The 175,613-nt window shown below is 56.2% G+C and carries 146 protein-coding genes, 1 tRNA gene and 4 pseudogenes; 69 read left to right on the top strand and 82 right to left on the bottom strand.

Features of this window, described 5'->3' with window-relative positions; translation table 11 throughout:
- Positions 1-255, top strand: a pseudogene (locus H6F59_RS17765) (photosystem II q(b) protein); the annotation flags it as partial.
- A 214-nt stretch (positions 256-469) separates the two neighbouring features.
- Positions 470-782, top strand: a pseudogene (locus H6F59_RS26495) (transposase); the annotation flags it as partial.
- Positions 783-977: 195 nt separating this feature from the next.
- Here the strand turns inward: H6F59_RS26495 and H6F59_RS17755 are convergent.
- Both H6F59_RS17755 and H6F59_RS17750 read right to left on the bottom strand, forming a co-directional pair.
- Complete coding sequence (locus tag H6F59_RS17755) at positions 978-2,522, bottom strand: cytochrome P450 (RefSeq protein ID WP_190703027.1); 1,545 nt, start codon at positions 2,520-2,522, stop codon at positions 978-980.
- Between the two features lie 531 nt (positions 2,523-3,053).
- Entirely contained in the window at positions 3,054-3,569 is a 516-nt protein-coding gene (locus tag H6F59_RS17750; protein WP_190703015.1) for a DUF1499 domain-containing protein, read from the bottom strand.
- A 344-nt stretch (positions 3,570-3,913) separates the two neighbouring features.
- Between H6F59_RS17750 and H6F59_RS17745 the strand changes: the two genes are divergently transcribed.
- The gene (locus tag H6F59_RS17745; protein ID WP_190703011.1) at positions 3,914-4,387 is read left to right on the top strand and encodes a hypothetical protein; all 474 of its coding nucleotides are present in this window, start codon (positions 3,914-3,916) and stop codon (positions 4,385-4,387) included.
- A gap of 418 nt (positions 4,388-4,805) precedes the next feature.
- Here the strand turns inward: H6F59_RS17745 and H6F59_RS17740 are convergent, their stop codons facing one another.
- Complete coding sequence (locus H6F59_RS17740; protein WP_190703008.1) at positions 4,806-4,961, bottom strand: hypothetical protein; 156 nt, start codon at positions 4,959-4,961, stop codon at positions 4,806-4,808.
- Positions 4,962-5,498: 537 nt separating this feature from the next.
- On the opposite strand from H6F59_RS17740, the gene H6F59_RS17735 reads away from it, so the two are divergent.
- Complete coding sequence (locus H6F59_RS17735) at positions 5,499-6,890, top strand: NCS2 family permease (RefSeq protein WP_190702998.1); 1,392 nt, start codon at positions 5,499-5,501, stop codon at positions 6,888-6,890.
- A gap of 48 nt (positions 6,891-6,938) precedes the next feature.
- Here the strand turns inward: H6F59_RS17735 and H6F59_RS17730 are convergent, their stop codons facing one another.
- Positions 6,939-7,337, bottom strand: coding sequence for a hypothetical protein (locus H6F59_RS17730; protein ID WP_190702995.1), 399 nt, complete (start codon positions 7,335-7,337; stop codon positions 6,939-6,941).
- A 32-nt stretch (positions 7,338-7,369) separates the two neighbouring features.
- Positions 7,370-8,839, bottom strand: a complete 1,470-nt coding sequence (locus tag H6F59_RS17725) for a site-2 protease family protein (protein WP_190702992.1) — start codon at positions 8,837-8,839, stop codon at positions 7,370-7,372.
- Positions 8,840-8,981: 142 nt separating this feature from the next.
- Between H6F59_RS17725 and H6F59_RS17720 the strand changes: the two genes are divergently transcribed.
- Positions 8,982-9,686: an MBL fold metallo-hydrolase gene (locus tag H6F59_RS17720; RefSeq protein ID WP_190702988.1), complete on the top strand. Its 705-nt coding sequence runs from the start codon at positions 8,982-8,984 to the stop codon at positions 9,684-9,686.
- A gap of 165 nt (positions 9,687-9,851) precedes the next feature.
- Positions 9,852-11,093, top strand: a complete 1,242-nt coding sequence (gene ispG / locus H6F59_RS17715; protein WP_190702985.1) for a (E)-4-hydroxy-3-methylbut-2-enyl-diphosphate synthase — start codon at positions 9,852-9,854, stop codon at positions 11,091-11,093.
- A gap of 68 nt (positions 11,094-11,161) precedes the next feature.
- Here the strand turns inward: ispG and H6F59_RS17710 are convergent, their stop codons facing one another.
- Both H6F59_RS17710 and ureE read right to left on the bottom strand, forming a co-directional pair.
- Complete coding sequence (locus H6F59_RS17710; RefSeq protein ID WP_190702980.1) at positions 11,162-11,875, bottom strand: urease accessory protein UreF; 714 nt, start codon at positions 11,873-11,875, stop codon at positions 11,162-11,164.
- Positions 11,862-12,332, bottom strand: a complete 471-nt coding sequence (ureE, locus tag H6F59_RS17705; RefSeq protein ID WP_190702976.1) for an urease accessory protein UreE — start codon at positions 12,330-12,332, stop codon at positions 11,862-11,864. The genes H6F59_RS17710 and ureE overlap by 14 nt, the downstream gene beginning before the upstream one ends.
- A 164-nt stretch (positions 12,333-12,496) precedes the next feature.
- Here ureE and H6F59_RS17700 point away from each other — a divergent pair, with 164 nt between their 5' ends.
- Positions 12,497-13,861, top strand: coding sequence for a hemolysin family protein (locus H6F59_RS17700; RefSeq protein WP_190702972.1), 1,365 nt, complete (start codon positions 12,497-12,499; stop codon positions 13,859-13,861).
- Positions 13,862-14,017: 156 nt separating this feature from the next.
- Here H6F59_RS17700 and H6F59_RS17695 read toward each other — a convergent pair whose 3' ends face one another.
- From H6F59_RS17695 to petB, 10 genes are all read right to left on the bottom strand, one after another.
- Positions 14,018-14,404, bottom strand: a complete 387-nt coding sequence (locus H6F59_RS17695) for a DUF1622 domain-containing protein (RefSeq protein WP_190702968.1) — start codon at positions 14,402-14,404, stop codon at positions 14,018-14,020.
- A 66-nt stretch (positions 14,405-14,470) separates the two neighbouring features.
- Positions 14,471-15,274: a peroxiredoxin-like family protein gene (locus tag H6F59_RS17690; protein ID WP_190702965.1), complete on the bottom strand. Its 804-nt coding sequence runs from the start codon at positions 15,272-15,274 to the stop codon at positions 14,471-14,473.
- A gap of 79 nt (positions 15,275-15,353) precedes the next feature.
- Positions 15,354-16,244 carry a M23 family metallopeptidase gene (locus H6F59_RS17685; RefSeq protein WP_190702962.1) on the bottom strand — a complete coding sequence of 297 codons (891 nt, stop codon included), beginning with the start codon at positions 16,242-16,244 and terminating at the stop codon, positions 15,354-15,356.
- 102 nt (positions 16,245-16,346) lie between these two features.
- The gene (locus H6F59_RS17680) at positions 16,347-16,544 is read right to left on the bottom strand and encodes a hypothetical protein (RefSeq protein WP_190517140.1); all 198 of its coding nucleotides are present in this window, start codon (positions 16,542-16,544) and stop codon (positions 16,347-16,349) included.
- 74 nt (positions 16,545-16,618) lie between these two features.
- A complete protein-coding gene (gene def / locus H6F59_RS17675; protein WP_190702959.1) occupies positions 16,619-17,188 on the bottom strand; it encodes a peptide deformylase in 570 nt (189 codons plus the stop codon).
- Between the two features lie 218 nt (positions 17,189-17,406).
- Positions 17,407-17,802, bottom strand: coding sequence for a hypothetical protein (locus H6F59_RS17670; RefSeq protein ID WP_190517146.1), 396 nt, complete (start codon positions 17,800-17,802; stop codon positions 17,407-17,409).
- 84 nt (positions 17,803-17,886) lie between these two features.
- Positions 17,887-19,125: a glycosyltransferase gene (locus tag H6F59_RS17665; protein ID WP_242021533.1), complete on the bottom strand. Its 1,239-nt coding sequence runs from the start codon at positions 19,123-19,125 to the stop codon at positions 17,887-17,889.
- A gap of 59 nt (positions 19,126-19,184) precedes the next feature.
- A complete protein-coding gene (locus H6F59_RS17660; protein ID WP_190517151.1) occupies positions 19,185-19,631 on the bottom strand; it encodes an anti-sigma regulatory factor in 447 nt (148 codons plus the stop codon).
- A 132-nt stretch (positions 19,632-19,763) separates the two neighbouring features.
- The gene (gene petD / locus H6F59_RS17655) at positions 19,764-20,246 is read right to left on the bottom strand and encodes a cytochrome b6-f complex subunit IV (RefSeq protein WP_190517154.1); all 483 of its coding nucleotides are present in this window, start codon (positions 20,244-20,246) and stop codon (positions 19,764-19,766) included.
- Positions 20,247-20,402: 156 nt separating this feature from the next.
- Entirely contained in the window at positions 20,403-21,071 is a 669-nt protein-coding gene (petB, locus tag H6F59_RS17650; protein WP_190517156.1) for a cytochrome b6, read from the bottom strand.
- Between the two features lie 469 nt (positions 21,072-21,540).
- On the opposite strand from petB, the gene ctpA reads away from it, so the two are divergent.
- Positions 21,541-22,782, top strand: a complete 1,242-nt coding sequence (ctpA, locus tag H6F59_RS17645; protein ID WP_190702955.1) for a carboxyl-terminal processing protease CtpA — start codon at positions 21,541-21,543, stop codon at positions 22,780-22,782.
- Positions 22,772-24,085, top strand: a complete 1,314-nt coding sequence (locus H6F59_RS17640; protein WP_190702951.1) for an HD domain-containing protein — start codon at positions 22,772-22,774, stop codon at positions 24,083-24,085. Before ctpA ends, H6F59_RS17640 begins: the two co-directional genes overlap by 11 nt.
- A gap of 107 nt (positions 24,086-24,192) precedes the next feature.
- Here H6F59_RS17640 and H6F59_RS17635 read toward each other — a convergent pair whose 3' ends face one another.
- On the bottom strand, positions 24,193-25,197 hold the full coding sequence (locus H6F59_RS17635; protein ID WP_242021532.1) for a hypothetical protein: 1,005 nt from the start codon (positions 25,195-25,197) through the stop codon (positions 24,193-24,195).
- A gap of 156 nt (positions 25,198-25,353) precedes the next feature.
- Positions 25,354-26,157, bottom strand: a complete 804-nt coding sequence (locus H6F59_RS17630; RefSeq protein ID WP_190702944.1) for a DUF1206 domain-containing protein — start codon at positions 26,155-26,157, stop codon at positions 25,354-25,356.
- A gap of 569 nt (positions 26,158-26,726) precedes the next feature.
- On the opposite strand from H6F59_RS17630, the gene H6F59_RS17625 reads away from it, so the two are divergent.
- Positions 26,727-30,245 (top strand): DNA polymerase III subunit alpha, encoded by a 3,519-nt coding sequence (locus tag H6F59_RS17625; RefSeq protein ID WP_190702941.1) that lies wholly within the window; start codon positions 26,727-26,729, stop codon positions 30,243-30,245.
- 85 nt (positions 30,246-30,330) lie between these two features.
- Here H6F59_RS17625 and H6F59_RS17620 read toward each other — a convergent pair whose 3' ends face one another.
- The 3 genes from H6F59_RS17620 to H6F59_RS17610 form a co-directional block, all read right to left on the bottom strand.
- Positions 30,331-31,479, bottom strand: a complete 1,149-nt coding sequence (locus H6F59_RS17620; protein ID WP_190702937.1) for a PotD/PotF family extracellular solute-binding protein — start codon at positions 31,477-31,479, stop codon at positions 30,331-30,333.
- A 174-nt stretch (positions 31,480-31,653) separates the two neighbouring features.
- Positions 31,654-31,986, bottom strand: coding sequence for a TMEM14 family protein (locus tag H6F59_RS17615; protein WP_190702934.1), 333 nt, complete (start codon positions 31,984-31,986; stop codon positions 31,654-31,656).
- A 39-nt stretch (positions 31,987-32,025) separates the two neighbouring features.
- Positions 32,026-33,378, bottom strand: coding sequence for an AmpG family muropeptide MFS transporter (locus H6F59_RS17610; RefSeq protein ID WP_190702931.1), 1,353 nt, complete (start codon positions 33,376-33,378; stop codon positions 32,026-32,028).
- Between the two features lie 491 nt (positions 33,379-33,869).
- Between H6F59_RS17610 and H6F59_RS17605 the strand changes: the two genes are divergently transcribed.
- Together H6F59_RS17605 and H6F59_RS17600 are read left to right on the top strand one after the other, a co-directional pair.
- Entirely contained in the window at positions 33,870-34,811 is a 942-nt protein-coding gene (locus H6F59_RS17605; protein ID WP_190702928.1) for a hypothetical protein, read from the top strand.
- Between the two features lie 71 nt (positions 34,812-34,882).
- On the top strand, positions 34,883-35,449 hold the full coding sequence (locus tag H6F59_RS17600) for an OsmC family protein (RefSeq protein ID WP_190702926.1): 567 nt from the start codon (positions 34,883-34,885) through the stop codon (positions 35,447-35,449).
- 198 nt (positions 35,450-35,647) lie between these two features.
- On the opposite strand, the gene H6F59_RS17595 is transcribed toward H6F59_RS17600, so the two are convergent.
- The gene (locus H6F59_RS17595) at positions 35,648-36,436 is read right to left on the bottom strand and encodes a pentapeptide repeat-containing protein (RefSeq protein WP_190702924.1); all 789 of its coding nucleotides are present in this window, start codon (positions 36,434-36,436) and stop codon (positions 35,648-35,650) included.
- A 172-nt stretch (positions 36,437-36,608) separates the two neighbouring features.
- Between H6F59_RS17595 and H6F59_RS17590 the strand changes: the two genes are divergently transcribed.
- The 3 genes from H6F59_RS17590 to H6F59_RS17580 all read left to right on the top strand — a co-directional run bounded on the left by H6F59_RS17590 (position 36,609) and on the right by H6F59_RS17580 (position 42,208).
- On the top strand, positions 36,609-38,432 hold the full coding sequence (locus H6F59_RS17590; protein ID WP_190702920.1) for a hypothetical protein: 1,824 nt from the start codon (positions 36,609-36,611) through the stop codon (positions 38,430-38,432).
- Positions 38,429-40,423, top strand: a complete 1,995-nt coding sequence (locus H6F59_RS17585) for a DUF3685 domain-containing protein (RefSeq protein ID WP_190702917.1) — start codon at positions 38,429-38,431, stop codon at positions 40,421-40,423. Before H6F59_RS17590 ends, H6F59_RS17585 begins: the two co-directional genes overlap by 4 nt.
- 264 nt (positions 40,424-40,687) lie before the next feature.
- Positions 40,688-42,208 carry a glycosyltransferase gene (locus H6F59_RS17580; protein WP_190702914.1) on the top strand — a complete coding sequence of 507 codons (1,521 nt, stop codon included), beginning with the start codon at positions 40,688-40,690 and terminating at the stop codon, positions 42,206-42,208.
- A gap of 207 nt (positions 42,209-42,415) precedes the next feature.
- Here H6F59_RS17580 and H6F59_RS17575 read toward each other — a convergent pair whose 3' ends face one another.
- The 5 genes from H6F59_RS17575 to tcmP form a co-directional block, all read right to left on the bottom strand.
- Entirely contained in the window at positions 42,416-42,580 is a 165-nt protein-coding gene (locus H6F59_RS17575; RefSeq protein ID WP_190517191.1) for a DUF1328 domain-containing protein, read from the bottom strand.
- A 155-nt stretch (positions 42,581-42,735) separates the two neighbouring features.
- Positions 42,736-43,731, bottom strand: coding sequence for an aldo/keto reductase (locus H6F59_RS17570; RefSeq protein ID WP_199325838.1), 996 nt, complete (start codon positions 43,729-43,731; stop codon positions 42,736-42,738).
- 261 nt (positions 43,732-43,992) lie between these two features.
- Positions 43,993-44,547: a methylated-DNA--[protein]-cysteine S-methyltransferase gene (locus tag H6F59_RS17565; RefSeq protein WP_190702911.1), complete on the bottom strand. Its 555-nt coding sequence runs from the start codon at positions 44,545-44,547 to the stop codon at positions 43,993-43,995.
- A gap of 414 nt (positions 44,548-44,961) precedes the next feature.
- Positions 44,962-45,267 carry a hypothetical protein gene (locus H6F59_RS17560; protein ID WP_190702907.1) on the bottom strand — a complete coding sequence of 102 codons (306 nt, stop codon included), beginning with the start codon at positions 45,265-45,267 and terminating at the stop codon, positions 44,962-44,964.
- A 289-nt stretch (positions 45,268-45,556) separates the two neighbouring features.
- A complete protein-coding gene (gene tcmP / locus H6F59_RS17555; RefSeq protein WP_190702904.1) occupies positions 45,557-46,492 on the bottom strand; it encodes a three-Cys-motif partner protein TcmP in 936 nt (311 codons plus the stop codon).
- Positions 46,493-46,631: 139 nt separating this feature from the next.
- On the opposite strand from tcmP, the gene H6F59_RS17550 reads away from it, so the two are divergent.
- The 3 genes from H6F59_RS17550 (at position 46,632) to H6F59_RS17540 (ending at position 49,106) form a co-directional block, all read left to right on the top strand.
- Positions 46,632-47,579 carry a radical SAM protein gene (locus tag H6F59_RS17550; RefSeq protein ID WP_190702900.1) on the top strand — a complete coding sequence of 316 codons (948 nt, stop codon included), beginning with the start codon at positions 46,632-46,634 and terminating at the stop codon, positions 47,577-47,579.
- A gap of 133 nt (positions 47,580-47,712) precedes the next feature.
- The gene (locus H6F59_RS17545; protein WP_190702897.1) at positions 47,713-48,138 is read left to right on the top strand and encodes a cytidine deaminase; all 426 of its coding nucleotides are present in this window, start codon (positions 47,713-47,715) and stop codon (positions 48,136-48,138) included.
- Between the two features lie 383 nt (positions 48,139-48,521).
- Complete coding sequence (locus tag H6F59_RS17540; protein ID WP_190702893.1) at positions 48,522-49,106, top strand: hypothetical protein; 585 nt, start codon at positions 48,522-48,524, stop codon at positions 49,104-49,106.
- Positions 49,107-49,231: 125 nt separating this feature from the next.
- Here H6F59_RS17540 and H6F59_RS17535 read toward each other — a convergent pair whose 3' ends face one another.
- Complete coding sequence (locus tag H6F59_RS17535; RefSeq protein ID WP_190517209.1) at positions 49,232-49,447, bottom strand: Nif11-like leader peptide family natural product precursor; 216 nt, start codon at positions 49,445-49,447, stop codon at positions 49,232-49,234.
- 557 nt (positions 49,448-50,004) lie between these two features.
- On the opposite strand from H6F59_RS17535, the gene H6F59_RS17530 reads away from it, so the two are divergent.
- On the top strand, positions 50,005-50,253 hold the full coding sequence (locus tag H6F59_RS17530) for a hypothetical protein (protein WP_190702890.1): 249 nt from the start codon (positions 50,005-50,007) through the stop codon (positions 50,251-50,253).
- A gap of 44 nt (positions 50,254-50,297) precedes the next feature.
- Here the strand turns inward: H6F59_RS17530 and H6F59_RS17525 are convergent, their stop codons facing one another.
- Positions 50,298-52,688 carry a lipopolysaccharide assembly protein LapB gene (locus H6F59_RS17525; protein WP_190702887.1) on the bottom strand — a complete coding sequence of 797 codons (2,391 nt, stop codon included), beginning with the start codon at positions 52,686-52,688 and terminating at the stop codon, positions 50,298-50,300.
- Between the two features lie 392 nt (positions 52,689-53,080).
- On the opposite strand from H6F59_RS17525, the gene arr reads away from it, so the two are divergent.
- The 4 genes and pseudogenes from arr to H6F59_RS27690 all read left to right on the top strand — a co-directional run bounded on the left by arr (position 53,081) and on the right by H6F59_RS27690 (position 55,879).
- Complete coding sequence (gene arr / locus H6F59_RS17520) at positions 53,081-53,497, top strand: NAD(+)--rifampin ADP-ribosyltransferase (protein ID WP_190702884.1); 417 nt, start codon at positions 53,081-53,083, stop codon at positions 53,495-53,497.
- 147 nt (positions 53,498-53,644) lie between these two features.
- Positions 53,645-54,187: pseudogene (locus H6F59_RS27695) on the top strand (REP-associated tyrosine transposase).
- A 77-nt stretch (positions 54,188-54,264) separates the two neighbouring features.
- Positions 54,265-55,317 (top strand): oxidoreductase, encoded by a 1,053-nt coding sequence (locus H6F59_RS17510; RefSeq protein ID WP_190702881.1) that lies wholly within the window; start codon positions 54,265-54,267, stop codon positions 55,315-55,317.
- 64 nt (positions 55,318-55,381) lie between these two features.
- On the top strand, positions 55,382-55,879 hold the full coding sequence (locus H6F59_RS27690) for an SUKH-3 domain-containing protein (RefSeq protein ID WP_190702879.1): 498 nt from the start codon (positions 55,382-55,384) through the stop codon (positions 55,877-55,879).
- A 188-nt stretch (positions 55,880-56,067) separates the two neighbouring features.
- Here the strand turns inward: H6F59_RS27690 and H6F59_RS27685 are convergent, their stop codons facing one another.
- The 4 genes from H6F59_RS27685 to H6F59_RS17485 all read right to left on the bottom strand — a co-directional run bounded on the left by H6F59_RS27685 (position 56,068) and on the right by H6F59_RS17485 (position 60,491).
- A complete protein-coding gene (locus H6F59_RS27685; protein ID WP_190702876.1) occupies positions 56,068-56,190 on the bottom strand; it encodes a transposase in 123 nt (40 codons plus the stop codon).
- Between the two features lie 117 nt (positions 56,191-56,307).
- Complete coding sequence (locus H6F59_RS17495) at positions 56,308-57,099, bottom strand: SDR family oxidoreductase (protein ID WP_190702873.1); 792 nt, start codon at positions 57,097-57,099, stop codon at positions 56,308-56,310.
- 410 nt (positions 57,100-57,509) lie between these two features.
- Positions 57,510-59,837 (bottom strand): catalase/peroxidase HPI, encoded by a 2,328-nt coding sequence (katG, locus tag H6F59_RS17490; protein WP_242021530.1) that lies wholly within the window; start codon positions 59,835-59,837, stop codon positions 57,510-57,512.
- 93 nt (positions 59,838-59,930) lie between these two features.
- Positions 59,931-60,491, bottom strand: coding sequence for a peroxiredoxin (locus tag H6F59_RS17485; RefSeq protein WP_190702870.1), 561 nt, complete (start codon positions 60,489-60,491; stop codon positions 59,931-59,933).
- Positions 60,492-60,927: 436 nt separating this feature from the next.
- Here H6F59_RS17485 and H6F59_RS17480 point away from each other — a divergent pair, with 436 nt between their 5' ends.
- From H6F59_RS17480 to H6F59_RS17470, 3 genes are all read left to right on the top strand, one after another.
- Complete coding sequence (locus H6F59_RS17480) at positions 60,928-63,027, top strand: FAD-dependent oxidoreductase (RefSeq protein ID WP_190702867.1); 2,100 nt, start codon at positions 60,928-60,930, stop codon at positions 63,025-63,027.
- Positions 63,028-63,223: 196 nt separating this feature from the next.
- Positions 63,224-65,839: an ATP-dependent chaperone ClpB gene (gene clpB / locus H6F59_RS17475; protein ID WP_190517234.1), complete on the top strand. Its 2,616-nt coding sequence runs from the start codon at positions 63,224-63,226 to the stop codon at positions 65,837-65,839.
- Positions 65,840-66,188: 349 nt separating this feature from the next.
- On the top strand, positions 66,189-66,830 hold the full coding sequence (locus H6F59_RS17470; RefSeq protein WP_190702865.1) for a late competence development ComFB family protein: 642 nt from the start codon (positions 66,189-66,191) through the stop codon (positions 66,828-66,830).
- Positions 66,831-66,976: 146 nt separating this feature from the next.
- Here the strand turns inward: H6F59_RS17470 and H6F59_RS17465 are convergent, their stop codons facing one another.
- From H6F59_RS17465 to H6F59_RS26065, 3 genes are read right to left on the bottom strand one after another with little or no spacing between them, the layout of a single operon-like run.
- A complete protein-coding gene (locus H6F59_RS17465) occupies positions 66,977-68,212 on the bottom strand; it encodes a tetratricopeptide repeat protein (RefSeq protein WP_190702862.1) in 1,236 nt (411 codons plus the stop codon).
- On the bottom strand, positions 68,212-69,606 hold the full coding sequence (argH, locus tag H6F59_RS17460) for an argininosuccinate lyase (RefSeq protein WP_190702859.1): 1,395 nt from the start codon (positions 69,604-69,606) through the stop codon (positions 68,212-68,214). The genes H6F59_RS17465 and argH overlap by 1 nt, the downstream gene beginning before the upstream one ends.
- Before the next feature lie 15 nt (positions 69,607-69,621).
- A complete protein-coding gene (locus tag H6F59_RS26065; protein WP_199325835.1) occupies positions 69,622-69,939 on the bottom strand; it encodes a hypothetical protein in 318 nt (105 codons plus the stop codon).
- Positions 69,940-69,968: 29 nt separating this feature from the next.
- On the opposite strand from H6F59_RS26065, the gene H6F59_RS17450 reads away from it, so the two are divergent.
- Positions 69,969-71,702: an ABC transporter permease subunit gene (locus tag H6F59_RS17450; RefSeq protein WP_190702856.1), complete on the top strand. Its 1,734-nt coding sequence runs from the start codon at positions 69,969-69,971 to the stop codon at positions 71,700-71,702.
- A gap of 110 nt (positions 71,703-71,812) precedes the next feature.
- On the opposite strand, the gene H6F59_RS17445 is transcribed toward H6F59_RS17450, so the two are convergent.
- Complete coding sequence (locus H6F59_RS17445; protein WP_190702854.1) at positions 71,813-72,100, bottom strand: hypothetical protein; 288 nt, start codon at positions 72,098-72,100, stop codon at positions 71,813-71,815.
- Between the two features lie 482 nt (positions 72,101-72,582).
- On the opposite strand from H6F59_RS17445, the gene H6F59_RS17440 reads away from it, so the two are divergent.
- Positions 72,583-72,804: a DUF4327 family protein gene (locus H6F59_RS17440; RefSeq protein WP_190702851.1), complete on the top strand. Its 222-nt coding sequence runs from the start codon at positions 72,583-72,585 to the stop codon at positions 72,802-72,804.
- 157 nt (positions 72,805-72,961) lie between these two features.
- Here the strand turns inward: H6F59_RS17440 and H6F59_RS17435 are convergent, their stop codons facing one another.
- On the bottom strand, positions 72,962-73,858 hold the full coding sequence (locus tag H6F59_RS17435; RefSeq protein ID WP_190702847.1) for a DUF72 domain-containing protein: 897 nt from the start codon (positions 73,856-73,858) through the stop codon (positions 72,962-72,964).
- A gap of 192 nt (positions 73,859-74,050) precedes the next feature.
- On the opposite strand from H6F59_RS17435, the gene H6F59_RS17430 reads away from it, so the two are divergent.
- On the top strand, positions 74,051-74,941 hold the full coding sequence (locus tag H6F59_RS17430; RefSeq protein WP_190702844.1) for a polyphosphate kinase 2 family protein: 891 nt from the start codon (positions 74,051-74,053) through the stop codon (positions 74,939-74,941).
- A gap of 78 nt (positions 74,942-75,019) precedes the next feature.
- Here the strand turns inward: H6F59_RS17430 and H6F59_RS17425 are convergent, their stop codons facing one another.
- The 6 genes from H6F59_RS17425 to H6F59_RS17395 form a co-directional block, all read right to left on the bottom strand.
- Positions 75,020-76,387, bottom strand: a complete 1,368-nt coding sequence (locus H6F59_RS17425; protein ID WP_190702841.1) for an AtzE family amidohydrolase — start codon at positions 76,385-76,387, stop codon at positions 75,020-75,022.
- A complete protein-coding gene (locus H6F59_RS17420) occupies positions 76,384-76,578 on the bottom strand; it encodes a DUF4089 domain-containing protein (protein ID WP_190517259.1) in 195 nt (64 codons plus the stop codon). The genes H6F59_RS17425 and H6F59_RS17420 overlap by 4 nt, the downstream gene beginning before the upstream one ends.
- A complete protein-coding gene (locus tag H6F59_RS17415) occupies positions 76,575-78,326 on the bottom strand; it encodes a dynamin family protein (RefSeq protein ID WP_190702838.1) in 1,752 nt (583 codons plus the stop codon). The genes H6F59_RS17420 and H6F59_RS17415 overlap by 4 nt, the downstream gene beginning before the upstream one ends.
- Before the next feature lie 249 nt (positions 78,327-78,575).
- Positions 78,576-78,719 carry a UPF0175 family protein gene (locus H6F59_RS27680; RefSeq protein WP_397193991.1) on the bottom strand — a complete coding sequence of 48 codons (144 nt, stop codon included), beginning with the start codon at positions 78,717-78,719 and terminating at the stop codon, positions 78,576-78,578.
- 306 nt (positions 78,720-79,025) lie between these two features.
- Complete coding sequence (locus tag H6F59_RS26060) at positions 79,026-81,392, bottom strand: GUN4 domain-containing protein (RefSeq protein WP_199325834.1); 2,367 nt, start codon at positions 81,390-81,392, stop codon at positions 79,026-79,028.
- 130 nt (positions 81,393-81,522) lie between these two features.
- Positions 81,523-81,813 (bottom strand): hypothetical protein, encoded by a 291-nt coding sequence (locus H6F59_RS17395; RefSeq protein ID WP_190702835.1) that lies wholly within the window; start codon positions 81,811-81,813, stop codon positions 81,523-81,525.
- A 411-nt stretch (positions 81,814-82,224) separates the two neighbouring features.
- On the opposite strand from H6F59_RS17395, the gene H6F59_RS17390 reads away from it, so the two are divergent.
- On the top strand, positions 82,225-82,488 hold the full coding sequence (locus H6F59_RS17390; RefSeq protein WP_242021529.1) for a DUF6883 domain-containing protein: 264 nt from the start codon (positions 82,225-82,227) through the stop codon (positions 82,486-82,488).
- 16 nt (positions 82,489-82,504) lie between these two features.
- Complete coding sequence (locus H6F59_RS17385; protein WP_190702830.1) at positions 82,505-82,756, top strand: DUF4926 domain-containing protein; 252 nt, start codon at positions 82,505-82,507, stop codon at positions 82,754-82,756.
- A 27-nt stretch (positions 82,757-82,783) separates the two neighbouring features.
- On the opposite strand, the gene H6F59_RS17380 is transcribed toward H6F59_RS17385, so the two are convergent.
- The 5 genes from H6F59_RS17380 to H6F59_RS17360 form a co-directional block, all read right to left on the bottom strand.
- Entirely contained in the window at positions 82,784-84,055 is a 1,272-nt protein-coding gene (locus H6F59_RS17380; protein ID WP_190702827.1) for a SufS family cysteine desulfurase, read from the bottom strand.
- A 28-nt stretch (positions 84,056-84,083) separates the two neighbouring features.
- Positions 84,084-85,409 (bottom strand): Fe-S cluster assembly protein SufD, encoded by a 1,326-nt coding sequence (gene sufD / locus H6F59_RS17375; RefSeq protein WP_190702821.1) that lies wholly within the window; start codon positions 85,407-85,409, stop codon positions 84,084-84,086.
- A complete protein-coding gene (gene sufC, locus H6F59_RS17370) occupies positions 85,409-86,197 on the bottom strand; it encodes a Fe-S cluster assembly ATPase SufC (RefSeq protein ID WP_190702818.1) in 789 nt (262 codons plus the stop codon). The genes sufD and sufC overlap by 1 nt, the downstream gene beginning before the upstream one ends.
- A gap of 183 nt (positions 86,198-86,380) precedes the next feature.
- Positions 86,381-87,820, bottom strand: a complete 1,440-nt coding sequence (gene sufB, locus H6F59_RS17365; RefSeq protein ID WP_190517274.1) for a Fe-S cluster assembly protein SufB — start codon at positions 87,818-87,820, stop codon at positions 86,381-86,383.
- Between the two features lie 62 nt (positions 87,821-87,882).
- Positions 87,883-88,242: a ferredoxin-thioredoxin reductase catalytic domain-containing protein gene (locus H6F59_RS17360; protein WP_190517277.1), complete on the bottom strand. Its 360-nt coding sequence runs from the start codon at positions 88,240-88,242 to the stop codon at positions 87,883-87,885.
- 202 nt (positions 88,243-88,444) lie between these two features.
- On the opposite strand from H6F59_RS17360, the gene sufR reads away from it, so the two are divergent.
- The 3 genes from sufR to H6F59_RS17345 all read left to right on the top strand — a co-directional run bounded on the left by sufR (position 88,445) and on the right by H6F59_RS17345 (position 90,702).
- Positions 88,445-89,107 carry an iron-sulfur cluster biosynthesis transcriptional regulator SufR gene (gene sufR, locus H6F59_RS17355; protein WP_190702815.1) on the top strand — a complete coding sequence of 221 codons (663 nt, stop codon included), beginning with the start codon at positions 88,445-88,447 and terminating at the stop codon, positions 89,105-89,107.
- 388 nt (positions 89,108-89,495) lie between these two features.
- Positions 89,496-89,762 (top strand): hypothetical protein, encoded by a 267-nt coding sequence (locus H6F59_RS17350; protein WP_190702813.1) that lies wholly within the window; start codon positions 89,496-89,498, stop codon positions 89,760-89,762.
- Positions 89,763-89,928: 166 nt separating this feature from the next.
- Positions 89,929-90,702 (top strand): PspA/IM30 family protein, encoded by a 774-nt coding sequence (locus tag H6F59_RS17345; RefSeq protein WP_190702810.1) that lies wholly within the window; start codon positions 89,929-89,931, stop codon positions 90,700-90,702.
- An 88-nt stretch (positions 90,703-90,790) separates the two neighbouring features.
- On the opposite strand, the gene H6F59_RS17340 is transcribed toward H6F59_RS17345, so the two are convergent.
- The gene (locus H6F59_RS17340) at positions 90,791-92,341 is read right to left on the bottom strand and encodes a GGDEF domain-containing protein (protein WP_190702807.1); all 1,551 of its coding nucleotides are present in this window, start codon (positions 92,339-92,341) and stop codon (positions 90,791-90,793) included.
- Positions 92,342-92,604: 263 nt separating this feature from the next.
- Here H6F59_RS17340 and H6F59_RS17335 point away from each other — a divergent pair, with 263 nt between their 5' ends.
- Together H6F59_RS17335 and H6F59_RS17330 are read left to right on the top strand one after the other, a co-directional pair.
- Complete coding sequence (locus H6F59_RS17335; protein ID WP_190702804.1) at positions 92,605-93,780, top strand: LL-diaminopimelate aminotransferase; 1,176 nt, start codon at positions 92,605-92,607, stop codon at positions 93,778-93,780.
- A 375-nt stretch (positions 93,781-94,155) separates the two neighbouring features.
- Positions 94,156-94,566: a response regulator gene (locus H6F59_RS17330; protein ID WP_190702801.1), complete on the top strand. Its 411-nt coding sequence runs from the start codon at positions 94,156-94,158 to the stop codon at positions 94,564-94,566.
- A 135-nt stretch (positions 94,567-94,701) separates the two neighbouring features.
- Here the strand turns inward: H6F59_RS17330 and H6F59_RS17325 are convergent, their stop codons facing one another.
- A complete protein-coding gene (locus tag H6F59_RS17325) occupies positions 94,702-94,902 on the bottom strand; it encodes a hypothetical protein (RefSeq protein WP_190517303.1) in 201 nt (66 codons plus the stop codon).
- 309 nt (positions 94,903-95,211) lie between these two features.
- On the opposite strand from H6F59_RS17325, the gene uvrC reads away from it, so the two are divergent.
- The 8 genes from uvrC to H6F59_RS17285 all read left to right on the top strand — a co-directional run bounded on the left by uvrC (position 95,212) and on the right by H6F59_RS17285 (position 107,440).
- A complete protein-coding gene (gene uvrC / locus H6F59_RS17320; protein ID WP_190702798.1) occupies positions 95,212-97,110 on the top strand; it encodes an excinuclease ABC subunit UvrC in 1,899 nt (632 codons plus the stop codon).
- A gap of 405 nt (positions 97,111-97,515) precedes the next feature.
- On the top strand, positions 97,516-97,995 hold the full coding sequence (locus tag H6F59_RS17315; protein ID WP_190702794.1) for an ABA4-like family protein: 480 nt from the start codon (positions 97,516-97,518) through the stop codon (positions 97,993-97,995).
- 133 nt (positions 97,996-98,128) lie between these two features.
- Positions 98,129-99,796, top strand: a complete 1,668-nt coding sequence (locus tag H6F59_RS17310) for an ABC transporter substrate-binding protein (RefSeq protein ID WP_190702791.1) — start codon at positions 98,129-98,131, stop codon at positions 99,794-99,796.
- 123 nt (positions 99,797-99,919) lie between these two features.
- On the top strand, positions 99,920-100,948 hold the full coding sequence (locus H6F59_RS17305; protein ID WP_190517313.1) for an ABC transporter permease: 1,029 nt from the start codon (positions 99,920-99,922) through the stop codon (positions 100,946-100,948).
- Between the two features lie 535 nt (positions 100,949-101,483).
- Positions 101,484-102,308 carry an alpha/beta fold hydrolase gene (locus tag H6F59_RS17300; protein WP_190702788.1) on the top strand — a complete coding sequence of 275 codons (825 nt, stop codon included), beginning with the start codon at positions 101,484-101,486 and terminating at the stop codon, positions 102,306-102,308.
- On the top strand, positions 102,301-103,929 hold the full coding sequence (locus H6F59_RS17295; protein WP_190702785.1) for a diguanylate cyclase domain-containing protein: 1,629 nt from the start codon (positions 102,301-102,303) through the stop codon (positions 103,927-103,929). Before H6F59_RS17300 ends, H6F59_RS17295 begins: the two co-directional genes overlap by 8 nt.
- Positions 103,930-104,131: 202 nt before the next feature.
- Entirely contained in the window at positions 104,132-106,819 is a 2,688-nt protein-coding gene (clpB, locus tag H6F59_RS17290; RefSeq protein WP_190702768.1) for an ATP-dependent chaperone ClpB, read from the top strand.
- 435 nt (positions 106,820-107,254) lie between these two features.
- Entirely contained in the window at positions 107,255-107,440 is a 186-nt protein-coding gene (locus H6F59_RS17285) for a DUF4278 domain-containing protein (protein WP_190517324.1), read from the top strand.
- 102 nt (positions 107,441-107,542) lie between these two features.
- On the opposite strand, the gene H6F59_RS17280 is transcribed toward H6F59_RS17285, so the two are convergent.
- Positions 107,543-111,541, bottom strand: coding sequence for a magnesium chelatase subunit H (locus H6F59_RS17280; RefSeq protein WP_190702765.1), 3,999 nt, complete (start codon positions 111,539-111,541; stop codon positions 107,543-107,545).
- A 389-nt stretch (positions 111,542-111,930) separates the two neighbouring features.
- Here H6F59_RS17280 and H6F59_RS17275 point away from each other — a divergent pair, with 389 nt between their 5' ends.
- A complete protein-coding gene (locus H6F59_RS17275) occupies positions 111,931-112,584 on the top strand; it encodes a DUF305 domain-containing protein (protein WP_190702761.1) in 654 nt (217 codons plus the stop codon).
- Positions 112,585-112,664: 80 nt separating this feature from the next.
- Here the strand turns inward: H6F59_RS17275 and H6F59_RS17270 are convergent, their stop codons facing one another.
- Together H6F59_RS17270 and H6F59_RS17265 are read right to left on the bottom strand one after the other, a co-directional pair.
- Entirely contained in the window at positions 112,665-113,081 is a 417-nt protein-coding gene (locus H6F59_RS17270; protein ID WP_190702758.1) for a M48 family metallopeptidase, read from the bottom strand.
- Between the two features lie 61 nt (positions 113,082-113,142).
- On the bottom strand, positions 113,143-113,499 hold the full coding sequence (locus tag H6F59_RS17265; RefSeq protein WP_190517334.1) for an iron-sulfur cluster assembly accessory protein: 357 nt from the start codon (positions 113,497-113,499) through the stop codon (positions 113,143-113,145).
- A 340-nt stretch (positions 113,500-113,839) separates the two neighbouring features.
- Between H6F59_RS17265 and H6F59_RS17260 the strand changes: the two genes are divergently transcribed.
- The 4 genes from H6F59_RS17260 (at position 113,840) to H6F59_RS17245 (ending at position 119,163) form a co-directional block, all read left to right on the top strand.
- Positions 113,840-115,519, top strand: coding sequence for a DUF6930 domain-containing protein (locus H6F59_RS17260; protein ID WP_190702755.1), 1,680 nt, complete (start codon positions 113,840-113,842; stop codon positions 115,517-115,519).
- 91 nt (positions 115,520-115,610) lie between these two features.
- Positions 115,611-116,003, top strand: a complete 393-nt coding sequence (locus tag H6F59_RS17255; RefSeq protein ID WP_199325833.1) for a VOC family protein — start codon at positions 115,611-115,613, stop codon at positions 116,001-116,003.
- 124 nt (positions 116,004-116,127) lie between these two features.
- Entirely contained in the window at positions 116,128-117,297 is a 1,170-nt protein-coding gene (locus H6F59_RS17250; RefSeq protein WP_190702752.1) for a hypothetical protein, read from the top strand.
- 120 nt (positions 117,298-117,417) lie between these two features.
- Positions 117,418-119,163: an alpha/beta hydrolase gene (locus H6F59_RS17245; RefSeq protein ID WP_190702751.1), complete on the top strand. Its 1,746-nt coding sequence runs from the start codon at positions 117,418-117,420 to the stop codon at positions 119,161-119,163.
- 427 nt (positions 119,164-119,590) lie between these two features.
- Here the strand turns inward: H6F59_RS17245 and H6F59_RS17240 are convergent, their stop codons facing one another.
- From H6F59_RS17240 to H6F59_RS17225, 4 genes are all read right to left on the bottom strand, one after another.
- Positions 119,591-120,475, bottom strand: a complete 885-nt coding sequence (locus tag H6F59_RS17240) for a hypothetical protein (RefSeq protein WP_190702748.1) — start codon at positions 120,473-120,475, stop codon at positions 119,591-119,593.
- A 65-nt stretch (positions 120,476-120,540) separates the two neighbouring features.
- Positions 120,541-121,188, bottom strand: coding sequence for a hypothetical protein (locus tag H6F59_RS17235; protein WP_190702745.1), 648 nt, complete (start codon positions 121,186-121,188; stop codon positions 120,541-120,543).
- Between the two features lie 299 nt (positions 121,189-121,487).
- The gene (locus H6F59_RS17230; protein ID WP_190702742.1) at positions 121,488-121,967 is read right to left on the bottom strand and encodes a hypothetical protein; all 480 of its coding nucleotides are present in this window, start codon (positions 121,965-121,967) and stop codon (positions 121,488-121,490) included.
- A gap of 294 nt (positions 121,968-122,261) precedes the next feature.
- Positions 122,262-123,344 carry an acyltransferase gene (locus tag H6F59_RS17225; RefSeq protein ID WP_190702739.1) on the bottom strand — a complete coding sequence of 361 codons (1,083 nt, stop codon included), beginning with the start codon at positions 123,342-123,344 and terminating at the stop codon, positions 122,262-122,264.
- A 460-nt stretch (positions 123,345-123,804) separates the two neighbouring features.
- Here H6F59_RS17225 and H6F59_RS17220 point away from each other — a divergent pair, with 460 nt between their 5' ends.
- Complete coding sequence (locus H6F59_RS17220; RefSeq protein WP_190702737.1) at positions 123,805-124,488, top strand: Mo-dependent nitrogenase C-terminal domain-containing protein; 684 nt, start codon at positions 123,805-123,807, stop codon at positions 124,486-124,488.
- Positions 124,489-124,557: 69 nt separating this feature from the next.
- On the opposite strand, the gene prfC is transcribed toward H6F59_RS17220, so the two are convergent.
- The 4 genes and pseudogenes from prfC to H6F59_RS27675 all read right to left on the bottom strand — a co-directional run.
- Complete coding sequence (gene prfC, locus H6F59_RS17215) at positions 124,558-126,204, bottom strand: peptide chain release factor 3 (RefSeq protein ID WP_190702734.1); 1,647 nt, start codon at positions 126,202-126,204, stop codon at positions 124,558-124,560.
- A gap of 90 nt (positions 126,205-126,294) precedes the next feature.
- Positions 126,295-127,569, bottom strand: coding sequence for a pentapeptide repeat-containing protein (locus H6F59_RS26480; RefSeq protein WP_242021528.1), 1,275 nt, complete (start codon positions 127,567-127,569; stop codon positions 126,295-126,297).
- A 56-nt stretch (positions 127,570-127,625) separates the two neighbouring features.
- Positions 127,626-127,940, bottom strand: coding sequence for a hypothetical protein (locus tag H6F59_RS26475; protein ID WP_242021527.1), 315 nt, complete (start codon positions 127,938-127,940; stop codon positions 127,626-127,628).
- A 298-nt stretch (positions 127,941-128,238) separates the two neighbouring features.
- Positions 128,239-128,346: pseudogene (locus H6F59_RS27675) on the bottom strand (pentapeptide repeat-containing protein); the annotation flags it as partial.
- Positions 128,347-128,996: 650 nt separating this feature from the next.
- Between H6F59_RS27675 and H6F59_RS17205 the strand changes: the two are divergent.
- The 3 genes from H6F59_RS17205 (at position 128,997) to H6F59_RS17195 (ending at position 131,698) form a co-directional block, all read left to right on the top strand.
- Positions 128,997-129,548 (top strand): hypothetical protein, encoded by a 552-nt coding sequence (locus H6F59_RS17205; RefSeq protein WP_190702728.1) that lies wholly within the window; start codon positions 128,997-128,999, stop codon positions 129,546-129,548.
- A gap of 91 nt (positions 129,549-129,639) precedes the next feature.
- Positions 129,640-130,143 (top strand): hypothetical protein, encoded by a 504-nt coding sequence (locus H6F59_RS17200; protein ID WP_190702725.1) that lies wholly within the window; start codon positions 129,640-129,642, stop codon positions 130,141-130,143.
- A 4-nt stretch (positions 130,144-130,147) separates the two neighbouring features.
- Positions 130,148-131,698: an NAD(P)/FAD-dependent oxidoreductase gene (locus H6F59_RS17195; protein WP_190702722.1), complete on the top strand. Its 1,551-nt coding sequence runs from the start codon at positions 130,148-130,150 to the stop codon at positions 131,696-131,698.
- A 41-nt stretch (positions 131,699-131,739) separates the two neighbouring features.
- Here the strand turns inward: H6F59_RS17195 and H6F59_RS17190 are convergent, their stop codons facing one another.
- The 3 genes from H6F59_RS17190 to H6F59_RS17180 form a co-directional block, all read right to left on the bottom strand.
- On the bottom strand, positions 131,740-133,410 hold the full coding sequence (locus H6F59_RS17190; protein ID WP_190702717.1) for a SpoIID/LytB domain-containing protein: 1,671 nt from the start codon (positions 133,408-133,410) through the stop codon (positions 131,740-131,742).
- 311 nt (positions 133,411-133,721) lie between these two features.
- Entirely contained in the window at positions 133,722-134,192 is a 471-nt protein-coding gene (locus tag H6F59_RS17185) for a hypothetical protein (RefSeq protein ID WP_190702714.1), read from the bottom strand.
- Between the two features lie 222 nt (positions 134,193-134,414).
- Positions 134,415-135,743: a hypothetical protein gene (locus H6F59_RS17180; protein WP_190702711.1), complete on the bottom strand. Its 1,329-nt coding sequence runs from the start codon at positions 135,741-135,743 to the stop codon at positions 134,415-134,417.
- A 596-nt stretch (positions 135,744-136,339) separates the two neighbouring features.
- Between H6F59_RS17180 and H6F59_RS17175 the strand changes: the two genes are divergently transcribed.
- Positions 136,340-136,621 carry a hypothetical protein gene (locus H6F59_RS17175; RefSeq protein ID WP_190703058.1) on the top strand — a complete coding sequence of 94 codons (282 nt, stop codon included), beginning with the start codon at positions 136,340-136,342 and terminating at the stop codon, positions 136,619-136,621.
- 363 nt (positions 136,622-136,984) lie between these two features.
- Here H6F59_RS17175 and H6F59_RS17170 read toward each other — a convergent pair whose 3' ends face one another.
- Together H6F59_RS17170 and H6F59_RS17165 are read right to left on the bottom strand one after the other, a co-directional pair.
- Positions 136,985-137,653: a HEAT repeat domain-containing protein gene (locus H6F59_RS17170; RefSeq protein ID WP_190517424.1), complete on the bottom strand. Its 669-nt coding sequence runs from the start codon at positions 137,651-137,653 to the stop codon at positions 136,985-136,987.
- Positions 137,654-137,807: 154 nt separating this feature from the next.
- The gene (locus tag H6F59_RS17165; RefSeq protein ID WP_190702708.1) at positions 137,808-138,434 is read right to left on the bottom strand and encodes a methyltransferase domain-containing protein; all 627 of its coding nucleotides are present in this window, start codon (positions 138,432-138,434) and stop codon (positions 137,808-137,810) included.
- Positions 138,435-138,490: 56 nt separating this feature from the next.
- On the opposite strand from H6F59_RS17165, the gene H6F59_RS17160 reads away from it, so the two are divergent.
- Positions 138,491-139,531 carry an LD-carboxypeptidase gene (locus H6F59_RS17160; protein WP_190702706.1) on the top strand — a complete coding sequence of 347 codons (1,041 nt, stop codon included), beginning with the start codon at positions 138,491-138,493 and terminating at the stop codon, positions 139,529-139,531.
- Positions 139,532-139,535: 4 nt separating this feature from the next.
- On the opposite strand, the gene H6F59_RS17155 is transcribed toward H6F59_RS17160, so the two are convergent.
- From H6F59_RS17155 to H6F59_RS17135, 5 genes are all read right to left on the bottom strand, one after another.
- The gene (locus tag H6F59_RS17155; protein WP_190702703.1) at positions 139,536-141,116 is read right to left on the bottom strand and encodes a glycosyltransferase family 39 protein; all 1,581 of its coding nucleotides are present in this window, start codon (positions 141,114-141,116) and stop codon (positions 139,536-139,538) included.
- A gap of 179 nt (positions 141,117-141,295) precedes the next feature.
- Complete coding sequence (locus H6F59_RS17150; protein ID WP_242021526.1) at positions 141,296-142,558, bottom strand: hypothetical protein; 1,263 nt, start codon at positions 142,556-142,558, stop codon at positions 141,296-141,298.
- A 271-nt stretch (positions 142,559-142,829) separates the two neighbouring features.
- Positions 142,830-144,335 (bottom strand): C-3',4' desaturase CrtD, encoded by a 1,506-nt coding sequence (gene crtD / locus H6F59_RS17145; RefSeq protein WP_190702700.1) that lies wholly within the window; start codon positions 144,333-144,335, stop codon positions 142,830-142,832.
- A 187-nt stretch (positions 144,336-144,522) separates the two neighbouring features.
- Positions 144,523-145,452 carry a heterocyst differentiation control protein gene (gene hetR / locus H6F59_RS17140; protein WP_190517414.1) on the bottom strand — a complete coding sequence of 310 codons (930 nt, stop codon included), beginning with the start codon at positions 145,450-145,452 and terminating at the stop codon, positions 144,523-144,525.
- A 609-nt stretch (positions 145,453-146,061) separates the two neighbouring features.
- Positions 146,062-146,643, bottom strand: coding sequence for a hypothetical protein (locus tag H6F59_RS17135; RefSeq protein WP_242021525.1), 582 nt, complete (start codon positions 146,641-146,643; stop codon positions 146,062-146,064).
- A 456-nt stretch (positions 146,644-147,099) separates the two neighbouring features.
- Between H6F59_RS17135 and H6F59_RS17130 the strand changes: the two genes are divergently transcribed.
- The 5 genes from H6F59_RS17130 to sppA all read left to right on the top strand — a co-directional run bounded on the left by H6F59_RS17130 (position 147,100) and on the right by sppA (position 152,200).
- Entirely contained in the window at positions 147,100-147,612 is a 513-nt protein-coding gene (locus tag H6F59_RS17130; protein ID WP_190702697.1) for a Ycf51 family protein, read from the top strand.
- Between the two features lie 46 nt (positions 147,613-147,658).
- Positions 147,659-148,846, top strand: a complete 1,188-nt coding sequence (locus H6F59_RS17125; protein ID WP_190702694.1) for an iron-containing alcohol dehydrogenase family protein — start codon at positions 147,659-147,661, stop codon at positions 148,844-148,846.
- Positions 148,843-150,045 (top strand): aspartate aminotransferase, encoded by a 1,203-nt coding sequence (locus tag H6F59_RS17120; protein ID WP_190702691.1) that lies wholly within the window; start codon positions 148,843-148,845, stop codon positions 150,043-150,045. Before H6F59_RS17125 ends, H6F59_RS17120 begins: the two co-directional genes overlap by 4 nt.
- Before the next feature lie 89 nt (positions 150,046-150,134).
- On the top strand, positions 150,135-150,332 hold the full coding sequence (locus tag H6F59_RS17115) for a twin-arginine translocase TatA/TatE family subunit (protein ID WP_190517404.1): 198 nt from the start codon (positions 150,135-150,137) through the stop codon (positions 150,330-150,332).
- A gap of 32 nt (positions 150,333-150,364) precedes the next feature.
- On the top strand, positions 150,365-152,200 hold the full coding sequence (gene sppA / locus H6F59_RS17110; RefSeq protein WP_190702690.1) for a signal peptide peptidase SppA: 1,836 nt from the start codon (positions 150,365-150,367) through the stop codon (positions 152,198-152,200).
- Positions 152,201-152,316: 116 nt separating this feature from the next.
- On the opposite strand, the gene H6F59_RS17105 is transcribed toward sppA, so the two are convergent.
- Positions 152,317-153,342 carry an NAD(P)-dependent oxidoreductase gene (locus H6F59_RS17105; RefSeq protein ID WP_190702687.1) on the bottom strand — a complete coding sequence of 342 codons (1,026 nt, stop codon included), beginning with the start codon at positions 153,340-153,342 and terminating at the stop codon, positions 152,317-152,319.
- 212 nt (positions 153,343-153,554) lie between these two features.
- Between H6F59_RS17105 and H6F59_RS26820 the strand changes: the two genes are divergently transcribed.
- The 4 genes from H6F59_RS26820 to H6F59_RS17085 all read left to right on the top strand — a co-directional run bounded on the left by H6F59_RS26820 (position 153,555) and on the right by H6F59_RS17085 (position 162,889).
- A complete protein-coding gene (locus H6F59_RS26820) occupies positions 153,555-154,079 on the top strand; it encodes a type IV pilin protein (RefSeq protein ID WP_190702683.1) in 525 nt (174 codons plus the stop codon).
- 206 nt (positions 154,080-154,285) lie between these two features.
- Positions 154,286-155,023, top strand: coding sequence for a bifunctional demethylmenaquinone methyltransferase/2-methoxy-6-polyprenyl-1,4-benzoquinol methylase UbiE (gene ubiE / locus H6F59_RS17095; protein ID WP_190702679.1), 738 nt, complete (start codon positions 154,286-154,288; stop codon positions 155,021-155,023).
- Positions 155,010-156,254, top strand: coding sequence for a DUF445 domain-containing protein (locus H6F59_RS17090; protein ID WP_190702675.1), 1,245 nt, complete (start codon positions 155,010-155,012; stop codon positions 156,252-156,254). The genes ubiE and H6F59_RS17090 overlap by 14 nt, the downstream gene beginning before the upstream one ends.
- Positions 156,255-156,715: 461 nt before the next feature.
- Positions 156,716-162,889, top strand: a complete 6,174-nt coding sequence (locus tag H6F59_RS17085; RefSeq protein ID WP_190702672.1) for a PAS domain S-box protein — start codon at positions 156,716-156,718, stop codon at positions 162,887-162,889.
- 17 nt (positions 162,890-162,906) lie between these two features.
- Here H6F59_RS17085 and H6F59_RS17080 read toward each other — a convergent pair whose 3' ends face one another.
- From H6F59_RS17080 to H6F59_RS17070, 3 genes are all read right to left on the bottom strand, one after another.
- Positions 162,907-163,629: a phosphatase PAP2 family protein gene (locus tag H6F59_RS17080; protein WP_199325832.1), complete on the bottom strand. Its 723-nt coding sequence runs from the start codon at positions 163,627-163,629 to the stop codon at positions 162,907-162,909.
- Positions 163,630-163,715: 86 nt separating this feature from the next.
- Positions 163,716-164,537 carry a DUF1206 domain-containing protein gene (locus H6F59_RS17075; RefSeq protein WP_190702669.1) on the bottom strand — a complete coding sequence of 274 codons (822 nt, stop codon included), beginning with the start codon at positions 164,535-164,537 and terminating at the stop codon, positions 163,716-163,718.
- A gap of 504 nt (positions 164,538-165,041) precedes the next feature.
- Positions 165,042-165,200, bottom strand: a complete 159-nt coding sequence (locus H6F59_RS17070; RefSeq protein ID WP_190517382.1) for a YqaE/Pmp3 family membrane protein — start codon at positions 165,198-165,200, stop codon at positions 165,042-165,044.
- A gap of 460 nt (positions 165,201-165,660) precedes the next feature.
- Between H6F59_RS17070 and H6F59_RS17065 the strand changes: the two genes are divergently transcribed.
- Complete coding sequence (locus H6F59_RS17065; RefSeq protein ID WP_190702665.1) at positions 165,661-166,680, top strand: AI-2E family transporter; 1,020 nt, start codon at positions 165,661-165,663, stop codon at positions 166,678-166,680.
- Positions 166,681-166,747: 67 nt separating this feature from the next.
- On the opposite strand, the gene H6F59_RS17060 is transcribed toward H6F59_RS17065, so the two are convergent.
- Positions 166,748-166,819, bottom strand: a tRNA-Val gene (locus H6F59_RS17060).
- Positions 166,820-166,872: 53 nt separating this feature from the next.
- Complete coding sequence (locus H6F59_RS17055) at positions 166,873-167,346, bottom strand: hypothetical protein (protein WP_190702662.1); 474 nt, start codon at positions 167,344-167,346, stop codon at positions 166,873-166,875.
- 404 nt (positions 167,347-167,750) lie between these two features.
- On the opposite strand from H6F59_RS17055, the gene hetZ reads away from it, so the two are divergent.
- From hetZ to H6F59_RS17035, 4 genes are all read left to right on the top strand, one after another.
- Positions 167,751-168,857, top strand: coding sequence for a heterocyst differentiation protein HetZ (gene hetZ, locus H6F59_RS17050; RefSeq protein WP_313887242.1), 1,107 nt, complete (start codon positions 167,751-167,753; stop codon positions 168,855-168,857).
- A gap of 39 nt (positions 168,858-168,896) precedes the next feature.
- Complete coding sequence (locus H6F59_RS17045) at positions 168,897-169,898, top strand: hypothetical protein (protein WP_190702646.1); 1,002 nt, start codon at positions 168,897-168,899, stop codon at positions 169,896-169,898.
- A gap of 63 nt (positions 169,899-169,961) precedes the next feature.
- The gene (locus H6F59_RS17040) at positions 169,962-172,253 is read left to right on the top strand and encodes a DUF3488 and DUF4129 domain-containing transglutaminase family protein (RefSeq protein WP_190702641.1); all 2,292 of its coding nucleotides are present in this window, start codon (positions 169,962-169,964) and stop codon (positions 172,251-172,253) included.
- A gap of 186 nt (positions 172,254-172,439) precedes the next feature.
- A complete protein-coding gene (locus tag H6F59_RS17035) occupies positions 172,440-173,735 on the top strand; it encodes an aspartate aminotransferase family protein (RefSeq protein ID WP_190702637.1) in 1,296 nt (431 codons plus the stop codon).
- A 228-nt stretch (positions 173,736-173,963) separates the two neighbouring features.
- Here H6F59_RS17035 and H6F59_RS17030 read toward each other — a convergent pair whose 3' ends face one another.
- Genes H6F59_RS17030 through H6F59_RS17020 form a run of 3 tightly spaced genes read right to left on the bottom strand, consistent with a single transcriptional unit; the run spans position 173,964 to position 175,230 of the window.
- Positions 173,964-174,350 carry a hypothetical protein gene (locus H6F59_RS17030; RefSeq protein WP_190517451.1) on the bottom strand — a complete coding sequence of 129 codons (387 nt, stop codon included), beginning with the start codon at positions 174,348-174,350 and terminating at the stop codon, positions 173,964-173,966.
- Positions 174,351-174,374: 24 nt separating this feature from the next.
- A complete protein-coding gene (locus H6F59_RS17025; protein ID WP_190702634.1) occupies positions 174,375-174,623 on the bottom strand; it encodes a hypothetical protein in 249 nt (82 codons plus the stop codon).
- Between the two features lie 13 nt (positions 174,624-174,636).
- A complete protein-coding gene (locus H6F59_RS17020; RefSeq protein WP_199325831.1) occupies positions 174,637-175,230 on the bottom strand; it encodes a PHB depolymerase family esterase in 594 nt (197 codons plus the stop codon).
- Positions 175,231-175,613 lie beyond the last annotated feature (383 nt).

Here is a 175,613-nt window from a genome sequence, read left to right as displayed (position 1 = left end):
TCACTGCACTTCTTCTTGGGTGCGTGGCCTGTGATTGGCATCTGGTTCACCTCCTTGGGCATCAGCACCATGGCGTTCAACCTCAACGGGTTCAACTTCAACCAGTCCATCCTGGATTCTCAGGGTCGTGTGATTGGCACCTGGGCGGATGTCATCAACCGGGCGAACCTGGGTATGGAAGTGATGCACGAGCGCAATGCTCACAACTTCCCCCTCGACCTCGCTACCGCTGAGGCGCCTGAAATCATCGGCTAGTCTGCAACGACTACCCCACTGATTGACTAGCACAAGAGCGCTCCCCACATGGGGGGCGCTTTTTGCATGCTTTCAGTGGAGCCATCTCTATATGCAGTAGACGGAATATAGCAATCCTTGGATAGATGGCCAACCCTTTTGGCAAGTCATTGACCAAGCCTTCGTTGACCTGCCGGATCTGTCCAGAGATTGCTATATAACCTCAAATTTGGGCAGGCAAGGGCGAGTAAACGTGATTACTGCGTACCCTGAGCATCAACTGATTCGCCGTTTATAGTAGACGGGATGTGCAGCCGAAGTGTCTTTGAACGTAGCTGGAGACCTGCTTAATACCCGAGTTACGACCAGGAGACTGGGTGATCCTTGATAATGCCACGTTTCACCACGGCGGACGGATTGCTCAGTTGATTGAGGCCGCAGGAGGCAGACTCCTTTGTCTGCCAACCTATTTCCCTGCCCTCAACCGAATTGAGAAGTGCTGGGGTTGGTTGAAAAACAGAATTCGCAAGCTTCTACCCCATGCTTAGGGTTTACGGGCTGCTATAGAAGAGGTGCTTAACCTTGCAACGTCTCAACCTTTATGGCTATAGCTTATCTAACGAAAGAATCCTAGAAGCATAAACTAATTCATTCTCCTAACGTCGATAGGGCTTTAAAGTATCTCAATCGTGTGAGAACTGACTATGCTGGCCCTGTTGGCTAATTAGTGATTTTGCCTGTGGCTAGGTGGATGAGCGCACTTGGAACCTTACTGGCATGCGATCGCGCGGAAAGATAGTCAAGTTCTGATCAAACTGTTCTAGCGATGTAGAACCATTAACCAACTCCCAGTCAAAGTAGTGCAGCAAAGCCGCAAGCATGATCGTAGCTTCCAAAAGCGCTAAGGGAGCCCCGAGACAGTAATGTGGCCCTAAAGAAAAGCCAAGGTGGAGGGGCTGTTTCCCAAGCATGCCCTCTGCTTCATCTGCTTGAAGCCAGCGCTCTGGGCGAAACTCATCCGGGTGGGGATACATTTCGGGGTCTCTACCCGCGCCTAGGAAAAAGGGTTCTATACCTGTTTTTTGGGGAATCTGTATGCCGCCAATTTCAGTATCTTGAGTGGCTACTAAAGGAATGCCAGGGGCTACGGGATAAAGCCGCATTGTCTCCTTAACAATTGCCTCAACATAGGTCAATTTCTTAATGGCCGAGGTGTTAAGGCAGCCTTCCTGCTGCCAAATTCCGTCAACAATAGCTTGGGCTTTCTGGCGTACCATAGGGGTCACCCCCAGGGCTCCGACAGCAAATGATAAAGTATGAGCCGTGGTATCGTGACCAGCAAAAAGGAAGGCTTTCGCTTCAGCAACTAGAGTTTCTAGATTGTGTTGGGGATTCTTTGCGAATTGAATCAGCATCGAGGTTCGAAACTGCTGACTGACCCCAGCTATAGACTGAGCGTTGGGCTCTCTAGCCAACCGTAGCGCCATAGCCACGCGAGGTGCAAGGAAATTTTCTATGTATTGTTGAGCATTTTTGTATGTGCGCCCTTCCTTAGTCGGCAAATACTTTAGCCATTTGCTTTTGCCCGCAGACTGAAGCAACACCTGCTTTTCCAGCACGGCTAAGGCTTTGTATAATTTCTGCGGCTCAAAGGGGGGCTCTCCCTCGAAGTTTGGTTTACCATCCAGCGACACCCCCAAAAGGAAATGGGCAATTACTCCCATAGTTAAGTTGACAAAGAGTGAGTCGACACAAACAATCTCCTGCTTTGAAACGAGATGCTGAATGTCATCCACCACACCCATACAGCTATCAACAATCACGTCTAGCTTTTGCGAAAATTGATTGGGTTTGAATGACGGGGCAGCTGCCTGCCGTCGCCACTTCCATTCTTGACCCTTTTGATTGCCGATGTGAACTCCAAAGACATCTTGGTAGGCTCCGTAAAAATTAGGACTCCTGGCAAAGATGCCGTCACTCTGACCCTGGACAAGAATTTGCTCGATCAGTTTGGGTTTTGATACTATCAAAATTGGATTATTAAAGAGCCAAACTACGAACAACGGGCCATATTGCTGGGTCCATTCCAGAAATTTCTGTGAAAACCTACCGTTTTTAGCCAAAGCAATTAATTCTAAGGCATTGCCACTGGGCCAATGACCTGGTGGTGTGGGCAGCGCTCTCAATGACTGAAGCCGCTGCGCTTGCTGTCGCCAGCGCCATCCTAACCCACCGGCCACTATAGAAGCTAAAACCAAGACTGATGCTAGACCTTGCGTTTTAATCATGCCGACTACTCCTTGAAATCACTGTATACAGTCATTCAGTGCTGAGTCGTCACTGCCTTGCTAATATCGTACAACCTGCCTTTTAGCTGTTGCCAGGCTTAGGGCTATCAATGACATACTTGCGTAACATGGCTATTCCACTGGCTTGATGGTAGATAAAATCACGATGCTGAGTTTATTTCCAGCACCGCAGAAAGCAGCTTGTTCACCGCATTGAAGGAATTAGGTTCTCCTGAGGCACAGATCACGTCATTCTACTGAGGCTACTGTTAATTCAAACCTTATCGGGCATTAGGCCACGCTTGTGTAAAGCCAAACGGCATCGTGGCTAAATCTAGCGGTATCTCACTAGCCACTACAGTTCCTAGTGGATTCACAAAAATTGAAGTTTATTATAGTGGCTATAACGTTTTAGCCAACTTCAAAAACAAAACATTCAAACGCTTTATTGAGAAAACTATAAGGAATTCTCGAGAGAGACTAAAATGCGATGCTCTTTCAGGCGGCTTTGCCAACGCTGGCTACGACCAACTAAATACCTAAGTCCTGCAAGGCAAAGCGAATCTGCTCTAACCGCCGTCTATTCACGCCTAGATCAGATTCTCCTAAGCGGGCTGCTGCTCGAACGTGGATAACTGGCTCATCCTCGGGCAAGTAGAATTCAGTATCGTCTACAAACCCCATAATTCGGCTGGTGGACTTAGCTCGGATGTAGTTTTCCTGCTGGGTCACAATCTCAGTACGCGGCACAACACCCAGCACTTTAGTTAGTAGCTCACGAGCTTTTTCCCGGCTGGTTGTGTAGGCAATTGGCGCAATCGCGTGGTCTTTGTCAGCACCTTGGCTAACGACACAGTTTGGCGTTGACGGACAAGGAAACAGCTTGCCACCTTGAATCCCTAGTTCGGGCGTCTCTCCCACAAATGCTTCTGATAAGCCAGGAATGGCACCGAGGGAATGAGGGGTAGGCGCTGCGATCGCAAAAGCTGACCAAGTTGGGCAAGCCCACAACGCGATCGCCAAAAGACCCGCAAGGATTGAAGCCATAAGAGTTTGTCGAGGTACAACCTCACCATATCCCAAGACGAAGCACCACTAGAACGGTCTAACGCAGTTTGGGGACCCCTTGCGCCGGGTCAGAGGCGTAAAATAGCGTCCCCTGTGTTGGTCGCCCATAGAGGTTCTATCTACACCGAGCCAGCGACAAACCTAAGGCTGCATTGCTTGAGCAGGCTTACCTAGTATCCCAAGTGCGATCGCACCCCAACCCGCTACGGCTGAACCTTTTGGCGCTAGCACTCACTAAACGACCTGAACATCGGCCTAGCGGCAATAGACATACGCAGCGCAGATGCTTACGATCTGCAGTAGCGACTCTAAAATCATGCCCAATGCCCCCAACTCTGAATGAACCCCTTTCCCTCGAAATTTTTGAACAAATTAAAAGCAAAGCAGGCGCTCCCTTTGAAAACACCCATCGAGCTGTGCTGACACTGACTGGAGCAACCTACGTCCAAGGGTTTGTGGTTTTGAATAACGGGCAGTATGAGCCTATCGAACACGCCTGGATTGAATTGGGTGAAGATATTATCGACCCAACGCTACCGCATATAAATAGGGCTCGGCAAGAAATCTACTACTTTCCCGCCCAAAGCTTTAGCGTCAAGGCATTGAAAGCCTCTGTTGAAGAGGCCCGAGAAGATTACCCAGACGATCCTCCGCTGCCGATTTACGGTGCTCCGCCCTACGAGTATTACGGTGACGTGATGCTAGGAGGAAAAGACTACGTGCATGCTTATCAAGCAGCCGAATTGAAGAGCAGAGAACTCAAGGCAGCTAGAGCAGAACGCAAACAAAAAACCTGACGTTTCAAGCAGCCGAATTAAAGAGCAGAGAACTCAAAGCAGCTAGAGCAGAACGCAAACGAAAAACCTGACGTTGCACCGAGCCTAGAATTAGCTCATTGTTGTAGTAGCTGGTTGCCATTCCTCTCCATACCGGGCAAACGAGTCATCTGGAGCAGCGATCGCTCCAGTGGTTAGCCTGGAGTTAGAACAGTGATTATTTTTCCCAACACCAGCAAGTAAGGAGGCGCTGGGGAAAATAATTGAATGGAGATGCCTTAGCTACCGTTCCGACTCGCTCGCAGTCTCACATGCCCTCACTCGCTGGGCTTCTGAGAAAGCCAACCGTAGTTGCAGCTGGGTTAAGAATTTAGAAAGGGCTCTGTCGTAGCCTTAATCACCTGCGAATCCCTAAGACAGTACTGAAGGCTGTTGTGATTTACTGCCGCCAGTCGTCGTTGAGCCAGGTGCGGGGGACGCCTGGGAAGCCAGCGAGTACCCAACCTAGCCCCAGGGAAAGCACCATAGCTACTGCAATACTGTCCCACTCACCGTAGTAATTAGGGGCCATAGCCCAAAGGTCGAAGGCGTCCATGCTTCTAATCCAAAGGTAACCGGCCTAGGGTGCCCAAAATAAGCCCCCCACGGGCTAGCAGTGCTGATGAAGGGTTGAGGCTTCTACTTCTACAAGTGGGACGATCGCCTCTGTGTGCCTAAGGTGTTTAGAGCGGTGTGGCATTCTCTGCGATCGGTGAGCACTGAACTGGCAGTGAGTGCGATCGCCATAGTCTAGGGTTTAAAGGGCAGCTTCGTTTACCCTAGAGACCCTAGCTATGCCCGATAATCTTGGCCCTTTTCTTTTAGGCGTTGCCCTACTGGTGCTGTATCTAGGTTGGTCAGCGGCTACAGAAATGGGCACTCGCTGGCCCTGGCGAAAGTGATCATGGCTCGATCAAAGCTTCCAGCGTCTAACTTTAGGAATTGAGCTAGGGAAGATAACTGCATGAAAAAAGCAGAGATTGTAGCTCTGATAGCAGATCCACAGGGGTTAGATGTCGTGGACTAAGGCTGAGTCTATGGGCCTTGTGGGTCTATATGGCCAACTGCCTATCCACCTATCAGGAGGTCTACCGTGAGCCAGCCTACTGAACAACTGCCCCAGGCGCCACCAAATTCGGGGCCGGGAAACAGAATTGCTGAGTTTTTTGATTTTGCGGGCCATCGCACCAACTTTCGCACTGAATCGCTGGCGGGGCTGACCACCTTCGTCACGATGGCCTACATCTTGATTGTGAACCCAGCTATTTTGTCGAACGCGATCTTTCTCAACGAGTCGGGAGATTTGTTTGGGGAACTGGTGATGGCCACGGGCCTGTCGTCGGCGCTGGCCACCTTGGTCATGGCGCTTTACGCCAAGCTGCCGTTTGCCCTAGCTCCTGGGATGGGCATCAACGCCTACTTTGCCTTTACGGTGGTGCTGGGTCTGGGAATCGACTGGCGGGTGGCCCTGGCAGCGGTACTAATTGAGGGAGTCATTTTCATCCTCATGACCGTTTCTAACTTGCGTAGCCACATTGTGGAGGCCATTCCCGATGCGGTGAAGCACGCCACCACGGCGGGAATCGGTCTGTTTATTGCCTACATTGCTCTGAAAGGCGCGGGCATTATTGTGCCATCGGAAGCCACGCTGACAGCTTTGGGCAACCTGCGATCGCCCCAAACGGCCATGGCCCTGCTCGGTCTAGCCATCACCGCAGCGCTATTCGCTCGGCGGGTGACGGGGGCGCTGCTGTGGGGGATTTTGGGAACTTCGGTGTTGGCTTGGGTTTTGGGGGTGTCGCCTTGGCCGACGGGGTTGATGGCAGTGCCTCCGGCCCCGATCGATCTGTTTGGTCAGGCCTTTGTCGGGCTGGGGGAACTGTTCCGCATCAACTTCTGGCAGATGGTCAGCATTGTCTTTGTGTTTCTGTTTGTGGATTTGTTTGACACCATTGGCACCCTGACTGGGTTGGGCTCTAAGGCTGGCTACATCAACAGCGAGGGCCATTTCCCTGGGGTGGAAAAGGCGTTTATGGCCGACGCCGTTGGCACTACTGCTGGGGCCGTGCTGGGCACCTCAACGGTGACAACATACATTGAGTCAGCCTCGGGCATTGCCGAGGGGGGCCGTAGCGGCTTTACGGCCCTGGTGGTCGCGGTGCTGTTTTTGGCGTCGTTGCTGTTTATTCCTCTGTTACAGGGCATTCCGGCCTTTGCCACCGCTCCGGCGCTGATTATTGTGGGGGTGCTGATGATATCTGCAGCTAAGAACATCGATTGGGATGAACCCGCCGATGCGATCGCGGCCTTTTTGACCATCATTATGATGCCCTTGGCTTTCTCTATTGCTGAAGGTCTAGCTATGGGGCTGATTGCCTATCCTATTATCAAAGCCTTCCAGGGCAAAACCTCGCAGACCACCATCGGTATGTGGATTTTGGCTGCTATTTTCTTGCTGCGGTACATCTTTGTGGCAGGCGGCTAGGGGCAAACCCTCACGACTTCTGGGAGTAGGGGCGCAGTAGGAACGTCCCTACTTCAGCGCATCGAAGGTGTCGCCCAGGGCAGCGGTCAGGGTTTGGCGAGTTTGGGCGTGGGCTGCTTGCTCAGCCTGCAGTTTTTGGGTGAGGTCTTGGCACTGTTGCACCAGTCCATCAAGCCGCTGCTGCAGCTCCTGAAGCGAGTTAACGGTAGACAGATCTGAATCTTTCTCCAGCACGGTGCTGGGGTCGGCGTCGAGGCGCTGCTGAAGGGCGTCGATCTGGTTCTGAAACTCTGCGGCCTCTTCGCGCCGCTGACGAGCTTCGGTTTCGTAGAGACGACGCCAGTTGGCGGCGCTGTTATAGGCTTGGTCGCGCTCTTTTTGGGTGTCGGCTAGCTGCCGCTGGAGGGTGCGAACCTCCGTAATCCACTGGGTCAGGTCTTGGGACATGGCGGTTACCAGAACAACAGGCAGCCCTGGGGCTAATACAGCAGCCGGGTAAGAATGCCCGGTGCTGGCAGCACAATCATAACCAGCAGTGTCAAGGCTACCAGTCCCAGCATGTCGCGGCGGTCGTCTAGCTCGCTGACATCGTTGAGGGCGGGCTGATCTGCCGCCGGAATAAAGAACAGCAGAATTGCCCAAATCATCAGTTCAGGGTGCACCAGGGCGAGGCCAAACACCAGCAGTCGAGCCACCTGGCCCACAATGCTGCCAATCCGTTGGCCGTACATAGCGTGGACGATGTGGCCACCGTCGAGCTGGCCCACGGGCATGAGGTTGAGGGCGGTGACCACCAGACCTAAGCAACCAGCGATCGCGATCGGGTGCAGGTGAATCGCCTCATCGGCTGCCACCGCTGACCCCAGCACCAGCTTAGAAAGCAGGGTCAGCATCAGGGACGCCTTGGGGTCTAAGGCCTCAAAGTTCAGCAGGCTAGCGCCACTTTCGGGAATGGGCACGATGGTGGATTGGCTGAGCCCCCACAGCAGCAGCGGCACCGCGACCACCAGCCCCGACAAAGGCCCGGCAATACCCACGTCAAACAGGGCACGGCGGTTAGGAACCGGCGACTTCATTTGAATGAACGCCCCCAGGGTGCCCAAGAAAAACGGCACCGGAATGAAGTAGGGCAGCGTGACCCGCATTTTGTAGCGGCGAGCGGCCAGGTAGTGACCCATCTCGTGGCAGCCAAGAATGACCAACAGCCCCAAAGCATAGGGCAAGCCCTGCAGAATGAGCGCGGGCGTGGCTTGGAGCTGTTCTTCAGTAACACCCGCCAGGTAGGTGCCTACGGCGGTAGTAGTAAACAAGGTGACCAGCAGGAGGCCCAGGGCCAGCCCTGGGCGGGTTAGGGTTTGGTTGCTGCGATCGCCCTTCTCCACCTGAGGGTTGGGCACCAGGGCAAACACCGGCTTGCCTTGAAGACCTTCCTGAAAGAGGACTAAGAAGCGATCGCCGAAGTGGCGGCGAATATTCTCGCGCACGGTGTCGTAGGCCACAGTGGGCGTAGAGCGCAGCTGGCCCCGGCAGATCATGGCTTGAGGGCGATACTCAATGTTTTGCAGATAGTACACCGACCAGGGGAAGCAGCCCTGCAGCATCGCCTCTTCGTCTTTGTCGATGGGGCGCGGGACGGGCTTAGGCGGTGGTGTCAGTAACTTGGCGTCTGCGATCGCGCCCTCGGCGTTAGCCGCTTTGGGTGGGTCAATGCGCCCTTTCTGAATCAGCGCCCAGTAGAGAATCGGGCAGGCAATAAACAGACCCAGCAGCAGCCCGGTGGGGGCGGGTTTTTCGCTGCCGTTGACCATTACCCAGGCGGTGAGAATAAACGCTGGCAGCATCATCACCACCCACAGCAGCCACACGGGGGTACGGGTGATGCGGCTAACGCTGCGCTGAAGCAGCACATAGGTCAGCAGACCAAGAACTATAAGCCAGAAAAACACCATCGAGTAGCCAGTGGAGTGCAACGATCGAAGCCAGAATCACCGTTTTAAGGCGGCTGATCCAACGAAATTAGCGCGGGCGACGGGGGCGCGATTCAGCTAGTATAGGCGTTTCAACGGTTTTTCTCACCCCTTACCCGTCTCCATGACAGCAGCTTCAGCGCCGGTTTCATCCCCCAGCCCCAAGGCTCCGCGCCCGGTGTTTGACACCGTCTATGCCTTTGCTCCCAACCGCGATACCCAGGGAGCTACGGCTTACTTCATTGTAAACAACACTGCCGAGGGCCTGCCTGCCAATCTACTCATTGATGCTCCGGCCTGGGATGAGGACAACCGCGCCTGGCTGGCGGCCCAGGGTGGGGTGCAACGGCTGTTCATTACCCATCGGGGCGGCATGGGTCGGGCCGCAGCTATTCAAAAAGCCCTGGGCTGTGAGGTGGTGATGCAAGAGCAGGAGGCCTACCTATTGCCAGACACCCCTACCACCACGTTTTACCACAGCTTTACATTTAGTTCCGAGATGGAAGCCTTTTGGACGCCGGGTCACTCGCCGGGGTCGGCCTGCCTCTACTACCGCGCCTATGGCGGCCTACTATTTACCGGACGGCACCTGCTGCCCAGCCGAACGGGTGAGCCAGAGCCGCTGCGCCTCTCCAAAACCTTCCACTGGCCCCGCCAGCTCCAGCAGGTGGAGGCGCTAAAAACCCGCTTTTCAAGCGATACTCTAGCCCACATCTGTCCGGGGGCGAGCACAGGCTTTTTGCGGGGGCAACGTACCATCGATCGCGCCTACGAACGGCTTCAGCAGATTAATATCGACACCTATCAAGGGGTGCAGCCATTGCTTTAAGGGCAATGCATCTAGCAGCACATTTAGCTCAATTTGGGGCCAGTATTTGCGGCTCTAGCATCCTCTAGCGGCCATTCTGTGGCACTCTGGGAGGTGGATGTGTGAGGGTCAGCACCGGCCCAAGCTCCCCAAAATCTAAGCACCGGCAACCATTGAGCCCAGGCTATGCAAACGCTTCCCAATCCCGTTTCCCAAGCTTCTGTATCTAACGCCTTCGATCCCTTCGACACCACCATTCACCGCCGCAAAACTCGCCCGGTGCCCGTGGGCAGTATCACCATCGGCGGCGGCAACCCGGTGGTGGTGCAGTCGATGATCAACGAAGACACCCTAGATATTAAGGGCTCTGCTGCCGCCATTCGCCGCTTGCATGAGATCGGCTGCGAAATTGTGCGCGTCACCGTGCCCAGCATGGCCCACGCCAAGGCCCTCGCCGACATTCGCAAGATTCTCGAAGACACGTACCAGCCTGTGCCCCTAGTGGCCGATGTGCACCACAACGGCATGAAGATTGCCCTAGAGGTAGCCAAACATGTAGATAAGGTACGCATTAACCCCGGCCTCTACGTGTTTGAAAAGCCCCAGGCAGGCCGCACCGGCTATTCCCAGAGCGAGTTTGAAGACATCGGCACCAAAATTCGCGAAACCCTTGAGCCCCTGGTGGTCTCTCTGCGCGACCAGGGTAAGTCGATGCGCATTGGCGTCAACCACGGGTCGCTGGCCGAGCGCATGCTGTTTACCTACGGCGACACCCCCGAGGGCATGGTGGAGAGCGCCCTAGAGTTTATTCGCATCTGCGAATCCCTCGACTTCCGCAACCTGGTAATTTCGCTCAAGGCCTCGCGCGTGCCGGTGATGGTAGCCGCCTACCGGCTGATGTGCCACCGCATGGATGAGCTGGGCATGGACTACCCCCTGCACCTGGGTGTGACCGAAGCGGGTGATGGCGAGTATGGCCGGATCAAATCCACCGCTGGCATCGGCACCCTGCTAGCCCAGGGCATTGGCGACACCATTCGCGTCTCGCTGACCGAAGCGCCAGAAAAAGAAATTCCCGTGTGCTACAGCATTTTGCAGGCGCTGGGACTGCGCAAAACCATGGTGGAGTATGTGGCCTGCCCCTCCTGCGGTCGCACCCTATTCAACCTCGAAGACGTGCTCCATGAGGTGCGCGAGGCCACCAAACACCTCACCGGGCTGGATATCGCGGTGATGGGTTGCATCGTCAATGGGCCGGGTGAAATGGCCGATGCCGATTACGGCTACGTGGGCAAAACCCCTGGCTACATTTCGCTGTACCGGGGCCGCGACGAGATTAAGAAGGTGCCGGAGGATCAGGGGGTGGCGGAGCTGATCAACCTGATTAAGGCCGATGGGCGCTGGGTAGAGCCAGATGCCAAGGTTTAGGGGATAAGGGTTTAGGTTCAGGGGTGCAGGTGAAACCTTGAGCTTGGCCTCGGCCCCTGGAACTACTTCTAACTTCGGAACAGACGTGTGTAAAGAACTTCGTGCTGCATAGTGGCCAGCGATGTGCCCCAGCTGCTGAGAGAGAGTTCGTCTAGGGCCTGGGTGGCGATCGCGCGATCGCACGTCTCCTCCAGCAATGGGTACAGCTCCAGCAGCATCTCCTGCCCGACGGTCTGCCCTAGGGGAATCAGCTTGACCGCACTGGTCACCAGATTGGCAGCCCAGCTGTGCAGATAGCCCAGCACCGCCGACAGAGCATCAATCTCCCACCGGGCCGCCACTAGGGCAAAGGCCACGGCAAAGTTACAGGGGCTGCCCGCTGCACTAAACCAGGGTTTGAGATCGGGGTGTAGATGGGTGCCCATACGCACCAGGGCGCGGCCCATATCCCAGCTCTGCTGGCGGGTTTCTTCGCTGTCGCGCAGGGCCGAGAGCTGGTGGTTGAGCTGGGCGATCGCCTCGGTAGTGGCCTCTCCCGGTTGAGCCCTCAAACCAGCTTGAGCGGCAGCACTATGAACTAACCCCACAGCGGCACTGTCAAGAACGACCAAGCCGTAGGTCAGCTCTTGGGTAAGCCAGTGCAGCATGTCGTTCGAAGTCGCAATCACCCCTTGCTCAACCAGGGTCTCTAGCCCTTCAGAATAGCTGTAGGCCCCCACCGGCAAGGCTGGGCTGGTGAGCTGTAACAGCCGCAGCAGGGCTTGGGCCTTAGTTGTGGTCATGGCTGTGGCCGTAGGGGCTAGGGGCAGCAGTGCGATAGGCCCCAGCCTCAGGCTCAAAGGGCAGGGTGGCGGTGGTGAGTTCTAAGTTACCCAGCTGTTGCAGCATGGCTTCGAGCACGGGGTCAGGCTCTAGCTTGAGGCTGTCTGGGGCTAGCTCTAACGAAATGTGGCGGTTGCCCAGATGGTAGGCCGCCCGCATTAGGTCAAAGCTGGAGTGGGCCTTGACGACTACCACCGGCTCTGGCTTAGCCACAATGCGAATGACTGTCTCAGCATTGCCTCCGAGCAAATCGCCCCCGCGCAGTACGGTGCCGCGCGGCAGGTTGAGATAGACGGCGGTGCCATCGTCTGCGGCGAAGCGGTGGCGCGATTTGGCGCGATCGCTCGCCGTCAGTGACAGGGTGGCTACTACAGGGGCGGCCCTATCGGGGGACAGTATACGATTGACAGTCAGCAAAACAGCTCAGGGAATAGGATAGGGAGCCAGCAACTAAATCGTTTTACCACAGCAGGCGGATATGCCGTTCAATACAGAGTAGTAAACCTGTTATAGATGTCATACGGTTTTGTGGTTTAGGCTAGCTCACTGTTATCTTCCTTTTTCGTCGTTAACCTCCCCCTATGTCCGATATTGCCTTCAAAAGTGTGTTCATTTTTCTGCTGATCGTGGCCAATGGGGTGTTTTCAGGGTCAGAAATCGCCCTAGTGTCGGCTCGCAAGGCTCGCCTAGAACACCAGGCTCGGCGAGGTAACGCCAAGGCACGACTGGCCCTCAGGTTGGCCAACAACCCCAACGATTTTCTATCGACCGCACAGATTGGCATTACGCTGATTGGCATTCTCAGCGGTGCCCTGGGGGGAGCCACAGTGGCCGCCAATCTAAGCCAGATCCTTAATCAGGTGCCCGTTCTCGCTCCCTACAGCGATGTGCTCGGTTTGGCGATCGTGGTAGGGCTAATTACTTATCTATCGCTGGTGGTGGGCGAACTGGTGCCGAAGCGCATTGCCCTCAGCTATCCCGAGGCCATTGCCTGCCAGGTGGCTGGCCCCATGAAGAGTCTGTCTCGACTAGCGACTCCTTTTGTGGTGCTGCTGGGTATGTCAACTAGTTTTCTCGTCAACCTCATGGGGCTCAAGGAACGCCCTGACGCGGCTATCACTGAAGAAGAACTGCGCTTGCTGATCGACCAGGGCACCGAAGCTGGCACCTTTGAGGTAGCCGAACAAGAAATGATGGGGCGGGTGCTGCAACTGGGCGATCGCCCGATTCGCTCGATCATGACCCCCCGCACCGACATTGAGTGGCTGGATGTAGACGCCTCCTTCACCGAACACAGCGAGCTGGTAATGCAGAGTGCCCACTCCCACTTTCCGGTGTGCAAGAACAGCATCGACGACTGCGTGGGGGTGGTGTCTCTTAAGGCCCTGCTGCCCAACTACCGCAGTCAAAACGCCGAGCCAACGACGTTGCTTAGCCTGGTACAACCGCCTCTGTTTGTGGCTGAGAGCACCTATGTGCTCAAGGTGCTAGAGCTGTTTAAAGCCTCGGGTACCCACTTTGCCATGGTGCTCGACGAGTACGGCGGCGTCGAGGGGCTAGTCACCCTTAACGACGTGGTAGAGGCGATCGTGGGCGATCTACCTTCTCTAGAAGATGCCGAAGACCCGATGATGACCCAGCGGGATGACGGCTCCTGGCTGCTCGACGGACTACTGCCAGTAGATGACCTAAAAGACCTGCTCAACCGCGAAGAACTGAGCGAAGACGAAGACAATTACCACACCCTGGCGGGCTTTGTCATTCGGCACATGGGTCGCATTCCCAATGCCGGTGACTTTTTTGAATGGGAAGGGCTGCGGTTTGAGGTTGTCGATATGGACGGTCGCCGAGTGGACAAGGTGCTGCTGCAAAACTTGCCACCGCGATCGGAGTCGAACTGGGGGGAGGAGGACGAAGAGATGGGGGGTAGGGGAGTGAGGGAGTAAGAGAGTAGGGGAGTGATGGGGGAGGGAATTTTGTTCGTGTAGCATCTCCGGAGGAGAAACGTTTAGTTTTGAATTTTGAATTTTTGGCTTAGGGTGTAGCCTCAAAACTCAAAATCCCCTCACTCCACTCTCCCTATTTCCCTCACCCCCTACTCCCTACTCCGTCACGTCCTTGTCCAACTGCCGCTGCTCCTTCACCAAGGCCATTTCGGTAGCCATTTCTCGGCCTAAAAAGTAGTTCAAGAAGGTGCGGATGACGGCAATCAGGGCCAGTTTGATCAGGTCTTGGGTGGTGGGAGCCACGGTGGTAGAGAGGATGTCGGCCCCTAGCTGAAACTCTAGGGCGAGGGCTAGCCATAGCCCAAACCTCAGCCGCACCTGATTGAAAGGAAACTCGTCGCCCCGGTGCCGCTGGATCAGACGGGCGGCTAGAAGGGCCGTTTTAAACAGCCCGACCACGACGCACAGCACCGAAATTGCCTCTAAACAAAACGTGGTGAGGAGGACAATCTCTTCTAGCAGCTGCTCTAAAGGCTCAACCACGGCAACCAACCCATGTCAAACCTCAAGGTTATCAGGATGGCGGCTGGTGTCGGTATTGGGCGATCGCTAGGAAATATTCACCACGGGAGCTAGGTCGTCCAAAAAGGCGAGGGGGTTGGCCATGGTAGCGGCAAAGCCGAGAACGCCGCGATCGCGGTGTTCGTACAGCAAATTTCCCTGTCCATCAAACAAAAAGGTGCCACCTCGCTGGGTGAGGTAGGCAGCGTTGGGCACGTAGGTGCTCCAGTTACTCAGTACCTCAGTCATGTTGCGCAGGCGCAGAGTGGCCAGTTCTATGGGTCGCTGAAAGCCGCTGCCTCCAACAATAGCGAAAGCTTTGCCGGTCAGCGGCGGCAGTGGTCCGGCTTTGACCACTTCGTCGTCACCGATGAGCTGAGGGGCGCGGCGATCGCCCGTATAGCCCCGCAGCACTTCCCTCAGCGTCCCTGGGCTGGCAATACCCGCACACATCAGCATCAAATTCAGCCAGGCGGCTGGTCCAGGCTGCAAGCCCGGCAGGTTGAGGGTAAGCCCCTGATATAGGCCCAGCTCGCGGTGCAGGGCAGCAATTTGATCGACAAACAGAGATGCAGCAGGAAAGCCGGTATAGTCACAGAATTTTTGGCCGGAGGCGCGATCGCCGATGCTCACAGCCCGCACGGCGATACCCCGCTGGCGCAGGGTATCGGTCTCTCGCTGCAGCCACCAGGCATACTCTAAGCTATCGAAGTCGCCTAGCTGAGGCCACACCAGCACCAAAGTTTGAGCCGATCCCTCACAGCCCCTCATCAAAGGCACCGTTTCTCCATCGCTCACCCGCTGCCGCTGGGTTTGAGCCAAGATTTCGTAGCTGCTACTGGAATTGTTCATGGGGCGATCGTTTGAAAATGCTGTTTCAGATGTTGAGCAGTGCACACACTATCACCCCTTACCCATCCACCCATCTGATCTACTCAAACCCACGATCGCGCCACGGAGTTGGGTCTACACACACCCCGTGGACATACAGCCCCCAGTGCAGGTGTGGTCCGGTAGCTGCGCCAGTGTTGCCCACAGCTCCAACAACCTGCCCTGGCTGCACCATGGCCCCTTCGCTAACATCGATACGGCTAAGGTGAATCATGATGCTCAGCACCCCCTGACCGTGGTCGATGCCCACGGTGTTGCCGTGCAGCTCAAATCCGTCCGCTAACCGTCCCACTAGGGCAATCCGTCCGGCAGCGGGAGCCACCACAGGCGAGCCAGTGGGAGAGGCGTAGTCAAGGCCCCGGTGGTAGTAGTCTTGGGCAAAGACGCCATTGTAGTAGCGGCGCACGCCGTACTGGGTGCTAGTGCGGCCCTCGTTGGGTCGCACTAACGGCCCATTCCAGTAGCGCTCGGGGCTGACGATATTCTTAAATGCCGCAACTCGGTCGAACTCGTGCTGAGTGCCCAGGTCGCTCTGGCTAGGCGACAGGGTAATGCGCTGGGTGGGGAAGTTGCGATTTTTGAGCCCCACTGCCAGGTTGCGGGTCTCTTCTGTGCCGATCACCCGAATCACCATGCGACCAGGAGGATTCAGCGGGCTGGTGGGCACTAGCGCCCGAAACCGATTGCCGCTGATGGGAAAGGTAGGGTACTCAAGGCTATCGTTGACCGTCACCTTAGGGGGTGTCGTAGCAGCCGGATCTCTGGGAGTGACAATGACGGAGATGGTGTCGCCCAGCTCTGGAGCCGTGGGGTTGAGCACCACCTCGTAGGCCTGGGCCGGGCGACTCAGCAGCACGGCCAGTGAGCCAGCAGCAGTGGCGGCCAACAGCGATCGCCGGCTCAGCAAAGGAGTATCTTGGTTCGGCTCCATGGCTCCGTCCTCTATGAATGGTTTCTATAGTAGACGCTGCTTAGAGAGGAAGGATGCCAAAAATTGCCAGGACTTCTAAGGCAGGCGGCTAGAACCATGGACTTACTCTTGGTTGGCCTTGGCGTCTTTGACGGCCGCGTAAAACAAGACGCCCACCAACGGCACGCAGAGACCAAGGATGACGGTGGTCGGCACCGTGCCCCAGTCGGGGCTACCGGAGGATAGTTCAAAGATCGAGCCCACTGCGGCGATTGCCGCAACGCAGGAACCAGCCAACAACAGGCCACTCTTGGGGGTCACAGGGTTTCTCCTAAACGGCTAAGGGGGCCAATTGCCTGGCCCTAACGAGGCAGCATACCACGGCCCTAAAGCGATTAGCGGGCTGTGATCGGCTGCACATCTTTGGCGTAAAAGCCGTTCTTTTTCAGCTCTTGGTTGAGGGCCAAGGCGTTTTCTACCCGATCAACAAACAGCACCCCGGCAAGGTGATCCATCTCGTGGAGAATGCAGCGGGCCAGCAGCTCGTTGGCCTGGAGCTTTTTGGGGCGACCATTCTCGTCTTTGTAGGCAACTTCTAGCGCCGCAGGGCGAACTACGTCAAGGTAAACGCCGGGAATGCTAAGGCAGCCCTCCTGCCCAGTGGCAATGTCCTTAGAAACTTTGACGATTTGGGGATTGATCAGCACCAAGGGCTGGTTCGCAGCGTTCTCAGGATCGATATCAACGACCAGCAGCTGCTTGTTGACCGCCACCTGGGGAGCTGCCAGACCAATGCCGTCGGCGCTGTACATGGTTTGCAGCATTTCCTTCACCAGGGCGCGAATTTCATCATCGACCTTGGCCACCCGCTTGGCGGGCTGGCGCAGCACGCGATCGCCCATGGTATGAATTTCCAAAGGCGGCTGCTTGAGCTTGGTTTTTTCGACTTGAATGGCGGCGGGCATAGGGATGGGGTCCAGGGTTATAGCGTTATGGTATCTATCCTAACAACACAGACTCACTTCGACATAGCGGTTAACCGTAGCCGGGCTAGGAGTCTGCCAAAACGAGGTGATGAGTTGGTGGGGAGTAAGGTTCAGGGTGCAAGGTCTTAGGTGCATGGCTTGCCTTAAACCCAAACCCCAAGTGGTTAAAGCCTGTCACCACTCGCCCTAGTCAAGTACTAATCTCCCTCGGGCAAAATGGGTTTGGCCTCAACGGTGACATCCACCGCCGTAATATCAATGGTGCCCTCTTCTGCCACTCGCGAGAACCCGTCAATCTCGGCGTGCAGCGGGGTACCACAGTTGAGGCAGCGAGTTTCGGCCCCCTTGATTCCCGTTAGGTTGGTGGAGCACACCGGACAGGCAGCCTGCACCAGGTTGCGCCGCAGCCAAAATCGCAGCCCAATAAACCCCAGCACCGGGGCCACCAGTAACAGCACCACCAGCACCGCTAGCGACTTCACCAGCCAGCCCAGACCGACGGCCCCCAGCAGCCAGACCACCCCAATCAGGGTGAGCCAGCAGCCCAGGCCCGAAAAGTTAACTTGAACTTGTTTAGAGCTATTTGGGTTCACAGGGGCATTCTCCGCACGGCACAGGCAGGGGCTTAAACCGGATTGACCAGACCCTAGCCTTAACTCTGTATTCTAGCGCTGGGGCTACTCCGCTACTAAAGAGCGGGCGATCGCGCGCTCCAAATGACCGGCTAGAGCCGAGGTGCCAAAGGCCGCCAGTGCCTCCTGCCGCAGCCACGCTCCCTGACAGCGCGGGTCGTAACCAGCCAGCATCTCGATACAGGCGGCGGCTACTGCGTCGGGGTTGCGGTGGGGCACTCGCCAGCCGAGCCGCCCGTCTTGCAAGGGGTCAGCTGAGCCATCCTGGTCGCCAGAGAGCACCGGCAAACCGCAGGCCATCGCCTCTAGGTAGACAATGCCAAAGCCCTCCTGGGAGGGCATGACGTAGGCGTCGGCTAGGCGGTAGTGGGCGACCAGGGCCTCGGTGGGCACAAACCCGGCAAACACGACGCGATCGCTCACTCCCAACTCCTCAGCCAAAGCCGCCAGCCGCGGCTGGTCATCACCTCGGCCAATCACCAGATATTTCACCGTAGGCTCAGCGGCGGCGATGGCGGGCAGCGCCCGAATCGTGACATCCACGCCCTTGTAGATATCCCCGGACCACAGGCGGGCGACGGTCATCAGCACCCGACAGTTGGTCAGGCCATAGGCCTCCACCAAAGCCGGGTCAGCGAGGCCAGGGCTAAAGCGATCGCCATCTACCGCGCAGGGAACCATGAACACCTTGTCCGGGTCTAGACCATTGGCAGTGCAGGCGCGATCGCGGCTGTAGCGGCTGATCGCCCAAATCCAGTTGGCTTGGCGTAGTGCCTTCTGCTCGCGCTCGGGCAGCGGCTCCCACACCTCCTTGCCGTAGATCATCACCGTGCAGGGAAGCCTAAGCCAGCGGCAGAGGGTCGAGACCAGCGGCAGCAGCAGCACGTGGCCACAGACTACCTGGCTCGGTCGCTGGAGCATCAAATGCTTTAGCAGTGCCGCAAGCAGCCTGGCTCGCCCTACCGCTGGCGACGCCGACGCCAAATAGTGAAATCGCAGAGGGGAGCGATCGTAGGGATTTAGACAGTCTGGCCCATCCCGCAGCAAAAAAACATCGGCGGGAGCAGGATGAGACTGCTCTAGGTAAGCCGCCAACACATCCTTGACGTAGGACTGAATGCCCCCCTCCCAGGAAAAAATTTCGAGGAAGACAAAGACCAGCGATCCCTGTTTCTCTGAGTGAGAAACCGTTGAGATTCCGGTAAACCTGTCTTCAGTGCCCCTCTGAACAATGGGCTGATTAGTGGCGGAAGAACCCATAGCTGACAGCACAACAACAGCCAAGTCTCCCTAGGCTACCCAAAACGCTGCCCTTGGCAGCGGCAAACAACTTCCAATGCGGCCTAATAGGTAGGAAAAGTGCCGTACTTGACGATGGAAAGGCAGTTGCGCCCATCCTTAGAGCGATGGTAGGTGACCTTGTCGGCCAGGCGGCGCAGCAAAAACCAGCCGTAGCCGCTCTCCAGTAGTTCGCCGGGCTGGGGTTCGGGCAGTAGCTCTGGGTTAAAGGGGTCGCCGTGATCCCAAATGCGAATTTCAACGCAGTCGGCGGCTAGGGAGAGGTCGATGTCAATGTCAGTGTCGGCGGGCAGGTGGGCGTGGGCGTGGCGCACCGCGTTAGTAAAGCCTTCAGTGAGGGCCAGGGCCAGGCGATCGCAGTGGTTGCTCACCCAAGCTGACTCTCCCTCTAGCGATCGACAGGTATCGTGAAACCAGCGCTGCACCTGGGCGACTACATCCAGCTTGCTAGCCACCTGCAAATGCTCTTTTCTGGTGCTCACCCGTGCCATAGCCACTCCTGTATCAACGCCTACCAGAGTTCCCTAAACGTAGCTTAGCGAAAGAGTACACCTCCAGCAAAAAGACCTGCGTAAAACGATACAGTTCTACGCAGGTCTTGCATGTTGGCTAGAGTTAGCCGCCTAGAACAGGCCCAGGGTCAGCGATTCCTGAATGGGGAAAGTCGCCCCAATGCCCAACCATAGGGTTGCCGCAGTTCCCAGCAGAAACAGCGTGGTGGCCAGAGGACGGCGGAAGGGGTTTTGGAACTTATTGACGTTCTCGATAAAGGGAACCAGCATCAGCCCCAAAGGAATAGCCGTCATCGCGCCAATACCCAGCAGCTTGCTCGGCACAATCCGCAGAATCTGGAAGGTGGGGTACAGGTACCACTCCGGCAAAATTTCTAGGGGGGTGGCAAAGGGGTCAGCGGGCTCACCCACCAGTGCAGGGTCTAGCACAGCCAGCCCAACACAGCAGGCAATGGTGCCCAAAATCACCACGGGGAAAATGTAGAGCAGGTCGTTGGGCCAGGCGGGTTCGCCGTAGTAGTTGTGGCCCATGCCCTGCTTGAGCAAGTCTCTTAACTTAGGATCGCTCAGATCCGGCTTTTTAATGGTCGCCATTGAAAAAACTTCTCCTGTTACAGCCAGTTGGGCCAGGCCCAAAGTCTAAACCATTCATCCAGGGCAATCGGTACAGCCGAAACTAAACGTCATGCCCTCAAACACTTGCGCACTCAGGAGCCTGCCTTAGCAACGGCTCCCATCGGCTCTGGAACCCTAGAGAGGGCCAGAGATACCCTGCTTGCGAATCATCAGGAAGTGCAGCAGCATGAACACCGCGATCGCCCAAGGCAGAACAAAGGTGTGCAGGCTGTAAAAGCGGGTCAGCGTCGATTGCCCAACGGCCTCACCGCCGCGCATCAGCTCAACCACAGTAGAGCCCACCACAGGAATGGCACCGGGCACCCCAGACACAATCTTCACCGCCCAGTAACCTACCTGATCCCAGGGAAGGGAGTAGCCAGTAACGCCAAAGGTCACCGTGATGACGGCCAGCACCACGCCGGTTACCCAGGTCAGCTCGCGGGGCTTCTTGAAGCCGCCAGTGAGATACACCCGAAACACGTGGAGAAGCATCATCAGCACCATCATGCTGGCGGACCAGCGGTGGATAGACCGGATCAGCCAGCCGAAGTTGACGTCGGTCATCAGATACTGCACAGAACTGAATGCTTCAGTGACCGTGGGTTTGTAGTAGAAGGTCATCGCAAACCCAGTGGCAAACTGGATCAGGAAGCAGGTCAGGGTTATGCCACCCAGGCAATAGAAAATATTGACGTGGGGCGGCACATACTTGCTAGAGACGTCATCGGCCAGGGCCTGAATCTCTAGCCGCTCGTTAAACCATTGGAAGGCCTTAGAGTCGGTAACTTGCTTAGTAAACATGAAGCGGGTAACTCTATATATTCAATAATTGCCGTCAATGAAAAATGTAACATAGCCGTAATGGCAACGTTAAACTCTCTACCCTAAATTCTAAGGCCTGGGGCGCTTCCTGCCATCCCCAGAACGGGCAACTAGGGCAAAAGGCTCACCCCAGGCCCACGCTAGCTCAGGGAGATAAATTAGACCCCTGCCGTAATTTTGAAATATTCTGTTACATTACTGCGCAAGGGTCGCGGAGATAGCTAGATACTGTCTCACCATCAGGCCTAGTGAACCTGGCAAAGAAGCGCTATTTCTGCCGGTTGGGCGCAATCAGTAAAAAAATGATCAGAATAAACTAATGTGAAGCGCTGACCGAATGGCTAGGGATATCGTTGATCCTTAACCCAGGCTTTCTATGAGCTAGAAACGCTGGTCAACGCCATATTTCGTTTACCTTCAATCTACTGCCTGCCTCTGCCCTGCGTTTATGATTAAACCCCTGTTGCGTCTTTCTATTCTTAGCCTTTGCCTAATGGGGCTAGTGGTCGGTGGGGTATCAGCAGGCCCTGCCTTTGCCCTCACTGAGGAGCAAAATCTGGTAGCAGAGGTGTGGCGCATTGTGAATCGGGCTTACGTAGACGACACCTTCAACCATCAAAACTGGTGGTTTACTCGCCAGCGAGCCCTCGATCGCGCCCTGGCCAGTCGAGACGATACCTACCAAGCCATTCAGGACATGCTGGCAGGGTTAGAAGACCCCTACACCCGGCTGCTGCCTCCCGAGCAGTACCGCAGTTTGCAAACCAGCACCGCTGGCGCGCTGACCGGAGTAGGGCTGCAAATTTCTAAGGATGAGCAACCTGGCTGGCTGCGGGTGATTGCCCCCATCGAAGGATCCCCGGCAGAGCAGGCAGGCATTCAACCCCAGGATGTGGTGCTAGAAATCGATGGTGTGGCTACGACAGAATTAACCCTAGATGAGGCCGCTGCCCGGATGCGGGGCCAGCGCGGCACCACCGTTACCCTACAACTGCGTGGCCCCGATGAAACCACGGCTCGCCAGGTTTCTCTGACCCGCGACGTGATCACCCTCAACCCCGTGGTAGCAGCGCTCAAGACAACGCCTGCGGGGCAGCGAGTAGGCTACCTGCGGCTGAGTCAGTTCAACGGCAATGCGTCTGAGAAGGTGACCGCCGCAATTCGCACGCTGGCTGACCAGGGGGCAGAGGGCTACCTACTCGATTTGCGCAATAACCCCGGTGGGCTATTGCAGTCTGGCATTGAGATTGCGCGGCTGTGGCTGCCCCAGGGCACGATTGTCTACACGGTTAACCGTCAGGGCATTCTAGATAGCTTTGAGGCGTTTGGTCAGGCAATTACCGATGCGCCCCTGGTAGTGCTAGTCAACGAGGGCACCGCCAGCGCCAGCGAAATTTTGGCCGGGGCGTTGCAGGACAACGGCCGGGCTACCCTGGTGGGCAGCACCACCTTTGGCAAGGGGCTAATTCAGTCGCTGTTTGACCTGTCGGACGGGGCAGGGCTGGCGGTCACCGTGGCCAAATACGAAACCCCGGCCCACCACGACATCAATAAACTGGGAATTCGTCCCGATCGCATCGTCGCCAGCGTGCCCCTCAGCCGTGACACCGTGGCCACCGATGACGACCCCCAATACCAGGCGGCGCTAGAGATGCTGAGTCAAGCCACGGTCCTAGCCAATGCATCCTGAATCTTTGTCCCAGGCAGGGCCGCCCAAGGCCAGTCGCTCGTATCACGACCCGCTCCACGGCGCGATTACTCTCCACGCCAGCGACCCCGACGAGGCGCTGCTGACTCAGCTCATCGATACCCCAGCGTTTCAGCGACTGCGGCGGATTCGTCAGCTCGGCCCGGCCAGCCTCACCTTTCACGGGGCCGAAAGCTCGCGCTTTACCCATTCGTTGGGGGTGATGGCGATCGCCCGGCGCGCCTTTGACCAGATCCAGCGCCGCTACCCTGAGCTAGCCCCCTACCGGGCTACGGTGCTGGTGGCGGCCCTGCTCCACGACATTGGTCACGGCCCCTTTAGCCACACCGCCGAAGAGGTGTTTGGCCTTCAGCACGAGCACTGGACCCGCCGCATGATTCGCGAACTGCCGGAGATTCACGATGCCCTAGAGGCGCGGGCCGAGGGGCTGGCGGCAGCCGTGGACCAGGTCTACACCCACGAGCACCCCGTCGCGCTGGTGTGGCAGCTGGTGTCGAGTCAGCTGGACTGCGATCGCCTCGACTACCTGCTGCGCGATAGCTACTTCACTGGGGCTAGCTATGGCCAGCTCGATCTCGATCGCATTTTGATGGCCCTGCGGTTTGAGCCCCAGAGCGGTCGGCTGGTGGTGGCTCATAAGGGATTGTCTGCGATCGAGCACTACCTGGTGGTGCGCCACTTTATGTATGTGCAGGTGTACAACCACCCCAAAAATATTTCCGTTACCTGGCTGCTAGAGCGGGCCTTTGAGCGGGCCAGAGCCGATTTACTCGTTGGCAAGCTAGAGGCTGATCCTACGGTGACCGCTTGGCTGCTCACCCCCGATCGCCCACTCTCCCTAGATACCTATCTGGCCGGTGACGATATTGTGTTCACCTACCACCTCCAGCGATGGCGGCACAGCCCTGACCCGTTGCTAGCTGACCTGTGCCGCCGCTACCTCGATCGCGATCTACTCAAGACCTTGGAAATCACCCGGCTCTCAGCGGACCAGCAGAATGACTTTCTCCACGCAGTTCGCACCCATTTAGAGCAGCAGGGTTACAGCGGCGAAAACTACAGCGGTCTGCGCCGCACTTGGAGCCGAGGTTATACCACCTATAACGAAGGCATTTGCCTGCACAGCGACAACGCCTTTACCGACATCAAAGATATCTCGCCTCTGGTGCAGGCCCTTAGCCAGTCCTATGAGCGCACCTGGCTGCTCTACCCGCGCGAGATTCATCCCTGGCTGCGCCAAACTTGGGCCACCTACAACTCTGGAGTAGTTTCAGAAGCAGAATAAGCTATAGCAACAGAGCGAAAATAGAAGAGCGAAAAAATGTTTGGCATGGTCAAATCCTGACGTTTTGGGATACGCCAATCAGACTTTTTTCTTTAAAGTTTGTTTTCCTAAAGGTCGTTGCAATCAACTCTCGCCAAATTTTGCGATGGCAAAGGCGGTACTAGTTCAACCAGCGCTAACAGCGTTAAACTCAAAGGCCACAAAAAATACTGTAGAAATAGCACTGAGTTGAAGTAAAGAAACACCATCATTACCACAGCGGAGGAAGCCAAGATAGTGATTCTTTCTTTCCAGAAGCTCAGATAAACCAGCCCCATCAGCAATAGCATCAGCAGCTTAGCCTTTAGACCTACCAACCAAGGCATGTTTTGAGAGAAAATCACGTCAAGGGAAGGCGCACCTTCAACATGCAAGCTGCCGGCACGAGTAGCCGAAAAGAGAATGGACTTAAAAAAACCTTCCGTATTCCAGAATAAAAACGGTAGCGAGGTTAAAACTGGAACACTTAGGATGATCAGAAAGCTCCAACCTACTGTTTGAATTCGTCTATCTTTAGTGCCGTTGACCCAGAGGTGGACCAAATAAAGTGGCAGCAGGAAGATCGCAATCTGTTTGATCCCTAGGGAAATGCTAAAGGCCAGCAATGACAGCCTGGGTTTCTCTGTCAAGAGCACTAAAGAAAGCATCAAAAAAAAGACGGCTGCGAATTCAAGATGGTGAACCCTTGTAACATAGACGCTCCATCGACCCAACAGGAGAATAGCGGAGGCGGTAAAACCGAGCAGCCACAGGCCTCGCGCACAGAAATATCTCAATGCCAAGGCGACTATGCCCATGTGAAACGAAAACGAAAGCGGTCGCCATAAATAGAGCCAGTCTAAAAATTCTGAAAACCCAATTTTTTGAACCAGGGCAGAGAGGAGATAGGCCAAAGGAAAGTAGGTGGCGTACTTATCGTTGTCCCTCATGTCGCTAGCCAAAACTCTGGTGTAGGGGTTTTCTCCAGCAATAATTCTTTTGCCTTCTAGCCAGATGTAGTAAATGTCTTCACCCATCAAATCGTTGGCGGGTGTAAACCAAAAGCTAATATGCATTAGCAGGCCCGTGACCATTAGTGGCAGGAGCGCTAGCCAATAGCGTTTATCCCATCTGTGTCGCTGTAGCATAGCTAATTGCTCATCTCAAACCTACTGGTATAGCGACCCTACAAGCTGACGACTTTAGTTTTTCCAAAATGGCTCATTGCTGGTATTTGCAATTCGCAGAGATTAATCGTTTTTGGCTGCGGCTGGCGGGTTGAGCGTTGGAAACTGGCGATAGCAGGCTGCAACAATCATATAGACGGCGTAGGCCAAAAAGCCAAATGCGATCGCGCCCAGCCAGTATTCGCCCAAAAATTCTTCATCTAGCTCGTCAAACACATTGCCCAGCCCACCGGCAGATTTATCGTCAACCAGATAGGCGGCTTTGATCAGGTATGCCCCAATTAAAACGAAGCCAACTCCGCGAGCCGTAATGCCAACTTTGCCGATGACTATTACCCATCGCCTAATAGGGCGAGAGAGGTCGCGATGAAAATCGTTGATGTAGCCACCGGAGGCGGCCCCGTAAATATAGAGGCAACCCACTGCCATAACGCCAAAACCAGCGCCCAAAAGCATCCAGGGGCCTACCTCTCGCTCAAATAGAACGGAGGCCAGACCTTCTATCGTGTCGTCAAAATCGACAACCAAGTTAAGGGACAGTTTAGCCGCGCTCCGAGCAAGGCCTAGGTAGGTTAGACCACTGACAACATAGCCGCAGCGCTGGAGCACCTGGCGAATGTTCAACGCTTCTGTCTGACCCGGGTCAATACTGGCCTGTATTGAGCGCCACAGAACATAACCAAGCAGGCCAAACGCTAGCAGTCCAAGTATCCCACTACCCAAGGGCCAACGCTCCAGGTCGGCGAGCACCGCCTCACTACCCGCCACGATAGGCTGGTCGTGAATAATATCGTTGAGGGCGAATAGACCGATCAGGCCATAGAACGCGCCTTTGGTGCCATGGCCCAAACGCATATACCATCGCACCCAGGGCCGTTTGAAAAGTTTTAAGAGCTGCCGCTGTGCTAAACGAACTAAGCCCTGTAAAAGCGCCAGTATCAGCTTGACATTACCCATTGAAGCGCTGTGCCAGCCAAGCCAGATCAATCTGTAAGCCGATCAAGTTAGTCCCTCGACTCAAATAGTTTTCAGGCTTAAGTCTATCTGCCTGGCCATGGAGTTGAGCGTTTATCGCCAGCTTTATTCGTTCAAGTGGCAAAAGCAGCGATCGCGAGCCGGTTTCTGAAGTGAGCTTGAACTGGGTACGGTTGCTTACGGTTTAGACCTGATTTAGCCGGCTTTCCTCAGGCATCCCTAGCGACGCCAGACGCCACTAGAGCGATCAAGCTGCTGCCGCCTGACCTGGGACCTTGGCCGCGAGGGCAAGATCTAGGGCACGCCATATATGGCGGTTTAAATTTCTATATTTCTTGAGATTCGCTAGATGTAGTTCTATAATCCGCTAACCTTAGGAGCAGCTTGGGGGCCTTCGGGTTGAGGAAAACCTGACTCCTAACCCGCTGATGCAGTAAGATGTACTATTATACCGCGGCGCTATGTCCTTTGTTGGTCTCCACATCCACAGTGCCTACAGCCTACTTGACGGGGCCAGCCAGCTGCCCCAGCTAGTAGCGCGGGCTAAGGAATTGGATATGCCGGCGATCGCTCTCACCGACCACGGGGTGATGTATGGCGCGATCGAGCTGATTAAGGTCTGTAAAGGGGTGGGCATCAAGCCGATCATCGGCAACGAGATGTACCTAATCAACGGCGACATTTCGCAGCAGCAGCGCCGCCCCCGCTACCACCAGGTGGTGTTAGCCAAAAATACCCAAGGCTACAAAAACCTGGTCAAGCTCACCACTATCTCTCACCTACAGGGAGTACAGGGCAAGGGCATTTTTTCGCGCCCCTGCATTAACAAAGACCTGCTAGAGCAGTATCACGAAGGGTTGATCGTCACTAGCGCCTGCCTTGGTGGCGAAGTACCCCAGGCGATTTTGCAGAAGCGGCCCGATGTGGCCCGCAAGGTGGCCCAGTGGTACAAAGACCTGTTCGGCGAAGACTACTACCTCGAAATTCAAGACCACGGCTCTCCTGAGGACCGGGTGGTGAATGTGGAGCTGCTGAAGATCGCCCGCGAGATGGACATAAAAGTCATCTGCACCAACGACTCCCACTACATCTCCTGCAACGATGTGGAGGCCCACGACGCGCTGCTTTGCATTCAGACCGGCAAGCTGCTGACCGAGGATAAGCGCCTGCGCTACAGCGGCACAGAATACCTAAAGTCTGCCGATGAGATGCGGCAGCTGTTCCGCGATCACATTGAGCCGGAGGTGATTGAGGAATCGATCGCCAACACCCTTGAAGTTGCTGACAAGATCGAAGAGTACACCGGCATCCTCGGTCAGTCGCGCATTCCTGACTTCCCCATTCCCGCTGAGTTTAATGAGGATGCTGGGGCCTACATGGGTCATGTGGCGCGGGAGGGGCTGGTCAAACGGATGAAAGTGGCCAGCTACGAGGAGATTGAGCAGGAATACCGCGATCGCCTCGAATACGAAATCGAGATGATGATCCAGATGGGCTTCCCCACCTACTTTCTAGTGGTGTGGGACTACATCCGCTTTGCCCGCGACAACAACATCCCCGTCGGGCCAGGACGCGGCTCGGCAGCGGGGTCGCTAGTGGCCTACGCCATGGAAATCACCAACATCGACCCGATCCACCACGGGCTGCTGTTCGAGCGTTTTTTGAACCCCGAGCGCAAGTCGATGCCGGATATTGACACCGACTTCTGCATCGATCGCCGCGACGAGGTGATCAAGTACGTCACCCGCCGCTACGGCGAGGAGCGGGTAGCGCAGATTATCACCTTCAACCGTATGACCTCCAAGGCGGTGCTCAAGGATGTAGCGCGGGTGATCGACATCCCCTACGCCGAGTCAGATCGGATGGCGAAGCTAATCCCTGTAGCACGGGGCAAGCCCACCAAACTCAAGGTGATGATCTCCGACGATACTCCCGCGCCGGAGTTCAAAGAAAAGTACGACAACGACCCCCAAACCCGCCGATGGATCGACATGGCCCTGCGCATTGAGGGCACCAACAAAACCTTTGGCATGCACGCCGCTGGGGTGGTGATCTCCAAAGACCCCCTCGACGAAATTGTGCCCCTACAGCGCAACAACGACGGTCAGGTGATCACCCAGTACTACATGGAGGATGTAGAAGCCCTGGGCCTGCTAAAAATGGACTTTTTGGGTCTGCGCAACCTGACCATGATCCAAAAAACCCTGGAGCTGATCGAGGCGACCCACGGCACCAAGATCGACCCCGACGACCTGCCCATAGACGACCCGGCCACCTACAAGCTGCTGGAGCGTGGCGATCTGGGCGGCGTCTTTCAACTTGAGTCGTCGGGCATGCGCCAGATCGTGAAAGATCTCAAGCCATCCGGTTTAGAAGATATTTCCTCAGTGCTGGCTCTCTATCGACCGGGGCCGCTGGATGCGGGGCTGATTCCCAAATTCATCAATCGCAAGCACGGGCGCGAAAAAATTGACTTTGCCGACGAAATTCTGAAGCCGATTCTCAGTGAGACCTACGGCATCATGGTCTACCAGGAGCAGATCATGAAAATTGCCCAGGATATGGGCGGCTACTCCCTTGGTCAGGCCGACCTGCTGCGGCGGGCCATGGGTAAAAAGAAAATGTCGGAGATGCTCAAGCACCAGGAGAACTTTGTCAACGGCGCGATGCAGAAAGGCGTCGGCAAAAAAGTGGCGACAGAACTCTGGGACCAGATGGTGAAGTTCGCCGAATACTGCTTCAACAAGTCGCACTCCACCGCCTACGGGTTTGTTACCTTTCAGACCGCTTACCTGAAGGCTAACTATCCTGTGGAGTATATGGCGGCGCTGCTGACCTCCAATAGCGGCGACCAGGACAAGGTGCAAATGCACATCGGCAACTGCATTGCCATGGGCATTGAGGTGCTGCCGCCGGATATCAACCGATCGCTAGTCGACTTCACCCCCGAGGGCAAAAGCATTTTGTTTGGCCTCTCAGCGGTGCGCAACGTGGGTCTAGGCGCGATCGAGTGCGTTCTAAAGAATCGCGAGGCGGAGGGGCCGTTTAATTCGCTGGCGGAACTGTGCGATCGCGTCGATCTCCATTCCGTCAACCGCCGAGCGCTAGAATCGCTGATTCTGGCGGGGGCGCTGGATAAGCTTGACCCCAACCGCAATCAGCTCATGCAGGATCTGGAGCTGGTGCTCGACTGGGCCCAGAGCCGGGCGAAGGATCGCGAAATTGGCCAGGGCAACTTGTTTGACATGATGCTGGGCGGTGGCGATACCCAGAGCGCCACCCCTTCGGCGGGCTACGAAACTGCGCCTAAAGCAGCGCTAGTAGCCGACTTTGAAGCCCAGGAAAAACTGCGGCAGGAAAAAGAGCTGCTGGGCTTCTACATCTCTGACCATCCGCTCAAGTCGGTGCAGCGATCGGCGCGGGTGCTGGCCCCAATTAACCTGGCAGAGCTACATGAGCAGCCGGATAACGTAACTTTGAGTGCGATCGTGATTCTCGCCAGCGTCAAGCCGGTGGTGACGAAGAAGGGGGATCGGATGGCGATCGTCCAGCTCGAAGATTTAACGGGGCAGTCAGAAGCCGTCGTCTTTCCCAAATCCTTTGAGCGCATTGGCCAGCACATTGTCGCCGACAAGCGGCTGATGATTTGGGGCAAGGTCGATCGCCGCGACGATCGCGTGCAGTTCATCATTGACGATGCCGAATCAATTGAAGATGTTCGCATGGTGATGGTGGAGCTAGACCCGCGCCTGGCGGGCGACATCGAGCAGCAGCACCGCCTGCGCAACGTGATTCGCAACAACCAGGGCGACGACCCCAAGTATGCGCGGGTGCCGGTGATTGCGGTGATTGGGGCTAACCAGCAGCGCCAGTTTGTGCGGCTGGGGGCGCAGTTTCGCGTGAAGGATCCGGAGGCAGCAGTGAATGCGCTAGTGAATGCTAACTTTCAGGCGAGGGCAACGCCGCTGATTAGCGCGTGAATTCCTTGTCGAGAGATCCGGTTCCTTTTGCATGTAGCCGATGAGTTGGCATTGCACAAAAGGGACCAGGTTTCGGGCGAGGTCGCTAAGCGCTGGTTAATTCAGTCCAGTAGCGATCGAATAGGTCAGACGTAGCTGTATCAAGCGGAGCAATGCCCTCGCAGTTAGCCAGGACCGACTCTGGCGGAAACAGGGTTTCGCTGTCTTGCAGTTCGGCGGGCAGCAGCTCAAACGCCGACTTGCTGGGGGTGGCAAAGCCCAGCTTCTGTACAGCAAAGGCAGCGTTCTCAGGCTCGAGCATGAAGTTGAGCCAAGCGTAGGCGGCCTCTGGGTTCGGCGCGGTTTTGGGAATCGCGATCGCATCGGTCCACAGGGAGCTGCCAGAGGTGGGGATGACGTAGCGCAGGTTGGGGTGCTCGGCGGGGAGGGCGTTGCCCAAGTGCGAGTAGGTCATGCAGAGGTCGAGGTCACCTGCGATCAGGGAGTCTTCCCAGCCAAAACTTGAGAATTGGGCGATCGCCGGTTTCAGCTCCTGCAACCGCTTGAACGCAGCCTCGATCTGTCCAGGGTCAGTCGTGTTGTAGGAATAACCCAGCGAGGCCAGGGTCGCCCCTAGGGTCTCACGGACGTCGTCGAGTAGGGTGAGCCGGCCTGTCAAGGCGTCTTGCCGCTCCCATAGATAAGCCCAGTCCGCAGGGGGCGGACTGAGTTTGGTAGTGTCGTAGATCAGCCCAGTGGTACCCCAGCTGAGCGGGATGCTGTGGGCATTGTTGGGGTCGTAGGTGGGGTTTTGCCAAGGGCCGCGCAGGTCTTCTAAGCCAGTCAGTTTGCTGTGGTCGAGGGTCGCCAACAGCCCTAGCTCAATCATCTGCTGCACCATGTAGTCGGAGGGATACAGAATGCTGAACTGCTGCCCGCCGCCCGCCTGGATTTTCGCCAGCATAGTCTCGTTAGAGTCGTAGGTCTGCACCTCGATGGGGATGCCGGTGGCCTGGGTGAAGCGATCGTAGACCTCACCATCGACGTAGTCAGACCAGGTGTAAATATAGAGCGGTTTGTTAGTGCCGTCGGTGGGAGCGCCGTCCGGATCGGAGGTATTGGTGCCCGACTGTCGGCAGTTCGCCAGGGCTAAGCTGGACACTGTAGCCGTTGAAAATTGCAGAAATCGCCGCCGGGAGAAATGATACGGGCGCGATCGCCCCACTGAGCGGGTCTTTGACCAACGAACGGTCATACTTCCTCAAGGATTCTCAAATATGGGCATTAGTCTACACCCACGAGAATCTAGCGGCACAGTCCACCAGTCATTAACGGCTGGTAGGTTGACTCCGCAGAAGGCCAGCGACCTTTCTTGCCAGCCGCAGCTCACTTTCGCCTCATCAGGGTTGGAACTGGCTCGACTTCAAATTTATACGGCCAACGCAACGCCAAACAGAACCGCACAAAACAGACTCACGATCGCCATCAGTCCGGCGGGCATGAATTTGTTGGTTTTGCGGAAGCGCAGGCCAAAGACGACAAGGAGCGCGATCGCAAGGCAGATGGCCAGAGTTATACCGGCGTTGTAGCTGTTGCTCAGGGTGATCCACCAGGCGATGAGCAAGGCTGCGCCGCTAATTAGCCCAGAAATAAGAGAGGGTTTACTGCGAGCTTTCACATAGCCCATTACGCCCCCGGCTATGACCAGCACGGCGTAGAGCAAGAGCACCCAGGGCGCGATCGCAACGATCAGAAAGAGCATATCCGCACTCCAGCAACGTCTTGCTTCAAGCGTACTGTGTTAATCGACCTCCTCGCGATCGTGCCAGGGGGCAAACACAGGCAACAGCATCAATCCTGGCAGGGCGGCGAGCAGCGTAATTCCAAAGAATAGGGGCCAGCCCTGTTGAGTAGCCCCTCCTAAAGTGGGTGTCGCAGCCAGGTTGGGGTTGCTCTGCACAAACTGCTGTAAGCGCTGGGCAAGTTCACCGCTGGCGGGGCCAGCGATCAAATCGCGCCCCACCGCCATCAGGCTAGAGAGCAGGGCAAACTGGGTGGCAGAAAAGCGGGCATTACACAGACTCATTAGAAAACCGACAAAGCCCGCCGTTCCCAGCCCAGCGCAAAAGTTTTCGACGTTGATAGCTAGCACCATGACCAGGTAATTTTTGCCGACGATCGCCAGAATCAGATAGCCCAAATTGCTCAGGGCCTGAAGCCCGCCAAAAATCCACAGGGAGCGGTTGATGCCCAGCTGGCTGAGGGCCGCTCCGCCCGCCAGAGTGCCGACGATGGTGGCCACTAGCCCCAGCCCCTGACGAATCGTGCCAATGTCGGTATCTGAAAAGCCCAACCCCTGGTCGCCCAAAAAGGGAATGGCCATTTTCGCCGTCAGATTATCGCCCAGCTTGTAGAGCAGAATGAACAGCAGCACGGCGATCGTGCGCTGTACCCCCAAGCGGCTAAAAAACTCGCCAAAGGGTTGCACCACCGCTTGCCTTAATGAGTCGGGCGGGTGCACGGCGCGCACCGGCTCCGGTGCCCACAGCGAGACCAGCACCCCCAGCCCCATCAGCCCGGCCATCACCCCGTAGACCCAGGGCCAGGTAATGCGATCGGCCAGAATGAAGGCCATCGCCCCGGTCAGCAAAATGGCGATCCGGTAGCCCAAGACGTAGGTGGCGGCCCCGGCCCCCATTTCGCGCTCCTCTAGCACATCGGTGCGGTAGGCATCAATGGCGATGTCTTGGGTGGCGCTGAGAAAGGTAATCCCTAGGGCGATCAGGGCGACGAGCTGCAGCACCGAGGCTGGCGTGGGCGAAGGACCAACGGCGATCGCGGCCATTTGCACGGCGAGAATTGCGATCGTCATTACCAGCCCTAGCTGCCCGATCACCATCCAGCCCCGCCGTCGGCCCAAGCGAGGGGGTACGAAGCGATCGAGAAAGGGCGACCACAAAAATTTGAGCGAGTAGGGCAGGCTAATCAAGCTGAACCAGCCGATGGTTCGCAGATCGAGCTGAGCCTTGGTCATCCAGCCCCGGAAGGCGTCATCCATCAGGGCGTAAGGCAGCCCCGAGGCAATGCCTAGCAGCAGAATGGCCGCCATCTTGCGACTTTGAAAAACCTGAACTAAGGAGTGAGTAGCTTTCACGAGGTTGCAGACCGGATGTTGGCTGGGGATGACATCAGAGCAAGATACTAGCAGATTAGGTCGCTTAGCTCGGGATCGCCTTTGCCGACTAATCCGCTCAGGCCCTGTAGCGCTCGATAAGTTGTGGCACTGGACCAGCTGAGTGGAGTCTTGCGGCACTAGCGCTATCACAAAGCCGCCTTCAAATAAGAGCTACTAGGGCGTTGGTTAGGGAGTTCGCGCTGATGGGCCACGCGGGGGATGCTGGGCGATCGCCCCCTCAAACTTAGCCCTCGGCCACCGCCATATCAAAAACGACGTTGACGATCAGGGCTAGAGAAATCAGCCGTTTTTTCCAAAGAGCTAGGCCTGTCTGGGTTTGACGCTGGCGGGACGATTTAGCGACGGTCTGACGACGGCCTCCTATCTAAGCTGAAAACAAGTTAAACCAACGGCCCTAGGGAACTGACCCGATCGCCGTGGCGAACCCCCATTCACGTTCAGGAGATCCTATGACCGCAGCAACCGTTCCGAAACACAGCTACCCGGCGATTCTTAAAGATGCCGCGCGGGTGGCCTGGCAGGTGGAAGACCTGATTGGCCCCCATCGGCCCCTCGACTTTACCCGACCCTTTTTGCCTGAGGCGCTGGTGCAAGCCAAGGCGATTCCGGGTTTGGATGCCGAGGCCGCCCGATTGCTCAACCAGATTCGCAGTAACAGCTATCTGCACCTGTTTGGGCTGGTGGAAGAGTTCATTCTGCCCCTGGTGGTTGACCACGCCAAAACCTTGGGCTGTGATGATATTGCGGCCACCCAGGCCTACCTGGGCTTTGCCACCGAAGAAAGCAAGCACATTCGCCTGTTTCGCGAGTTTGCGGCCGCCTTTGAGGCCGGGTTTGGCCACCGCTGCGAGGTGATTGGACCGCCCCAAGCAATCGCAGATTTCGTGCTCAGCCACAGCCCTCTGGGCGTGGCCCTGGTGACTCTGCACATCGAGTGGATGACCCAGCGGCACTTTCTCGAAAGCGTTCGTCACCAGCAGGATGCCCTCGACCCGCAGTTTTGCAGTCTGCTAAAGCACCACTGGCAAGAGGAGGCCCAGCACGCTCGCCTGGATGCCCTGATGGTTGGGTCGATGGCTCAAACCATGGATGCCCGCGGCATCGCCACTGCTATTGACGACTACATAGCCATCATTCGCTATCTCTATCAGGGCTTTAAGGCCCAGGTGCAGCTGGATATTGCCAGCCTGGAACGGGTCACAGAGCGCACCTTTTCTGCCCCCAAACGGAATGAGATGCAGCGCATTCAAGAGCGATCGTACCAAAACGCGTTTTTGATCGCGGGCATGACCCATCCCAGCTTTGAGCAGAGCGTGCGAGCCTTGAGCGCCACAGGCTACGCCCAAATTGCGGCCCTGACCCACGAGTTTTTGTCGGACGACGACCAATAGCCAAACGAAATGGCTGCGGTCATTACACAGCTTTCAATAGTTCTCTATCCCCAAAATTAAGGAGTTTGACTATGACTACGACCGAGCAAGTTTATACCATCAACGGCTTTGCCCCCAGCGGCGTCACCGAGCTAGTTACCGCCATTCAGCAGGATGCTGCCCAAGCGCAGATGGCCTTCCACGCCACTACGGCTTGGGTAGACGGCACGCGATCGCTCACCCGCATGACCTCCTTCGACTGGGCTGGGCAAGCCTACACCCGCGACTTCTCGCTCACCATCGACGAACCTGAGGAACTGGGCGGCACCAACATGGGACCTAACCCCCAGGAGGTGCTGCTGGCAGGCATCAATTCCTGCATTCTGACTACCTTTGTCGAACATTGCTCTGTAGAGGGTATTCGGCTAGAGAAAGTGGAGATCCACAGCACCGGCACCCTCGATGTGCGCGGCCTGCTCAAGCTGGACGAATCCATCCAGGCCGGGTATCAGGACATGCGCTGGACGCTGACGGTGAAGGGCGACGCCACTCCCGAGAAATTCCAGCAGATGTATGAGGCGACGATCGCATCCTCGCCGAACTTCTGGAACCTGGCCAACCCGGTCAAGATCGTGCCATCCCTGCGTGTCGAAGCCTAAACCTAGCTAAGGTCGGTCTTCCCTCAGCAGTCGTGCGGGCTCTCGCTCGCGCGACTGCTTTTTATTCATTGTGGATTGCGCTGAGGAAGCCCCGCTTGAAAGCGTCTGCACAAGCTTGGCGTCGACTACGGCAGCACGGACCTGCCCTACAACCCGTTCCAGGCAATCTGGCAATTGCCTATTCTCTAGGCATGCCGTTTAGGGAACAGCGCGATCGGGGCTCAGCCCTAGCTCGGCGCAGTGATCGTTGTTGATCGCGCCATCGGCCATGCGAGTGTTGCAGAACCGAGCAGCGCTGAGGTCGGTGCGGTTGAGATTGGCATCTTGTAGGTCGGCATCGGTAAAGATAGCCCCGGCTAACTCGGTATCACGAATTAGTGCTTGGCGCAGGTCGGCCCCGGTAAAGTCGGCCCCCGCTAGCTGGGCACCAATCAAGTTGGCCCGAAAAAGCTGGCTGTGGGTTAAGGTCGCGTTGGTCAAATCGGTTGCTGCCAGACTGGCGTGGTTGAACACGGCTCCATCTAGACGGCTGCCGCTGAGGTCGCTGCCGTACCAATCGCTGTTGCGGGCTTCGGCGCGTTCTAGATTGACGTCAGCGGCGTTGACCTCCCGCAGGGTGCTGCCGGTGAGGGTGGCTTGGCTGAGATTGGCCCCCGACAGGTTGGCTCCGGTCAGGTCAGCGGCGCTGAGCACTACCTGTTGCAGGTTGGTCTGGCTCAGGTCAGCTTGGGTCAACTGAGCGCGGGGCAGGCGGGCCTGGCGTAGGTTGGCTCCCGCCAGATTGGCATTGGTCAGGTCGGCATCTTCGAGATTGGCGCTGGTGAGCACGACGCCGCTAAGGTCACAGGCTATGCAGATGCGGCTGATCAGCAGCTGCCGCAGGGGGTCGTTGGCAGCACCGGGGGTAGCCAAAGTGAGGGCAAGGCCAACCGCGGCGGCTACCCCCGTGGGACGGAGATTTTGGCGTGGTGTGGTGCGGTGTGCCATGGCGTGCAATTCCGATAGGTTTGGCTCAAAGATCTACGATCAAGTTTATAGATTGCCTCTACAATGTGTCAGCATCTTCTGGCTTCCCTGGTTCCCAAAGCCAGTGAGCATGCTAGTTATCAACGCCCAGGCAGTCGAGATGCTGCTGCTCGCTCTCGGTTAGTTTGACGTCATGGCATCGACACCGGCTTCATCGCCCCTGAGATCTCGACACCGGCAGCGCCATGGGCCCAGCCAGGTTAAACCTTGGGAATGGTTTTGGCTAACTACCTGGGTGCTCTTGCTCACCGGGTCGGGGATATTTTGCGGCTGGGCGCTGCTGTGGCTGACGCGGATTCCGCCGCTGCCCGACTGTGAGCAGATTACGCCCTTTCATTCGGCCAGCGATTTGCTCTACTGCGCTAAGGCTCAGGCCCGCACGGGTGAGCCCAACAATCTGGTGCAGTCGGTATTGCTGACCGCCAACTGGCCCAAAACCCACGCTAACTACGCTGATTCCGAGGAAATCTTGAAGGATGCCTCGGAGCAGATTTTGGTGCTGGCCAACCGCTGGGCTCAGGCGGGCAAGCTCGACGACGCGGTAGCCCTGGCCGATCAAATTCCTTTGAATACGCCGCTGCGTCAGCCAGCCCAGTCGGTGATCTTTGAGTGGCGACAAGACTGGGAGCAAGGCCGAGCCATTGAGGCTAAGCTGAGGCCCGCCCTTGCCGCTAGCGATTGGGAGCTGGCCAAGACCCACCTGCAAGAGTTTAAAAACCTCAAGACCGACTACTGGTTGACGACGCGGTATGTGTTTTGGCAGCGGCAGTTTCAGGTGGAACAGCAGGGGTGGAATCAGCTCTTGCAGGCCCGCGAGCTAGCAAAAACTAACCAGATTGAGAATTTGCGCCAGGCGGTGGTGCTGGCCCGCGCCATCGATCTGCGCACCCAGGTGTGGCAGGCGGCAGAAAGCGATGTCGATCGCTGGAGCAAGACCGTGCTAGATGTGGCGCTCGAGCGCTGGGACGTGGGCGATCGCGCCGGTGCCCTAGAGTTAGCTAGCGTAGTACCCCCCACCCCCGATCTGGCCCCCGAAGCCCAAGAGCTGCTAGCCCTGAGCCGTGCCCAAACGCTCATCCGCCAGGCTGAGCCGGTGAGTCAGGGCTTAACCCCACGCTACAGCCACTTATTTGGGCTGATGGAGGCCATCAGCGCCGTCAATCAGCTCCCAGCGAACAGTGCCTACGCGGAGGCTGACCTATCCTCAGAGGAGCAGTGGGTCGAACAACTCACCGACCTAAGACAGCTGAAGTTTAGCGATATGGTAGCCAAGCTAGGGCAGCGCACCACTTACGAATGGGCCATTCGCCAAGCTCAGCGGGTAGAGCCGGAGCGACCCCGGCGCATTCAAGGGCAGACACTGATCGCCCAATGGCAGTTTAATTTGCAGCGCATTGAAGACCGCCCAATCTTGGTCGAAGCCCGCAGCCTGGCCCGACCCGGCACCGTTGCGGCGCTGCAAGCCGCCATTGCTAAGGCTGGTGAGATTGAGCTAGGGCGCGCCCTGCGGGTGGAGGGCCAATCTCTAGTCGCCGAGTGGCAGAAAGAAATTCAGGTGATCGAAGACCGGCCCGTTCTCGATGCGGCGGTGGCCCTGGCCAATCAGGACAAGCTGCCCGAAGCGATCGCCGAGGCGAATAAAATTAAGCCCGATCGCGCCCTCTACAGCCGCGCCCAGGGGCTGATCCAAGAGTGGACCTCCACCATTCAAATTGCCGAGGACAAGCCGATTTTGGATGAGGCCAAGGACTTGGCCTACGGCGGCAGCCTGTCGGCGGCGATCAATCTAGCTGGCCAGATTGGGCCGGGGCGAGCGCTCTACGATGAGGCCAGGGCGGCGATCGCCCTCTGGACGGCCGAGCGAGCCTACATCTGGTCAATCTGGGAAGCTGAGGGTCGCCCTGTGCCCGGCGGCGGTGATGACTCAGACGACAGTTCTTCCACCGAGCCCCAATGACGACGGCCCCCCTGCGACTCATGCTGGTAGACGAAGACCCGGTGTTTCGCCTGGGCCTCCGCATCTGGCTGGAGCAAACCGCTGGCTACGCTGTAGTGGCTGAAGCCACCCAGGCCGACGATGCCCTGGCGATCTTGGCCAGTCGAGCTAACCTGGAGACGCGATCGGACGCCCCTCCCGACTGGACTCCAGAGCCCGCCCCTGACTGGGCCGAGGCCTGGGCCTCCCAGGACCCTAGCCGTCGCCCCGACATCGACTTGGTAATTCTCGATCTGGGCCTGGGGGCGGGTCGCCCTGACGAGCTGCCGGGGCTGCGCCTCTGTGCCGATATCAAAGCACGCTATCCAACTCTGCCGGTGCTGGTGCTCAGCGCCCAGACCGAACCGGTGCTGGCTGCCGCAGCCCGGCAGCTGGGTGCCGATGGGTTTGGGGCTCGCAGCATGGCCGTGGCCGATCTCGGTCGGCTGATTGAGCAATTGGTCGCGTCTGGGCCGCCACTCGCCAGGGGCCTAAGCCCAATTTCGAGCAGTCAGCGTCCCTTGATCACCATGCGGGATGGCACCACTGGCAGAAGTTTACCGGTACCCAATGCCCTAGCCGCCCTACGCATCAGCATGCGGCGATCGTCGGTGCAGCAAATTGAGGCCGTGATGGCCCAGATCGAGGCAGAGCAGCGACGCGGGCGCGGCTCGCTGCTGTCGGAGGCGGTGCTGGCGGGGCGTTACCGTGAACTGCGGGCGGCCCGCTGGCTGGTGCGGCGACTGCTGGCTACCCCTGACTTCTCTGACCAGGGGCAGCCCGTGGAGCCTCCCGTTGTACGGCCCCGAACGGAGCCAGGGGAGCTGTCTTTTCCCTGGGAGAACGAGGTGCCGCCAGGGTCACCGGGAACCAGGGTTAGGCCCACGCAACGACCCGAGAATGCCCTAGCGAATCGCGAAGCGTTCGGGAACCGACTCGAAACGAGTAGCCGTACCGGAATCGCCACCGAAGATCGCCTAGCCCTCAACCAGGGCGACCTGGCTACTCTGGTGTTTGAGCGGGTGTTTCGCAAATTGCAGGGGCTGCTCGATAACACCAGCGATGTGCCGCTGGAGTCTGACATTCTGCGCGACGACAAAAAGCGGGAGCTGCTCTACCTAGTGCTACGCAAGGTTGAAGACGCCCTTGCCTACCTCCGTGAGGCCCAGGTGCTGCCGGGGCAGCTGCCTGAGAAAAGCTCCCTGGTGCTGCAAGACTTGTGGCAGGCTGCCGTAACCGATTTTTTTGGCCGCTACTACACTCTTCAGGTCAATACCTTAGAGCAGCCCGTGGTGCCAACCCTGCTGACCGAGGCCCCCGTAGTGCAGGGGGCAATTTTAGACCGGCTGCCCCTGGTGCCGATGCTGCTGGGGCATCTGCTATTTAACGAGTCGATGGTGGTGGACGGCGGCCTTTACCAGGCCGCGACTCCCGAGGCGATGGCCCGCAGCCAGGAGCTGCTAGAGCACCTGGTGATTCAGCTAGCCAACGCCGTGGTGCAGCCCATGCTCAACCACTTTGCCGACGTGGAGCTGATGAAGAAAAACCTCTACCACCGCCGCATGATGACTAGCCGCGACATTGAGCGCTTTCGCAACGACCTGTCCTGGCGCTACCGTTGGGATGGACTGATCAATGAACCCCGAGCGATTTTTGAGAGTCAGCACCGGCTGTTTGGCTTCACCGAGCGGGGCATTCAGTACCAGACGATCTACGTGCCCCGGCGGGAGGAGCTGGAGCAGCTTTCGGGCCTACAGCGGGCAGTAACCTTGGCGGTGGAAGCTCGCGATGCGATCGCCCCTCGATTTCGCTCGGCGGTTTCGCTGGTGGGCAGCGGTATTGTGTACGTGCTGACCGACGTGATTGGCCGGGGCATTGGGCTGATTGGGCGGGGCATTTTGCGCGGGGTCGGCGGTGCCTGGCGCGACCCTCGCTACCGCCGCGATGCCCAAGAAAGTGACCTGCGAGACTAGCTGTGACTTCGACTACTCTAACTTTGTTTCGATCGCCGAGGGTGCCAGTGCTAGCAATCGCTCCAACGGGTCATCCAAAATTTACTTTTTTTTGGGACAATCAGCAGGTGCAAGCTGCTTACGAGGGATTTACAGGTATCTATGGCACCTATATCAGCTCACCCTGGCTGGGCTGGTACAGTGTTTCATGGTTGTTAGCGGCAAAGATATGTCGTCAGTTTGCTGGCTTTTCCACCTAATCAAGTAAGGAGTTAATCCCCGCCTATGAAGTCGAGCTTGGCGCTGTTTGCTGAGCCTGTTCTGGCCAACGCCAGACGGCTACTGTGGTTGAGCCTCTGGCTGCTGTGCATACCGATGGCGGTATACATTGCTGCTCTTGACTACGGTCATAGCCTGGGGATACTGCAATGGGCCCTACTGGCCGTTTCACTGATTGGTCTGGTGATCATCAACGCCGAAACCGCCGTTGTGATCTACAGCAGCCGTCGGTCTAACCCCTGGTTTGATCGGGGACTGCTGCAGCGCTGGTGCCGGGTGCGGCAGCAACGGCTGTCGTCTGTGGTGCCGGAGTCGCTGCCGCCCCAGGGCGCCCTGCCCGTGGTTTCGGTGCCCCTGGTTTCAACGCCGTTTGTTTCGGTGCCCTTTGTCTCGGTGATTGTGGCGGCCTACCTGCCCAACGAGCAAGACATCATTGAAGACACGTTGCTGCACTGGTTGACCCAAGTGACGCCGCCATCCCAGGGGTGGGAGATTATTTTGGCCTACAACACCCCGACGCGGCTGCCGGTAGAAGACCGCTTGCAGGTGCTGGCGCGGCGCTACCCAGCCCTGGTGCTGCTGCCCGTTCCCCACAGTCACTCTAAGGCCGAAAACCTCAACGCCGCCCTGCAGGTGGCGGCGGGCGAGATGACGGGCATCTTTGACGCCGATCACCATCCGGCGGCAGACTGTCTTAGTCGAGCCTGGGCCTGGCTATATCAGGGCCGCTACGACGTGGTGCAGGGGCGCAACATTATTCGCAACGCCCAGGATAGCTGGTTGACCCAGCTGATTGCGGTGGAGTTTGAGTGCATCTACGGCATTAGCCACTACGGGCGATCGCTGCTGGCTGACACGGCTCTATTTGGTGGCTCCAACGGCTACTGGCGCACCTCGGCCCTGCGCCACCTGGGCTTTCACCACACCCGCCTCACCGAAGACATTGACGTGACGGTGCGGGGCTTGCTGGGGGGCTGCCGTCTGGTGCATGACCCGGCGATTGTCACTACCGAACTGGCCCCCGATAACCTGCGCGGGCTGTGGTTTCAGCGCCAGCGGTGGAGTCAGGGTTGGCTAGAGGTAGCGGGTTTGCACCTGGGTCGCGTGGCGCGATCGCCCCGGTTAGACGCTGTGCAAAAGCCCTACTGGGTGCTGATGCTGCTGTTTAGCCAGTTTTTTTATCCGCTGGTGTGGCAGGTGGTGCCGATGCTGCTCAGCATTCACCTGAGCGGCCGCGATCGCGACCTCAATTTTGAAAACCTCAACCTGGTGCTAATGGGGTTGTTGACCCTGAGCGTGGTGCTGCAAGTGGCGGTCGCAATGCTGCTGCGTCCGAAGGAGTCGACCTACACCCGCCGCCACGGTGTGCTTTACTGCGTGCTGTCGCCGGTTTACTTTTGGCTCAAGGCCCTAATTGGCATGGTGGCGATAGTTAACCATCTCAGCGGCAGCCGGGTTTGGCGGGTCACAGCCCGCACCAAGAGCAAGCCCAATCGGTGGATGGTGGCCCTGCGAGGGGCGAAGTAGTGGGAGGCTAACAGGTTGGCAAAGTAGCCAGGGAAAGGACGGCAGGGTTGGACGTTCAACCTGCCAACTTGGACAGTCCATGGGTTGGCTGACTTTTCTGACCTGTATGTGGGTTTATCGCCAAAAAAATCCCCTTTCGCCGTCAAGCAAAGGGGGAGTAATTCGCGCAAACATATCTGTTGCTGATCGCTCGCTGGCTTCAAAAGCCTAGGCGCGCTTGACGAGATTCATAACCAGCGACACGACAAAGATGGCCAAGAAAATGTAGAACAAAAGTTGGGCGATGCCTGCGGCGGTGCCGGCTACACCACTAAACCCAAAGAACGCGGCAATCAAAGCGACAACTAAAAAAAGCAACGCGTAACGCAGCATGGGGGTGCTCCAAAACTGGGATAGGAACTCAACTGCCTTGCCTGATGCGACCATTATCGAGACCGGTAAGTCACCGCGCATCTCCCCTGCGGCTACTCTTAATCTCTAGTTAACGATGTAGGCAAAAATCAGCAATATCTATCTAAAGGAATAGGCTAGCGGGACTGAAAGTTGTTCTGCACCATGCGACCGTTGCTGCGGTTGGCTGCTCGATCTAGCTCTTCAACTTCTCCAGCGTCTAGCCGCCAGCCCAGGGCATCGGTATTCTGCTGCGCTTGAGCTAGGGTTTTGGCTCCTGGAATTGGCATGGTGCCTTTGCAAATGCACCAGTTGAGAGCGACTTGAGCCGAGGTTTTTTGGCGATGGGCAGCGATCGCCCCCAGCACCTCCAGCAGCGGCTGAATTTTGGGCAGCAGTCGGCGAAATAGCAGACCCCGCAGGCCGGAGGGAAACGGCCCCTGAGCGGAGTATTTGCCGGTCAGCAATCCTAGAGCCAGGGGGCTATAGGCGATCAGGCGAATGCCCAGTTCGTCGCAGAGATCTTTGAGGCCTAGCTCGGTCACGGGGTAGGTTGACAGCAGCGAATACTGCACTTGCAGCGTGGCGATCGCCAGTCCCCGATCTTGCAGCCGCTGGTGGGCCAGCTTGAGCCGCTTGGGGCCAAAGTTTGACAGGCCGATCGCCCGCGCCTTTCCCTGAACGCACAGCTCTATTAGCCCATCGAGAAATGGGCCTTCCTGCCAGGGGGCGTAGTTGGCGGTAGACCAGTGCATCTGGGCCAGGTCGATGGGGCGGCCCAGCCGCTCGACGGAGGCGGCTCCGGCTTTCACCACCGACCCGGCGGTGAGTCGCCAGGGGTAGGCGGCCAGCTTCGTCGCCAGGCAGAGGGCATCTTGGTTTGGCCCCGTGTAGCTCTGGGCAAACTGCCCCAGCAAGACTTCGCTACGGCCATTAAGCCGTCCGGTGCCGTAGGAGTCGCCGCTGTCGAACAGGGTGACGCCGTGGCTGACGCAGTGGTTAAAGACCTGGTGCAACTCGTCATCCATGGTGGGGTCGTAGCCCCACAGCAGCCGGTTGCCCCAGGCCCAGGTGCCACAGCCCATCTCGGGCAGGGTGAGGGGCGATCGCAGATCCGGTGCAGACATGGTCATGGGGCGTGCCAAAGGAAACGGGTATCTACCATTATTCCAGGCTGGGTCGCCCCGATATGAGCTAAAGCCCGAGCGACAATTCTTGTTGAATCGCACCTTGGTTGGCCAGATTGAAGCCTTCGTGGCCCACCCTGCGGGAAGCAAGCTACACCCTAAATCCCTCTCCCAAATTGGGAGAGGGACTTTGAGAGGTCCGGCTCCCCTCTCCTCTCTGGGGGAGAGGAAAGGGGACTTTGCGATCTTAATGAACCGACGCAATAGCTAAAGCCCGAGCGCTAGTTCTTGCTGAATCGAGCTTAGGTTGGCTAAATTGACGCCTTCGTGGTGCAGCAGCCATTGTTTGCGCGCTAGGCCGCCCGCGTAGCCGGTGAGCTGGCCGTTGGTGCCGACGACGCGATGGCAGGGTAGGGCGATCGCGATGGGGTTGAGCGAGTTGGCCATGCCCACTGCTCGATAGGCTGTGGGTTTGTCCAGTTTTTTCGCCAGTTCGCCGTAGGTGGCCACGGTGCCAGCGGGTATTTGGCGCAGCGCTAGCCACACCTGCTGCTGAAAGGCGGTGCCCCCTGGGTTGACGGGCACGGCGTCGAAACTGTGCAGATCGCCCGCAAGGTAGGCTTTGAGGCGATCGCTAAAGCCCTGGGGGTTGGTGCTGGGTGTTAGGGTTACCGCGGCAAACCGCTTTTTGAGCAAGGTCAGCAGGCGAGTTTGGTAGTCGGCAAAGTCGAGGGCGCAGAGCGACGCACCGTCTGACACCAGTAGAATGTCGCCGATCGCAGAGGGCAGGGTGTCGATCCAGAGTTCGGTGGGCAGGGGCATTTTCGCCAGCTCGATAGGCCGATGCAGGTATTTTAGGATGCAGAGGTCTATTGCAGAGGGATAGGGCTACTTAGTAAGGCTTATTGCAAGGTTAGTAAGGCTTACTGTGGAGTTAGTAAAGCTTACTGCGAGGTTAGTAAGGCTTATTGCGGAGTTAGTAAAGCTTACTGCGAGGTTAGTAAGGCTTACTGTGGAGTTAGTAAAGCTTACTGCGAGGTTAGTAAGCCTTACTGCGAAGTTGTTAAGCCTTACTGTGAGGTTAGTAAGCCTTACTGCGAGGTTAGTAAGGCTATGTGCGGCCTTGGGTTGTTAAGCGGGCTGCTTGGTATGCCAAGTTTGGGAGCCGGTGAGCTTGTTTTTTTGCGATCGCAGCCCCCGACAACAAAGGGTATGCCGTCGGGGGCAAGGGGTGCATTACTCAATCAGCACGGTTTTGGTGGCGATCGCCATCCAGATGGTGCCTCCTGAGGAGGTGGCCCCAAGTATGTCGCTGTTGGGCGGCATGGGGATGGGGTCGCTCCAGTCGTTGGGGTCGGTGTAGCCTAGGGCATGGAGGATTTTGATGGTGCGGTCTATGCCGGCGAGGCTGCCGTAGAGCATGTGTCGCACTTTCTCGGGGTTTAGGGACCGGGTGCCTTTGCTAGTTGCCCCAGATGGCGGCAGTGGCAGGGACTCGGTCTCTTGGTCATCGCTGGCATCGGGTTCGAGATATTCAAACATGGGTTCTGTTTCCTTTGTGGATGGAAAGAAACAGAACGCGAAAACCCTAGCCACCCGCAGCTGAAGTGCAAACTGAGGGGGCTAGGGTACGATGAGCCTAGCCTCGCAATCTGCGTGCTAGATTTGCGGGGTTAGCTGTCTGTTGGTGCCGTTAACACCTTCAGGCAGCGCTAAGATTTTCGAGTTCTGCGTGGTCACCGCTCTGGCTGAACGGCTTGACGATAAAGAATACTCGCACAAGAACTTTAGGTCAACCGTAGCAGCGTAATTAGTATTACAAATTCCAAGTTTAAATATTCAGGCCAGGAATAGTAGGATAAGTTGTTTTGTTACTCGGTTGCTTTTTTTCGGGTTGCTCAAGAACATGCTGCGCAATTTTGACTGCACTTTTCACATTTCGATTGCTGCAAGCGAAGCAAAGTAAATATAAAGGAGTATTTCTTGAATTAACTAACCAAAGAGGATTTTCGGCTACTCCTCCATGAAACACTTCCTTTAACCGTCCAATAAAATATTTCTTAATGTCTTCCAAGTCCGCTATTTTATTATATTCAATAGTGTTCTCGCCGAATAAGTCGAGATTTTGATTAGCTTGATAGAAAAGATCAAACCAATCAGTTGAACCAAATGTTTGATTTAGTCTATCTTTGATTTTTATACTGATTTTTCCATCTCTTCGCAAAAGTCTATTAATAGCTATTCCTGCTGGAAATAAATACCATAAATCAATTCCACCAGTATTCGCAATATCCTGAATCGTCGTCCAAGGAATTTGCATCCCATAAGGATCTAAGAAGATCACAGCTCTTTGCTTTCGCCAATCTGACTCTTTGCAAAACCTTTTCAAGAAAACATTTGAATCCTCAGATATTACGGATATATGAGATTCTGGAAAATCTAATTTCATTCTTTCGAGATCTCTTGCTTTTTTCGGATCTTTATCAATAAAGTAGTATTGACGAAAACTAGGCTTTACACCAAGAGCTATTCTCGCAGATCCCTCAATAAACTCTTTTCCCTCACCTTCGGTCAGCTCAGGGAAAATTTCTATTTGCTCATCTTCAACAGAAAGTTTAGAATTAACATAACCTGTGCCCGCAAAAGCATCTATATATGAATAGTGATAATCTCTATCCTTGAGAATCTGAACATAAGCTGAAAGATATTTTGAGACTCTATTCAGTTTTTCCTTTGTCCAATCTCCCCCAAAAACGTGCTCCACCATAGCTTCTCTTTTATAAATTAATAGCTTCCACAAGATGATGATGATTCAATTCACATAAAAAAACCGTAAACTTTAGACAACTTTTAGTATATTTCTAGGCTCAGACCAATAGAATGAATGTACTAGTTTGGATTCTGAGATGAGAGGCATTGTCAGAGGTAGTGAAAAAATTGTTAATCCTTTACAAGAAAGTGCTCTTCACAAGAAAGGCTTATGTGATTACGTAGTTAATATTGCGTCTGGTTGTCTGCATGGCTGTACATTTTGTTACGTTCCGGCGACTCCTGCAATACGTACACGCAAAGCGATTCTTGCGGAGGCTGGTGTGGAAGACCCGCAAATGGAATGGGGAAACTATCTTTTTACTCGTGACAATATCCCCTCTCAATTAGAAGACTTGATTGAGCGTAAAAGAAACTGGAAAGTGACAGAGAGTGGCAAAGGAGTTGTTCTACTCTGTTCTGGAACGGACCCTTACCAGACCAAGGAAACTGCTTTGATTACAAGAGAAACAGTCAAGATTTTACTTCGTTACAAAAAGAGAGTTCGAATCCTTACTAGAAGTCCTTTGTGGATTAAAGATTTAGATATTCTTTGTAATGAGAATGTTACGGTTGGCATGAGCTTGCCTCATTTTGAGGATGAATTAAGTAAAGTTGTAGAACCTTATTCCCCATCTCCTTCGGCACGCTACAACGCAATGATTAAAGGAGCTAAGGCAGGATGCCGTCTTTTCGTCGCAGCGGCCCCAACCCCTCCTAACATAACTTTGCGTGAGTTCGAATCATATTTTCAAAAAATATCTCGCTTAAATCCTGAAGTTGTATTTTGGGAGCCAATTAATGCTCGTGGAACAAACGGCAAAAGGATGCAAAAGGCTGGACTAAAATTTGTAGATTTGGTGATGCATGAAAAGAGCTGGGCTAACAACTTTTTAGAGCAATGGGAAATTATTGAGAGGGCAGCTGAGAACACAGGCTTTTTAAGTAAGTTGCATATTTGGCCTGACAAAGCCTTGAGAAAGTTTACTGATTCTTCAAAAGTGGATTACTGGATTGACAGGCCAACGGTTGAAAGATGGATCTAGTAAGGCAACACCAAGTAGATTATGAATAAGTGCGACTCAAATCTCTTTCAGGTTAGATTGAGCTAGCTAACCCAAAAGAGATAACTCAAGAATATTGACGAAGAGTTTTCTAGAGTGGGTATTGTGATTAAGCATGAAGCCGTACCAAGTCGATGATCAATTAGTCAATGCAGCAAAGCAACAAGCCCTGAAACGATTTCCAGAAGGATGGTCTGGAGCTGCGGCAATGTACACAGAAACAGGGCGTATTCTTACGAGTGTTTACGTTGATGCCCTTAATGCAGCAGCTTGTTTATGCCACGAAACTGGGGCAATTTGTGAAGCACATCGATTGAATGAGCGGATCTGCGCGTCAGTTTGCGTGTCTAAGGAAGAGACAGTTGAACCATTTGTCATCCTGACGCCCTGTGGTATCTGTCAAGAGCGATTAGCGTATTGGGGATTAGACGTTGAAGTGGGTGTTCCTGACAAAGCAGACCCAACTCAATACCATTCTCTAAAGTTGCGAGAGGTGCAACCCTATTATTGGCGTCAAATCTATAGTGAGAATAAGGAGTAATGCTGTATCACTCTCTGAGGTATTACAGCACAACAAATTGATTCAAGTGGATCAATGCGATCGCAGATTTCTTGTAGGTTGGGTTAACGAAGAAAACTCAACACCCCTGATAGTTTTCTTACCCAACAACCTATTCTAAGCGCAAAATTCCTTCACCGATCCATGCGCGATCGCCCGCGCCCAAACCTCAGTGCGATCGCAGATCTCTTATAGGTTGGGTTGACGAAGGAAACTCAACAATCCCAGAAAGTTCTATTTTCACCCTACTGTTGTGCGGTGAGTCATGGTCCAAGCCCTTAAGTAGAGCTTTTGGGAACTGGTGTAGTGAGAGTCAGTCATTAAGCATAGTTTGTGAATTGGCCGCACCAGGTAGGTTTCGCAAAATGTCGAGAGTACTTAAAGGAACCAGCTGGGCAATCATGCTGCTAGCTCCGCTTAGCGTGATTGCAGTAATTTGGTGTCTTTGGTTGATAGATGATTGGGGACTCACGCCAGAACGAGCCGCTAGGCGAGATGGGTTGTGTAAAGATGCCCCCACTATAAAAGCGCAACAACTGACGCCGACAACCGCAATTGTGGTTTGCCAGGGCTGGCCAACCCCTCCAGAGGGAGCGTACGTTCGCGCTTCGCGTTTGCCTTGGGGTGTTTGGTGGGCCCCTCCGAATGGAGGAACCTTTAGCTATGAATCTTCTGAGGCCGTTTCAACGGAGTTGATTGACTATATTCACTTTGGCCCTACCCAAAGTAAGCATACTTCACTTATTCTGCTTGGCCGAAGCCGCTCGGCAGAAGTGGCTGTGATGGAAGCAAGATTAAGTGATGGGAGAACTCTGAGCAATGAGGTGACTAACGGCTTATTCGTCTTTGACGCGCCAATCCAAGCTGTTGGTGTCAAGGTGGATGAATTAAAGATAATCGGGCAAGATAACCAAGTTCTTCAGCTTATCCAGGCGAAGCCAGGTTATTGAGTGCCAAGGAGCAGTGCGATCGCAGATCTTTTGTAGGTTGAGTTCACAAAGAAACCCAGCAATCTCAGCAGAGTTTTATTCCCAACCTACTAGCTAACTTGTATGACCAGATATTCAAAAAGCGTTTAATTATACTCCCCAGGAAGAACAGTTTTCACAACAGTAACTCCGCCAAAGTTCTTTCCTGACATTCTTAGTAATTCATCACCTGAAAATTCAAAACCAAGTTTTAGTGCTATTCGTGCAACATCATCTGCGGTTGATGCTCCGAGCACCTCATTTTTAAGTGCAGGGTCAGACTTCATTTTCTTTAAAAATGCTTCGAGTTGATCTAAAGCCATATCAGAAATTCCTATTCTTATTAGCTGCTTATATCTTAAAAAGAGAAACCATTACAGGCTTCAAGCAAATTCTACTATCCTTTCAAGATATCGACAATGAGCGGAAGTCTCAATTGTAAAGTTCTCTGTTGAGCTTGCAGGTTGGGTGAAGCGCCAGCATAATTCAACCTTCTGATAGTTTTCTTGCCAAACAACATACCCTGAGCACATCAATTCCTTTATCGATACATGCGCGATCGCCGCGCCCAACTCCTAGAAGCCACCTAACAAAAAAGCTTAGCTGCCAGATCTAATACTTATCTATAGTTAGAGCGCACCGCATTACCACTTTGGAGACAGTGATGCCCATCGACCAATATCTCGGTACATGGGAGCTCGTGCCCGAACTGTCGTTATACGAGGCCGCCACCCCCCCAGCGAGTGGTCGCTATACGATCGCCGAGTCAGCACCTGGCGTGCTCACCCTGCACGTGCGCTGGCAGACCGAACCCAACGGTCCAGCGAACGAAGTCACCTTTGGCGGCCAAGCAGACGGAACCCCGCACCCGCTTCCCGCCTTGCCAGACGCTCCCACCGACGGTCCCGACGCCCACACGCTAACGCGGGTCGATGCACACACTCTCGACAGCACCGCACTAGCAGACGGTGTAGCGATCGCATCGGCACGCCGAGTCGCCTCCAAAGACGGATCGTTGCTGGCGGTTGTACAAGAGCAGACAGACACCACCGGCCGCCGAACCCGCAACTTCCAGGTCTATCGCCGCGTAGCGACTGAGCTTGCCGACACCGACGCGCGCATGCCCTAACGGGGCGTTGCGCCTCACCAAGCGGCCCGACCATGCTCGGACACTCACTGTGCTGGCGTAGCCCCATAACAACCTAGTCGCAGAATCAAGGCATTACGACCAACAGGATCTTGCAAAGCTTGAGCGACTTGTAGCGCTTGCTGCTCCTGACCAATCTGAGCATATTTCAGCGCGATCGCCGCCAACAAGCTGCCCCGATCTTGCTCGTCTTCAACGGATAACGGATTTTCACCACCTCGAACGTTAATGGTCTGCGACTCCTCACCGGGAACGGTTTGCGCCATCTGGAAGGCCTGAGCCAAAGAACTTGCCGCTTGCGATCGCTGACCCACCTGGGTGTAGCGATCGGCAACTTTCAGCAGCAGGGTTGTCTTGGTGGCTGGGTCATCCAAACGATTCAGCGTCGCGAGTGCAGTTGATAGGTCCCCGCCCTCAATTGCTGCCGCGATCGCCTCGGCGATTGCGGCAGAACGACGCACGGGTGCATTAAGCATAGCGTCCGTCACCTGAATCGCGGCCTGATGTTGATTGGCAGCGGAAAATTGTGCAGAAATTGCCTGTAGCGTAGAAAGACGACTTTCCTCATCTTCGATCGTTTTCACCAGCTCAACCGCTTGATTCAAGAGTTGCGTCGCGGCTTCGGGCTGATTGGCTCTAAAGTGTTCATCTGCGATCGTCCTGAGCACTTCGGCTTTTGCAGCGGCAGAATCGATTGTATTGGCCAACTGAACAGACTGATTAAACAGTTCAGTCGCTGGGTCAATTTGCTGAACAACCAGCTGAACCTGGGCCGCAACAACCGCAAAAACTTGAGCCTGAAAGCCAGGATCAACATTTTCCTGGGCAATGGCTTGAGCACGATCAAAATCTCCAGCCTCGGCAAAACCACGAGCAATTTGCAAAAACAGGCGATCGCGCCACTCAATATAGGTCGGTGAAATGGCCTGCGTGATTTTTAGGGCGTCCTCATAGCGGTTAGCGGCGATCGCTTGATTAGCAAGCTGGGTTAGATCCTGAGCGCGACTATAGGATACGGATGTCTCTTCTGGTTCTTCTGCCAGATCGACCGTCTGCACCACCTGCAACGCCAGATCGTACTGTCCGCCTTGCACCGCTTGATCAATCAACTGCTGTCTGACCAGGTTACGGCTACTAATGTCTACGATCGCAGCAGTGTTTTGAACTGCCTGAGCTAAGGTGGCTTGAGCACGGTCGGTTTGTCCGATTTCGGCATAGAGCAAGGCGATCGCGCCGTACCCAGTTGCTTTTGCCGTTGGGTCGTCAAAATCTCCAACGAGACGCAGGGCATCATCACGTTGCCCCGCTGCGGCATACCGCACAATGATCGCAACGGCTGCTTGCTCTCGTTCAGAAACGGTGGTGCGAGTGCGAGCGCTAATTTCTAGCGCCTGACCCAATAATTCGGCGGCACGATCAGGTTGTCTGGCTCCAGCATATCTACCAGCGATCGCACCGAGAATAATCGCTCTTTGGTCATCGGCCGGTATATCTAAGGCGATCGAAGCAGCGCGATCAACTAGTCTAGTTTGATTGGGTTGTCCACCTTGATTGAGCTGTCCAGCCTTTAAGTATTCATCGATCACAGCGACCATAGCGATGGACTGGTAGTAAGGAGCATCCTCAATTTGCTGCGCGACTTGCAGGGCGCGATCTGGTTCGCCAAGCTGAGCATAGAGTCGAGCGATTGGCTCTAGCGCCCATGCCCTGCGGTTGGCATCGGGATAGGTGGCAGCTTGAGCAAACTGAAGCGACTGCGCCAAGATAGGAACAGCCGCTTGCAGTTGACGAATCGCCACATAAACTTGAGCGATGTCAGTCAACGCTTTGGTTTGAAACTCTGCGCCGCGAATCGACTGGCTTGCTTGCAAGGCCTGAGTCAAAACGGGTTGAGCTTGCTGCGGCTGCTCCAAAATGCCGTAGTAACGGGCGATCGAGGTGAGAGTTCGAGTTTTTATGGCACTATAGCCGCTGCTTAAGCTCTGCGTGACCTGCACCGCCTGCGGCAAAACGGCGGCAACCTGCTGCCGCTGCACTGGATTAGCCTGGTTGACCAGTTGCTCTAACAGGCTGCGATCAGCACTACCTTCATAGCTATTGATAATCTGATCAAGCAACGTAACTTTCGTTGAAACATCCTCCACCTGCCCGATCGCTTCAAACGCTTGAGTTAGGGCGATCGCGGCTGCCTCGGTCTGCCTATCATTGATATGCTGCCGTGCCTGATCAACCAGTCCATTTGCGACAGACTGCTCTAGCTGAGCTTGCTCTGTTGCACAATCGATCGCACTGCTTGCTGGAGAAATCACCGCTGGGGCAGTAGCTTGACTAATTTGAACGGCCAAAGCAGCCGGACAAAGCGCCACTAAACACACGACGGCACTCAGCGTTTTCAACCCTTGAGCAAACAGAAACATTACAAAACCCTGCGATCGGATGTATAAAGGAAATCTCGAAAAACTCAAAACTTGTTAAGAATAAGCACGAGGATTTAAGGGCTTTAGACTACCTACTTTGCAAACAAGACTAATGAGCCAAGGTGCCCTAACTATAATTGAAGTATTTGCGATCGCAGCTATAGCTACGTTTGTGCCAGTTGTTTATTTGGAACGATAGACTTAGTAACCCAAGCCGCTAGTTTAAGCTCTGCCGCAAAAGCTATTGAAAATTGCTTAAATATTCAGCTTCTAAAATGACCGAAACCAAAATTCTCGACAACTTTCCTGACCTAACGCAAGAAAATCTAAGGAACTGATGGCCTACGGTGCGATCGCGAGCATCGGTACTAAATAGTATGAGGAGCGAGCCAATGGCAGCCATCAACGACCTAAATTCGCAGCATTTTTACCACGGCACAAAAGCCGACCTCAAGCCAGGCGACTTAATCGTGTCCGGTTATAACTCTAACTACGGTAAGCGGAAGAAAGCAGCCTACGTTTATCTGACCGCTACCTTAGATGCCGCCATCTGGGGGGCCGAGCTAGCTCTTGGCGAAGCACACGGCAGAATCTACATCGTGGAACCGACTGGCCCCATTGAAGACGACCCCAATCTGACCGACAAGAAATTTCCCGGCAATCCAACCAAGTCATACCGCACCCGCGATCCACTTCGGGTCACGGGCGAGATCACAGATTGGCAGGGGCACCCCCCCGAACAGCTCAAAGCCATGCTCGACAACCTTGAGCGACTTAAGCAACAGGGTATTGAGGCGATCGAAGACTGAGTCTCTACTATGTATGGCGTGACTCAGTTACACCTGTTTCTGGTGGCTCGCTACTGTAGGTTGGGTGAAGCGCAGCGTAACTCAACTCCTCTGATAGTTTTCCTATCAAATAACTCACCCTAAGCGCACAAATTCCTTCACCCATCCATGCGCTACCGCCGAGCCCAAACCCCAGGGGTCACCTACTTTTTTACTGTCGTTACTTACAATCGACAAACCCTATTTCACAGCAACGAAACCGTAGCCCTACTTCGCTAAGCCTTTCATATCGCCAAAACAGAGTCTCCCTTCACCACCGACGCCATCGTCATTCTGCCTGACCATATCCACAGCATTTGGACTCTGCCCGAAAGTGATGCCGACTTTTCCTCTCGGTGGAAGCGCATCAAAGCTTGGTTTAGCCTGTGGTGCCTTGAAAACTACAAGCAACAACAATCTACTGCCCGCCTTCGCAAAGGAGAGCAAGCCATCTGGCAGCAACGGTTTTGGGAACATCAAATTCGCAATGAGACCAACTTTAGCCAGCATGTAGATTACATTCACTACAATCCGGTAAAACATAATTTGGTGAGTGGGCCGAAGGATTGGCCCTATTCAAGCTTTCACCGCTATGTTGCAGATGGGGCTTATTCGGTAGATTGGGGCACAACACAAGCAGTTGAGTTTGATGAAGAAATTGGTCGTGAGTAAGAGATGAAAGCTTAGGTTGAAGGTGTTGGGTTCCACTACGTTTCACCCAACCTATTCTGATAATTTCTGGTGGTTAGATGGTAGATGAAATCTGCGTCGGGCTGATTGGCTATGGCATGGCGGCTCGTACCTTCCACGTGCCAATCATTCAAGCAGTTCCTCAACTGAGGCTAACGAAAGTTGTAACGCGCCACCAAGACCCCTCGCTCGATCGCGATCCATCGGTTGAGGTGGTGCAAGACGCCGCCACCCTTCTGCAAGACGAAGCGATTGACCTGGTCGTGATCGCGACTCCCAACCGCTCCCATTTCGACTTGGCCAGCCAGTCTCTACTCGCCAACAAGCACGTTGTGGTCGAAAAGCCATTCACCACGTCGTCGGCCCAGGCCCAGCAGTTGATCGATTTGGCGCGCGGGCAAAACAGGCTGATCAGCGTCCATCACAACCGGCGGTGGGATGGCGATTTTCAGACCGTAAAGCAGCTGTTGGGCACCAATCTTCTGGGCCGCCTGGTCGAATACGAGGCCCATTACGATCGCTTCAGAAATTTCCTTCGGCCCAACGCCTGGCGAGAAGAAGCGGGCGAGGGCAGCGGTATTCTCTTCGATCTTGGCTCTCACCTGATCGATCAGGCGCAGGTTTTATTTGGCTTGCCGCAGATGGTGACTGCCGACCTCAGAGTGCAGCGCGATTTTGCCCAGGCGATCGACAATTTTGATCTGACGCTGCACTACGACGGGCTGAAGGTGATTCTCAAAGGGGGGATGCTAGTGCGCGGGCCGGAACCCCATTTCACCCTGCACGGCACGGCAGGCTCTTTCGTCAAATATGGCATGGACCCGCAAGAGGAAGCGCTGAAGCGCGGGCTCACCCCGACTGAACCCGGCTGGGGTGAAGAGCCAAAGGGGCGCTGGGGAACGCTCAACACGCAAATCGACGGGCTGCACGTAGAAGGGCAGGTGGAAACGCTAGCGGGTAGCTACCAGGCCTATTATCAAAACGTAGCCGATGCGATCGCCGGACGCGCCGAGCTAGCGGTTAAGCCCGAAGAGTCGCGAGACACCATTCGCATCATCGAGCTAGCAATGCAAAGTAACGAACAAAAATGTACGCTCCCCCTCTCTGTGTAAATTGAACCCAGTAGCGAGGGAGGGCTAGAAAGCGCTAACCCTTCAGCAAAAGTAAACATGAGTAATGGAAATTCCGACTGACATACTTCCTTTCTTCCAGAGCGCTGGTTGGTACCCAGAGCACAGAGTCGCTTTACCAGACAAAGCACAAAGTTTAATTCCGGAGGGGCACCCAGCAGCCATGATCTTGTCCACATTCGGTGGCTTAAAGGTCGGTCGGGTCGGGTCGGGCGAAGAATGTGCAGCGAGCGACATCATCTTCGGCTTAATCGAGGACAGTGAAGATGCCGTGAGAAGGTGGAATGATTTGCTTAAAACGAAACTCATTGGGGTCGCAGAGTATCACCACTCGCACGGGAAACTTTTTGTGGACACCGTTGGAAAATGCTACAGCCTAGGGCTACAGGGTACGTTCTGTTTTGAAGGTGATAATTTCAACGAGGCGTTCCGAAACTTGCTATTGGGGAGGCGCTCACGTCCAATGCTATTGCCGGGGGAAGAGTCGGTAATGGTGTACGGGGAGATTTATACGGTCGAGAGTCCTGAGGTATACAGGTATTAGCTCTGCCCTGCGGGGAAGCCCAAACCGACCCAAATAGGCAGGCTTATCTTCGGATGCGGATGCGTTGAGCGGCTTAGCTATTGCAGTGCACAGGATAGTTAGGACAGGTTTCTAAAGGCATCATCGACGGCGTTCCAGAGGGTATCGAAATCGCTGAGCATCTCGCGAAAATGGTGTTTTAGCGGAGCCTAGAATTTTTCAATCTTGTTGAAGTCTAGCGAATAGGGTGGTACAAGCAGAACTGTGCAATCAGCCTGCTCAATCAAATCTTGAGTGTGCTGAGACTTGTGGAAGCTAGCGTTGTCTATCACGATGACCTGCCTAGGGCACAATCAAGGCACTAGGTATTGCAGATGAAGGTGTAATTTCATTTGCTTTATCAGAGTTGGTTTGTTCCATTAGGCCACAGATGAAAAGTAGGAATATTATTACTTTTCGAAGTTATATCCCAACACCAACTTCCAGAAGCTAGAAATCCACTCTCGTGGCACAAACCTAGGTAGCGTAGCAAGAATGGGATTGATTGGATTGCCAGGAATCACGATGGGCTCTCGCTTTTCAAAAGCTTTTAAGGCATCTCGTACAACAGTTTCAATCGGCGTGTCGAATTTTATAGCCACATCGACCAGGGTCGACGGAAACCCTGCTTCTTGAAAAAACTTGACGCCAACTGGTCCTGGGCAGACAGCTAACACATGCACTCCATAGCTGCGGTTCTCTGCCCACAACGCTTCGCTAAAGCTGAGAACAAAAGCTTTTGTTGCCGCATAGATAGAGAAGTAGGGCATAGACTGAAACGCACCCACCGAAGATAGATTGATGATTCCTCCAGTTCGACGCTGCCGCATTCCAGTCAAAAAGCGATGGCTCAAATCCACAATTGTCGCAATGTTGAGTTGCACCGTTTTGAGCTGAAAATTTCGATCGCTTTCAGCGAAATCACCGTAATCTCCAATACCAGCATCGTTGACCAATAGGTCGATCGATCGTCCAAGTTGCTGTACAGTTTGAAAGATAATTTCTGTCGCGTCTGGTGCTGTCAAGTCTTGGACGATAACATCTACTTGAATTTGATGTTGATGCTTGAGGGAATTAGCAAGTTCCTGTAATTTGTCCTGGGAACGAGCAACCAGCACAAGATCGGTTTGATGTGCTGCTAGTTGTTGGGCAAATGCTGCACCAATGCCAGCAGAGGCTCCAGTAATCAAGGCTGTCGTCATGCAGGTTTATTATTTTACTCTACCAGAGTATATTCGACTAAGTTCATAGTCTCTGCATCATTCCGAAGAGCTATTACTACGGTAATTAAGGGAGTAGTAACGCGGTATCTGTATCTAACTACTCGGTTGCAGTGCATAGCGCTCCGGTGAAGTCTCGAGGGCTGCTTCGTGCCGCTGAACTGACCTGTTAGACCTCAATGCAAGTAATGAAATTTATCGAGATGCTAGCTCTACTCTGAATGTGGCTTAACGGGTTGAAGTCTGGCTCCCGTCATTTTTTTAGCCGCAAGTTAGGGCTGTAGGCAGCTTTGGTGTCAAGCCTTAAAGTAGAGAGCTGCGCTTCAAGACGAGTTGAAACGCAGCTCTCATTTCTGCCTTTGACCTCTAGTTAGCGCAGCCTCACGCTAGGGTTAAAAACCGCGCGTAGAGGTTTCCGCTAAGACTGAGCGCAGATCATAGCGATCGAGGTTCATTACCTGATCCCACGCCGCCACAAAGTCATTCACAAACTTCTGCTGCGAGTCCAAAGCGCCGTAGACTTCCGCCAGGGCGCGGAGCTGCGAGTTTGAGCCAAAGATGAGGTCAACGCGAGTGGCAATCCACTTTTGTTGGCCGGTTTTGCGATCGCTCCCTTCAAACTCATACTCATTCTCAGAGGTCGCCTTCCATTTCACGCCCAGGTCGAGCAGGTTGACGAAGAAGTCGTTGGTCAGGGTCTCGGGGCGATCGGTGAAGACGCCGTGCTTATACCCGCCAAAGTTTGCCCCCAAAACGCGCAGGCCACCAACAAGAGCCGTCATCTGAGGAGCTGACAGGCCCATCAACTGCGCCCGGTCAATCAGCAGTTCTTCCAGGGATTCGCTGTGCCTACCGCTCGTGTAGTTGCGGAACCCGTCGGCGGTTGGCTCCAGGGGAGCAAAGGATTCCACATCGGTTTTCTCTTGGGTGGCATCGGTGCGTCCCGGCTTGAAAGGCACCGTCACGTCGTGACCGGCGTTTTTCGCCGCCTGCTCAATGCCGGCGCAGCCGCCCAGCACGATCAGGTCAGCGATCGAAACCCGCTTGCCACCCGACTGCGAGCTGTTGAACTCCTGCTGAATGCCCTCCAGAGTTTGCAGCACCGTGGCCAGTTGCTCTGGCTGGTTGACTTCCCAATCCTTCTGCGGTGCTAGGCGAATGCGCGCCCCGTTTGCGCCGCCGCGCATGTCGGAGCAGCGGAACGTGGATGCCGATGCCCAGGCGGTCGAAACCAATTGAGAGACCGACAGGCCCGATTCAAGAATCTTGGCCTTGAGAGCAGCAATATCCTGCTCATCGATCAAGTCGTGGTCAACGGCGGGGACAGGATCTTGCCACAGGAACTCTTCCTGGGGAACTTCAGGGCCGAGATAGCGCGATCGCGGTCCCATGTCGCGGTGGGTCAGCTTAAACCAGGCCTTGGCAAACTGCTCGGCAAACTCATCTGGGTTGTCACGGTAGCGCTGGGCGATCTGGTTATAAGTGGGGTCCATCTTCATGGACATGTCCGCAGTGGTCATCATGGGAGCGTGCCGTCTCGACGGATCGTGGGCATCGGGCACCGTACCTGCACCAGCGTCGCCCTTAGGCTTCCATTGCCACGCGCCAGCGGGGCTCTTGGTCAGCTCCCAGTCATACTTAAACAGAGTTTCAAGGTAGCTGTTGTCCCACTGGGTCGGTGTAGGAGTCCATGCCCCTTCGATACCGCTGGTGGTCGCATCGACGCCGACCCCCGTGTTGAAGGCGTTCTTCCAGCCGAGGCCCTGATCGACGATGGTGGAACCCCCAGGTTCAGGACCGACGTGGGTGGTTTCACCCGCGCCGTGGCATTTGCCAAAGGTATGCCCGCCCGCAGTGAGCGCGACGGTCTCTTCATCGTTCATCGCCATTCGCTTAAAGGTCTCGCGAATGTCGCGCCCTGAGCCCAGTGGATCAGGCTCGCCATCTGGCCCTTCTGGGTTCACGTAGATTAGGCCCATCTGCACGGCAGCGAGGGGGTTTAGCAGCACGCGATCGTCTTCGTAACGCTCATTGCCAAGCCAGGCTTTTTCGGAGCCCCAATAGATGTCTAGCTCTGGTTCCCAGACGTCCACGCGCCCGCCCGCAAAGCCCAACGTTTTGAAGCCCATCGATTCCAGGGCGCAGTTGCCGGCGAAGATCATCAGATCGGCCCAAGAAATTTTGTTGCCGTATTTCTGTTTAATGGGCCAAAGCAGCATGCGTGCCTTGTCAAGGTTGGCATTGTCGGGCCAGCTGTTGAGCGGCTCAAACCGCTGGCTACCCGAACCCGCGCCGCCGCGACCGTCGCCAATTCGATAGGTGCCGGCACTGTGCCACGCCATCCGAATAAAGAGCGGCCCATAGTGGCCGTAGTCAGCGGGCCACCAGTCTTGGGATGTGGTCATCAGCTCATAGATGTCTGCCCTTACAGCAGCTAAATCGAGGCTCTTGAACTGCTCAGCGTAGTTGAAGTCCTCTCCCATAGGATTGGCCTTGGCTGAGTGCTGATGGAGAATGTTCAAATTCAAAGCATTCGGCCACCAGTCGCGATTCGAAGTCCCCAGCCGAGATTGAGGTCCGCTTAGAACAGGGCATTTGCTGGCGCTACTAACTGCATTGGATGTTGTGGGCTGTGGCGTCCCGGCTTCCACTTTTTCCGCGCTACTTGATGCCATAACAGATGATATGGCCCGCCAAATTTCCATTAGCTTGCCACTCATTGGGAACGGACATCTCATTTGGCTACTCGTCATAATTACTTTCCTGATTGTGGTTTAGGTGGGTTTGTTTCTTCTCTGCGTAACTCTTTTTCCCTAGGCAGAAAGCATCGTCCGCCACATCTGCATCAGCACAGCCGTCTGCTCCGGCTGTTTAGCCTCTGGATTGATGTAGTTCAACATGGTGTCGGCATTAGAAACGACAGGCATTGTCTCAAAACCATCTGGTTCTACAAACATTTTTTCAACTACCCCATCTTTCACCAGCATGGAATAGCGCCAAGAGCGGTATCCCATGCCTTTGTCAGAAAGGTTAACCAGCATCCCCATTTGACGAGTAAAGTCACCATTCACATCGGGTATAAAGCGCACCTGATCGGCTCCTTCTGCTTGAGCCCAAGACGCCAGCGAGAACGGATCGTTAACCGAAACGCAAAGCAGTTCATCAACTCCGTTCGCGCGAAATACCTGGGCATATTCGTTGTAGGCCAACAGTTGAATCGGAGAATGTGGGCAGGTAAAAGCTCCCGGCACTGCAAATGCCACCACGGTTTTGTGATCAAAAAGATCCGCTGTTGAAAGCTCGTACCCACTCACCTCTGTAAACATTCGAAAGGTGACTTGAGGAACATGCTGGCCCTCATAGTTGAAAAACATGTGCCCAGCTCCTTACTCGCATTCAATATCAGTTAGGCCCTTCTTAACTAAGAGACTGATGAGTAGAGTGACTGACCATTAGCCACCAGCTTGCGCACGGCGTTAGCAGAAACGGTCAAATCGATCGAGTTGGCCCAGCATGGCTGGAGCTTTATTAAGTACCAATCGGGTTCACAAACTCAAGCGGCATTAAGTCATACTCACTACGAGTTTGCATACTGCAAGCTTAATCAAGCAAAACTGCTCTGGGGGCACAAAGGTAAAAGTGTTTTGCAACACGTAATATCTCTACAAAATGGAATCTGTCCACAGCTAGGTGCGGACCACGTTTCCATATTTAGATTTAGCAACGCCCAACCTTTCGCCACCTATAGCCGAACCTTACAAACAGCCGATAAGCTAGAGGGTGCAATCGATACGCCCCCTTTGGTTTGCTATGAAACGCTTTTTTCGCGCTCTGACAGCTCCCCTCTTAGCTTCTACGCTGGTTGCCGGTTCTATTCCTTTGCCGATTGGCAACGCCCAGGCCCAAGAGTCGGTGTCGCCCCGCGTGGCCCAACTGCCCCAGGCTCCCGACCAGGTCGTAGAGTGCGAGCTGCTGATTGTCGGTGGTGGCCTAGCCGGTACCGCAACCGCTTACGAAAGCTTGATGATGGGCCACACCGTCTGTATGACCGAGTTAACCGACTGGGTAGGGGGGCAGATCTCATCCCAAGGCACCACGGCGCTGGATGAGTCGCGGGAGCAGCGGCGGCAGCTATTTTATTCGCGGGGGTATAAGGAGTTGCGCGATCGCGTCGAGCGCAAATACGGCAAGCTCAACCCCGGCGGCTGCTGGGTGAGCGCCTCCTGCTTCTTGCCCGCCGATGCCAACGCCATCCTCATGGAAATGCTGGCCGAGGCCGAGCGCAAGGGCGGCGGCGAACTCAAGTGGTTCCCCAATACGGTGGTCAAAGACCTGAGCCTGAGCACCGATGGCACCCAAATTGAAGAGGTGGTCGCAATTCGCCACAGCCCCGCACCGGGCACCGCACCCCTCAACAGCGACTTTCTCTCCGAAATTATTGAAGACGCCTACACCTATGACGACTCGGCCCGCCTGTCGAAGGAAATTATTCAGTTTGTGCCCGCAGGCATCGAGCTAGAGCGGGTGGAGAATGCCCCCGACAGCAAGGTGGACTGGTTTGTAGTTGAGGCCACCGAGACTGGCGAGCTGATTGCCCTAGCCAATGTGCCCTACGAGCTGGGGTTAGACCCAAGATCGCCCCTCAACCCCTCGTCGCCCGTGCAAGAGCGCGACCCCTACTGCACCCAGGGCTTTACCTACACCTTTGCCATGGAGCGCACCGCCGAGCCCCAGACCTATGATGTGCCGGACTTTTATGCCAACTACGAGCCCTACTACAGCTGGGAGCGCGAGCGTGACTCGTTGAAAAACGCCCAAGACCACTTCGACTTTGTCTTTACCTACCGCCGCCTGTGGAACGCCTCGCCTCAAACAGAAGCGAAAATCTCTGGCGTACCTCGGCCGGGCGTGGGCGACATCTCGATGCAGAACTGGACCTGGGGTAACGACTACCGCCCCGGCACCGAGCAGGACAACCTGATTCTCACCGAAGACCAGCTAGCGGCCAGTGGCCAGCTAGAGCCAGGCGGCTGGTTGGGGGGCCTGCGAGCCGAAACCCTGCGCAAGGGTGAAGAGAATGCGATCGGCTTTTTCTACTGGCTGACCACCGGCACCACCGACTCGCAGATCGACGACTCTTGGAAAGAGCCTGAACCCTATAACCGCTACCTGACGGGGCTAGATTCGCCAATGAATACGGCCCACGGCCTGTCGAAGTATCCCTACATTCGCGAGGCGCGGCGGATCATTGGTCGGCCCTCTTACGGCTACGAAAATGGGTTCATGATCAGCGAGGTCGACTTTTCGTGGAACGATTTTACCGCCGAGTTCTACAGAGAGAACCTGGATGAGGACACCTATACGTCCCTACGGCGCTACCTGGCTGGTCTAGGGACGATAGATACCTTTGCGCCTGATGCTGACCCGAATACGTTCCCGATTCGAGCGCGATCGCGCCTCTACCCCGACACCGTGGGTATTGCTCAGTACGCGATCGACTTTCACCCCTGCATGGCTGAGTACCCCGCCGAAAAACCCGGCAACATCGAGCGGCCCGGTGTGCGTCAGGCCCACGGCCAGGCCTATCCCGCCCAAATTCCCCTGCGGGCGATGATTCCTCAGCGGGTAGACAACATGCTGGTGGCCAGCAAGAGCATCGCCGCCAGCTACAGCGCCGCTGCCGCCTATCGAGTGCATTCCTTTGAGTGGTCGGTGGGGGCCGCTGCCGCCCACTCCATTGACTTCTCGCTGCGTAACGGGGTGCTGCCCTACGAGCTAGTCGATGATCTGCCTAGCTACGAGCCCCTGCTCGACCAGCTGCGGACCGAGCTGCAAACTAGCGGCAACCCGGTGCAGTTTCCGAACACCTCGATCTTCAATGAGGACTGGGGCAACTGGCGGCCTTGGTAAACTGAAACGGCTTTAGCCTCCCACCACATCTAGAGACAACCCAAAAGGAGTGCATGGCCTGGTCATGCACTCCTTTTGGCAGCTGGCGGCAACCCGCCTGAGAACAATCGTGAACACCGATCCTGCTGGATAGGACACTCTCCCTACAATGCAACCATACAGAGATTTTATGGAGTAACTCGAGAGAGCGAAGCCTATGCAACCCACCCAAAGCCAATTTACTGAAAAAGCCTGGGATGCCATTGTGCGATCGCAGGATATTGCCAAGCAGTCCCAGCAACAGCAGATCGAGAGCTACCACCTGATGCTGGCGCTGCTCGATCAAGATGGTCTGGCCAGCAGCATTTTTGCCAAGCTGGGGATGAACGGGCAGGTGCTGCGCGATCGCACCGAAGCCTTTATCAACAGCCAGCCCAAGGTCTCGGGCAGTGGCTCATCGGTATATCTGGGCAAATCCCTCGATGCCCTGCTCGATCGCGCCGACCGGTACAAAAAAGACTACGGTGACGAATATATTTCCATCGAGCACCTGATATTGGCTTACCCTGGCGACACACGCTTTGGAAAAGCTCTGTTTCAAGATTTAGGCTTGAGCGAAGCTAAGCTCAAGCAGGCTATTCAAGATATTCGAGGCACCCAAAAAGTGACCGATCAAAACCCCGAAGGCAAGTATCAATCCCTCGAAAAATATGGGCGCGACCTCACCGATGCCGCTCGGCGGGGCAAGCTCGACCCCGTGATTGGCCGCGACGATGAGATTCGCCGCACTATCCAAATTCTTTCGCGCCGCACGAAAAACAACCCGGTGCTGATTGGTGAGCCGGGGGTAGGTAAGACTGCGATCGCCGAAGGTCTGGCCCAGCGCATTGTCAGCGGTGACGTGCCCCAATCCCTCAAAGACCGCCAGCTGATCGCCCTCGACATGGGCGCGCTAATTGCCGGGGCTAAATATCGTGGCGAATTTGAAGAGCGCCTCAAGTCGGTGCTCAAAGAAGTCACCGACTCCGAAGGGCAAATCGTTCTCTTTATCGACGAGATTCACACCGTAGTGGGGGCCGGGGCCACCCAGGGGGCCATGGATGCCGGCAACCTGCTAAAGCCCATGCTGGCTCGGGGCGAGCTGCGCTGTATCGGCGCAACAACGCTGGATGAGTACCGCAAATACATCGAAAAAGACGCCGCCCTAGAGCGCCGCTTCCAGCAGGTCTATGTTGACCAGCCCACCGTGCCCGACACCATCTCAATTCTGCGCGGTTTGAAAGAACGCTACGAGGTACACCACGGGGTCAAAATCTCCGACAGCGCCCTGGTAGCTGCTGCCACCCTCTCGACCCGCTACATCTCGGATCGCTTCCTGCCCGACAAGGCCATCGACCTAGTGGACGAAGCCGCCGCCAAACTGAAAATGGAGATCACCTCCAAGCCCGAAGAGCTAGATGAAGTCGATCGCAAAATTCTTCAGCTCGAAATGGAGCGGCTGTCGCTGAAAAAAGAAGTCGACGCCGCCTCCCTAGAGCGCCTAGAGCGCATCGAGCGCGAGCTAGCCGATCTCAAAGAGCAGCAGAGCGCCCTGAATGCCCAGTGGCAGTCTGAAAAAGACACCATCGACAACATTCAGTCGGTCAAAGAAGAGATCGACCAGGTCAACATCGAAATTCAGCAGGCCGAGCGCGACTACGACCTGAATCGGGCGGCCGAACTCAAGTACGGCAAGCTCACCGAGCTCCAGCGCCAGCTCGAAACCGCTGAAACTCAGCTAGCCGACACCCAGACCACCGGCAAAACCCTGCTGCGCGAAGAGGTGACTGAAGCAGACATCGCTGAAATCATCTCCAAGTGGACGGGCATTCCGGTCAGCAAGCTAGTGCAGTCTGAAATGCAGAAGCTCTTGCTGCTCGAAGACGAACTGCACCAGCGGGTGATCGGCCAGGAGGAGGCAGTGACGGCGGTGGCCGATGCGATTCAGCGATCGCGGGCAGGCCTTGCCGATCCCAACCGTCCGATCGCCAGCTTCATCTTCCTCGGCCCCACCGGCGTGGGCAAAACCGAGCTGGCCAAGGCTCTAGCCGCCTACCTGTTCGACACCGAAGAGGCTCTGGTGCGCATCGACATGTCGGAATACATGGAAAAGCATGCCGTCTCACGCCTAATTGGTGCGCCTCCAGGCTACGTCGGCTATGACGAAGGCGGTCAGCTCACTGAGGCGATTCGCCGCCGCCCCTTCGCGGTGATTCTGTTCGACGAGATCGAGAAGGCTCACCCCGACGTGTTTAACGTCATGCTGCAAATTCTTGACGATGGCCGCGTCACTGATGCCCAGGGCCGCACGGTGGACTTCAAAAACTCCATCATCATCATGACCAGCAACATCGGCTCCCAGTTCATTCTCGACGTAGCTGGGGACGACGCTAAGTACGACGAGATGAAATCGCGGGTGATGGATGCCCTGCGAGGCAACTTCCGGCCCGAGTTCCTCAACCGAGTCGATGAAATGATCATCTTCCACGGGTTGCTCAAGTCGCAGCTACGGGAAATTGTCAAACTGCAAGTCGCCCGACTCGAAGCCCGGCTTGAAGACCGCAAGATGGCCGTCAAACTTAGCGAATCGGCCCTCGACTTTTTGGCTGAAGTTGGCTACGACCCCGTTTACGGGGCTCGTCCCCTGAAGCGCGCCATCCAGCGCGAGCTCGAAACTCAAATTGCCAAATCGATTCTGCGCGGTGAGTTTGGCGAAGGCGACACCATCCATGTGGATGTCGAAAATGAGCGGCTTGCCTTTAGACGGCTCAACGCCGACCTGCTTAAGGTCTAGCTTGCTTAAATCCTAGGGAAAGGGGCCCTCCCCTTTCCTTAGATGTGAATCTTTGAAACAAGCCGCAGCGTTTTGAAGGGTTACGGTTGCGTGGTTTCATCTGGGTTTGGCAATATGGGTCATGGGCATTTTTACTGGCAGCGTTAGTATAGAGGCTCAGATATTCTTCAGTAGGTTCTCGGAATCTATTTGGGCATACTGTTGCTATAGCGGTTTGTCAGTCAATGCAGCTACCATCCGTCACCTCTAATATGGTTTCGGCAGTGAGTGACCAAGCAGGAGCATCTTCGTGGCGGACCAGATTTCCCTGGCATTGCGCCGATTAGTTCAATAGCAAGTGGGGTTCCCTATGAAAATTGATCACGACGTTCCAAGACATGCCTACGTGAATGTGATGGAACTGCTCGTCGCTGAAGAGGTAGACAAACAGGTCAAAACCATGCAGCCCCGCATGCTGAAGTATCTCAAGCGGGTAGAAGTTGAGACCTACGCCCTCAACCGCCTGCCTTCGCTTTACGCTTCTAGCGAGAAGGGTCGGCAGCTTCAGTATGAAAAGGCCAAGCGAGAACTCCATAACCAAATTAAAAGCGCGGTTCGCCAAGCCTTTGCTGCTGTGCAGGTCGATCCGATTCGGGCGTCTCAGCCGCTGCACAACCAGCAAGATGACGCAGCCAGCATTGCCCTCAACGCCCTACGCGATCTGCTTAAGCAACCCGACCTCAATTGGGATGGCGCGATCAATCGCCTGCGGTCCCTGCTTGGTCGTCGTGGCGACCAACCGCCCACGGCCCCAGCCCAAGAGCCGTCGCACCGCACCCGCTACCGCAACGATGCTCCTGACATGGCCGCCCCCGGCACTGACCCTGACCATGGTCACTACTGGCGACCCGGCACCTACGGCTCTGAGGTCTCGTGGAAGAAAACCCACAATCCTGGCTCAGCGCCGTCAAGCTCTAACTTTGACTGGAACGACAGCCGCTACTCTCAGTAGAGATGACCTGGAACAGGCGATCGCCACTTAGGCGTTCAAGGTGATTTCGAAAGCAGAACTTACCCTCCAGCACAAAGGTTACCTCTGTGCTGGAGAGTCCCGTATCTCCCAGTACTCACTTCAGCGAACTTTTGGTGGCGCTACACCTACATAAAGCCGGCCTGAGCTAGCAGTAGGGGTGAGATGCCCAAAGCGCTGACTCCTTTGCGCAGACCGGCAGCCGTAGCGGGATCGGTAACCTCGTAAAGGGCGATCGCCCGCTTAAAGGCCTGAAGCGCTTCAGGCAACTGCCCGAGCTTAAACAAAGCTACCCCCAGATTTTGGTGGGCTTCGGCATAGCTGGGGTTGAGGGCGATCGCCTGGCGGTAGGCGGCGATCGCCTCATCCAGATAGCCTCTAGCGCGGTGGGCGGTGCCCAGGTTGTAGTGGGCGATCGCCAGGGTTGGGTCGGCCTCAATCGCCTGCTGAAACAGAGCGATCGCCCCCTCCAGATCGCCCTGGGACTTTTTGAGGCTGCCGTAGTTAATCCACGCGCCTAGCTTGAGCCTGGGTGGTACGGCTTTGGCTAAGGCAGATTCATAGTTTCTGGCGGATTGAGTGGGTTGGTCGGCCTGGGCCAGGGCACGGTGGTAGTGCAGCTCGTAGCGGGTCAATTCGTCCAAGGTGTCGGCCTGATCTAGGGCGCGATCGAGCAGCGGTAGGGCCAGTTCAGCCTGGTCAGATTCGACGTAGAGAGCCGCCAGCTTATTCAGCAGGTAGCTGTCGTTGGGGTGCTCTGCCAGATAGCCTTCCATGGCAGTGCGAGCGCGATCGAACTTGCCTCGCTGCACGACAATGGCTGGGTCGTAGCCGGTGTGGTGTAGGGCCACTTCGCCCAGGGTAATCACCTGCCAGCGAGCATCCTGCGCCTGTAGTGCCGCTACGCTGTCGTCTACGGTCTCGTGGTAAGGCCGGTTGAAGGTGATCTCGGGCAAGCAGCGAAAGCAGCGGGTGATCAGCGTGTAGGGAGACTGGGGAGCACCCAACTCTAGGCGCAACAAGTTCACGGCCAGCACATCTTCGGCAGCGACATCTCCCAAGGGTTGTCCCTGGTCAAGCTGTTGCAGCACCTGAGCCGTCTCGCTCAGCAGCGCCTCATCGGCGTCGAGCACCAGTACCCAGTCCCCCGTGGCGTGGCGCAGCGATTCGTTGCGGGCGGCGGCGAAATCATTATTCCAGGCGAAGCTATGGACTTTGGCCCCGTAGGATTGGGCGATCGCCACGGTGTCATCCACTGACCCCGTATCGACGACCACGATCTCGTCTGCAACGCCTTGCACAGACTCAAGCGTGCGGGCCAGGGTGGCGGCCTCGTCCTTCACAATCATGCAGAGGCTAATCATCAGCCTTCTCCTAGGACCTGGTTTGCCCGCGCGATCGCCTGGTGCACCTGGTCAAAGCCGGTACCGCCGTAGCTGTTGCGGGCCGAGACCACCTGCTGGGGGGCGATCGCTGCGTAGATGTCGTCTTCAAAGGCGGGGTGAATCGCCTGCCATTCTTCTAGGGTTAGCTCCCGCAGGAGTTTGCCCGCTGCCAGAGACGTCTTTACCACCTTGCCCACCAGGTTGTAGGCCTCGCGGAAGGGCACCCCTTTGGTGGCTAGATAGTCAGCCACATCGGTGGCGTTAGAGTAGTCTTCATTCACGGCCTGGCGCAGGCGCGGCACCCGGAAGTTTACCCCCTCGGTCAGCAAAATGGTCATCGCCTCCACGCAGCCCCGCACGGTGTTAACCGTGTCAAAGATCGCCTCTTTGTCCTCTTGCAGATCTTTGTTGTAGGCCAGGGGCAGGCCCTTCATCATCACCAGCAGGCCTTGCAGGTGGCCAAAGACGCGGCCGGTTTTGCCCCGCACCAGCTCGGGCACATCGGGGTTTTTCTTTTGGGGCATGATGCTGGAGCCGGTGGAGCAGCTGTCGTTGAGGGTGACAAAGCTGAACTCCTCTGACGCCCAGAGAATTATCTCTTCAGACAGGCGCGACAGGTGCACCATGATCAGACTGGCGGCGCAGGCAAACTCGATCGCAAAATCGCGATCGCTTACCCCATCCAAACTGTTGCCGTAGACCTTTTCAAACCCCAGCAGCTCGGCCGAATATTGGCGATCGATGGGGAAGGTCGTCCCCGCCAGGGCACCGCAGCCCAGGGGCGAAATATTCACCCGCTTTTGCAGGTCGTGGAGGCGGTCCCAGTCGCGTTGAGCCATGTCGAAGTAGGCCAGCAGATGATGGGCCAAACTCAGCGGCTGGGCCCGCTGAAGGTGTGTGTATCCCGGAATTAAGGTTTCCACATGTTCTTCGGCAATGCTCAGAAGAGTCTGCTGGTACTGGCGAAGCTGGCCCTGGATGGCCTCGATCTGGGCGCGCAGGTAGAGACGCAAGTCAGTACCCACCTGGTCGTTGCGGCTGCGGGCGGTGTGCAGTTTTTTTCCTACATCGCCAATTAGCTCCGTCAGCCGCCGCTCGACGGCGAAGTGGACGTCCTCCGCCTCGACACCGGGGTTAAATTCGCCCAGGCGGTACTCTTGGCGAATGGTTTCGAGCCCGGTGACAATCTGCTCGCCCTCCTCGGGGCTAATGATCTCTGTTTTGACCAGCATTTTGGCGTGGGCCTCTGAACCGGTGAGGTCATACTCAATCAGCTGAATGTCGAAGCCAATGCTGGCATTGAAAAGCGCGATCGCAGGATGCAGCGCTGTTTCAAAGCGCTGGCTCCAGGTTTGAGAAGAGGGCGTTTGCATTATTGTGCAGTCTGGTTAGAAGGCAGTCAGGTTGCGGATGAAATATCCCAGCACAATACCGAAGAGCAGCGCCCACAACTGTCCTGACTCGACAAAATTGTTCCAAATTTCGACCATGTCGCCCAGAATGTCTTGGTCGAACTGCTGGGCCAGCACGGGGGATAACGCCTCTGTATCTACCGGAAAGCCAGCCACTCCAGCCACGGGAGATAGCTCAACTCCGGTAAAATAGCCGCTGAAACTGTCGCTATCGCCTAGGGTAATAGGGCGCAGCAGCGTGTCTACAGAGGGCAAAGAAGCATTTTGCGAAAGAAAACCTTGGGGCTGGGGCATGACATCCATAGCGGGGTGACGACCTGAGCGTGGTTAACACCCAACAGACTATCACCATACCGCTGCGACCGAGCCTCTGGAACCCAAAAACAGCGAGCGCTCTAGCGGTTTTGGCGACCCTGGGCCTGGCTGCTTACCAGGCGGGGTTGGGTCGACCTGGAGCCGAGTTGATTAACCTGGGCGGGTGGCCGCAGCTGCGGGAGTTTTTGGCGGCCAGCCTGCGGCCCGACCTCAGCCCCGAGTTTGTTGTGCTCATGGGCCGCGCCGCCATGGTCACCCTGGCCTATGCGGTACTGGGCACGGCCCTCAGCGTGGGGCTAGGGCTGGTAGGCGGGCTGCTCTCCTCAGCCGTGTGGTGGCAGACGGTTCTACCGGGAGAAGCCTCAGGTCTGCGCCGCTGTCTGTGGCTAGGGGTAAGGGGACTGCTAGCTTTTCCGCGCGCCATCCATGAGCTGATTTGGGGGCTGGTGCTGCTGCAAGTGTTGGGGTTGAACCCGCTAGTGGGGGTATTGGCGATCGCGATTCCCTTTGGAGCGATCGTCGCCAAAGTCTTCTCAGAAATTTTGGACGAGACGCCCCCCGAACCGCTCCACGCCCTGCTCAATGCCGGCACGCCGCCCCTCGCCGCCTTCGTCTACGGACTGCTGCCCCAGGCGCTACCCAACCTCCTCTCCTATACCTTTTATCGCTTTGAATGTTCCCTCAGGGCCTCTGCCGTTTTAGGAATTATCGGGGCCGGGGGTCTGGGCTATGAGATTTTCTTGAGCCTGCAATCGCTGCGTTATGAGCAGCTGTGGACAGGGTTCTACGCGCTGATTGTGCTCAACGGTGCGGTGGATGCTTGGAGTGCCCTAGTGCGCCGCCGCATGGGCTTCACCAGCCGCCTCGACATCAACCGTAAACCAGGAGACGTCTCCTCTCGGCCTGCCCACAAGGCCCCTAGGCAAGACGGATTTCTAAAGCTGTCGTGGGTGGGGGCGATCGCAGCGATCCCCCTGAGCTGGTGGTGGCTACGTCTAGATATGGGGGTGCTGTGGTCGGCCCGCACCCAGCGCCTCTTAGGTGAATTACTGGGTACAAGCTGGCCGCCGATGCCAACTTGGGCCGAGTTGGTGAATTTAGCCCGACTCTCCTGGCTGACGGTGGCGATGTCGATGGTGGCGATCGCCCTAGCGGGTCTTTTCGGCATACTCGTCTCGCTGCCCGCCGCCCAAAATTTTCTGCTGCCGGGGGGGCTGCTGCATCCCATCGGCCAGCGAGGGGAATCCGCTTGGATAGCCTATACGCTGCTGGGCCTAAGTCGGCTCGTGCTGCTGATCAGCCGTGCCATCCCCGCCCCCATCTGGGCTCTGGTGCTGCTCTACATGCTGTTCCCCGGAGTGCTCCCGGGAGCACTGGCCCTCGCCCTGCATAACTTCGGCATTCTCGGTCGCCTCATGGCCGAGGTCAACGAAAATCTCGACGATCGCCCCGTCCGCGCCCTCAGCACCCTGGGGGTCAGCCCCAGCGCGATCGTGGCCTACGGCATCTTGCCCCAAAACCTGGGCCGCTTTCTGGCCTACATTCTCTACCGCTGGGAAGTCTGCCTGCGCGAGACCGTGATCGTGGGCCTAGTCGGTGCCGGCGGCCTAGGTCGTTTGCTCACCGAGCAGATTAGCAGCTTCGACTACAGCGGCGTGATGATCACCCTAGGAGTTTTCGTCGTGCTGACCTTTGGGGTGGATGCGGTGAGTCAGCGGCTGCGCGGGGTTTTGAGGGAGTGATGGGGTAATGGGGTAGAGGGTGATGGGATTAATAGCGTGCCGTTGTGCCCCAAGCCCAATAGCCTGCCCCCCTACTCTCTCACCCTCCTACTCCCCTACTCCCCCACTTCCTACTCCTCCCCCTCACTCCGCCAATCGGGACACCCACCGCCCCCCTGCCACCCCTGGGGATGAATTGCGCAAACCAAAGCACAGCGCTTGGCCTGGCTAGTGCCGTAGGCGACGCCGTGGTAGTTGGTGCAGCCCTGGCAGGGTTGGGGACGAGTCGGCGGCAGGGATTGGAAACCGACCTGCGATCGCAAAATTTGCTGCTTGCTCTGCCGCCGATGCCACTGCTCATAGGCGCGGCGGCGGCAGAGATCGTTGGCTCGGTGAAAGAGTTCGTCGGTTACGCTCACGACCTATTCTCCCTATAGAGGGTGGATGGCGCAGGTTAGCACCGGCGACGACTTAAGTGGAAGCCAAGGGAGCGGGCCAGCCGCTAACCTAGACACCGCCAGTTGCGGCCCTAGTTCTAGACTACCTAACCGAGCCAGACGATTCCGAAAATTTAAAGGGTCGCAATGTCATGCTGCTGGCGCTGCAATTCAAGCTAACGCTAGGGGAAGGCTTAAGGGAGCAGCCTAACGCCTCGCCATGCAATATTCGCATGGATCTGAGCAAAAATCGCATGTTACAACCTTGCAACACCCTCTGAGTGTGCTAATAGCAAAATTCATCATTTGTTAATGGCACCGTAGAAGGATTAAGGCGAGAATAAGTGAAAGCTGCTAGCCAAATCCTTAAAACTATCAGTAAACTAGGATACGGAATCTAAAGATTCTTGTATAACTTACTTGACTTTTACTTTGCAGCTCCTTCGTCGTTACTGGGTTTAGCTATGCTTCGGTCCCTCCACTACTCCATTGACATCATCCGTGACGAAGCTCGACAGCTGGTTCAAAAGGGTGTGGTTAGCCGTCAACAACCGATTTATACCCTTTGCCGCCACATCCCCGCCCGTGAATGGGCGCTGGTGGAAACCGAGCTTGAGTCTTCAGGGTTTTTGCTGCGCGATCGCGTCGGCGACCTCATGGGCCGCGAAGATTGGGAAAACGACTAGACTTAGCTTTGTCGCCCAATCAAGGCCATCTAGCCATCGCCAGATCAGTTAGGATATTTTGCATAACTCTTTGAGCGATGGCTAGATGCCAGTGCGCCGCCTCAGTTTTTGCCAATGGCCGTAATGCGAGTCCTAAGCGCAGTGGCCATCGCTATATTTATCCAAACAAACTGAGCTGAGCCGAGGAGTTGTCTTCCTCGGCTTTTTGTTGTTCGGCTATATCCCACAGCAGAGGGGGCAGGGTGGCCCCGGCCTGCTGAAGCTGGTGATAGACCTCGCGGGCCACCGCTGGCGACCTGGCCTCTTGAGGGCAGTGGGCAAAGAAATACACGTCGGTACCGGCCTCTAGCCACTGGTGCAGTCGGGGCACCCATTCATCAAAATAGGTCTGGTTGTAGGCTAGGTCGGGGTGGCTGATGTAGCGCACAATCGTGAACGGAGCCGTCACCTCGGGCTGAAGCGGTACCCTGGGTTTCTTGCGCTCTGAGCCAATTTGCGGGTCGTCGTTGGGGGTGTCGATACAGTCGTAGACGGGGCGCGTGTCTAGCAGCACTCGACCTACACCTAGGCTGGTGAGCATCTGGTTCAGGCGGGTGGCGTGGGGCTCGGCAAACCAGTCGAAGTGGCGCACCTCCACGGCAATGGGATTCTGCTGCCGGGGCCAGCGGGCGAGAAATTCTCTCAAATCACCAATCTGTTCGGGGCTGTAGGTGGGCGGCAGCTGAATGAACAGCGGCCCCAGCCGGTCTCCCAAAGGCATTAGGGTTTGTATAAAGCGGTGAGACTCTTCTACAAAGGGCATCAGCTTACCCTGGTGAGAGAAGGCGCGGGGCAGCTTGGGGCAAAACCGAAATCCGGGGGGCATAGTGGCGGCCCAGCGATTGATGGTTTTGGCATCGGGCATGGAGTAAAAGGTGGTATTGCCCTCGACAGCAGTCATGCGATCGCCGTACAGCCGCAAAAAATCCCCCGCTTTACTGCCTTTGGGATAGAAGCTGCCAACCCAGTCTTTGAACGCCCACACCGCGCACCCAGTAAAATAAGACCCCGCCATTGCTGCCGTCCCCGATCGTCTGTGTCTTCCAATTCTGACTTAATACCAGCCATCTCTGGGAAGAGTCATGTGGAGCCAGCGGCGCGATGCAAAGCAATAGGTTAAGGGTTGAGACAGACAGAGGGCAGGCCTGGCCCAGGTTAGTTATGCTTTAGACCACATCTCTGGGGAAGATTACCACTAGGCATGTCCATGGACTCTAAATCGTTTCTCGCTGCCCTCAACCCCGACTCGATGGTGGTCAAGCCCAGCCACCGGGTCAAGCTCAAAGACTTTGACCCCAGCTTTACCGGTGACTTTAATAAAAAGACGGCTAAAGAGCTTTTGCAGCAGAGCGTCGAAGAACTGGCAAGCTACCAAAACGTGCTCTACGCCCAAAACACCTACGCCCTACTGCTGGTCTTTCAAGCAATGGATGCGGCGGGCAAAGACAGCACCATTAAGCATGTGATGTCGGGAGTTAACCCCCAGGGCTGCCAGGTGTTTAGCTTCAAGCAGCCCTCTAGCGAAGAGCTGGACCACGACTACCTGTGGCGATCGTTCAAAGCCCTGCCTGAGCGCGGCAACATCGGCATTTTTAATCGTTCGTATTACGAAGAGGTGCTGGTGGTGCGAGTGCGCCCTGGGTTGCTAGACCAGCAGCAGCTACCCCAGAGCACCCTGGGCAAACACATTTGGCAGCAGCGCTTTGAGGAGATCAACAACTTCGAAAAATACCTGGTCAATAACGGCATCGTGGTGATGAAGTTCTTTCTCAACGTCTCAAAAGAAGAGCAAAAGAGACGATTTCTAGAACGCATCGATCGCCCCGAAAAAAACTGGAAGTTTGCCATCTCCGATGTGCAAGAACGGGGCCGCTGGAAAGACTATATGGCCGCCTACGAAGACGTGTTTACCCACACCAGCACCGACTGGGCTCCCTGGCATATTATTCCGGCCGACAATAAGTGGTTTACCCGTTTGGCGGTGGCCAGCTTGGTGTGCCAAAAGCTGAAGTCCCTCAACCTGGCCTTTCCCGTGCTAGAGGACAATCACATGGAGCGGCTGCATGAGGCGAGGGTGATGTTGGAGAGTGAGGAGTGAACAGTTTTGAGTGTTGAATTGTTGAGCGAGAATTCAACATTACTCCTCTGGAGTCGCTTCGCGAACAAAATCAAACATTCAAAACTTTTTCTGACCCGCTAACCACGCCGCGACCTGAAACAACTTCGCCTCCTGATATGGTGCGGCGATCAGCTGAATGCCGACGGGAAGTTGGCCCGGACGGTGAATGGGTACTGACAACACCGGCAGCCCAATAAAGGAAAGAGGCTGGGTGTAAAAGCCCAGGTGAGGACGCAGGGGGTAGGTTTCGCCGTCAATGTCTAGGGTAGTTTGGTCGAGGGGTGGGGCCACGCAGGGGGTGGTGGGGGTGATTAGGATATCGTAATTCTGAAAGACCTCGCGGACGCGATCGCGGTACCACCGCCGCAGTCTTTGAGCCTGCAAATACCAGGCGGCGGGGAGCATAGCCCCAGCGAGAAAGCGATCGCGCGTAGCCGGGTCAAACTCCATCGGGCTTTGGCGCAGGCGATCGAGGTGGAGTTGGCTACCCTCGCAGGCGGTGATGATATAGGCGGCAGCCCTAGCCCGATGGGTTTCAGGAAACTCCACTAACTCAGAAATATCCAAAGCCTGAAGTACATCACTCAGAACGTCTCTGACCAAAGGCTCCATGCCGCGTTCAAAATGACCACCTAATTGAGCAATTCGCAGGCCATCAATGCCTTGGGTAAGGGCTGGAACAACGAGTTCTGGGGGCCGTTGGGTACAGACGGGATCAGCTGGGTCTGGCCCCTGCATGATGTCGTAAATGGTGGCGAGGTCGGGGAGCGATCGCGCCAGCGGCCCCACATGATCCAAACTGCTCGAAAACAAAAACGCTCCCGCCCGCGAAAGCCTTCCATAGGTAGGCTTTAACCCATACACGCCGCACAGCGAAGCGGGCACCCGAATCGAGCCATTGGTGTCGGAGCCCAGGGTGAAGGGGACTAGGCCCGCTGCAATCGCCGCCGCCGATCCACCAGAGGAGCCGCCCGACATGCGATTGGGGTCGTGGGGGTTGGGGGTGGTGCCAAAGTGGGCGTTGATGGTGACAAACCCGTAGGCATACTCATCCATATTCAGTGCGCCGACTAGGACGGCCCCGGCCTGTTGCAGGCGAGTGAGCACGGTAGCATCCTGCGTCGCGGGGGGATTGCCCTGGTTGAGTTTGGCTCCCGCTATCGTAGTCAGGCCCTCGATGGCGAACAGGTTTTTGACCGCAAAGGGAACCCCGGCCAGGGGGCCGGGGTCTTCGCCTGCGGCGAGCGCATCGTCAATGGCCTGAGCCTGCGATCGCGCCCTAGCCGCCGTCACCGCCGTGAAACAGTTAAGCGCTGGATTGCGATCGGCAATATCCGCCAGCGTTGCCTCCAATACGGTCACAGCAGATAGGCTCCCGGCTTTGATGGCAGCAGCCAGGGCCAGAGCATCGGGCGGTTGGGTCATGGCTCAAAGGTGGCGGCGCTTTCTATGGTGTCGGGCAGCGGGAAGGTGAGGACGGGCTGGGCGATCGCAAAAATATGCTCCACATTCGCCACCACCCCCGCCTTAATTTCGTCGGGAATAGTTAGCCCCAGCGTTGCCGCCATCAGATCTACATAGGTAGCCGTGTCGAAGTCGGAGGGTTCAGAGGTCATGACCGCTTCTCTGCCCCTGCTTCACCCAACACCTTAGAGCTAAACAACGCTGCCGCCTCCTGCTTAATCGCGGTGTATTGGTCAATCACCGGCTGCACCGCTTCTTCCTCGCGTGCCACATAGTCATAGAACTGGGTAAAGATGCGCTCCACTTCTTCGTAGATCAGCCCCAGCTTCTCGTTTAAGCGGCTGGCCACCTCCTGCTGAAAACGATCTTTCTCACTGTCTAGCGCCTGCTCAAACTTGGCGACAATGCGGTTGCGCTGCCAGAGAATACCGACTGCCAGCACCACCACCCCCACCCCAGCAAAGGCAATGCCAATGGCGCTGAGAATGGCCTCGGCGACCGCAAACTCAAGGATGTGCAAAATAGTGCCCGCCACTGCCATGATTGCCCCGCCGACGATCTCGGTGGCCATGTCCCCCGCCTGGGTAGACAGCAAGTCCCCCAGACCCTGGTCAGCCATCAAATTTTTGACCTTGGCCATGACGCTTTCGATCACCTCCTGGCGACGCTCTAGCACCTTGAGGGAAATGTGGCTGCTCTCAATGCGCTGGGTTTTGACGCTCTCGAGGTCTTGGTTGAGCCCGTCAAACAGCTGGCGAATGCCGTCAACGAAGTGCTGCGCGCCCTCATGTGAGGCTTCTTCTAGCGACTCGCGCAGGTCGCGGGCGCAGCGCTCCTGAAACTCATCGACCCAGGCCTGCATCGACTCGTTCTGATTAAAGATGCCAACAAAGGATCGCCGCATCACCATCGTCACCGACAGGCTCTCGCGAAAGTCGCGCTTAATGCGAGCCGAGATGATTTCGTAACGGGCCGCTAGGCGATCGGCTAGGGTGTTGATCTCGTAGCGCGATCGCCCCCTGCCCGCATCGATTTTGGAGCGAATGCTCTGAGATGTGGCGCGATCGGCAACCAACTGCCGACTCAGCGCCTCCACATCGCCATTCAGCAGGTCAATAATCTGCTGGGTGGTTTGGCTCACCGATCGCAGCTTAATCTTGTAGCTCTCCCCCGACGACACCATTGCTTGAATGTATTGGCGCACCGGCTCAAAGCCGCTGTTGGCCGTGTCGCCCTCCTGCTCTAGCGCTGCCGAGGTGGGAAAGATGATCGGGGCTTTGATCTGCTTTTGGTAGGCGTATTCTTTCACCCGTTCGATGTTGGTTTGCAGGTCGGGGGGGCGCAGCAGATCCGCCTGCTGGAGAATGAACACCACCTTCTTGCGCCACTCAGCGCTGACAAAATCTAAAAAGTCCCAGGCGCTCTTTTGGTAAGGGTTTTTGCCAAACAGCACAAAGAAGGTTAGGTCGCTATTGGGAATGTAGCGCTCGGTGATGATCTGGTGCTCAGCGACTACCGTGTTGGTGCCCGGCGTATCCACAATCGAAATGTCTTGCAAAATAGGGATGGGTCGCCCAATTTTGCGTAGGTTAGGCTCTACCTGTTCGACAAATTCTTGCTCAGCGTAGATAATCTGCTGAATCGAGTCGGTGCAGGGCTCAATATCGGTGGCGCACACCTCAGCGTCGAGCAGGGCGTTGACAAAGCTGCTCTTGCCCGCCTTGACCTCGCCTACCACCACAAACAAAAATGGCTCGTTGATGTTGCGGCGCAGGTTGTGGGTGGTGCGCTGCAAGTTAGGGTTGTTGATGGTGGTGGCTAGGGCCTGCACGCGCTCTAGCAAGCGATCGAGGTCGTCTCGATAGGCGTGGAGCTTTTTGTCAATAATTTGGCTGGCCACAGCATATCTCCTTAAACCTCGCTAGGCCATGCTGGCCTACCTTAAGTATCGCACGGCCAGAATTTTGGGCGGTCTGCCGTTTGGGTGGCATCTCCCCTCTGAGGCATCGGATGAAGACTTGGCCTGGGACATGAGAAACTTCAGCCCGCAAAAAATATGACTGGATAGTCAATTATCGCCAGGTTGAGTAATGGTGAGGTGTCACTGACGACAGGCATACTCCCCTCCATATCTTCTGCGAGTTCGGTTTCATGAATAGTGTCGGGGGAGCTGGCGCTCTCCTAAAAACTGGATAAATTCCCAGTGGTATAAGCCGGCTAGTTCGCGGGGTTCGCCAAAGGATAGTAGCTCTTGGGAGTAGAGGGCTAGCTCTTTTGGCAGCTCTGCTTCCACACGGCCCTCCGGTATCCGAATAGATTAAATAATGGATTCAGGAATGGAGAGTTGTATGGTTATAGCCTGATGAGGCATGACATAGGATCTACAGAGGTTTAACTGGCAAGCCCCCCTGATGAAATTCACGAAGCTGCCAGAAAAATTGTGATGGCGAATGCCCTTAACCTAAGATCGCAAGTATCCAATTTTACAACGTCACGTAGGGAAAGGGACTCGCTCCAGTACCAGGTGATAAATTTCTAAAAAGCCTATGTTTACGTAGCCAGCGAACTTGAAACAAAACTCTTGAAACGGCTGAAGCGCTCATCTGCTACAGTCTGCAAGTCTTGACCCGAGAGAAGACACACGCGAACCGACACCCACAGCCCACAACGACTCCCGACTAGAAGTACGTCCACCTCTCATCATCAGCCCACCTTGCTCCGCCAAAAAAACCCCAGGAAGGTGACCCTTAGGTGCTGACAGCCCGAAAGTAAGTTGTGAATATAACAACCAATCCCCACCTATACTTAAAAATCCTTTAGTCCGCCAGCCTACAGCTACACCGAACTTATCCCACTCCTTGTTAATAAATGAAGTGGTTGGGCTACCACAGCTCTGCCAGACTTCCTGCTGTACACTAAAGCCAAATTTACCATTGCTGTATTTCACCCACAGGTGATCAATATTGCGCAAATCTAGGCAGGGAAAGTTTGTGATGTCCTCCCTTTGTAGCCAACCTTTTTGCTGACGATCCATTACCTGCAACAGGCAGTCAAGGGTTTCCTTATCGGCAGCTTGCCAGTCTTTTGCTGCTAGAAGGTCTCGCAATTTGGCGTAGTAGTTAGCGCCAAATCGTTCAGAACTGAGGCTTTCATCTACCTCATCAAGCATAGGTGGTTCTGCACCTGTCAATACTTGAAAAACATGTTGCTGAAAAGCTTCGAGACTATTCCACGTTTCTTGGAACTTGCTGAGATTTGCAAACGAGTAAGCTGTTCCACCGCCCATCGTAGGTGGCTCGAAGCCAATAATGTCTCTTTGATGAGGAAGCTGGGACCAATCTTTCTCTGCCTCGGGCATCCAGACTACTCGTACCCAGCGAAAATAGCCCGCCTCATTTTCCCTAACATCATCATCGAGAATTTCAACAACATGGGTAATTTTTGCATGTTGGTTTAACAGCATCAGTTCACCTTTGGATGCTGTTTTTGCTCCTTTGCTAGTTTGCAACCAAAACAGCTCAAACACACGATTCTCAACTAAACCGCTGATATCTCGAATGCGGTTAATGTCGTAAGCCCAGCCCCCATTGGGATCACGTACATTTTTGAGAAAAAGTATTTTTGTGGGGTCGCAGTCATGCAGATCTTTACGGCTGACTTCTGGTGGCAACGGTTTGGGGTTGTTGATTCCTTCTTCTGACTTGATGAAGTCATCTTCGATATTACTACGCCCTTGTTCAGCTTCTTCTTGAGTCCTCAATTGCTGCTGATGCCTAGCCTCTGCCGCTTCTCGAATGGGCTCCTCTATGGGAGCAATATCTGCGTCACTAAGCCCAAGCTGCTGTTGCAATATCTGCAATAACTCAAGCACTCGTTGACTGAGGGGATACCGAGTCTCAACTGCCTTGATGAACTCTTGCTCATAGCGATGGAGATTGTTGGCATAATCTGCCTGTTCTTGTTCTAGCTTTCGGCTTGCAGCGGCTTGCAGTAGAGGAGCCTCGATCGCTTGCACGTCGTCATCGCTTAGCCCCAGTGTGCTCTGAAATCGCTGCATCTGCTGACGCATCGCTTCACTGGGTGGATTTTCATGAGCCAGTGCATCAGCAAAGACTTTAGAGTATTGCTCCACCGCCTCTACCCTGGCTCGATAAGGTGCTAATTCTTCCTGTTCAACGGCCTTAGCTTCTTCGGAGGTCAGCTCAAAGTTGACGCGAAAACCATTTAAGATGCTGCGGCTGAACGGGGAAATTTCACCCCCATCCTCTTGCAGGCAGAGGCGTACCTCATGGCGATACCGCTCTAGCTTTTGCCGCGCTTCGCCATATTGGGCCGCTAACCGAGTCACAATCGGGGCAATATCAGCTTCGGAGAGGCCCAGCGCTACTTGCAAACGGTTGAGCTTACTTTGCGCTCCTTCACCTAAGGGATATCCTTGTTGAATGGCTTGCTGATAGGTAGTTTCGTACTGGTCAACCTTGGCTTGCCTTGCGGCAATTAACTGTTGCCGGATATCGTTAGCTGCTTTCCTAATGCCTTCAGCAATATTGGTAAAAGCGTCGTCTTTGGTAGGCCAGATCGCAGAGTCAGTAACCGGGACAGCATTTTTGGGTAAGGCTTGCAGCTTACCAAAAGGGGCAAACGACCACATGCACTTGCGCAAAATTACTGGAATAACGCAAGCTTCCCCGGATTCATGGCGTTCCATAGCCCGAGTAATTTCAATATCGCGGCAGTAGCGAGAGGCAATAAAGTCTGAGCTAATCAGCAGCAAAATAACTTGAGCTGAATTCAGGCTGCCTTTTATTTCGCGGTCCCATTCATCTCCTGGCAAAATCTGGCGATCGTGCCAAGCGCTAATATCACCGTTCCACTTTAGGATTTCCAGATGATTTGCTAGCTCATCCCGCAGGGCTTCATCTTTGTGGGAGTAAGAGAAAAAGACGGTCACTGCGTCGATTGACATGCCTGGACTCGCATTTCGAGGGTTGCTTTCTGTCAATCATAGTTCTCCAGCCTGGGGTAAAGCCACCCAGGTAGGGACAGGGCACCTCAAAGCACCCTATCCCTGGGCGTCAGATTAACTGCTGACTATCCTAAAGCTCCGGTCTCCGACCATCGCGCCTCAGCAGACTAAACACCTCCCCCTGCTCTGGGGTAATCAAAATCCCCGATCGCGGTATCGTCACCAACCGGCTCCACTCCCGCTGCTCGGCGTACTGGAGCAGATGCAGGTAGTTGATAGCCCCTCGCACCCCTTCCGGCGAGCCAATCACCAAATGACGCAACCGCTCTCGCCCCGGCTGGGCTTCTGGATTCGCAAGCAATAGCGGACTGGTCGCCTCCCGGTTCTGGGCAGACGACACCAAATATGGCAAACACAACATAATCGGGTTCCTTCCGAATGTAACGACGGGTAAGAAACCCAAAAACTTGGCCGCCCCAGACATGTTGCAGTTCAGGACGGCCAGGTAAAATCACCTTAGCCTCCGAGACAGCTAGTACCTGTCGACGGGGTTAGCCGCTGGTTGGTGTTGACAGCACCTTCCAGTGGCGTTAGACCAAATTTTTGGGACGTTCAGACTGCACGCACACAGCCTTAGCTCAGTAATCTAGTCCAATCGCGCACCAGACGCAAGTAAGAATTGTTACCGTTGCCAATGATGCAGCGTTCAAATCAACGATGCGCCTGCAACAATCGTTTCCCCACCAGAGCATGATGTATGAAACTGCCCTATGGAAATGCGGTTGATCGGCATCAGATACAGCGAAAGCTAGAGACCTATGCGCTCAACTCAATGCACTCAAGCGGTCAGCACAAAGCCCGATTGTTTCGCTCAAAATTGGGGATTACCCTAGAAAATAAGCAAGTGCTGATCGCTGCTCTAGCCAGTGCAGCTCAACAAAAGGAGGCGTTTTTTACAACCTCAGATCAGCACGGCGATCGCTACGTGGTTGACTTCCATATGCAAACTCAAGCAGGTGCATCCACGGTGCGAAGTGCATGGATTATTCGGCAGGGTGAGAGCTATCCACGATTGACCAGCGTTTACCCCATTTGAAATTGAGGAAACACCTATGGTAGATATTCAACTTCACGACCTTGTAGCTCTCATGGAAGATACTACGGCTCAACGCTTTCCTAAAGGAGGCGAGATTCTCCTGCGTCGTGGTCAGGTTGGCACAGTGGTTGAGGAACTAAGCAATGGCGAAGCCTTCGAGATTGAATTTTCTCAATCTGATGGTCAGGCTTACGCCATGCTTGCGGTTAAAGCCAATCAACTGATTCGCCTCTATTACGAACCTGTCGAACTAGCTGCTGCGGGTTAGCGTCAACAGCGGTGACCAAGGCAGGTCTTAATCGTCGTCTTCAAAAACGCCTTTGAAAAACTCGATGGTGTCTTTGAGGGCAGCGATAAAGCTATCGATTTCGGCTTTGGTGTTATAGAAATAGAGACTAGCCCGTGCGGTGGAATCTACCTCTAAAACGCGGTGCAGCGGTTGGGTGCAGTGGTGACCCGAGCGAATGGCAATGCCTGACTGATCCAACAGGGTAGACAAATCCTGCGCGTGAACGCCCTCGACGGTGAAGGTAGCCAGGGCTGCTCGTCCACTGCCGTCGGCTTGGGGAAGCGGGCCGTAGAGAGTGACTTCGGGAATCGTCTGCATCTGCTGGTAGAGATAGGCCGTCAACTCGTGCTCGTAGGCAGCGATGTTGTCCATGCCCAGGGTCGAGAGATAGTCTACGGCTGCTCCCAGAGCGATCGCCTCGGCAATAGCCGGAGTTCCCGCCTCAAACTTGTGGGGCAAACTCGCATAGGTGGAGTGATCTAAAAACACATCGGCAATCATTTCGCCACCACCCATAAAGGGGGGCATAGCCTCCAGTACCTCCAGTTTGCCGTAGAGGAACCCGATGCCGGTCGGGGCACACATCTTGTGGCCCGAGGCCACGAACCAGTCGCAGCCTAGGGCGGGCAAGTTGAGCGGCAGGTGAGGCGCGCTCTGGCAACCATCAATCAGCACCTTGGCTCCGTGGCGGTGAGCAAGGTCAATAATCTCTTCTACCGGGTTGATGCAGCCCAAGGTGTTAGAAACGTGGTTGACGGACACCAGGCGAGTCTTATCATTGACCAGCTCACGATACTGGTCAAGGTCAAAAGATTGGTCGGCGGTTAGCCCTACAAACCTAAGCACCGCCCCAGTGCGCTGAGCCACAAACTGCCAGGGCACCAGATTGCTGTGGTGCTCCATCACCGAGAGAATGATTTCATCCCCTGCTTTGAGCGTACTCATGCCCCAGGCGTAGGCCACTAGGTTTATGGCTTCGCTGGCGTTGCGGGTAAACACAATCTCGTTGCGGCTAGTGGCTTTGACAAAGGCCGCCACTTTATCCCTCGCGCCCTCATAGGACTCAGTGGCCCGAGCACTGAGGTTGTGCACCCCTCGATGCACATTTGCATTGTCGTTCTGGTAGTAGTGCTGCAATGCGTCTAGCACTGCCTTGGGCTTCTGCGAGGTGGCGGCGTTGTCGAGGTAAACCAGCGGCTGAGCATTCACCTCCTGATGCAGAATCGGGAAGTGGGCACGAACCTTAGCGGCGAGGGTGAGTTCCTGAGCGACAGTCATAGGGGTAAGGGGGTGGATGGGTAGAGGGTCAGGACCACTGGGCGATGGTGGCAGCCAGACGCGATCGCAGCGTTTCAACCGGTATCCTGTCTAAGATCTCCATAGCAAAAGCATAGATCAGCAATCGCTGGGCTTGGGGAGCGCTAATGCCGCGACTTTGCAGGTAAAAAATCTCGTCTGACTGAAGCTGGCTCACCGTCGCCCCGTGGGCGCACTTGACGTTGTCAGCCACGATTTCGAGCTGAGGTTTGGTATCGACCCGAGCTTGGTCAGACAGCAGCAGGTTGCGGTTGAGCTGGCTAGCGCTGGTGAGCTGGGCTTTTTGAGCCACAGCTACGCGCCCGTTAAAAACGCTGTGGGCTCTGCCATCGACAATTGCCTTGTGCTCCTGCTCCATGATCCCGTGGGGATGGCTGAGGGCGACGAGACTGTGGGTATCGGCCTGTTGAGTGTCGGCGATCGCCGCCAATCCGTAGAGCCTAGTGGTGGTTTGCTCCCCGGTTTGGTAAACCTCCCAGTTGTGGCGAGCCAGTTTGGCGCCAAACCCGGCGGCGGTGCCGATGTATTGGCTATCGCGGGCCTGGGTTACCACAGTCTTGCCGATGTGAAAGGTGCCCGCGCCCTCTCGCTCGATGCGGCTGTGGGTAATTTGGGCGTTGGCGTCGAGCCACAGTTCGGTGACGGCATTGGTGAAGTGGGTTGCCGTTGAATCGCCCCAATAATCTTCTACCAAGGTAAGGGCACTACCCGACTCAGCGACCACCAAACAGCGAGGCTGAACGAACAGAGAATCGCCCTGCGCCTGGGATACATAAATAATTTGAATCGGAGTTTCAACCACCTGGTTGCGAGGCAGCCAAACCACCACAGCATCCGCAAAGCCTACGGTGTTTAAGGCTGTGAACACTTCGTGGTTGCCGCTGGCCTGAGCGAGGCGTTCGGCCAATTGGCTCTGGAGTTCGGGGCGATCGCCCAGTGAACCAACAATTGCCCCTTCTGACAATCCATGGAGTTGAGACAGCTCGCGGCTGACTCGTCCGTTAACAACCACCACCTGAGCGCCAGCAGTTTCTGACAGGCGCAGCTCAGCAATATCGGCCTCAGTGACAAAAGACTCTCCAGCCGTGGCAAAGTCGATGCCCAACATTGCTGACAGGTCGGTGAAGCGCCAGTCTTCTTGTCGGGTCGAGGGAAAGGTTTGCTCGTTTAGGAAGGAGGCGGCGCGCGATCGCACCTCAGCCAGTACCAAGCTCTCGGGCACAGCCGCCTGGGCGATCTGGACCAACCCTTTCAGGTAAGCATCGCGCTGGTCAGCCGTTCTTAGCACGCTCACGTCAGACACCGAACTTGCCATTACGCCGTCACCCCCGTGCGAAATTCCTCCAGCACCCACTCGTAGCCACGCGACTCTAGCTGCTTAGCCAGGTCTTTGCCGCCGGTCGTAATGATGCGACCGTCAGCCATCACGTGGACAAAGTCGGGCACGATGTAATCGAGCAGCCGCTGATAGTGGGTAATCAGCACCACGGCATTGTGAGCGTTGGCCAGCTGGTTTACCCCACCGGCCACAGTTTTGAGCGCGTCAATATCGAGCCCTGAATCGGTTTCATCCAGAATCGACAAGGCCGGTTCTAGCAGCGCCATTTGCAGAATTTCGTTGCGCTTTTTCTCGCCGCCCGAGAAGCCCTCGTTGACGCTGCGATCGAGAAACGACGCATCCATCTTCACCAGGTCCAGCTTCTCTTCGATCAGGTCGTCGAAATCAAATACGTCGATTTCGTCTTCGCCCCGGGCTTTGCGGTGGGCATTAAAGGCCACCCGCAAAAAGTCACGGTTGCTGACGCCAGGGATTTCGAGCGGGTACTGGAAGGCGAGAAAGATACCGGCAGTGGCGCGATCGTGGGGATCTAGCTCAAGAACGTCCTGTCCTTTAAAGTGAATCTCCCCAGCGGTAACTTCATAGTCTGGATGGCCGGCCAGCACCTTAGAGAACGTGCTCTTACCCGAGCCGTTGAGACCCATAATGGCGTGAATTTCCCCCGCCCTTACCTCCAGGTTCAGACCCTTGAGAATTTCGGTGCCATCTACGGTGGCGCGGAGGTCGCGTACCGAGAGAACGATTTCGCTGTTGTCGTTAATCATGGTTCCTTTCCCGTAGGGTGGGCACCGCCCACCATGCTCCTGCGCGTTGAAATTTGAGATTTGCGATTTTAGATTGGGAGTTCTGTCTCTCACCGAGAATTCGTAGGGTGCATTCGCGAAGCAATGCACCATCCCCACCGAGATCCCCGCAGGTGCATTGCGTTGCGAATGCACCCTACCCATCTACCCAACGGTGTTTTCTAGCTTCAGTGCCAGCAGCTTGTCCGCCTCAGCGGCAAACTCCATGGGCAGCTTGTTAAACACATCGCGGCAAAAGCCGCTGATGATCATCGACACCGCATCTTCCGGCGAAATGCCCCGCTGGGCAAAGTAGAACAGCTGGTCTTCCCCGATTTTAGAGGTTGAAGCTTCGTGCTCCACCTGGGCAGTGCTGTTCTGCACCTGAATGTAGGGGAACGTGTTAGCTCCAGAGGTATCACCAATCAGCATCGAGTCGCACTGGGAGTAGTTGCGCGCCCCGGTGGCTTTAGGGCCAATTTTCACCAAGCCTCGGTAGCTGTTCTTTGAGTTCGCTGCCGAAATGCCCTTAGAGATAATGGTGCTGCGGGTGTTTTTGCCCACGTGCACCATTTTGGTGCCGGTGTCGGCCTGCTGCATGTTGTTCGTCAACGCCACTGAGTAAAACTCACCCACGGAGTTGTCGCCCACTAGCACGCAGCTGGGATACTTCCAGGTGATAGCCGAGCCAGTTTCAACCTGAGTCCAAGAAATTTTAGAGTTCTTCCCAGCGCAGAGGCCGCGTTTGGTGACGAAGTTGTAGATGCCGCCCTTGCCGTTTTCGTCCCCGGCGTACCAGTTCTGAACGGTGGAGTAGTTGATGCTGGCATCATCCATGGCAACCAGTTCAACGACCGCAGCGTGGAGCTGGTTGCTGTCGTACATGGGGGCTGTGCAGCCCTCAAGATAGGTCACCGAGCTACCGGCTTCGGCCACAATCAGCGTGCGCTCAAACTGGCCGGAGTCGCCGTTGTTAATGCGGAAGTAGGTAGACAGATCCATCGGACACTGGGTGTCTTTGGGAATATAGACAAAGGAGCCATCGCTAAACACCGCCGAGTTGAGCGCCGCGAAGTAGTTGTCGCCTACGGGAACCACCGTACCGAGGTATTTCTGCACCAAGTCGGGGTGCTCTTGTAGCGCCTCAGAGATCGAGCAGAAGATGACGCCCGACTCCGCCAGCTTTTCTTTGAAGGTGGTGGCCACCGACACGCTGTCAAAGATGGCATCGACTGCCACGTTGGCCAGCCGCTTTTGCTCCGAGAGGGGGATGCCTAGCTTCTCGAAGGTGTCAAGCAGGGTAGGGTCTACTTCATCCAGACTGCCGAGTTTTTTGGGCTGGGTCTTGGGGGCCGAGTAGTAGACGATATTTTGGTAGTCGATGGGCGGATACTTGACGTTAGGCCAGGCAGGCTCTTTCATCGTCAGCCACTTGCGGTAGGCCTTCAGCCGAAACTCCAGCATGAAAGCTGGCTCATTCTTTTTGGCTGAGATCATGCGCACCACGTCTTCGCTGAGGCCGCGAGGAATGGCGTCGGCCTCAATGTCGGTAGTGAAGCCGTACTTATAGGGCTGGCTAACAAGGGTTTGAACGGAAGCACTCATGACGCGACTCTTTAGAACGGGCTGCACAATCGGGATTAGACGGAAATCTGACGAGCAGACGACTAGAACTTATTGGTTTCGGCGCGGATGGTCTCGAAGGTAATGTCTTGCTGCTCGCCCGCAAAGGGGTTATCGGGCGTGAGAAAGAGCATGCAGTGGCACTCTTTGCGCTCCTGCATGGGGATGCAGGGACAGTTCCAGTAGATGGCCTTGACCTCAGCCCCCTTGTCTTCGTAATGGCGACAAGGGCACAGGGGTGCGCCGAGGTCATCTTTGTGTTTGGCTAGACCTTCAAGTACCACAGCAGTCACACCAGCGTCAGAGCAGAAGTAGGTGCCGGTGCGCTTGGCGTAGCTCTGGGCAAAGTTGCGCATGAGCTCTAGGTTCTTGTCGGTGGCCTGGTTGGGTTTGAGGTCAGTCATTACGGGATTGGTACGCTACACAGCCCAATAATTTTATACAATTAAAGCAACTTTTAAGTTGTCTAACTGAATCTTAGACTAGTTTAACAACATAAAGGTTGTCAAAGTAGATTATCGTCCGATGGACTGGGATAACCCTAGTCTGGGTAGGTATAGTCTCCTGTGACTATGTCCTCTATAAGTCTTACTGTGGGCCAACGCCATGACCTCTGTGCAGCAACCCTCTACCTCTACAAAAGACGACATTTTGATGTATCTGCTCAGGCAGGGCGAGGCGACAGCCCATGACCTGGCAGAGCACTTTGAGGTGAGTGCCCAGGCCATTCGTCGCCATCTAAAGGATTTAGAAGCGGAAGCGCTGATTGAGCACCGAACGGTGCAGGAGGGCATGGGGCGACCTAACCACCTGTATCAGATCAGTGCCAAGGGGCGCGATCGCTACCCCGCTAAGTACGATGAATTTGCGCTCTCTCTGCTCGATACTATGGCCGCCACCATGGGCCAAGACCAGGTGGGCACCATGCTACGCAAACAGTGGGAGCGCAAGGCCCTAGAGTACCGCGATCGCATCGGCACCGGCAGCCTAGGCGAACGAGTGGCTCGGCTAGTGCAGATCCGCCAGGCCGAGGGCTACATGTCTGAGTGGCACGAGGTCAGCGATGGCGACGTGCGCCAGACCGGCCCTGGATACATCATCACCGAATACAACTGCGCCATTTCCCACATTGCGGAGTCGTTCCCCAGCGTTTGTGGCCACGAGCTAGAAATGTTTCAGGTGGCGCTGACCGATTGCACGGTGCAGCGCACCCATTGGCTGGTGAGGGGTGAGCATCGCTGCGGCTACCTGGTGCAGGGGCTCGACTAGAAGGCCCGAGCCGTTCAGTTTCAGGGCGGAGCCTTACCCATAAACCTGAGCAGGTGGGAATACGCTGTGGAGCGGGAGTTAAATATTTAGGGCCTGCTGCTGTGTACGGCGGCCGATAGCTGGGGCCTTAGCCCAGCAGTTTGAGAGTTAAAGCATCCAAAGTTCTGCGCAAAACGTAGATCTAGAACAACCCTCTCCAAATAAAGGCGGCGCTGGGCATTCCTAGCAGCCGCTTTTCTCCTTTTTGCAGGGCTTTTGCCAACCTCAGTAGGGTCTGACACTATGTAATGTATAGCGACCACCGCGCTTAGGAGAGTCCTTACCCTTGGCAAAAACTGAGGCAGCGCGATCGCTATAGCTGTCCTTTGACGTTTCCCCGCCTTGAACCATGCTTGACCAATCGCTCCAATTTCTCACTCCAGAAGAATCGTCGGAAGTCGACAAGGCGCTGCTGTCATCCCCCGAGAAATTTTTGGCCCGGCTGACCATCTCCACCAGCAAGCTGCTGCGAGTCATTGCCGCTGATACCAATACCCCCATCGACGCTTTGACCGCCGTGCAGATTATCCAGTGGTTTGAAAAAGACGCCAAGCTCAAGCGCGAGCAGGGGGTCAATGCGTCGGTGCTGAAGTGGGATGCGGAGAATTTGGGGTGAATGGGGAGGATGAGGGGATGAGGGAGATGGGGAAGATAAGGAGATGTCTTACCTCCTCCTCTTCTCTACCCTCCTCACCTTCCTTCCCTACCCCCCCGATCCCCTCTGACTTTCTGTAAACTAGGAAAGACCATCGCAACACCATAGATTAAGGAAGCAGCACGTCATGGGGTTATTTGATCGCGTTAGCCGAGTGGTTCGCTCTAACCTGAATGCGGCGGTGAGTTCGGCGGAGAATCCAGAGAAGATTCTAGACCAGGCCATCATTGACATGCAGGAAGACCTGGTGCAAATGCGCCAGGCGGTGGCGGGCGCGATCGCCAGCCAGAAGCGGGTGCAGCAGCAGTATGAGCGGGCTAGCAGTGAGGCCAACACCTGGCAACAGCGGGCTCAACTAGCCCTGCAAAAGGGTGATGACGAATTAGCAAAGCAGGCACTGCTGCGCAAGAAAACCCAGGCTGAAACCGCTGTTGCCCTCAAGACTCAGTTGGATGGCCAAAGCGCCACTGTGGACCAGCTCAAACGCAACCTGATTGGCTTGGAGAGCAAGCTATCTGAGGCCAAGACCAAAAAAGATATGCTCAAGGCGCGGGCCAGTGCCGCCAAGGCTAACGAGCAACTGCAAAACACCACCAGCAGCCTCAACACCGGCAGTGCCATGGCGGCCTTTGAGCGCATGGAAGAAAAGGTGCTGCAAATGGAGGCTAGATCTCAAGCGGCAGTAGAGCTAGCTGGAGCTGACTTGGAAAGCCAGTTTGCTTCCCTCGAAGCCGGTGGCGATGTGGACTCGGAGCTAGCAGCGATGAAGGCTCAGCTAGCGGGTGGCACCGTAGACCAGGGGCAGCTACCTGCCGCTCAGACAGCTATTCCCGTCACCGAGTCAACAGAAGTAGATGCCGAGCTAGAGCAACTGCGATCGCAGATTGACAAGCTTGACTAGACCTTGAAAGGGGTGCAGGGTTTAGGGTTAAAAGGCAGTCCCTAAACCTTGCACCAGCGATTACCCGCCGTGGCTTATGGCTAAGGGTTTAAGAGACCTCAGCCCTAGAGAGCATGTGGTCGACGCTGATGGCGCGATCGCGTCCGTGGTTTTTGGCCCAGTACAGTGCCTTGTCAGCCAGGGTAACCAAAGCTTGTGGGGTTTCACCGTGGTGAGGAAAGCTTGCCACACCTAGAGAAATACTGATCGGTGGCAGCGTTTGGCCATTGAAGGAATTAGTGACATACTTCACAGCCCGACGAATTTTTTCGGCTCGTTTTAGGGCGACTTCAGGGGTAGTGTCGAGCAGCACCATACAAAATTCTTCACCGCCGTAGCGACAGACGATATCCTGAGCTCGCACATGGCCCCGCAGCAGCATGCCAATATTTTTGAGCACGGCATCGCCTGCCTGGTGGCCATAGGTATCGTTGACAGCTTTGAAATGGTCAATATCGATCAAAATAATGCTGATATTTTGCTGTTTGGTGGCGTGGCACAGGCTGTTAAGCACGGTGTCGGCATGGCGGCGGTTGAGCAACCCCGTTAGCGGATCCTTTAGCGCCTGATCTTGCAGGTCTTCGAGCAGCAGCAGCCGCTGCATCACAAACAGAATTTGCTCCGACAGCTTTTTTAGCAGCGCCGTCTGCACCGAAGTAAAGGGGTCTGCCTCGGTCTGCACCAGCTGCACAATACAGGTGGTGTTATTCACCATGCCGAGCACGATGCACCTAGTAGCCTGTTGGGGGTAATGGCTTACCTGGCACTGGTGGCATTCTTGACCAATGCAGGACGGCTGAAACGGCAGTTGCTCCTGGGAATAGCAACACTGCTGTTCTACCACGGCTAAGGGCTTAGCATCGCCCCACTCGGTGAGAACTGTAAAGCTTTCAGAAGAGGTCGAAAACAGCACCAGACGCCCCGACTGATGCGGAAAAAAATAGGGCAAATAGGTCCCTAACAGCTGGCCCAACTGCTTGTAAGACAGGCACGACTGGAGCTGGGCCACCAAATCAGCCAACCGAGGATGGCCATGCTGAACGCGATCGTAGATAGCACCACCGGGGTTTAGCGTCACCACCCGCGACAGAAAATCGACACCGTCAAGGGGTGCACCCGCCGTCAGTCTGGGCGCCCCTGCATGCGGCAGCGATGGGGTAGCGGGTTGGGCTAGAGCCAGACACAAGAGCAGCTGCTGGGTGAGGTACTGAAGGGTTTTAATCTGCACCTCGCTTAGCCCATCTACGGCCAAGCCAGGCACATAAATTGTAAAGTTATACCGATGGTCGGTGCTGTGCAAACGCCCTACCAGCACTGGCATCGGGCTGGCTTCGGCAGGTAGACCCGATTGGCTGTGAGTGCTAAGGGAAAGCTGATCGCATTCTAGAAATGTTGCCTCCATCGGCTGGCTGGACAGCACCTCTCGCAGAGTGACAGCGGGCAGTTGACCGTAGTTCATTACCCCGCCGTGGCGCCAGTCGTCGCCCACCTGGACCGTTAGCGCTAGCTGAGGGGCAGACAGAGTCAGTGAGGTAAGCCGCAAAAAGTTGCATAGGGCTGGGTAGGCATCTCCTAAAGACGTAGGCCGGACTTGGTTCATGGCAGGGAGACCACCAGGCTAAAAGAGCATTAAAAAATTTGTAGAGAGCCCGATCGCTGATGAATGTATTATGCGTATCAATTTAAACCGCTGCCCTAAGCGAGAGGAAAACAACGCTTGACTGCGACTGATTCAGTAATCCCTCCAGAAGTCCCTAAAAATCGGGGTTGATACAAAGGTTTTATAATTAAGTATTCCCTGATCAATTCGTTCCGCCTAACTCTGTCCCACCAGCGGCAGACTGACCTAACTTCCCCAGCGCCATGCAAATCGCCCAGCGGATGATGCCTCTACAGGCCAACGTGTTTGCCGATATGGATCGGGCTAAGGCAGCGGCTCGAGCAACGGGCCAGTCGATTGTCGATCTGTCGTTGGGGTCGTCAGATTTGTCTACGCCAACCCATGTGTTAGAGGCGATCGCCACCGCCCTGAGCGACCCCACCACCCACGGCTACTGCCTATTTTCAGGGACTCAAGCGTTTCGTGAAGCCGCTGCTCGCTGGTATACCGATAAGTTTGATGTAGCCGTCGATCCTGAGACCGAGGTGCTTCTGCTAATCGGCTCCCAGGAAGGCACCGCCCACCTCCCCCTGGCAGTGCTCAACCCCGGCGACTTTGCCCTGCTGATGGACCCGGGCTACCCTTCCCACGCCGGGGGGGTGTACCTGGCCAACGGGCAGATTTATCCCATGCCTCTGATTGCAGAAGATGGGTTCTTACCCCGCTTTGCCGACATTCCTCTGGCGGTGTTGGAACAATCGCGACTGATGGTGCTGAGCTACCCCCACAATCCCACCACCGCCACGGCCTCGCTCGATTTTTGGCAAGAGGCGGTGGCTTTTTGTCAGCAGCACAACCTGGTGCTGGCCCATGACTTCCCCTACGCTGACCTAACCTTTACGGGGAAGCCAGCCATATCGGCCCTTCAGGCCGACCCCGACAAGACCTGCACCATCGAGTTCTTCACCATGTCGAAGTCTTACAACATGGGAGGCTTCCGGGTGGGGTATGCGATCGGCAACGCAGCGATCATTACCGCTCTGCGTCAGATCAAGGCCAACGTAGATTTCAACCAGTATCCCGGCATTCAGCGGGGGGCGATCGCTGCCCTCACCGGCCCCCAAGACACCGTACACAACATGGTTGCCACCTTTCGCCAGCGACGCGACACAGCGGTGGCGGCGTTAAATCGCATTGGCTGGGCGGTGCCTAAGCCCGACGCCACCATGTATCTCTGGGCCAAACTGCCCAACCCTTGGAGTGAGCGCTCTAAGGAGTTTTGTCTGCGCTTGGTCGAGCAGACTGGCGTAGCCTTGGCCCCTGGTATAGGCTTCGGCAAGGCGGGCGAGGGTTATGTGCGGATTGCCCTAGTGCATCCGCCGGATGTGCTAGAAGCGGCGATCGATCGCATTGCTGAATTTCTGCCAGGCGCTCCATAATCTGGCAGTCGGCGATAATCATTTGTATTCCGTAAACCGTTCAGGGCGTAGGCCTTACGGCCTAGTTGTGTCTACGCCAAAACCTCTACCAAGCTGCCTTACTACCCTGGTCGCAGCGGTGATATCGAACTTAGGTTTGATATAAAACTGTGATTAACGCTGTAAACAAACCTACAAAAGTCGTTACAGCGACTGAGTCACCAGTGAAGCACCCATTAAGATGTGAGTAACTGAGTTAAGGATTGCATTAACTTGCCTGGCTTTGACCTCATGCTGGGCTACGCCATTCATTAGTATCCAGGGTGCAACTCATTGGGTTATCAGAACGACTCGCGGTTCTGGTGGTGCCAGTTCTCAGAGTAGGATCTAAGGGTAATGGTGACATCTCCATCCAGCACTGCTGATGGTCAGCTTCGCATCGTTGTGGTAGAGGACGACAGGGGCAACCGTCTATTTTTTGCCGACTATCTCACCTACTCTGGGTTTAGGGTACTGGCGCTGCCCCATGGGCTAGACCTACAGCAGCATCTAAAAGAGTTTCAGCCCCATCTGCTACTGCTCGATCTAGGGTTGCCCGAAATTGATGGCTACACTCTGCTCCAACAGCTGCGATCGTCTGCTCCATGGCAAAATTTGCCCGTCATCGTTGTGTCGGGCTATGCCTTTGCCGAAGACCAGCAGCGCGCCTTGGCCTTGGGGGCGCAGCAGTACCTGGTCAAACCTATTGCCCTTCAGCAGCTCACCCAGGCGATTCACACCGTTGTGCGATCGCCCCAGTCAGAGTGAGCCACCGAGTTTAAGTCGAGCTTAGATTTGACCCGCTGGTTGAAAGGTTCGCGGGTTGGAACAGTAGTTTTGCAATGTTTCGACCCGCCAACGCTCTCCTAGCACCTTCAACTCTTCTGTAAACGCGGACCGACGCTACGACAGGCTGCCGCCCCCCGACCCCGACTGTTGCTCGGCCAGATAGCGCTCTACATCTCGGCTTAACAGCTGAACAGCTGCACCAATATCGGTAATGGTGTTCTCAAGCTGGGACGAAGTCGCCATGGCCGACTGGAGCTGGTTGAGAATATCTCTAATTTGCTCGCGATAGCGAGTTTCAAATTCTTGGGGAGTCATGTGGGCAAGATAGTGACAGGAACGATCAGGAACAGGATGTAATACTAACTACATCGAGGGCGAGAGGTTTCCAGAAAGAAACGCTTACAAAATCAATCTTTACAGTTCTAGCCGGGATCGCAAGCGACCATGAAGCAGGTATATAAACAACCTGCTCGAATGCGCACATATACTGAAGCCGGTAACGGGCCAACATGTGATCCAAACATATCACTCCTTTTTACGGCGGAAAACCGTCTGCCTAGGAGAATTTTGCGGCATGAAATTGCCGCTATCCTGGTTAGTACAGAGGTTTAGCTGCTAGCGCCTGTGACTTCGGTTCAACCCATCACCTTAGTTAACGACCCCGAGCGCCTTGAGGCGCGGCTTAAAGAGATTCCCAAAGAGCCGGGGGTCTACTTTATGAAAGACGGCCGTGACCAGACGCTCTACATCGGCAAGTCGAAGTGTTTGCGTACGCGGGTGCGATCGTACTTTCGCGACTTTCATGGCCACATGCCGCGCATTACCGTGATGGTGATGCAGATTGTCGATATCGAATTTATCGTTACCGACACCGAGGCCGAGGCCCTGGCCCTAGAAGCCAACCTGATTAAGCAGAATCAGCCTCACTTCAATGTGCTGCTGAAGGATGATAAGAAGTATCCCTACCTCTGCGTCACCTGGTCGGAAGACTACCCCCGCATTTTTATCACCCGCAAGCGGCGCAAGAGCCTGAAGGATCGCTACTACGGTCCCTACGTCGATGTGGGCCTGCTGCGCAGCACCCTGCATCTGGTGAAGCGGATATTCCCATTGAGGCAGCGACCTCAGCCCGTGCATCGCGATCGCCCCTGTCTCAACTACGACATTGGCCGCTGTCCCGGTGTCTGCCAACAGCTAATCTCGCCGGAAGATTATCACAAGACCCTGCAGCGCGTCGTCATGGTCTTCCAGGGCCGCACCACCGAATTAGTGGATATTCTCACCGCCCAGATGGAGAAGGCGGCGGAAGACCTCAAGTTTGAGCTAGCAGCCCGCCTGCGGGATCAAATCCGAGGCTTAGAGCGGCTCTGTGCCGATCAGAAGGTGGCGCTGCCCGATGACACAGTGTCAAGGGATGCGATCGCCCTTGCTGCCGACGACAAACACGCCTGCGTGCAGATCTTTCAGGTGCGGGCCGGTCGCCTAGTGGGCCGCCTAGGCTTCACCGCCGATGCCGAGTCGGGCACACCGGGCGAAATTCTCCAGCGAGTGCTGGAAGACCACTACCAAACCGTAGAAGCGGTCGAAATCCCGGCCCTGATTCTTGCCCAGCACGAGTTGCCCGAGGGCGACATGCTGACCCAATACCTCACCCAGCGCCGAGGCCGCAAGGTTTCCGTCGAGGTACCCCAGCGCCAAACCAAGGCCGAGCTGATTGAAATGGTCGAGCGCAACGCCCAGTACGAACTGGCCCGCACCCAAGCCGCCGCCGATCGCAACATTCAGGCTCTGCAAGATCTGGCGATCGCGATCGATCTGCCCGACCTGCCCAAGCGCATCGAAGGCTACGACATCTCCCACATCCAAGGTTCCGACGCCGTCGCCTCCCAGGTGGTGTTTGTCGATGGCATGCCCGCCAAACAGCACTACCGCCACTACAAAATCAAAAATCCCGAGGTGAAGCCGGGCCACTCCGACGACTTCGCTAGCATGGCCGAGGTGATTCGCCGCCGCTTTCGCCGCTACGCCACCGACCCCACGAAGCAACGCCTGGGCAACCCCGATTGGCCCGACCTAGTGATGATCGACGGTGGCAAAGGCCAGCTTTCGGCCGTGGTCGAAGTTCTAAAAGAACTCAACCTACTACAAGACATTAACGTCGTCAGCCTAGCCAAAAAGCGCGAAGAGATCTTCCTGCCCGGCGAATCGATCCCGCTGCCCACCGAAGCCGACCAGCCCGGCGTGCAGCTGCTACGCCGCCTGCGTGACGAGGCCCACCGCTTTGCCATCAGCTTCCACAGGAAAAAGCGGACGGATCGGATGCGGCGATCGCGCCTCTCTGAAATTCCCGGTCTGGGCCAGCACCGCCAGAAAGAACTACTGGCCGCCTTCCGCTCCATCGACTACATCCGCGAAGCTAGCCCTCAACAGCTCGCCACCGTCCCCGGCATTGGCCCCCAGCTGGCCCAGCAGATCTATGAGTACTTTCATCCCCAGGCGGAAGAGATTGAGGAGATGGTGTAAGGGAGTGATGGGGTGGAGAGTGGATGGGTGGGAGAGTGGATGAGTAGATGGGTAAGTGAGGAAGGTGAGGGTGGGAGCTGTAACCGCAGAGTTGAGTGTTACCTACAGACCCATTTGCAAGACAGAAGTTTAAACCGATGATTGGCCAATCCTTTCCGTTGGGTCCAGGGCGGCGGCACGGCCCTGGACGAGGGGGTCTGGGGACAATCGAAATGTCCCCAGCGGTTAATCTGGCTTTATCGCAAGGTCCGCTGCCCTCCGCCCGATTCTGCCCTAACCCATAGCTAAATTCCCTATTCTTCTGGCATGGAACCTGTAGCTCAAGTGGATGGTGCATTGCTGCGCGAATGCACCCTACGGGAACTGCTTACACTAAGGACAGTCCTCTAGAGCAACACTCCCCCTATGACCGTCGATGCCAATCTGCTAGAGCTGCTGTTTAGCAGCGCCAACCTCTTTGTGCTCCCCTTTTGGACCCTGATGATACTGGTGCCCAACACCAAACTCACCCGCACCGTTATGGGTTCTCTCCTCCCCTTTGCTGCCCTAGCCGGGCTATACCTGTTTCTCTTCGTCACCAGCTTTACCAACGTCGAAGGCATCGAGGCCCTCTCCGACCCCAACCTCAGCCTGAGCGACCTGGCAGCAGTCTTTGCCCAGCCCCACGTTACCGCCACCGGCTGGGTCCACTTTCTCGCCTTCGACCTATTCGTCGGTCGCTGGATCTACTGGCAAGGCCAGGAAAGCGGTGTCTTCACGCGCCATTCCCTCGCCCTATGTTTCTTTGCTGGCCCTCTAGGGCTGCTGTCACACCTATTCACCGATGCAGTATGGAAACGATTCGCAGGGGACAAGGTCGGTGAGCCCGTAGGGAATGAGGGGTAAGGAGTAAGGAGACCAACCTACCCATCCACCCCCTACCCATCCACTCCCCCACTCCCCCACTCCCCCACTCCCCCTAGTCCCCAAAGGGTGATACAACTATCCCAGTGTTGGCCAGTTAGCTAGATAAAACCTGATGAACTCTTTGGTGTCGTGGATGGGTAAAGGCAACAGAATTTGGGCACGGCAGCCTTGGCGGCGGGTGGTGCAGTTTATGGGACTGTTTGGGCTGGTATTTGCGATCGCCCTAGGCTGCGCCGGCAACGATCAACCCGCTGCCGATGCCCCTGCTGGTGATAGCGATGGCCGCGTTACCATTGGCACCACCCTCACCGCCCGCACCCTCGACCCCGCCGACGCCTACGAAACCTTTCCCGGCATTTTGCTCTATAACTTGGGCGATCGCCTCTACACCTACGAGCCTGGCACCACCAACCTGGTGCCCCAGCTCGCTACCGAGCTACCCACTGTCAGCGATGACGGCCTGACCTACACCATTCCCCTGCGGGACAATGTCACCCTCCACGATGGCACCCCGTTCAATGCCGAGGTGATGGCCTTTTCCATCCAGCGGTTTATGGAAAATGGCGGTCGCCCCGCTTACCTGCTGTCTGACAAAATTGCCACCGCCGAAGCCACGGGGGACTACGAGCTTACCCTGACCCTCAAAACCCCCTTTGCGGCATTCCCTGCCCTGCTGAGCTTCTCGGGCGTCACCCCGATCTCGCCCGAGAGCTACGAGATTGGCACCGGCAGCTTTAAGCCCGATAGCTTTGTCGGCACCGGCCCCTACAAGCTGTCGGGCTTCACCAGCGACTCAATCAAGCTCGACGTCAACCCCGACTACTGGGGCGACGCCCCTGCCAACCAGGGCATCGACATTCAGATCTTTACCAGCCCCGCCAACCTCTACAACACCTTTAGAACCGGCGGTCTTGATATTGCCTACCAAACCCTTGACCCCGAGCAGGTGGCGGCCCTTGAGCGCGAAGAAGGCTCCGGCGGCTGGCAGGTGATCGAGGCGGGCACCAACGTGATCAACTACATGGCCCTCAACCAAAAGATCACGCCGCTGAATGATGTCAAGGTGCGCCAGGCGATCGCCGCCATGATCGATCGTCCCCTGCTCAACGAGCGCGTCTTCCAGGGCCAGGCCGAACCCCTCTATAGCTTGATTCCCGCCAGCTTTGACATTGCTAAGCCGGTGTTCAAGGACGCCTACGGCGACGGCGACTTTGATAAAGCCAAAACCCTGCTCACTGAAGCCGGATTCTCAGAGGCTAAGCCACTGACTTTAGAAATCTGGTATCCCTCGGCCTCTACCACCCGCAGCATCGTTGCCAACACCCTCAAAGAATCGATCGAGGCGGGTCTGCCGGGCTTGGTGACGGTGAGCGTTCAAAACACTGAAGGGGCCACCCTCTGGGAAAACGTGGGCAAAGGAATTTACCCCATCGTTTTGGCCAACTGGTACCCCGACTACTACGACCCCGACACCTTCATTCAACCCTTTATGAGCTGCGAGAAAGGCAGCAACAACCTCTGCGAAGAAGGCCCATCCCAGGCCAACGGCTCGTTTTACTACAGCCCCGAAGCCAATCAGCTCGTGGCCAAACAGCAGGCCGAGCAAGACCCTGATGCCCGTCAGCAGGCGATCGCTGACCTCCAGCAAATGATGGTCGATGACGTGCCCTACGTCCCCCTATGGCAAAACAAAGACTACGTCTTTGCCCAGGACGGCATCGAAGGCGTGGCCGTGGAGCCCACGCAGCAGTTTCTGCTGTGGCAAATTTCGAGAGGATGAATGCACGAAGACGCGAGAATGTGAGTTCTAAATTTTGAGTTTTGAGTTCACGACTCAATTAACAACTCAAAATTCAAAACTAAACCCTCAAAACTTTCTCTGTCCCACTTTCCTCACTTCCCCATGTCCTCCCGTTCCGCTGCCCTGCGCTACTACATCTTCACTCGGCTGCTGCTGGCCCCGCTGATGATTTTGACCATCACTACGGTGGTGTTTTTGCTACTGCGGTCGACACCGGGCGACCCGGTAGATGCACTGCTGGGGGCGCGGGCTCCGGCGGCGGCGAAGGATGCGCTTAGGTCGCAGCTTGGCCTAGATCAGCCCTTGTTTATTCAATACTTGAGCTACCTGGGAGATTTGCTGCGGCTGGATCTGGGGTCTTCTCTCGCAACCCAGGGCCAAACCGTGTGGCAAATCATTCGAGCGCATTTTCCGGCCACGGTTGAGCTAACGGTATGCGGCATGCTTGTGGCCACGGTAGTGGGCGTCAGCGTTGGTGCCCTGGCGGCCTCGCGCCCCAACTCGCCGCTGGATGCGGGGGGACGGCTGTTTGGCATCATTACCTACGCCATTCCGATGTACTGGTTTGGCATGATTTTGCAGCTTATTTTTGCGGTGCAGCTGCGCTGGTTTCCCATTGGCACCCGCTACCCGCTGCGGGCCGCGCCCCCGACCGGGCCAACCGGGCTCTACCTGCTCGATAGCTTGCTGACCCTCGATTTTGGCGCATTCTTTACCACACTGTACTACTTGGCTTTGCCTAGCCTCACTCTAGGGATTCTAATCAGCGGGGTATTTGAGCGTATGGTGCGGGTCAACTTGAAGCAGACCCTGTCAGCAGACTACGTGGAGGCGGCTAGAGCGCGAGGCATTCCAGAGCGGCGCATTGTGCTGGTGCACGCGCTGAAGAATGCGATGATTCCGGTGATTACAATTTTGGGGCTAACTTTTGCCTCAATGCTGGGTGGTGCGGTGCTCACGGAGGTAACATTTTCGTGGCCGGGGCTAGCCAACCGCCTCTACGAAGCAATCTCCCAACGGGACTACCCGGTGGTGCAGGGGCTGATGGTGTTTTTCGCCATGATCGTGGCGGTGATCAGCATTGCGATCGATATTTTGAATGCCTATATTGACCCTCGCATTCGCTACTAGACGGGCTGGTTTGAGCTGTTGCCCCAATGATTGGATGGCTGCGATCACAACCCGTCAAAAGCGCAAAGCGTTGAAAACAATAAAGCCCAAGGCTCTGCCCCTAGGACGTCTAGAATCCTGTGCTTGAATACAGCCTTCCCAGTTGCTTTAGTCAAAGGATTGGCTAGGCAAACTAGTTTGATCTAGCACTTAGCCATAGCGGGAAAATCTGAATTGGGACCCAAATGCTGGAACCCGAGCCCCTCAACATTCTTTTCTTTTTCGCTCTTCTATCTTTGCTCTTTTGCACTCCTGCCCTTTTGAGCTTGCTGCCTCATTGGGCAATCCGAGGTGTAGCCTAGGAGTAGCGGGGTGCGCCAGCGAAGTGAGGAAGTATTTTTTAACACCCTTGGTTACATATCAATAACTAATTGTTGAGAAAAACAACGCTAGTTAACGTCTTCTAAAGACAGGTTTAGAGATTGATGTGGCTTCTTTTGCGCTTTGGCAATTGGGCACGCTAAATCAAGATGGGGGCTCAGCGCAAAGGTAGACCATGCCAGTGGATGTTTTAAGCCGAAACAACGTCAAGGTAGTGGGCCAGGGTCAGCGACCCTTGGTGATGGCCCACGGCTTTGGCTGCGACCAAAAGATGTGGCGGTTTGTGGCTCCCGCCTTTGCAGACGACTATCGGCTGGTTTTGTTTGACTACGTGGGATTTGGCCAGTCAGACTTAGCCACCTACGATCCGCAGCGGTACAGCCACCTTCAGGGCTACGCCCAGGATATTTTGGAGATCTGCGCGGCGTTAGAGCTGGAACAGGCAATCTTTGTGGGTCACTCAGTGAGCAGCATGATCGGCCTGCTGGCGGCGATCGCCGCCCCCGAGCGCTTTGAGCGGCTAGTAATGATTGGCCCATCGCCCTGCTATATCAATGAAGATACCTACGTCGGCGGCTTTGAGCGCCAGGATATTGACCAACTGCTCGACATCATGGAGAAGAACTACATTGGCTGGGCGCATTTTTTGGCCCCAGTGGTGATGCAGAACTCCGATCGCCCCCAGCTCACCCAAGAGCTAGAGGACAGCTTTTGCTCGACCGACCCCGCCATTGCCACGCGGTTTGCCAAGGCCACCTTCTATGGCGACAACCGCGACGATCTGGCCAAGGCACCGGTGCCCTCTCTGATTTTGCAGTGCAAAGACGATGCGATCGCCCCCACCGAGGTAGGGCAATACCTGCATCAGCATTTGCCCCACAGCACCCTGGCCCTGATGGAGGCCACGGGCCACTGCCCCCACATGAGCCATCCCGACGAAACCATTCAGCGAATCAAAACCTATTTGGAGGCGGCCAGTTTGGGCCCAACCTATGGTTAACCGGAGTTCTATCCCCAGGTCTGCGCCCCAGGGCGTAGACCCCTTGCTCGACCACGCCCCCTGCGGGTTTCTGTCGGTGCGCGACGACGGCGTCATCGAGTACGCCAACGCCACGCTGCTGACGCTGCTGGGCTGGGAGCGAACGGCGCTAGAGGGCCAAAACATTGTGGCGATTTTGCCCGTGGCCAGCCGCATCTTTTATCAAACTCACGTGTTTCCCATGCTGCGGGTGCAGGGGGCGGTGACGGAAATTTACTTTTCGCTGCGATCGCGATCGGGGCAAGATATTCCCATTTTGGCCAACGGGGTGCGGCGGCAGCGCCAGGGCGACGCCATTAACGACTGCGTGGTGATTCCCATTCGCCAGCGCATTCAGTACGAAGACGAAATTTTGCGGGCTAAAAAGCAGGCCGAAGCGGCGATTGGCGCCCAAAAGCAGGCCGAGGCCACCCTCAAACATCAGTACGAGCGGGCCGTCGCCCTGGGGCAAATTACCCAACACATTCGAGAATCCCTTGAACTGACGCAAATTTTTGCCGTTGCGGCCCAAGAAGTTCGCCAGTGCTTAGCGGCGGATCGGGTAGGCATCTATCGCTTCACCGCCGATGAGGCAGCAGGCAGTAATTTTGTGTCGGAGGCGGTGGCCCCGGGGGTGGACTCGGTCATGGTGGCCCAGGTGCCGCACCAGGGGTTTGGCGATCACTACCGGGGCATTCGCCACAACGCTGGCACCCTGGCCATTCGAGACATTCACGAAATGAGGTTGCTGGACGAGCACAGCCAGCTGTTCAACCAGTTTCAGGTGCAGGCCAGCTTGGTGGTGCCGCTGCAAAAGGGGGCCGACCTGTGGGGGCTGATTGTGATTCACCAATGCTCAGGGCCGCGCTACTGGCAGGGGGTAGAGGTCGAATTGGTAGAAGACATTGCGGCGCAGCTGGCGCTCGCCATTCACCAGGCCGACCTGATTCAACGGCTGCAGAGTGAGCTGCAAGAGCGCCAGCGGACCGAGGTGCGCCTGACCCAGCTCAATGCCGAACTGCAGCGGGCTACGGGGCTGCTGGATCAGATGGCCCACATCGACCCGCTGACCCAAATTGCCAACCGTCGCCGCTTTAGCGAGCGCCTCGGGCAAGAGTGGGCTCGCCTCCGCCGCGATCGCCTGCCCCTCTCCCTACTGCTGTTTGATGTCGACTACTTCAAGTGCTATAACGACACCTACGGCCATCAGTCGGGCGATGACTGTCTTTACGCTATCGCTCAGGCTGCCCAGAGGGTGTTAGGTCGCCCCACCGATCTGCTGGCTCGCTACGGCGGCGAAGAGTTTGCCGTCATTTTGCCTAACACGATTCGGCAAGGGGCGATCGCGGTGGCTCGCCACATCCATCAGGCGATCGCGGCTCTAGCCATCTCCCACTCTGACTCAGCAGTGGGTTCCCAGATTACAATTAGTTTAGGCATCAGTACCCTCATTCCCTCGCAGAAACTATCATCCACGGTGCTCATTCAGCAGGCAGACCAGGCCCTCTACCGAGCCAAGCGGCAGGGACGCAATCGATCGGTGGTGTTCGACCCGACGATGCTTGACCCGAGGCCAAAGTCTGCCCTACCGCCCCTGATCTAGCCGTCAGGACGCGATGGGCTGTCTTAGGATTCGATCTGGGACGTTTGTCAGGGGATCAGCAGCAGTGGTCTGAACAGTTTGCGGCAGACAATCCCGCTATGCTGGCCCAGAGGGCGGCACGGCCGGCCCAAGCGACCAACTGATATACTGAACGTCCAACCGCTACAAAAAGCAAAGCGCAGCCTGCCCGCCCACGGAGATTATGCAGCCAACCGATCCGGATAAGTTTACCGCCAAAGCTTGGGACGCCATCGTTGAGGCCCAGGACGTGGCTCGCCGCTGCAAACATCAATATATGGAGGTCGAGCACGTGCTAATCGCGCTGCTCGATCAAGAAGAAGACGGGCTGGCCCACAAAATTCTCGCCAAGGCCAACCTCGACAGCGACCAGATTCTCGACGATCTAGAGACCTTTGCCCAGCGCCAGGCCCGCGTACGCCCCGGTGTCGACAACAACCTCTACCTGGGCCAGAGCCTCGATCGCATGCTCGACGGAGCTGAGGCGGCGCGCCAAACCCTCAAAGACAAGTTCATCTCAGTTGAACACCTGCTGCTGGGCTTTCAGGAAGACGAGCGCATCGGACGGCGGCTACTGCGGGGCTTTAACGTCGAAGGCCCTGAGCTGATGGCAGCAGTGCAGGCGGTGCGCGGCAGCCAAAAAGTCACCGACCAAAACCCCGAGCAGCAGTACGATGCCTTAGAGAAATATGGCATTGACCTCACCCAGCTCGCCCGCGACGGCAAGCTCGACCCCGTGATTGGCCGCGACGACGAGATCCGCCGCGTGATTCAGGTGCTGTCGCGACGCACCAAGAATAACCCTGTGGTGATTGGCGAACCGGGAGTGGGCAAGACGGCGATCGCCGAGGCCCTAGCCCAGCGCATCATCAACGGCGAGGTGCCCGAATCGCTCAAAGGCCGCACGCTAATTTCCCTCGACATCGGTGGTCTGATCGCCGGAGCCAAGTTTCGCGGCGAGTTTGAAGAACGGCTGCGGATGGTGCTCAAGGAAGTCACCGACTCTGCCGGACAGGTGGTGCTATTTATCGACGAGCTGCACACGGTGGTCGGAGCCGGAGCGGGCCAGGGCACCATGGATGCCAGCAACCTGCTCAAGCCCATGCTGGCGCGGGGCGAGCTGCGCTGCATTGGGGCCACCACCCTCGACGAATACCGCAAGCACATCGAAAAAGACGCCGCCCTAGAGCGTCGCTTTCAGCAGGTGTATGTGGGCCAGCCCAGCGCCGAAGATACCATCTCCATTCTGCGGGGCCTCAAAAAACGCTACGAGTCGTACCACGGCGTCGATATTGCCGACAGCGCTCTGGTGGCGGCGGCGGTGCTCTCTGACCGCTATATCGCCGATCGCTTTTTGCCCGATAAAGCCATCGACCTGGTGGACGAAGCCGCTGCCAAGCTCAAAATGGAAATCACCTCCAAACCCGAGGAACTGGAGGGCATCGAGCGCCGCCTGATGCAGATCGAAATGGAAAAGCTATCCCTAGAGGCCGAAAACGGCTCCATGACTAAGGCCTCGCGCCAGCGCCTCAGCCGCATTGAGCAAGAGATTGCCGAACTCCAGGCCAAGCAGCAGTCCTTCAGCGGTCAGTGGCAGAGCGAAAAGCAGGCCCTCGACGCCATTCACGCCCTCAAGGACGAAGAAGACCAGATTCGTCTGCAAATTGAGCAGGCCGAGCGCGCTTATGACCTCAACAAGGCCGCCAAACTCAAATACGACAGTCTGGAGAAGATCCAGCGCGATCGCGAAACCCTGGAGGCCCAGCTAGTCGAAGTGCAGGCCAAAGGCAATACCCTACTGCGTGAGCAGGTCACTGAGGCCGACATCGCCGAAATCGTCGCCAAGTGGACGGGCATACCCGTCAACCGGCTGATGGAGTCAGAGCGGCAAAAGCTGCTTCAACTTGAAGGCCACCTGCACGAACGGGTGATCGGTCAAGACGAAGCGGTGGAGGCCGTTGCCGCCGCCATTCGCCGCGCCCGCGCTGGCATGAACGACCAGGGCCGTCCCCTGGGTTCCTTCCTGTTTATGGGACCAACTGGGGTAGGTAAGACCGAACTGGCCCGCGCCTTGGCCGAATTTCTCTTCGACACCGAGGACGCCCTGATTCGCATCGACATGTCGGAGTACATGGAGAAAAACGCCGTGTCGCGGTTGGTGGGGGCACCTCCCGGTTATGTCGGTTACGAAGACGGCGGCCAGCTCTCCGAGGCGGTGCGTCGCCACCCCTACTCGGTAGTACTGCTCGACGAGGTCGAGAAAGCGCACCCCGACGTGTTCAACATTCTCTTGCAGGTGCTCGACGACGGTCGCATCACCGACTCCCAGGGCCACCGGGTCGATTTCCGCAACACCGTAGTAATCATGACCAGCAACCTGGGCAGCGACCACATTCTAGAGCTAGCGGGCGACGACGATCGCTACGACGAAATGCGCGTCCAGGTGCTCAAGGCACTGCAAAAGCAGTTTCGTCCCGAGTTCCTCAACCGAGTGGATGACCTCATCCTCTTCCACTCGCTGCGCAAGAGCGAGCTGCGCAAGATCGTGGCCCTGCAAATTCGTCGGGTGCAGCGTCGCCTAGCCGACCAAACCATCGGTTTGGAGATTGCCGATCCGGCGATCGACTTCATTGCCGAGAGCGGCTATGACCCAGTGTACGGTGCTCGCCCCCTCAAGCGAGCCATCCAGCGCCTGCTGGAGAACCCGATCGCCACCAAGATTCTAGAGACCACCTTTGCCCAAGGCGCAACCATCACGGTGGACTTGCAGGATGGCAAGCTGGAGTTTGACCACCGCGAACCTGCTCCTGCTGAGGTGCTAGCAGCGGCAGAGGACGAAGCTGTCAAGGTGGAGTCAGTGGTGGGAGGGTAACGTCCAAGACCTTTCCTTAATCAGGTTGTACACTTTTTTCTCAAAATCAGCCCTGGCCTTGGCGGGGCTGACGGTGCTGGTCGGAAAACCGTTAGCTACACAAAGGACTGTACCGAGAAGTGGCGGTGGGGCGATCGCTCCACCGCTTTAGCTTGCTATTGCGATAGATTCTTTGCTTCATCGACTATGGCGACTTCGCTTAAGACAAGAGTCACAGCTAGCGGCAGGAATTGGGGCAGCATACTGTCCCAAACAGTTGTGCAGCACTTATTTCAAAATTCTCTTGGGAATAGATGAAAAAAATTCTGTAACAAATTTGTCAATTTAATTTTCACATCAGGGCCTCTTAACGTAGCAAGGCCATAATTCTTCTCAACCCTGTAGTGCATGGTTCCGTCTTCGCTTAAATGCATTCTTTAGCAACAGGATCTTCCTATGCAGCTACGTTTTCTTGGTGCCGAATACGATTGTCAGTGGCCTAACATTGAAACCCGCGACGGTGAAGTGACGGGCAAATATCGGGGAGTCGTCTGGAGCGCTAAACACCACAGCGCCACAGTGGCGCCGACTACGCCTGTTACGCTCCGCTTTATGGGCCGCTCGTACCAAGGTCAGGTATAGCTGGTTAGACGACGGTTGGCTAATACGGTTTAGCTGTGGTTCTAAAAAAAGCCAGGACTCTTAGAGAATCCTGGCTTCAAAGTATTAACTAAACAGTAGCGACTATTCCACCCCTTCAATGCGGTCTTCCACTTCCTGATAGAGCTCTTGCAGCTTCTCCAGGTTTTCGTCGCTGGTTTCCCAGTAACCGCGTCCGTTCACTTCCAGCAGGGTCGAGACCATGCGGCGGAAGGAGTTAGGGTTGAGATCCATTAGGCGCTTGCACATCTCTGGGTCTTGGATGAAAGTGGTGTTGACATCTTCATAGACCCAGTTATCGACTGCCCCGGCAGTGGCCGACCAGCCCATAGTATTCACCAGGCGCTTCGACAGCTCGCGCACCCCTTCGTAGCCGTGGGAAAGCATCCCTTCGTACCACTTGGGATTGAGCATCTTGGTGCGGGCATCCAGTCTTACCGTTTCCGACAGGGTGCGCACCTGGGCGTTGGCGGTAGTGGTGTCGGCGATGTAGGCAGCCGGAGCCTTGCCGTCTTCGCGCAGGCTGGCCACCAACTTGGTGGGGTCAGAGTCGAAGTAGTGGGATACGTCGGTGAGGGAAATCTCCGACGAATCCAGGTTTTGGAAGGTGGCATCCGCCGTCTTCAGGGCCGACTCAAACAGGCCCCGATTGCTGTCCATGACGCCAGGGTTGTCGGAGTTGAAGGCAAAGGACTTGCGCTTCAGGTACATCTCCTGGAGTTCAGCTTCGTTCTCCCAAGTGCTGTTTTCCACCGCCAGGTTGATGTTGGAGGAATAAGAACCCGAGGCGTTAGAGAAGATGCGAGTAGCGGCTTCGCGGACCGAGAGACCCATTTCTGCCGCCTGCTCTAGGGCGTGCTTGCGGACAAAGTTCATCTCCAAAGGCTCGTCGGCTTCGGCGGCCATTTTCACAGCGCGATCGAGCAGGGCCATCTGGTTGATGAATAAATCCCGGAACACCCCAGAGCAGTTGACAACGATGTCGATGCGGGGGCGGCCCAGCTCTTCGAGGGAGAGCAGCTCCAGTTTATTCACCCGGCCCAAGGAGTCGGGCACAGGCTTGACGCCGACGAACCACATCATCTGGGCAAGGGATTCGCCGTAGGTTTTGATGTTGTCAGTGCCCCAGAGCACGGTGGCGATAGTCTCGGGATAGGCCCCGCCATTTTCCTGTCGCTGCCGCTCCAGCAATCTATCCACCACAATTTTGGCCGACTGTACAGCAGCAGTGGTTGGGATCGACTGGGGGTCGAGAGCGTGGATGTTTTTGCCAGTAGGCAGCACATCGGGGTTGCGAATTGGGTCGCCGCCGGGGCCAGGGAGCAGGTATTCGCCTTCGAGGGCTTGCAGCAGTGCGCCCAGTTCGTTGTCGGCGCAGACCTGCTCTAGGCAGAACTCCAGGTATTCCATCAGGGGTTTGATGGCATCGGTGTCGACGTTCTTGTAGCCTGCCTCGTGGAGGGCTTTGATCCAGGGTTCTTTGCGGCCAATATTGAGGAAATTGAGCCGCGACACCATAGAGACACGCCCTTCAGCATCGATTTGCTCGTGGACGAGGGCGGCGATCGCAGCCCGAACGCCCTGATTGATGTCGTAGAGCAGCTGCACGTCGGCGAGGTGGCCGCGATCGCTGTTCCCGTAGATATCATCAATATCCCGGCCAATGCTCTCAGCAATGATCCGCTGCAGGCTCTTGATGCCGTCTTCTTCGCGATCGAGGCTGCCAATGTTGACTAGGGTGGCGATCGCCTCCTCAGCTGTAGGCGGCTTGCCTACCACGTGCAGACCGCAGGGCAGCAGGCGCGACTCGATCTCCATCAGCTTGATGTAGATCTTGCCCACCAGGCCATCGCGCTCTTCGTTAGAGAGTTCGCCCGTGTCGCCCTCGGGTAGCACCACATCCTTGTCCAGGTTGCAGATGCGCGCGGTTTCAATGATGGCGTTGACGATCTGCACCGCCCGACCGCTCTCCTTGTTGCTCTGGTAGGAGCCGATCAGCTCGCTCAGTTCCTTGAGTCCTTTGTAGAGACCCGCATTCTCAGCGGGAGGGGTGAGGTAACTGATAGTTTCGGCGTAGCCCCGGCGCTTGGCGATCGTGGCCTCGGAGGGGTTGTTGGCCGCGTAGTAGTAGAGGTTGGGGATGCTGCCGATCAAGTTGTCGGGGTAGCAGGTGCCCGACATGCCCATCTGCTTGCCGGGCATAAACTCCAGCGAGCCGTGGGTGCCAAAGTGCAGCACCGCATCCGCGCCCCAGATTTTATTCAGGTAGGTGTAGTAGGCGGCAAAGCCGTGGTGGGGGCTAGCGGAGCGGGAGAACAGCAGCCGCATGGGGTCGCCCTCGTAGCCAAAGGTAGGCTGCACGCCGATGAACACATTGCCGAAGGCTTTGCCGTAAACCAGCATGTTCTCGCCATCGGTGTTGAGGTTGCCCGGCGGTGGCCCCCAGTTTTCTTCTAGGCGCTCGGCGTAGGGAGTCAGGGCCTGGTACTCGCGCACGGGCATGCGGTAGGCGATGTTCAGCTCGGGGCTGGCGTACTGGGCCTGGGCATCGTGGATGACTTCCTGGAGCAGGGCTTGGGGCGACTCGGGCAGATCCTGCACGTCGTAGCCGTTCTGCTTCATCGCCTCCAGCACTTTGTAGATAGAACCGAATACGTCCAGGTAGGCGGCGGTACCCACGTTACCTTTGTCGGGGGGGAAGCTGAAGACGGTGATGGCCAGCTTTTTGTCGAGCTTGGGCTTGCGGCGCAGGTTGGCCCACTTCATTGCCCGCTGGGTAATGGATTCAATCCGATCCTGGAGCGAAATTGCCCGTCCGGTCAGACCGTCGCGGCCCGAGAGCACAATCGGCTCGATCGCCCCATCCAGCTCAGGAATCGCCATTTGCAGCGCCACCTGAATGGGGTGCAAGCCCAGGTCGCTGTCTTCCCACTCCTCGGTGGTTTGAAAGACCAGGGGCAATGCCACCATGTAGGGGCGGTTGAGGCGCTTGAGGGTTTCGATCGCCTTGGGATGATCCTGCCGGGCCGGGCCGCCCACCAGGGCAAAGCCGGTGAGGGAAACCACGGCGTCGACAATGGTTTTGGTATTGTCTACCGGGTCAAAGAAGTAGGCATTCACGGGCTTAGAAAAATCTAGACCGCCCGCAAACACAGGGATCACCTTCGCGCCCAAGTACTCAAACTCCTGCACCATGGCCACATAGTGGGCCTCGTCCCCAGTCACTAGGTGGGTGCGCTGGAGCACCAGACCAATGGTGGGAGCAAGGGGATCCTTGAGATCCTCAGAAATGTCGCGGCGGGAGGCGTGCCAGTTGAGGTACTCCTTGATATCCTCAAACATGTGCGGCGCCATGGGGTGCCAGATGCCCATGTCGGGATAGGTGACGGGCTCCTGGTAGTCAAGGCTTTCGGGCTGGGGAGCACCCTCAATTTGGCTGTCGGTGATCACGTAGCGATCGGCCAGCATGAGAAAGAAGTTTTCCAGGTTCTCGGGGGAACCGCCCAGCCAATACTGGAAGCTGAGCATAAAGTTGCGGGCATCCTGGGCCTTCTCGACCGGCAGATACTTGAGCACCGTGGGCAGGGTGCGCAGCAGCTTCAGCATGGCGTCTTGGAACCCGGCCCCAGACTTCTCCTTCCGCTTCTTCATAAAGGAGGCGATCATGCTCTTCGACTGGCCGAGCTGGGCCATAGAGAAGCTGCCCATCTTGTTGAGGCGCATCACCTGGGGCATAGAAGGGAAGCACACAGCCACATCGAGGCCATCGCGGAGGGGGGCAACCGCTTCAACAACCTTGTCGGCTAGGTCTTCGATAAAGATCAGCGAGGCAATAAATACGTTAGCCTCGGCCACATCCTGCTTGAACGCCGCGTAGTTGTTGGCGTCGCGCAGTTCTTCAATCAGGTAGCCGTTGACTTCGAAGGCTACTTGAGAGTTGCTGGCGTTGATCGACCGGATGGCCGAAGACAAAGAGCTCTGGTATTGAGGCTCTAGAACCACATAGACCACCTTAACCAGATGCCGCCCGTTGAGGTCATCGGGGGCAATGTGGCGAACAGTGGGCTTGACGTGGGTGAACATGCAGTAAAACTCCTTTCGCGGCTAAGTCTAGAGATGAGAAGGCTGCGGGCGCAGAATCAGCAGCAGTGAGCAGGGCAGACTGCCGGCAGACTCTGGGGCTTGTGTAGGAAATATTTCGTAACGAAAGCAAAATCAATGATGTCTTTCATGTTTGTATCAGAAAACCTTGCCAGATAAGGATTCGAGCGTTTAGGTGACACAATTTGAAATAAACCAGTCTGGGCTTTGTTAACAAAATTTACAGTACGGCGGGATCACTCCTCTCAATTTCGTAACAAAATATTAATTAAATGCTGGACAAGGAAATACATCTTGCTCACTCAGCCCTTGACTCTACAGCGGGCTGGAATGTGTAGGCTTGAAACATCAAGGCATTTGGGAGACGAACTATGCGATTGAGACAGCCTTTAGCTACGATGCTAGCCCTGGCTACCCTAGTACCGCTAGCCTCCTGCGGCACTAGCAACATGGAAGCCATGCACGAAGGTCATGCTGCTGGAGACAGGGCTGAAGAGCAGATGGTGCACAGCGATCACGGGATGGATCTGGGCCCGGCCGATGCCACCTACGACCTTCGCTTTATCGACGGCATGACGCCTCACCACGAGGGCGCCGTGGTGATGGCCGAAGCGGCCTTAGAGAATTCTCAGCGGCCTGAAATTCGCCAGCTAGCAGAAAACATCATTGCGGCCCAGCAGGTGGAGATTGCTCAGATGAAGGAGTGGCGGGCCGAATGGTACCCTGATGCCCCTGCCGAGCCGGTAATGTATCACGCCGAAATGAAGCACGACATGGCGATGAGCGAGGAAATGATTAGCTCTATGCGCATGGATATGGATTTAGGCGGAGCCGATGACGAGTTCGACCTACGCTTTATCAACGCGATGATTCCTCACCATGAGGGAGCTGTAGCGATGGCGGAGGATTTGAAGGAGAAGAGTAGTCGGCCTGAGTTGCTTACCCTAGCCGACGAGATCATTACCTCTCAGCAGGCTGAAATCGACCAGATGACGCAGTGGCGACAGGCATGGTACGGGCAATAACTCGCAAGCGCGCCCCCGACTTGATTGGGGACGCGCTTGCGCAACGGTTTGGGGAACAAGGGCTTAACCCATCGACCTAACTACTCAAGCCACTGCTTAACGCGCGACAAACTCTTCCAGTCTGGCTTGCGCATAAGACCGTCGTTAATGCTGTCCATAACTTCCTGTTTCAGGTCGTCGGCGACGGTCATCACTTGGCCAGCGATTTCGACATGCTCGCGCACGCCGGGCTTGCCCGCGTCGAGCATGGCCACCGCCAGATTCACCCGACCTTGGGGATCCTGAGGGTTGAGCTTGACGGCCTTTTGGGCGGCTTTGAGGCCAGCGTTGGGCTTGTCGGTGAGCAGGTAGAGCCAGGCCAAGCAGGCCCAGGCGGCAGCACTCTTGGGGGCGCGATCGCACACCTCTTTAAATACGGGAATCAGCTCAGCGGGATCTTCGCCCTTTTTGTAGCGCTCGATGCCCTCATCGAACAGGGTTTCTACGGTTTGAGTCATGTCAATGAACTATCTAAAGCGATATCCAGCAAAGCACAGAATATAGCCCCGTAGGGTGCCCTTACGCCCCGAAGGACTTACCGCAGCCGCAGGTCTGGACGGCGTTGGGGTTGGTGAACTGAAAACCGCCGCCGATCAGCGCGTCGCTGTAGTCGAGCATGAGACCGTAGAGGTACAGCAGGCTCTTTTTGTCGCAGATCACGCGAAAGCCTTCATAGTCGTAGACTTCGTCGTGCTCGTTGATGTTGGCGGGATCTTCAAAATCCATGGTGTAGGACATGCCAGAGCAGCCGCCCTGGCGCACCCCCACTCGCAGGCAGAGTTCTTTATTGCCCTGGGACTGTTGGAGGGCCTTGACGTGCCGCAGGGCCGTTTCCGACATCAAAATGCCTCGGGTTTGTTCTGTGGCTTGAGCCATTGCAACCTTTCGATGTAAGTACAGCTTCTACCATCATAAACAGAGTCACCCCAACCGCAGCCAGAGCAGCCTAAATTGTTTTGAAATCTAACACTTTCGTCGTCTAGGCTTAGCTGATACCGCCAGGAATTTCTATAGTTTATAGCAGCCGCTCCGGGCGTCCCCTCCCCGGGAAGGATGCTAGATGAGGTGCAGTGGCTCAACTTAGGGGACTGCACTGAAGGGCACGCGGCTGAGTTGCTGTGGGCAGTTGATGATTAAACTTGGCTATGCTGACCAAAGCCGTGCTCAAGCCAGCGGTAGCTTAACCATCCGTTCCATCTGTCGTTATCGTTAGCCCATGACTCGATTGAACCGCATTACCATCGATCGCCTGAAGCGGTTGCCCCGTGTAGCCAGCGTATGGGAGGGCGATCGCCGTTCGGTGGGCGGTTTGATGGATGACGATGGCGGTCTGCGCCAGCGCCATACCGAAACTAGCGACTGCATTCTCTGGGTTGACAGCAGCCGCGGCGCGGTGCGGGGGCTGACCATTGTGCCTACCACCTGTGGCTATGAGCCGGTGGTGCGCACGCTGTTGCAGGCAATTGAGTCGCCCCAGGGCAACCTCGCCCCGGCAAGGCCCCACAAGATTGTGGTTAGCGATCGCGAAATTCAGTTTTACCTGCGGGGGGCGCTCCAGGGGCTCGATATTGCCATTGACTATGCCCCCGAACTGCCCCTGATCGACGAGCTGTTCAACGCCCTCCAGCAGTCGGCCGAGATGACCGAGGCCGAGCTGCCCCCTCGCTATGCCGAGGCCATGATCGACAAGGCCATGGAGATCTGGGAACTCGCCCCCTGGAATACCCTCAACGAGCAGCAGGTGCTCGCCGTTGAGCTAAACAACTGGGATCTCGACACCCTCTACGTGTCAATGCTGGGCATGGGCGGCGTAGAGTATGGCCTGCTGATGTACCGTTCCCTCGACTCGCTCAAGCAATTTCGCCAGCGGGTGCTGATGGGGCAGCAGTCGCCCAAGCAGATGCAGGAAGCCTTTTTAGAGCAAGACTGTCTGTTTCTCAACTTTGAGCTGTTTGACGACGAACCCTTTCCCGACATACCCCAGCCTGTGAGCTGGCTAGCCTCGGCCCCAGAGGCAGTGCAGCCCGACTTTGGCAGCATTCACCCCCTAGAAGGCATGCGCAGCCAGCTTGCCGACGAAGAAGGAGCCACGTTTCTAGTAGTGCTGGAGGCTCTTCAGCGCTTTATCACTCGCTACCGGGCTCAGCTTGAAAAGCCTCCCCTCAAGGCGCTCCAGAGTAGCTATAAAATTCCTAATCCCGAGAAAAATGGCGGTACGTCGCCATTGAAGGTGACGGTTAAAACCCTGCCCGAAGTGACCGCAGAGCTGGCTGCCGACGCCGATGATGCCCTTGGCGACGACGGCCCCGAGGGCCTGGTTAATTTTCCGGTGCTGCGGGACGACTATGTGCCCGAGGGGGCCATTATCATCCTCACCCAGTTTCAGCAGCAGGTGCTCAACGATCTGCGCCATGACGCGGCGATCGCCTTTCAGAACCTAGAGGGCAAATGGACCCACAATGGCACTGCTGACTCCCCCGATCTGCCGGTGGTGCTAATTCAGACCTCGCGGCCCAAGGCCAAGACCCTAATCCAGCAGCTGCAGCAGGCCCAGGGCGTACAGGCCGTGTGCTTCAACCCCGGCAGCGACCCCTTTAGCGGCGAGGCCTTTGAGCTGGGCATGCTGCAAACCGGCGATGGCGAGCTGCACCTGTTCGCCGAATACGAAACCAACGGCAGCACCGATCGCCACCTGCTGGAGCGCTGGGATACCTGGCAGAGGGAGTGTAACGGGACTTGTGCGGTTATTATTGCCAGCGGCATTACCGGCAGCAGCAAAGGCAAACCCAGCGTGAAAGATATTTTGGGTGTGTTTGAAGCCCGCTGCAAAACGCCAAAGGATTTGCACCTGCCGCCGCTGATGTTGCAGTACGCGTCGGAGTGGGAGTTGGACTAGGGAAGGTAAGGGGGTGGATGAGTAGAGGGTGGATGGGTAGGTGGAGATGTCAGACCCAGTAGTTGTCTAGGAAATTCTGGCGGAGAGGGCTTTGGCTGAGGCATCTATAGGTTGCACTAGTGCTTTTGTGGCCTTGGCCAGCGAGAATTTTGAGCAGTTGGTGGGTTTTTATAGCGAATTGCTTGATCAATCGGCTCGGCCTTACCAGCGCGATCGCTATGCCGAGTTTCAGCTGCCGGGGCTGAGGCTGGCGATCTTTAAGCCTAAAACTGATCAGGTAGCCCAGTTTGCCGCTCCTAGCAGTGGCGCAATGAGCCTGTGTTTAGAGGTGACGGATTTGAATGGGGCGATCGCCCGTCTCACCCACCTGGGCTATGCGTCCCCTGGCCTGGTGCTGACGGCCTCCCACGGTCGCGAGGTCTATGCCTATGACCCCGACGGCAATCGGCTGATTTTGCACCAAGGTCTTGCCGAGCAGGGCTGAATGCTTAGCCCAGAGAGATTTCTGCCCTAAGATTTCTGGGAAACGTGGCAGTATTGAAAGGGATATGCCCTTTGGGGCTACCTCCGCAACGCATGCCGGTAATCGTGGCCAGGTGGGCTAACCCATGAGACCCCAAGACCCCAACTTTCCTTCAGAAATTCCGCCCATTCCGCCCCCGCGCAACACCGATCAGACGGTGCAAGGGGATGGCGCTGGGCCAGCGTTTCCCAGTGACCCCAGTGCTGAGGATAGGGAGGTGCTACCCCTCGAAACTGTCGATGGTGACGTTGCTGGGTCAGATGGACAAGATTGGGTTGGGGAAGATGCTTCGGCAGAACCAGTGGTGGGCGATCGTGAAACGCGTCCGAAGGACAATCGTGCCTCCAGACTAGCTGCCGAAGCTGCCCCCTACGGCCCCGTCTCAAACAACGGTCGCGCAGCACCTGACTCAGCCCCTTGGACCGACAGCGACTTAGAAGATTTGGAAGATCCGCTGCCGGTGCCGGCCCCAGAGCCCCAGCTCACTGACATTGACCGGCGACAGATGCCTAACAGAGCCACTGGTTACAAAAATACCCGGCTGGTGGCTCCGGCAGAAGATGTCTGGGCCGATACCGGCATTCCCTACCAACCGAAGGAGCTGGGCGTGGTTGATCAACTGCTGCTGCTGCTGGCCGAGGGGGCAACCCTGTGGAAGAAAGGCCTGCGGTGGGTGCGATCGCAGCTACCCCTCGATCTTCAGCGAAAGCTCTCAGACAGCATGCTGACCGCCATCGCCCTAGGCCTGCTGATGCTGCTGTTGGCCCTCTGGAACCCCCTAGGTGCGAAACGAGGCGAACCGGTTATCGCCTCAGAACCCCTGCCTCAGATTACGGCGGCAGAACCTGGTGTTGACGACCTATTTGCAGCCCCCGTTCCCACCGCAGAGCAGCCTGTCCCTGCTCCCGCGCCCGTGGTTGAGCCCACGCCTGAGCAGAGTTTAATTACCGACATTCAAAACCGGGTTAGCAGCATTAGCCGCTCCTACGGGGCGGGGCTGATTCAATCGGTGGAGGTCAATCTACCGGAAAATACCCTGGGCGTGAATGTGGCCGAAGCCTGGTACGGTTTGCTGACGAGCCAGCAAAATGATGTGGCCCAAGACATCTATGCCCAGGCCCAGGGGCTCAAGTTTGGCACCCTGCAATTGCGCGACCCCGAGGGTGTGGTGGTGGCCCGCAACCCAGTGGTGGGGCCAAACATGGTGATTTTGCGCCGGCTGCGATCGGTAGATGCGGACTGGCGCACGCAGTAGTGGGGCACATAAATGCATGGTCAGCCCCCTCGACTCCGCTCAGAGGCAGAGTTGAAGCGGCAGAGTCTTGAGCGAAAATTGAGCAGGGGCGGCTCTTAGTAACATTTTTGGAGTGACGGCATGACCTGGCAACCTGTCGGGGGGTGGCTGCGACCTCGGACCTTAGCTCTAAGCGGGCTAAGTCTGGGCTTGACTGTGCTGAGCGGGCTGCCGGTGCAGGCGGCTGAAGCAATTTTCTTTAGCTACGGACCGGTAGAGCGAGCTGTGAGCACCAGTTCTCTCGAAACCCTGATTGAGTCAGGAGAACTCACTGATGACCTGGCCTTCTACATCAATTTGGTCGGGTTGAGTGAGGCCGAAGTGGCTCAACTACGTCAAAACCTCGATCGCCCGCTAGAGGTGGATGGGGTGCTGCTATCCCGTTTTCTCTACACCAGCGTGGGCGAGGAACTGCTTGACCAGGTGGGGGTAATCCTCAAAACCCGGGCTGGCGGCAACGGTAAGCTATCGCTGCGGGCGGCGCTGATTCAAGCGGCGACTTCACCGGAGGGGCTGTCGGCCATCAATGTGGTGCGATCGTTGCCCACCGACATGCAGATCAGTATTAACGACGCCCAGGCAGTAGCTAGCGCCGTCGAGCGCATCGTCAACGCCACCACCGACTCCATTGTTCAGCTAGAGCAGATCACGGTGAGCCAGGCCGCCCAGCAGCCCCCCATCGACTATGCCAACCTAGCCGATTTGACCGTTCCCGGCCCGGCGAGGGTGCAGATTCAGCGGTTTGAGTTGACCGATACCCAGCGCGATGGTCAAGGACCGGCCCCTGGGGGCCATCGCCAGCTCTATATGGATGTTGTGCGCCCCCGCCAGTGGCGTGGCCAGGCTCCGGTGGTGGTGTTTTCCCACGGGCTGACCTCTAGACCCGAGGCGCGGCACCAGTGGGCATCCCACCTGGCTTCCCATGGCATTGTGGTGGTGCTACCCCAGCACCCCGGCAGCGATGCCCAGCAGGTGGCTGACTTTCAGGCGGGCCTCAGCAGCGACGTATTTGAGGTGCAGGAGTTTATCGATCGCCCCCTCGACATTACTTTTGTGCTCAACGAGCTAGAGCGGCTCAACCCCACAGAGTTTGAAGGGCGGCTCAAGCTCGATCAGGTGGGGGTAGGGGGGCACTCGCTGGGGGGTTACACGGCTCTGGCGGTGGCCGGGGCAGAGATTAACTTTGACCATCTCCAAGAAGTTTGCGATCGCAACTTCATTTACCTAAATACGTCGCTGCTGTTGCAGTGTCAGGCACTAGAGCTGCCTCAGGAGACCTACCGCTTTCGCGACCCCAGGGTTAATTCAGTGCTGTTGGTCAACCCGGTCAACAGCAGTATCTTTGGTCCCGAGGGGCTAGCGGCAGTAAAAGTGCCGGTGATGGTGATTGCGGGCAGCCACGACCCCGCCACTCCCGCCGTGTTTGAGCAGTTTCGCACCTTCCTGTGGTACACCACCGAAAATCGTTCCCTGGCGCTGATCGAAGGGCAGGCTCACATTGACTTCTCAGCGTTAGATGCGGGTCTGTCGCACCTGCTGTCTACCCTACCGGGGCTCACCTTGGCCGAGCCGGAGGTGATCGATCGCTACATGAATGCCCTGGGCCTGGCCTTTGTCGGTCGCTATGTGGCTCGCCGACCTGAGTATGGGTTGTATCTGCGATCGGGCTATGACAGCTACCTCAGCCAGGGCGAACCCTTTCGCCTATTCATGGTGAATGCGGGTGCAGAAGTGGAGCAGCAGTTAATAAACCCCCTCGATGAGCTCCTCCAACCGCTAGAACTGCCTAGCGGTGAACTGGGGGAACCGGAAGAATCAGAAGAATAAAAGGCCAACAATTTGAGAGCCTTAACTGGCCTCCACAGTGACCCAAAGGCCATTGTCGTAGCGGTGTTGGCCTACCATCATTCCCTGACCTCCAACCCGACGACTTGCCAGAATGCGGGCTGGATGACCAGGGTTAGCAAGCTAAAAGACAAACTGCGGATCGCCCTCGTGCTGGTAAACCCAGTTAAAGGTGGTACCTTCACCCTCGATCAATATGGTTGTAGGCGAAAAAAAGCCCGGCTGAGATTTCAGCCGGGCATCAGGAGCAAACTTTTACAACTACTTGTGGCCAGCGAGGCGGAGGTTTTGAGGGCCTCAACGCCTCTATCAAAGCGGTGTTAAGCGAAGTGATTGTGGCCGCCCAGCAGTTGGGCAAGTCGCCTAGTTCTAAAAGGCTAGGGTTTACCAATCATGCTATGCCAGGAAATTAGATTTCCGCCACGGCGCGCTCGATCAACCGACGGGCCAGGGTTTGAGTACCGGTGTGCTCATAGTACTTCACCGACATATCGAGGAATGCGCCCAGGTAGTCGAGCTTGCCCTTAGAGCCTTCGATAAAGCCGCCCAGATTGTCGACCAGTTTGCTCTGGGTGATGTTGTGATCGGTCACAAAGCGATCCATCCAGCCCTTGGTCGACTCAAAACTCTCGGTCATAAACGACAGCTTGGCCTTATCGTTGCCGCCGGGAATTTCGTTTTTGATGCCCTTGAAAGTCTGGTTGCTTTCCAGGTCGCTGGCCCCCATGCCCTTGATAGCGTTGAGCGCCTTGGACGAAAAGTCAGCCCCGAGAGGAATGATGCCGTCAAAGCTGACCAGGGCAGCCATGCGCACCAGTGACTCGCTGCTGTAGTCGCCCAGAGCGGCGAGAAAGTCGCCCAGGCTGTCGCCGGGGATGCCGCTGATTTTACAGAAGGCTACTACCTCGGCCACCAGCTTCACCACCAGGTCGATGGTTTGGGCTTTTTCGGGCTTAGGAGAGAGGTTTTTGAGAAAGCCCAAGAAGGTGTCTTGGCCAATGCGGTTGGCTAGCGCCGCCGCCCCCAGCAGCCCGGAGGCCGAGTCTACGGTTTCGTAGAGCCAGAGGGCGGTCTGGTAGCCCTGCTTTTTGTCGTTGAAGAGAGCGATCGCCCGTTCGCCAATCGCCTGCACCATGGCCTCATCGGTTTCACCCGTGACGGTTTTGATGGTGTTGTCAAAGCCCACCAGGTTGTTCCACTGGCCGGGCACAAAGGTGTCGAGGGTCTTCAGTGCCCGCACGGTCAAGCCCCCGGTGGGAAGCTTATCGACAATTTCGTAGATTTTTTTGCTCACAACTTACTCCTTAGGTCTGCCCTAGTTTCTGGATCGCCGTCATCGCCGTTTGCATAGCTAACTCCCTAGGAGGCGGGCTGAAGACTGGGGGACACGCTCGGCAGCTTCACCCTGGGCAACTTAAATCCGTCCTTGGGCCGAGCCGGAGCGGCGGTGGAAGATTGGGGCAGCGCTGCGGAGGGCTTGGCGCCGGGGTTAATCGCCCCCTTGAGCTGGGCTAGACCTTGGAGGTCAAACTTCTCTAGCCAAGCTGCTCGGTCTTCTTTAGTAAAGGAGGGGTCGCGGGAGAGCACCTTAACCTGGTAGCGATCGTTCACCAGCACTCCAGTAGCGGTGCTGCCTTGCTCTACGGTCGGAAAGCCGCCGATAGATTGGGTGGCAGCGCTATATTTCTCCGCTGAGCCAGGCACGCTGGTGGTATCGCTAATCGTGAGCATGGCCACGGTCTTGCCATCCTGCTCAAGCTTGTACTCAGCAAAACCTTTCTTTTCCTGGTAGGGAGTGACGTTGTAGCCGCTCTGGTTATCTGGGAAAAAGGCGTTGAAGGTGCCGCCCTTTTCGGCTTTTTTATCGACGGCCGCAGGAGAACCAAAACCAGTAGTGTCGTCTTGCACCTGGTCGTATTTAGATGAAGCTGACGTGCAGGCGCTAACCAGCAGCACTAGGCACATCATCAGGGGCGCTAGCCGCCGCAACCAGCGGGTAAAACTCATAACTTTCTCCTTAAACAGGCAAGTGGCTAATGCCCTAGAACGCTCTAAGGCTACTTGGCGATTATCGTTGACCCTGGCACAGAAACATAAAGCTTGCGTAAGCAAAAGTCATTTCTTACCGAAAGGAACAGAGGTATTCGGTCTAGTCTGCAAAATTAAGCCGCTATTTGACCGTAACTACTTTGGACTGATAAGCATTATTTCTTCAGTGTGCTTCTGGTTGAATGCTCGCTTCAAGGCGGTCCCCAGTCTCGGCTGCCGCAGACTATACGCCTCACGTACCGCACCCCTCTTTCATCTTAGAGGCCCAGGGCCACCTTAAACTTGACTAGAGCAGCGGCTTCAGCGGTGCTGACCTTATTGCTGCCAGTGCCAAACAACCCTTCACCAGCCGCAGCGGCGACAGCGGCACCGCAGTCGTAGACAAACTGCTTGTACTCGGCGACTTCCTCAGCGGAGGCCTTGCCTTCGACTAAGGTCAGGGCGGCGCTAATGTCGGCGATCGCGCTGTCGATCATGGCTCCCGATTTGACATCCTCGGGCTTGATATCAGGCTTGTCGAGCTTGACCTGATTACTCTTCATGGTTTCTTCTGAGAAAGCCGCTTGAATGATGGAGTTGGCGGGATATTTTTGGGCAGCCCCAGCAATTTGTTTTGACATCGCCGCCGCTTCAATGGCCGTAGAGACAATGCCCATATCAACCATGGCCACCGAAAGCCCGGTCATCATTGGGGCCTTGACCAGGGTTTGTAGCTCTGCGGTTGTGTAACTGCTCATGGTTTACCTCGTGGAGGACGGTCTTGGCATAGATACTAAACTACTCAGTCTCCTTTGAGGGTTAAGCAAAAATGATGAGAAACCCATAGGAGCCAAGTTTGCTTCCAGGGCTAGATATTTGAGCGGTTTGGGTAACAATCGCAGATTAAAGCTACCCCAACCTTAGCTCGTTGCATCAGCTTAAGTGCAAAGTCTAGGTGGGGCGATCGCCCTATGTATCCAAAAAAAGTAGGATGGTACGCTCAAGGTCAAAACAAGTGGAAAGAGCTAGAAATCTTGAGTCGATAATGTGCCTTAAGGCTGCTCTTTGTGTACTCGGATCGCAGCTATTTTAGGCGAGTTAGGGGATAGCTTTTCTGCCACTGCCCTGGCGAGCGAGTGAGAAGGCTTTTCCACAAGCAAGTAAAAAACACAGCATAAAAGCAGAGTAAATATAATCTGTACTAGCCAATGCATTACGGGTGAAAATATGGGCAACGACCAATATACGTAAAGAGCAGGACCAAGTAAATGAACAAGGTAAATTGAGTAACTACCTTTACCCGCCTTTTCAAGCAAAGGAATGGGAGCATTAACTCGGTAGTATAAAATCTCTTTTTCTAGCCAAAAGAAAGCAAAAACAGCAAACAGAGTTAAAGTCCAAGGATATTTAATCGGTGAGTGAAACCTTAAGGCGCTGCAAACAAAACTTAAAAACCAAGCGGCAAACCGCCAATTCGAGATATTGATTTTGAGACTTGCAGTAGAAGTGAAAAATCTATCCGTTTTTTCCGCCAGACAGCAGCCCAACAACCAGCATGGCAGTCCCAAAGCCCAGTTAAAATAGGGTCCGTATGAGGGGTAATTACCTGCCGACGGATCGCGCAAGACAACTAAAATAGCTACAATATAGGATGCGAAAAGAATCTTTTTCCACCCAAACCTTCTCCTTAAAAACAAGAGACCGGGATAAATTAGGTAGTAAATTTCTTCCGCTAACAAACTCCACAATATAGAGTCTTGCAACAAAGTTAACTTCACCCCAAGCGGTATTGCGATCAGAATTGCTGCAACAATAGGCACCCAGATTCTTAAATGTCGTCGAGCAAAGTAAGGAATTAGAAGCGGCTTCTTATTACCCCGAAAGGGGTAGTGAATACAAAATCCAGAAATAACAAAAAATACGATGACTGCGGCAGGGGCAGAAAATAAGTTGTTATAGATTCCAGCAAATATCTTGCCTAAAACATTGCTCTCATTTACTTCTATCGGGAAAACTCCAATATGGCCAAAAACAACCCACATTGCCAGGAAAAATCGAATTGTGTCTAGCCCAAGCACTCTTTTTCTAGCTGAGTCGCTGTATGTAGCATTTAGATCTGGCATATCTATTGCCATAGGGTTTTTCCGCCATTTTTGATGAGATTATATCCAAGTCGCTAATTTTATAGCACCATGTGCAGAGAAAGAGGCGGTTGTTAGGGTTCTTGCGCTCGGTTCCCTCTCAGTCTTTTAAGGCCAAGGTTCACTTGCCGCAATCCCAGCAATGGACAAAGATGTTGCGACACTTCAAACTAGACATTAGCGGCACATCTCCATCTTCCGTCTGTCTACAGGACTGGATCCGTAACGCAGTCATCACAAAACGACTAGTTTGGCTCACGCATCGTACTCATTGCAGAAAATTGCCCTGACTCAGGGCAGGCTTAAAATAGCAGCGTTAAGATTAAAGCGCTACAGCCTGCTTTCAAATTTTTGTGGCTGTTGATATCGCGATGGTTCTGCGGAGAGGGTCTTACAACTCCTCCTGCTGATGAAGCTGCGCCACGACTATCGCACTGACCCTTGAGGAGGATCTATGCCCGCAGTCACTCAGTCTCCCTACACCCAGGAGCAGATCAAGGTCTGGCTCCGGGGGCTGCTTACCCTGGCCTGGGCCGACGGCAACTTTGACGACGACGAAAAGGCGCTAATCGCCACCATTACCGAAGACGAACTAGCCCCCGAGCTCGATTTTGAGCATTTTGAACCCGTTACCCCTGCCGAAGTGGCCCGTGTGCTCGGCTCTGACCCCAAAGTGGCGGAAAACTTTTTGCGCATGGCGGTCATGGTAGCCCTATCCGACGGGGTGTACTCCGTAGAAGAGGACTTGCAGCTCCAAGCGCTGTGTCAAGCTCTGAACCTGCAAGATACCGTGCTCACCTCGGTGCGATCGACCATATACAGCCTCAAACCGGAGAATGCCGAGATTGCTGCTGAACTGCGCCCTCCAGTAGTAGGTAAGATTGACCCACTTAAACCCGCTCGCGAATGGCTCGATCAGCTTGAGGTGCACGACCCGCGCCTGGCCCGGTTTGTCTGCAAACTGATTCCCTCCCAGTGCCCCTTTGAGCGCGATGTGGTGCTGTTTAACAAAAAGCTGGTGCACATTCCACCCATGTGCAAAATTAACCCGCTGTACGAGCAGCTGGTGGGGCTACGCTTTCGCGCCTTGTCTTACCTGGCTGATGACTGCGGCGAAGACGTGACGCCGCTGCTGTAGACGGTTGCCCTATTGGTCTGCTGCCCCCTGAGCCAAGCCGAAGGGGCGTCAGACGGTTGACACTACAACCTAGAGACTCTCGGGTTCTTTGCCGGAGACTACGGGGGCGATCGCACTGAGCTTGAGTTCAGGGTGGTCAGACTGAATCTGCTGACAGTTCCACTCGTTGCGGAACAGGAGAACCGGGCGATCCCAGCTGTCTTTAACGGTGACAGTGTTAAACAGTCGGCCTACTTTTTCCAAAGCCTCCCAGCCGCCGTCCACCCAGCGAGCCACGGCATAGGGCAGCGGCTCAATGCGGGTTTCGACGTTGTACTCGTTTTGCAGACGGTACTGCACCACCTCTAGCTGAAGCTGACCCACCGCCGCCAAAATGGGGTCGCGCTTTGACTCGTCAGCGGAGAACATGATTTGCACCGCCCCTTCTTCGCGCAGCTCTGATACGCCCTTTTGGAACTGCTTGTACTTAGAGGGGTTGGGGTTCTTGAGGTAGGCAAAGATCTCTGGCGAAAAGCAGGGGATGCCGTCGTACTCCAGCCGCTTGCCTTGGTAAATGGTGTCGCCGATCGCAAACACCCCAGGGTTATTCAGACCAATCACGTCGCCCGGATAGGCTTCTTCCAGCGATTCTCTGCCCTGACCAAACAGCTTTTGGGGGTGCGACAGGCGCACCGACTTGCCGCTGCGAGCGTGGCTCACCACCATATCTTTCTCAAACTTGCCGGAGCACACCCGCACGAAGGCGATGCGATCGCGGTGTTTAGGGTCCATGTTGGCTTGAAGCTTAAACACAAAGCCTGAGAAGTCTTCGTTAGTGGGGGAAATTTCGCCCAGGGTGCTGCTGTGGGCCGAGGGCTTGAGGGCGTAGTCGAGAAAGGCGTCGAGAAACAGCTGCACACCAAAGTTGGTCATGGCGCTACCAAAGAACACCGGGGTCTGCTGCCCGGCGTGGACAGCATCGAGATCCAGCTCTGGCCCAACTTCTTCTATCACCTCCAGCTCTTCTTTGAACTGGTAGTAGAGGTCCTGGTCGAGCAAATCTTCGATGCGGGGGTCGCCAATATCTAGCACCGTGTTTTTGGCCGCTTTTTTACCGTGGATGCTGCGCTCAAACAAGTGAATCTGCTGGTGACGACGGTCAAATACGCCCTTAAAGCGATCGCCCATGCCGATGGGCCAGTTGACTGCGTAGGTTTGCAAACCCAGTCGTTGCTCAATCTCATCCAGCAGTTCTAGGGGTTCGCGGGCGGGGCGATCCATCTTGTTGAAGAAGGTGAAGATGGGCAGCGATCGCATGCGGCACACTTCAAATAGCTTCAGGGTTTGCGGCTCTAGACCCTTAGCAGCGTCTTCGAGCATCACCGCGTTGTCGGCGGCAGCCAGCGTCCTGTAGGTGTCTTCGCTAAAGTCTTGGTGACCCGGCGTATCGAGCAGGTTGATGGTGTAGCCGCCGTAGGCAAACTGCAACACCGTGGAGGTGATCGAAATCCCCCGCTGCTGCTCCAGCTCCATCCAGTCGGAGGTGGCGCTGCGCTGGGCTCGCTTGGCCTTCACCGCCCCAGCTTCTTGAATAGCGCCTCCGTAGAGCAGCAGCTTTTCGGTCAGCGTTGTTTTACCGGCGTCGGGGTGAGAAATAATGGCAAAATTGCGCCGTTGCTCTACCGCTGCGGCAATATCGGCGGAGGTGGCGGCGGTAGAAACGGCGGCGTCAGTCATGAACTAGCGTACTCGTGCGTGTGAATGGATACGTCTTTTAATTGTACGGGCTGACCTGGGTTTTGATGGGCGAGGTGCTGAGCGGACGGCCTAAAGCAGAGCGAACAGGCTAAGTACTAGGGGCAGCAGTTTGGTGCAGGCCTCGGCTAGCTTTGAGGCATCGGTAAGGGTCTCGGTCATGCCTTTGAGGGTGGTAGTGGCGCGTTTGACGATACCTTTGGTTTTGTCATCGGGGTTGGGTTCAGTGCCTGCGGTGGCAATGCGAGCCACGGCTTGCAGGGCTTCGGCTTTTTCCTCGTTGCTGAGTTCGCCGTCGGTTTCTACGGCGGTTTTGAGCTGGGTGAGAATGTCGCGCAGGTCGGGCTGGTCGGGAGCAGCGGGCGCAGGAATTTGATTGAGCTGGTTGGTGACCTGGCCGCTGATTTGCCCCAAGTTAAGGGTGCTGCCCGATAGGTTGACGTCGCCCCCGGCGTAGAAGCTGCCGTCGCCTGTGTTAATGGGGTTGTTCATATTGTTAATTTGTACGCTGGATAAAAATCGACTGAAGCCCAGGGAAATATCTTTAATGTCGTCGGCTCGGCGCTTTTCGGCTTCGAGTTGGGCAGCGGCGGTGGCGGCAGTGAGGCGGGCTTCATACACTTCGTCCCAAGTGCGCTCGATATCGGCTTTGTTGGTGGCTTCGGGCACTTGAATGGTAACTAGGACATCGTCGCCCTTGCGCTCAAAGCCCTGAATGGAGTCGGCGGTAATGTCGGGGTGCGTTTCGATAATGCTCTGAAATGCTGCCTTAAACGAGTCAGGGTTGACCCCGTTGCGAATGAGCAACTGCACGGTGTCGAGCATGTCTTTGAAGAATTTTTCAAAGTCGCCGGGCTGAAAGTCTTTGTCAGGATTATGGGGTCGCCGCTCTCGGTCGCCCCGCCCGTCAGGCTGCTTTCGCAGAAACACATACTGGCAGTCGATGTCTTTGAGAATGGTGGTGCTGTCGATGTTCCAGGCTTCGAGGCAGGCCCCGGTGAGTTGGGCAGCGGTGAGGTCAGTGCCGACGCAGTTGGCCTCGGTCAGCGTGGCCTCGTGAAGTTCGGCGTGGTGCAGGATGGCCCCGCTCAGGTTCGCACCCTTAAGAATGGCACGGTGGAGCTTGGCCCCGGCCAGGTTGGCCCCGCGCAGATCGGCGTTGCTCAGGTCTTGGTCGATGCCGTTGAGGGTGGTGAGCAGCAACCGCACGCGTGGGTCTTGCAGGATGGCGATGCCTAGGCGGGCGCGATCGAGCTGTTGAGCCTGGTGCCAGCGAACGTGGGTGAGGGTGGTGGGCCGCTGGCACCAATCGGCAAAGTTAGCGCTTTTGAGGATGGCATGGGCCAAGGTGCCCCCGGTGAGATCTGCGCCGCTAAAGGTGGTACCCCCCAGGGCCGTAAAGGCTAATCCAATAATGCGAAGATTCTCAAATTTTGGATCTCCTCTATGGCTTTTTCGACTGATATAGAGTGAAAGTAGTAAGTTTGCGAAAGCGAAAGCGAATGCAAAAACGACAGCAAAAGAAACAGCGACAGCGAAAGCGACAGCGCCAGCAATAGCGCCAGTAACAGCGAAAGCGAAAGCAAAAACAACAGCGCCAGCGCCAGCAACAGCGCCAGCAACAGCAATAGCGCCAGTAACAGCGAAAGCGCCAGCGAAAGCGAAAGCGACGGCAACAGCGAAAGCGCCAGCGAAAGCAACGGCAACAGCGAAAGCACTAGCGAAAGCAACGGCGACAGCGAAAGCGCTAGCAAAAGCGACAGCGACAGCGAGAGCGACGCTTCCTAATGCTTTTAACGTGAAGCCTTGGCGGGCAATCGTTAAGAAAACGACGATGACTAGAACTGAACTGACTAGTCCTGCAATCAGGAATTCCTGAGAACCTTCAGTCAGCAGGTATCCAATCCAAGCTCCGGCAAAGCCTTGCAGAAATCCTGTAATGACGGAGATAAGAACGATTAAGAGCAACTGACCGACAACCCACCGCCGTTGCAACCCGGCCCTAGCGTGGCTAAAGTTTACTTCTTCCAGCGTCGCTTCCACAAACCGGGCGCTGCGAATATCTGCCCCGCTAAAGTCAGCTCTCGACAGATCTACCCTATGAAAATTGCACCCGCGCAGCACCGCACCGCGAAAGTCGCGTTCTCCGGCGGCGTAGAGGCGGGTGACTTCAGTGGCGCTCAGGCGTTTGCCCTGGTACCGGCCTGGCTTAGTCAATGAGTAGATCTCGTGTGGGTTGCTCTCAATTTAAGCGCAACCCACCCTAAAAGGCACTACCCACGCAGTTACGCTGCCTAACGACAGAGAAAACCCCGGTTTTTAAGGGCAGGGCCAGGGCTTGAGGCACGGCGCAGCAGAAACCTGGTTTCTAGCAGAGGCGATAGCATAGCCACCAATCACCAGATAGCGCACCTCATTATCGTTTAACGACTGTACAAACTCTTTGAAATCTTGGTTCAGCACCGTATTTCCAGAGGTGGTATTGCTGCCGGATAGACTCTAGAGCTTTTAGTCTGTCTGTATGGGGTTGGCTACGCCAATAGGTAGCATCTTGCTTTGGGGCATGGAGGCTAGCTCTTGTAACCACCATCTGCATAGCGCGAGGCTTTGGAACAACCACAACTGGTATTTTCTCCCTAGCTAAACCTATTGTAAATCACCTGGATAGCCTAGAGTGTCTAGGCTCCCGTTCAGAAACCATCGCACAGATTGATGCGGCGACCGGCAAAAAATTCGCTACCCTAAACGGTCGTGTAGCGTAGGCAGCAACAAGGATGGCAGCAATGGAGATGGTGGGCAAAATTGCGGTAGGTTTAGCTCTCGGAGCAGCCCTAGTCAGCAGCGGGTTGGAGCCAGCTCTGGCGAAAATGCCAACGCCGACGACAGCAGAATTTAGCTTAGATAGCCGCCTGAAACAGACGCGATCGCAGTCCTACCGCTACGCCATGCTGGCGGGCTACTCTGCCGCCGAACTGGGAGACTACCACACAGCACTGATCAACTTTCGCCGGGCGTTGACATTTCGGCCGGGCGATCGCTACGCCAACGCCGGCATTCGCAATATGCAAACCTATATCGCCCAAGAGCGAGCCGAGGCCGCCAAACAGGCCGAAATCGTCCAGCGCCAGGCAACTTTAGCCAGGGCTGTGGAAGCTAGCGACTGGGCCTGTGCCGCCGCCTCGGTCGATCGCTTAGTGGTGCTGATACCGCCTACCTCCACCGATCGCGCCCGACTGATTGCCTACCGGGGCGAGCTTGCCGGGTTCATTCAGGCCAGGGCCAACCTAGAGCAATGGTCTACAGTTTGCCCCGGCGGTCAGGTTTAGTCGGTCAACGCTCCCTGAGGGATGAACATCGACGCGGCATAATAACTATTGGGTTCACACCCAACTGTCTTTGCCCCATTGTCTTTTGCAAATGAACTACCTGGTTGCCGTTTTAGACAATCGCATCAAAGCCGAAGAAGCCTACAGCGCCCTTGAAGAAGCCAGTCTGCCCACAGATAACTTCGACATCTTGGGCAAAGGCTTCAAGAGCGCCGACGAATACGGGCTTGTCGACCCCGCCGACCAGGCCTGGAATCAAATTCGACTGATGGCGGTGTGGCTGGTGCCCTTTGGTTTCGCTGCTGGGTTCATGTTCAACATCATTACCGGGCTAGATACCTTTGCCTTCACGGGGCGGTTGGGCAACCAGATCATCGGTGGGTTGCTCGGGGCGATCGGGGGATCGATGGGAGCCTACTTTATTGGCGGCGGCATGGGCATTCTCGGCAGTGGCGATGCCCTCTCGTACCGCAACCGACTCGACGACGGCAAATTTTTGGTGGTAGTGCGCGGCTCCGAAGCGGTGGTTCGCCAGGCCACCCCCATTCTGCGCAAGTTTCGTCCTGAGAACATCCAGGGCTATACAGGAAGATAGGGCCATGCCGTTTCCCCAAACCACCGATGTCATTGTGATCGGCAGCGGCATTGGTGGCCTGTGCTGTGGCGCGCTGCTGGCCCGCTACGGCTATAGCGTCACCGTCTGCGAAAGCCACACCATCGCGGGCGGAGCAGCCCACGGCTTTGAGCGCCAGGGGTTCATCTTTGATTCGGGGCCATCCCTCTACTCAGGAATGTCGTACCGGGCTTCTACCAACCCCCTGCGCCACGTGCTCGATGCGGTGGGCGAAGGGGATAGCATTACCTGGGCCAACTACAACACCTGGGGCGTGCGCCTGCCCGAGGGCGACTTTGACACCACTGTGGGCAACGACCAGTTCGCCGACGTGCTGCGGGAGCTGCGGGGCGAGACCGCTGTGCAAGAGTGGCGTTACTTGCAAAAAGCGATGGTGCCCCTGGGCAAAGCGGCCACCGCCCTCCCCCCCGCCGCTCTGAGGTTAGATCTGGGTGCGGTGCAAACCGTGGCCCCCTACACCTGGGAACTGCTGCGCAATGCTCCAGCGTTCACCCAGTCCAGCAAACCCTTCAGCAACGTGCTCGATCGCACCACCCGCGATCCCTTCATTCGCAACTGGATGAATATGCTGTGCTTTTTGCTGTCGGGCCTACCCGCCGAGGGCACCAGCACCGCCGAAATGGCCTTTATGTTTGCCGAGTGGTATCGTCCGGGCGTAACGCTGGACTATCCCATGGGCGGTAGCGCTGCTCTGATCGAGGCCCTGGTGCGCGGCCTAGAGAAGTATGGCGGCACTCTGCGGCTGGGCGCTCACGTCAACGAAATTTTGGTGGAGCAGGGACGCGCGATCGGAGTCATCCTGAAATCGGGCGAAACCCTCAAAGCCAGCACCGTGGTCTCCAACGCCTCCATCTGGGACACGCTGAAGCTGGTGCCCGATGGAGCCTTGCCAAAGACGTTTGTAGAAGAGCGCCAGGCCACCCCTGAGTGCCCCAGCTTTCTACACCTGCACCTGGGCATCGACGGTGAGAGACTTCCCTCTGACCTGGCCTGCCACTACATCACGGTCGACGACTGGGAACGGGGCATTGACGCTCCGCAGAATCTCATCGTCATGTCGATTCCCACGGTGCTCGATCCGTCGCTGGCCCCGCCAGGCAAGCACACCATCCATGTCTACACCCCCGCCAATGAGCCCTACGAACTTTGGCAGGGATGCGATCGCCGCAGCCCCGAATATGCCCAGCTCAAGGCAGAACGGGCAAAACCCCTCTGGCAAGCCCTAGAGCGCATCATCCCCGATGTGCGCCGCCGCGTGGAGGTGGAATTGGTCGGCACTCCCCTCACCCACGAACGCTTTTTGCGCTGCCATCGGGGCAGCTACGGCCCCGCCATATCGGTTCAAGACGGCCTCTTTCCAGGGCCAAAGACCCCGCTTGAGGGGCTGCTCTGCGTGGGCGGTTCTACCTTCCCCGGCATTGGCCTACCGGCGGTAGCCGCCTGTGGATTAATGACCGCCAACACCCTGGCCTCGGTCAGCCAGCACCGCCAAATGCTGCGCGATGTATTGGGCTAGTAGCGCCTCTGCCTACCCCTAAGCAGCCTCACCCTCCACACCTACGTTGGCTCACGCCAGAAGGTCAGATTTTCGCCAATCGGCTGTAGCGTGGTGCCAGGATAGTAGAACTGGAGAATGCGAGGATAGGCCCAGCCCAGGCTGCCCAGGCGGTACGACCCAGTTTGACTTAGGCCGACGCCATGACCCCAGCCGCCCCCCACAAAGCGGTAGCCCGTGATCTGTCCCGAAGCAGGGGCAGCAGGAGTTCCACTCGCTGCCGGAGCCTGATACATCGGCTCGACATAGAACAGCAGGCTGCGGGGGGCTGTGAGCACCCGCACAATTTCATCCTTCTTGAGCTGCACCACGCCCAGGTCGGTTTCGATGTCGATCGCCTGCACCCGACCCGAGTCAGCCCGTTCTGAAACGCGCACCGATCGCACCTGGGTCAGCCCTGCCATCGGGTGCTGGCGGCGGCCCAGGTAGGTCCTTAAGTCCTGGGTGATTTCGGCCAGGGGGCTCTCGTTGCGCCAGCGAAACAGCTCCCAGGTGTCTTCGTTAAAGCCCTTGTCGATAGCCATAAAGGCGCGAATTGCCTCCTCGGAGCTGAGGGGGTACTGGTTGATATCCCAGAGGCCGTTGACGGTATCGACCACCGGGCGTAGGTAGGGGCGATCGGGGCCATCCCACACGTCGCTAAAGGCGGCGGTAATGCCCCCAGTGGTGGAGGAATACAGGGCATCCACTAGCTCGTTTTGGTAGGTGAGCACCTGACCCTGAGTGGCCTGAATGGCCTGGTCGGCCACGGGCGCGGTGCCGGTCAGCCCTCGGTAGACCTGACACTGGGTGTCGGCGCAGAGCTCATAGTCGTCGATGGCGAAGCGTCGCAGATTGCGTAGGGCATAGGTGCGAGCCAGCACCGCCTGGGCCTGAATGGCGGGCACTGGCGCACTGGCACCAATCTCGTGGGGCACCACGCCGCGCAGGTAGGTTTCGATCGGCACGTTGTTGACCAGGGTGTAGGTGCCGTAGGTGTTGGGCTGCACCCGCAGGGTGCCGCCATAGACGCGGGTGACGGGTGGCTCGCCGGGCTGGGTCACCCGCACTCGCCCGCCGCTGGCGCGAATGTCGAGGGTGTCGCGGCCATAGCGATAGCCGTTGGCTTCAAAGTAGGTGCGGGGAATTTGACCCACCACTTCGCTGTCGAGAAAGACTTCGGTAAAGCCTTGGGCTTGCAGGTTTTTGACCAGCAGGCGACGCACTAGGGGGCTGTTGTAGGTTTCACGGTTAGCCCACACTTCCCAACTGCCGGGCTGAGCGATCTCGGGCTCAATGCCGCGATCGCGCCACTGCTGGGCACTGTATTCGGCAGTCTCAAAGCTGCGGTGGTTGCTGAGCACCACGCGCTCGCCCAAGGTGGCTTCGGGCAATTGCTCTGGAGTGAGGCCGATCACAACTCGCGTCGCGGTCACCGTTTGGGGCTGGCCCTGGGTGTCAAAGCTGAGGGTGAGCTGCTCGCCGGGCAGGGCTTCGAGGGTGATGCGGTCTTGTAGGTCTTCGCCAAAGCGCTGCACAATGCCCACCTGAATCACCGGGTTTTGGGCGGCGGGGGTGGGTGCTGCGATCGCGGTGATGAGGGCGATCGCCATGCCGCCCAATGCTCCCAACCATCGCGATCGCCGATGGCATAAGGGTTGAAGCTGAAGTCGGGGCAGGGAGAGCGTAGCCATAGTGCTCTAACAAAGTAGTGTGCTACCCAGCCTGCCGTTTGTGCAGTTGGGTCAGAGAAATTCTAGCGGCTTCAGACCCTGAGGGTGGGAATCTTTCCTAGGTCTATTCTCAATGGGCAATTCCTATGCAATGCTGTCGTGCTAAAACGGCTGGTGCCGCTTATTGCTTCACTGTTGTTACGTTCAATCGACGGCACATCTTCAAGACACAGTGGGTTGGGAATAAGATTCTTCTGACATTGTTGTGTTTTCTGCGTCAATCCAATCTACAGGAGAGACTGCGACACCCTCACCTTGAAATTCATATAGTCTTAAATAAGAGAAAATTCCTGCTTTAGAAAAGCTAGCAACTCTTCAGCATGAGGCTCAGAAACGTCAAATGCATGTAGATCTTTGCCATGGACTGTGTAAACGTAGGCATTGGAACATTCAAAGCAAAGTGTGGTTGTGAACAAAAGTTCCGTCTCGTCGTAGAATGCTAATTCCCACGGTGGCATATGGCACCGAGCTGGTTCTCCTGGAGAGAGTTTTTGAAATAATTGAATAACGTGTTGTGCCTCTTCGCCATCAAGCAACTTACGGTCTTGGACATAGTTCCAAAAGGATTCTGGCCAACCGTTCTCCGAAATGATATCCCGGTTATGCAGCTTCAGCAGTTCAACTCGGACTGCTTTATCAATCGGGACTTCGTAAGCTGGAGCCTTCCAAAAATTTGCACTCATAACACCGCTACAAAAACCTAAGTTAGTAGGTTGGGTTAAGCTAGAAAACCCAACAGCCACCACTAACCTAGCACTATGCAATACTATGGTGGGTTGGGAGTGAAATTCTTCTGGTATTGTTGGGTTTCCTATGTCAACCTAACCTAAAGGAAATCTGCAATCGTACAACCTTGATGCTTGCACAAAGAATTAATATTCACCTTAAAAGGACAAACTTCCATAGAGAGTTTGTCCTTTTAAGAAAATCTTGAGTTTTATGACACAACTGACAGTTTTTTCGACTTACAGATGAGATAGGACGTAATTCCCACTCCCTTGATGTTCATGCAGGCCTCCTCCAGGGCATTTTCCGGCTGAGGCTTTTCCTCCAGAGTAAAATAGAGCCTCGCACTTATGACACCAGCGCCAGTCTTTTTGACCTACAGATGGATTTTGAGATAAGGCGTAGTTTCCACTTCCCTGATGTTCATGCTGGCCTCCTCCAGGGCATTTTCCGGCTGAGGCTTTTCCTCCAGAGTAAAATAGAGCCTCGCACTTATGGCACCAGCGCCAGTCTTTTTGGCCTACAGACGCATCTTGAGACAAGGTGTAGTTTCCACTTCCTTGATGTTCATGCTGTCCCCCTCCAGGGCATTTTCCAGCTAAGGCTTTCCCCCCAGAGTAAAATAGAGCCTCGCACTTACGGCACCAGCGCCAGTCTTTTTGTAATTGAGTCGTACCTTGCGGAGATGTGGGTTTTGACGTAGCTGTGGCAACTGCTGGAGAAGCAGAAGGAGGTGACTGCGGAGCATTTCGGATATCTGACCCCAGTATGACTTCGGAATTAGAATAGTAACCAACCTCTATATCTTCTGTGAATTCTAGAGAGTTAGAAATGCCGCCTGCAGCCATGACTGCTTCAATAGGTAAAGCATGGAAGTGATGATTTCTGTGCTTTGGATTGTAGTTTAAGGCTGTATACCCAGTTAGGTAGGCTCTATACCTTATTCTAACCTTCATCTTACCTTCACTAGCCGAAATCGTTGCTATCTCTTCTTCGCCAGGTTCAAGCGTCACCATCAAACCAGAAGTTGAGCCAACCGTGTACTTTTGCGAATGTTCCCCACCAACACCCCAAGACTGCATATATGACAACGTAGTTTCTCCCTCAACCCCAGCGTCAGGAACTCCTACTTTGTAACTGAAACTCTGCTCAATAGTGAGCTCGCCACCCGTACTCCACGTGGAAGTTGCCGAGGTTTCTACTGTGCTTGTTATTGAACAATCGAATTCACCTGAGTTCCTAGCACTGCGGTTTCTGAATGTTTGGGTTTTAACTATTTTTGGATTCGATTCTATCGAAAGAATCTGTGCGCTTTGAACCTCCAGAATCATTTGAACTTGAGGCCAATCATATCTTCTGTATAGATCATCCCATGGAGTTGGGCTGCAAAGAAAAGCATCATTTGGGCTTTTCCCAAAATAAGCATTTACTGCATTTTTAAGCTGCCGGTCTTCGAGCTTGAAAGTTTTCCTTTCCTTATCTGTAATAACATGCTGCACACTTCCGGAAGCAGTTACACTAGAGCTCGACTCATCTGGACCAGCAACGATACTAACACTAATACCCATTGAAATTCCTCAATGACAACGCAAGGGTTAAAGAGGCCTCAATCCTACAGCGATATTTTGCAATATAGTGCTGAGCAAATGTATCGATATCAGGAGGGTCTCATCCTTACAGCTAAGGATAGTAAATCAGAGCTTTGTTCTTTTGCAAGTCAAAAAACTAAGCTTAATGTTAAGTCAATAGCCATAGGATTTAGATTAATTATATTGTGATGATCTTTACAGTATTAAAGCGTAAAGATGTAAAGGTACTATGACCAGTAACTCATGTTTTGATTCGCGGTAACCGAGAAGTGAAAAGCCCATGAAACGGCTGAGTTATTTTTCAGAAAGTGCCTTACATACAGTTGACGGGGAGCTTTTGTATCAGTACACTCGTCTAAGCCGTTCGGCGGAGCGGCGACCACACAGAACTCGAAAACTTTAGCGCTGCCTGGAGGTGTTAGCGGCACCAACAGACAGCTGACCCCGCAAATCTCCTAAGGCAGATTGCGAGGCTAGGCTCATGGTACCCTAGCCCCCTCAGTTTGCACTTCATGCTGCGGGTGGCTGGGGTTTTCGCGTTCTGTCTTCCTCAACCACATATGGAGACAGAACCCATGTTTGAATATCTCGAACCCGATGCCAGCGGCGCATCTAATCTGCCGCCGTCTTCACCCAGCACCGCCCAAATTCGTCCAGAGCGGGTGCGCCACATGCTCTACGGCAGCCTAGCCGCTATAGATCGCACCATCAAAATCTTCCACGCCCTCGGCTACACCGACCCCAACGACTGGAGCGACCCCATCCCCGTGCCGCCCACCAGCGGCACTATCAGCACAAGCTTTCCAACGGGAACAGTCTGGATGGCGATCGCCACCAAAACCGTGCTGATTGAGTAAAGCCCTCGCCCGCCCCCGACGGCCTACCCATTGCTGTCGGGGGCTGCGATCGCCAAATCAAGCCCACTGCGATCGCAACTTGGCATACTCAGCAGCCCGTTTAACAAATTAAGGCCGCTGCAAAGCAAAGTGGCACAGCTGTTTAGCGAAGTGGCATAGCTGTTTAGCATACACAGACAGCTGCAAAGCGAAGTGGCACAGCTGTTTGACATACACAGGCCGCTGTTAAGCAAACTGGCACAGCTGTTTAGCTTACAGCGACCGCTGCAAAGTGAAGTGGCACAGCTGTGTAATGCTTTCAAAGGTCAAATTGCCAATTGCACGCCGCATTATGTCAATTTGACCCAGCGATATCGATGCGCGCTAACCGTCCTTACGCTTTTGCAGTCGGGTGAGAGAAATTCTCGCCGACTCAGCCACCTGAAACTGGGAGTCTTTTTCGAGGTAGCGCAGGGCTGGCTCAGTTTTGGGCGTGGGCAGATAGCCCAGGGCTTCGGCTAAACGCTGGCGCACCAGCCAGTCTTCAGACTGGGCAAACTTGAGGATTTCGTCGACCGCTTCTAGGTCGCCAATCTCGCCGACAGCTGCGATCGCCGCCTGCTGCATCACAACCTCGTCACTTTGCAACGCCTGCATCAGCACATCGTGAGCGCGAGGATCTTTGAGGTTGCCGAGAGAAACCGCCGCACTGAAGCGCACCAGCCAGTCGGTGTCTTCATAAAAGGCCCGCACCAAAGTCTCAAACGCTCGGGGATCTTCCAAATATCCCAGCGCCCCAGCCGCGTCAGCACGAATGCCGTAGTCGGGGTCAGAGGTGAGCAGATTAATCAAAATGTCGTAGGACTCTTCGTCGGGCTTGATGCCCAAGGCAAACACCGCCATCGAACGGATTTGCAGGTTCTTGTCGTGGAGCGCCTGCCGAATCAGCGGTGCCGCCTGAGCCGCAGGCACATCCCGCAGCGAGGCCAGAGCCAGCATGCGGTCTTTCGAGTCTTCGCTTTTAAGCTGGGCAGAAATCTGCTCTAAATCCATGGGGAAGGTTCGGGGTGAACGGTCTTCTTCAGTATAAGGAGATGAGAAAGATGGGGCAGGTGAGGAAGGTCAGGAGGATGGAGAAGGTGAGGAGGGTGGGGAAGTAAGCTAAAGTCTTCCTCATCTCCCCTTCTCCCTCATCCCCTCATTTCTCTCATCCCCGCTTCCGCAATCGCCCAAAGTGCTCTTCCCCTTGCCGCGAGGGTATAGAGTTCGTCACTGGCTCCAGAGTCAATATTTCAAAGTGGGGTTCAAACAACTGGCGCACTTCAGCGGCAGTAGTGCCAAAAGGAGGGCCACCAGAGCGCTGGTGGGTGAAAAAGACGGCCAGCAGTTCGCCATCGGGAACCAGCAACTCGGCCACCAAAGCTACGTAGTCAGGACGCAGAGCGGGATCGATCGCACAAAAGCAGGTGTGTTCGATCGCATAGTCAAACTGGCCTGCCAGGTCTGGGGTCAGCTCAAAGATGTCCTTTTGCAGCAGGTTTAGGGAGAGATGCTGCGCCTGGGCTTGCTCTCTCAGCGACTGAATCGGCGAAGGGGCAAAGTCTACGGCAGTGACCTCAAACCCCTGCTGGGCAAAGAAGATAGCATCGTGGCCGCGTCCGGCACCAAGGGCGATCGCTCGACCCGGCTGTGGTGCATCCGCCCCATTCAGCAGCGTTTGAAAGGCGGGGGCGGGATGGCCCAGATCCCAGCGAGGGGTGCCTTCTTGGTAGCGCTGTTCCCAATCGTCGGGTCCAAGGGATGGTAGGGAAGAGGACGGAGGTTGTGCGGTCACGGGGGGACTCCGGTGTATGCTCGGCAGTGGTGTTGCAAAATTTTAGGGTAGCGCGTATGCGGCGGCGACAGCTATTGGGCGGGCTGGGGGTAGCAGCGGCAGGGGTAGCGCTTGGGCAGCGAGCGGTGCAGGCCCAAGGACGTCCTGCTCTGCTGCCACCGCGCTTGCGAGCGGGAGATACGGTGGGCATTGTCAGCCCAGCGGGGGCCACCTTTGAGCGCGATCGCCTCGATCTGGTGATCGACGCTGTCAAAGCCCTCGGTTTCGTGCCCCGCGTGGCTCCCCACGCCCTGGCGCGCTACGGCTATCTAGCGGGCACCGACGCCGAGCGGGCCGCCGATGTAAATGCCATGTTCGCCGACCCGGCAGTAAAAGCACTGCTGCCCATTCGCGGTGACTGGGGCAGCGCCCGCATTCTGCCCTACCTCGACTACGACCTGATTCGTGCCAACCCCAAAGTTGTCATCGGGTTTAGCGACATCTCGGCTCTGCTGCTGGGCCTCTACGCCCAAACGGGGCTGGTCACATTCCACGGCCCCCACGGCCTGACCGCCTGGCGAGACGATCAGGTAGAACCGCTGCGCCGCATTGTCATGAATGGCGAAACGCTTACCTACAGCAACCCGCTGCTGGGTGGCGATCAAGACCGCTTGATGCGCGACCAGGGCCGTATTCAGACCATTACCTCGGGCCGCGCCACCGGGCCACTGCTAGGGGGCAATCTCTCGGTCATTTCCGGCATTGTGGGATCGCCCTATATGCCCGACACCACTGGGGCAATCTTGTTTTTAGAGGACGTGGGTGAAGCGCCCTACAGCATCGATCGCATGCTGACCCAGCTCAAGCTGGCCGGAGTGCTCGACGGTCTGGCCGGGTTTGTGTTTGGCCAATGCACCGCCTGCGGTCCCGGCGAAGGCTATGGCTCGCTCACCCTAAGTGACATTCTGCAAGACCACATCAAACCTCTGGGCATTCCCGCTTATGCGGGCGCGTGGATTGGCCATGTAGAGCCGCTGTGGACGTTGCCCATTGGCGGCTCAGTGACGATGGATGCCACCCTCGGCAGTCTGCAAATGCAGACTCCAGCCGTAAGCTAGCGGTTTAAGACCCCTGCGGCGGAATCAGCCGCACCAGGTCGTTGGGAGCAAACCCGTTAACATCGGCGGTTGGAGCTATCTGCCACCCCGGCGGCACCGCATCGAGCATGGTCGACGGCGGCTCAAACAAAAACAGCCTGGGCTGGTCTTGAGCAACAGCTTGCAGGGTGGTTACAGGGGGCAAGGTTCTCTCAGGCAGCAGCCACAGAGCGGTCTCAGGGTTGAGGTAGTGGCTGAGGGAAATTGCTTCTCCCAGTGCAATGCCGCTCTCGCCAAAGATAACCACCGAAGCGTTCTGCTCGTTGAGATAATTGGCGATCGCCAGGTTGGGGTAGCTGAGGGATTTGTTCCACCAGGTGAAGGCGCGGTTGTTGGCGAACCCAGAGGCGATGCCCAGCGTGAGCAGCAGAGCCAAAAGAGCCGCCCCCACTGCCCTAGAGCGCTGCGATGCGGCAGCAAGACCAGCATTGAGCAGGGGAGCGATCGCCAGCGGCACCAGCAGCAGCGACGGAAAAAAGTAGCGGGTATTGGTGGAAATTTGCCCGGTGCGCACGATGTCACCGCAAATCAGCACCAGGGGCGGCAGCAGCAGTCCGCAGCCCAAAAACACCGCCGTTGAGCGAGGATAGTGCCGCCCAATCTGAACTAGGCTGACGGTCACCAGTCCCAGCACCAGAGCCGGACCAACCACCGTAAAAAGATGGTCAATGGGCAGATTAAAATCAACCACGGTGGCGCTGTAGTGCAGCCCCCACAGCTTCGCCAAATAGTCTAAAGACTGAGGGTCATCTGTCCAGGCGGTGACCTCTTTCAACCGATCCCACCGCCGCACAATTGTCCAAATCCAAGGGGTGAACAGCCCAATACCCAAACCTTGGGCCAGCACAAACCCCATCCAGGGCCGTCGCTGTCGCTGGGTCAATGCCATAAAGACCAGGTGGCTCAGCCCCAGTAATCCAGTCATCAGCGATCCGTACCAGCTCAGCCCCAAAGCCAGACCATAGGCCAGCCAGGCCAAGGGTTGGTTGAGTCGCACCGCCCGCGCCAAGGCACCATGGGCCAGCAGCAACCCCACTGCCCATAGGCTGTACTCGCGGGCCTCCTGGCTGTATATGATTTGCACAGGCGAGACCGCCATCAGAGCTGTGGCCAGCCAGGCCACTGGCGGGTGCAGCGGAAACAGCTGCCGCCCCAACCAAAACATGGCCGCCAGAGCGATCGCCCCAAAAATCGCTGCGATCGCTCGATAGCCCCCCACCGATGCCCCAAAAATCCGTCCCCAACCGTGGGCGGCGAGGTAATACAGCGGCGGATGCTCCGGGTGATTGGCCAGGGCATCCCAGCAGGCTGATAGAGAGGGGGATGGCGGCATCTGCTGATAGCGCAACAGATCGGCGGGGGCCAGATCGGGGCGATCTAAAACAGCATCTTCCACAGCTGGGCCAATGTAGCCTGCCACCCGCAGGCTGGTATAGACTTCATCGTGCCAGTAGACCTTGCGGTCTAAGTTAGAGAAACGTAGTACTAGGCCCACTGCTATGGCGGCGATCGCCACCCCCTTGACCCCAACCCAGCCCTTTGCCAAGCCTTTTCTCCTTAAGTTTGGCCCTAGTCATCTTGGCTACAGCCGTGCTTGAGCTCTAACCTACCCCAGACGGAGGCTAAAACTCGCCAGTTGCCCTAGCCTGCATCTGCTAAGGCAGAGCATACTCCCCAGCCCAAAGGGAAAGCTAAAGCCATTGACTGGCTCCTCCCAGTAGCGATCTAAAACTGGTAGCCTACATCGTTAAAGTTAGTGATCAGTGCCACGTTGGCGTGCTCTAGGCTAGTGACCAGCCAGGGCACCTCTTTGCAGGTGCGGCGCTCATGCAGATTAAACAGCACCGAAAAGCAGCGCTCTAGCCAGGGCTTGGCGGCCGAGCAAAACAGCACAAGCCGCAGCAGCAGTCCCATGGTTAAGGTGTGCCCCACGTCATCAACTAGGTGGCGAAAGTTGCGAAATACGGGCCGGTGGGGGCTATCGACCACCAAAAAGTTGAGCAGACGACGACAGGTCTCAACCAAAATAAAGCTGTTCAACGGCTGGTTATCGAACTCCGCCAGGGTTTCGCGCAGGTACTGGCGCAGGTTGCGGGTGAAGTGGTTGCCGCTGTACTTGGGCTCTGCCACTGCGATCGGGCCAATTAGGTAATCGACAAACTCATCCTTAAAGTCGCGGAACGATCGCACAGTTTTGCTATAGGTAGCAAACCAGCGAGCTTGGTCACGGTGGGTACGGCCATCAATTTTGCCGGTGTAAAAGCTCAATGCCTGCTCTAGACCATCAGCATCAAGCAAGGTGGGGTTGACCGCCTGTATAGCCCGACCGGAAGTTTGGTGCTGGGCATGGTATCTCGCCAAGCGAATGCCCAGGTCGGTCTCAGCTCGACGGCGCAGGTCGTTGATGTTTTGCTTTTGCTCTTGGCCACTGTCTTTGGTCAGCAGACTGTTGTCGTAGAGAAAGGGGTAGTGGCGAATGCGGTGGGCCAGAGGCTGATCTTCAATCACCGCCGCCGCAGAGACATCGGCCTCCCGAGCGGGGGCCATAATCTGCTGAAGCCGTACCAAAGACGCATACTGCTCAGTTTGAGGAAATTCTTTAACTAAGCCGTAGACCTTTCGAGCCTTGGGGTTAGTGCTGTTGGCGGGGGGCAGATCCTCAAATAGCCGCACCAGTTCTGGAATTGCCCAATGGTCACGAGGCTGGGTGTACCAGAGATTGATCAGGGTGTAGCAGCAGCGGTTGAGCACATACTTAAACTCGCGGTCAGCGGTCTCTTGCTCAGACAGACTCAGAAGGGCGCTAGCCACCGAGCTGTCGGGGTAGTTGGCCACATCTAAAAACAGGCTGCGGAACCGCGCAATCAGCTCATGGGGGGCCTCCTGCTTGCGCCAGTACTGCCAGTGCTGGTAAAGCAAGTCCTCTAGGTTAGCTGGGGGCCGACTAGAGTAATTTGACCACGAATCTAAGGAATCCCAAGGACTCATGCTGCTGACCTGATTAGAAGAGCGGTAGATGACGAAGGCACCCGATCAAAACCGATGTTGGTGGGGATTAGCTGCACTTCCAGGAACAGGAACGGCTTAGCTACAGCAGGTTTGCCGGTAGGCTAAGTAGCGAGTTTTACTTAGACCAGCCCAGAGTACGGGCATAGTTTAGACAATAATACCCAGGACAGGGACAGTTTTCTCCGTTAAGTAGGATGCATTTTTTAAAGTTTTCTTGAGGATTTGCCCCTCACAGACTCTTGAAGAGTCTTTATTGGGCCACAATCTGCCTCACTACGGTTTGGGCCGAGTAGCTCACCCCCGCCGTCCCCTCACCCGGATGGGTACTGTCACCCACAAGCCAAAGCCCGGCCAGTGGCGTACGGTTAGCAAACCCAAAGGGACCGAATGTGTTTATTCGCATCCCCAACCCACCAACACTGCCCTGGTCGCGAGCAGTGAAGTGGGCAAATGTCCGGGGAGTAGCCGCCTCGACGTGAATCAGATGCTCGGCCCGTAGGTCAAAATAGCTAGACAGCCGCCGCAGAGCACCATCAGTATAGGCCTGCTTCATAGCCTCATAATCGCCCTGCCACCAAGGCGCAAGGTCAGTGAACGATGAGGCCACAATGGTGGCTCGCCCCTCAGGAGCGCGCCCATCTCCAGGGCGGCTAACCGACACAAACAGGGTGTTGTTTTCGGCAATGGGGCCGTCGTAGCTGTAGAGAAACTGCAGGTGGGGTGGACAACCTTGGGGAATTGCCGATGCCTCTACCCCAAGGTATAGGACAAAAGCACCGTTGCCCTCGGGCAGCGCCTCAACCCGCCGCTGATAGCTTTGGGGAGCGCGATCGCCCAACAGCTGCACCAAATTTTGCACCGTTACATTGGCTACCACGTGGTCAGCGGGTTCTACCCAGGTTTTGCCCATGCTCTGGTCTTCAACGGTTACTCCGCCCACTCGGCCCTGCACCCCATGGATCTGTCGCACTCCATGATTAAGCTGAAGCAGGCCACCATCGCGCACCAGCGCTTTTTCTAAACTGTCGCTCAGCACCTGCATGCTGCCCTTTAAGTGCCACAGACCCTGGGGCGCTTGAGACATACTCAGGGCAGTAGCGGCATAGAGCACCGCCGTCTCATCGGCACTCACCTGGGAGTAGAGTTTGAGCTGAAGGTCGAGGAAGGTCTTGAGGCGGCGATCGCCCGCCAACCCCAGCTGCCTCAGTACCTGACCCACTGTGCTAAAGGTGTAGGGCACCGTCACCAGGGTATCGGGGCGCAGGGCTTGGGTCAGCTGCCACAGATCCCAAGGGCTGCGGGGGGGCAACACCGGCTGTCGCGCCTGAAACCGCCAGCTGGGCTGAAACAGAGTCTGCATCAGCTGCCAGAAGGGCTCACTGCCCGGAAACTGCCGCTGGCGCTCGGCCTGCCAGGCTGCGGGGTCGCGCCATACCTGAATAGGCTCGGTTTCGCCGGGCAAAAACACGGCACAGGCTGGGTCACAGGGGGTCGTCTCCGGCAGCGGCAGGTCGAGCTCGCTGAAGATTTGGTGGTGAATGCCTCCCGGCTCTAGCCCCGCCACCTGAGTTGCCCCTACGTCAAAGGTAAAGCCTCGCCGCTTAAAGGTTGAGGCACAACCCCCGGCCACACGGGCCTGGTCAAATACCCGCACCGCATAACCTCGGCGAGCCAGCAGGGCAGCTGCGGTTAGTCCACCAATGCCAGCGCCAACCACAACTACCCTACGGCCAGACAATGAAGAGACATGGCCCATAGCGTTACATTTCTTTATGATATTTTAAGCTTAACTCAACCTGGGGGTGAGATTGGCCGATTTTTTGGGTGAGGGTGGAGTTCACTGGCTGCGAGGTGTCAGGTTGAGTCGAGCGGGCTCACCCATCCTCAAATGCCTCGCTTCGACCATAGCCACTGGGTTAAGGCCTAGATTGCAAACTAACGCTTTACTCGTACTCGCGGCGGCCTGCGGCAAATTGCAGCACCATGGGCAGACCACCATCCTGGTGATACTTGTCGGCCCAGGCACGCAGCATGGCATCAAGTTCTTCTAAAGCGGCCTTGCGATCTTGGGGGGCAACATCAAACACCTCTACCCCCCGCAGCACGCCCTCATCTTCTCGCACCCAGGCTTGCAGTAGGCTAAAGAATCTGGCCACGTCGTCGATCATGGCAAAGACTCGCTCCTGCTCCCCCTTGGGTGAATAGGACTCGCTAGCCAGGGCATACAGCGGAATATCCACCAGGGGAGAGTCAATTTGAATCACGGTACCGGAGTGCAGCAGCCGAAACTTGATGTGCAACATCAAAGCATCGCTGAAGGGCATGCGCTGGCTGGAGGGCAGTTCCTCCTGCGACATATGATGGAGCAGCTCCATCAGCTCGGCGAACTCAACCTGGTCTAAGATGCGCGCTCGAGGGGCGCTCGAGGGCAGGCTTTCTTCGATGGTCTTGCGCTCGCCGGGGGTCAGCCCCTGCAATCGCACCCGTGCCGCACCAGGGGGACAGGGAAAGTGCTCTTGCCAGAGAAAAGGCAGGGCAATGAGATAGTAGGGCTCCTTTGAATTGAGTACCTTGAGGCTCTGCCCCTCCGCCAGGGCGACCTGAATCTCTTGCACTATGGCTTTGACCCGTTTGGGTTCAACGTGGTACAAAAACCCCGTCTTGCGAATATTGTTGCCCTGTTCGACGAAGGTGCTGTAGATCGCCAGTTTAGCGGCGGTGGTGGCGGCGTCTAAAAAGGCTCCGTAGCGGTGCCCGCCCATTTTCATCGTGCTGAGGGCAAGGTTTAGCAAAATCCAGTCTGCGGGGCTACTGTCTACGGCTCGCAGCAAATCATCTTTCAAATCAGGCGGAACTTGGGACGGGTGGGTCACAGGATAAAAATTACTCAGACTAGGTAAATTACAGAATTTTTAGCCTCAGTAACTTACCGATAACACCAAGGTGACGATGATGGCTACTTAGGTCAAAACAACCGCGCTTGAGCTGCTTAAAATCGCCTTGCTCAATGATTTAGAAACCCGCCATAAGCACTGGGCAGGTAAGCATTGAGTAAAAAGCATCAAGCACCATTTGCCCGCCCGCCTTTGCAGAGCTAACCTGATTTGGTCTAAGCACACAGTGTGCTCCAAAGCCTCAGCCTTTAGCTGTAGAGCGCTGCTATGCCCTAACATAGCCCAAGCTCACAGCTCTTGCGGCTTTCTAAATTGGCGGGTTTAATCAGAATTCAAAGTATAGGTTTAGTTGAAGAAAATGCTTCATATTAGGGAGCAAAATGCTCAGAAGTTAATCGTCTCCAGTCAGGAAATTGGAGTCAGTCTCCATTCAGCCTGATTTGGGCATGAATTTATCCGTATGTATACCTAGGCGATCGCTGAAGCCTAAAGCCTGGGAAATAACCCCCAGCTCTAGGCGGCTCAATGCTGGGTGTGGCTATTCCACCAAAATGGTTACAGGTCGCAAAATCGGCCCTGCAAACAAGACTACGATCCAGTATCGGCGGGCTGGGCAGCACCGCAATAGCCGTTGACCTCAGTAATTAACTGCGATTCGGTTTGGGAGAGGGTCTCGATGGAAGATACCGCTGTCATGGTTTGCTGCTGAGATTCTTCGATTTTGGCGGGTAGCTCGGCCTCTGTCTCGACCTGCACCACGAGATCCATGGCTTCTCGGGCATCGGTGAGGGCGGTGCTGAAGCCCTGCACAACCCCTACATAGTCGTCCCTAAACTTGCTGAGGTCTTCGTCCCGTAAAGTAGTGGACTGGAGATCACCGACCAGCCCGTCTAGGTTGGTGACTACTTTATCGACGGCAGTGGTGTACTGGCTGGCGGCTAGCTTGATGTCGTCTAGATTTTTGACCTGGGCGGCGCTCTCGCTAAAGGTTTGGATCTCGGCTTCAAACTCCTGCATAAAGCCTTGGGTTTGGTTGACCACTTCAGCGAGCTGGTTGCACTGGGCGACCTTAGATGACCCACAGCCGAACAGCAGCAGCGGCAACAAAAGCACTGCCCGGCCCATGCCCCGTCGCCATTTACCCATGACCATATCTGCTACCTGTGTCATCGCTGCCGCCGTTGTTTATTGCTACGGCTTCAAGTTTTACCCTGTCTTGGGTAGGTTTACAACCTAATTTATTGAGTTTTGATGGTGAGGTGAGGTGGAATATAGAGGTAGCTAAGGAAGGGGTTTGCGGCTCTCATTCAGCCTGGTTGGAGCAGCGGTGATGGCGATCGCGATTCTCCCCGGAAAGGCTGTGCTACTGCCTGTTCGACCACCGCGATTCTCCTCCGGAGAGGCTGCGCCACCGCCTCCAGTTGTGGCCCTGCTCCGCAAAGACTGGAAAACTGCTGATAGGATCGGGTATTGAAGGGTATTGCTAGATACCAGGACCGTGGTTCTGGGATAGCTATGGGTCTGGACTCCATCGCTGCAAGGGAACGCTTTTCCTGATTGGGCCAAGGGCTTCTGCGATATCTTGGATACTCTGACCGTCTCAGTCTATAAGGATGCGATCGCACCATGCTCAGCCCCGCTGAATTTTTAACTGCCACCCAGTGGGCTGGCATTGGCACTCTAGCCCTGGCAGCGCTGACGGCGCTGGCCTTTGGGCTGAAGTGGGGCCTACGTTTTCGCCTGGTGGGGGCAACGGGGTTTGCTGCCGTGCTCACCGTTGGTCTGCTGGGTCTGAGCTTTGAGCCCTTCAGCCGCACTGCCGTGCCCGGTGCCATTCCTTACACAACGGTTTACGACTCCGGGGCTAGCCAAATTGTGATTACGGTGCCGCCGGCCATCACCCCTGAGACGCTAGACGCTACCCTGCACCAGGCCGCCAGCAATCTGTTTAAGCCCTACCGCCTAGGTCTGCCAGGGCAGGTCGCCACCATTCGCGCCCGCACGGTTGTCCATAACCCTGGTGGCATCTCTCGACTGCTCTACTTAGGCCAAATTCAGCCCACTCCCAAGGGCTCAGAGGAACCGTTCCAGGTACAGATCAACCGCGATTCCTGGTCCCAGCTCCCTACCCCAAGCTAAGCCCATCTACACCTAATAAACCTACTTATCCACCCTCTCTCGGCCTATGACCACCGCTCAACTACCCACCCTTGCCATCGCTCCGGCCCAGGTTGTTCGGGGAGACGGCATTTTGACGGCCCAGGAAGCAGCGATTTCTAGAGGGATCGCTGCGCAAATCGCCCGACTGGGGCAGCGTCCTCTGATTGTCGGCGGCAGCCACAGCCTGAAGCTAGCTGCTCCTCTAGTTGAGGTCCTAAGCGAAGCGGGTCTAGCGACTCAAACAGTAACCTACGGTCACGACTGTAGTGAAGCGACCCTGGCCCACCTACACTCTGCTGCCACCGATCACCAAGCCGATGTGGTGATTGGCATAGGCGGTGGCAAAGCGCTCGATGCCGCTAAGCTGCTGGCCCACCATCTCAATCAACCAGTTGTGACGGTGCCCACCTCGGGCGCTACCTGTGCCGCCTGGACCGCTCTGTCGAATGTGTACTCCGACCAGGGGGCCTTCCGCTACGACGTGTCCCTAAACACCTGCCCCAATCTGCTAATTCTGGACTATGCCCTAATTCGCACCGCCCCTCGACGTACTTTAGTAGCGGGCATTGGCGATGGCTTGGCTAAGTGGTATGAGGCTGCGATCAGCAGTGGCACGAGCCAGCAGACCCTGATGGTGGCAGCGGTGCAGCAGGCGCGGGTACTGCGCGACATTCTGCTGCAAAAAACCCCGGCGGCCCTGCACCAGTGGGGTGGCCTTGACTGGCAGGAGGTCGTAGATGCTACGGTGCTGCTGGCTGGGGTTGTAGGGGGTATTGGCGGCGCCCAGTGCCGTACCGTGGCGGCCCACGCCGTACACAACGGCCTGACTCAGCTACCCGCCAGCCACGGCATTCTCCACGGCGAGAAGGTAGCCTACGGCATTTTAGTGCAGCTGCGCCTAGAAGAGATGGGGGGCAACGCTTCCCTGGCTCGGGCCGCGCGGCAGCAGCTGTTGCCCTTTTATCAAGCGGCAGGATTGCCCCAAACCCTAGCTGATCTGGGCTTGGGAGACATCACCCTAAGCCAGCTTCAGCAGGTGGCCGAGTTTGCCTGCCGCGAGGGATCTGACATTCACCACCTGCCGTTTACCGTCACCCCCGAAGCGGTAATGGCGGCTATGGTGTCGCCCCTGTGTCCTGAACTGCGCGAAAAGACCCGCGCCTCTGCCCCTGCCCGTTCGTCCTCTAGTGTTGCCCCGGAGGTGCAGCCATGACCCTCGACTGGATGCCCACCGCCCACCGCCTTAGCGCCCTGCCCCCCTACGTGTTTGCCCGCCTGGATGAACTCAAGGCCCGCGCCCGCGAGCAGGGACTTGACCTGATTGACCTGGGCATGGGCAACCCCGATGGCCCCACCCCGGCCCCCGTAGTGGAGGCCGCCCGCGCGGCGATCGGCGACGCCGCCACCCACGGCTACCCGCCCTTTGAAGGCACCGCCAGCTTCCGCACCGCCATCACCGACTGGTATGGTCGCCGCTACGGCGTGGCCCTCGACCCCACCGCCGAGGCCCTGCCCCTGCTGGGCTCTAAAGAGGGCATTACCCACCTAGCCATGGCGTTTATTAACCCCGGCGATCTGGTACTAGTGCCGACTCCGGCCTACCCGGCCCACTTTCGCGGCCCGGCGATCGCCGGAGCCGAAATCTACAACCTGCACCTCACCGCCGCCAACAATTGGCTAATCGACTTCGACGCCATTCCGGTGGAGGTGGCCCAGCGGGCTAAGGCGCTGTTCTTTAACTACCCCAACAACCCCACCGCTGCCACGGCCCCTCGCGAGTTCTTTGAGGCTGCGGTGGAGTTTGCCCACCGCTACCAGATTTTGCTGGTGCATGACCTCTGCTATGCTGAGCTGGCCTTTGATGGCTACCAGCCCACCAGCCTACTGGAGATTCCCGGCGGCAAGGAGGTTGGGGTTGAGTTTCACACCCTGTCGAAGACCTACAACATGGCCGGCTGGCGGGTAGGCTTTGTGGTGGGCAACTCCCACATTATTCAGGGCCTCCGCACCCTCAAAACCAACCTCGACTACGGCATTTTTGCGGCTCTGCAGCGGGCGGCGGAAACGGCCCTGTCGCTACCCGACCACTATCTAGAAGAAGTGCAGCAGCGCTATTCATCGCGGCGCGACTTTTTGATCGACGAGTTTGCCTCCCTGGGCTGGACGGTGGACAAACCCCAGGCCACGATGTACTTGTGGGTGCCCTGCCCCCCCGACAGCACCTCCACAGACTTTGCCCTCTCAGTGCTGCAGGAAACTGGGGTGGTGGTCACCCCCGGCAACGCTTTTGGTCCCGGCGGAGAGGGCTACATTCGCGTCAGCCTGATTGCCGAGTGCGATCGCCTCGCCGTCGCCATGGATCGCATTCGCCAGGCCGGCTTCCGCTTCGCCCCCGAAACAGCGACGGTGTAGGCCTCGAAAAGCCGGGGTGCTAGTCGCCTCTACCCCGGCCTCTAGCCCTAGGCTGTATAGTTAGACAAACCTCCACCCTCCCTAGCGCCATGTTTAACCTCGGCTGGACTGAAGTCGTTCTCGTCATCGGAGTGGCCGTACTGATTTTCGGCCCCAAGAAAATCCCTGAACTGGGCAGCGCCCTCGGCAAAACCCTGCGCGGCTTTAAAGAAGAGATGAGTCAGACCCCCGACGACGCGGCTATAGACACCTACGAAGACGCTGAAGACGCTGACGTATATCGCTAGTTTGCCTTGCTTAACCCCTTAGCGTTACCTCCATGCGGCAATTTTTGAAGTACACCCTGGCCAGCCTGACCGGGTCAATTTTGTTCTGTTTGCTGCTGGGCTTTTTGCTCACCTTGGGGGCGGTGGGGCTGGTAGGAGTGATCGTGGCGGGTTTGGGCAAAGAAGGCGATGCCCCTACCGTCGAGAAAGACACGGTGCTGGTCTACGACCTCTCTACAGTGATTCCTGACTCGCCCGAGGCGATCGACCCCAGCGCCTTGGTGTTTGGCACCCAGGTCCCCAGCGAGCTGACCCTGCGCCAGGCGGTGCTGGCCCTCGAAGAAGCTGCCACCGACGATCGCATCACCGCCCTTTACCTTAAGGGCAGCACTGCTCTGGGCGCCGGTCTAGCCAGCCAAACCGAAATGCAGCCGGCGATCGAGGCCTTTCAGGCCGCGGGCAAACCAGTTTTGGCCTACGACATCTCCTGGAGCGAGCGGGAGTATGCGGTGGCTGCCCTGGCCGACACGATCTATCTCAACCCCTTTGGGGAGATCGAAATGAACGGGCTCTACGCCGAAACCATGTACCAGGCCGATGCCCTGGAGAAACTGGGAGTAGGGGTGCAGGTAACCCGCGTGGGCCGTTACAAGTCGGCGGTCGAGCCGCTGATTCGCGACACTATGAGTCCCGAGGAGCGAGAGCAAACCCAGCGCCTACTGGGGGATGTGTGGCAAAACCTACTGACCACCGCTGCCGCCCCCCGCGATCTGACGGCCCAGCAGCTGCAAAATATTGCTAACACTAAGGGTTTTTTGTTTGGGGCCGAGGCTGAAACGCAGCAGCTTGCCGATGCGATCGCCTACGAAGACGAAGTGATCACCGCCCTGCGGGAGCTGACCGGCGAAAAGGATGAGGAGGTAGAAGACAGCGACCTCGACTTTCGTCAGATCAGCCTAGCGGGCTATGCAGCCACTGTTGACGACCCCCTCACCAGCCGCCGCTCTGACAACCAGGTGGCTCTGGTCTACGCCGAAGGCCCCATCATTGACGGCGGCGACGGCGACTTTAGCCAGACCGGCATTATCGAGGGCAATACCCTAGCTCGGCAGCTGCGCCAGCTGCGCCAGGACGACGAGGTCAAAGCCGTAGTGCTACGGGTCAACAGCCCCGGCGGCAGCGCCACCGCCTCGGAGGTAATTCTGCGCGAAGTTCAGCTGTTGCGCGAAGCGGGTAAGCCCGTGGTGGTGTCAATGGGCAATGTGGCGGCCTCCGGCGGCTACTGGATTGCCTCCCAGGCCGATGCCATTTTGGCCCAGCCCACAACGATCACCGGCTCCATCGGGGTGTACGGCATCTTTCTCAACCTCGAAGAGCTGGGTACCAAGGTGGGGGTCAACTGGGACGGAGTTAAAACCTCTGAGCTGGCCGATATTTTCTCCAGCACCCGACCTAAAACGGCAGCCGAACTGGCGATTTTGCAGCGCTCTGTTGATGCCATCTACGACAGCTTTCTCGACCGGGTGGCAGAAGGCCGCGACCTGACGCGACCAGCGGTGGCCGAGCTGGCCCAAGGGCGGGTGTGGTCAGGCCAGGCAGCACTCGATCTAGGCTTGGTAGACGAACTGGGGGGAGTGAATGCGGCGATCGCTACCGCCGTCGAGCTGGCCGAGCTGGGCGACGATTGGCGGCTGCAAGAGTATCCTGAACCCAGCGAGTTGCAGCAGTTCTTGCGCGGCTTTTTCAGCACTGAAGTTGCCCAGGCCCAGACCCATGACCCGCTGACGGCTCAGGTGCTCCAGTTCGTTGACGATGCTCAAATTCTGCGCGCCCTCAACGATCCTCGTGGCGTCTATATGCTGATGCCTTATCAGTTTGTGGTGAAGTAGAGCGGTAGAGAGATGAGGAAGGTGAGGGGATGGCGGGATGAGGAAGATGAGGGAAAAGAAAACTCAGTTTGCCAACTGCCCCATCTTCCCCACCTGCCTCATCTTCCCTATCTCCCTTACCCCCTAATCTTCTTCCGCCGCTTCACCCCAGGCAGACCATGCACCCGCATTAGATCGGCCAATGTCGAGCAGTAGGGCTCCATGCCAAAGCTGGCAGGGCTGACGGCACCAGCGTAGACAAAGTGGCGGTAGTGCAAACAAAAATAGTCCCAGGGGGCCATCTGTACCCGAAATAGCTTAATCAGCACATCGGTCAGCCACATCGAGAGGGGAATGCGAAACCAGATGTGCTGGCCAAAGTAGTCGCAGATTTGCTCGACGGCCTGGTTCACCGTCAGGGGTGGGTTACCCAACACGTACTCGCGGTAGCCTTGGGTGGAGGGATGCTCGACGAGATAGCTGACCACCGTGGCAATGTCTTGGGCATGGGCAAAGTGAAACCCAGCATCAGCCCGAAAAAAGCGCGCCAAACCTATCCAGCGGGTGACATCCTGAAGCCCGGCTGAAATAAAGGAGTAGGGCTTTTCTTTGTCGCCGCCAAACACCAGGGTGGGAAATACCGTCGTAATTTTGTCGTAGACCGGCAGCTCGCTCAGACGGTGGTGACACTCGTACTTAGTGCGAATGTAGTCAGTGCCGATTTCCCCAGCTTCGGGCAGGGGTTCGCTGCGTTGGCTCAAAATGCTGGCAGTGGAAAAATAGATTACCTGTTGGCAGCGATCGCGATCGAGGCGGGCCAGTAGCCCCAGGTTGGCCTCAACGTTGATGGCTTCTACATAGGCTGGGTCGCCGCCCCAAGCCGCAGCAGTCAAAATGGCGATGTCGATCGTGGGCAGCAGGTCGGCAAAAGGCTCAATATTTTCGAGGCCACCTTGGAGAATGTGCACCCTGGGGTTGCCCTGCACCGGCAGCTGTAGCTTCTCGGGGTGGCGCAGCAGCAAAAATAGCTCGTAGCGATCGCTCTCCAGCAGCAGCTCCAAAATATAGTGGCCAATGCAACCGCTGGCCCCCGTCATAAACACACGTAGGCAATCGGGGCTTGGGCCGGTAGAGGAAAGAGTGTCCAAATCGCTCAACTTCAACAGCTATAGTCAGACAGTTTAGACGGTTTTGGCAGAGCTAAGCGTTTGTTGGCGGTTGAAGGGCTCACCAAAGCATAATTTCTGTCTTTGGGTTTCTCTTCGCAGCGGCCCGCAGCCGACTTAAAGGTCAGATAAAACTCGGCAAAGATTCCCGGTTTTCTCCGAGAAATTGCGTAGACGGTATGGCAATTTCTATCCTGATTTTCGTTGCTATGGTTGACCTTATCTGTTACAAGTCTGGCCGTCACCCATCCTCTAGCTCTGTTCAGAGGGAGCGAGGGTTTACCCTGATTGAGCTAATGGTTGTGGCTGTGATCCTGGGTGTATTGGCAACTGTAGCCCTTCCTAGCTTTCTCAATCAAGCGGCTCGCTCTAAACAGGCCAGAGCACTGAAATATGTCGGCATGGTCAACCGAGCCCAGCAGGCATTTTTTGTAGAACATTCTCGCTTTGCCACCTCTACCGACGAGCTGGGTTTTGCTAGGGAGAATGCTCCCCCCGACTACACCTATATGATGACTGCCGGAGGTAGCGGCTTAGAAATTACCAGCACCCAAGCCATGCCTACCAACCCGGCGTTGCGAGGCTATGCCGGGGTCGTCTTTGCCACTGTTGATCCCAGCGGCTTGGCCCGACTGGGCACGGCCATCTGCCAGGGCAGTACCGCAGGCGTTCCAGCTCCAACGCCGATCACGGTGGCAGGGCAGGTGCAGATTGCCAACTGCCCGCTGCGCTGAGGGACGGCGGGCAGAATATGAGGTAGGCGGTGTCAGGCATAAAGCCTGAGGTGGGAGGCAGAACCTTCCCTATTAACCTCAGCGTCGTCCCTAAATCTGCCACGGCCGACCCAATGCGATCGCAGATGTAACAAACACTACGAACTACCGTGGCTGAGGGCCAGGGGCAGCGTTACAGTAAAGGTTACTCTTCTACTGCACTCACCGTGGGATTTGCCCAGCCACCCTCAACCGCCCCGCCCACCGCCACTGATATTCAAGGCCTGTTCGATCGCATTGCCCCGGTATACGACAGCCTAAACGAACGCCTCAGCTTTGGGCTGCACCGAGTGTGGAAGCGCATGGCCGTGCGTTGGAGCGGGGCCGCTCCGGGGCAGAAGGTGTTGGATGTCTGCTGCGGCAGCGGCGATCTGGCGCTGTTGCTGGCCCACCAAGTGAAAGCCACGGGTACGGTGTACGGTCTTGACTTCTCGGCAGAGCTGCTGGCGGTGGCTGAGGGGCGATCGCGCCGTGCTCACCTGCCCGCTCCGCTGCACTGGGTGCAGGGCGACGCCCTGGCCCTACCCTTTGAGGCCAACACCTTTGATGCCGCCACTATGGGCTACGGCCTGCGCAACCTTACCGACATTCCCCAGGGGCTAGCCGAGCTGCGACGGGTGCTCAAGCCAGGTGCCAGCGCCGCCATCCTCGACTTTCATCGCCCCCAGGGTTGGATAGCCGAGCAGTTTCAGCGCTGGTACCTAGAGGCGATGGTGGTGCCCACCGCTGAGCAAATGGGGCTGACTGACGAATACGCCTACATTGGCCCCAGCGTCGATCGCTTCCCGACCGGGCCAGAACAGGTGAAGTTAGCCCGCCAAGCCGGGTTTGAGCGGGCCGTTCACTACCCCATTGCCGGGGGGCTGATGGGGGTGCTGGTGGTGAGTCGCCATGACCGGGTCTGAGCTGTGGCTACTGCTGGCGCCGCCCATCGTGGGCGGCATCATTGGCTATTTCACCAATGACATCGCCATTAAAATGCTGTTTCGCCCCTATCGCCCCATCTACCTGGGCAAACGACAGCTGCCCTTTACCCCAGGGCTGATCCCCAGCAACCAGGAGCGGCTGGCCAAGCGCATCTCTGACACCATTATGGGGTCACTGCTCACCCCTGAGGAGTTGCAAAAGCTGGCCCGGCGGCTGCTGCAAACCGATCGCACCCAGGCGGCCATCAAGTGGTTGTTGCAGCTTGCCCTCGATCAGGTGCAGAGCCGCGCTCAAGAGCGCACCGCCAAAATTGCCGGGGCGATTTTGCAAGACCTGTTCGGCAAATCGCTGCCCCGCCTGATTCGCGTTTGGGCGCGGCGCGAGGACTTTTTAGAACCCCAGCTCAACCAGCTGTTTGACCAGGTGCTGCTCGACTTTAAGCTCACGGCCGACCAAGCTGACCAGATCGCTACCTGGCTGCTCAGCGGCGTGTTTCCCCCCGATAAGCTGCGCCAGCTGGCCGTCGACTTTCTCACCGATCGCAACATTCAGGTAATCGACACCATCTTTCGGGAGCGCACCAGCGGCACCTACTGGGTGGTAGCCAACCTATTTGGCGTGCGCAACGCCCTGAGCCGCCTGAGAGCCTTTTGCCTCGACGAGCGGGAGGTAAGCAACGCGCGCATTGCCGAGCTGGAGGTGGCGCTTCAGCTCAAAAAGCGTTTGAAAGAGTCACTGCAGCGGGTGTCGCTGCAAAATCTGCCCGTGTCAACGGTGCGCCAAGTGCGTAGCAACCTGCGCGAGTCATTGCAGGGTTACATTCGCACCTTGGGACCAGAGTTTGTCAGAAATCTGGGCAACTCGGTCAACTGGGAAACCCTAGCCACCCAGTTGCTCAACCGCCTGCAAAATTCTGAGGTGATCACCCAGTCGTTAGACCCAGTAAGTGAAGAGCTAGCGCTGATTTTAGAACGCTACCTAGAGCGCGATCTAGAGTCGCTGGTGGCGCAGATTATTCCAATTTTGAACATTGATCAGGTGATTATCGACCGGGTGCGGGGCACCTCGGCCCAGGAGCTGGAGCTGGCGATTCAGGGCATTGTGCGTAGCGAGCTGCAGGCGATCGTCAACCTAGGCGGCATTCTAGGGTTTGCGATTGGCATACTGCAATCCGGATTTTTCTTTTTTCAGCGTTCCGGTGGTATTTAGCGGCTACGGCTTGATCTGTAGATAGAGAAACCATGAAGCATTCGCCATCCCCAAAACCTGGCTGGACCAGCGGCTAGGGCATTGACCCTTCGGGCAACGGCGACCTTTAGGCGGGTGGAAGCTTGATTACTTGTGTTTGCAAAGTGTTGGCAAATGCTTTATCTACCTTCGGACGGATTCTTGCTGCTAATCTTATAACGAGAATAAATAGGCTTCTGAAGAAACTACAGTCATTCTTTTAGGCTTGCTTGAGCGCTAAACGTTCAGCTAGTCAGCTTCTCTTTATAAAATACTCTTTTTCAAGCCAACACATAAACCACTACTTACGAGTAATTAGGACGGGCAGCTAGAGGAAACCGAGAGCTGAAATTGCCTCGATCGCTTTCACGCCCCAGTCGATTAGAGGCTGAAGATTCTGGTTGCCCTTGGCTCATTTGGGTATGGATAGGAGAGAGCTGTAAATGGTTCAGCATCAGCAGGCGGCTGATCAGTTGTTTGGGGGCGGTGGTGAGATGGGGGCGTTGATGCGCTCCTACGACTGGTCAAAAACACCGTTTGGCGCGGTTGAGCAGTGGCCGCAGAGCCTGCGATCGACCCTGAGCATTTGCCTGAACTCTCGCTTCCCCATGGCGATCTACTGGGGGCCAGACTGCTGGTTGCTCTACAACGACGCTTGGCGACCGATTGTGGGAGATAAGCACCCCTGGTCGCTGGGTCGCCCGGCCGATGAAGTCTGGCCCGAAATTTGGGACGATATCAGCCCGGATTTTGCCAGGGTGTTTGCTACGGGCGAGGGCGTCTTTTACAGCGACACGCTGTTAGTGATGCGTCGGTTTGGCTACGACGAAGAATGCTTTTTTGACTACACGTTCAACCCGATTCAAGGAGAGGGCGGCAAAATTGACGGCATTCTCAACGTGGTCAGTGAGACAACCTATCGGGTGTTGAACGATCGCCGGGCCCAACTGCTGCGCGAGCTGGCCTCCCGCACCGGCAGTGCCAAGACTGTTGACGATGCCTGTGCCCTGATGGCAGAGGCGCTTAAATCTGGTTCGGCCGACGTTCCGCTGGCGCTGCTCTATATCGTCAACGCCGACGGCAAAACGGCCCACCTTAGCGGGGGGAGTGAGGTTGCCTTGGGGTTGCCCAAGACGCCTGACCAGGTTGACCTAACCGTTGAGGATGAGGTGGGGGGCTGGCCGATCGCCTCGGTTGCCCAGACCGGCCAGTCTCGCACCATTGATGATCTGGTTAGCCACTTTGGCCACCTGCCTGGCAGCCCTTGGCCAGAGCCGCCTCAGGAGGCCATGGTCTTGCCCATCCTGGTGCCGGGGCAGGCCAAAGCTGTGGGGGTGTTAGTGGCGGTAGCCAACCCCCGCCGCCGGGTAGACGCGGTCTATCGCGATTTTTTTGAGCAAATTGCCGGGCAGATTGCGGCGGCGATCGCCAACGCCCGTTCCCACGAGGAAGATCGGCGGCGGGCGGACAAACTGGCCGAACTCGATCGCGCCAAGACGGTCTTTTTCTCGAATGTGAGCCATGAGTTTCGTACGCCGCTGACCCTGATGCTGGGGCCGGTAGAAGAAGCCCTGCAAGAGACCCAAGATGCCGACCAGCGCCAGCGGTTGGAGCTGGTCTATCGAAACGCGCTGCGCCTGCAAAAGCTGGTCAATACCCTGCTCGATTTCTCCCGCATTGAGGCGGGGCGCATTGAAGCCAGCTATGAGCCCACCGACTTGGCCCTGATGACAACGGACCTGGCGGGGGTGTTTCGGTCGGCAGTGGAGCAGGCTGGGCTGCGGTTGACCGTAGACTGCCCGCCCCTGGCAGCCCCCGCCTACGTCGACCGCGACATGTGGGAAAAAATCGTGCTGAACCTGCTCTCTAACGCCTTGAAGTTCACCTTTGAGGGCGAGATTGCGGTAGTTTTGCACGGTAACGCAGACCAGATTCAGCTCGAGGTGCGAGACACGGGGACAGGCATTCCACCTGAGGAGCTGCCCCATATCTTTGAGCGCTTTCACCGCGTGCAGGGGGCTAGAGGCCGCACCCACGAGGGCTCAGGCATCGGGCTGTCGCTGGTGCAAGAGCTGGTGGGCTTGCACGGTGGCACCATCGAAGTCACCAGCCAGGTTGACCAGGGCACCTGCTTTACCATCACCATGCCAGCCGGGTCTGACCATTTGCCCAGCGATAGCATCAATGGCCCCCACACCCGCCTTTCCACCGCCACCGGAGCCACCCCCTACCTAGAAGAAGCCCTGCGCTGGCACCCCACCGAGCCTAGGGAACCCGCCCCGCCCGCCCCCTCATCCACCACCACCGCCCGCATTCTCCTCGCCGACGACAACGCCGACATGCTCGACTACGTCGAGCGGCTGCTGAGCCCGCAGTACACCGTCGAGACAGCCAGGGATGGCCGAGCTGCGATCGCCGCCATCCGTCGGCAGCGCCCCGACCTAGTGCTGACGGATGTGATGATGCCCGAGATCGACGGTTTTGAGCTGCTGCGGCAGCTGCGGAGCGATGTCCAGACCCAGGAGCTGCCGATTATTTTGCTATCGGCCCGTGCGGGGGAAGAGTCTCGCATTGAGGGCCTGGCGGCGGGGGCCGATGACTATTTGACTAAGCCATTTTCGGCCCGGGAGCTGTTGGCCAAAGTTGAGGCAGCCCTCAAGCTGGCACAGCTGCGGCAGATGGCCAAGACTAGCCTGCAACGGAGCGAAGAGCGATCGCGGCTCGCCATTCGGGTGGCGCAGCTGGGCACCTGGCGCTACGACCTCAGTACCCAGCTGGTCGAGCTAGACGAACGCATGCAGGAAATTTGGGGTGAGTCAGCGACGCTGCTGCCGCTGGCTCAGGTCATAGAGCGGGTGCATCCCGGCGATCGCGAACGGGTGGCCAGTGCCGTCGGTGCCGCCCTCGAACCGTCGTCGTCAGGGGCCTACGAAATCGACTACCGCATTGTGTGGAATGACGGCACCGAGCGGTGGATTATGGCCAGTGGCCAGGCCCTCTTTGGGGGTGAGGGTCTGGCGCGGCAAGTCGTCGAGCTGATCGGCACTGCCCTCGACATTACCGAACGCAAGCAGACTGAATTGCTGCTGGCGGAGCAAAAGCATTTGCTAGAGCTGGTTGCCTCGGGGTACCCCCTAGAAAATTGCCTAACCGCCATCTGCCTCGCCGTATCGCAGCTAAATCCCCTGATTCGGGCCGGTGTGCTGCTGAGCGATGCCCAACAGCAGCAGTTTATTGGGGCGATCGCCCCAGACTTTCCGCTGTCCTTTAGGGCAGCTGTTGAAGGCTTGCCCATCAACGACCTCCACATTGGCACCTGTGCGAAGGCGGTTGACTGCGGGGAGCCGGTTACCTGTATCGACGTAGTGACCGACGATCGCTGGTCGGCGGCCTGGCGCGACCTGTGTCTAGCCCACGGCATTCGCGCCTGCCACTCTACCCCGCTGCTAGACCTGGAGGGGCGGCCCGTGGGGTCACTCATGCTCTGTTTTGATCAGGCTCGACAGCCCACCCCTTGGGAATACCAGCTGGCCGACTTCGGCACCCAGGTGGCCCGCATTGCCGTTGAGCGCGATCGCGCTACCCTGGCCCTGCGCAACAGCGAGTACCGCTATCGAACGCTGTTTGAGTCAATGGATCAGGGCTTTTGTGCCTGTGAAATGCTGTTTGATGACCACGGCAAACCGATAGACTATCGCTTTTTGGAGGTCAACCCAGCCTTTGAGAGGCTGACGGAGCTGCCAGGGATGCTCGGCAAAACGGCACTCGAACTGATTCCTGACCTGGATGCCTTTTGGATTGAGACCTACGGCCGCGTCGTATCGATGGGGGAATCCTATCAATTTGAGCGTCAATCGGTGATTTCGGGCCGTTGGTTCAATATCGACGCCTTCGCTATTGGTGACCCGCAAAGCAACAGGTTTGCCATTCTGTTGACCGACATCAGCGATCGCAAAAAAGCAGAGCTAGAGCGAGAGCGATTTCTAGCGGTGGGCGCAGATTTACAGGTGCTCACCGGCTCTAACGGCTACTTTCAGTGGGTCAGCCCCGCCTTTGAGCGCATTCTCGGCTGGACCACCCAGGAAATGCTGTCTCGCCCCTGGGTAGAGTTCGTCCATCCCGACGACGTGACGATATCAGTGGGGGAAGCGAACCAGGGGTTTGCGGGCAGCGAAACTATGGCCTTTGAAAACCGATATCGCCATAAAGACGGCTCCTACCGCTGGTTTCTCTGGAATGCTCAGTTTTACTCAGACCGGCAGATGCTATATGGCGCGGCCATTGACATCACCGATCGCAAGCGCACGGAAGCCAACTTACGGGAGAGTGAGAAACGCTTTCGCAGCATGGCCGACAACGCGCCGGTCATGGTTTGGGTGACAGACTCGACCGGCTACTGCACCTACCTCAGCCAAAGCTGGTATGACTTCACGGGCCAGACCGAGGCCACCGGTTTGGGCTCAGGGTGGTTGGATGCCGTCCATCCCGACGATCAAGAGACTTGTAGTCAAATATTTCTAGCGGCTAACGAGCGTCAGGAGGCGTTTCGTTTTGAGTATCGCCTGCTCAGCAAAGACGGGTTTTATCACTGGGCGATCGATGCGGCTAGCCCTTGGTTTGGGGCAGACGGCGAGTTCAAGGGCTACATTGGCTCGGTGCTGGATATCAGCGATCGCAAGCGCATTGAAGAAAGCCTGCGGCAGCGCGAAACTGAACTGCGGCTAGTCACCAACTCCGTTCCGGCGCTGATTGCCTTTGTCGACGCCGACCAGCGCTATCGCTTTAACAACCAGGGCTACGAAGACTGGTTTAGTCAGTCTGCCAAAGACCTTTACGGCAAGCACATTCGCGAGGTGGTGGGGGACGCCGCCTACGAAGACGTCCGCCCCTATGTGGAGCAGGTCTTGACCGGGCAGCAGGTGACCTTTGAACGGTCGATCCGCTTTAAGGACGGCAACCTCCGCTACCTGAGCGCCACCTACGTGCCCCGGATCAATGATCAAGGCGTAGTAGAAGGGTTCGTAGCGCTGATCAACGATCTCAGCGATCGCCGCCAGGCCGAAGAAGCCCTCATCCAGAGCGAAGAGCGCTACCGCTTCCTGGTCGAGTCCATTCCTCAACTGGTGTGGACAGCTGACGCCGAGGGGGTTCTGCTCGACGCCAACCAGCGCTGGTGTGATTTCACCGGGCTCACCCCAGAGCAGGTCAAGACAACGGGTTGGCAGGCCGTAGTGCACCCTGACGATATTTCTGTGCTTGGCCAAAACTGGGCGATCGCCCAGCAGCAGGGCAGCAACTACCAGGCCGAAGGCCGCATGCGCCGGGCCGATGGCGTCTATCGCTGGCACCTGCACCAGGCGGTGCCGCTCAAGACTAAACGGGGGCGAATTCTCAAGTGGTTTGGCACCGCCACCGATATTGAAGACCAAAAACAGCTAGAGCAGCAGCGCAGTCAGCTGCTTCAGCAGGAGCAGGCCGCGCGCGCCGCCGCCGAAGCCGCTAGCCGTACCAAGGATGAGTTTTTGGCGGTGGTCTCCCACGAGCTCAGGTCGCCCCTCAACCCCATTCTCGGCTGGGCAACCCTGCTCAAAAATGGCACTCTAGACGCAACTAAAACCCAACAGGCGCTCTCGGTGATTGAGCGTAACGCCAAGCTGCAAACCGAGCTGATCGATGACCTGCTCGATGTGTCTCGCATGCTGCGGGGCAAGCTCCAGATCTCGGCCACCCCAGTCAATTTAGCCACCACCATCCGGGCCGCTATCGAAACCGTGCGCCTGGCAGCAGACGCCAAATCCATTCGCATTGAAGCCCATCTAGAAACTGACGTTGGCCTGGTCTCGGGCGATGCCACCCGGCTACAACAGGTGGTGTGGAATTTGCTGTCCAATGCCGTTAAGTTTACCCCCGCCGGCGGGCAGATTGATGTGCACCTGGTCCGGGGAGACGCCAACCAGGCCCAAATCATCGTCAAGGACACCGGCAAGGGCATTGTGCCTGAGTTTTTACCGCTGATTTTTGACTACTTTCGCCAGGCCGACAGCGCTACGACCCGCCAGTTTGGCGGGCTGGGTTTGGGGCTGGCGATCGTGCGCCACCTAGTCGAGCTGCACGGCGGCACCATCCAGGCGGCCAGCCTGGGCGAAAATATGGGAGCGACGTTCACCGTCAGTCTACCGACCTTAGCCCACCAGGCTCTAGCCCAGCCAGGTCTTCCCCTCCAGCAGCCCTCCCTGAGCCTGCCGGGCACCCAAATTCTCGTGGTTGATGACGATGACGATACGCGCACCTTCATCACCTTTCTGCTAGAACAGGCCGGGGCCCATGTAGTCGCCGCTGCCTCAGCCCAGGCAGGCTTAGCCGCCCTCAAACAGGCTCAGCCCCAGGTTTTAGTCAGCGACATCGGTATGCCAGATATGGATGGCTACATGCTGATGCAGCAGATTAGAGCGTTGCCGGCCGAGCAGGGCGGCCAGGTGCCGGCGATCGCCCTGACCGCCTACGTCAGAGAGACTGACCAAGAGCAATCCCTCGCTGCCGGGTTTCAGCGGCACATTTCTAAACCGGTGGAACCCGCTGCCCTCCTGCGGGCGATTGCCGAATTGCTCCAGTCCTAATCCTTCCTTCTCTGCCGCTAAATCGCGTCTTCCACTCGTTTCACGGCAACAATCACCGTCGTCAGCCACAGCAACCCAACGATCGCACCCATGATCACATCGCTGGGCCAGTGGGCTCCCAATACCAGGCGTGAGCTGACAATCATGCCAATCCAACCCGTTACGCCCAAGATAATCAGCAGCCTTTCCACCCAGCTGCGAGAGGCCTGGCACCACAGATAGGCCAGCAGCCCATAGACCGTAATCACCACCACCGCGTGCCCCGACGGAAACGAATGCAGCCCTGGAGCCGCGATGCCACCAACGATCAAATCGGGCCGATCTCGGTTCCAATAACCCCAGCCAATCCACACCAGGGCAAATTGCAGCCCGTAGGCGGCCATCATGGTGGCGACTAGCAGAGGGCGCGATCGCGCCACCATCACTCCTATAAATCCCCCCACGATGGGCAGCATACCGATCAAGTTACCCGGCGATTCCCACGTGATCGCTTTCGAAAAACTCAGCGGCAAACCCTCAGCTAGCACCGGCAACAGCCGCACATCCCAATCCTGTAGGCCTTGGTCAACATGCCCCTTAGCCCACACAGTAAGCGTTAAAGTGACCAACGCACACAGCCCCAGACCGATTGCCAGCGTGCCTGCCCATCGCCGCCACACCACTTGGGGCACTTTGCGGCAGTCTTGCCAAAACTGATACCAACCCTGTCTGAAAGTCTGAGCCGTTACCCAACGTGCCATGCCGCGTTAACTACCCATCGCCACAACAGAAGAGGTGTATAGTAGCACCTCTATTCGTCGGCAATGTATGTAAATGCAGCGAGTCGCTAAGGGGAAATGCGGCGGTAGCGAGCCTGCACCTCAAGATGAATGCCGTAGGCAACCAGGCCAAGGGCAACAATCCCCATCAGCCAGGCTCCGTGGGGCTGCTTCTGAATGGCCTGCAAAGCACCTTCAGTAGTGCCAGCTTGGCTGGCATCGGCCGCACGGGCCGCTTGAATAAAGAAGTAGCCGATAATCACAGCGACAACTCCCTTGGCAGCATAGCCAAATCGGCCAATACGAGTGATCCACTTCTCAGTATTAGCGCTCATTTCAGACAGCTTAAGCTTGCGGCGAAACTCGGTGGAATAAGCCCGATAAAACGAATAAAACCCGTAGGCTACACTGGCTACACCAACAGCGGCTACCAACCACCGACCAAAGGGTTGCGAGAGCAATGTGGCCGTTTGCTGTTCACTGCCAGAACCGCCGCCCGAAGAACGGCCAAAGACTAGCTTTAGAGCAGAGAAAGCCAAGCCGCTGTAGATTAGCCCGCTAGCCGCATAGCCGAGGCGTCTGCCAATGGCTGCTGCCCCGCTGTCCTGGTGTTCTGGATCTTTAATCGCTTGCACAAACTGCCAGAGAACGTATCCCAAGAGCCCTATGGCTACTATGAACAGCATCAGCTTGCCAAAGGGTTGAGATGCGATCGCCTGAAAAGCGCCCTCGGTGCCGGTTATTCTTCCACCCCAATCAAAGGCAGCCATGACAGCTAGTAACCCGACAATCATATAGACAATGCCTTTAGCCGCATAGCCAAATCGCGCTAGGCGTTCAATCCACTTTTCAGGCTGCTGTCCTTGCGGGGTTAATTCTTGAAAATTCATTGACACTACCTATACGGTTAGCTTTCTAGTTACAAACAAAACTACCGAGGAAAATATTTCTCTACAATTTCACCAAGACCTTTGTCTCAGCTCAGACGTACTCTACTGAAGGTAATAAATTTATACCCGTTAAAACAGCCTGAACCATCCTTCCCGCGCTAGAGTTCTCAACGGCCATACCTCTATCTTTTGGCGTTACCAAAATGAATTGACTTATTTGCGTTAGGGTTATTTTCTTAACTACAAGAAGACTCGAACTCATTAATCCACCAAAAGCTAGCAATTAGTTGCTTTCCCTAGACTAAGAAAAAAGTTTAGGCTGAGTAACATTACGATCAAAGCTTAGGGAGCTTCAAGAACTCTACCTTGTGCACAGAAGCGACCATCGAATAAGGATATTCGCCTGAGAAATATAAAAACACAAAAAAATACCTTGCTTTTGAAAAAGCAAGGCTTAACCGCAGCATAAAAATCTTAGGGATATGTTAGGGGTATAAATGCAGCCTATCGCTTCACGATAATCCAGACGGCATGAATAATACCGGGAATATACCCCAAAAGCGTAAGCAAAATGTTGATCCAAAACTGAGTGCCGATCCCTTCCTGAAGAAAAACTCCAAGGGGCGGCAGAAAAATGGCTGCTATAAGCCTCAAGATATCCATAGAGTTTCTTAGCCTAATCCTTATCTGTCTTCAATTAAAGAGCGTTTGGATGCGCATGGCATCTGTCTTTAGTCACTACCTCTATCTATAGAAAGACATAGTTAGGTCAATATGATTCTTGAGGAAGATGACCCTTTACCCTCGGCAACCATAAATTTTAGATAGGAAGCCAGATTTCAGACTTAGTATCGAGTTTGAATCTGTTGAGAACAAAGTCACATTATTTACACACAAACAAAGTTCTTGGTAAAGAACACTTTGCCAGGTATTAAATTTGCCGGCTAGGCAGAATACTCGTTCGTGCGTTACTAGTAGAAAATAAGCAGTAGCTTTCGATAGTCAACGTACTTCTTGCTCGAATGCTCTTATGTCGGATACATCCGAATAAAAAATTGTGCAATTTATGAAAATTCAAGCATTTTCAACTAAATTTTACTGATTTTGTATTGCAGGATCTTAAGTGATTTTTAGCCAGTGGTTAAGCTTAGTACTTTTAGGAGTCTGTCTTTATATTTTTTGGCAGATTCGCAACGTACTGTTGCTAGCATTGACAGCAATCACCTTTGCCGTAGTGCTCAACCGCGCAGTCAGACTCCTGCAAAAACGAATTCCCGATCGCAGAATAGCCGTTCTTATTTTAACCAGCGCTGTTCTATTAGTCATGGGAGGGTTTGGGATAATTATTGTTCCTCCCTTTGTTGACCAGCTCCAAGATTTGATAGGTCTTGCCGGTCAAGTTGTTGATCGATCGCAGTCTTGGATTATAGCTTTAGGCAATATTTTGCCGGGGTTTGCCATTGAAGATCTCCAAAGCCTCGAAGCTATCCTGGGTCAGCTTCAGGCATTAGATCTAAACATCATATTTGGCCGTTTCTTTTTATGGTTTTCCAACACCCTAACCGTTGTTTTCAACCTGCTGTTGGTGTCGGTTGTCATCATCATGGTGCTGCTGAATCCAATGGCCTACCGAAGACTCTTTCTCAGGGTCTTTCCATCGTCTAGAAAACAACAGATAGGTCGAGTGCTGGACGGCTGCGAAGAGGCGATCGCGGGCTGGTTCATTGGCATCCTTTTCAACATGACAATCATCGCTATGTTGAGCATGATTGGCCTCTGGATTCTGGGTATTCCCCTAGCCTTCGCCAACGGGTTACTGGCAGGGCTGCTTGCATTTATCCCTAACCTTGGCCCCTTTATCAGTGTGATTCCGCCTGCTGCGATCGCCCTGCTCGAAGCTCCCTGGAAAGCGATCGCAGTAGTCGTCCTCTATATCGTGATTCAGCAGATTGAGAGTAATATTTTGACTCCGCTGGTCATGAAGAAGCAGGTCTCCCTGCTGCCAGCAATAACCCTACTGTCTCAAGTTGCTTTTGCCGCATTCTTCGGCTTTTTAGGTCTGCTGTTAGCCCTGCCGCTAACGCTAATTATTCAACAGTGGCTGGACGAGTTTTGGATAAAAGGCTTTCTAGACCAGCATTAGTTCAATAGACTTTGATAAGTCAACATTTGCAGGGACGTTGCAAACATGCCTTATCAAAACTAATGTATGGGCGATACTGGTTTCGAACCAGTGACCTCTTCCGTGTGAAGGAAGCGCGCTACCACTGTGCTAATCGCCCTTGGGTTTTTTAAGATAGCACATCTTTTAGGGCGGTTTAGCAAAAATTTTAGGTCAAGCTATATCGGGAGGGACTGGGCTGCCCTGTTGTGCTTGCTGAAGCTGCGCTTGAATTAGGGCCTGCATGTCTTGACGGCGAATCTCGACACCTTGACTTACCTGTCCAGGCGTTTCAAAGAAAATTAGGCTATCGATGGGCTGCATAGCCAGCAGCTGAAACAGGATGTGCACCACGGGCACCGGCAGAGCCATGACCTGAGGATCTTTGATGGTGGCTTGGCTAGTTGCGGCGTCTTGCAGGGTAGGGTAGGCGTAGACAATGTTCTTTTGACTGTTGGGCTGGGTACGGTTACTGAGGGTGGTCATCATCCAGCCCTGCTCTAGGGTTTGCAGCACGTAGTATTGCTCATGCTTAAGCTGCCCGGCGATTGCCTTGAGGGTGGGCGCAATGGTGGTAATGGCGTTGCCGGTTACGCCATCGTTGGGGGCACTGTGCTGGAGGGAGACAATTTGGGCATCAAGATCCATAGCGGGTTCTGAGGGATAGTTGGGGGCTAGCGTTGGGGGTGACGGCTTGGGCCAGGAAATTTAAAGACGGCGACGGTTGAAGACCGTTCCAGGGAACCATCGAGCTCGATCTAGCATCACTCTACCGCAGGGGGCTACCGGCGAGGTGCCTCGCCCCGCATCCATAAAATTACGGACAGATGTTAAGGTGTTGGGTAGCTTGCAATTCTTGGGCAATCAATCTACTTAGATTCAGACTTTTCTACCTTCTGCGTCTAGATTGGTCTCGTAGCTGACCGTCATAGCTCACCCCAAGGTCGCAGCGGGCGCATCCACCACGTTCCTAAAAACCTGAATATCGCTCCACGGGTCTGTGTAGCTTTTTGAGGATAGCCAGATTGAGTCAGGGTATCTGTGCGTTGAGTGTGGATTCGCTTAGCCAGCTTTTCTACCAAGATTTAAAGAACGGTACTGGTGCCCCAGAGGCGGGGTGCCAGGCAATGGCTCAGCGATTGGCCAATGAAGTCCAGCGCATCTGTAACGAGAGCGATCGCATTCAGTCATCGGGCGATGTTGAGGCCTGGGCCAAATCGCTGGGCAAACACCGTCTAGATCAGTGTTTCAAATATTACAACCTGGGGTCGCGCCAGGGCCGCGTTGAGCTGCACAGCACTCTTAGCGCTATCGTGTACCGTTACATTACGCCGCCCCAGGTGCAGACCAGCTACCCAGCCCGGCTGGCGCTGATCGAAGATTTTTTGCAGGGGTTCTACGTCGAAGCGCTCAACGCCTTTCGGCGGGAGAATCAGCTGGGCGATCGCTATCAGCCCCGCACTCTGCTTGAGCTAGCTGAGTTCATGGCCTTTTCTGAGCGCTACGGCAAGCGGCGCATTCCGCTGCCCGGCCGGCGCAGCCAGCAGCTGATCATCCTACGCGCCCAGACCTTCTCTAAACAACAGCCCCCCGAAGTCGCCATCGACATCGAGCAGGCCACCGACTACGGCGGCGACGGCGACGACGTTCGCCCCGCCGCCTCCCACCAGCGGGTGCGCGAAGAGATGATTGCCCAGGCCGACGATCTGCCCGAAAATTCCCTGCGGGGGCGGGTAGTCGAAGAGCTGCTGGCCTATCTTAAAGAGCGCAACCAGGATGAGTGTGCCGACTACTTTACCCTCAGGCTGCTCGACCTGCCCACCCACGAAATTGAGGCTCTCCTAGGGCTGACCCCCCGCCAGCGCGATTACCTTCAGCAGCGGTTCAAGTACCACCTGCTGCGCTTTGCCCTGTCCCATCACTGGGAATTGGTGCATGAATGGTTAGAGGCCGGCCTAGAAACTAACCTGGGCCTAACCGCCCAGCAGTGGCAACAGCTGCAAGACAGCCTCAATGCTAAGCAAGCCAGACTGCTCTCCCTCAAACAGCAGGGCATACCCGATGGCGAAGCCGCTAAAATCTTGGGCATAACCGCTACCCAATTTCAAAAACAGTGGACTAAGCTCCTAGAGCAAGCCTGGGAGATTCGTAACGTTTAATATCCGTCAAACATCCATCCGGACAGACCGTAGCAGGCCATGAATAGAGACTCAGATATCCCCGAAGACCTCTTGCTAAAGCTCCTGCTAGAGCCACTTTCGGCGGATGACTCACCATCAGGAACACGCTTTTCCCCGGCTACTGACGCTGACACGGCGGAGCTAGAGAGGGCAGGACTACCTACCCCTCCGGTCTACCCTGATCCTGAGACATCTACCCCAGCGCCAGCGGCTTCAGAGGATGACGTGCTCGACCTCAACTACACCCCTGTCTTTGACTCTGGAGACCTATCCACTGTGCAACCCCATTTTGAAGCCCTTTTGAAGCGCCGCCTGCGGCAAGAGATTGCCCATCGCCCGCCTCTGTTTCCCTGGGAAAAAGGTCTGCAAGACTATCCCGACGCCCTGCGCCCTAGCGCCGCCTCTATTTGGTTAGACCACCTGAGAAATCTTTCGGTTCCCGGCGATGTGCCTGAAGATGTGCTGGCTGACTTGCTCAACCAGTGCCAGCAGGTAGCCCAAGACATTCGCCAAACCGGTCGGCGACTGGTAGCGGCGGTCGAAGGCCTGTTTCCCGACCAACCCCAAACCCTGGAATACATTGCTGGGCTAGTGGCTCGACCGGCCTACCGGTCAGCTCAAACCGAGGCTTTGACCCAGGTAGACTACAACACGGCCTCGACGCAGCAGCAGGTGGCGCTAGCTATGCTGGCTGCCCAAGGCATCTTTGAAGCCCTATCGCTCACCGTAGGAGAAGCCAACCCCACCCAAACCCAGACCTGGCTCACGGCCTCTGGGCTGTTGACGGTGCAGGCGACCTACGCGGCTGTTGGACAGCTGGAGGTCAAGGCGGTGCTACCGGCGGACGGTAGCCTGGTGCTGACCAGCCTGGGTGAAACCGTTGGCTCCGAACGCTCTACCCCCGGTGAGCTGGTGCTGCGCTTGACCACCCAGCCCGGTGCTGTGCATCGTCTGGATGTCAGCCTAGGGGAAGCCCAGGTGGCCCCCCTGAGCTTTCAGGTGATGATTGCTGAGCGCTAGAGTGACTCTGGGCAGGGGCTAGCCCAGCGGTTAGCATGGAGGCGACCCTCCTCCGGTTTGTCTATGGTCGCGTCCCGCTGGCTGGCCTCTTCTCCCTTAACTCGGCCCATCCCTCACGATGAAATTGAAGACTCGCGGCTGCTGCGGGTGCTGGTGCAGGGGCTAGTTACCGTAGGCATTGGCTCAGTGGTGGTAGCCGCCGCTGGGGTGACTGCGGCTTCCTGGTGGAACCTGCTGGCTATACCCCTAAGCGCGGTGGGGGCAACCTTTAGCTGGCAGCGGCGACGCGATCGCAACATCGCGGTGAAATTTTTTATTGCCATCGGCATGCTGGTGGCTCTGGCGGCGTTTTTTTCTCGGCTGCTCGAAGCGCCCGGCGACACCCGCATTGTGCTAGCGGAACTGTTGGTTCAGCTGCAGGTGCTGCACAGCTTTGACCTACCCCGCCGCAAAGACCTGGGCTACTCGATGATGATTGGCCTGATCTTGCTGGGGGTGGCTGCCACCATCAGCCAGACCTTGGCCTTTGCACCGCTGCTGCTGCTGTTTTTAGCACTGGCAGTGCCGGTGCTGAGGCTCGACTACCAGTCAAGGCTGGGGCTGGGACCAATCGCCTGGGGCGAGATCAAGTTGCGACCTACCCTAGGGCGGTTTTTGGGCCTAATGGGGCTGATTGTGGGCCTGGGGCTGCTGATTTTTGTCTTTTTGCCCCGGCTGCCGGGCTACCAGATTCAGAATTTTCCGGTGAGTTCGGTGATCGACACGCCGGGGGATTTTTCGGGGGAGGATATTCTCAACTCGGCCTACCGCAATGAGGGCGAAGACGGTGAGGGTGAAGGCTTTGGCGACGGCGCTGGCACCATTCGGGGTCAGGGTAAGTCTACTGGCCCTGGGGTGGTGGATACCGTTTCCTACTACGGCTTCAACCAGCGAATGAATCAAAACCTGCGGGGCACCATGACTCCCCAGGTGGTGATGCGAGTCAGGTCGCAGGCACCGGGCTTTTGGCGAGTGCTGGCCTTTGACACCTACACCGGCCAGGGCTGGGATATCTCCCGCAATGACGATACCCAGACGCTGAAGCGATCGCGGTTTTCGGCCCAAACCTTTTTGCCCATGGACCCGACCTTGGCCCGCGATCGGGAGGTAGTGCAGACTTACACCCTCGTCAGCGAGTTGCCCAACCTAATTCCGGCGATGTATCAGCCTAAACAACTCTACTTCCCAACTCGAGAGGTGGCCATCGACGCTGAAGGCAGTCTCAGGTCGCCCGTGATCTTGCAGGAAGGCATGACCTATACGGTGGTGTCGCGGGTGCCCTTTCGCGATCGCACCCTGCTGGGGCAGGCGGGTACCCGCTATCCCCCCGGCATTCGTTCCTACTACCTCCAGGTGCCCGAGGAAATTCTGGAGCCTGTGAGAGCCAAAACCGAGGAGCTGCTCGCCACCTCCCCGGTGCCCCTAGCCAATGCCTACGAAAAATCCCTCTACTTGGCCCAGGCTCTCAAGCAGCGCTACACCATTCAGCCCGAGCTGCCATTCTTCGGTGCCGAGCAAGACCTCGTTGAAAGTTTCTTGTTTCGGACTCAGGGCGGCTACCCCGACCACTTCTCCACCGTGCTGACCATCATGCTGCGCTCCATCGACATCCCAGCGCGACTGGTGGCGGGGTTTGGGGAGGGCGAGTTTAACCCCTTCACCGGGTTCCACGTGGTGCGCAATACCGATGCCTATGCCCTCACCGAAGTTTATTTTCCCCAGTACGGTTGGTTTGGCTTCGACCCTATCCCGGGCCATGAGCTGATTCCGCCTAGCCTTAGAGAGTACGAAACCTTCAGCACAGTGCGGCGAGTTTGGGCTTGGCTGGCTGGCTGGCTGCCCTCTCCCTTAGTGGGCTTTGTCGATGGCTTGGTCAGCTTGCTTAGCGATGGGATCGCGTATCTATTACGCACCTTCAATGTGCTGCTAAATCTAGGCTGGGTAGGCATTTTGCTGGGCATTGCGATCGCCACCGCCTTTGGATTCATCGCTTGGCTAGCCTTCTTAGGGTTGCGTCGAGGCTGGCGCTACCGACAACTGCGCCAGCTCGCCCCCACTGAGCGGCTATATCAACAAATGCTGACCTGGTTTGCCCACCAGGGCCTCGGCAAAACCCCTGCCGAAACCCCCATCGAGTATGGCCAGCGCCTCTACCAGCAAACTCGGCCTCAGCCCGCCCAGGCCGCTAACGAAATCACCCACGCCTACGTCCGCTGGCGCTACGGCGGTGAACCCCAAAATCTCGCCTACCTGAGCGAAAAATTGCAGACTATCCGCAAAAAGGATAGCCCCCGCCAGCGACTCATTCGTCGCTAAGCCAGCCCCGATTGGTTCAGGATGATCACCGATTTCCCCAAGGTTTCCGTTATGCTCGATCCATTAGTTGGAGCCGGTGAGTCAGGGCCATTAGTGAGGCGGCGACTAGCATAATTAACTGCTGTATCGTTCTTACTTCCCACCCTCCCACCCCCCACTCTTTACTCCCCACCCCCTATCCCCACCGTGAGCCTAAAAACCCTCGTCGAAAATTCCCTCAAGTCGCTCAATATTGCGACCAACGGCAGCACCACCTTCTCGCCGGCCCAGTTCGATGCCGACGTGATGACCACCTACGGGCGTTTCCCCATCGCGCTTACCAAGGGCCGAGGCAGTTTTGTGTGGGATGACCAGGGTCGTCGCTACCTCGATTTTGTGGCCGGTATCGCTACCTGCACCCTGGGCCATGCCCACCCAGCTATGGTCGAGGCCGTGACTCGGCAGATTCAAACGCTGCACCATGTGTCAAACCTCTACTACATTCCTGAGCAGGGGGAGCTGGCCCACTGGTTAGTGGAGCATTCGTGCTGCGATCGCGTCTTTTTCTGCAACTCCGGCGCTGAGGCCAACGAGGGGGCGATCAAGCTGGCCCGCAAGTACGCCCACACCCAGCGGAGCATCCAAAATCCGCTGATTATTACCGCCCAGGCCAGCTTCCACGGGCGCACCCTGGCCACCATCACCGCCACGGGCCAGCCCAAGTACCAAAAGAACTTTGACCCGCTCATGCCAGGGTTTGCCTACGTCCCCTATAACGACATCGCAGCCCTAGAAGCGCTAGTCGCTGAGCTGGACGCTGAAACGCCCCAGGTCGCCGCCATCATGCTGGAGGCTCTCCAAGGTGAAGGGGGCGTCTGCCCTGGGGATATCGCCTATTTCCAACGCGTCCGTCAGCTCTGCGACGAGAAAGGCATTCTGCTGATTCTCGACGAAGTGCAGGTGGGCGTCGGTCGCACTGGCACCCTTTGGGGATTTGAGAATCTGGGCATTGAGCCCGATATCTTTACCTCAGCCAAAGGACTGGGTGGTGGCATTCCCATCGGCGCGCTGCTTTGTAAGGCGTCCTGCGCAGTATTTGAGCCAGGCGACCATGCCAGCACCTTTGGCGGCAACCCCTTCGCCTGCAAGGTGGGCCTCACCGTGTGCGAGACTCTGGAATCTGAGAACCTGCTGGGCAATGTGAAACTGCGCGGTGAGCAGCTGCGGTTTGGCTTGCAACGCTTGGTGCAGCAGTACCCAGCCTTACTAGAACAGGTGCGCGGCTGGGGGCTGATCAACGGCCTGGTGCTTCAGCCCGACTCCGCCATTAAGTCAGTAGATATTGTCAAGGCCGCCATGGATGAAGGCTTACTGCTGGTGCCCGCTGGGCCGCAGGTAGTGCGCTTTGTGCCACCGCTGAACGTCAGTGCTGACGAGGTGCAGCAGGCGCTAATGGCCGTAGAAAAAGCTGTGGCCATGCTGGTTAAGCGGGAGCATGCTTAGTAACGCTTAAGTTAATTGTTAGGTCGTTAGGACGCTCTGCTCATCCCACCCTAACTCCGAAACAGCCGTTGGCTTTCCCCTCTAAGGACGCTTTGTGTTGGCAATGCCTGCCCACCAAGACAAACAGCTCCGTTAGCCAACGGCTATTTTTTAAGCAACCCCGATCGCGGGTGAAGATACTCAAGCTCAAAAGCCTCCTCTTCGAGGAGGCTTTTGCTAATTCTGGTTCTATTCTTCTAGGTTGGTGTCTGGGTCAAGGGGTATGCCAATCGGGTCAGTATTGGGTAAGGTGCCTTGCATACCCTCACCTGGGATATCAGGATTGTTCTGCAAGTTAACCTGTCCCTGCTCGGAGGATTGATCCACTGTAGACGGCCCGCTGACTGTGGCAACGTCTGCTGTTTTGGCGTCTCCACTGGTAGAGGCGGTTGAGAAATTGGTGGCAATCGGAGACTCAACCGGATCGCCCTCGGGTTGGGCTTCGCCAGCGGCAGCATGGGCGTCAAGCATAGCGCTGCCGGAGGCATTAGTAGGTGCCATCAGCTGGGCGTGCTCTGACGCAATGACGGCCTGGTCAGGATTGGTCTGCTGATTGGATAGTGTGGGTTCAGACATGGGTTTATACCGGGTTATGAACAATTAATAGCTTTGGGAAATGGCTGCGGTCAGCAGCCAGACTGTGATGCCCAGACCTGCGACAATCATGGTCGCAAGTGCGGGGTGCTTGAACGCTTTCATATATAGGCTGCCTGAACGGATCCACTCCTCATAGGTGCCTCGCTCATGCAGGCCATACCTAGGCCGATAAAGGGCGTTGTCCTCACGCTCGCGGGAGGAGCGATTAGCGTGATGAGAGAGGTAGGTCCAAAATTCCATCAGCTTGTCCATAAGGCGCTCCGGGTTAGGACTGGGCAGTCAACCAAGTCATCGCTTCACGGGAAATATCAGCAGGAACTGTGTGCCCGCCATTAAATTCTCGATAGCGGGTGTCGTAGTGCGCCTGCTGCAATTGCGGAACGATTCTACGGCTGCAACTGTCGATCGGTAGCACCGGGTCTTGGGTACCGTGGGAGATGAAGATATGGGGTTCTCCTCGCTGGGCTGCGGGAGCCATAAAACCAGGGGAAAAAGCGACTACATGGGTAGATAAATCCCCGTTGGTAATGCCCACCGAAAGTGCATAGGAAGCCCCATCGGAAAAACCTGCGATCGCAACTCGGCTCGGATCTATTGCGTAGCGGCTAAAGGTCTGGGCCAGCGCCCGATCCATTACAGCAATATCGGGGCCATAGTCGCCAAGAATGACATCCCAGGTGCGCCCCCGTGACTCCACAGCCAGCAGTAGCAGCCCGTAGGCATCGGCCAGCCCTGCCAAAATTCTGAGTGCCCCTTCCGCATCGCCGCCTGCACCGTGGAGCATCAGCACCAAAGGCACTGGGTTATCGGGCTGGTAGCCTGTGGGCACATAGATGAACCCATCTCGCTGGCTTTCCAAGGCTAGGGAATGTAAGCCTCTAGCCGCGCCTGCTTCAGCTGGCGGACTAGGGCGAGAAAGAAGAAGACCTGTTTCCTGTTGTGTGCTGTTCACAAGCTGTGTGCTTCCTGAGATATGGTCGGCTGTGCAGGCCGCTAGCGCAGCAACAGCACTCACCAATCCCCTCTTAAGAAGTCTTCGCCGCGTCAGAGTTAAGGGACTGTGCATCACTTCTCTTGGGCATGTCTTCTAGACAACCAGAAGATGATGTTGAGAGGATAAAAACAGTTTAAAAAGAGGCCCGTAGTGACGGCCTCTTACTAACAGCCTTTTAAGGCTAGAAACTTCTCTACCGAATGGAATATCTAAGTATTAGGCCATGTTTTTTTGAATAGCTTACCTAT

It is taken from the genome of Nodosilinea sp. FACHB-141 (genome assembly GCF_014696135.1).
Classification (GTDB): domain Bacteria; phylum Cyanobacteriota; class Cyanobacteriia; order Phormidesmidales; family Phormidesmidaceae; genus Nodosilinea.
Note: the sequence above shows the minus strand (reverse complement) of the source record. Positions and strands in the feature narration are given on the sequence as shown.

Bases quoted from the DNA above. Each gene is read 5' to 3' on its own strand.
- H6F59_RS17535 (WP_190517209.1), bottom strand. From the start codon at position 49,447: ATGGCTTTAGATCAACTCGAAGCATTTTTAAAGAAAATGAAGTCTGAC.
- H6F59_RS17485 (WP_190702870.1), bottom strand. From the start codon at position 60,491: ATGTTTTTCAACTATGAGGGCCAGCATGTTCCTCAAGTCACCTTTCGA.
- H6F59_RS17750 (WP_190703015.1), bottom strand. From the start codon at position 3,569: ATGGCTTCAATCCTTGCGGGTCTTTTGGCGATCGCGTTGTGGGCTTGC.
- H6F59_RS17580 (WP_190702914.1), top strand. From the start codon at position 40,688: ATGAAGTCGAGCTTGGCGCTGTTTGCTGAGCCTGTTCTGGCCAACGCC.
- sppA (WP_190702690.1), top strand. From the start codon at position 150,365: ATGCGGCAATTTTTGAAGTACACCCTGGCCAGCCTGACCGGGTCAATT.
- H6F59_RS17635 (WP_242021532.1), bottom strand. From the start codon at position 25,197: ATGGTCACGGGCCTGCTAATGCATATTAGCTTTTGGTTTACACCCGCC.
- H6F59_RS17360 (WP_190517277.1), bottom strand. From the start codon at position 88,242: ATGACTGACCTCAAACCCAACCAGGCCACCGACAAGAACCTAGAGCTC.
- H6F59_RS17660 (WP_190517151.1), bottom strand. From the start codon at position 19,631: ATGGCACGGGTGAGCACCAGAAAAGAGCATTTGCAGGTGGCTAGCAAG.
- H6F59_RS17115 (WP_190517404.1), top strand. From the start codon at position 150,135: ATGTTTAACCTCGGCTGGACTGAAGTCGTTCTCGTCATCGGAGTGGCC.
- H6F59_RS17740 (WP_190703008.1), bottom strand. From the start codon at position 4,961: ATGGACGCCTTCGACCTTTGGGCTATGGCCCCTAATTACTACGGTGAG.
- H6F59_RS17265 (WP_190517334.1), bottom strand. From the start codon at position 113,499: ATGGCTCAAGCCACAGAACAAACCCGAGGCATTTTGATGTCGGAAACG.
- H6F59_RS17230 (WP_190702742.1), bottom strand. From the start codon at position 121,967: ATGAGCAGTTACACAACCGCAGAGCTACAAACCCTGGTCAAGGCCCCA.
- H6F59_RS17315 (WP_190702794.1), top strand. From the start codon at position 97,516: ATGACCGTCGATGCCAATCTGCTAGAGCTGCTGTTTAGCAGCGCCAAC.
- H6F59_RS17595 (WP_190702924.1), bottom strand. From the start codon at position 36,436: ATGGCACACCGCACCACACCACGCCAAAATCTCCGTCCCACGGGGGTA.
- H6F59_RS17340 (WP_190702807.1), bottom strand. From the start codon at position 92,341: ATGAACCAAGTCCGGCCTACGTCTTTAGGAGATGCCTACCCAGCCCTA.
- H6F59_RS17120 (WP_190702691.1), top strand. From the start codon at position 148,843: ATGACCCTCGACTGGATGCCCACCGCCCACCGCCTTAGCGCCCTGCCC.
- H6F59_RS17130 (WP_190702697.1), top strand. From the start codon at position 147,100: ATGCTCAGCCCCGCTGAATTTTTAACTGCCACCCAGTGGGCTGGCATT.
- H6F59_RS17540 (WP_190702893.1), top strand. From the start codon at position 48,522: ATGTCGAGAGTACTTAAAGGAACCAGCTGGGCAATCATGCTGCTAGCT.
- H6F59_RS17205 (WP_190702728.1), top strand. From the start codon at position 128,997: ATGGCAGCAATGGAGATGGTGGGCAAAATTGCGGTAGGTTTAGCTCTC.
- H6F59_RS17510 (WP_190702881.1), top strand. From the start codon at position 54,265: ATGGTAGATGAAATCTGCGTCGGGCTGATTGGCTATGGCATGGCGGCT.
- H6F59_RS17310 (WP_190702791.1), top strand. From the start codon at position 98,129: ATGAACTCTTTGGTGTCGTGGATGGGTAAAGGCAACAGAATTTGGGCA.
- H6F59_RS17625 (WP_190702941.1), top strand. From the start codon at position 26,727: ATGTCCTTTGTTGGTCTCCACATCCACAGTGCCTACAGCCTACTTGAC.
- H6F59_RS17720 (WP_190702988.1), top strand. From the start codon at position 8,982: ATGACAGCAGCTTCAGCGCCGGTTTCATCCCCCAGCCCCAAGGCTCCG.
- H6F59_RS17125 (WP_190702694.1), top strand. From the start codon at position 147,659: ATGACCACCGCTCAACTACCCACCCTTGCCATCGCTCCGGCCCAGGTT.
- H6F59_RS17590 (WP_190702920.1), top strand. From the start codon at position 36,609: ATGGCATCGACACCGGCTTCATCGCCCCTGAGATCTCGACACCGGCAG.
- H6F59_RS17480 (WP_190702867.1), top strand. From the start codon at position 60,928: ATGAAACGCTTTTTTCGCGCTCTGACAGCTCCCCTCTTAGCTTCTACG.
- tcmP (WP_190702904.1), bottom strand. From the start codon at position 46,492: ATGGTGGAGCACGTTTTTGGGGGAGATTGGACAAAGGAAAAACTGAAT.
- H6F59_RS17055 (WP_190702662.1), bottom strand. From the start codon at position 167,346: ATGGATCTTGATGCCCAAATTGTCTCCCTCCAGCACAGTGCCCCCAAC.
- H6F59_RS17135 (WP_242021525.1), bottom strand. From the start codon at position 146,643: ATGACACAGGTAGCAGATATGGTCATGGGTAAATGGCGACGGGGCATG.
- H6F59_RS17615 (WP_190702934.1), bottom strand. From the start codon at position 31,986: ATGCTCTTTCTGATCGTTGCGATCGCGCCCTGGGTGCTCTTGCTCTAC.
- H6F59_RS17295 (WP_190702785.1), top strand. From the start codon at position 102,301: ATGGTTAACCGGAGTTCTATCCCCAGGTCTGCGCCCCAGGGCGTAGAC.
- H6F59_RS17395 (WP_190702835.1), bottom strand. From the start codon at position 81,813: ATGTTGTGTTTGCCATATTTGGTGTCGTCTGCCCAGAACCGGGAGGCG.
- ispG (WP_190702985.1), top strand. From the start codon at position 9,852: ATGCAAACGCTTCCCAATCCCGTTTCCCAAGCTTCTGTATCTAACGCC.
- H6F59_RS17550 (WP_190702900.1), top strand. From the start codon at position 46,632: ATGAGAGGCATTGTCAGAGGTAGTGAAAAAATTGTTAATCCTTTACAA.
- H6F59_RS17150 (WP_242021526.1), bottom strand. From the start codon at position 142,558: ATGAGTCCTTGGGATTCCTTAGATTCGTGGTCAAATTACTCTAGTCGG.
- H6F59_RS17045 (WP_190702646.1), top strand. From the start codon at position 168,897: ATGAATAGAGACTCAGATATCCCCGAAGACCTCTTGCTAAAGCTCCTG.
- clpB (WP_190517234.1), top strand. From the start codon at position 63,224: ATGCAACCCACCCAAAGCCAATTTACTGAAAAAGCCTGGGATGCCATT.
- H6F59_RS17560 (WP_190702907.1), bottom strand. From the start codon at position 45,267: ATGTTTGAATATCTCGAACCCGATGCCAGCGATGACCAAGAGACCGAG.
- H6F59_RS17685 (WP_190702962.1), bottom strand. From the start codon at position 16,244: ATGGAGCCGAACCAAGATACTCCTTTGCTGAGCCGGCGATCGCTGTTG.
- H6F59_RS17440 (WP_190702851.1), top strand. From the start codon at position 72,583: ATGCTTCGGTCCCTCCACTACTCCATTGACATCATCCGTGACGAAGCT.
- H6F59_RS17160 (WP_190702706.1), top strand. From the start codon at position 138,491: ATGCGGCGGCGACAGCTATTGGGCGGGCTGGGGGTAGCAGCGGCAGGG.
- H6F59_RS17275 (WP_190702761.1), top strand. From the start codon at position 111,931: ATGCGATTGAGACAGCCTTTAGCTACGATGCTAGCCCTGGCTACCCTA.
- H6F59_RS17245 (WP_190702751.1), top strand. From the start codon at position 117,418: ATGACCTGGCAACCTGTCGGGGGGTGGCTGCGACCTCGGACCTTAGCT.
- arr (WP_190702884.1), top strand. From the start codon at position 53,081: ATGGCAGCCATCAACGACCTAAATTCGCAGCATTTTTACCACGGCACA.
- H6F59_RS17425 (WP_190702841.1), bottom strand. From the start codon at position 76,387: ATGACCCAACCGCCCGATGCTCTGGCCCTGGCTGCTGCCATCAAAGCC.
- H6F59_RS17430 (WP_190702844.1), top strand. From the start codon at position 74,051: ATGGACTCTAAATCGTTTCTCGCTGCCCTCAACCCCGACTCGATGGTG.
- H6F59_RS17040 (WP_190702641.1), top strand. From the start codon at position 169,962: ATGGTCGCGTCCCGCTGGCTGGCCTCTTCTCCCTTAACTCGGCCCATC.
- H6F59_RS17335 (WP_190702804.1), top strand. From the start codon at position 92,605: ATGCAAATCGCCCAGCGGATGATGCCTCTACAGGCCAACGTGTTTGCC.
- H6F59_RS17170 (WP_190517424.1), bottom strand. From the start codon at position 137,653: ATGGATTTAGAGCAGATTTCTGCCCAGCTTAAAAGCGAAGACTCGAAA.
- H6F59_RS17085 (WP_190702672.1), top strand. From the start codon at position 156,716: ATGGTTCAGCATCAGCAGGCGGCTGATCAGTTGTTTGGGGGCGGTGGT.
- H6F59_RS17725 (WP_190702992.1), bottom strand. From the start codon at position 8,839: ATGGTGTTTTTCTGGCTTATAGTTCTTGGTCTGCTGACCTATGTGCTG.
- H6F59_RS17075 (WP_190702669.1), bottom strand. From the start codon at position 164,537: ATGAATTTTCAAGAATTAACCCCGCAAGGACAGCAGCCTGAAAAGTGG.
- H6F59_RS26060 (WP_199325834.1), bottom strand. From the start codon at position 81,392: ATGTCAATCGACGCAGTGACCGTCTTTTTCTCTTACTCCCACAAAGAT.
- H6F59_RS17730 (WP_190702995.1), bottom strand. From the start codon at position 7,337: ATGTCCCAAGACCTGACCCAGTGGATTACGGAGGTTCGCACCCTCCAG.
- H6F59_RS17345 (WP_190702810.1), top strand. From the start codon at position 89,929: ATGGGGTTATTTGATCGCGTTAGCCGAGTGGTTCGCTCTAACCTGAAT.
- H6F59_RS17030 (WP_190517451.1), bottom strand. From the start codon at position 174,350: ATGTCTGAACCCACACTATCCAATCAGCAGACCAATCCTGACCAGGCC.
- sufB (WP_190517274.1), bottom strand. From the start codon at position 87,820: ATGAGTGCTTCCGTTCAAACCCTTGTTAGCCAGCCCTATAAGTACGGC.
- sufC (WP_190702818.1), bottom strand. From the start codon at position 86,197: ATGATTAACGACAACAGCGAAATCGTTCTCTCGGTACGCGACCTCCGC.
- H6F59_RS17250 (WP_190702752.1), top strand. From the start codon at position 116,128: ATGAGACCCCAAGACCCCAACTTTCCTTCAGAAATTCCGCCCATTCCG.
- H6F59_RS17620 (WP_190702937.1), bottom strand. From the start codon at position 31,479: ATGACCGTTCGTTGGTCAAAGACCCGCTCAGTGGGGCGATCGCGCCCG.
- H6F59_RS17565 (WP_190702911.1), bottom strand. From the start codon at position 44,547: ATGCCCCTGCCCACCGAACTCTGGATCGACACCCTGCCCTCTGCGATC.
- H6F59_RS17600 (WP_190702926.1), top strand. From the start codon at position 34,883: ATGACTACGACCGAGCAAGTTTATACCATCAACGGCTTTGCCCCCAGC.
- H6F59_RS17390 (WP_242021529.1), top strand. From the start codon at position 82,225: ATGCACTCAAGCGGTCAGCACAAAGCCCGATTGTTTCGCTCAAAATTG.
- H6F59_RS17710 (WP_190702980.1), bottom strand. From the start codon at position 11,875: ATGACCACAACTAAGGCCCAAGCCCTGCTGCGGCTGTTACAGCTCACC.
- clpB (WP_190702768.1), top strand. From the start codon at position 104,132: ATGCAGCCAACCGATCCGGATAAGTTTACCGCCAAAGCTTGGGACGCC.
- H6F59_RS17585 (WP_190702917.1), top strand. From the start codon at position 38,429: ATGACGACGGCCCCCCTGCGACTCATGCTGGTAGACGAAGACCCGGTG.
- H6F59_RS17225 (WP_190702739.1), bottom strand. From the start codon at position 123,344: ATGGCAATAGATATGCCAGATCTAAATGCTACATACAGCGACTCAGCT.
- H6F59_RS17755 (WP_190703027.1), bottom strand. From the start codon at position 2,522: ATGATTAAAACGCAAGGTCTAGCATCAGTCTTGGTTTTAGCTTCTATA.
- H6F59_RS17285 (WP_190517324.1), top strand. From the start codon at position 107,255: ATGCAGCTACGTTTTCTTGGTGCCGAATACGATTGTCAGTGGCCTAAC.
- H6F59_RS17325 (WP_190517303.1), bottom strand. From the start codon at position 94,902: ATGACTCCCCAAGAATTTGAAACTCGCTATCGCGAGCAAATTAGAGAT.
- argH (WP_190702859.1), bottom strand. From the start codon at position 69,606: ATGCAAACGCCCTCTTCTCAAACCTGGAGCCAGCGCTTTGAAACAGCG.
- H6F59_RS26820 (WP_190702683.1), top strand. From the start codon at position 153,555: ATGGTTGACCTTATCTGTTACAAGTCTGGCCGTCACCCATCCTCTAGC.
- H6F59_RS17690 (WP_190702965.1), bottom strand. From the start codon at position 15,274: ATGAACAATTCCAGTAGCAGCTACGAAATCTTGGCTCAAACCCAGCGG.
- H6F59_RS26065 (WP_199325835.1), bottom strand. From the start codon at position 69,939: ATGCCCCAGCCCCAAGGTTTTCTTTCGCAAAATGCTTCTTTGCCCTCT.
- ctpA (WP_190702955.1), top strand. From the start codon at position 21,541: ATGATTAAACCCCTGTTGCGTCTTTCTATTCTTAGCCTTTGCCTAATG.
- H6F59_RS17525 (WP_190702887.1), bottom strand. From the start codon at position 52,688: ATGTTTCTGTTTGCTCAAGGGTTGAAAACGCTGAGTGCCGTCGTGTGT.
- H6F59_RS17260 (WP_190702755.1), top strand. From the start codon at position 113,840: ATGACTCGATTGAACCGCATTACCATCGATCGCCTGAAGCGGTTGCCC.
- H6F59_RS27690 (WP_190702879.1), top strand. From the start codon at position 55,382: ATGGAAATTCCGACTGACATACTTCCTTTCTTCCAGAGCGCTGGTTGG.
- H6F59_RS17305 (WP_190517313.1), top strand. From the start codon at position 99,920: ATGTCCTCCCGTTCCGCTGCCCTGCGCTACTACATCTTCACTCGGCTG.
- H6F59_RS17545 (WP_190702897.1), top strand. From the start codon at position 47,713: ATGAAGCCGTACCAAGTCGATGATCAATTAGTCAATGCAGCAAAGCAA.
- H6F59_RS17380 (WP_190702827.1), bottom strand. From the start codon at position 84,055: ATGACTGTCGCTCAGGAACTCACCCTCGCCGCTAAGGTTCGTGCCCAC.
- H6F59_RS17700 (WP_190702972.1), top strand. From the start codon at position 12,497: ATGTCCGATATTGCCTTCAAAAGTGTGTTCATTTTTCTGCTGATCGTG.
- H6F59_RS17190 (WP_190702717.1), bottom strand. From the start codon at position 133,410: ATGGCTACGCTCTCCCTGCCCCGACTTCAGCTTCAACCCTTATGCCAT.
- sufD (WP_190702821.1), bottom strand. From the start codon at position 85,409: ATGGCAAGTTCGGTGTCTGACGTGAGCGTGCTAAGAACGGCTGACCAG.
- H6F59_RS17195 (WP_190702722.1), top strand. From the start codon at position 130,148: ATGCCGTTTCCCCAAACCACCGATGTCATTGTGATCGGCAGCGGCATT.
- H6F59_RS17270 (WP_190702758.1), bottom strand. From the start codon at position 113,081: ATGACTCAAACCGTAGAAACCCTGTTCGATGAGGGCATCGAGCGCTAC.
- H6F59_RS17575 (WP_190517191.1), bottom strand. From the start codon at position 42,580: ATGCTGCGTTACGCGTTGCTTTTTTTAGTTGTCGCTTTGATTGCCGCG.
- H6F59_RS17435 (WP_190702847.1), bottom strand. From the start codon at position 73,858: ATGGCGGGGTCTTATTTTACTGGGTGCGCGGTGTGGGCGTTCAAAGAC.
- prfC (WP_190702734.1), bottom strand. From the start codon at position 126,204: ATGACTGACGCCGCCGTTTCTACCGCCGCCACCTCCGCCGATATTGCC.
- H6F59_RS17420 (WP_190517259.1), bottom strand. From the start codon at position 76,578: ATGACCTCTGAACCCTCCGACTTCGACACGGCTACCTATGTAGATCTG.
- H6F59_RS17300 (WP_190702788.1), top strand. From the start codon at position 101,484: ATGCCAGTGGATGTTTTAAGCCGAAACAACGTCAAGGTAGTGGGCCAG.
- H6F59_RS17465 (WP_190702862.1), bottom strand. From the start codon at position 68,212: ATGATTAGCCTCTGCATGATTGTGAAGGACGAGGCCGCCACCCTGGCC.
- katG (WP_242021530.1), bottom strand. From the start codon at position 59,837: ATGAGTGGCAAGCTAATGGAAATTTGGCGGGCCATATCATCTGTTATG.
- H6F59_RS17495 (WP_190702873.1), bottom strand. From the start codon at position 57,099: ATGACGACAGCCTTGATTACTGGAGCCTCTGCTGGCATTGGTGCAGCA.
- H6F59_RS17745 (WP_190703011.1), top strand. From the start codon at position 3,914: ATGCCCCCAACTCTGAATGAACCCCTTTCCCTCGAAATTTTTGAACAA.
- H6F59_RS17640 (WP_190702951.1), top strand. From the start codon at position 22,772: ATGCATCCTGAATCTTTGTCCCAGGCAGGGCCGCCCAAGGCCAGTCGC.
- H6F59_RS17025 (WP_190702634.1), bottom strand. From the start codon at position 174,623: ATGGACAAGCTGATGGAATTTTGGACCTACCTCTCTCATCACGCTAAT.
- H6F59_RS17350 (WP_190702813.1), top strand. From the start codon at position 89,496: ATGCTTGACCAATCGCTCCAATTTCTCACTCCAGAAGAATCGTCGGAA.
- H6F59_RS17080 (WP_199325832.1), bottom strand. From the start codon at position 163,629: ATGGCACGTTGGGTAACGGCTCAGACTTTCAGACAGGGTTGGTATCAG.
- H6F59_RS17330 (WP_190702801.1), top strand. From the start codon at position 94,156: ATGGTGACATCTCCATCCAGCACTGCTGATGGTCAGCTTCGCATCGTT.
- petD (WP_190517154.1), bottom strand. From the start codon at position 20,246: ATGGCGACCATTAAAAAGCCGGATCTGAGCGATCCTAAGTTAAGAGAC.
- crtD (WP_190702700.1), bottom strand. From the start codon at position 144,335: ATGGGCCATGTCTCTTCATTGTCTGGCCGTAGGGTAGTTGTGGTTGGC.
- H6F59_RS17200 (WP_190702725.1), top strand. From the start codon at position 129,640: ATGAACTACCTGGTTGCCGTTTTAGACAATCGCATCAAAGCCGAAGAA.
- def (WP_190702959.1), bottom strand. From the start codon at position 17,188: ATGCCCGCCGCCATTCAAGTCGAAAAAACCAAGCTCAAGCAGCCGCCT.
- H6F59_RS17235 (WP_190702745.1), bottom strand. From the start codon at position 121,188: ATGAGTTTTACCCGCTGGTTGCGGCGGCTAGCGCCCCTGATGATGTGC.
- H6F59_RS17175 (WP_190703058.1), top strand. From the start codon at position 136,340: ATGTTTGAATATCTCGAACCCGATGCCAGCGGCGCATCTAATCTGCCG.
- H6F59_RS17220 (WP_190702737.1), top strand. From the start codon at position 123,805: ATGCCCGCAGTCACTCAGTCTCCCTACACCCAGGAGCAGATCAAGGTC.
- H6F59_RS17180 (WP_190702711.1), bottom strand. From the start codon at position 135,743: ATGGGTATTAGTGTTAGTATCGTTGCTGGTCCAGATGAGTCGAGCTCT.
- H6F59_RS17090 (WP_190702675.1), top strand. From the start codon at position 155,010: ATGACCGGGTCTGAGCTGTGGCTACTGCTGGCGCCGCCCATCGTGGGC.
- H6F59_RS17570 (WP_199325838.1), bottom strand. From the start codon at position 43,731: ATGACCATGTCTGCACCGGATCTGCGATCGCCCCTCACCCTGCCCGAG.
- petB (WP_190517156.1), bottom strand. From the start codon at position 21,071: ATGTTTACTAAGCAAGTTACCGACTCTAAGGCCTTCCAATGGTTTAAC.
- H6F59_RS17605 (WP_190702928.1), top strand. From the start codon at position 33,870: ATGACCGCAGCAACCGTTCCGAAACACAGCTACCCGGCGATTCTTAAA.
- H6F59_RS17070 (WP_190517382.1), bottom strand. From the start codon at position 165,200: ATGGATATCTTGAGGCTTATAGCAGCCATTTTTCTGCCGCCCCTTGGA.
- sufR (WP_190702815.1), top strand. From the start codon at position 88,445: ATGACCTCTGTGCAGCAACCCTCTACCTCTACAAAAGACGACATTTTG.
- H6F59_RS17470 (WP_190702865.1), top strand. From the start codon at position 66,189: ATGAAAATTGATCACGACGTTCCAAGACATGCCTACGTGAATGTGATG.
- H6F59_RS17280 (WP_190702765.1), bottom strand. From the start codon at position 111,541: ATGTTCACCCACGTCAAGCCCACTGTTCGCCACATTGCCCCCGATGAC.
- H6F59_RS17385 (WP_190702830.1), top strand. From the start codon at position 82,505: ATGGTAGATATTCAACTTCACGACCTTGTAGCTCTCATGGAAGATACT.